A 230,686-nucleotide genomic window follows, 5' to 3' on the forward strand; every position below is an offset into this window, starting at 1 on the left:
CCCAGGCCCTGAAAGCCGCTTAATATGAACTGTCCAACTTTATGGGGTCAGTCCATTGTAAGCAGGCTTTTGTTTATTATGGCGTGAGGTAAAGCGTGTTTATTGCGAGCGATCAGCTGCCTTTATAGGTGGAATAGCCATACTGGCTGAGCAGCAAAGGAATATGCAGCTTTTCATTGGTGCGCGTCACGGTAAAGAGAACCGGGATCTCCGGGAAAAATGAGGCCAGTTTCTGCTTATTGAAGTCATCGCCAGTTTTGAAGGTCACTTTGTAAATCCCCGGCTGCATATCCTCTTCTGCCGGATACAGCGATTTAATTCGGCCATCGTTGTCGGTTACGCCGCTTGCAAGCTCGGTCCATTTATTCGCCTGCTGTTTTTCCAGGGTCACCGTCACGCCCGAGGAAGGCAGCCCGGTTTGCTGATTGAGAATATGTACGCTGAGCGTCCCGGTGGGAGCACTAAACGCTGCGGGGATGAAAGACATAGCAGATAACAGAACCAGACCGGATAATTTTTTCACAATGTTTTCCTGTTGCAGATAATAACAATTAAACGTTAGCAGCTGCGCTGTGAAAATATATTCAATTTTTCGTGATAAACGCGGTTATGGAAACAAGCGCAGAATGCTATTCGTCCCGGGGGCGATAGATTTTTCTGAATATAACCTCAACGATCGGGAAAAGAATAAGCCTGCGCTATACTTCCTGTTCCTGCGTTCACAAAAGGACTTCACATGAAGATATGGCCTGTTCTGACTGGCGTTGCTATCGCATTAACCCTTGTCGCCTGTAAATCCCCCACGCCACCCAAAGGTGTCCAGCCCATAAGCGACTTTGACGCGAGTCGGTATCTGGGCAAATGGTATGAAGTTGCCCGCCTTGAAAATCGTTTCGAACGCGGCCTGGAGCAGGTCACCGCGACCTACGGTCAACGCAGCGATGGCGGCATTAGCGTAGTTAACCGTGGTTACGATCCGCAGAAACAAAAATGGAACGAGAGCGAGGGTAAAGCTTATTTCACCGGCGCTCCTGATACTGCGGCGCTGAAAGTCTCCTTTTTTGGCCCGTTTTACGGTGGCTATAACGTGATCGCGCTGGATAACCAGTATCAATATGCACTGGTCAGCGGCCCCGATCGCGGCTATCTGTGGATCCTGTCGCGCACGCCGACCATCCCTGACTCCGTGAAGCAGGAGTATGTGAGCATTGCGCGGAAGTTGGGCTTCCCGGTCGATAAACTCGTCTGGGTGACCCACAGATAAAAGGCTGAATCCACATTATCTTCAGCGAACCAACGCGCTGAAGATAATGTTGGCATAAGGCGGAGGGCGAAAAATAATCAGTGTGATGTCTGCTGGTTCGCATTGGCCGCATCTTCTGCGGTTTTAGCGGGAGCGATACTCTCTTTAATTTCTTTTGTTTTATTCGCCGCATCGTTGGCCAGGTTATTGGCATCAACAATCGCGCTGTCTTTAATTTTGCCAGCTTCCTGCACGATTTGGTCGCTTTTCTGCCGGGCATCCTGCTTGACGGCATCAGCCTGGGCCTGGGCCTGCTGAGCAATTGCTTCCGCTTTTTTATCCGCCTCCGCCTTGATGCTGGAGGCCTGGCTGCTGAGATTGTTGGCCTCGTCCGCCGCCTGTTTTTTTATTGCATCAATGTGTTTATCAGCTTCATCCTTAATTGCGTCGGCTTTATCGGACGCCGCCTCTTTAATTTGTTGGGCGTTATCTTTTGCTTTATCCAGATTAGCATCAACTTTTGAGGAATCATCACAGCCGGCAAGAAATAAGCATACGGCAGAAGCGATTAGCGTTTTACTCCAGAGTTTCATAGTCATTCCTTTATTTATCGATATCAGCGTATCGAGGGATCATCGCAGCAGGGTTACCAGGATAATTCTCATAACAATAATGCCATGAGGTTATTTTGACCCAATCCTGAGCCCTGCATCCCTTTATTTATAATCGCTAAACAGGCAGAGTCAAGTTCCTGCGCCATTCACCCGGCGATGGCTAACGTAAAAAACCCGGGCGGCTGCCCGGGTTGGTCGCTGAAAAAATGCCTTAGGCCGTAACGGCTGATTTTGTCAGCGTCGGACCGGCTAACGCCAGGCGGGCGCCGGCTTCGGTATCGCTATATTGCCTGAAGTTATCCATAAACAACTGCGCCAGGCTTTCGGCCTTCTCCTGCCATTTGTCGGCGGAAGACCAGCCGCTACGCGGGTCAAGCAGCGCGCTATCCACGCCTGGCACGGTTTGCGGAATAGACAGACCGAACACCGGGACCGTCTCCTCGCGCAGCTCACCGGTAGTGCCGTTTAAGATCGCGCTGATGATATTGCGCGTATCGCGTAGTGAAAGGCGCTTGCCCTCTCCATTCCAGCCGGTATTCACCAGCCAGGCCTCGGCGCCCGATGCCGCCATTTTCGCTGCCAGAACGCTGGCATACTGCGTAGGGTGCAGCAGCAGGAAGGCCGCGCCATAGCAGGCGGAGAAGGTTGGCGTTGGCTGAGTAATGCCGCGTTCGGTTCCGGCCAGCTTCGAGGTAAAACCCGACAGGAAATGATACTGCATCTGCTCGGTTGTCAGACGGGATACCGGCGGCAGCACGCCAAAAGCATCGGCGGCAAGAAAAATGACCTTCGACGGATGGCCCGCGCGCGATACCGGTTTCACGATGTTGTCAATATGCGACAGCGGATAAGAAACGCGGGTATTTTCAGTCTTACTGCCGTCGGCGTAATCCACGCTGCCATCGGCTCTGACCACCACGTTTTCCAGCAGCGCGTTACGACGAATCGCGCCGTAAATTTCCGGTTCGGCATGCGGGTCAAGATTAATGGTCTTGGCATAGCAGCCGCCTTCGAAGTTAAACACGCCTTCATCGTCCCAGCCGTGCTCGTCATCGCCGATCAGCTGACGCTGCGGGTCGGTGGAAAGCGTGGTTTTGCCGGTGCCTGACAGACCAAAGAAGAGCGCCACGTCTCCCGCTTCGCCGCGGTTAGCTGAACAGTGCATCGAGGCGATCCCCTGCTGCGGGAGCAGATAGTTCATCACCGAGAAGAGACCCTTCTTCATTTCGCCGCCGTACCAGGTGCCGCCGATCAGCTGAATTTTTTCGCTCAGGTTAAAGGCGACAAAGTTCTCGGAATTCAGCCCTTGTTCCTGCCATTTGTCGTTGGTGCAGCCCGCGCCGTTGAGGACGACGAAGTCCGGCGTAAATTCAGCCAGCTCTTCCGCGCTCGGCGCAATAAACATGTTTTTGACGAAGTGCGCCTGCCAGGCCACTTCGGTAACGAAGCGGACGCCCAGGCGCGTTGCCGGACTGGCGCCGCACCAGGCATCGACAACATACAATTTTTTGCCGCTCAGCTGTCCGGCAACCAGCGTCTTCAGGTCAGCCCAAATCTCCGTGGATAACGGCTTATTATCGTTGCGGCCAAGGCCGGAATCGGACCACCAGACGGTGTCACGCGTCAGCTCGTCTCTGACGATATATTTGTCGCGCGGAGAGCGTCCGGTAAAGATCCCGGTATCCACGGCAACGGCCCCGGACTCGGTCATGACGCCGCGCGCCGCGCCGGTGAGCTCTGCACTGGTTTCATGCGCAATCAGCAAGTCGTAATCGGGGTTATAAAACAGCTCGCTGCTTTCCTGAATTCCGAGCGCAAGAAGAGCGTCTTTTACTGATTCAATACGTGACATGGCACTCCTGACAAACTATTGGCTGGATAAGATGCTATTCGGTTATTTCAACCCGTCAGTTAAGCAGATGGATTTATTTTAATAAAAAAACCATCGTGCAATTAAATAACCAGGATGAACAGACCAGAGCCGGCGATTTAAAATCGTGCTCGTGTAGGGTTTCGCCTGTACTTTAGAAATATCGTTGGCACGTATACCTCATAAGCTAACTCTGCTAAAAATGTTAACACCTGTAGGTAAGTATGTTAATTGCATAGTTTCTATGCGTTATGCTAAAATTGCATAGCATTTATTGCAGGAATGAGGAATGGATCGGTGCTGGCGAATCTTGAAGTAAAATGGCTTTACGATGTGATTGCCCTTGAGGAAGCCAGAAGCTTTACGCTCGCGGCCAAAAGCCGCAATATTTCGCAGTCCTCCTTCAGCCGCCGCATTCAGGCGCTCGAGTCTTCGCTGGGCTTCAGCATCTTCGACCGTTCGGCAAACCCGCTGCAGCTGACCAACCGAGGGAAGATTTTCGTTGGCTACGCACGAAATATGCTCGACGACATGGACTTCCAGATCAGCCGAATTAAAGGGCTGAACAACACCACGCAGAAAATAAGAATCGACGCCGCGCCGTCGCTTTCCGTTTTATTACTGCCAGAAATTATCGCCGGTTATACCGACCGGAAGAATAAAACTTTTCATGTTGAATCGATTAATGTCAACGATGCCGTATTTAATCTTAAAGAAGGCAAAAGTGATTTTATCCTGTCGTTTTATAATGAAGAGCTGATGAACTATCCGTTTATCAATCATAAAATTTTCGACTCAGCGCTGCACCTCGTTTCTCCCTGCGATAAGCACGGCAGACCGCTTTTTAATTTGCATCGCGGGGTGCTGCCGCTGATGAAATACGCCAACGACAGCTATATGGGACGACAGGTGAATCAGGTGATCGACCGCAAGCCGGAAATTACCTTCTCGCTGACCTTTGTCTCCTCAATGAGCGAGCTGTTAAAACGTATGATCCTCAACGGCGACGGCGTGGGCTGGCTGCCGCAATACTCTATCAAGCGCGAGCTCGAGGAAGGCCGCCTGACGATAATGGATGAGAGCCTGTCCTTGCCGATCGGCGCCTATATTTATCGCTCCGGTGCGCGGCTCAACCAGTCCGCCGAACGTTTCTGGCAGCATATTAAGGCCATGAGTACCGTCACCGCATAGCTCGCGTGAAGGCGAATAATACGCTATTATCCGCCTCCACTCTCTCTCCGTGCAGCCTGATGTCTACCGTTATCGATACCTTTATCGCCCCGCCGTGCCACGCTGAAATCGATATCCTCTACCAGGATGACCATCTGCTGCTGATCGATAAACCCTCAGGCCTGCTGAGCCTGTCGGGGAAAAATCCCCTGAATCTCGACTCGGTACATTATCGACTGGTACAACAGTTTCCCGGCTGCACGCTGGCGCATCGTCTTGATTTCGGCACCTCCGGGCTGATGGTGATTGCGCGCAACAAGGCCATCAACGCCGCGCTCTGCCAGCAGTTCAGCCAGCGTGCGGTGAGCAAAGTCTACAGCGCGCTGCTGTGCGGGCATCTGGCGGATGATGAAGGAACCGTTGACGCTCCGATAGCCAAAGATCCGGCGCTGTTTCCGCTGATGACGATTTGCCCGCGCCACGGCAAACCTGCCCGCTCCGGCTATCGGGTCGTGGAGCGCCTGCGCTATCAAGGTCAAGTGCCGGTAACGCGAGTCCAGCTGACGCCGGAAACCGGCCGCACCCATCAGTTGCGTATTCACTGCCAGCACCTTGGCCACCCTATTCTGGGCTGCGATCTGTACGGCGGCATGGCGCTTCCGGGAACAGAACAGGCACCGCGCCTGATGCTGCACGCCAGCGAACTGCATTTCGTGCATCCGGTTAGCGGAGAGAGGATCGACGCCGTCAGCCCGAGCGCGTTTTAACTCGCTTCGCTCGCCAGCCCGCTGGGCCGACGCTCCCCTACGCCAATTGACGTCAACGCCTGAATTCGACTCGCTGACCGCGCTGCGACTTGCTTCCCGGTGGCGCTGTGCTGACCGGGCTACGGGTTCACAGCCGCCTGCGATCGGGTAGCCCGGGCAAGGCGCTTGCGCCGCGGCCCGGGGCAATTGCCAACTATAGCCGCACAACGCCTCTGGCCGCGGCCTCTTCACGCCACGCCAGCAGCGGCTGATAGTCCGCGCGCCGCATATCGCTGTAGCCGCAGATAAACAGCGCTTCGCAAAGCGGCTGGTAGCGTTCATCGCTCACCAGCTGCTGCAATGCCTCTCTGAGCAACTCCAGCGTCGCCGCGGGCGTCGTCGCCGACGTAATCAGCGGTAGCCCCGGGGCCAGCGGGCTATGGGCAATCACCGTCAGCCCCGCCAGCGCCTCCGGCTGATGACGCTGCAGCAGCGCCCAGGTCACGCAATCAATGGCGGCAATATCCGCCGTCCCCTGCTGAAGTTCACGCAGCGACTGGCGATGGCTGCCGCTAAACGCGACCGTTGAGAAGAAACGCCCATCGCGCGACAGCGGCGCGATCATTTTTAACAGCACGTTATAGCCGGACTGGGAATCCGGCGAATTGCACGCGACCCGACGCCCGTGAAAATCTGCCAGCGACTTCCCTCCGTCCGCTTCACGCGCCACCAGCAGGCTGCGGTAGTTCCGCCCTTCGCATCCGGGCGCCGAATAGTGAAAACAGCCGACCGTTTGCACGTTCGCCAACAGCGTCACCAGCGGATAACCGCAGGTCTGGCTCAACAGCAGCGCCGGATGGCGCCAGTGCGCCAGCAGATCCTCAGGTACCGTATATGACAGCCCATCCTCATCCACCACGCCGCGAGCCGCCAGCAGCTGCCGCACCGCCCACCAGAGCGCCTGAGTATCCTCGTCATTCACCGCGTACATCGGAAACGCCAGCCTTTCACTCATGCTCTTCATCCGCCTTACCCTGCTGGTTGAACCCGGGATGCGCATTCACCGTCACCGGTCTGGCAAAAAAATGCCGCAGCCATTCACCGTAGCCGCGCACCACAAACCCGGCGTTGCGCCGCTGATACTCCGCCTGATTATGCAGATAGATTTTTCGCAGCCCGTACCACGGTACGCCCTGCAAATCGTGATGCACTGAATGGTAGTTGAGATTGAGGAACAGCACCCGCCAGACCAGCCCCGCCTCGTTAATCACCGAACGGGCCAGCGGATCGTCCGCGGCGCGGTGCTCAAGAAAAGAGCGCACTTTGGTTAACGCCAGCGCAGGATAGCTGACAGCCAGCACGAAATAGAGCGGCGAAAAGTCAAGGTGATGCATCCACGCGAACAGCGCCGCCAGCAGCAGGCCGTGAACCAGCCACATCGCTAGCGTCTTCACCCGCCGAAGACGCAGCGCCGTCAGCGCGCAGCTGAGCGTCTGGGCAATATCCAGCAGCGGCGCTACCAGCAGCCTGCCGATAAACGTATTGCGCAGATGAATAAGACTGCGCTGCCAGGGGGCAAAATGCTGCCAGCTCTGCGGCGTAAAATAGTAGGATTCCGGATCGTCAACCGGCTGCGTCAGCAGATGATGATTATGGTGCGCCAGGTGCGAGTCGCGATACAGACCATAGGGGTACCAGACCGCCAGCGGCAGGGTCCCCAGCAGTTGATTAAACCACGGCCGCGAAGTGGGATGGCCGTGAATGAGCTCGTGCTGCAGTGACATATACCAGGCGGTGAACCAGACCAGCAGCAGCGTGGCCGGGAACAGCCCCAGCGCGCGCCACCAGGCCAGCGAGGCAAACCAGCCGCCGTAGATCGCAAAAATCAGTAGCCAGGTCGGCAGTTCGCTGCGCCACAGCCAGCTGCGGGACAACTGCTGAATCCGCTCGCGCTGCTGCGGATGCAAATAGGCCGATCTGCTTTTTGCCATTCCTGAAGCTACCTTTTCGCGTTATCGTTTTGCTCCCCCGAAGATGTGAGATAACGCGTTAAATAACAAAGAAATTAAATCACTAAGCTTTGCCAGAAATCGGCCTTATGCGTCGTTGAGCGAGTGCATATAGCGCCACCCGGCGATGAGGCTTACCCCAGCGCACAGCAGCAGCGATGCGCCCAGCGATTGCCCCCATCCGACCGCCAGCAGACCGGCGCCTATCAGAAGATAATAAAACAAGCCGAAAATGGCGCCGGCGGTGCCCCGACAGTCGCCATAGGCGCTCAGCGCCGATCCCAGCACTAACGGGATCGCCATCGCATACGCGAGGGTGACCAGCGCGACCGGCGCCACAAACCACAGCGATTCCCGCAGCACGTACACGGCGGCAGCGCCCGCCAGGTGGAGGATGCAGGCGATCGCGAGCATTTGCCCCAGCGGGACATTCTGACGCAGCAGACGGCGGTTAAGCAGCGCGCCGAACAGCGAACCAGCGGCAAGCGCCACGCCGCTGTAGCCAAAGGCCAGGGCATCGAGATCGAATCTGGCGAACAGAAAGGGAGCCAGACTGTAGTAGCTGAACAGGCTGATGTTAAATGCCGCCACCAGAATTGCCGCCAGAGCGATACGCCTGTCGCCCGCCATCCGCCTCAGCACGTCAAGAAACGACCCTCCCCTGAGGTTATGCGGGCGCGTTTCCGGCATCAACCACAGGCAGCCCAGCAGGAGCGCGGCGGCAAAAATCGCCAGCGCGCTGAACACACCGCGCATACCCCAGATGGCGGTCAACCCGCCGCCGATATAGACCCCGATGGCCGGGCTCACCGCCAGCGCCAGGCCGATAAACGAAAAAATCCCCGCCAGCTGCCGCCCGCTATAGCAGTCCCGCAGAACCGTCTGCGTCACCACTGAGCCGGTTGCCGCGCCAGCGGCCGTGACGATCCGCGCCACCAGCAGCAGCGAAAAATCGCTGGCCCACAGCGCCAGCAGGCACCCCGTCGCGTAGACACCTAACCCCGCCAGCAGGGCCGGACGCCGGCCGTAGCGATCGCTGAATCCGCCCCACAACAGAACGCCGACGGCAAAACCGATAAAATATACGGAGAGCGTTTGCGCCGCCTGCGCGGCGCTCACGGAAAACCGGGCGCTGATATCGGTCAGCGCCGGGCTATAAATCGTTTCCGCTATTTGCGGAAACATCAGTAGCGCGGTAACCAGTACCAGCGCGGCACGTCCCAACATATCTACCTCCTGATAAACAAGAGGCGCTATTGTAGGTAAGCCGTTTTTCGAACATTATAAACATAATGACTTTAAATATCGGAAATCAGACATTATGGCCTGGCTTGACGCTGATGCGGCATTCAATCCGGATGCGTTAACAAAAAGCCTGATTGGCGTGCAGTCGGCGCTGGGTAACCATGACTCCGGCAGCCACCAGCATAAGATGGCGCAGATCCTGTTTACCCGTCAGGGATGCGTACGTTTGACGCTCGACGATGGCACGCTGCTGTGCCTGCTTCCGCCGGGACGCGCCGCCTGGATCCCGGCCGGTATCAGCCATCGCGCGGAGATGAAAAATATTGTCGATTATCGTTCAGTCTGGTTTCAGCCGCAGCGTTACCCTCAATTGCCAACGCAGGCGGCGATACTCAACGTGGTGCCGCTGCTGCGCGAACTCTTAGAGCGTATCAGCGCCAGCCCCTGGGATACCGACTGGGAAACCGAGCCGGCGCGGCATCTCGCGGCCCTGTGCCAGGCGGAAATTCGCGCCGCCGCCCAGGAGCCGATGATGCTGGCGCTGCCGCAGGATAAACGGCTGGCGCAGCTTTCCGGCGATGCGCTACCGCCGGCGCTTGGGACGCTCGCAGCCCGCTGCGGCGCCAGCGAAAAAACCATCAGCCGCCTGTTCCGCCGCGATACCGGTATGTCCTACCAGCAGTGGCGTCAGCAGTGGCGATTAATGAAGGCAGTTGAGATGCTGGCTACCGGGCAGCGGATTACCGATACCGCGATGGCGCTTGATTTCGCCAGCGATAGCGCCTTTATCTACTTTTTCCGCACCATGACCGGCATGACGCCGGGACGCTATTTCGCCCCCTGATCCTGGCCGCCCGGCGTGAACGGCGGCAGCTGCAGGAAGGTGCTTTGTAACCCCTCGGACCAGGCTTTGCGAATGGTATTGAAATAGGGATCGTTCTCGGTGATCCGATGCTGCCCGGCGCTGCTCAGGCTACCGCTGCGGTAGAGCAGCGTGTCCAGCGGCAGTCCCACCGAAAGATTGCTGCGCAAGGTAGAGTCGATCGAGATCAGCGCGCAGCACATCGCCTGCTCAAGGGGGGTATCGATGGTCAGGACCCGGTCGATGATCGGTTTGCCGTATTTACTCTCGCCAATCTGGAAATAGGGCGTGTCGCGCGTGGCTTCAATAAAGTTGCCTTCCGGATAGATATGGAACAGCCGGTGCGTTTCCCCGGCGATCTGCCCGCCGAGCAGCAGGTTACAGTTGAAGTTGGTATTGCCGCAGTTCTGCTGATTGCTGGCGTCGCGTTGAATCACCTCCTGCAACGTTTTGCCGATCAGCATCGCCGCGTCGTATAACGAAGTCACCTGCATCAGATTCGGCTCCTGCTGGGTACGAATGCGGGCGCTGAGCAGGCTAATCACGCTCTGAGTCGTGGCCAGGTTACCCGCAGACTGCAGGACCATGACGCGTTCGCCATCCTGATGGAAAACGTGCAGTTTTTTAAACGTTGCAATATGGTCCACTCCCGCGTTGGTGCGGGAGTCTGAGGCAAACACCAGTCCATCTGACAAACACATGGCCACGCAATAGGTCATCGTTTCATTCCTGCGGTTATTGCTGCTGCGCCTGTTGTGAATGCTCGCGCACCTCAGCGTTAGTTAACAAAATTTCTCCGCCGCCGCCGAGGCGGGTACCGCGCACCGGACACGCATCAAGATAGTCCAGCCCGGTCGCCAGCCGCAAATGCTGATTCAGACGGCGGGTATTGTTCGTGATATCAAACGGCTGCCAGCGATCGTTCAGCCATACTTCAGCCCAGGCGTGCATAGCGACATGCTCGGCGTTATCGCTGTAGACATAGCCGCTGACGTAGCGCGCCGGGATCGCCAGCGCCCGGCAGCAGGCGAGAAACACATGGGTGTGATCCTGGCAAACCCCTTTCGATCGCGCGAACGCGTCGGCGGCCGAGTCCTGTACCTGCGTGGCACCCGGCGAATAGGGCATTCTCAGCAGCAGCTCGGCCATTAACCGGTTCAGGCTCGCTTCCTGAGCCTCCGGCTGATACCAGCGCTGGGCAAATTCGCGGATCGGGCCGTCAGCGCGGGTAAGCGGGGTACAGCGCAAGAAAACCAGTGGCGACAGCAGCTCCTGCGGCTCCGCGCCAATCTCTTCCCCCTCTTCCACGATATCGACGATCCCGCTGGCGCGGATGGTAATCTCTTTATGCGGATTATCCAGCGTCAGCACGTGCAGCACGTTGCCCCACGCGTCGGTGGTGGCGACGGCGGAACCGTCCGGCAGGGTTAATGTCCAGGCGGTGATCTTCTGCCGACCGCTGCTGCGCGGCGTCAGGCGCAGGTACTGGGTTGAAAACTTCACTTCTTCATCGTAGCCGTAGCGGGTCAGGTGATCGATTACCAGTTTCATAACGCCTCCAGATAGGTTTGTCTGATGCTGTCGGAAAGCGCGTTAATCCGCGCCAGCAGTGCATTAAGGGTGACCTGCAAATCAGCCTGCGCCAGATCGTCGCGGGTGCTAAAACGCAGGTCGACGTTAAGCTGGTGCGCCAGGCGCAGCGGCAGGTGCGAACGATCGTTGGCAATCTGCTCCAGCTGCCCGACGAGGTCGGAAATGCTCGCTCGCAGCGATCTCGGCACATCGTTGCGCAGGATCAGCAGCTCCATCACCGTTTCGCGGCTGACCGGCTGGCGGTAGATGCTGTTATAGGCCTCGCGTGCGCTGACCGCGTTAAGCAGCGTATCCAGCCGGTAATACTCGCGGACCGGATCGGGATCGCTGTTTAACTGCTGATCCTTAATCAGCAGCAGCTGGGCGGTGGCGGATGCCCGTTCGATCAGCGTCCCGATACCGATAAAGCTCAGAGCGTCGTTACGCAGCAGCGTGCCGAGAATCGCCCCGCGAAACAGATGAACCCGCTCTTTTACCCACTCAAAGAAGGCGTCGTTGCCCAGCTCGCCGATCCCCTGCTGGCGCAGTTTTCGCAGCTCAATACGCGTGGCGTTGATGCTTTCCCACACTTCCGCCGACAGGCTGCCGCGCACCGCGTGGGCGTTGTTCCACGCCATCTCGACGCAGCTAAAAATGCTGTACGGGTTGTTGCCGTCGAGGGCGAAAAAATTAAGCAGGTTGCTCATGGTGAAACGCGCGTGCCGGGCCTGAAACAGCTCATGGGTCAGCGATAGATTTAGCGGCAAGGCTAAATCCCGCGACTGCTGGCTGTGGCGGGGGATCATCGACAGCTTCCAGGTCACGTCCAGCACCCGGGCATAGCTTTCCGCGCGCTCAAGATAGCGCGCCATCCAGAAGAGTTCACTCGCTGTGCGGCTTAACATGATTCGTCCTCCTCCATCACCCAGGTATCCTTGGTGCCGCCGCCCTGCGACGAGTTCACCACCAGCGAGCCTTCGGTTAGCGCCACCCGCGTCAGGCCGCCGGGAACCAGGCGGATCTCCTGACCGGAAAGGACAAAGGGCCGGAGATCGATATGGCGCGGCGCCAGCCCCTCTTCTATAAAGGTCGGGCAGGTTGACAGCGCCAGGGTGTCCTGGGCGATATAGTTGGCCGGGTTTGCCAGCAGACGCTGACGAAACGCATCGCGCTCCTCTTTGGTCGAGCGCGGACCGACCAGCATGCCGTAGCCGCCCGCGCCGTGAACCTCCTTCACGACCATCAGCTCAAGATGGCTCAGCACGTAGCTGAGATCTTCCGCTTTGCGGCATTGCCAGGTGGGAATATTGCTGAGGATCGGTTGCTCGCCCAGGTAGAAACGGATCATCTCCGGCACGAAGGGGTAGATCGATTTATCGTCGGCGACGCCGGTGCCGATGGCATTCGCCAGCACCACGCCTCCGGCGCGGTACACCGACAGCAGCCCCGGCACGCCCAGCATAGAGTCGGCGCGAAAGGCCAGCGGTTGAGATACGCATCGTCGATCCGCCGGTATATGACGTCCACGCGCCGCGGCCCCTCGGTGGTGCGCATATACACCGCCCCGGTTTTAATAAACAGATCCGCGCTCTCCACCAGCTCAACGCCCATCTGCTGGGCCAGAAAGCTGTGTTCAAAATAGGCGCTGTTAAACCGCCCTGGGGTCATCACCACCACGCACGGGTCGTCCACGGGCGAGCTTTCGCGCAGCGTTTGCAGCAGATAGCTGGGGTAGCGTTCTACCGGCGCAATACGATGCTGTTCGAACATTTCGGGGTAGAGCCGCATCATCATTTTGCGGTTTTCCAGCATGTAGGATACGCCGGAGGGGGTGCGGAGATTATCCTCCAGCACGTAATACTGGCCGTCGCTGTTGCGCACCATATCAACCCCGGTGATATGAGCATAGGTGTTATTGGGTAAATTTATTCCCTGCATACAGGGCTGATACTGTTCATTCGCCAGCACCTGTTCGGCCGGGATCAGTCCCGCGCGCAGGATATTTTGATCGTGGTAAATATCGTAAAGAAAGGCGTTGAGCGCTTTCACCCGCTGGCGGATGCCGCGGTCGATTCGCTGCCACTCGCCGGCGGGGATAATGCGCGGCACGCTGTCGAAAGGGATCAGACGTTCGGTCCCCTCGTCTTCGCCGTAGACGTTAAAAGTGATGCCGATGCGGTGAAAGAGCAGCTCCGCCTGCTCTTTTTTCTGCCGGATAGAGAATTGATCGGTACTGCGAAACCATTGCCACCAGGCGTTATAGTGCTGACGCTGCTCTCCCTGTGCGGTAAGCATCTCATCATAATAATGCCCGTCAGGAAGCGTTATTTTTATCATGGTCGTCTCCTCCGGTTGTACTCACTTTGAGGTCATCCCCGGGAGAGATAAGCATTAATTATGCCAGGTAGCACAGCGCAGCGGCATAGCGTAACGCCGCGCTTATCTGAATAAAAAACAACCCGTTATTATGCTTGTTCAGGCTCTGCCGTCAGCCAGAATCGCACCAAATTGGGGCGTTCGCTCCCGCGTTAACGGGCGGGTCGATAGCGCGCATCCGTCGCCAGATAACGGCTCGCGAAGAGGCCGCACGCGACCTGAACGTCTGCCACGGTTAGTCGTTAACGCGCCTCAGCTCCAGCCACTCCACCACCAGACCCGGCTTGATAACGTCAAACCCCACGCGGTATCTCCCCGGCTGTAGCGCAACCCGACACAGCTTCTGCACCATTTCCCGGCCGAGCGTGCCGTGGGTGTGTATCGTTGCCACGAACTGGTCATTGAGCAGCAGATTGCCGGCGGTTTGCGCCAGCGGCGCGCCGTCGGCGTACACGCTGACCAGCACATCGTAGACTGCCGCCTGTTCAACGCTCAGCACCAGGTCCTCGTCATAGCGCAAACGCGACTGCTCGGCGATTTTAATTGCCCCCTCGCAGCCGGCGGCGCAGGCCGGTTCTGCCGCCAGGTGAACCACATTCGCCCGGGGCGCCTCCCCACGCTTAAAGGCCTGAGTCTGCAGCATAAAATCGAGGATGTTTATCGCGCAGCGCTGAAGCTCCCCGAGCGTGAGTTCCCCTTTTGCCAGCGCCGCCAGGGTGTTATCACCGGCAGCGTTAACCTCCGCGCCGTTATTATTGACCACCATATAGAGATCGTTCTGCGCGCGGATCATCGCCGCGGTGTTGTGGGTGCTCGCCGCGCCGCCATCGATGGGATCGTTCATCGTTGCCCACCAGTCGGTCATGACGATCCCGCGAAAGCCCCACTCTTCGCGCAGTACGGTGGTGGTGAGATCGTAGCTGGAGGCCGCCTGGTAACCGTTGACAGGGTTGTAGGCGGTCATCACCGCGCTGGCGCCGGCGGATTTCACCGCGTACTCAAAGCCTTTCAGGTAGATTTCACGCAGCGCGCGCTCCGACACTACCGAGTCCGCTGTGGCTCTGGCAAACTCCTGATTATTACAGGCAAAGTGCTTAAGCGTCGCCACGCCGCCGCCGCTGCGAATGCCGCGCACCACCGCCGCCGCCATCATCCCGGTGATAAGCGGATCTTCGGAAAAATATTCAAAATTGCGCCCGTTGAGCGGATGGCGCTGGATGTTCATCCCCGGCCCCAGCAGCAGGTCGATACCGTTGCGCAGCAGCTCCTTGCCCTCCATCACGTATAAACGCTCCACGAGTATCGGGTCCCAGCTGGAGGCCAGCAGCGTACCGCTGGGCAGCAGAGTGGCCTTTGCGCCGTTATCCATGCGAATACCGGAAGGCCCGTCGGCGGCACACGCCAGCGGAATGCCTTTTTCCAGCAGGCTGTCCGCCACTCCGCCAAAGGCCGACGCGACGCCGGGGGTGACTTTGTAGCTGCACATGCCCTCCCCGCGCACCAGACAGGCCAGCTCCTCCACCGACAGCTGAGCAACAAAAGCGTTCATCGTCGCGCGCCCTTCCGCAACGTCGCTGAGGGTAAGCCCCTGGTTGCCGGTGAGAGTGATGCTCTCTGGCAGGCGCTCCTCAATACGCGAGCGCAGGTTGATCTTCCGCCGCGGCACTTCTTCCCATTCGATCTGGTAGCGCCCATCGCCGCCATCGCCAGCGGGCCTAATGCGCACGAAAGGTACCGTTGGCGCCAGCACCTGCTGATGACGAGAGAGGATCCGCAGAGTCTTCTGCGTGTACCCCGCCTCTCCGTCTACCGGCAAAGGTTGCAGATCGCGCACGCTGTTACCGATCAATAAACGATACAGTCCGGGTTCCATCACGTAGCAATGGGGATGCCCGGTAGCCCCGCTATCGTCGAGGGAGGCAAAACGCTCCAGCGGAATCGATAACCTTAAGGTTTCACTTTCACCCGGCTGCAGCAGGCAGGTTTTGGCGAAGGCCACCAACGCCCTGGCCGGTTTCCCGAGCGCGCCCTGCGGCGCCTGAAGGTAAATCTGGACGACTTCTTTGCCCGCAAAACGCGCGCCGTCGTTGGTTACGGTGACGGTCGTCTGGATCTGGTCGTCAAAGGCTTCCGCCCGCGCCGATTGCAGGGTGAAGCGGGTATAGGAGAGACCAAACCCAAAAGGAAACTGCAAACGCTGGGGACAAAAGGTTTCAAAGTAGCGATAGCCGACGTAGATATCCTCCTGATAGAGGTTTTGCGCTTCCGCTCCCCAGCAGGGCGATGCCGGATGGTCATCCAGCGATTTGACGATGCTGCCCACCAGCTTGCCGGATGGCGTTACCTCACCATAGAGAAGCGAAGCAGCCGCCTGCGCCCCGTCGGCGCCGCCGTGCCACACGTACAGCAGCGCGCGAATGCGAGTACGCAGCAGCGGATCGTCGGCCCATGCGAGATCGATAAGCCCGGCGGTATTCAGCACGACCGCCACATCGTCAAACTCGCGGCAGACCTGATGTAGCAGCATCATTTCATCGGCCGTGAGCCGGTATCCGCCTTCAACATCCGCGTTATCCTGATCTTCACCAGCGGTACGGCCAAGGACAATCACCGCCTGGGTCGAGACGGCGCGGGCCTGACGAATCTGCTCATCGCTCAGCGGAATCTCCTGCTGATACCAGGGCTCAGCCGCCCAGCCTCCGCCGCCGTTGTCAAAAGGATGCTGTTGCGTCCAGCTCTCGTAAAGCGCGGCCAGCTGCGCATTGAGCTTCCCCCCGCTGCGCGCGCGCATGGCCTGCAACAAGGTGGTTCGGCTCACCACGTTTACCGCCCCGCCCGAGCCGGTACCGCTACGATAGTAGTCAATTTGCGTACGGCCAAATAACGAAACCGACTGCTGAGCGTCAAGCGGCAGCATGCCGCGATCGTTTCTCAGCAGCACCGCGCCCTCGGCAGCGGCGGCGGCGGCAAATTCGGCAAACCCTTCCAGCGGGGTCCCCGCTTTACTGTCATACATGGTGTTGTCCTGTTAACTCGAGCCTCCGCAGGAGGCGTAATGGCATCATGACCAGAGCCCGCGCAATGCGGGCTCTGCTTTGATCAGAAGAAATATTTGAAGCGAAGACGGCCGCCGTAGCGGGAGTCTTCCTGACCGTCGCCGTGGTCAGGGCTGGATTCAATCCAGGAGGCGTAGGCGCCAAGATAGATGTTGAAGTTCTTCATATTCATAACGTTCGGGAACAGATACGACGCATGGATGGTGTGGATATCATATTTTCCCGGATCGGAGATCCAGCAGTTATCGTCGCAGTTAGCGATAAAGCTGGCGGTATTAAAGCGTTCAATCTTGTTATGCGCGTAAATGTAGCCAAGCTCAAAACCGTGCCACAGGGAGTTAACGCCTGCGGTAAAGTCGGTTTCGTCTTCGGCATCCATATAAGCGACGTTAAGGTTGGTCACCACGCCGTCCAGCGGATCGGTTTTCTGCCCGTTCCACGTCATCGTATAGCCATAGCCGGTGCGGCCGGACTGGTCGACCCACTGCCCTTTGGCATCGTGATAGCCATAGGCGTTATTAACGACGTTACTTTCCATGGCGATGGCGGTGGAGAAGCGTCCGCTGTTCCAGGCAATAACCGGGCGTAGATAGGCCACATTTTTCTCATTTTCGAGATCTGTGCCGTGGTACTGCGAATCCTGGAACAGCGTGCTGCCGTTTTCCAGCAGGGTATTGAGTTCGAAATACCAGTTATCGATGGTTTTACTCACCAGGAAGTTGCCACCGCTGCTGCTACGACCGCGCCCTTCCTTCATCATGTAAATATAGCCGTAGCCATCGCTATAAAGGTCGTTAGCCGTGTTGCCGGAATATTCGACAAACGTATCCTGATTCAGCGGGAACATATCGTAGGCTTCGAAACGACCGACTTTCACCTTCCAGTCGTTCTCCTGACCAAAGAAGAAAACCGCATCATCAAGATTCATTTTGCCATTGAGGTCGGCCAGCGGCTGGACGGAAAATCCGGCGAATTGACCGTTATCCATTTTGCGCATACCGTCAAACCCTAACAGCAGACGGCCGTTGATGTCCCAGCGTTCGTTATTGCCCGGCGCCCAGTCCTTATTCGCCGTGGTTCTTACCGAAGTCAGGCTACCGCTGCTGCTGGCGCCGTCCATGTTGAATTCGACATCGCCGTAAAACTTGATATCCCCATAGCCAGAGAGCGTCAGTTTCGTTGGCGCCGCGCCCGGTGCGACGGGCTCCGCAGACTCGACCTTCACGGTTGGCGCATTTTTCGCCGCCACGTTCTGCTGCTGGGTTAGCGTCTGAATTTTCGCTTCCGCATCGGCGGCCCGCTGTTCAGCGTTAATTAAACGCTGTTCAAGCTGTGCTAACCGTTTTTCAATATCCACAGAGTTATTATTTTGGGCGGCCAGCAGACCGCCAGAAAATACGGCACTCATAACCAGAGCGATATATTTCACTTTCATTTTTAACATCCCTAATTACGTTATTGTATATGTCATCCCGGATACCACCGGGCTATCCGGAGGCAATAAATCAGATAGCCCTTGCACTTTTTTAGTGTTTAATCAGGATTCAGCAAAAGTTCCGTTTTTCAAATCATCAACGATGCCGTTCATTCTATTTTCAGTTAAGCCATAGAATTTAATAGAGACTGCGGTAAGAACATAAAAAACAGAAGGTACCAGCGTGAATAACAGCACCACCCCCTGTACGGCGGAAGCCGGCTGTACCGTGGTGTTAGCGGCGTAATGGTAATAGGCTAATATCCAGCCAAGGATCGCCCCACCGACGGCGACGCCCAGTTTTATCACAAAGATATTGGCCGCAACGTTCATACCGGTAATACGCCGCTGGGTTTTCCATTCGCCGTAGTTGTTCACATCGGTAATCATCGACCACTGCAGCGCGCCGTTACCGCCCTGAATAATGGAGATCAGAATATGGACCCCAAGCACCAGAAGCCAATACTGCACCGGTACAATAAAGCACACGACCCCCAGCGCAGCGGTGACGAGATTAATCCAGAAAGAGAGTCTGACCTTACAGAAACGCGTACCAAACGGTTTTGCCAGCACCGAACCCAGCATGGAGGCAAACATCCCGCCGAGCATGAATAGTGTAATAACGTCCGCACCTTTATTCAGCACGCTATTGACGTAATATACCACCGCCCCGCCGCGAATCACCACGGCAACCAGCATCATAAAGTTGTAAACGGAGAGAATACGCCACTGATCGTTGCGGAAAAGAATTTTAACATCGCGGGCAATATTCAGATTTTCTTCTTTAATCGGCTGAACGCGCTCTTTAGTGGTCGCGAAACAGACGACAAACATCAGGCAGCCTATAACGCCAAATATCGCCATGGAGACCTGAATACCCGTCGCCCGATCGCCCGGATAAAGAAGATCAGCCAGCGGTAAAATAAACGCGGTACCCAGCGCGCCGCCAATCGGCGTGATGGCAAAACGCCAGGATTGCAGAGAGAGGCTTTCACGCGGATCGGAAGTCAGCGCCGCGCCCAGCGAGCAGTAAGGAATATTAATGGCGGTGTACATCAACGTCATAAATATATATGCCGCAACCGCATAAACCACTTTCCCCGAGTCGGAGAAAGACGGTATGGAGTAAACCAGCACGCAGCTCACCGCAAAGGGGACGCATATCGCCAGCAGCCAAGGACGAAAGCGCCCCCAGCGGGTTGAGGTGGCATCCGCAATCGCCCCCATAATCGGATCGGTAATCGCATCCAGCAGACGAACCAGCAAAAACATCGTCCCCATCACGGCGGGCGGTAGACCATAAATATCGGTATAGAAGTAGGCTAAGATGGCAACGGAGGAGTCAAATACAATATGGCTCGCTGCGTCCCCCAGGCTGTAACCTACTTTTTCTCTGACAGAAATTTTGTCGCCAGCAGACATACATCACTCCTTTACGAAAAAATGAAACCGGTTTCTGTAACGTCTGCATTTTTTACTTTTCCCTCCTACAGATACCATTATGTTTTTTTATTAATTATTTATGTTTTTTTATTTATGTGATCCTGTCAGCCTTCAATGGTATTAGAACCCGGTTTTTTGTTTGGCAGATCACATGTTTTAATACTTCGCTAACTTTTTTCAGGCGACAGGGATGAGCCGATAAAAATGCCATATAGGAATACCATGCCGCTTGTCTATTTATTTTTCTTATTCACGGATTATGTTTTTTATCAATTACCAGATATTCAGCGCCCCCCGAAGTACCATACAAGACAGCACTGTTTTAATCGCCAATATTTTGTCGGCGCGGAACAGAGCGATGCCCGGTAAATACTCTGTTTTCACTTAAAATGTTACCTCGGACACGCGCAGCGGCGGATATTCGTCTAAGGTTTTCTGATAGCCGAATGCAGTGGCACATAGTCTGCAATGATAAGGAGAACAATTTATGACGAGTCCGGTTTCCCGTCGCCCCGCAACCCTTCGTCTGGCGCTCGGGGGCGCATTTGTCGCTCTGGCGACGCTGACGGCTCAGGCTGAAGAGACCCGCCCTACCCCGCAATCGCCCGATATCCTGCTCGGACCGCTGTTTAACGACGTGCAAAGCGCCAAACTTTTCTCTGACCAGAAAACGTTCGCTGACGCCATCCCTAACGGCGACCCGCTGATGATCCTTGCCGATTATCGGATGCAGAAAAATCAGACCAGCTTTGATTTGCGGCACTTTGTCGAGCTTAACTTTACCCTGCCTCAGGAAAACGACCAGTACGTTCCGCCAAAAGGGCAAACCCTGCGCCAGCATATCAATGGACTCTGGCCAGTGCTGACCCGCAGTACCGTTGAAGTAGAAAAATGGGATTCGCTGCTGCCGCTGCCAAAACCTTACGTGGTGCCCGGCGGACGCTTTCGCGAAGTCTATTACTGGGATAGCTACTTCACCATGCTTGGCCTGGCTGAGAGCGGCCACTGGGATAAAATCGAAGATATGGTGACCAACTTTGCCGCCGAGATCGACACCTGGGGTCATATTCCCAACGGCAACCGCACCTACTATCTGAGCCGTTCGCAGCCGCCATTCTTCCCGTTTATGGTTGAACTGCTGGCCACCCATGATGGCGACGAGGCACTCAAGAAATGGCTGCCGCAGATGGAGAAAGAGTACCAGTACTGGATGGATGGCGCTGAGGCGCTTCAGCCCGGCAGTGCCAGTAAGCGCGTGGTGCGCATGGCCGACGGCGCGCTGCTCAACCGCTACTGGGATGATAACGACACGCCGCGCCCGGAATCCTGGCTGGACGATGTGACCACCGCCAAAAATAACCCCAATCGTCCGGCGACTGAAATCTACCGCGATCTGCGCTCTGCCGCGGCATCCGGCTGGGACTTTAGCTCACGCTGGATGGATAACCCGCAGCAGCTCGGCACTATACGTACCACCTCTATTGTTCCGGTCGATTTGAACTCGCTGATGTTCCATATGGAAAAAGCCATTGCTCGCGCCAGCAAAGCGGCGGGAGACTCGACCAAAGCCGCGAAGTATGACGCGTTAGCCAATGCCCGCCAGAAAGCGCTGGAAAACTACCTGTGGAATGATAAAGAGGGCTGGTACGCCGATTACGATCTTAAAAGTCATAAGGTGCGCAATCAGCTGACCGCCGCGGCGCTGTTCCCGCTGTACGTTAACGCCGCCTCCAGCGAACGCGCTGCGAAAGTCGCCGCCGCCACCGAAACGCGGCTACTTAAGCCCGGCGGCCTGACCACCACCACGGTGAATAGCGGCCAGCAGTGGGACGCCCCCAACGGCTGGGCGCCGCTGCAGTGGGTCGCGGCGGAGGGTTTGCAAAAATATGGCCAGCAAAAAATCGCGATGGAGGTAAGCTGGCGTTTCCTGAGCAACGTCCAGCACACTTACGACAGCAAACAGAAGCTGGTGGAAAAATATGATGTCAGTTCGACGGGAACCGGCGGCGGAGGCGGCGAGTATCCGCTACAGGACGGCTTTGGCTGGACCAACGGCGTCACGCTGAAGATGCTGGACCTGGTGTGCCCGAAAGAGAAGCCGTGCGATTCCGTGCCTACCGCGCGCCCGGCAGCGAATGACGATATCGGCTCGGCGCAGCCTGCCGCGCATCAGCCTGCTGCGGTTGAGGAGAAAAAAGCCGCGCAGTGAACCTTCGCGCGGCGGAACTCCGCCGCGCGTCTTTCTCACTTTACTGTCCCTGAATCGGCTGGGCTGATGACCCCCGGCAAGCTAAGCCAGTGGGGAGCGCCCGTTACATGGCGTCCAGCGCTTTCTGCAGCTTCCAGATATAGCGCGGGGCCTGCGGTGCCGGATGTTTCTTCACCACGTGCTCAAAGAAATCATCGGCGTCCATATCGTTAATCTCCTCAATCGCATCCTGGCGATTAGACGAGAAGGTGCGCAGCAGCGCGCCCGCGCCGTTGGCGTAGGAAACCACCACCGCATAGCGCATTACCTGCGGATCTTTAATCCCCGCCAGCGGACCGTTCTCGAGAATGCTAAGGTAGGCCGCCCCCATAGAAATATTACGCTCGGGATTTTTCAGTTCGCTCACCGAAGGATCGCCGCTCCAGCCCATCCGCCGGTAAACATCGCGCCCGGACGTTGAGGGTTTCAGCTGCATCAGGCCAACCGCGCCGGATTTGCTGACCACCGTCGGGTTGCCGCCGGATTCAATGGCGATAATGGCGGTAATCAGCTGGGGATCAACGCCCCACGCCGCGCCGGCTTTTTCGCTGATTGGCATCCACTGCATCGCCCGCTTAACCGGGACTTCCGGATTCCACGGCGGGTTACGATAATCGTGTTTTGAACTACAACCGGCCAACAATACAAATAAAAAAACACACCATCTCAATTTCACACATCTATCCTTATTGGCTGAAGTTTGCCGCACGGAGATGACAATAAATGCTCCAGGCGGCATGATAACCCTTTCATTCTTAGCAAGGAATTGTCATGTCTCAGTTTTATCTCATCGCCCCCTCCGGCTATTGCATCAACCAGGAAGCGGCGAATCGCGGCGTGCAACGTCTGCAGGAGGCCGGGCATCAGGTGGCGCATCAGGAAGTCATTCCCCGCCGGGCACTGCGTTTTGCCGGGACTGAGAACCATCGCCTTGCCGATATTAACCAGCTCGCCGCCCTCGACGGCAAAAACCGTATCGTGCTGGCGGTACGCGGCGGCTACGGCGCGACTCGCCTGCTGCCGCAAATTGACTGGCAGGGGCTCATTGCCCGTCAGCAGCAGGATCCGCTGCTCATTTGCGGCCACAGCGATTTCACCGCCATCCAGATGGGCCTGCTGGCAAAGGGTAGCATAATCACTTTTAGCGGGCCGATGCTGGCGGGAAACTTTGGCGCCGAAGCGCTTAATGAATTTACCGAACACCATTTCTGGCAGGCCCTGCGCAACCCGGCGTTTACGCTTGAATGGCACGGCGAGGGGCCCGACTGTCGCGCCAGCGGCACGCTATGGGGCGGCAACCTGGCGATGCTGACCTCGCTTATCGGTACCCCGTGGATGCCGAAGATTAGCGACGGGGTTCTGGTTGTGGAGGATATTAACGAGCATCCCTTCCGCGTTGAGCGTATGCTCTTGCAACTGCTTAATAGCGGTATTCTGGCGCGCCAGCGGGCAATTATCCTCGGCAGCTTTACCGGCGCTGTCGCCAACGACTACGATGCCGGATACGATCTGCCGATGGTATACGACTACCTTCGCCAGCAGCTTAACATTCCGGTCATCAGCGGCCTGGATTTTGGCCACGAGCAGCGCACGGTCACCCTACCGCTTGGCGCCAGAGCATTGCTGGTCAACAACGCCTCTGCCACGACGTTGAGCATCAGCGGCCACCCGGTACTGACAGAATAAAAATTCCTCTAACGCATATCCTGATCGGTGTCGGATTGTTAAAATGGTGTAGTTTTTAATTTATCTTCACGCCGGTAAGGAGTACGTCAACATTGGACGCCGCTGCGGTCATCAGTCTGTTTATCCTGGGTTCTGTTTTAGTAACCTGTAGCATCTTATTAAGTTCCTTTTCCTCACGCCTCGGCATCCCGATTCTGGTTATCTTCTTAGCCATTGGGATGCTGGCGGGTATTGACGGTATCGGCGGCATTCCGTTTGACAACTACCCTTTCGCCTACATGGTAAGTAACCTGGCGCTGGCGGTCATTCTGCTTGACGGCGGGATGCGCACCCAGGCCAGCTCCTTTCGCGTAGCGCTTTGGCCCGCGCTGTCGCTTGCCACGGTCGGGGTGTTAATTACCTCGGCCCTGACCGGACTCATGGCGGCCTGGCTGTTTAAACTCGACCTGATTGAAGGCATGCTGATCGGCGCGATTGTCGGCTCGACGGATGCCGCAGCGGTGTTCTCACTGCTCGGCGGAAAAGGGCTAAACGAACGCGTCGGCTCAACGCTGGAAATTGAATCCGGCAGCAACGACCCGATGGCCGTGTTCCTGACCATTACGCTTATCGAGATGATTCAGCAGCATGAAACCGGCCTGAGCTGGATGTTCCTGGTGCATATCGTGCAGCAGTTTGGCTTAGGTATCGCCATCGGTCTCGGCGGCGGCTATCTGCTGTTACAGATGATTAACCGCATTGTGCTGCCCGCCGGGCTTTACCCGCTGCTGGCGCTGAGCGGCGGGATCATGATTTTCGCCGCCACCACCTCGCTGGACGGCAGCGGCATCCTCGCGGTCTACCTGTGCGGCTTCCTGCTGGGCAACCGGCCGATTCGCAACCGCCACGGCATTCTGCAAAACTTTGACGGGCTGGCGTGGCTGGCGCAGATCGCCATGTTCCTGGTGCTCGGCCTGCTGGTCACGCCGTCAGACCTGTGGCCCATCGCCATCCCGGCGCTCATTCTGTCGATGTGGATGATTTTCATCGCCCGTCCGCTGTCGGTATTCGCCGGCCTGCTGCCGTTCCGCGGCTTTAACCTGCGCGAGCGCATATTTATCAGCTGGGTGGGTCTGCGCGGCGCGGTGCCGATTATTCTCGCCGTCTTTCCGATGATGGCGGGCCTGGAGAATGCGCGCCTGTTCTTTAACGTGGCTTTCTTCGTGGTGCTGGTCTCGCTGCTTTTACAGGGTACGTCGCTCTCCTGGGCGGCCAAAAAAGCCAAAGTAGTGGTGCCACCGGTCGGATCGCCCATCTCACGCGTCGGGCTGGATATCCATCCGGAAAATCCGTGGGAGCAGTTTGTCTATCAGTTGAGCGCGGAGAAATGGTGCGTCGGCGCGGCGCTGCGCGACCTGCATATGCCGCCGGAAACGCGGATTGCCGCGCTATTCCGCGATAACGCTCTGCTGCACCCCACCGGCAGCACCCGCCTGCTGGAAGGCGATATTCTCTGCGTGATTGGCCGCGAACGCGATTTACCCGCGCTGGGTAAACTGTTCAGCCAGTCGCCGCCGGTGGCGCTCGATCAGCGCTTCTTCGGTGATTTTATTCTCGATGCCAGCGCCAGGTTCGCCGACGTGGCGCAGATTTACGGCATTGACGGGGGAGAAGAGTTTCGCGATCGTCAGCAGTCGCTGGGTGACGTCATACAGCACCTGTTAGGCGCAGCCCCGGTTGTCGGCGACCAGGTGGAATTTGCCGGCATGGTGTGGACGGTGGCGGAAAAAGAAGAGGATCACGTTCTGCGGGTTGGCGTACGGATGGCGGAAGATGAGGCGGAGTGATCCGCCTCGGTTCAGGTTACACTGTCACAACCGGCACGCGCGGCGCAAGGGCGCACATTAATTCATATCCGACGGTGCCGCAGGAGGCTGCGACATCGTCAATTTTGATCTCTTTACCCCATAGCTCGACCGGCGCGCCAATGCCTGCCTGCGGGCAGGTTGTCAGGTCCACCGCCAGCATATCCATTGAGATACGCCCGACCGTTACGGTGCGGACGCCATCAACCAGCACCGGCGTTCCGCTGGGCGCTAAGCGCGGGTAGCCGTCGGCATAGCCGCAGGCAACGATGCCGATTCGCCGCTCCTCAGCCGTGCGCCAGGTTGCGCCGTATCCAACCGCTTCACCGGCTTTCAGATTCTGCACGGCGATAATTTCGCTGCTTAGCGTCATGACCGGTTTCAGCCCGGTATTGGCCACATCCTGCCACTGGCCGGAAGGCGAAGCGCCATAAAGCACGATCCCCGGCCTCACCCAGTTAAAATGCGACTCCGGATGCCACAAGGTGGCCGCCGAGTTCGCCAGCGAGCGCGGGCAATCCAGCCCTTCCGCCGCCTGCTCAATGCGCCGCATCGGCTCCGCGATGCCATCCGGATTTTCCGCTTCGGCAAAATGCGACATCAACGTCATTTCACTGACGTTGCTGAGCGCTCGCAGCTGCTGCCAGACGATTTGCAGACGATCCGGCATAAACCCCAGCCGGTTCATCCCGCTATTCACCTTGACGTAAATATCAAGCGGCGCATGCAGCTTCGCCTGCTGAAGGGCCTTAATTTGCCAGTTACTGTGCACGCTGGTGGTCAAGCGGTATTTATCAAATAACGCCAGCTCATCGGCATGAAAAAAGCCTTCCAGCATCAGTATCGGCCCTTTCCAGCCCAGCTCACGCAGCAGTATCGCCTCTTCAAGATTCAGCATCGCGAAACCGTCTGCGGCGCTAAGCGCATTCCAGACCCTTGCCAGACCGTGGCCATACGCATTGGCTTTGACCACCGCCCACAGGCGCGAGCCGGGCGCCGCGCGGCGAACAATTTGTTGATTCTGGCGTAAGGCTGACATATCAATGCTGGCCTTTACAGGACGAGACATGAAAGCTCCTTGTTAATTGTGAACGCCATGCAGATGCTGAGCGCGGGCCGGCGTAAAGCCGCGTCCGTAGCGGGCGACGGCAAGATCGTCATACGGGATCGCCGGCGTGCGTCCGGAGATCAGGTCGCTAATCAGCTGCCCTGAACCACAGGCCATGGTCCATCCCAGCGTGCCGTGGCCGGTGTTGAGCCACAGATTTTTATACCCCGTACGCCCCACCACCGGCGTACCGTCCGGAGTCATCGGACGCAGTCCGGTCCAGAAGGTTGCCTGTTCAACGTGGCCGCCGCGCGGGAACAGATCGCGCACTACCATCTCCAGGGTTTCACGCCGCGGCTGCAGCAGTTCTTTATTAAATCCAACAATTTCCGCCATTCCGCCAACGCGAATACGCCTGTCGAAACGGGTGATGGCGATTTTGTAGGTTTCATCAAGGATAGTCGAAACCGGCGCGCCGTCCTCTTCCGCGATGGGGATCGTCAGCGAATAGCCTTTCAGGGGATAGACCGGAATATCCACCCGCCCTTTCAGCATGGCCGTCGAATAGGATCCGAATGCCATAACGTACGCATCGGCTTTAATAATTTCAGCGCCGCACTTCACACCCGAGATGAGATCCCCTTCATAGAGCAGTTCATCCACCGGAGTATTAAAACGGAAAGTCACGCCCGCCTGCTCCGCCATTCGGGCCAGACGAGTGGTGAAGAGCTGGCAGTCGCCGGTTTCATCATTAGGTAAGCGCAAACCGCCCGTGAGCTTATGGCTCACTTCTGCCAGCGCCGGCTCAACTTCCAGCAGGCGATTCGCTTCCAGCAGCTGGTAAGGCACGCCCGCATCCTGCAGCACCGCAATATCGCGGGTCGCGTTCTCGAACTGCTTGTCAGTGCGGAATAGCTGGAGCGTACCACCCTGGCGCCCTTCATACTGAATACCGGTGCTCTCGCGCAGCGCTTTCAGGCAGTCGCGGCTGTACTCGGCCAGGCGCACCATTCGTCCTTTATTTTCCATATAGTGGCGAGTGTCGCAGTTGCGCAACATCTGCCACATCCATTTCAGCTGGAACTGGGTGCCATCCAGACCGATAGCCAGCGGAGCGTGGCGCTGGAACATCCACTTAATCGCCTTCAAAGGGACGCCCGGCGCCGCCCAGGGCGCGGCGTAGCCGGGGGAGATCTGCCCGGCGTTAGCGGCGCTGGTCTCTTCGGCCGGTCCCGGCTGACGGTCGATAACCGTCACTTCATGTCCTGCCTGGCTTAAATACCAGGCGCTTGCGACTCCTACAACCCCACTTCCCAGTATGACGACGCGCATAGCGGCTCCGTAATCGTTAAAGAACAATCATCTGATTACAAATTGATAACTCAGATGAAAATATTATTCAACATACGCTTTATTTATGGTGACTTATCTCACAGGATTCTGCGCCAGCTCTGACCCCGTCGCTTTACCATCTCCTGCTGCGCCTCATTTTTCTACAGAATAAAATTCTGATTAAAACGCAAAACAGCGCCTTTAAGATTGTGAAATCGCGAAGAAAGGAAATGCGGATAGACGCAGTTTGCGACGCCGTGTTCTATGCTTGTTTAGAGGTTTTCCGTACAGAGAGAACCATCAACAACGAGGGCGCGCTAATGGCTACGATTGATTCCATGAACAAGGACACAACCCGTTTAAGCGATGGACCCGACTGGACTTTTGAGCTGCTGGAGACCTATCTGGCAGAAGTCGACCGGGTGGCGAAGCTGTACCGTCTTGACACCTATCCGCACCAAATCGAAGTCATTACTTCCGAACAGATGATGGATGCCTACTCCAGCGTCGGGATGCCGATTAACTATCCGCACTGGTCGTTCGGTAAAAAATTCATCGAGACCGAACAGGCCTATAAGCACGGCCAACAGGGGCTGGCTTACGAAATCGTCATTAACTCCAACCCCTGTATTGCCTATTTGATGGAAGAGAACACCATTACCATGCAGGCGCTGGTGATGGCGCACGCCTGCTACGGGCATAACTCGTTTTTCAAAAATAACTATCTCTTTCGCAGCTGGACCGATGCCAGCTCAATTATTGACTATCTCATCTTCGCGCGGAAATACATCACCGAATGTGAAGAGCGCTACGGCGTTGATGAAGTTGAAAAACTGCTCGACTCCTGTCATGCCCTGATGAATTATGGCGTTGATCGCTATAAACGCCCGCAAAAAATCTCGCTGCAGGAGGAGAAAGCGCGGCAAAAAAGCCGGGAAGAGTATCTGCAAAGCCAGGTGAATATGCTGTGGCGCACGCTGCCGAAGCGAGAAGAGGAAAAAACCATCGAAGCCGCGCGTCGCTACCCTTCTGAACCGCAGGAAAATCTGCTCTATTTCATGGAGAAAAACGCGCCGCTGCTGGAGCCGTGGCAGCGTGAGATCCTGCGCATCGTGCGCAAGGTCAGCCAGTATTTTTATCCGCAGAAGCAGACTCAGGTGATGAACGAAGGCTGGGCGACTTTCTGGCACTACACCATCCTGAATCACCTTTATGATGAAGGTAAAGTGACGGAGCGCTTTATGCTGGAGTTCCTGCACAGCCACACCAATGTGGTGTTCCAGCCGCCATACAACAGCCAGTGGTATAGCGGTATTAACCCCTACGCGCTGGGGTTCGCCATGTTCCAGGATATCAAACGTATTTGTCAGTCGCCGACGGAAGAGGACAAATACTGGTTCCCGGATATTGCCGGCTCTGACTGGCTTGAAACTCTGCACTTCGCGATGCGCGACTTTAAGGATGAAAGCTTTATCAGCCAGTTCCTGTCGCCGAAAATCATGCGCGACTTCCGCTTCTTCACCGTGCTGGATGACGATCACAACAACTATCTCGAAATATCCGCAATTCATAATGAAGAGGGATATCGTGAGATTCGTTCCAAACTTTCAGCGCAGTACAACCTGAGCAACCTCGAGCCAAACATTCAGGTATGGAATGTGGACCTGCGCGGCGACCGCTCGCTCACCCTGCGCTACGTGCCGCACAACCGCGTGCCGCTGGATAAAGGCCGCCGTGAGGTGCTTAAGCACGTTCACCGCCTGTGGGGATTTGACGTTCTTCTGGAGCAGCAAAACGCTGATGGCAGCGTCGAGCTGCTGGAACGCACCCCGCCGCGGCAGAACCCGCTGTAGCCGTTGAAAAGCAAAACGCCCGGTGAAAGCACCGGGCGTTTTTTATTCATTACGTGGGCTTAACGCATATTAATCGCTAAGTCGCCCGGTAGATTCTTCTGCATACGATGCCAGATCTCACCGCTGTCGCGGCCATAGCGGCGTACGATGTCATAAACCTGCTCATGCAGGCCCTCTTCACAAACTTTAGCCAGCTGATGATAGAAGCCGAGCGCCAGGCTGCGCGCTTCCGGATTGGCAAAATAGTGGCGACCGATACGGGTATATAAGCCTTTCATACCGTTGAGGATCAGACCATAGATGGGATTGCCTGAGGCAAACGCCAGACCGCGGAAGATATTGTAATCCAGCTCGGCAAACGCATCGGCGTGGTCTTCAATTTCACGCGCGCTCGCCAGTACTTCCAGCGCCTTATCCGGATGCTGACGGAAAGCGGTACGGATGAAAATGGTCGAAATATTGGTACGCACGGACAGCAGATTATCAATCAGCTGCGGTACGCTGTCATGGTCGAGACGCGCCAGGGTTTCAAGAATATTCAAACCTGAAGTTTCCCAGAAATTGTTCACCTTTGTCGGTTTACCATGCTGAATGGTTAACCAGCCATCGCGGGCCAGACGCTGCAACACTTCACGTAAGGTTGTACGGGTAACACCAATCAGTTCAGAAAGTTCACGTTCAGCGGGAAGAATTGAACCAGGGGGAAAACGGTTATTCCAGATACTTTCAATGATGTACTCTTCAGCGAAACCCGCAGGGCTTTGCGCCTTAATGACCATAATAAGATTTCCATTACACAGCGTTGCTATTCGACTCATCATACCAGAGCGGCCATAAGGCAGATAGCGCCAGAAAGTAATTAAAAAGGGATCGCCGTTTCATTTTCCACTTTTCATTTCACATTTTCTGTTGCTAAAGAATGTGATGCGAAGAAAGTTGCGTCTCGTTTTGCGCAACTGGTAATCTTGCGTATAGTTACGCATAAAATCATGTTTCAGAATTTGACGGAGAAAGGATGTCTGTCGTGGAAATGTCTTATGGCCGCGCCCTGTGGCGCAATTTTCTTGGCCAGTCCCCGGACTGGTACAAACTCGCTCTCATCATTTTCTTAATTGTTAATCCGCTGGTCTTTTATCTGCATCCGTTTATTGCCGGATGGCTGCTGGTTATCGAATTTATCTTCACCCTGGCGATGGCGCTCAAGTGCTATCCCCTGCTGCCGGGCGGCCTGCTGGCCATTGAAGCGGTATTTATCGGCATGACCACCCCGGGGCATATCCGCGAAGAGGTGGCCAGTAATCTTGAAGTCCTGCTGCTGCTAATGTTTATGGTCGCGGGGATCTACTTCATGAAGCAGCTGCTGCTGTTCATCTTCACCCGCTTGTTGCTTGGCATTCGTAGCAAGATGCTGCTGTCGCTGGCGTTTTGCGTCGCATCCGCTTTCCTCTCCGCCTTCCTCGACGCGTTGACCGTTGTCGCAGTGGTGATAAGCGTTGCCGTCGGCTTCTACGGTATTTACCACAAAGTCGCTTCGGCGCGGCCGGATGATGACAATATGCTCGACGACAGCCATATTGAGCAGCACTATCGCGATGTCCTGGAGCAGTTCCGCGGCTTCTTGCGCAGCCTGATGATGCATGCCGGGGTCGGCACCGCGCTCGGCGGCGTGATGACCATGGTCGGCGAGCCGCAGAACCTGATCATCGCCAAGGCGGCAGGCTGGCACTTCGGCGAATTCTTCATGCGTATGCTGCCGGTTAGCCTGCCGGTGCTGGTATGCGGACTGATCACCTGTCTGCTGCTGGAGAAATTCCGCCTGTTTGGCTACGGCGAACCGCTGCCGCCAACCGTGCGCAAAGTGCTACAGGATTTTGACGATCGCAGCCGCCAGAGCCGCAGTCGTCAGGATCGCCTGCGTCTTATCGCTCAGGGACTTATCGGCATCTGGCTGATTATCGCCCTTGCGATGCATCTTGCGGAAGTCGGCCTGATCGGCCTGTCGGTGATTGTGCTGGCGACAACGTTCTCCGGCATCACCGATGAACACGCTATCGGCAAAGCCTTCACCGAAGCCCTGCCGTTTACCGCCCTACTGACGGTCTTCTTTGCCGTGGTGGCGGTTATTATTGACCAGCACCTTTTTGCCCCGGTGATCGAGTTCGTTCTTCAGGCATCGCCGCACGCCCAGCTATCGTTGTTTTATCTGTTTAACGGTCTGCTGTCGTCGATTTCTGATAACGTCTTCGTCGGAACCGTCTATATCAACGAGGTCAAGTCCGCGCTGGAGCAGGGTACCATCAGTTTGCCGCAGTTCGAGCTGCTGGCGGTGGCGATCAATACCGGCACCAACCTGCCATCGGTCGCTACGCCGAACGGCCAGGCTGCTTTTTTGTTCCTGCTGACTTCCGCGCTGGCCCCGCTGATTCGCCTCTCCTATGGCCGGATGGTGTGGATGGCGCTGCCCTATACTCTCGTCCTGACCCTCGTCGGCCTGGCCTGCGTCGAGTTTACCCTGATGCCGGCCACCCAGTGGATGCTGGAGCACGGTTGGCTGGTGACGCCACAACTGCTGAAATAAAATCATCCATGCCCGGCTCAAAACGCCGGGCATTCCATATTCGTTTACGTAATATTTTCAGACTAGCTGCTGGCGTCGCTACGGTTTTCGTTTACACTGCCATGATTTAGCATGTTCCAGGGAAATGATTATGTTGCGATATTTAAACCAGTGCTCAAGGGGACGCGGTGCCTGGCTCCTGATGGCGCTAACCGCGTTTATTCTTGAATTGGTGGCGTTATGGTTCCAGCACGTGATGCTGCTGCAGCCGTGCGTACTGTGTATTTACGAGCGCTGCGCGCTATTTGGCGTGATGGGCGCCGGTATCGTCGGCGCCATTGCGCCAAAAACCCCTCTGCGCTACGTCGCGATTGTGATTTGGCTCTACAGCGCCCTGCGCGGGCTGCAGCTGTCATGGGAACACACCATGATTCAGCTTCACCCTTCCCCCTTCAAGACCTGCGATTTCGCCGCTCGTTTCCCAACGTGGCTGCCGCTGGATAAATGGCTGCCTCAGGTGTTTGTCGCTACCGGCGACTGCTCCGTACGCCAGTGGGAATTCCTGACGCTGGAAATGCCGCAGTGGCTGGTCGGCATCTTCGCAGCCTATCTGGTGGTCGGTGTACTGGTGCTTATCGCTCAGCCGTTTAAACCTAAAAAGCGCGATCTGTTTGGTCGCTAAGACCGATTGCTCATAAAGCGCTCCTCCGGGAGCGTTTTTTTTGCCTGCGCGTTGACGTTGCCGCCATAAAGTTGCATATTAAATACATCTTATAAATGTTAACTAAGGAGCACATGATGTCTCATTTGCGTATTCCCGCTAGCTGGAAGGTAAAACGCTCCACCCCATTCTTTACCAAACAGAACGTACCCGCCGCTTTGCTGACGCACCACAACACCGCAGCGGGTGTTTTCGGCCAGCTTTGCGTAATGGAAGGGACGGTAACCTACTATGGTTTCGCTGATGAACAGGCGACAGAGCCTGAGGCAAAAGTCGTTATCAATGCTGGCCAGTTCGCAACCAGCCCGCCGCAGTACTGGCACCGCATTGAGCTAAGCGACGACGCGCAGTTCAATATTAACTTTTGGGTTGCAGATGACGCCGACGGTGAAAGCGGACTATTCCACGCGAAGAAAGGCTAACTGCGCGCCTTACTGCGCCCAGTCCGGTTTATTCAGAATATGATCCTGCCAGTCAACCACAGTGGATTCTTTCACCGCAATATGGCGAACGGAGATGCGTTCGCCATGCATCGCCGCCTTCGAACCGGTTAACAGCGGATGCCAGTGCGGCAGCGGCTGGCCTTCCGCCAGCAGACGATAGGCGCAGGTCGGCGGCAGCCATTCAAACGTAGGCAGATTGTCGCGAGTTAGCTTGATGCAATCCGGCTCGTACTCGAAGCGGCGCTCATAGTTACGACACTGGCAGGTTTTGATATTGAGCTGACGGCAGGCGACGTTGGTAAAGTAGATTTCGTCGGTATCTTCATCCATCAGCTTATGCAGGCAGCACTGACCGCAGCCATCGCAAAGTGATTCCCACTCCGCATCGCTCATTTCATCCAGTGTTTTTTGTTGCCAGAAAGGTTGTTCGCTCATTGGGATGTCCGTCATTGCAGTTCAGGGTGCACCTTATAACCACTCTGGCACGCCGATGCAAGTTTTGCCGCCCGGAGAAGGCGGCAAGCGGACGTTACAGCACGCGGGTAGTCAGCGAAAAGCCGTTAAAACCGACTTCCAGCTCGTCTCCGCTGCTCAGCGGCCCTACGCCTTCCGGCGTACCGGTCAGCACCACATCCCCGGCTTTCAGGGTAAAAAAGCGCGACATATAGGCGATGAGCGGCACAATCTTATGGATCATGTCGGCGGTCGAACCCTGCTGGCGCACTTCGCCGTTCACCTTCAGACTCAGCGGAGTACTCTGCGCGTCGCCGTGAAACTCGGCGGCGGGAATAAAGCCTGAAACAGGACAGGAGTTATCAAAGCCTTTGGCCTTCTCCCACGGCTGACCGGCCTTTTTCAGTTTTCCCTGCAGATCGCGCAGGGTAAGGTCCAGCGCCACGCCATAGCCGGCAATGGCTTTCAGCACATGATCTTCCGTCGCCTGGCGCAGCGTACCGCCAATCAGTACCGCCAGCTCAACTTCATGGTGCACCGACCCAAGCCCCTCAGGCAGCACCAACGGCTGGCGGATGTCGCATAGCGCCGTCTCAGGTTTAATAAACAGCACCGGCTCTTCCGGCGTCGCACTGCCCATCTCTTTGATGTGTTTTGCATAGTTGCTGCCAACGCAAACCACTTTGCTTACCGGATAATCCAGTAGCGCACCCTGCCAGTTATGATGTTGGTACATTATATTCCCTCTGTGGGTTAATCAGATTTATTCCCCTGTTCCGCCAGGTGTTTCTTGAGTAAATTTTCAGACGGAGGAGGCAGCTGAAGGTAATAGCCCTGATCGGTGAGCGCCTGTTTCACTTTCTCCAAATCGGCGTGAATGAGTTTTTTTCGTCCATCGAGCGGTAGAATCATTGCCAGTTTGGGCGTACCGAAGCTATACATTAATTCGTCAGGAACGCGGGAGAAATCGTCCTTTTTTTCGACATATAAATAGGTTTGCTCGCGTTTAGTACTTCGATAGATCACACAAAACATAGTTTTACTCGGAATTAGACCTGTGGTCACTTGCCTCAATATATGAGTGACTATAACATGCCTTTTAGTCTTCGGAATATCACCGCACTTCAGCGAGTGATAAACAGCAAATTGAGTAAGGCCAGGATGTCAAATACGCCAATCGAACTTAAGGGCAGTAGCTTCACCTTATCTGTGGTTCATTTGCACGATGCAAATCCCGAGGTTATTCGTCAGGCGTTAGAAGACAAAATCGCCCAGGCTCCCGCCTTTTTACGGCACGCTCCCGTGGTGGTGAATATCAGCAGCATTGAAGATGACGTCGACTGGCGCCCTCTGCATGAGGCAATCGCGGCTACCGGCCTGCGTATTATGGGCGTAAGCGGATGTAAACTTCCCCGGCTGAAAACGGAAATTGACCGCGCCGGGATCCCTTTATTAACCGAAGGGAAAGAAAAAGTGACTCGCCAGGCTGCGCCTGAACCCGTTGCCCCACCTCCAGCTGTTAATCAGATCACAAAAACGCGTTTGATTGATCAGCCGGTACGTTCCGGTCAGCGTATTTATGCGCCACACTGTGATCTAATTGTTACAAACCATGTGAGTGCCGGGGCTGAACTTATCGCCGATGGTAACATCCATGTATATGGCATGATGCGGGGACGCGCGCTTGCTGGCGCAGGCGGCGACAGAGACGCCCAAATATTTTGTACCAACCTCTCGGCGGAACTGGTTTCCATCGCGGGGGAATACTGGCTGAGTGATAACATTCCGGCCGAATTTTATGGCAAAGCGGCCAGTCTACGTTTAGACGACAGCGCTTTGACGATTCAATCGTTGAATTAATCCCTTTTTAACAAGGAATTTCTATGGCACGCATTATTGTTGTGACTTCGGGTAAAGGAGGCGTTGGCAAGACCACCTCCAGCGCGGCCATCGCTACTGGTTTGGCCCAGAAGGGAAAGAAAACGGTCGTTATCGACTTCGACATCGGCCTGCGTAACCTTGACCTGATCATGGGCTGTGAACGCCGGGTCGTTTATGATTTCGTCAACGTCATCCAGGGCGATGCCACGTTGAACCAGGCGCTTATTAAAGATAAGCGTACGGAGAATCTCTATATTCTCCCGGCCTCCCAGACGCGTGACAAAGACGCCCTGACCCGCGAAGGCGTAGACAAAGTTCTCGAAGAACTGAAAAAAATGGATTTTGATTTTATCGTCTGTGACTCCCCTGCAGGCATCGAAACCGGTGCGCTGATGGCGCTGTATTTTGCTGATGAAGCCATCATCACCACCAACCCGGAAGTCTCCTCTGTTCGCGACTCCGACCGTATCCTTGGTATCCTGGCCTCCAAATCCCGTCGCGCGGAAAGGGGCGAAGATCCAATTAAAGAGCACCTGCTGCTGACGCGCTATAACCCAGGCCGCGTAAACAAGGGTGACATGCTGAGCATGGAAGACGTGCTGGAAATTCTGCGCATCAATCTGGTGGGCGTGATTCCGGAAGATCAGTCCGTGCTGCGCGCGTCAAACCAGGGCGAGCCGGTGATTCTGGATGACGCCTCGGACGCGGGTAAAGCCTATGCCGATACGGTTGAACGTCTGCTCGGAGAAGAACGCCCTTTCCGCTTCGTAGAAGAAGAGAAGAAAGGTTTCCTCAAACGCCTGTTCGGAGGATAAATTATGGCATTACTCGACTTTTTTCTCTCGCGGAAAAAGAACACGGCCAATATTGCGAAAGAGCGCCTGCAAATTATCGTCGCGGAGCGCCGTCGCGGCGACGCTGAACCGCACTATCTTCCGCAGTTGCGTAAAGACATTCTTGAGGTGATTTGCAAATACGTGCAAATCGACCCGGAGATGGTCAGCGTACAGCTGGAGCAGAGAGACGGTGATATTTCGATTCTGGAGCTGAACGTGACCCTGCCGGAAACTGAAGAGTCGAAGCCCTGAGCCTGAGGTATAAAAAAAACCGGCAACGCTGTGCGCAGCCGGTTTTTTCACTATGCCGATCGGCGCTAGCGCGGGTAGTCGCTTAATAGCGCATTCAGGCGATCGGCCATCAATTCACCGCGCCAGCCGGAAACCAGTTCAGGCTGCCCGTTGCCGTTTTTTAGCCCCCAGTGCCAGTTCAGCAGCTGATTAATCTGTCTTCTTGAAGCCAGCAGCTCCGCGCTCACGCCCTTCTCGGCGCTTACGGTCTGAACTAACGCTTTGATATCCTTAAACAGCTTGCGGTAACCGGGCATGTCGATCAGATTTTGCAGCGGCTCTGGCAGCGCCTCTTCCGGCAGCGCCTGCGCCTTCTCGACGAGGGCGATCAGCGTCTTACCGTGGAAACGAATCTCGCTGCCCGAGAGTCCGAGGCTGTCAAGTTCCCCCAGGCTGGTGGGCATATAGCGCGCCACGTTCCATAAATGCTCTTCACGGATAACAAAGTTGACCGCCAGGTCGCGTTCGCGCGCTTTACGCAGCCGCCACTCCGCCAACAGCTGCAGGCAGCCCAGCTGACGAGTACGCAGCTGCCAGGCATTGCCAATGTCGCGCCACGCCTCGGCAGGATCCTGAATCTCCTGACGACGCTGCTGCATCAGTTGGCATTCATCCAGGGCAGCGGAAAGCCAGCCCGCGCTGTCGGTTTCAGCCATCAGCTTTCCGGCAATCGGCAGCAGGTACCAGACGTCGGCAGCGGCATAAACGCACTGGCGTTCGGTCAGCGGGCGCGCCAGCCAGTCGGTACGAGATTCGCTCTTGTCCAGCGCCACGCCGGTATACTCTTCTACCATCGATGCAAAGCCCCAGGACATCGGACGACCGCAAAAAGCGGCAAGAATTTGCGTGTCGATCAGCGGCTGAGGCATCAAATGAAAGGCATTAAGAAATACTTCCAGATCTTCACTGCCAGCATGTAAAAATTTGGTCACATCTTTATTCAGCAGCAGTTCACGCATCGGTTCCCAGTCGGTGATAACCAGAGGGTCAATCAGCGAGACCTGGTTGCCGTCGAACAGCTGGAGCAGACCGAGCTGCGGGTAGTAGGTACGAGTACGGACAAATTCCGTATCCAGCGCGATGGCAGAAACCGCGCTTGCCGCTTCACAGACGGCGCGAAGGCCATCGTTGGTGGTGATCATCTGATAGTTCAAATCATACTCTCTTAACTTGCGCCCATAAAAAACGCCGGCTTAGCCGGCGTCTGGCGATTCACTCTTAGCTCAGGCTTTATTGTCTACTTTAGCACGGGCTTCGTCACGCAGTTCTCGACGTAAAATTTTTCCGACGTTGGATTTCGGCAGCTCATCGCGAAACTCAACCAGCTTCGGAACCTTGTAGCCGGTCAGCTGGCGACGGCAGAAAGCGATCAGCATCTCTTCCGTCAGCGTCGGCTCTTTCTTCACCACGAAAATTTTCACCGCCTCACCGCTGCTTCCGGACGGTACGCCAACCGCAGCAACCTCCTGAACCCCGGAATGCTGCATTACCACATCCTCGATTTCATTCGGATAGACGTTGAAGCCCGAGACAAGGATCATATCTTTTTTGCGATCGACGATACGCAGGAAGCCCTCGTCATCCATCACCGCGATATCGCCGGTATGCAGCCAGCCGTCCTTAATGATTTCAGCGGTAGCATCAGGGCGCTGCCAGTAGCCCAGCATCACCTGTGGCCCTTTCACGCACAGCTCCCCCGGCTCTCCCGGCGCAACTTCATTATCGTCATCATCCACCAGCTTCGCTTCGGTGGACGGCACTGGCAGGCCAATACTGCCGCTGTGATAGTCGATATCGTGCGGATTGACGCTCACCAACGGCGCGCACTCCGTCAGGCCATAGCCTTCCAGAAGATACTGCCCGGTCAGCTTAACCCAGCGCTCCGCAACGACCTGCTGTACCGGCATTCCGCCGCCGGCGGAGAGATGCAGTGAAGAGAAGTCGAGCTGCTGAAACTCTTTGTTGTTAAGCAGCGCGTTAAACAGGGTATTGACTCCGGTCATGGCGGTGAAGGGATATTTCGCTAGCTCTTTGACCAGGCCTGGGATGTCGCGCGGGTTGGTGATCAGCAGGTTTTGCCCGCCCAGTTCAATGAACAACAGGCAGTTCATGGTCAGCGCAAAGATGTGATACAGCGGTAGCGCGGTAACAACCAGCTCTTTGCCGCGATGCAACAGCGGCCCGTAGGTACCGTTTACCTGCTCAAGGTTCGCCAGCATATTGCGATGGGTCAGCATTGCCCCTTTCGCCACGCCGGTTGTGCCGCCGGTATATTGAAGAAAAGCGAGATCCTGAGAGACGATTTCCGGCTTAATGTACTGCATGCGGTAGCCGTGCTGCAGCGCGCTGCGAAACGAGATGGCGTCCGGCAGATGGTATTTTGGCACCAGCCGTTTAATGTACTTCACCACAAAGTTAACCAGCGTTCCTTTCGCCGTGGAAAGCTGATCGCCCATGCGGGTTAAAATCACGTGCTTGACCTGGGTTTTATCAACCACCTTTTCCAGGGTATGCGCAAAGTTGGAAACGATCACAATGGCGGCGGCGCCGCTGTCGTTAAGCTGATGCTCCAGTTCGCGCGGGGTATAAAGCGGATTGACGTTCACGACAATCATGCCAGCGCGCAGGATACCAAACAGCGCCACCGGATACTGCAGCAGATTAGGCATCATCAGCGCGACACGGTCGCCTTTTTGCAGGCCTAACCCTTCCTGAAGATAAGCGGCGAACGCGCGGCTACGCTCCTCCAGCTTGCGGTAGGTCATCACCTCGCCCATGTTAATAAAGGCCGGCTGGTCGGCATAGCGGCGGACGGCGTGTTCAAACAGTTCAACCAGGGATTGATAGCGGTCAGGGTTTATCTCCGCAGGAACGTCTGCGGGATAACGGTTTAGCCAAACCTTTTTCACTGCATCACCTCTGAAATAGTTATTCGTCGTCATCACAACCCCTGATCAACAAACATTTTGTTAACATTATATTAACTCAGCGTACCAGTTTATTAATTAGGCGTTTTACAGGTTGCGAAGCGCGTCACTATTTATTTTTCTTATTTGACTGAAAACGAAGAAACAGCGGACCAGCCGCTGTTTCTTTGAACTTACAAAAACTACAAAATCATTCAGTTACAACGTTTCTGACTTCGGCAGGACCGGGATTATACCAGCCCCAGCCGCCGTATCCGTAGCCCCACGGGCGCGGGCCGAACATCCACGGGTCCATCATCGGCTGCGGCGGCATGACCACCTGCTGGACAACGTTCCAGCGCTTGTAGCCCGTAGCGTTCATCAGCATGAATTTATACGGCGTATTGCCGACTTTACCGTCGACGACGCCGACGATCGGGCCAACCACGGTGACCAGCTGCCCGCGAAAATCCACCGGGTCGATAAATCCGTTTACGTCGGCAAAAATACGACCTCGCGACGGCTCGCCCAGCTCCGGACGCGCGGCGCCGTCAAGCTGAACGGTGGCAATTTCCAGGCGGGTTTTACCCTGCTGATTCTGCACGCTGACGACCTTCCCGCCAAAGCGCGCTTCCTGACCGACATACAGCTGCGGCGCGTTCATCACGCGGACTAAATCCTGCTGCGGCGTCGGGGTGGTGCCCTTAATGGCATCCGGTACCGAAGCGCACCCGCTCAGCGCAGCAACCACTGCTGCCGCGACTAACCAACGCACTACCGTTTTTTGACCCGCCATGACGCGACTCCTTCCTTCTTCTCAGACATATAGTTACTGAGATTCACTCGCGGCCAGGAAGTTTCTTCCACGCCACTTCATTGCGTAAATAAACTGGTTCAGCGTGTTCAACGGCCACGGTTTTTCCCACCGTAAACAGATGGCAAGCCAGCGGCAGCATATCCTGCGCGTCAGGAAGCTCAATTTCGCCGTCGGCGAGCGTTAAGCCGCAGCCGGTAGCCATATCCGGCCACGCCTGCCAGCCGGTGCCGACGGTAGCCCACTCCCCCTCCAGCTGCTGCAGACGCTCGCGAACCGCTTCCGGCTTCAGCACCGCTTCACTCTCTTCGCCGTGCCAGATGCCCTGTTCATCGCACTGATATTCCGCCCAGTAAACTTCGCCCATTCTGGCGTCGATGGCGGCCAGCACGCGGTTGGCGCCGGTTTTTCGCCATGCTCCCTGCGCCATGGTTGCCAGCGTGGACACGCCGATCATCGGCAGTTCGGCCCCCAGCGCCAGCCCCTGTGCAATCCCGATACCAATGCGCACGCCGGTGAAGCTGCCCGGCCCACGGCCAAAGGCCAGCGCGTCAAGCTCGGTTAATAGCGTGCCGCTTTCATTGAGGACATCCTGCACCAGAGGCAGGATACGTTGGGTATGTTCGCGGGGGCAGATTTCAAAATGAGCACTGAGGGTGCCATCATTCCACAGCGCCGCGGAGCAGGCCTCCGTGGCGGTATCGATAGCTAAAATTCGCATGGGTTGTCGCGCTCTCGCTCTAGCAGATTGACAAAATGGCGCGCAGCTTACCACATTTTGCGCCGGATTACCTCGCCGACGGTACCGCAAGAAAACGCACCGCCCGACGGATATCGCGCGTGCGCGGCGCAGGCGGAAGGCTCGCGAGGAAGACGGCACCATAGGGGCGCATAACCAAACGGTTGTCGCAGATAACCAGGACCCCGCGATCGTCGATGTCGCGAATCAGACGCCCCACGCCCTGTTTGAGGGTGATGACCGCGTCCGGTAGCTGGACCTCATCAAAAGGATCGCCGCCGCGCAGGCGACAATCCTCCATCCGCGCTTTCAGCAGCGGATCGTCCGGCGAGGTGAACGGCAGCTTGTCGATAATCACCAGAGAAAGCGCATCGCCGCGCACGTCCACCCCTTCCCAGAAGCTACTGGTCGCCACCAGCAGCGCATTTCCGGCGCTGACGAATTGCTGTAAAAGCTGGCCTTTGCTGGTTTCTCCCTGCAGGAGAACCGGCAGCGTCATGGTGGCGCGAAACTGTTCCGCCAGGTCGCGCATCATGGCGTGCGAAGTGCAGAGCATAAAGCAGCGCCCGTCGTTGGCTTCAATCAGCGGTTTGAGCATCGCCGCCAGATGTCGCGCGGCGCCGGGCTGGTTCGGTAACGGCAAATTGCGCGGCACGCACAGCAGCGCCTGGTGGGCATAATCGAAGGGGCTGGGGAGCAGCAGCGTTTGCGCGTCGCCTATGCCCAGACGATCGGTAAAGTGGTGCAAATCGTCATTGACCGATAGCGTCGCCGAGGTGAAGATCCAGCTCCCGGACTTTTGCGCCATCACCTCTTTAAACTTATCCGCCACCGTCAGCGGGGTCAGCGCCAGGGTGAAGTTGCGGGAAGTACACTCATACCAGTAGCTAAAGCCGGGCTGATTGGTCTCTTTTAACCGCTTCAGGCGGCCTCGGTATACGGTGGCCCGCTCAAAAGCGGCATCGAGCAGCGCCGAGCGGCCCAGCGACAGCTTTGCCACGTCGTAACAGAGTTCGAGCGCATCATCAAGCAGCAGCAGCGCGCGCTGAATATTGTTATCCGCCAGCAGCTCGCGCAGGTTGCCGCGATAGCCGGGCTCCCCCAGCTGCAGACGAAAATCCTGCGTGCTCTGGGCCAGGCGGTCGGCGCACTTCTGCAGCTGCTGGGTGTCTTTTAGTTCGGTGCGATAAGCAATGGTGATATCTTTCGCCAGGTCCATCAGCTGGCGGCTGGAGAGCGACTGGCCGAAGTACTGGCTGGCAATATCCGGCAGCTGATGCGCTTCATCGAAGATCATCACTTCCGCTTCCGGAATCAGTTCGGCAAAGCCGCTCTCTTTGACCACCATATCGGCGAGGAACAGATGATGATTGACGACGACCACGTCAGCATCCATCGCCTTTTTCCGCGCTTTCACCACAAAACAGTCTTTATATAAGGGGCAGTCGCTGCCGAGGCAGTTATCGTTGGTACTGGTGACCAGCGGCCAGGCCTGGGAATCTTCGGCCACGCTAACGCAGGTGCTGATATCGCCATCGACGGTCTGGTTAGACCACGAGCGCAGCAGAATGACATCGCTGAGGGTTTGCACCGGCAGGTCGCCACCGGCGAGCGCCTGCTGTTCCAGACGCTCCAGGCACAGGTAGTTCGAACGCCCTTTCAGCAGGGCCAGTTTACCGGTGAAGTTCAGCGCTTTAGCGACAGTGGGTAAATCCCGACTGTAGAGCTGATCCTGTAACGCTTTCGAGCCGGTGGAAATAATGACTTTCTTGTTGGCGCGTAGCGCAGGCGCCAGGTAGGCGTAGGTTTTCCCGGTCCCGGTGCCCGCCTCCACCACCAGCGGACGAGTTTCTTCAATTGCACTGGCGACGGCGAAAGCCATCTGGCGCTGCGGCTCGCGCGGCTTAAATCCGGCAATCGCGCTGGCCAGCTGGCCGTCTGCTGCAAAATCGTCGATCACATTACCCCCTGGTTATTTGGACAGTGATTATGTCAGGGTGGAGGGGTTTTCGCCAGTGCAGGTAGTGACGCAGGTGAAACATTATGGCAGTCTTGCCGCAGCTTAATGAACCGGAACAGAGAGGAAATAAACATGACCATTACGCGTATTGATGCCGAAGCCCGCTGGTCTGATGTGGTGATTCATAACCAGACGCTGTACTACACCGGCGTACCGTCCAACCTCGATGCCGATGCCTGCGCGCAAACCGCTGATACTCTGGCGCAGATCGATGCGGTGCTGGAGAAACAGGGCAGCAGCAAATCACGTATTCTTGATGCGACTATTTTCCTCGCCGACGGTGCAGACTTTGCGGCGATGAATCAGGCCTGGGATGCATGGGTCGTCGCCGGTCATGCGCCGGTACGCTGTACCGTACAGGCGAAACTGATGAATCCGAAGTATAAAGTCGAGATTAAAATCATCGCCGCAGTGTAAGACAGCCGAGGCCCCGTAGCCCGGGCAAGCGTAGCGCCGCCCGGGAAGAAGCCGCGCCAAAGCCGCTATCCGGCGCATTCCCCGGATAGCGGCGTAAACGCCTTATCGGGCTACATATCAGCCAGGCCGACCAGGCACAGCGCCGTCGGGAGGCAAGAAGCATTGTTCTATCCGCCCGGACACCACATCAGTTGCTCCTTTAACTGTAAGGTCTCCTGGGGCACACACTTCAGCGCATCACGATAGCTGGCAGACTGCTTTGCATAACCCCGCACTGACTGCAGCAGTACGCGCAGCGCGCTATCCCACACGATCCCCTGCAGATCGCTGTACGGCCAGAGCTCCGGCTCGCGAATAAACGGCACCAGATAGTCGATGCCCTGCTTCACCCCTCGCCCGTCGCGGATGGTGTTCCAGCGATCGAACTCAACGTGTTCGGCGTAGCGGTTGAGCAGCAGATGCGCCTCCAGGTTAAATAGCGAATAGTGGAACGGGATGGTGCGTTCCAGCTCCATCGTTTGTCGGCCATCCTGGTCAATCTGCGCCGCCATACGCTGGGTAATTCCCTGCTCAATGATCCGCGCCGCCAGCCCTTTATCGCCATAGAATAACGCGTTAACCGTCCGCTGGGCGTCGTACCAGGTGCCGTGGTTATTGTGCCAGACGTACTCTGAGTGGCCGATTTCGCTGTAGTACATCCAGTGGTTAAAGTCGCGGAACCACTGGTGCAGGCCGATAATATCATCGGTATCAAGCACGCTCGCCGTGTTGATCAGGCCGATGGTATCCACCACCATCCACATTAAGCGAGTATCGATAAGCCCGGTGCCGCGACCGGATACAATCCCCGGGATCGCCTGGCCGTAGTTCAGATGCGGATTCATCCGCGTGTCGGCATCCAGGAACCAGCAGCGTATTTGCGTAGCCGCGGCCTGCGCATACTGGCGCTGGCCGGTAAAGTACCATGCCAGCCCCAGGGTCAGGCACCGTTCGCACATGCGGATAATGCGCGAGGTGTCCGTATCGTTGTTTTCACATTGCGGATTGATATGCCCGTCGCGACGAATATAGGGCAGCCCGTTGGGCCGCCGCGGATTCGGCCACCAGTAGGTGCCCAGACTGTAGTAATCGTGCGCGTCGCCGCTGGCCGGGCGCAGCTTTTTATGCACCACGCTTTCCGGCGCCTCTCGACGCAGGATGTCGGCCTCCGACACCAGCTTGCTTAACGCCAGCTGCAGCGGCGAGAACGGCTGCTTTAAGCCCGCCCGGGCGTTTTCCAGGCAGGTTTCGTCAAGGGTGTACAGCTTCATCGCCACCTTAGTTTTCCTCCCGGCACGCTATGCGCTGGCCGCTTTGTCCATCGAACAGGTGCACGCCGGAGAGCTTCGGCTGCAGCCAGATCTTATCGCCCTCTTTTACAGCCAGACGCTGTTTGAACACCGAGGTAAACGCTCCGCCGCCGGTATCGCAAAACAGCTGCATATCCGAGCCGGTATTCTCCACCGCCGTCACCTTCGCCGCCAGCGCATCGTCGCGCGCTTCGTGGACGACGTTGACCTGCTCAGGGCGAATGGCGTACACCACCTGCTGACCGTCGGCTACCTGAAGGCCAGCGGGCAAAGCCAGTAGCGAGCCATCTTTCAGACGCAGGCTGGTGGCGCTGCCGTTCAAAACCACGACGCCCGACAGCTGGTTAATCTCCGGCGAACCGATAAAACCAGCGACGAACAGATTCGCCGGCCGGTCGTACAACTCCAGCGGCGTCCCCGCCTGCTCAATGCGCCCATCGCGCAGCACCACGATCATCTGCCCCATGGTCATGGCTTCAATCTGATCGTGGGTGACGTACACCGAGGTGGTTTTCAGCCGGCGATGCAGCTCGCGAATTTCGCCGCGCACCTGGGTTCGCAGCTTGGCGTCGAGGTTGGAGAGCGGTTCGTCAAACAAAAACACCTGCGGCTTACGCACGATCGCCCGCCCCATCGCCACCCGCTGGCGCTGGCCGCCCGAGAGATCCTTCGGCAAGCGCTCCAGTAGCGGTTCGAGCCCCAGCAGCGCAGCGGCTTCATTAACCTTCTGATTAATCTCCGCTTTCGGCAGGCGCGCCATCTTCAGGGCAAAACCCATATTTTCACGCACCGTCATCTGCGGGTAGAGCGCATAGCTCTGAAACACCATCGCAATATCGCGCAGCTTCGGTTCTACCTCGGTAACGTTGCGCTCGTTAATATGCACCTCGCCGCCAGAGATCTCCTCCAGGCCGGCGATCATGCGCAGCAGGGTTGATTTCCCACAGCCGCTGGGGCCAACGAGAACGCAGAATTCACCGTCCGGGATAGTCAGCGACACGTCTTTAATGACGTGCGCATCACCATACGATTTACGCACGCTATTCAGTACAACAGATCCCATTGGTCACTCCTTATCCTTTGACTGCGCCGGACATAATCCCGCGGTTGAAATGTTTTTGCAGACCCAGATAGACGATGATGCTGGGCAGCATCGCCAGCAGCGTAATAGCGATAAAAATGTTCGGCGTGATGCTCTCATCGGTACGCAGCGTGCCGAGGATCACCGGAATAGTATTCAGGCTGTCCTGGTTAACCACAATCAGCGGCAGCAGGTACTGGTCCCAAATCATAATGAAGCCGAACGTCACTACCGTACCGAGCGCCGGTTTCACCAGCGGCAGAATCACATGGAAGAAAATCTGCCATTCGTTGGCGCCGTCTATCCGCGCCGCCTCTTCCAGCTCTTTCGGTATCGCCGACATAAATTCGGTCAGGACAAAGATGGAGAAAGCCCAGCCAACCACCGGCAAAATCATCCCGAGGTAGCTGTTGTAGAGCGAGGCATCGATCAGCGGCAGTCGCCAGTTAATAATCATGTACAGCGGAATGGCGATGACCTCTTCCGGCAGCATCATGGTGGACAAAATCACCAGGCTCACCAGCGCCACGCCGCGAAACTTTTTCCGCGCCAGGGCATACGCCGCCAGCGCGCTGACCGACACCTGTAGAACGGTGCCGAAGAACACCACCAGGATAGAGTTCAGCAGGTACTGCCAGACGCCGATATCCATCCACGCAAAGATGAAGTTTTCCAGCGAGAACTGATTCGGCCAGGCCAGCAGCTCGCCCGGCTTCACCGGCGCACCGCTGAAGGCCGTGGCCACGATGCCCCAGAACGGCCCGACGAAGACAATCAGCAGCAGCGCGTAAATGCACCAGCGCCCTGCTGTATCCCAACGTTTACTTAACATCGCGGCTCCTTAGTAACGTGCGATACGTTTTTTCAGCGTCAGATGACAGAGGGTTAATACAACCGTGAAGGTGAACAGCAGAAACGACACCGCCGAGGCGTAGCCATAGTCAAACTGCTCAAAACCCAGTTTGTAGATATGGGTCATCACCATTTCCGTGGCGTTAGACGGCCCTCCGCCGGTGGTGGCGTACACCTCGGCGAACACGCGGAAACCGCGGATAAAGGAGAGCATCAGCACCACCGAGAGCGCCGGGATCATGCCGGGCAGCGTGACGTAGCGCAGACGATTCCACCAGCTGGCGCCGTCGACGTTCGCCGCATCGTATAAATCGCGGCTGATCCCCGCCAGACCGGCAATAAAAATCACCATGTTGTAGGGCACCGCTTTCCAGATATGCAGCAGCATGATGACCCCCAGCGCCTGATCGGAGCTGGCAAGGAAGCCCTGATCGGCGACGCCAAACCAGCTGAGGATGTGGTTAACCACTCCATTGGGCGTCGGGTTGAACAAAATGCGCCACATTTCGGCGACGATTGCCGCGCTGGTGACCGCGGGTAAAAAGATGGCGGTTCGAATAAAGCGCAGATGGCGCGCCGGGCCTTCCAGCAGCATGGCGAGGAAGAAGGCCAGGATAGCCGCGGCGAACATCGTTACCACCACGTACAGCAAAGTGTTCACCACCGCCGCGTGCAACTCTGCGTCGGCAAAAGCGCGGGTGAAGTTATCGAGTCCTACCCACTCGTTCGGCTGATTAAAGTTGACCTTGTAAAAGCTCATCACCAGCCCCTGAATCATGGGGATAAACTTAAACCAGCTGAAAATAATCAGCGCAGGCGCCAAAAACAGCCACGGGATCAGCGCCCGCTTACGCTTTGCACTCAGCCATCCGGTTGAGTCAGGCGAAGCGGCCTGCTTTATCGGCGAGGACTTCGTCTCATGCAGCGTCATCACTTGTGTCCTCAGTTAGCCAGCACGTTTTGTTTTTTCAGCTCAGCGTTCACCTTGCCGTCGATAGTTTTCAGCTCAGCGGCGATATCGCTGCTGCAGTCGGCAAAAATTCGGTTAAAACCGTCGGCGGCCACCTGGCGCACCGGCGTCCAGTTAGGAATTTGCGGCACGTAGCGTCCCTGTTCATTGTAAAGTCTGGCGAAAGTTTCCCAGCGCGCGTCCTGATAAACGGCTTTGACGTCGACGTTCTTATTCACCGGCAGGCGCACCACCGGTATATGCTGGCTGCCTTTACCCATGCCGATCTCCTGGCCTTCCGGCGAGATCATGAATTCGATAAATTTACGCGCCGCCTCTTTCTGTTTACTGCTCTTCATCATAAAGACCGTGGTGCCCTCCGCGAGAGTCGCTTCGCCTTTTGGCCCCACCACCGGAACCACTTCAAAATTGTCTTTACCGGGATCTTTATCGAACAGCGCGATATGGTACGGGCCGCTAAAGAACATGCCGCTTTGCCCTGAGCGGAAGGATGGAATAACGTCGGCGGTGGTGGCGTTAATCGCCCCCGGCTGGGTGACTTTTTCGCACATCATGGTGCGCATAAAGGTCATCGCCTGAGCCACTTCCGGCGTATTGAGCGAGGCGCTGAACTTTCCGCTCTCTTCTTTAACGAAATCACCGCCCGCCTGCCAGATAAAGCTGCTCATAAACCAGCTGGCGTAGCCGCGTGTCGTGGAGGCGGGAACGATAAAGCCGTAGGTATCATTTTTGCCGTTGCCGTCGGGATCCTGGGTAGTGAAGGCTTTCGCCAGGGTCTGGATATCATCCCAGCTCTTAGGCTGCGGCAGCCCCAGTTTTTCACGCCAGTCTTTGCGTACGAACAGCGCGAAGGTTTGCGCTGAAGTCGGTACGCCGTAGTATTTGCCGTCGATATAGCGGGTACTTTTCCAGGCCGTCGGGAATAGCTGGTCGCCGCCGGCGATCGCTTGCGGGTCAATTTCTTCGGCAATACCCAGCTGGATAAACTGCCCCAGCGAAGCCGCATCGTTAAAAATCAGATCGGGTAAGGCGTTGCCCGCCGTGGCGCGCGCCAGCCGCTGTTCAAAGTCGGTAGTGGCGTTGAAATACGCGATTTTGATACCGGTTGATTCTTCAAATTTTTCCGCTTCTTGTTTGTAGATATTTTTCGAGTCGTTGCTGGCGCGGATCCAAACGTTGAGGGTGGTAGCCGCATAGCTTTGGCTAACGCCGAGCCCGAGTGCGGTGAGAAGTAATAGTGAACGTAATTTATTGGCAGACATGATGGCATATCCTTTATTGTAGGGCACAAAGGTAATTAAATTCTTAATTAATACACAGCAAGGTATTTGAATATCGCTAAGACGTTAATAAAGCAGACGTAAGAAATATTTCCCTTCATTAGATAGAAATGTATTTCCCAATACAACCACACTAAAAAGAAATCGCGTTTCAAAAATCAAAAAATAGAAGCAGATCACATCAAAAAGTGACAAAAAAGGTGACACAAATAAAATATCGAATAATATCAATAAATTATAAATTTACTGATTTTGTTAAAACATTCAAAAAATCTGGAAAAAGGCGAAATTGTGTGACGGCGGCAGCATTAAAAACGCCATTATTTATCCATGACAATAAGTTTGATGGATATCACAAAAAAAATCACTTTGTCTTTTACACTGCACGCCATCGAATATTCAAATAGTTCGCCTTTAATTAAACCGCCTGTTTTATGCGTCATTAAAATACGCGACAGGTATAATTCTGTTGTTATCTTTTCTCATATTATGCAGAAGGGTTATCACTATGATCTCAATACCTCGCCGAGGTTTGTTAGGCATTGCGCTGTTTTGTTCCGGCCTTAGCGCCTCCTCATATGCCGCTGAGCCGTACACGCTCGACGGAAAGGATTTAACCTTGAGCCGCCAGCAGATTGCCGCGAAAGATCCGCTATTCGTGCAGGCGCAAGCGGCTTTGCAAAAAAAAGCCGATCTGGCGCTCAAGCATCCGCTGTTCTCGGTGATGGATAAAACCCTGGTCGCCGCCAGCGGCGATAAGCACGACTACTATAGTTTCCCTCCCTACTGGTGGCCGAACCCTGATACGAAAGACGGACTGCCCTATATTCGTAAGGATGGGCAAACCAACCCGGATGCCAATAGCGATGCCACCGATAAAAACCGCCTGGTGAAGATGAGTAACGACGTATCAACCCTTGCGCTGGCGTGGTACTTCACCCAGGACAATCGCTACGCGCAGAAGGCGGCGGCCCAGTTGAAGAGCTGGTTTATCGATCCACAAACGCGCATGAATCCCAACCTGCAATATGCCCAGGCCATTCCCGGCATTAATACCGGACGCGGTATCGGCATTATTGATAGCCGCGCGCTGGTAGAGGTGGTGGATGCTATCGCCCTGCTGCAATCCTCAGAGGCGCTGAACGAAAACGACGTTAGCGCATTAAAGCAGTGGTTTGGCGAGTATTACCAGTGGATGACCACCAGCCAGAACGGTTTCGAAGAAGATAACTGGCACAACAACCACGGCAGCTATTTTGATATGCAGGCCGCGACCTTCGCCCTGTTTAGCGGTAAAACTGACGAGGCGAAACAGCGCCTGTACATTACCCAGCTACGACGCATTGCCGGGCAATTCGACATTGAAGGCCGCCAGATGGGCGAGCTGGAGCGCACGCGTCCGTGGCACTACAGCAATTTCAACCTTGAAGCCTATAACCGACTGGGTCGTCTGGGCGAGAAGGCGGGCGTCGATATCTGGAACTTCACCCTCGACGACCATAGCCTGCGCAAAGGCTATCAATACATCGCCGGGTTTATTAACAGCGATACGCCATGGCCCTGGAAAGACCTTGATAAGATGGACGACAAGAAAGCGCTGCGCAATATGGCCACCGCCGCGCATGCCTGGCCGGAAGATCCCCTGTTCCGCGCCAAAGCGCAATGGTTAAGAGCGAAATATCCCGACGATATCACCACGCTCATTGTTCCGCTTTCCCCATCGTCAGAGGTCAGGGATAACCGCTAATGAAACAATTTTCTGGACTCTGGCCCGACATTGCCAGACGTGCAGCCGGCGATAGCGGTCTGCTTGAACGGCTGGTGCAGGAAGCGCAACCGCAGCTTGACGCGACGGCGCTCATTCCACAAACGGGGATCGCCAGCTGGAACCTCTACTATTTTTGCCCCCATCACGGCGTGCGGCTGACGTGGCGGGCGGATATGCCTCATCGCCACGCCTGCCCGGTTGATGGCGAAATTTTCAGCGGTGAGCCGTGGGACGGCGCATGGTGGCGAGAAATGAACGGTCGTAACGCCAGCGCCTGTCAGCAGCTTGGTCTGATATGGCGGCTGACCGGCGAAACGGCGTATCGCGATAAAGTTCGCACGCTGCTGATGGGTTACGCTGACGTCTATCCCGGCTATCAAATTCACGGTGATATTCCCAACAACGGACCGGGGAAGATGAACGCCCAGACGCTGTGTGAAGCCAACTGTATTCTGGAGATGGCGCTGGGTTATGACTTTATTCGCGACGGCTTAACCTCCGCTGAAGAGCGGCATATTCGCGACAACCTGCTGCGCTGCGCGGCAACGTTTCTACGCGAGCACCGCACTGCGCAGATTCATAATCACGAAGTCAAAATTAGCGCGGCGCTTGGCGTTCTCGGTTTCGTTCTCGAAGATGAGAGCCTGCTGGAATTCGCCGTTAACCAGCCTTACGGCCTGCGCTGGCAGCTGGAAAAGGGCCTGCTGGCGGAGGGGCTATGGTTTGAAGGTTCGATTCACTACCACTACTACGCGCTGCAGGGCTTTTTTGCCTTTGAAAAACTGGCGCGCGGCACTCGCTGGAGCCTGCTGGATGGCCCCTGGTATCAGCCGATGCTGAAGTTCCCGCTGTCGCTGCTGCTGCCGGACGGAACCTTCCCTCGCCTCAACGACTGCCTCGCCGGACAAGAAAAGCTGCGACACCGGGATCTGTACGAATTCGCCTGGTTTATCTGGCGTGACCCGCTCTACGCCGCCGTGCTGCAGTTTATTGAAACGGAACCTGATGTCCGCGAGACCTTGCTGTGGCGCAACCAGCCGCTGCCTGAAACGACGCAGGCGCTCATTCCTCAGCAATCGCTGTTTGCGCCAGGCGCGGGGCTCACTCTCTGGCGGCGCCCGCAGCAGGCGCTGCTGATAAAGCACAGTCCCTGGGGCGGCGAACACGATCATTACGACAGGCTGGGGCTGATGCTCTGGCATCACGACGGCTGGCTGCTCCCGGATATGGGCACAACCGGCTACGGCGCGAAAATGCACTACGACTACTACAAAAACAGCGCCACCCATAATACGCTTTCCGTCAATCAGACCAACCAGCCTCCGGCCAATCCGCAGGTATCAGGCTGGCATATGGATAGCGACGCTCTGTGGCTGGACAGCGAGGTTGACTGGGGCAAGCCGCCGCCGGAGCTAGACAGTCATAGCCGCGTCGAGTGGGACGCGACGGCCTGGCGAGATGTGCGCTTTCGCCGTCGCCTGCTATGGCTTGAAGAGGTGCTGATCGATCTCTCTACCGTAGAGAACCCACATCGCCAGCAGCTCGACTGGACTTTGCACCTGGCGGCGCAGGCGCTGGATCAGAGCGGCACGCCGCAGCCCTTTTCGCTCAGCGGACCGCTGCGGCATATGGCCAATGCAACCATGGCGCCGCTGAACGGCTGCCAGCCGCGCCACTTTGCGCGCGACGGCGATACCGTTGCGCTCTGGCTTTCCGGTGATGGTGAACTCTGGCAGGGAGTGGCACCCGATAACCCGGCGACTCACGATCTCAGCTATCTGGTCATACGCAGTCACCTGCCGCAGGCGCGTTTTGTCTGCCTGTGGGATTTTGCCAACAGCGCACCGCTGACGGAAGTGCAAGTGAATCATACGCCAGTCGGGACGCAAATTACCTTCTGGCGCGGCGAGCGCGTGACGCACGTGACGCTTTACGACGCCCCCGGGAAACGACCCGATGCGATCTTTCCGTTCGCGGAAAGCGGCACCTGATCTCAACTGCAGGGAGTTTACTCGTCTTCATCCTCAAAGCGCGCCACAATCCGATCGCCGGTATGGGAGGCGCGCAGTTCATCGGCCACTAAAGCAATAGCCTGGCCGCTGCTCATGCCTTGGGACATCAGCTCCTGAATTCTTTCCACTGCTTTTTGCTGTTGCTCGTGGCTCAGCGAAGGTAAACCTGCAAACATGACTGACTCCTGCTACATTGTGGGGCGTAATTATTTCACGCCGTCCTCTTGTATACCAGCGGGCGGTAACGATCAGGATTGAAGAAGACGATGTTGTCCCCCGCTATGATTTCCCTGCCCTGGCGTCCGGATGCCGCTGAATACTATTTTAGCTCCTTAAGTTCCCGGCCCTGGGCGATGCTGCTGCATTCCGGCTTTGCCGAACATCCGCATAATCGTTTTGATATTGTTGTCGCCCAGCCGCGCGCCACGCTGGTAACGCGTGGTCAAACGACCGTCATCAACGAGGGGGAAACCGTCATCACCTCTGACGCCGATCCGCTCACGCTCGTGCATCAGCAGCTGGCGCGCTTCAACCTGCATCCGCAGCCTCATCCGCATCTGCCGTTTCTCGGCGGCGCGCTGGGGCTGTTCGGCTACGATCTGGGCCGCCGCTTTGAATCTCTGCCGTCACGAGCGGATGCGGATATCGCGCTGCCGGATATGGCGGTGGGGATCTACGACTGGGCATTGATCGTCGATCACCAGCGTCGGGAGGTGTCGTTATTCAGCTATGACGATCCGCAGGCGCGCCTGGCGTGGCTGGAAGCACAGGCAGAGCCTGTCGCCGAAACCTTTACCCTGACCTCAGCGTGGCGCTCAAATATGAGCCGCGAAGAGTATGGCGAGAAGTTTCGCCAGATCCAGGCCTGGCTGCACAGCGGCGACTGCTATCAGGTCAACCTGGCGCAGCGGTTTACGGCAAGCTATCGTGGGGATGAGTGGCAGGCCTTCCGTCAGCTTAACCGCGCCAATCGCGCGCCGTTCAGCGCCTTTATTCGCCTGGATGAAGGGGCAGTATTAAGCCTGTCGCCCGAGCGCTTTATTCAGCTCCGGCAAGGCGAAATTCAAACCAGGCCGATTAAGGGGACGCTACCCCGGCTGACCGACCCTGAGCAGGACGCGCTGCAGGCGCAAAAGCTGGCGAACTCGCCAAAAGACCGCGCCGAAAACCTGATGATCGTCGATTTAATGCGCAACGATATTGGCCGGGTTGCCGCTCCCGGTAGCGTCCGGGTGCCCGAACTGTTTGTGGTGGAGCCCTTCCCTGCCGTGCATCACCTGGTGAGCACCGTGACCGCCAGATTGCCTTTCCATCTGCACGCCGCCGACCTGCTGCGCGCGGCCTTTCCCGGCGGCTCAATTACCGGCGCGCCGAAGGTCAGAGCGATGGAGATCATCGATGAGCTGGAGCCGCAGCGGCGCAATGCGTGGTGCGGCAGCATCGGATATCTCAGCTTCTGCGGCAATATGGATACCAGCATTACCATCCGTACGCTGACGGCCTGGCAGGGGCAGCTTTACTGCTCCGCCGGAGGCGGGATTGTCGCCGATAGCGATGAAGCAGCGGAATATCAGGAAACTTTTGATAAAGTTAATCGTATCCTGCAGCAACTGGAGAGCTAGCACATGGCGGACAGCGCCCTCGAACTTGACGATTTCCTTTCGCGTTTTCAGCTTCTGCGCCCGCAGCCCACGCGCAGCGCGCTTAACCAGCGTCAGGCTGCGGTACTGGTCCCGATTGTACGTCGCCCGCAGCCTGGGCTGCTGCTAACCCAGCGTTCGCCGCTGATGCGCAAGCACGCGGGTCAGGTCGCTTTTCCCGGCGGCGCGGTAGATAACAGCGATGCGACGCTGATCGCCGCCGCGCTGCGCGAGGCGCAGGAAGAGGTCGCGATCCCGCCAGAGTCGGTTGAGGTCATCGGCGTTCTGCCGCCGGTGGATAGCGTCACCGGCTTTCAGGTCACCCCGGTGGTAGGGATTATTCCACCTGACCTGCACTATCATGCCAGCCAGGATGAAGTCGCTGCGGTCTTCGAAATGCCGCTGGCCGAAGCGCTGCGGCTGGGACGCTATCACCCGCTGGATATCCATCGCCGCGGCAATTCGCATCGCGTCTGGCTATCCTGGTACCAGCATTATTTTGTCTGGGGAATGACCGCCGGTATTATTCGCGAGCTGGCGCTGCAGATAGGCGCTCGTCCTTAGCGCTACCCGCCATACTTCAGGTTGCGTGTAAGCTAGCTTTTCTGCAACTCGAATTCTCCAGGGTATATACTTAATAGCGCGGGTTCACAGCATTAGTAAATCCGCGGTTATCCATTAGTTTAATTCATGTGAATACATAAGCTGATGGCCCGGTTCCCTCTTACACTATGCGCAGTGATTACATCGTTGTCGCACTCGCGACAACCCTGTCAGGAGTGTTAGCGTGATTAGTATATTCGACATGTTCAAGGTGGGGATCGGCCCCTCATCTTCCCACACTGTAGGGCCGATGAAGGCCGGTAAACAGTTCGTCGATGACCTGGTCGAAAAGGGATTGCTTAATACAGTGACGCGCGTGGCGGTTGACGTCTACGGCTCACTGTCATTAACCGGCAAAGGCCACCATACGGATATCGCTATTATTATGGGACTGGCGGGCAATCAGCCCGATACGGTCGATATTGACGCGATACCGGCATTTATTCGCGACGTTGAAACGCGCGGACGCCTGCTGCTGGCGCAGGGGCAGCATGAGGTCGATTTCCCGCAGAATGACGGCATGCGTTTTCGTAGCGACAACCTGCCGCTGCATGAAAACGGGATGACCATTCATGCCTGGGCTGGCGAGAAAGAAATCTACAGCAAAACCTATTACTCCATCGGCGGCGGTTTTATCGTCGATGAAGAGCATTTCGGCAAAGAGAGCGCCAGCGAACTTTCCGTACCCTACCCGTTCAAATCCGCCCAGGAGATGCTGGGCTACTGCAAAGAGACCGGCATGTCGCTGTCCGGCATGGTAATGCAGAACGAGCTGGCTCTGCACAGCAAAAAAGAGATTGAAGACTATTTTGCTAATATCTGGCAGACCATGCGCGCCTGCATCGACCGCGGCATGAACACCGAAGGCGTACTGCCTGGCCCGCTGCGCGTGCCTCGTCGCGCCTCGGCGCTGCGGCGGATGCTGGTTGCCAGCGATAAGCTCTCCAGCGACCCGATGAACGTGGTGGACTGGGTCAATATGTTCGCGCTGGCGGTCAATGAAGAAAACGCCGCTGGTGGCCGCGTGGTCACGGCACCGACTAACGGCGCCTGCGGCATCGTGCCGGCGGTACTGGCTTACTATGACCACTTCATCGAGTCCGTCAGCCCGGATATCTATATTCGTTACTTCCTTGCATCTGGCGCTATCGGTACGTTGTATAAAATGAACGCGTCCATTTCCGGCGCTGAGGTCGGCTGCCAGGGCGAAGTCGGCGTGGCCTGCTCGATGGCCGCTGCAGGTCTGGCGGAAATCCTTGGCGCCAGCCCCGAGCAGGTCTGCGTGGCGGCGGAAATCGGCATGGAACACAACCTTGGTCTCACCTGCGATCCGGTGGCCGGCCAGGTGCAGGTACCGTGCATTGAACGTAACGCCATCGCTTCCGTCAAAGCCATCAACGCCAGTCGGATGGCCATGCGCCGCACCAGCGAACCGCGCGTGTCGCTGGATAAAGTCATTGAAACGATGTATGAGACCGGTAAGGACATGAACGCCAAATACCGGGAAACGTCGCGCGGCGGCCTGGCAATCAAAGTTCAGTGCGACTAATCATTGCTCAACAGAATGCGCCCACGGGCGCATTCTTCTTTTTCCTCTCGATATTATCTGCGCCCACTACACTTGCTCTATAACGGCTGTTACTCTCATTAACACTTTTAGCCGACAGGGCGTCGCGCATGCAGACTGCACAAAAAGTTATCACAACCTATCGCAGGAAACGCATTCTCGTTTGCTTGCTGGTCGCGCTACTTACGCTAACGACGACGTTAGTAATACGATTTATTTCGCAGCGTAGCCTAAATCAGCAGCGCGTCCAGATCAGCACCAATAAAATGGTGACCGCCATGGATAATATCCTGCGGCCTCTGGCGGCACAGCATGCCCCCCTGCTGCACCTGGTAAACCAGCCCTGTCAGGAAATTCATCTCACGTTACGTAAGCTGGCCGCGTCGCTACAGACGGTGCGATCCATCGCCCTGGTGCAGTCGAAACAGCTGTACTGCTCCAGTATTTTTGGCCAACGAAATATTCCGGTGCACCAGTTACAGCCCGCCTTGCCGACCAGTCACCCGCTGCTTACTTTCAGCTACGACTCCTCGTTGCTCAAGGGAACGCCGGTTCTCATCCAGTGGTATCCCGCTTCGCTTAGCGGTGACGACGGCGTGCTGCTGGTGATTAATATCGAGCTGCTGGGCGAGTTAATTTTCAATGCAAAATCGGCGTTAATTACCGGAATTGGCCTCAGCGTCGGTGAAAAAAGCTTTATTAGCGGCACCGGGCTGGTCGATCACGAAACGCTGCCAGGCGAGCAAATCATCTATCGCCAGCATTCGACGGAATTTCCTTTCACGATTAGCGTCAGCGGGCCGGGCGCCTCAGCGGTCGCCTTCAATGAGCTACCGGGCGAACTGCCGCTGGCGCTGATAATCAGCCTGTTGATGACCGGTATTGCATGGCTGGCGACCGCGGGAAGAATGAGCTTTTCCCGGGAAATTAACCTTGGTATCGCCGCCCATGAGTTCACGCTTTGGTGCCAGCCCCTGCAGGACTTACGCACCCGGCAATGCTGCGGCGTGGAGATTTTGCTGCGCTGGAATAACCCGCGCAGAGGCGCTATTTCGCCGGATGTCTTTATCCCTATCGCCGAAGGTTATAACCTGATACTGCCCCTGACCCGCTACGTTATTTCGCAAACGGCCCATAAATTAGCCCTCTTTCCGCAGGATAAACAGTTTCACATCAGCATTAACGTCGCCGCCCGCCATTTCGCGAATGGCGAACTGCTGCGCGATCTGCATCACTACTGGTTTAGCGCCCATCCGGTACAGCAGCTGGTGGTTGAGCTCACCGAACGCGACGTGCTCCAGGATGGCGATCACCATATGGCCGAACATCTCCATTTTAAGGGAGTAAAGCTGGCCATCGACGATTTCGGCACCGGCAACAGCTCTCTTTCCTGGCTGGAAAAACTGCGTCCTGATGTGTTGAAGATTGATAAGTCTTTCATCGGCGCGATTGGTGTCGATAGCGTCAACGCAACGGTGACCGACATGATCATCGCTCTCGCCCATCGTCTGAAGATAGTGATGGTGGCGGAAGGCGTCGAGACCCAGGAGCAGGAAGCCTATCTGCGCGACAACGGCGTCGATTTATTGCAGGGATATTATTATGCCCGACCTATGCCGGTAGAGGACTTTCCGCAGTGGCTGGCGGCGGAAAAGCGTCGGGAAATGCGGTAATAAACAGCCCGTCGGCATGAAACCGACGGGCACAAAGGTTACTCTTCTTCGTCGTTATACTGGCGCTGCTTGACGACGCGTACCAGATCGACGCGATAGTCGTTGGCTTCCACGATGGTGAACTGCAAGGGCAGCAGTTCCAGCACGTCGCCAGGACGAGGAATATGACCGTTGACGGCAATGACCAGCCCGGCAACCGTCGCAATATCTTCGTCCTCATCGACCAGATCGTCGACGCCTACCGCCTGCTGCAAGGCATGCACATCGGTTGAACCTTTCACCAGCCAGCCGTCGCCATCAATGATAATTTCCGGCGTTTCGTCGGCGTCCGGGAACTCACCGGCAATCGCTTCCAGTACGTCCAGCGGCGTCACCAGACCCTGCACCACGCCAAACTCGTTGGTGACGATGACAAAGCTACCCCGAGCCCGGCGCAGGACGCCCAGCAGGTTAATCGGGTCGAGGGTTTCCGGGACCACGATCGCCGGCGAAGCCGACGCCAGTGCGGCAACGTTTTCACCGGCTTCCAGCGCCACCAGCATCTCTTTCGCCCGCACGATACCAATGATTTCATCCAACTCGCCGCGACATACCGGGAACAGGCTGTGCGGCGAAGAGAGCAGCTGACGGCGAATTTCTTCTTCACTTTGCTCGGCGTTCACCCAGCTTATTTCCCCACGCGGGGTCATAATGCTGCGCAACGAACGCTGGGCCAGGGTCAGCACGCCGTTAATCATATAGCGTTCTTCTTCCGCAAACGCACCTTCCGGTACCGGCACCACCGAGGCGTTATCGCTATCGTGTGCCGCAGCGCTCTGTTTGCGGCCGCCCATCAGACGCAGAATCGCATCGGCGGTACGCGCGCGCAGAGGCAGCGTCGACTGGTGGCGAATAAAGTTACGACGCGCAATCTGGTTAAAGAACTCGATGGTAATCGAGAAGCCAATCGCGGCGTACAGGTAGCCCTTCGGTATATGGAAACCAAAACCTTCCGCGACCAGGCTCAGACCGATCATCAGCAGGAAGCTCAGGCAGAGCACCACCACTGTCGGATGCTGGTTGACGAAATTAGTCAACGGTTTCGAGGCCAGCAGCATCACCGCCATCGCAATCACCACCGCCGCCATCATCACCGGCAGATGGTTAACCATCCCGACCGCGGTAATCACGGCATCCAGCGAGAACACGGCGTCCAGTACCACGATTTGCAGTACGACCACCCAGAAGCTGGCATAACCTTTACCATGACCGGAGTCATGCTGGCGGTTCTCCAGCCGTTCATGAAGTTCGGTGGTCGCCTTAAACAGCAGGAATATCCCGCCGAGCAGCATGATCAGGTCGCGTCCGGAAAACGAGAAATCGGCAACGCTGAAAAGCGGTTTAGTGAGCGTCACCATCCACGAAATGACCGACAGCAGACCCAGGCGCATAAACAGCGCCAGCGAAAGGCCGATCAGGCGCGCCTTATCCCGCTGCTTTGGCGGCAGCTTGTCGGCAAGGATGGCGATAAATACCAGGTTGTCGATACCCAATACGATTTCAAGGACGACAAGCGTCAGCAAACCGGCCCAAATAGAGGGATCCATTAAGAATTCCATGAGCAGCTCCAGTTAACGACAGGCGTAGTCATCGCTGTGTCATGCACAGACGAGACACTTGTTGCTGGTGAAAAAACGTAGCAGGTGATGGCGGCAGACGAATGCCGGAAGGTGAAAAGGCGTCGGTGACGATCCATATAGCGGGCTATGCCCTATACTCCTGAGTGATTAAACGGAACGTAAACATAGCAAAATATAGAGCAATATTGGAAAAAATTTACCTGTCTTTGCAATAGCTAAGACTATTTTTTGCGCTGCAAAATAATTACCAACCGATGCAAAATTAGCGGAGCTTCATCACATTAATTATTTTTTCACTGTCTAAAATAATTCGCTGTAGTAATTACTTTATATCTTACACCCTTACTGAATCGATTTTGTTCGCAAGAGTGATTCAGGATGTATCACAACAGATGATGCATTCACGATTATAAAGGAGGTAGCAAGTGACGATTGCTATTGTAATAGGCACACATGGTTGGGCTGCAGAACAGCTGTTAAAAACGGCAGAAATGCTGCTGGGCGAACAGGAAAACGTTGGTTGGATCGATTTCGTTCCTGGCGAAAACGCAGAAACGTTGATCGAGAAGTACAACGCTCAGTTGGCAAAGCTGGATACAGCAAAAGGCGTGTTATTTCTCGTCGATACATGGGGAGGCAGTCCGTTTAACGCTGCCAGCCGCATTGTCGTCGATAAAGAACATTATGAAGTCATCGCGGGCGTTAATATTCCGATGCTGGTCGAAACGCTGATGGCGCGCGACGATAACCCGTCGTTCGATGAGCTGGTTGCCCTGGCGGTGGAAACCGGTCGCGAAGGCGTGAAGGCCCTGAAAGCGAAGCCGGTGGAAAAGGCCGCCCCTGCTCCGGTTCAGGCTGCTGCACCGAAAGCGGCTGCGCCGCTGAAACCAATGGGTCCAAACGACTACATGGTTATCGGGCTTGCGCGTATCGATGACCGTTTAATCCACGGTCAGGTCGCCACCCGCTGGACTAAAGAAACCAACGTTTCCCGCATTATCGTCGTCAGCGACGAAGTTGCGGCGGATACGGTACGTAAAACGCTGCTGACTCAGGTTGCTCCTCCGGGCGTTACCGCCCACGTTGTAGACGTCGCGAAAATGATCCGCGTCTATAACAACCCCAAATACGCAGGCGAGCGCATTATGCTGCTGTTCACTAACCCAACGGACGTTGAGCGCGTGGTTGAAGGCGGCGTGAAAATCACCAGCGTCAACATCGGCGGTATGGCTTTCCGTCAGGGCAAAACGCAGGTGAACAACGCCATTTCGGTCGATGAAAAAGATATCGAAGCGTTCAAAAAGCTGAACGCCCGCGGTATCGAACTGGAAGCCCGCAAAGTTTCCACCGACCAGAAACTGAAAATGATGGATCTGATCGCCAAGGTGAAATAAGTCACCCCGCAGATCGCAACGCAATTTTCAACTTAAGACTTAATCAACAGGAGAAGTGCAATGGAGATTACCTTTCTTCAGATTGTGCTGGTGTTCATCGTCGCGTGTATTGCGGGTATGGAGTCGGTACTTGATGAATTTCAGTTCCACCGTCCTCTGGTGGCCTGTACGCTGATTGGCGCCGTTCTCGGGGATATGAAAACCGGTATTATTATCGGTGGTACCCTGGAAATGATCGCCCTGGGCTGGATGAACATCGGTGCGGCCGTTGCGCCGGATGCCGCCCTTGCATCTATTATCTCTACCGTTCTGGTTATCGCCGGCCATCAAAGCATCGGTGCCGGTATCGCGCTGGCCATCCCGCTGGCTGCGGCAGGCCAGGTTCTGACCATTATCGTTCGTACCATCACCGTTGCCTTCCAGCACGCGGCGGATAAGGCCGCGGAGAACGGAAACCTGACGGCCATATCCTGGCTACACGTTTCCTCTCTGTTCCTGCAGGCCATGCGTATCGCTATTCCGGCGGTTATCGTGGCGATTTCCGTGGGCACCAGCGAAGTGCAGGGCATGCTGAACGCCATTCCAGAAGTGGTCACCGGCGGTCTGAACATCGCGGGCGGCATGATCGTGGTTGTCGGTTATGCGATGGTCATCAACATGATGCGCGCAGGCTACCTGATGCCGTTCTTCTATCTGGGCTTTGTTACCGCCGCGTTCACCGATTTCAACCTGGTCGCTCTGGGTGTCATTGGTACCGTGATGGCGGTGCTCTACATCCAGCTGAGCCCGAAATATAACCGCGTAGCGGGTGCGCCTGTGCAGGCTGCTGGTAATAACGATCTCGACAACGAACTGGACTAACAGGTGAGCGAAATGGTTGATATGACTAAAAATACCACCGAGAAAAAACTGACTCAGAGTGATATTCGTGGCGTGTTCATTCGTTCTAACCTGTTCCAGGGTTCATGGAACTTCGAACGTATGCAGGCGCTGGGCTTCTGCTTCTCCATGGTACCGGCTATTCGTCGCCTGTATCCGGAGAACAACGATGCGCGTAAACAGGCGATTAAACGTCACCTTGAGTTCTTTAACACCCATCCGTACGTTGCAGCGCCGGTTCTTGGCGTTACGCTGGCGATGGAAGAGCAGCGTGCTAACGGCGCAGAGATTGACGATGGTGCTATTAACGGTATCAAAGTTGGCCTGATGGGCCCGCTGGCTGGCGTAGGCGACCCAATCTTCTGGGGTACCGTTCGTCCGGTATTCGCCGCACTCGGCGCCGGTATCGCGATGAGCGGCAGCCTGCTCGGGCCTCTGCTGTTCTTTATCCTGTTTAACGCGGTGCGTCTGCTGACCCGTTATTACGGCGTAGCGTACGGTTACCGTAAAGGTATCGACATCGTTAAAGATATGGGCGGCGGCTTCCTGCAGAAACTGACCGAGGGGGCGTCTATTCTCGGCCTGTTTGTCATGGGGGCGCTGGTTAACAAATGGACGCACGTCAACATTCCGCTGGTGGTCTCCACCATCACCGGTCAGGATGGCCAGACGCGCGTGACCACCGTGCAAACTATCCTTGACCAGCTGATGCCGGGACTGGTGCCGCTGCTGCTGACCTTCGCCTGTATGTGGCTGCTGCGTAAGAAAGTTAACGCCCTGTGGATCATCGTTGGCTTCTTCGTCATCGGTATTGCAGGCTACGCAGTCGGCCTGCTGGGCCAGTAATCAATACGTTGTGCGCCGGGGGCTTGCCCCCGGCTTTTTTATTTGGAGGATGGATGACAATCACGGACCTGGTGTTAATCCTGTTTATTCTTGTACTGTTCGCGTTTGCGGTTTACGACCAGTTCATCATGCCGCGCCGCAATGGCCCCGTTTTGCTGGCAATCCCCCTGCTCCGCCGCAATCGCGTCGATGGCATTATCTTCGTCGGTCTTATTGCCATTCTGATTTATAACAACATCGCTAATCATGGCGAACTTATCACCACCTGGTTATTATCTGCCCTGGCCTTAATGGGGTTATATCTTTTCTGGATCCGTTCGCCCAAAATCATCTTCAAAAAGCAGGGCTTTTTTTTCGCCAATATCTGGATTGAATATAAGCGTATTACAGAGATGAATTTATCAGAAGACGGGGTGCTGGTGATGAAATTAGAACAACGTCGCCTGCTGATCCGCGTACGAAATATCGACGACCTGGAAAAGATATACAAATTTCTCGTTTCCAATCAATGAGTTAACAATATAGCTTACGCTATATTTAATCATTTCCCGGCAGCTGAAACATAGCCATAGCTATATTTCAGCCGCTTAACTCAACGATATTTATTAACGAATCATTCACCTCTAAATTCAAATGAAAATCGTTATCATTTGGTTATTAAAATAACGCGATTCTGTTATTGTTTTATATTCTAAAATTATGTTAAGGTTGCGCCCGTCGTTGGGGAGTAGCCAATTTTCTGCCTGTCGGAAAATGTACGTGTCAACATACTCGTTGCAAAACGTGGCACGTGCGGGTTGAAGAAGAACGTCTTCAACCAGGCGAGACCATAGACGCATCGCTGCTGTACGCGGCGCCTCATCTTCAGGATGGGCTGCGTATTTTTACTGGGGGCGGCGATGTGTCATATGGATTATCCCCGGTCAGGACGCTCTCATGAATGTATCCGCTACAATTCTTCTTGCCTTCGGCATGTCCATGGACGCCTTCGCGGCCTCTATTGGTAAAGGCGCGACTCTCCATAAACCTAAATTTTCCGAAGCTCTGCGCACCGGTCTCATCTTTGGCGCTATCGAAACGCTCACTCCGCTGTTCGGGTGGGGAATGGGGATGCTCGCCAGCCAGTTCGTGCTCGAGTGGAACCACTGGATAGCCTTTATATTGCTGGTATTTCTCGGCGGCCGAATGGTTATCGAAGGGGTTCGCGGCGGCGATGGCGAGGAGTGTGAAGCTCCGCGCCGTCACGGTTTCTGGCTGCTGGTCACCACCGCTTTCGCCACCAGCCTTGACGCTATGGCCGTCGGCGTTGGCCTGGCGTTTTTGCAGGTCAACATTATCGCCACCGCGCTGGCTATCGGCTGCGCGACGCTGATAATGTCAACGCTGGGCATTATGGTAGGACGTTTTATCGGCCCGCTGCTCGGCAAACGGGCGGAAATCCTCGGCGGTATCGTGCTGATCGGCATCGGCGCCCAAATACTCTGGAGCCATTTTGCCGGCTAACCCTCAGCGTCGCGCTGCCAGCAGTGAATCATGAAATCGGTCTGGCAGCTGAATAGCGCCTGCTGGCGCAGCGTTTCCCGAACCGGCGGTTTTGCCCGCCACGCAAACGGCGTCATTTGCAGTAAAGCTTCCGCCTCGCTGCCTTTGAGGCGCATCGGATAGGCCAGCTGCTGCTGATGACGTAGCGTGAAACCCTCAAGCGCTTCCGTGTTTTGCTCGTGCAAACGCACTTCGTCGTAGATCAACCCTTTTAGTTCCATCAGGTGACGAGGTCCCGGCGTCGCGGTGATGACCCAGCCGCCGGTACGGACAACGCGCGCCAGTTCAAGCGCGTTACAGGGGGCATAAATACGCACTATCGCATCCAGGCTTGCATCCTCAAACGGTAATCGCTGGCTGGAGGCGACGCAAAAGCTGACCTGCGGATAGCGCTTTGCCGCCGCGCGAATCGCCGATTTCGACACGTCCAGTCCCCAACAGCGGCCGGCGATAGCGGCGAAGGCATGAGTGTAGTAGCCTTCCCCACAGCCTATATCCAGTAAATCCGTTGGCGCGAAGGTGTGCAGATAAGCGCTGACCGCCTCACGAAGCGGCTGGTAATGACCCGCATCGAGAAACTCTCGCCGCGCCTGCATCATTTCGGCGCTGTCGCCCGGATCGCGGGAGCGCTTAAACTGTACCGGCAGCAAATTGACGTACCCTTCCTTCGCCAGATCGAACTGATGCCGCTGCGGGCAGATAAAGCTATTATCGCGGCGCGCAAGCGGCGCGTGGCAAAGAGGGCAACTGTAAGACATGGCAACTCCGGTGTGCTGAAAGGGCGAAAGTGTAGCGCTATTCGCCCTTCCAGGCCACCGTTACAGCGCAGGCGGCAGAACGCCGTCGTGATGCATGACGATCAGGTTTTCCGAGCCCTCCGGCATTCCATCGGGCATGACGTTTTCCAGGCGCAGCACATCGCCCATAATTTGACTGAATACCGGCGCCGACACCGCTCCGCCGTAATATGAACCGTTGCTGGGGTCGTTCATCACCACCACCAGGGCGAATTTCGGATTGCTGGCCGGCGCGACGCCTGCGGTATAGGCAACGTATTTGTCGATATATTTCCCGTCAGGGCCGATTTTCTTGGCGGTACCGGTTTTTACCGCTACCCGATAGTCGCGCACCGCCGCTTTGGTCCCCCCGCCGCCCGGCAAGGCAACGCTCTCCATCATATGCTCGACTTCATGCACTATCTGCTCCGGCATCACTCGGGTCCCCATGACCGGCGGATCGATACGCGTGATCGATAGCGGACGTTCAATACCGTAGCTGCCGATGGTAGCGTATACGTGCGCCAGCTGCAGCGGCGTGACCATCAGACCATAGCCGAAGGCGAAGGTCGCCCGGTCGAGCTGTCCCCAATAGCGGCGCTGCGGCATCAGCCCGGCGCTTTCACCGGTTAATCCCAGGCCGGTAGAATCGCCGAAACCGAACGCTTTATAGGTATCGATGAGATGCTGAATGGGCATCGCCAGCGACAGATGTGAAACGCCGGTATCGCTGGATTTTTGCAGGATGCCGGTGAGGGTTAATTCTGGATAGTAACCCACGTCGCGAATGCGATGGCCGTCGAGGATAAACGGATGGGTATCCACCACGCTATCCGGCTGAACAATGCCTTGCTGGAGGGCAGTCATCAGCACCAGCGGTTTAACCGTCGACCCCGGCTCGAAAGTATCGCTAATCGCGCGATTGCGGAAATCATCCAGCTTTGCATCATCGCGATTGTTAGGGTTGAAATCAGGGTAGCTGGCCATCGACAGAATTTCCCCGGTATCAATTTTAATTAATACCGCCGCCCCCGATTCCGCTTTGTTCCAGCGCACGGCGTTATCCAACGCGTCTTCGGTCACCGTTTGTAGACGCTCGTCGATACTGAGCTGCAAATTATGGGCCGGGACTGCCGGAACTTCCGTGATATTTTCGATGACGTTGCCGTGACGATCTTTGCGCACCAGCCGACGCCCGGGTTGACCGGTCAGCTGAGCATTAAAGCTTTTCTCGACTCCCTCGATCCCCTGATTATCGATGTTGGTAAAGCCCAGCAGGTTAGCGGCAACGTGTCCAGCGGGATAAAAGCGACGCGACTCATCGCGCAGATTGATACCCGGCAGGCGCAGCTTGTCGATCCACTCTGCCTGCTCAGGATTTATCTGGCGCGCGAGATAGAGAAAGCGCGCGTGAGGATGCGCCTGCACGCGATGAGCCAGCTCGCTAAGGTTGAGATGTAAAGCTTGCGCCATGGCCTGCCAGCGCGGGCCATATCCGACGCCGCCTTTTGCGAGCGTTGTTTGCGGATCGATCCAGATGGCGCTCACCGGAACGCTAACCGCCAGCGGGCGGCCCTCGCGATCGCTAATCATGCCGCGCTGCACGTCGATAGGCTCTTCGCGCAAGGAGCGCATATCTTCTTGTTTCACCAAATTGTCAGGAGAGACAATTTGCAGCCAGCCTACCCGGACCAGCAGCAGCCCCATACAGCAAAGAATGGCCACGCATAGCAACCCGAACCGCAAAGGGGTAAAGTTGGCGGCTGACTTAAGTTTGTTCTTTTGCACCTTAGCTCCATCATTATTTTGCAACCACCTGATTTAACAGATATATACAAAACAGATTGCTAAACAGTGCTAATAAGGATGTTGTTTTGCAACAAAGCGCAACGGTGGGAGGATAATTGACATGATTTGCAATAAAACCTAAAAAGCCCCGCGGTCGCGAGGCTTTCTTACAAGATTCAGTGGTCTTGAATCAGATAGCAGTTACGTTAACTGCAGCTGGACCTTTCTGGCCGTCCTGAATTTCGAACTCAACGTTCTGGCCTTCAGCCAGAGTTTTGAAGCCGTTACCCTGAATAGCGGAGAAGTGTACGAACACATCTTTGCTGCCATCAGCCGGAGTAATGAAGCCAAAACCTTTAGACTCGTTGAACCACTTAACTTGACCTTTAATCTTTGCCATTTGCAAAATTCCTTAGACTGTTTTCTTCGCCCGTGGGCACTTACATAGATAAAACTGACACATGACTGCATGAGGCACTAATATAAGGTTCGGCAGAGAAGCGGTATTCAACGACAACGTGTTTACTCAGGACTTCTTTACTGAAAATGCCACACATAAACAGAACTGTACCTCGTTTAACCCGAAACGTGTTATCACATACTACGTTAATAATGGCAAGCCATTTTTAGATGGGTCTCGATCGCTCGCACAAATTATAAGGGAATCATTTGATCACCTGCACATTTATGCGACTTTGCTCCCTCTGCCTTATCCTTTCCGCCCCGCGTCTGTGCCGTAGAGACTGGCTCCGGAAAGAGAGTTTATCCGCCATTCTTCAACAACTTCGGCGTACCCCGCCCCGCTCAAAGCTAAACTGCCAATTTTAGGGGGCAACAAAAAGTATTGCATAAAGATGCATTTAAAAGCTCATATCGATAGCTGAAAAATTGCTTTGCAGGACCATTGCATAATATCGAAGCGCGTAAATGGAATAACTTAAAATATTGTCTATACTGCACGGCAATAATGAAGACCTGATGACAGTCAGGCCGTTTCTGTCCTTTTATTTGATTAATTAAACAAACTAATTAAAGAGGCGCGATTAACGCACAGCGTCCGCTTGCCGGCACGCCGGATAACCGTCAGCAGAAGATTTATTGATAAGGATAGGTTATAGACCGGGGTGAGATACAGGCGCACACCCTACGATGCACGCCTGACAATCAGATTAGCGCTCTGCGACCAGACGAATGAAGTCGTCGTCGCCTTTCCCCTTCTCGGCTATGGAAGGTTCTGCTGCACTCTCCTTCTCAGGCTCATTGGCCTCGCAGAGACGGCGCAGCAGCGCGTTTTGCCGCTTTTGCTGATCCAGAAGCGCCTGCAGTAGCGCGATCTGCTCATTTGCGCGCGAACTGGCGCGATTAACAAAAAACCATAATAACAGGCCGACAAGCAACAGCACGACAGACAGCGCCACGGATGCCAGGCTTACAATCCCGGGATTTAGTAACTCACTCATTTCACCACCTCAAAGAGAAGGCGTTCATTCTACCACCCGCGCGGCAGAAGAAAATCAGTCATATAAAAAATGTCTTACCAGGGAATAAACTTATTGATAGTGCAGATGCCGCTGAAGAACTGTACATCCTGATCGCACATTACGTTAAGCATCTGAGTCCATAGCAGTAAACATCCTGCAATAACGACTATCAGCAAAACCCACCGTAATTTTTTCACTCCACACTCCGCATCAGTATCAAATGTCGCCAGGATAACATGACCATCTTAAACCGCGGCTAACTGTAATACGAAAGGCAAGTTTAGGAATCATAGACTTGTTTCAACTCGTGTGCATGACAGAATAGACGCAGGGATAATACAAATATTGAGGCAACAATGCGATTGATCATTCGTACCATTGTGGTGCTGGCTATCTTATGGATTGGCGTATTATTAAGCGGCTACGGCGTGTTAATAGGCAGCAGTGAGAATGCCGGTGGGTTAGGATTGCAGTGCAAATATCTCACCGCTCGCGGCATCAGCACCGCACAATATGTTCACTCCAGCAGCGGTATTATCGGCATTACCGATTGCCCTGTTCTGCGAAAAAGCGTCACGGTAGTGGATAACGGCTAGTCATGGTTCGGGCTACAGCAACGGTAGCCCGAATAGGATAGTGAATCAGAACGGATAATCGTTGTAGCCCATCTGCTCAGAAATTTTACGCGCCGCCGTGTGCAGCATCGCAACATACTCGTTCAGGCGCTCTTCGGAGAAACGTAGCGTCGGGAAAGAGATACTCAGGCCGGCGATAACCACGCCGAAGCGGTCGAAAACCGGCACCCCGATGCAGCGCAGCCCTTCTTCCTGTTCTTCGTTATCTTCGCCGTAGCCCTGCTCGCGGACCTTATCCAGAACCGCCAGCAGCTCTTCGGTGCTGGTGATGGTCCGGTCGGTACTGCGTTTGTACTCAACGCCTTCCAGAATCTGCTCAACTTCCGCGCGATCGCGCCATGCCAGCAGCACCTTACCGATCGCGGTGCTGTACAGCGGGTTACGGCGTCCGATGCGCGAATACATGCGCAAATTGTACATTGAGTCGATTTTATGGATGTAAACAATGCTGTCTTCATCCAGGGCGCCCAGGTGGACGGTCTCTTTCGTCAGGCGTGATAGCTCGCGCATCTGAATGTCGGCGCTGCGCACCAGATCGACGTTCTGCAAAGCCCGCGCGCCGAGTTCGAAGAGTTTCAGGGTTAAAGAATACTTCTCAGATTCCCCTTCCTGCGCTACGTACCCCAGCGATTTCATGGTCTGCAAAAAGCGATAAACGGTGCTTTTTGACATCATGACGCGCTGGGACAGTTCGGTAATGCCAATTTCACGCTCTTCGCCAAGCGCCTGCAGGATGCCAAAAACCTTCAATACCGAAGAGACAGAATCTGGCTGTTTATCCAAATCTGCAACTGCCATTTATCACCTCATCGCAACTGTTTTATAAAAATTAGAACCGGTTTTTATTATAAATTCGCATCCCGTTACCCGCAATCGTTCTTCTGCCCATTCGTTACAAATCTGCGACATGCCGCTGAATATTCAATGCTAAAATCATTATCCAGTTAATAGTTCCCGATAAGACATACACTTTATATGGATAAAAACCTCCCCGATGGGCTGCCAGCACCGCAGCGTTACGGCGCCATCCTGACCATTGTATTAGGCCTGACGATGGCCGTGCTGGACGGCGCTATCGCCAACGTAGCGCTTCCGACGATCGCCAGCGATTTAAACGCGTCACCGGCATCCTCAATCTGGATAGTAAACGCCTATCAAATTGCCATTGTTATTGCGCTTCTGCCGCTCTCTTTCCTCGGCGATATGGTCGGCTATCGGCGCATTTATAAAATCGGCCTGGTCGTATTCACCTTCACCTCTTTAGCCTGCGCGCTCTCCCGCAGCCTGGAAATGTTGACGCTGGCGCGCGTTGCGCAGGGTCTTGGCGGCGCGGCGCTAATGAGCGTTAATACCGCGCTGATTCGCCTGATTTATCCCCGCCGCTTTCTCGGCCGCGGAATGGGGATCAACTCTTTTGTTGTCGCCGTCTCATCCGCTGCGGGCCCGACCATTGCCGCCGCTATCCTGTCGATGGCTTCATGGCAATGGCTGTTTCTCATTAACGTTCCGCTGGGCGTTATCTCACTGGTTCTCGCGATGCGCTACCTGCCCGCCAATGTCGGCGGGAGCAAGGTCACCCGCTTCGATCTGCCCAGCGCCATCATGAATGCTCTCACTTTCGGCTTATTAATTACCGCTCTCGGCGGGTTCGCACAGGGCCAATCCGGCGAGCTGGTGCTGGCGGAGGTTATTGCGATGCTGGTCGTTGGATTCTTTTTTGTCCGCCGTCAGCTCAGAATGCCGGTTCCCCTGCTACCCGTCGATCTGCTGCGCATTCCGATTTTTTCCCTGTCCATCTGCACCTCGATATGCTCCTTCTGCGCCCAGATGCTGGCCATGGTTTCGCTACCATTCTTCCTGCAGTCGATGCTTGGACGCAGCGAGGTGGAAACCGGTCTGCTCCTGACGCCGTGGCCGCTGGCAACCATGGTAATGGCGCCGCTGGCAGGCTATTTGATAGAGAAATTTCACGCCGGTCTGCTGGGGGCGATTGGTCTGCTGGTAATGGCCTGCGGCCTGTTCGGTCTGGCGATGCTCCCCTCCACACCCACGGATCTGGATATTATCTGGCGAATGGCGCTCTGCGGCGCGGGCTTTGGCCTGTTCCAGTCACCCAACAACCATACGATCGTCTCTTCAGCGCCGGCTCATCGCAGCGGCGGAGCAAGCGGCATGTTGGGTACCGCCCGTCTGCTTGGACAGAGTACAGGCGCCGCGCTGGTGGCGCTGCTGTTTAACCTGCTGGGCAATAGCGGAACTCATACCGCACTTCTGCTGGCCGGGATCCTTGCCGTCGTCGCCGCCGCCGTCAGCGGGCTACGCGTCACGCAGCCGCGCGCCAGGCTGTAAGCAAAGAATCGACATAAAAAAATCCGCAGCCCGAAGGTTTCGGATTTTTGTTTTCAGGGCCGGGAGCGGCGATTACTTCAGATATTCGCCGCTGCGCAGGGCTTCAATGCGCTTATCCAGAGGCGGGTGAGTCATAAACAGCTCGCTCATGGATTTCGCTTTACCGTTAATGCAGAATGCCATCATGCTGCTGGCCTCCTGCGGCTCATAGCTGGTTTTCAGACGCTGCAGCGCAGCGATCATTTTCTCACGCCCCACCAGTTTCGCTGAGCCAGCGTCCGCATGGAATTCGCGGTAGCGGGAGAACCACATGGTGATGATGCTGGCCAGAATACCAAACACCAGCTCCAGCACCGTAGCAACCGCAAAGTAGATCAGCGGGTTGCCGTTGCTGCTTTCACCTTCATCGCGGTTGCCGCCGAGGAAGCCCGCCGCAATCTGCGCGATAACGCGCGAGATAAAGATAACGAAGGTGTTCACCACCCCCTGAATCAGCGTCATGGTGACCATATCGCCGTTAGCGATGTGGCTAATCTCATGGGCGATAACCGCTTCCGCTTCATCACGGCTCATGTTCTGCAACAGCCCGGTGCTGACCGCAACCAGCGACGCATCGCGGCGCGCGCCGGTCGCGAAGGCGTTAATATCCGGCGCATGGTAGACCGCGACCTGCGGCATGGCAATTCCCGCCTGGCGCGCCTGCTGCGCGACGGTATTCATCAACCAGCGCTCGGTTTCGTTACGCGGCTGCTCAATGACTTCCCCACCCACCGATTTCAACGCCATCCATTTCGACATCAGCAGCGAAACGATTGAACCGCCGAAGCCAAACAACAGCGCCATGATCAGCAGCCCGGTCATGCTGCTTGACTGAATTCCCGTCAGGCTTAGCACCAGCCCGAACACCACCATCACTGCCAGGTTGGTCAGCAGGAAAAGCGCGATTCGCATCATAATTTTCTTTTTACCTCGATTTAACAAAACGCACTATGCGATTACCCACATGGTATGGGTAGAACGCTAATTTTCAACCATCAGCCCCCGCTAAGTCACGAGAAAGACACAACTTTACATTTTGTAGCATATTGCTGACGCTGGGCAAAAGCGTTGACATTTTGTTGAAATCAGGCAATGAACGTTGGGAAAGAAGCGAAAGAAAACGGGCACAAATCATTGTGCCCGTTGGGGGGATTATTTACTGGCCGGGGGCTCTACCGCTGGCCGATCCTTTTCCTCATGGGCCAGGTCGAGCGCAATATGAACCGTTTCATCAAGATACGGATCGGGCTCCTGGTAATCCTTCGGCAGATCTTCCAGCTTTTTCAGTAACGGCTTACCTTCGCGTTTCAGGCGATCGTTAACGCGGGCCAGACGAATCGCATCATCTTCTTCGTTCTCCTTTTCACGCTGCGCGTAGTTCAGGGAAACGATGTTGCGTTTGTCTTTCATCGCGTTATAACGAGCAATATCCTTCATGATGTACTGGAACTCAGGATCTTTGGCAATACGCGCATCGTGACGCTTCAGCAGTTCCGGTCCAAACGGCGTCAAATCGCCATATTTCACGAAGGTTGCCGCATTGACGCTATCCCACGGCAGCGCGTTGTCTTCATACTGCTCGCCGGTCTCACGCTCTTCGGTTCCGGTCGGCATCATGATATCCGGCGTTACACCCTTGCGCTGAGTACTACCGCCGTTGATGCGATAGAATTTCTGGATAGTGTACTGTACGGAACCCAGCGCCGGCCAGTCAGGACGCAGCATCTGATCGTAGATACGGTTCAGCGAACGATACTGCTGGACGGTCCCTTTACCGAAGGTCGGCTCTCCGACGATCAGCGCGCGGCCATAATCCTGCATCGCAGCGGCGAAAATTTCGGAAGCCGAGGCGCTGAAACGATCGACCAGGACGACCAGCGGACCTTTGTAGTACACCACGCCATCGGTATCGCTGTCTTCACGGACTTTACCGTTATTATCGCGAACCTGGACAACCGGGCCGGAGGGGATAAACAGGCCAGAAAGCGAAACCGCTTCGGTCAGCGCCCCGCCGCCGTTGCTGCGCAGATCGATGACGATACTGCTAACGTTTTGTTTCTCCAGCTTTTGCAGCTGAACTTTAACGTCATCCGTCAGGCCAACATAGAAGCCAGGAATATCCAGCACGCCAACTTTTTCTTTGCCAACGGTTTTGACTGACATCTTAACCGCACGGTCTTCCAGACGAATGCGTTCACGCGTGAGGGTCACAATACGCGTTTTCGCGCCTTTACCCGCCGGGAGAATCTCCAGGCGAACCTTGCTGCCCTTGGGACCTTTAATCAGCGCGACGACATCATCAAGACGCCAGCCGATCACATCGACCATGCCTTTACCAGGCTGGCCGACGCCAACGATGCGATCGCCCACGCTGATGGCTTTACTCTTCGCCGCCGGACCGCCCGCAACCAGAGAATTGATCACCGTGTAGTCGTCGTCCATCTGCAGCACCGCGCCGATACCTTCCAGAGACAGGCTCATTTCAGTATTGAACTGCTCGGTGTTGCGCGGTGAGAGATAGTTTGTATGCGGGTCGATTTCACGCGCAAAGGCGGTCATCGCCAGTGAGAACACGTCTTCGCTATTGGTTTGCGCCAGACGGCGGATAGCAAACTTGTAGCGGCGGGTTAAGGTTTCGCGAATCTCTTTATCATCTTTGCCAGCCAGCTTCAGGCTTAGCTGGTCAAACTTCACCTTGGCATCCCACAGCGCGTTCAGCTCGGCTTCATCTTTCGGCCAGGGCGACTTGCTACGGTCAAGGTTGAAATTATCGTGGCCGGTAAAATCCATCGGCCGTTCCAGCACTTTCAGCGCATATTGATAGCGCTCAAAGCGACGCTTCTGCGCCAGGTTATACAGGTCGTAAAATACGTCCAGCTTCCCACTGCGCAGTTCATCGCCGATTTGATTCTTTTTCGCGGCAAACTGGTTGACGTCGCTGGCTAACAGCACGTTATGGCTGTAGTCCAGCAGGTTCAGATAGCGATCGAAAATTTTCGCCGAAAAGGCATTGTCGAGATCGAACTGGCGGTAGTGAGAGCGGGTAAAGCGCGATGTTACGCGCTCGCTCACCGTCGCGTGCTGCGGCTCTTCTTTCAGCACGGGGATTTGATCGACCCGGGTTATATCGTCCACGGCGAACGACTGGCCTGCTATTACCAGCAGGCCCGCCAACGCGGTGAGCTTAAAGAATTTGTTCATGCCTGGCCCGGCCTCCGTTTCAGAACACCAGGTGTTCTGCGCGTACAATCATTGACATACCAGAAGTCAGCTGTACACGAACGCCATCTTTGGTGATTTCCAGGACGGTGGCGTCCATTGCATTATTGCCTGCTTTCACCTTCAGTGCCTGGCCAACGGTCAATACAGACACATCTGATACAGGGGTATGACGCTCTTCGCGCGGCGCTTTGGCTGCTGCTGCCGGGCGTGGTTTACGCTGCTCAGCGCCTTCTTTGCGACGAGCCTGAGGCTGAGGACGCGGTTTACGCTCGCGACGTGCTCCCTCTTCCGGCTGGCCTGCTGCGGCAGCGGCTTCACGTTTTTTGGCCTGCTGCGCTTCGCGCTGCGCCTGAACGCGGGCTTTTGCTTCTTCAAGCTGCTGGCGGGCATGAGCGACATGCTGCTCTTCCAGTTCGCCGCACGGGTTGCCGTCAAGGTCAACGCGGACAGCGCCTGGCTTAACGCCGTACAGATAGCGCCAGCTCGAAGTATAAAGACGCAAAGCAGCGCGAAGTTGGGTTTTGCTGAGATTCATCTCTCCGCCAACGCGCTCAACGAGATCCTGAAAAATACCGACTTTCAGGGGGCGAGCTTCGCCTTCAGCGCTAAAGCACTGAGGGAAACGTTCGGCCAGAAACGCAATGACTTCTTTACTGCTATTCAACTTAGGTTGATTTTCCATGAAATTTCCTGATTACAACGGACGTAGCCAACAAGCCGCAGGCATGAACAGGCGTCATTATAATGACGTCCTCGGTAAATGCTACGTTATCCGTTGATTATCCTGCGACGCGGGTGAATATTTTTTGATAATCCGTGGCAGAAATGAGTTTTTCCAGATGCGAGACCAGTTCTGCCAGACCCCGCTCGTCTTCAACGGTGAAGCGGGAATGCGCCGTGCTATCGATGTCCAGGACGCCGATGGTTTGATTGTTCACCCGTAGCGGGAAGACAATTTCCGAATTGCTGGCGGCATCGCAGGCGATGTGGCCATCAAAGGCGTGAACATCCTCGACCCGCTGCACGCGATTCTGCGCGACGGCAGTCCCACATACGCCGCGTCCTACCGGAATACGCACGCAGGCCAGCTTGCCCTGGAACGGCCCGAGGATGAGAGTATCGCCTTCCAGCAGATAGAAACCGGCCCAGTTCACTTCCGCCAGTCGTTCAAATAACAGCGCGCTGGTATTTGAGATCATCGCCAGGAAGCTGGTTTCGCCTGCCATTAACGCCTGAAAATCGCGGTTTAAATCCGCGTAGAATTCTGATTTGTTCATTATATGATCGCTTAGTTGTCTTACTGCCTTACACTTACAGCCTAATAAAATAAGCTTTAAATGCATTCATGCTCAAGATGAATTCATTCCTGAGTTAAGATAGAGAGATATATTCATTTCTGTAAGTTATAAATGCCACTAAAAACACCCAGGATTACGCCAGCAAAAAAGATGATCGTCTACTCGGTCAGCGCCCCTGTTGCGCACGCTCACTATCAGCGCTGCCCGCAGTGCGACCTGCTGTTTAGTTTACCGGTCCTCAAAAAGAATCAAAGCGCCTGGTGCCCTCGCTGCAACGCCAAAGTGCGCGATGGCCGCGACTGGTCGCTTACCCGGCTGGGCAGCATGGCGATCGCTATGCTGCTGCTGATGCCTTTTGCGTGGAGCGAACCGCTGCTACGTTTGCATCTGCTGGGCGTGCGTATCGACGCTAACGTCCTTCAGGGCATCTGGCAAATGACCGGCCAGGGCGATCCGCTCACGGCGGCGATGGTGCTCTTTTGCGCGGTCGTCGCGCCGGTGCTGCTGGTGGTGTCAATCGCCTACCTGTGGTTGGGCAACGTGCTGGGCATGAATCTGCGACCGATACTGCTGATGCTGGAGCGGCTCAAGGAGTGGGTAATGCTGGATATTTACCTGGTTGGCATCGGCGTCGCCTCCATTAAAGTGCAGGATTACGCCTTCCTGCAGCCGGGTATCGGGCTTGTCGCCTATGTTTCCCTCACGCTGCTCAGTATCCTGACGCTTATCCATATGAACGTTGAAGAGCTCTGGGAGCGTTTTTATCCCCAGCGCCCGGCGCTGCGCCCGGATGAAAATCTTCAGGTCTGTCTGGGCTGCCATTATACCGGACATCGCGATGCGCGCGGGCGCTGCCGCCGCTGCCACACGCCTTTGCGCCATCGACGCCGGCAAAGCCTGCAAAAGAGCTGGGCTGCGCTGATTGCATCACTGGTTTTCCTGCTTCCTGCCAACCTGCTGCCGATCTCGATCATCTACGTCAACGGCGCGCGTCAGGAAGACACCATCCTTTCCGGCATTATGTCGCTGGCCAGCAGCAACGTCGCCATCGCCGGGGTGGTGTTCATCGCCAGTATTCTGGTCCCATTCACCAAAGTTATTGTATTGTTTACCCTGCTGGTCAGCATACAATTCAAGTGTGAACAGGGGCTACGTACCCGCATCCTGCTGCTGCGGCTGATTACCTGGATCGGCCGCTGGTCTATGTTGGATCTTTTTGTCATCGCATTAACCATGTCGCTGATCAACCGCGATCAGCTCCTCGCGTTTACGATGGGGCCCGCCGCGGTCTATTTTGGCGCCGCGGTAATTTTAACTATCCTTGCTGTTGAATGGCTGGACAGCCGCTTACTTTGGGACGCACATGAGTCAGGAAACGCCCGCTTCGCCGACTGAAGCCAAGATTAAAACTAAACGCCGCATTTCACCGTTCTGGCTGCTGCCGGTCATCGCGCTGCTGATTGCCGGTTGGCTGATTTGGACCAGCTATCAGGATCGCGGTACGACGATCGTCATCGACTTCCAGTCGGCCAACGGCATCGTTCCGGGACGGACGCCTATCCGCTATCAGGGGGTAGAAGTCGGTACGGTCGAGAATATCTCGCTAAGCAAAGATCTGAGTAAAATCGAGGTTTCTGCCAGCGTCAAAGGCGATATGAAAGATGCGCTGCGCAAGGAGACCCAGTTCTGGCTGGTGACGCCGAAAGCCTCGCTTGCCGGCGTGTCCGGCCTGGATGCGCTGGTTGGCGGCAACTATATCGGCATGATGCCAGGTCAGGGCGAGCCCGAGGATCACTTTGTCGCCCTCGATACCCAGCCGAAGTACCACATTAATAACGGCGAGCTGATGATCCATCTCAAGTCAGCGGATTTAGGCTCGTTAACCAGCGGCTCGCTGGTCTACTTCCGTAAGATTCCGGTCGGCCGGGTGTATGACTACGCCATTAATCCGAACAATCAGGGCGTCACGATTGATGTACTGATCGAGCGGCGTTTCACCAATCTTGTGAAAAAAGAGAGCCGCTTCTGGAACGTATCCGGCGTAAAGGCGGACGTCAGCCTGAGCGGAGCTAAAGTTCAGCTGGACAGCCTCTCCGCGCTGGTGAACGGCGCTATCGCCTTTGATTCCCCCGATGATTCTCCGCAGGCTCAGCAGAATACCGATTATCACTTATACGAAGACCTGGCGCACAGCCAGCGCGGAGTGGTGGTTAAACTGGACCTTCCGGACGGCGCAGGGTTAAAAGCGGGCTCTACACCGCTGATGTATCAGGGTCTGGAGGTCGGCCAGCTCAGTAAACTAAATCTCGATGCTGACGGGAAAGTCACCGGCGAAATGACCGTCGATCCCAGCGTCGTCAGCTTGCTGCGCGAGAAGACGCTGATTCAGATGAAGAAGCCGAAAATCTCGCTGGATAATCCCAGCGTCAGCGCCCTGCTGACCGGTACCACCTTTGAGCTGGTCCCCGGCGAGGGTGAACCGCGCAACCAGTTTGCGGTGCTGCCAGCCGATAAATCCATCCTGGAAGAGCCGGATGTCGCAACCGTCACGCTCACCGCGCCAGAAAGCTACGGTATTGATGCCGGGCAGCCGCTGATCCTGCACGGCGTTCAGATTGGCCAGGTTCTGGAGCGCAAGCTAAACGCCGACGGCGTCACTTTCCAGGTCGCAGTCATGCCCGAGTACCGTTCACTGGTGCGCGGCGACAGCAAATTCGTGGTCAACAGCCGTATCGACGTCAAAGTCGGTATTGATGGCGTGGAGTTCCTCGGCGCCAGCGCCAGCGAATGGGTCAACGGCGGGATCCGCATTATTCCGGGCGACAAAGGGGCGATGCAAAGCCGCTATCCGCTGTACGCCAACCAGGAAAAAGCGCTGGAAAACAGCATGAGCGATCTGCCGACCACCACTCTCACGCTCTCAGCTGAGACGCTGCCGGACGTCCAGGCAGGATCCGTGGTGCTGTATCGTAAATTCGCAGTCGGGGAAATCATCACCGTTCAGCCGCGCAAGAACGCTTTTGAGATCAACATCCATATCAAACCGGAATATCGCCATCTGCTCACCAGCAACAGCGTGTTCTGGGCCGAAGGCGGCGCGAAAGTGCAGCTTAACGGCAGCGGCCTGACGGTTCAGGCCTCCCCGCTCTCCCGCGCGCTGAAAGGCGCGATAAGCTTTGATAATCTGAGCGGCGCCAGCGCCAGCGCGCGTATCGATAATAAACGCGTGCTGTATGCGTCGGAAACCGCCGCCCGCGCGGTGGGTGGCCAGATAACCCTGCACGCCTTCGACGCCGGTAAAATCGCCGAAGGTATGCCGATTCGCTACCTGGGGATTGATATTGGGCAGATCCAATCGCTGAATTTAATTACCGCGAAAAACGAAGTGCAGGCGAAAGCGGTTCTCTATCCGGAATACGTCAACACCTTCGCCCGCGCCGGCACGCGTTTCTCGGTGATTACTCCGCAGATTTCCGCAGCGGGCGTCGAGCATCTGGATACGCTCTTCCAGGCCTATATTAACGTGGAGCCGGGACGCGGTGCGCCGCGCCGTGATTTTGAAATTCAGGAAACCACGATTAGCGATTCACGTTATATCGACGGCCTGAGCATTATCGTCGAAGTACCCGAAGCCGGTTCGCTGGGTATCGGCACGCCGGTGCTGTTCCGCGGGCTTGAAGTCGGTACGGTTACCGGCCTGATGCTCGGTTCGATGTCGGATCGCGTCATGGTACAGCTGCGTATCAGTAAACGTTATCAGTATCTGGTGCGCAACAACTCGGTGTTCTGGCTGGCTTCCGGCTATAGCCTCGACTTTGGCCTGATCGGCGGCGTGGTGAAAACCGGTACCTTCAATCAGTTCATTCGCGGCGGCATCGCTTTTGCGACGCCTCCGGGTACGCCGCTGGCGCCGAAAGCGCAGGATGGTAAACACTTCCTGCTGCTGGAGAGTGAACCGAAAGAGTGGCGCGAATGGGGTACCGCCCTGCCGCGCTAAGCATAACAGGCTCCGGTGTCCGTCGCCGGAGCCTTTATGGTAAACTACGCCCCCTTTTTTCGTTGTGGTGCGCTCCCCGTGGCTCAAAACGCTGTCTATCTTCCTGAAGAATTCCTCGCTCAAATGCGTACGGCAATGCCGACGCATCTCTCTTTCGCTGACTTTATCGCCGCCTGCCAGCGCCCCCTGCGCCGAAGCCTTCGCGTAAATACGCTAAAAATCAGCGTGGCTGACTTTTTGCAGCTGGTCGCCCCTTACGGCTGGCAGCTAACGCCGGTACCCTGGTGTGAGGAGGGTTTTTGGATCGATCGCGAGGAAGAAGACGCCCTGCCGCTGGGCAGCACCGCTGAACATCTCAGCGGGCTGTTTTACATCCAGGAAGCGAGCTCCATGCTGCCAGTCGCCGCGCTGTTTGCCGACGGAAATATGCCGAACCGGGTGATGGACGTCGCCGCCGCGCCGGGGTCAAAAACCACCCAGATCGCCGCGCGCATGGGCAATAAAGGCGGGATCCTGGCCAACGAATATTCCGCCAGCCGGGTTAAAGTGCTGCACGCCAATATCAGCCGCTGCGGGATCGGCAACGTGGCGCTGACCCATTTTGATGGGCGCGTATTCGGCGCCGCGCTGCCGGAGTGTTTTGACGCGATTCTCCTCGACGCCCCCTGCTCCGGCGAAGGCGTGGTACGGAAAGACCCCGATGCGTTAAAAAACTGGTCGCCGGAAAGCAACGCCAGTATCGCCGAGACCCAGCGCGAGCTTATCGACAGCGCGTTTCATGCGCTTCGCCCCGGCGGCACGCTGGTCTACTCCACCTGTACCCTGAACCGGCAAGAAAACGAAGACGTGGTCAACGGACTACTGGCGCGCTATCCGCAGGCGGCAGAGGTACTGCCGCTCGGTTCGCTGTTCCCGCAGGCCAGCGAGGCGCTAACCGAAGAGGGTTTCCTGCACGTGTTCCCGCAGATTTTCGATTGCGAAGGCTTCTTCGTCGCCCGTCTGCGTAAAACCGCCGCCATCGCACCGCTGCCGGCGCCGGGTTATAAGGTCGGTAAATTCCCCTTTATCCAGCTTAAAAGCCGCGAATCGGCCGCCATTGCGACCGCCGCTGCCGCCGTTGGCCTGCATTGGGACGCTGACCATACGCTCTGGCAGCGGGATAAAGAAATCTGGCTATTCCCTCACGCGCTCGAGTCGCTATTCGGCAAAGTGCGCTTTTCCCGCATCGGTATCCGTCTTGCCGAAACCCACAACAAAGGCTATCGCTGGCAGCACGAAGCGGTCATTGCGCTTGCCGCGCCTGATGCCCCTTTTGAGCTGACCCAGGCCGAAGCGGAAGAGTGGTACCGCGGTCGTGACGTCTATCCTGCAGTACCGCCGCAGCAGGATGATGTTATTGTCACGTTTCAGGGCGCGCCGCTGGGACTGGCGAAAAAAATCGGCTCGCGTTTAAAAAACAGCTATCCCCGTGAACTGGTGCGCGACGGAAAGCTTTTTAGCACTAAAGCGTGATGACGAACGGAAAAACAGCATTTTTTCACTGGCGCTTTGCGCACCTTTGTCTACGCTGAAAAATGGCGGCCTTAACTGGTCGTACCACAAATCAGCAGATCAACGGGGTGAACTTATGAGTAAAACCAGCGTACGTATCGGCGCGTTTGAAATAGACGACGCCGAACTGCACGGCGAACAGCAGGGAGAGCGAACGTTAAGCATACCCTGCAAATCCGATCCGGATTTATGTATGCAGCTAGATGCATGGGACGCGGACACCAGCGTACCCGCCATACTTGATGGTGAACATTCCGTCCTCTACCGTAAGCACTACGATCGTCAGTCCGATGCCTGGATCATGCGTCTCGCCTGATTCAAAGGAACCCGTCGCCTGAGACGGGTTATTTATTCCCCCTGCTTTCCCGACATCTCCTACACTTATAACTATGTTTTTCAGGATATGAGACCGGGATGTTTGCCTTAGTGCTGTTTATTTGTTACCTCGACGGAGGCTGTGAAGATATCGTTGTGGATGTGTACGATAACGAACGGCAGTGCACCGCAGCGATGGACGATCAGCGAATACGTCACGGCGGCTGCTTTCCGGTAGAGGATTTTATCGATAGTTTCTGGCTGCCCGCCCAGGAGTACAGTGACTTTTAGCCCGTCCTCTGTAGCGCCGCCAGGGTTAACTCCCCGCCAAATACCGCCCCGGTATCAATATAGTGCTGATTATCGTAGTCGTAACGCCGTTTAAGCGGCGTATGGCCGAACCAGAAGTGGTCAGCACCGGCAATCGCGCCGTGACGCCCGGAGAGATGATCGGTAAGACGCTGTCGGCTCCACAGCACCTGATGCTCATCCACCGCCTGCTGCCAGCGATAAAGCGTCGCCGGATAATCCGCATGGGCGATAACATGGACTTGCTCAGCGCTGTGGAGCTCAATAATCAGCGGCAGATGACGGCAGCGGGCGATAAGCGGCGCGAGGCGCTCTTTCTGCTGTTCTGAGCGTTGCGTATACCAGCCACCGCCGTTCATTTCCCAGAGCATCGGTTCGCCATCGGCAAGCGTATCCAGCGCCATCTGTTCATGGTTGCCGCGCACCGCGAAAAACCAGCGATAGCGCAGTAAATCCAAACACTCCGCGCTTTGCGGCCCACGATCGATCAGATCGCCCACGGAAAGAAGCAGGTCCTGGTAAGGATCGAACCTGCGCTCGCGAAGGGCTTCCATCAGCCGCGCAAAGCAGCCGTGCAGGTCGCCAACCAGCCAGATATTACGCCAGGCGGAACCGTTAATACGCTGATACATATTTCGTCCTCCTGACCTAATTATAGGAAAATTCTCCCGCTGCCGCGGGCGTAATATTGCCACCTCAATCGAGTTTAAACGAAAGCCAAATATAGTCCGCCAGGGCATTAAGCTCCTCACGATATATCCCTAGAATAGAGGCTAAATAACAACGAGGTATTCATCGTGACGGATAACAGCCTGCATTCAGCCGGGGTCGTTGAACGACGCCCCAATCTTATTGCCGACCTGGTGATGGGGCGACTCACCCCTGCACCCATCTGGCAAAAACGTAATTACCGGCTGAAGTTTTTACTGCGCACGGCATTATTTTATGCGCCAACGCGCAGCATGCTGGAGAGCCTGTCGGCGCGCGCGGACTTCAATCAGCTGCTGACCGCTCAGGTGACTCTGCCGGGCAAGGTTCATCGTCAGTATTTAACCCGCGGGCTCAACGCCAGCCAGCGCGCGCACGCGATTATCAGCCACTACCAGTTTGTCGACTCGCTGGGCGGATCGCGCCTGGCTGATGCCATGACCGCAGCGAATGAGCTGCCGCTGCTTGAGCTGGCAGGCAAGGACGACAGCCGGTTTTCGCTTTCCGCCTCCTCGGCGGGCAAAGCTGAACGCGAGGGTGAAACGACCCTATGGCTGCGCGATGGCGATGGGATCGTGCTCGCCAGCGCGACTTTTAGCGTTTCCCGTCAGCAGGATCGCTGGCAGTTAACTATTGGCGGCCTGCAGGGGCCGCGTAGCAATATTTCGCATGAAGTGATTAAACGAGCAACCCGCGCCTGCTACGGTCTGTTCCCGAAACGCCTGCTGATGGAGTTTATCTGGCTAATGGCGGCGCGTTGCGGCATTCAACATATTTACGGAGTCAGCGATAACGGTCACGTCTTCCGCGCGCTGCGCTATCGTCTGAGCAAAGGGCGCCATTTCCACGCCAGCTATGATGAATTCTGGCAATCTATCGAAGGGGTAGCCGACGGTGCATGGCGCTGGCGCTTACCACTGAAGCTGGAAAGAAAGACGCTTGAGAGCATTGCCAGTAAGAAGCGCGCTGAATATCGTCGCCGCTTCCAGCTGCTGGATGATATGGCTGCGCAGATGACAATTCTCATCGATTAACGCTGCAAACGTTTCATCAACGCCGTTTAGCACAGCGGCGTTTGCATCTTCTACGCCGCTTTAGTTACTATCATAACTTCGTTGTACTCCTTGCGGACGGCTAGTGAAGTTATGAGCAAAACAGAAATACTCCTGCTGGCTATCCTGTTGATTATTTTGTCCGCTGCTCTCTGGTTTATTTTTAGTGACGAAATATGGTTCATTGTTAGCTACCTTGAAACAACGCTGTACCCCTCTTTTGTGACGCCAGAATAATGCCCTGGGCGTTATTTCTTTGTCGCCTCTAAGCTGCCTATCCTTTCTTTGCAATACCTCGGACAAGCGCCGTTAAAATAATAGGCAAAAAATTTAAGGCGTTTTCTTATCTATTATTCTATTTGTCATACAAATGTGTATACTGGGTCACTTCCGATGTTGGCCCGTAAAATTCACCTGCACTATGGGCCTGATTTCGTGCAGGTGTTTTCTCCTCGTTGTCGCTCAACCGCACGGTAAGTGTCTACACACGCCTTTTTGTCCAGATTTTTTGTTTCAAACTTTGCGCCCGATTGTGATTTTAAAAAAATCGCGTTCTCTTCTCTCTCCTTCAAAAAACAAAGAAAACACATAAAACCAACAAAATATTAACATAAGGAATTTTATTTCAACAGAATACAATAAGTCAGACTAAAAAACTATTTCACAACCAAAATGCAGTCATTAACGCAAAGTTACCCATATCCCACAGAAGTAGCTATACGTTAACCAACAAAACCGTGGTTGTTAAACGGTAACTCACGACTATCGCTACATTGTTGTTTTTCTTCAGCGGCTTTCCACTAAGAGGTTTTCGATGAACGTGAAAACGATATCGCGCAGTATCCTGGGCGGCTTACTGAGCGCCATAGTTCTTACGCAACCGGCTTCCGCAGCGGGAACATTAAGCGGCCAGATTAGTGTTCAGGTCACACTTGGCAGCGGCTGCAGCGTATCGAACGTCCGAAATGGAGAAAACAACCGCTGGGGCACGATTAATTTCGGCGCCTACGGTGATTTAGCCAACTCCATTGATGCAAGCGTCACCGGAAGCGGCGGAGGTAACGCGCTTACCGTGACCTGTACCGAAGATCTTGACTCAACGCTGACGCTTGACGGCGGCCAGTATGGCGATGCTGCTCTGCGTTACATGAAAAACGCGGCAGGCAACCAGCAGATTGCTTATCGGCTCTATGCGGATGCCGCCCGCAGTCAGGAAATTTTACCCGGCGGAACAATCGCTATTGTAGGCACAGGCAACCCGCAGGCTATCCCCGTTTTTGCCCGTATTCGCCCCGAAGACCAGAGCGTCAACGCGCCGACAGCCGATGTGTATGACGACATCGTAACCGCAACGTTAACCTGGTAATCGCATAAGGAAAATGGGCGTCATGCTTCGACCAGAGTGGCTTACATTAATTCTGCTTTTTACCTCGGGCGCCCACGCCGCTACTGTCCAGAAGACCTTCAAAGTCTCCGCGCAGATAACCGCTGGCTGCGCGCTTGGCGCGGGGGATGGCTCCCAAACGACGGATTTCGGCACCTTGAGTTTTGGCACTCTGTCATCGCTTTATAACAATGTTGATGTCGCCAGTACTTCCGGCGCCGGCTCAATCATCGTGACCTGTACCCCCGGCACCGCTATCTCAATCGCTCTCGACTATGGCGTAAACGGCGGTTCGGCCACCCGGCGCTATATGTCGAACGGCGGCGGCAACACGCTGGCCTATCAGCTTTATCAGGATGCCAACCGCGCTAACGTTTGGGGCAACAGTACGCTGGCCCTGAGCGTTGCATCATTTCCGAGCTCCACGCAAACCTATACGGTTTATGGCCGCCTTTTTGCCACGAATGGCTTCCCGGCGGTGGGCTCCTATACCGACACGGTCACCGTCACGCTGACCTATTAAATCATCACAGGTTAACTATGATTCGCTGTAGATTTGCGCTGTTTACATTCGCTTTATCTCTCCCCTGCTCCGTTATGGCCGCAAGCTCCGTCCTCGTTTGGCCCATCTTCCAGACTATCGAAAGCCACGAAAAGGGGTCAGAGCTGTGGCTGGAAAACCGCGGCGCTACCCCGGTTAATTTACAGCTGCGGGTTTTTTCCTGGGACCAAAAAGGGTCGTCCGATGCCTATGCCGATCAGCGTGACGTCGTCGCCAGCCCACCTTTTACCACCGTCGCGCCCGGCCAGCGTCAGCTGGTACGGTTGATGCGCATCGCCCCCGTCACGGCTGGCAAAGAACAATCCTACCGTATTGTTATCGATGAGATTCCTGCCGCTGAACCGACGGCGCAGAAGGAACAGAATTCCGCCGGACTGAAAATGCGCATGCGCTATGTCCTGCCGTTGTTTACCTACGGACAGGGCATCAACCCGCTGAAGAACAATGGATCCGTGGAAGCGGTAAGAACCACGCTGCGCTGGTCGCTCTCGCGGCAAAATAGCCGCCAGACGCTGTGCATCGACAATACCGGCAATCAGCATGCCCGGCTCAGCGCGGTTTACTGGGCCAATGCCGGTGGCAAGGGCCAGATAGCTCAGGCCAATGGCCTGCTCGGCTACGTGCTGGCGCAGAAAAAGAGCTGTTTCCCGCTGGTAGGAAACGCTTCAGTCCCCTCAGGCATGCACCTGTTCGCGAAATTAACGGATAACGGCCAGGCGGTGGAAATTCCGGCGGATCGTTGATAATGCGCGATCTGAAAAGGGCAGCGACCGGAGGGCTGTTGGCACTAGCGTCGGTAACGGCCTGCGCTGCGACCTATGATTCGTTGCCTGCGCCAGCAGCTTCATACAGCGATAAGCAGGAGTATGAGCTGTATCTCAGCGTATCGGTCAACGGGAATCTCGTGGCGAGCGCCGCTCCGGTAAAGGTTATTGCGGGTCGCTATTGGATAGCCGCCGACGTTTTGCGCCAGGCGCATATTCCCTTACAGACCCAAGATGCGCTGGTTGACGTGACGACGATCCCCTCGGTTAAAGTGGAATACGATCGGCCGGGGCAAATGCTCAATCTCCGGGTGCCGGACAATTGGCTTCCCGAGCAGCGCATCGGGGAGACGACGGGACAAAACTACCAGGCCGCGATAAGCAGTCCCGGCATGTTATTTAACTATGACGCTTACAGCCTCTTCTCGTCCGGCGGAACGCAAACCACCAGCACCTATACCGAGACGCGCCTCTTCGGGCCGCCAGGCGTTCTTTCTAACAATGCCGTCATCCGGCAAAACTGGTCTTCGACGGGCTACGAGCAGCAGGGCTTTATGCGTTACGACACCCTGTGGAAATACAGCGACAGCGAACAGATGATTAGCTACCAGGCCGGGGATGTGGTCAGTAACGCCCTGACCTGGAGCAGTTCAGTACGAATGGGAGGACTCCGGCTGAGCCGTAACTTCAGCGTTCGCCCGGATCTGGTGACGTATCCGCTGCTCAATTTATCCGGCAGCGCGGCGGTTCCTTCAAGCGTCGATCTGTTTATTAACGGCTATAAAACCAGCTCCGCGCAAATCAATGGCGGCCCCTATACGCTGACCAACGTTCCCTGGATCAGCGGCGCCGGCGAAGCTACCGTGGTGACCACCGATGCCCTGGGTCGTCAGGTGTCCACCAGCATTCCTTTTTATGTCTCCAACACCCTGCTGCGCGAAGGCCTGAGTGATTTTGATTTCACCCTTGGGGCCCTGCGCAACAACTACGGTATCAAGAGTGCCGATTATGGCGCCGGCGCGCTGAGCGCGATTTATCGCTATGGAGTCAACAACTGGCTCACGCTGTCGACGCATACGGAAGACCGCAAAGGATTAACCAATGCCGGAATAGGCAGCGATATCGGCGTGGGGAACCTGGGCACCCTCAGCCTGTCGACCAGCGCCAGCCGGGGCGACGGCAGCGGCAATCAACTCACCGCCGGATACTCTTATTACGCCAGCAGCTGGGGAGTGAACTATCAGCATATTCGCCGCAGCGCCGACTACAACAACCTCAGCACCTACGGTTCTGTCGCCGCATTAAGCCGTCAGTCAGATCAGGCGACGCTGAGCCTGAGCCCATGGGACAGAGCGGTCGGATCTTTCAGCATTGGCTATTTTGATATCAAAGCCGAGGATAATTCACATACCCGGCTCATGAACCTCTCCTGGAGCCGCAGCCTGTGGCAAAGCAGCAGCCTCAACCTGAGCGTAAACCGCGATCTGCAGGACAATAGCTACGCCAGCATGTTGCAAATCATTATCCCTTTCGATTCGCAAAGCTCCGTGCAGCTAAGCGGTCAACGATCCAGCTCAGGCCAATGGGGGGAAAATATCAACGTTAGTCGCTCTGCCCCGGCGGAAGGCGGGCTGGGCTGGAACCTCGCCCATTCGATCGGCGGCAATAACTATAGTCAGGCGGATCTGACCTGGATTAATCGCGTGTCCACGCTGAGCGGTGGCTATTACGGGTCGCGTGACGATCATCACAGCTGGTTTGAGGCCGCAGGCTCGGTCGTGCTGATGGATAACAGTCTGTTTTTCGCCCGGCAAATTAACGACGCCTTTATCGTCGTTTCTACCGGCAACTATCCAAACATTGCGGTGAATTATGAAAACCGCAAAGTCGGCGTGACCGATAAAAATGGTCATCTGCTGATCCCCTGGGCTTCGGCCTGGTATCCGGGAAAGGTCACCCTCGATACGCTGCCGTTGCCCACGGATACCGAAGCCGTCACGGTGGAAAAACGCATCGCCGTACGCGAAGGCAGCGGCGCGCTGGTTGATTTCCCGGTTAACCGCGTGCGCTCGGCAACGCTCATCTTCGTCGATGCTCAGGGACAACCGCTACCGGTCGGTACGCCGGTGGAGGAAGTTAATAGTCAACAGCGCGCCCTGGTGGGCTACGACGGCGTGGTCTGGTTCTCGCACCTCGGGCGCATTAACGAAGTCAAAATAAATGCCGGAGAGCTTCGATGCAGCATCCCGTTCGAGCTTCCGGAGACCACGCCGGTTCCGCAGCGGATAGGCCCGGTCAGCTGTCCCTCTTCATAGCGGAGATAAGATTGAAAAATATTATCCGGGTATTCGTGATGCTTTTAGCGCTTGGGCAAGCCAGCAACGCGCTGGCCGCCTGCAGCATCAAAACCAGTGCGCCAGCGATCGGCCCTGTCGATTCCTTTGCGCTCTACAGCGCGCCTCAGGGCGTGATGGCGGGCGCAGGGTTTTACTGCACCCCGGAACTGGTGGCGCTGAACTCGACCAACACGCTAAGCGCTACCCTGGCGTCGGCCAACCAGAGCAACAGAGTGCCCCGGCTGCTTAACGGCGCCGGCGATGCTATCCCTTACAGCATCTGTTCTGACGCATCCTGCTCGCCGGCCTATCAGGATGGCGGCGTAATAAGCTGGTCCAGGACAACGCTGCTTGAGCTGCTGGGGCTATTTAACTCGAGCGATGGCACCATGCCGCTCTACTTCAGAACCACCCCGGGAGCCAACGTGCCCGCCGGAACCTATAGCGATGTCTTAACCATTACCTGGGTGTATCGTTTTTGCTACGTCGGGCTCGATCTACTGGGCATTAAGATATGTATTCCGAATAACGGCACCCTGGTCTCTACGGTCAACGTATCGGTGAGGGTGACCAATTTTTGCTATATCGACAGCGCGCCGGACGTCGAGTTTGCCCCTGCCGCCCTCCCGTCCGGTTTTAGTTCCTACAGCGGCCAGCTTGCCATTCGCTGCACAAAAAACGCGGCCTACACCGTCAATCTCGCCAGTACTAACGCCAGCGTCGGCGACTGGCGGCAGATGAGCCAGCCCATCGCTAACCAACCGACTGCCTTTTTGCAGTATCAATTTTACCAGCCCAACGGCAGCGCCTGGACGGAAAATAACAATCTCAGCGTGACCGGCTCCGGCGCCGCGCAATCTGCAAGCTACACCCTGAAGATTAACCCGAACCAGAGCAACCAGCCTGCGGGAACCTACAGCGATACCGTCCTGGTGACGGTGAGCTATTAAAAGGTTAGCAGGCGATTTTTTTGTAAAAGAAATGTTTAGGAAATTATTGTTGTGGTATAAGAAAAAAGCCCCGAAAAAAGCTGCTGGGGTTTTTAGAAGGGAATCTGCGATTGCTGAAAAAAAGATAAAAAAAGACCGAACACGATTCCTGTATTCGGTCCAGGGAAATGGCTCTTGGGAGAGAGCCGTGCGCTAAAAGTTGGCATTAATGCAGGCTAAGTCGCCTTGCCTTATAAGAATAGTTTACCGTGTCAGGTTTTCCAGTCCGTGACAAAAGGGAACCAATAATTCCTCTCAGGATTGCGTATGCCTACAAAAAACCGCCGCTCCCGGAATGGGGAGATGGCGGTTATTTTTATGTAAAAACAGTAGGATGAAAATATCGATCAGCAGAGTTTCTGCGCGCGCTCAATAAATGGCGCCAGGCTCATTTTTTGTCCCGGCTGCTGCGGATCGTCAATCTGGATCACAGAAATCGGCTGCGCGTTGGTCTTACCGTCTTTCATCTGCTGCTCGGCGATGTCGTTTAACGGGTACTGCACCAGCGTGCTCGGATTGATGGCAAACAGCGCGTTGCCCGGACGGCAGGTCAGCATCACCTCTTCCCGATTAAACGCCCAGCTCTCCTTACCCACTTCAAAGCGGCTCACGGTAATCACCTGCGGCGCCGCCAGCGCAGCGCCAGAACTTGCCAATAACAACATTGTCAGAACGATTTTTTTCATGATTTAACCAGTTTATTCAGAAAGGTTCCCAGGTGGCAAACAGGCTGACGGCAAATAGCGCCAGCGCCCCCAGCGCAATTTCTATCTGCGTGGTCCGCACGATAAGTTGCTCCGCTCGCGTTCCGCCTGCCGACATGCGTGGCACCAGAACATACCGGTTCACCAGCGCAATTACCACCATTGCCGCCACCAGCGCACATTTGAGCAACAGCATACGCCCCCAGGGCGAGGCGCTGATGAGCCCGCCCTGGATCAACAGCGCATTCACTGCGCCGCTGGCAATAGCGCCAGCAACCGCCAGATGCCCGTAGCGTGAAAAACGCATCATGGTGGCAATCGCCGCCTGCCGCCAGCGACCGTGCGCCAGGCGAAGACAGTAGATAAACGGCAGCAGACCGCCAACCCAGCTGGCAACACAAAACAGATGAATAGCATGGTTGGTCCGCTGCACTATCCCCAGCCAGCCGTCGTTCATCGCGGCATGACCGACGCCGGCCAACAGCAGAAGCTGTGCGCAAAACAGGACCAGCAGCAAACGTCCCGATCGTCGGGGCTTCAGCCAGACCACCGCCAGCGCCACAAGGGCGAGTAAAATCTGCCATATCCACACGCTACCGAACTGCGTTCCGGCAACCGCCTGCCAGATAGCCGGCTGCCAGACGTCCGGCCAGCCGCTGCCCATCAGCCCACCCTGCGCCATCAGCATCAGCAGCGCCGACAGCGCGCTCGCCAGCAATAAATGGCGCATTAGCGGGTAGAAACGCTGCATCATTAAGCGGCGCAAGGTTACCGGCGCCCACCATGTCCCATAGAGGACACAGCCGAAAGCGACGATCAGCGAGATAAAATGGATAAAGCGTAAGCTGACATAGACTCCACTCAGCATCGGCTTACTTCACGGTAAAGGTGTATTGTCCTTTCGTCTTATGGCCATCAACGGAGACCACGTGCCAGTCAACGGTATATTCGCCCGGCGTCAGCGCCTGCTCAACCGGTACCGTCAGCTCGGCCTTATTGCTGTCGCTGCGGACAGGTTTACCAAGGGTGATGGTCTTCTGCTGCGGCCCGGTGAGGGTCACGCCGCTAAACTGCGTTTCGATGCCTTCAGAGAAGTTGAGGGTCAGCGCCTGGGGTGAAGCCGCCACCACCGCGCCGGCTGCCGGAAGCTGCTGTTGCAAATGGGCGTGGGCGAATGCACCTGCTGCGCTGAGGCAACCGGCGAGAAACAGAGACAGACGCAGCGCGCGTCCGGCGATGATTGGCATAGTTGTCATTCCTTTTTGTTATGTATGTAGCACAGAGAATAACCCTGTATAATGGCGCAGTCGAGCTAAGCGTCTGAGACTTGCCTTTTTGCCGCGTGCTTAGTACTTTTTGCGGCGTTATCAGAGGAGAAACCGATGGAAAAGAACCTGGCTAAACTATCCCAGGAGGAGATGGACAAAGTGAATGTCGATCTCGCCGCGGCGGGCGTTGCGTTTAAAGAACGCTACAATATGCCGGTGGTTGCCGATTTAGTCGAAAGAGAACAGCCCGAACATCTGCGCGGCTGGTTTCGCGAACGTCTGATTGCCCATCGACTGGCCTCCGTTTCGCTCTCTCGCCTGCCCTATGAACCGAAACAGAAATAATTCCCGTCCCCTGCGGACATCCGAGTTGGCAAGACCCGCGTGTTGCATTACGCTGGTCTCTTTGGCCTGGAGCGAGCCATGCTGCGCGTAATCGATACAGAAACCTGCGGATTGCAGGGAGGCATTGTTGAAATCGCCTCGGTTGATATTGTCGACGGACAAATTACTAATCCCATGAGCCATCTGGTTCGCCCCGACCGCCCCATCAGCCCGCAGGCGATGGCGATTCACCGTATCACCGAAGAGATGGTCGCCGATAAACCGTGGATCGAGGAGATTGTGCCGCTGTATATGGGCAGTCCGTGGTATGTCGCCCATAACGCCAGCTTTGACCGTCGGGTGTTGCCAGAGATGCAGGGCGAGTGGATCTGCACGATGAAGCTGGCGCGCCGCCTGTGGCCAGGCATCAAGTACAGCAATATGGGGCTATATAAGTCGCGCAAGCTCAGCGTCACGACGCCACCGGGACTGCATCATCACCGGGCGCTTTATGATTGCTATATCACCGCCGCCCTGCTGCTCGATATTATCAACACCTCCGGCTGGACGCCTGAGGAAATGGCGACCATTACCGGCCGCCCGGCGCTACTATCCACCTTCACCTTCGGCAAATATCGCGGCAAGCCGGTTTCCGAGGTTGCGGAAAACGATCCCGGCTATTTACGCTGGCTGTTCAATAACCTGGAGCGCATGAGCCCCGAGCTGCGCCTGACGCTGAAGCACTATCTCGGGGAGTAGTAACCGACGCTATACCTCCGCCTGGCCCGGCAGCGTCCCCTGCGCCAGGCCAATCAGAAACGCAAACTCCAGCGCCACGCCTTCATAGCTTTTGAAGCGTCCGGACTTACCGCCGTGGCCGGAATCCATATCGGTACAGAGCAGCAGCAGGTTATCATCCGTTTTTAGCTCGCGCAGTTTTGCCACCCATTTTGCCGGCTCCCAGTATTGAACCTGCGAATCATGCAGGCCCGTGGTAACCAGCAGATGCGGATACGCCTGAGCCTGCACGCCGTCGTACGGGCTGTAGCTTTTCATATAGCGGTAATACTCTTCATCCTGCGGATTCCCCCACTCCTCAAACTCACCGGTGGTTAGCGGAATCGACTCATCGAGCATGGTGGTGAGGACATCGACAAAGGGAACCTGGGCTACCACGCCGTGGAAAAGCTCCGGCCGCTGGTTCACAGCCACGCCCATCAGCATGCCGCCGGCGCTGCCGCCCATGCCGTAGCAAAAGCGCGGATCGCCATAGCCCTGCGCCAGCAGCGCATCGCAGACGTCGAGATAATCGTTGAAGGTGTTCTTCTTGCACAAAAACTTTCCGTCTTCATACCACTGCTGGCCCAGTTCGCCGCCGCCGCGAATATGGGCGATAGCGAACACAAAACCGCGGTCGAGCAGGCTCAGGCGGCTGGCGCTGAAATCCGCATCCATGCTTGCGCCATAGGAGCCGTAACCATACACCAGCAGTGGACTGGCACCTTTACGGAAATGTTCATGACGGTAGACCAGCGAGACCGGGACTTCGACGCCGTCGCGGGCTTTAATCCACAAATGCTCGCTGCGATAATGGCTGGCATCAAACCCTTTGACTTCCTGCTGTTTCAGTACCCGCCGCTCGCCGGTATTCATATCCAGTTCAAATAGCGTATCCGGCGTGGTCATGGAGGAGTAGCCGTAGCGCAGACGAGCGGTTTCCGGCTCTGGATTATAGGCAAGCCAGGTCACATAGGCCGGATCGTCAAAGGCAATGCCCAGGGACTCTCTTGTTTTACGATTGATCTGCCGCAGGCTGGTCAGCCCCCGCTGGCGCTCTTCCACAACCAGCCAGTCGGTAAACAGAGTAAATCCTTCCAGCATCACTTCCTGACGCGGCGCGATCAGGGTCTCCCACTGCTGCTCATCGCGCAGGGTAGTGCGATAAAGGCCGAAGTTTTTCCCTTCACGGTTGGATCGCAGATAAAAAGCGTGCTGATAGTGATCGAGGCTATATTCATGGTCTTTGCGCCGCGGTAGAAAACAGACCGGCTCGGCGTCGGTCATTTCCGCGTTAAGCAGCAGCACTTCGCTGGTGGTCGCGCTGGCCAGATAAATCACCACAAACTGCTGGGAAGTCGTCTTGTGTACGCTGACGTAAAATGTATCGTCCTGCTCTTCATACACCAGAACATCCGCACTGGCCGGTGTGCCCAGGCGATGGCGCCAGACCTGATACGGCAGCAGCGTGGTAGGATGCTTACGCACGTACCACAGGGTCTGCGAATCATTACTCCAGGCAAAATCAGGCGAGACGTTCTCAAGAACTTCCGCAAATTCATCGCCGTCGTTTAAAGGGTAGAAGCGCAGGCTATATTGCCGGCGGGAGAGATAGTCTTCCGCCACCGCCATCATGTTGTTGTCAGGAGAAACCCCTAACCCCCCGAGGGTGTAAAATTCGCTGCCGGCCGCGCGCTGGTTACCGTCAAGCAGGACCTCCCATTCATCCCACTCTTCTTTTACGACCGGCTGGCGTTGATAAATCGCATACTCGCAGCCAGGCTCATAGACCTGCCGGTAACGGTAGCCATTTTTGCTATAGGGGGCCGACACTTCGCGCTGCGGAATACGGTCGATAATCTCCTTGAGTACCCTGTCCTGCAGGCTACTTTGCGAAGACATCACTTTTTTACCGTACTCATTTTCCTGGCGCAGATAATCAAGCACTTCCGGCTGTGCGCGATCGTCATCGCGCAGCCAGTAGTAATTATCGATTCGCGTGTCGCCATGTAATGTCATGGCATGGGGGATCCGTTTCGCTTTTGGTGGCATCTGCTTATTCTTCTGCGGCTTGTATTGAGTACTAAAATTTTCAGGCTGCTTCACAGCAGCCTGAAGGGTGACGTGACTACACAATATATAAGGGTGGCAAAAGTCGCCAGCGATGCAAGCGAAACGTGCGGATTTAGAGCGTTACGGCCTGTTTTTGCGCCTGGATATCCCGTTCGATATCTTCACGCACTTCCTGCGGGAGCTTCAGCGCTTCGCCGAGGGCGTTCAGGTAGCTGCGTTCCATAAAGTGGTCAATATCAATGACCGCGCAGCTAATATAGTAAACTTCCAGCGCCTCTTGCTCGCTGCTGATGCCCTGCGCCAGGCTCTGCGGGTCGAGGGGCTGCGCCAGCGCCTGGTCAATTAACACCCGCCCCTGCACGTCAACGTTCGCCGCGCGCAGCTGCGCTTCAATATTTGCCCGCTCGCGTTCGTCAATATGCCCATCGCTTTTAGCAGCGAAGACCAGCGCCATAATCAGCCTTTCGCTGCGGGCATCAAGTTCGGCTGGCGCGGAGGACGCCGCAGTTGCGGGCGTGGGCGCCGCCGATGTCTGCTGCCCGCTGGTACGCAATTTCTGCTGATATTTATTCCACAATACGCTGCCTGCAACCGCGCCGCCGCCGACCAGCAGCGCACCGGTGCCGTATTTGGCTAACAGCTTGCGCGATGATTTGCTGGCAACCAGCAGCCCGGCCAGGCCGCCAAGCGCGCCGGGCAGCAGGAAGTCTTTGCCGCGTGACCGATCGTCAGATGAAGAAGATTGCCCTTGCTGACCCAGCAAAGACTGTAGTTGATTAAGCCAGTTAGCCATACATTTCCTCGTTGCGCGATAAGCGATACCACCAGCCTAAACGACGCGGCGTCAGGAAACGTTATCGGCAGCTAAAGATGAGCAAATGTCGCGCCGGGCGCGCGGCGCGGGAGCCAACCGCCAGAACGAGTGGCGGCGGCAGCATGGCTCAGGCGGCTTTCGCTTTGCGCGGCCTGGCCGGTGCCGAGGCTGCAGATTCGACGACCTCTTCGGGTTTGTCACCCTCTTCTGCTTCTTCTGCGCGCGCGGCTGGCGCATCGGCGCTGCCCTCAGCTTCCGGCAGCTTACCGGAACGCAGAATATGGTTGAGGGTGTCTTTGCGCTCGGCAAGCCACATCGCCATGCTATCGCGCTGCTCTTCATCGAGCGTAAGCGGGCACTCAACCAGCCAGTCGTTCAGTACTTCCGCCAGATCGAGCATTTTGTCGTAAGCATCGGCCTCTTTTTTGCTGGCAAAAGACATTTTTTCCTCACCTTCACGAATCACTACATATTTAATTTCAACCGCCATGATGCAGCCTCTCGGTACTGTGTTTTTATACAGTATATCAAATTTCTTCCGCGAACTCAAATGATGCACATAAAGACATGCGCAAACGTTTTCGTTTATAATGCGGCGCATGTTTTTTTACTGCGGAAGAGAGTTATGACTGTATTAGGTACGGCGCTGCGCCCTGCGGCAACAAAGGTTATGCTGTTAGGTTCCGGCGAGCTGGGTAAAGAAGTGGCCATCGAATGCCAGCGCCTGGGAATTGAGACCATCGCCGTCGATCGTTACCCTGATGCGCCGGCCATGCAGGTCGCGCACCGCTCACACGTCATTAATATGCTGCACGGCGAAGCCTTACAAGCGCTGATTGAGCAGGAAAAGCCTGACTTTATCGTGCCGGAAATCGAGGCCATCGCCACCGATACCCTGGTGGCGCTGGAACAGGCCGGGCAAAAAGTCGTCCCTACCGCGCGCGCGGCGAAGCTCACCATGAACCGTGAAGGGATCCGCCGCCTGGCCGCTGAGGAACTGAAGCTGCCGACCTCCGCCTACCGTTTTGCCGACAGCGAATCCGCCTTCCGCGAGGCCGTCGCCGAGACAGGACTGCCGTGCATCGTCAAGCCGGTAATGAGCTCATCGGGAAAGGGCCAGAGCTTTATTCGTACCCACGAACAGCTGGCTGAGGCCTGGCAGTATGCGCAGCAGGGCGGCCGTGCCGGGGCCGGTCGCGTTATCGTTGAAGGCGTGGTGAATTTTGATTTTGAAATTACCCTTCTCACCGTCAGCGCCGTGGACGGCGTGCACTTCTGCGCGCCGGTCGGCCACCGCCAGGAAGATGGCGACTATCGTGAATCCTGGCAGCCGCAGCAGATGAGCGCGCTGGCGCAGGAACGCGCGCAGGACATCGCCCGTCAGGTGGTGCTGGCGCTGGGCGGTTACGGCCTGTTCGGCGTTGAGCTATTCGTCTGCGGCGATGAGGTGATTTTTAGCGAAGTCTCGCCGCGCCCGCACGATACCGGTATGGTCACACTGATTTCGCAGGATTTATCCGAGTTCGCCCTGCACGTCCGCGCCTTTCTCGGCCTGCCGATTGGCGCGATTCGCCAGTACGGCCCGGCGGCCTCTGCGGTCATTCTGCCGCAGATGAGCAGCCAGAACGTCACCTTCAGCAACCTCCAGGCAGCGGTCGGCGCGGGTCTGCAGCTGCGTCTGTTCGGTAAGCCGGAAATTGACGGCTCACGTCGCCTGGGCGTAACGCTGGCGATAGCCGATAACGTCGAAGAAGCGGTTGCGCGGGCTAAAGCGGCGGCTTCAGCGGTCGTCGTCGAAGGATAAAAAAAGCCCGGTCGCATGGACTGCAGACCGGGCCTCGGGTAAGCGCGCGAAGATTACTTCGCGCCTTCTACCGCTTCACGAGCCAGTTTGGTGATACGGTCGTAATCACCGGCTTCCAGCGCATCCGCCGGAACCAGCCAGGAACCGCCGATGCACAGTACGCTGTTCAGCGCCAGATAATCGCGATAGTTTGCCGGAGAGATGCCGCCAGTCGGGCAGAAACGAATGTGCGCGAACGGACCACCAATCGCCTGCAGCGCTTTCACGCCGCCGTTCGCTTCAGCCGGGAAGAATTTGAACTCTTTCAGGCCATACTGCATACCCAGCATCAGCTCGGATACGGTGCTGATCCCCGGGATCAGCGGAATGGTGCCTTCACCGGTCGCCGCTTTCAGCAGAGATTCGGTCAGGCCCGGGCTGATAGCAAACTGCGCGCCCGCTTCGGTCACTTCTTTCAACTGCTCAACGTTGGTGACGGTCCCGGCACCGACGATCGCTTCCGGGACTTCTTTGGCGATTGCGCGGATAGCGTCCATCGCACACTCGGTACGCAGGGTGACTTCCAGTACGCGTACGCCGCCTGCAACCAGCGCTTTCGCCATTGGCACAGCGTGTTCCAGCTTTTTCACCACGATTACCGGTACAACCGGGCCGGAGGTGAGGATTGCTTCTGCAGTTGTTTTCCAGTTTTTCATCAGATTTTCTCTCGCCAGATCTATAAATCGAATCGTCTTAAAAATTGATGCAGGTTGCGCCCTGTTCAGCTCCGGAGAGTTTCTCACGCAGCGCACCGAACATTTCCCGGCCGGTTCCCACACGCGAACCGCTCAGGTCAGGAATATGGGGCTGACGCGCGGCCAGCTCAGCGTCATCGACCATCAGCGTTAGCTCGCCCGTCTGACCATTGACGCGGATGATATCGCCATCGCGTACCTTCGCCAGCAGGCCACCATCGTACGCCTCAGGCGTCACGTGGATTGCCGATGGTACTTTGCCTGACGCGCCGGAGAGTCGACCATCGGTCACCAGCGCGATTTTGAAACGGCGGTCCAATAATACACCAAGTGGCGGCATAAGTTTATGTAATTCTGGCATGCCGTTCGCTTTTGGTCCCTGATGGCGGACGACAACCACGCAATCTTTGTCGAGCAGGCCCGCTTCAAAGGCAGGCAGCACATCATGCTGGCTCTCGAAGACGACCGCCGGGGCTTCTATAATCTGGTTTTCAACCGGCACGGCGGAGGTTTTCATGACCGCGCGGCCGAGATTGCCGCTCAGGACTTTGGTGCCGCCGTGGCGAGAGAACGGTTTGTCAAAGGTGGCGATAACCTGTTCGTCCAGCGGAGCGGTCGCCCCTTCGCGCCAGTCAAGTTCGCCGTTATTAAGCCAGGGCTCCAGGGTGTAGCGAGAGAGGCCGAAGCCGGCCACGGTGTGAACATCTTCATGCAGCAGTCCGCCTTTCAGCAGTTCGCGAACCAGCACCGGTACCCCGCCAGCCGCCTGGAAGTGGTTAATATCCGCCGGGCCGTTCGGGTAGAGACGCGCCAGCAGCGGCACCACGTCAGAGAGATCGGAGAAATCATCCCAATTGATGATGATCCCCGCCGCCCGCGCCATGGCCACCAAGTGCATGGTGTGGTTGGTGGAGCCGCCGGTTGCCAGCAGCGCGACAATCCCGTTAACCACCACTTTTTCATCAAACATTTTGCCCAGCGGCATCCACTCATTACCGTTGCCGGTCAGACGAGTCACCTGGCGGGCGGCGGCGGCGGTCAGCGCTTCGCGCAGCGGCGCATCCGGATGCACAAATGACGATCCGGGCAGCTGCATCCCCATAAACTCAACCACCATCTGGTTGGTATTGGCGGTGCCGTAGAAGGTGCAGGTGCCAGGCGCATGGTAAGACGCAGCTTCGGACTCCAGCAGCGCCATACGATCCACTTTGCCTTCCGCATACAGCTGGCGAATGCGCACTTTTTCTTTATTTGCCAGGCCACTGGCCATCGGACCGGAAGGAATAAAGATAGACGGCAGATGGCCGAAGGAGAGCGCAGCCATCGCCAGGCCGGGAACAATTTTATCGCAGACCCCGAGATAGAGCGCGCCGTCAAACATGTTGTGCGACAGACCAATCGCCGCGGACATGGCAATCACTTCGCGGCTGAGCAGCGACAGCTCCATTCCGTCTTGTCCCTGCGTAACGCCATCACACATCGCCGGAACGCCCCCTGCGACCTGGCCTACCGCGTTCGCGGAGTGCAGCGCTTTGCGAATAATCTCCGGATAGCGCTCATAGGGCTGGTGGGCGGAAAGCATATCGTTGTAGGAGGTGATGATAGCGATGTTATTGCGCAGCATGCTTTTCAACGAGGCTTTGTCATCCGCCTGGCAGGCGGCGAAACCGTGGGCCAGGTTACCGCATGCCAGCTGGGCGCGATGAACGGTGTCAGTTTTGGCCTGGTTAATCCGCGCGAGGTAGGCTTCGCGGGTAGCGCGCGAACGTTCGATGATGCGATTTGTTACCCGTAACATTTCAGAATTCATAAAGGCTCCTCAAATTTCATCTGTCCGGCCGCAGCGCTTTAGCGGTACTTTTTGGGACTCAAGGCACAAGTACTGGGGCTCAGGGGCAAAATATCTGCAGCCAGTGTAATAAAAAAAGCCCCGGGGGTGAATCCTCCGGGGCTTAAAAGATTAAAAATTACGCGACTTGCTGCGTCAGATCATGTTACCGGTAAAATAACCCTGACGGAGGAGCTGGCGATTACTCAAATTCATTCCACGAACGACCATCGCGGGTGATCATCGCCACGGAGGCAACCGGCCCCCAGGTGCCCGCCTGATAAGGTTTCGGCGAATCGCGATCGGCAGCCCAGGCTTCGGTGATAGAATCGACCCACTTCCACGCCTCTTCCACTTCGTCGCGACGGACGAACAGCGCCTGGATACCGCGCATGGTCTCCAGCAGCAGACGCTCATAGGCATCCGCCAGATGGGTTTGATTAAAGGTTTCTGAGTAGCTCAGATCCAGCTTGGTGATTTGCAGATTGTGCTTATGGTCAAGGCCAGGAACTTTATTAAGTACCTGAATATCCACCCCTTCATCCGGCTGCAGACGAATGGTCAGCTTATTCTGCGGCAGCTCTTGCCAGGTCTCTTTGAACAGGTTGAGTTCCGGCGTTTTAAAGTACACCACAACTTCAGAACACTTGGTCGGCAGACGTTTACCGGTGCGCAGGTAGAACGGTACGCCCGCCCAGCGCCAGTTGTCGATATCGACGCGGATGGCCACGAAAGTTTCCGTATGGCTGGATTTATTCGCCCCCTCTTCTTCGAGGTAGCCAGGCACTTTTTTGCCCTGCGCGAAGCCGGCGGTGTACTGACCACGCACCGTTTTTTCACGCACGTTCGTGCGGTCGATGCGGCGCAGAGATTTCAGCACCTTCACTTTTTCATCGCGAATGCTGTCGGCGCTCAGATCCGACGGCGGGGACATGGCGATCATGCACAGGATCTGCAGCAGGTGGTTCTGGATCATGTCGCGCATCTGCCCGGCCTGATCGAAGTAACCCCAGCGACCTTCAATGCCTACCTCTTCCGCTACGGTGATCTCAACGTGATCGATGGTGCGGCTATCCCAGTTATTGACGAACAGCGAGTTAGCAAAGCGCAGCGCCAGCAGGTTCAACACCGTCTCTTTACCCAGATAATGGTCGATGCGATAGACCTGGCACTCCTCGAAGAACTCGCCCACCCGATCGTTAATCTCGCGGGACGTTTCAAGCGAGGTACCCAGCGGTTTTTCCATCACCACGCGGGCCGGCTTGGCGTTCAGCTTCGCTTCGCCCAGGCCTTTACAAATCGCGCCGAAGGTACTTGGCGGCATGGCGAAATAGTTGATCGTCACCCGCTCTTTCTGATCGAGCATTTTGCCCAGACGAGTAAACGCTTTGGTATCGTTGACATCCAGGTTACAAAAATCCAGACGCCCGCTCAGGGTCTCCCACAAACCTTCATCAATTTTCTCCTTCATGAAGGTTTCCATCGCTTCACGCACTACCTTGGTGTAAGCGTCTTTATCCCAGTCGGCACGCCCGACGCCGATGATGCGGGTGTCAGGGTGGATCTGGCCAGCTTTTTCAAGCTGATACAGGGAAGGCAGCAATTTACGTCGCGCCAGGTCACCCTTCGCGCCGAAAATGACCAGATCGCATGCCTGGGCCGTTTGCGTTACCGCCATGTCATTCTCCTTAGTTGATAGCCCGGTGCTTATGCCAGGCTATAGTTGTATTTGTAATTTTCTTTCACTGCATCGTACTGTGTTTACGAATTTCCCGAAACCCTCCGCTCCCGTTCCCGCGGCTAAATCGCACAGGCAGGAAAATATGGGCTGAGTTTTTGGGCATGCGGCTAGTATTGTTCGTTGTTTCGACCGATTATCAGTTAGTAAAATACGACTCTGATCATGTAATGAAAAAAAACAACATATTTTAAAGTCATTCCTCACCGTTTCCGACTACGGAGGGGTATATTCTTGCTAAAACGCCTGATGATTTCACCCATTAATGAAATCGTTTCCATTGATGAGCGCCTGATTACCCATGAATATGCTGGAAAAAATCCAGTCCCGACTGGAACACCTTAGCAAATCTGAACGCAAAGTGGCGGAAGTCATTCTTGCAACCCCCGCGCAGGCCATTCATTCAAGTATTGCTGCCCTGGCGCTGGAAGCCGGCGTCAGCGAGCCTACGGTCAACCGTTTCTGCCGCAGTCTGGAAACCCGCGGTTTCCCGGATTTCAAACTGCATCTGGCGCAAAGCCTGGCGCACGGTACCCTCTATGTTAACCGCAACGTCGATGAAGACGACAGCGTTGAGTCCTATACGGGTAAGATATTTGAATCGGCTATGGCCAGTTTAGATCAGGTCCATCATTCTCTCGATATGTCAGCGATCAACCGGGCAGTGGACCTTCTCACTCAGGCCAAGAAAATCGCCTTCTTCGGCCTGGGCTCATCGGCAGCCGTCGCCCACGATGCGATGAACAAATTTTTCCGCTTTAATGTGCCGGTGATTTATTCCGACGACATCGTCCTGCAACGCATGAGCTGTATGAACTGTAATGACGATGACGTGGTGGTGATTATTTCGCATACCGGCAGGACCAAAAGCCTGGTAGAGCTGGCGCAGCTGGCGCGCGAAAATGATGCGATGGTGATCGCCATTACTTCGCCGGGCACCCCGCTTTCCCGCGAGTCGACGCTGGCCATTACGCTGGATGTCCCGGAAGATACCGATATCTATATGCCAATGGTTTCCCGCTTAGCGCAGCTGACGGTGATTGACGTACTGGCAACCGGCTTTACCCTTCGTCGGGGAGCGAAATTCAGAGATAACTTGAAGAGGGTCAAGGAAGCGCTGAAGGAATCGCGCTTTGATAAAGAGCTCAGCTTACACAGTAATGACCAATAAAAGTAGAAACAAAGCAGTATCCTATTACAACGTCGGTAATGTTCCGGTATAGCGACTTTGCTCGCTGGCGCTACCGAATCCATGTTCACGCAACACCAAAGTTGTTTCAGTCAACGGAGTATTACATGTCCAGAAGGCTTCGCAGAACCAAAATCGTTACCACCTTAGGCCCGGCTACCGATCGCGATAACAACCTTGAAAAGGTTATCGCCGCAGGCGCTAACGTGGTACGTATGAACTTCTCTCACGGCACCGCGGAAGATCACCAGCTCCGTGCGGATAAAGTCCGTGAGATTGCGGCAAAACTGGGCCGTCATGTCGCTATTCTCGGTGACCTTCAGGGGCCGAAAATTCGCGTCTCTACCTTCAAAGAAGGCAAAATTTTCCTCAATATCGGTGATAAATTCCTGCTCGATGCGAACCTGGGTAAAGGCGAAGGCGATAAAGAAAAAGTCGGCATCGATTATAAAGGCCTGCCGGCTGACGTGGTTCCTGGCGATATCCTGCTGCTGGACGACGGGCGCGTGCAGCTGAAAGTCCTGGAAGTTCAGGGCATGAAAGTGTTCACCGAAGTCACCGTCGGCGGACCATTGTCTAACAACAAAGGTATCAACAAGCTGGGCGGTGGCCTCTCTGCCGAAGCGCTGACTGAAAAAGACAAAGCAGACATCATCACCGCCGCCAAAATCGGCGTCGACTATCTGGCCGTCTCCTTCCCGCGCTGCGGCGAAGACCTGAACTACGCGCGTCGTCTGGCGCGCGATGCGGGCTGCGATGCAAAAATCGTGGCCAAAGTAGAGCGTGCGGAAGCGGTATGCGATCAGGACGCGATGGATGACGTGATCCTGGCCTCCGACGTTGTTATGGTAGCCCGCGGCGACCTCGGCGTAGAAATTGGCGACCCGGAGCTGGTCGGTATCCAGAAAGCATTAATCCGCCGCGCTCGTCAGCTCAACCGCTCGGTCATTACCGCGACGCAGATGATGGAGTCGATGATCACCAACCCGATGCCAACCCGCGCCGAAGTGATGGACGTGGCGAACGCCGTGCTGGATGGTACCGACGCCGTCATGCTGTCTGCAGAAACCGCCGCGGGCCAGTATCCGTCTGAGACCGTTGCCGCGATGGCGCGCGTTTGCCTGGGCGCGGAAAAGATCCCCAGCCTCAACGTCTCTAAACACCGTCTGGACGTTCAGTTCGATAATGTTGAAGAAGCCATTGCGATGTCGGCTATGTACGCGGCCAACCACCTCAAGGGCGTCACTGCTATCATTACCATGACGGAATCCGGGCGTACCGCGCTGATGACTTCCCGTATCAGCTCCGGCCTGCCGATTTTCGCGCTGTCTCGCCACGAGCGTACGCTGAACCTGACTGCGCTGTATCGCGGTGTGACTCCGGTTTATTTCGATAGCGCAAGCGACGGCGTCGCCGCCGCGCACGATGCGGTAACGCTGCTGCGTGATAAAGGCTATCTGGTGACCGGTGACCTGGTTATCGTCACTCAGGGCGACGTAATGAGCACCATAGGCAGCACCAACACCACCCGTATTCTGACCGTCGAGTAATTTGCTGCGCCATAAAAAAACCTGCCGGCAGTTGTCGGCAGGTTTTTTTTTGCCCGCAGCGTCTACGCGGACTATTTCTTCTTCGGATACAGCTCTTTGCGCTTGTACGGTTCGATTTCGCCGGGTTTGCGCGTTTTGAGTAGTTTAAGGATCCACGTATACTGCTCGGTATGCGGCTTAACGAAAATCTCTACCTCTTCATTCATCCGTCGGGCAATGGTATTGTCGTCCGCTTCCAGCAGATCGTCCATCGGCGGGCGCACCAGCACCGTCAGGCGATGCGTTTCGCCATCGTAAACCGGGAACAGCGGGACAACCCGGGCGCGACATACTTTCATTAAACGACCAATTGCCGGGAGCGTCGCCTTGTAGGTGGCAAAGAAATCAACAAATTCACTGTGTTCGGCCCCGTGATCCTGATCCGGCAGATAGTAGCCCCAGTATCCCTGACGTACCGACTGAATAAAGGGTTTGATGCCGTCGTTGCGCGCGTGCATACGACCGCCGAAACGACGACGCACGGTATTCCAGACGTAATCGAATACCGGGTTGCCCTGGTTATGAAACATCGCCGCCATTTTTTGCCCGCCGGACGCCATCAGCATCGCCGGGATGTCCACTCCCCAGGCATGAGGAACCAGGAAGATCACTTTCTCGTTATTGCGCTGCATCTCATCGATGATTTCTTTGCCCTGCCAGTCGACGCGGGAAAGAATCCGCTGCGGATCGCACAGGCCTAACTCGGCCATCATCACCATCGCCTGCGGCGCGGAGGCATACATGGCATCAATTATTTCTTCACGTTCCTGCTCGCTTTTTTCCGGAAAGCAGTACAGCAGGTTAATTTGCGCCCGGCGGCGCGAACTCTTTGCCAGACGACCAACAAGACGCCCCAGTTTACCCAGGATCGGATCGCGGAAAGACGCGGGCGTCAGGGCAATTGCGCCGAAGGCAAAAACGCCGAACCACGCGCCCCAGTAGCGCGGCAGTAAAAAGGATTTTTCAAATTTTGGAATAAACTCAATATTATTTTTTTTCGTTTCCATGCCCAATCCGCAGAATTTCCGCTCAGTAAAGATAATGGGTTAGTTTAGCGATACGTGGAGTAACGTACAAAAGAAAAAGCCGGCGCGCAGAAGGCACCGGCTTTAACTGGCGTGAGGTTAGTCAAACCGCAGCTGCGGAATCACCTGTTTGGCCTGCGCCAGGAAATCGGTACGGTCGGAACCGCTGAGCCCTTCCGTACGCGGCAGTTTCGCCGTCAGCGGGTTGACCGCCTGCTGGTTGATCCACACTTCATAATGCAGATGCGGACCGGTCGAACGGCCGGTATTGCCCGACAGCGCGATGCGATCGCCGCGTTTCACCTTCTGCCCGGGTTTGACCAGCAGCTTACGCAGGTGCATATAGCGGGTGGTATAGGTACGACCGTGGCGGACGGCAACGTAATAACCTGCCGCACCGCTACGTTTAGCCACTACCACTTCGCCATCGCCAACCGAGAGCACTGGGGTGCCCTGCGGCATCGCAAAATCGACGCCACGATGCGGAGCGACGCGGCCGGTGACCGGGTTCAGACGACGCGGGTTAAAGTTTGATGAGACGCGGAACTGGCGGGCGGTCGGGAAACGCAGGAAGCCCTTCGCAAGGCCTGTACCGTTGCGATCGTAGAATTTGCCATCCTCAGCGCGGATCGCGTAATAGTCTTTGCCATCCGAACGCAGGCGTACGCCAAGCAGCTGGCTTTGCTCGCGCTTACCGTCCAGCATTTCACGCGACATCAGTACGGAAAACTCATCGCCTTTTTTCAGCTTACGGAAGTCCATCTGCCACTGCATGGCTTTGATCACCGCGCTAATTTCAGTGCTGGTCAGGCCGGCATCGCGAGCGCTGGCGACAAAGCTTCCGCCCACGGTACCTTTCAGTACGTTATTGACCCAGTCGCCTTTTTGCAGCTCGCTGCTCATTTTGAAACCGTTGGCCACCCGGTCGTAGGTGCGGGTTTCGCGGCGCGACATCTCCCAGGTCAGGCTTTGTAAATCGCCATCCGCCGTCAGCGTCCAGGAGAGCTGTTGGCCGATTTTCAGATTACGCAGCTCTTTATCCGCCGAGGAGAGCCGGGCGATATCGCCCATATCAATACCGTACTGATTAAGAATGCTGCTGAGCGTATCCCCGGTCGACACCACATATTCATGGCCGCCGGAATCGCTGTCCGCTTTATCATCCAGCTCATCCTGAGGGATGGCTTCTTCTTCCTGAGGCGCCTGATCGATAGGTTCCGAGGCCTCTGGCAGCAGAGAACGAATTTCGCTTTGTTCCAGCTCGATGGTTCTGGAGATGGGAGCCGTTTCGGGATGGTGGTAAATGTAGGGTCGCCAGACGGCGACCGCTAAGGTAAGAACGCTAAGCGACCCCAGCATAACGCGGTGAGGTCGTGGCAGATTGTTAAATGCCTGAGTGACAGCGCGGGCTATCTGTTGCACGTATTCACTTCCTCGTTATTCTCCTTTCAGGCAGCTTGAATACTGATTTGCCATCTGGCTCAGGAATTGCGGATAACTCTCTTTACCCAGCTTAATTCCGATTCCAAGTGGATCCAGGGTTCCCATGCGCACGGACGTCCCCCTGGCAACAGCTTCTATAACCGCTGGCCTGAACTGTGGCTCAGCAAAAACGCAAGTTGCTTTTTGCTCAACCAGCTGTGTTCTGATTTCGTGTAAACGCTGCGCACCAGGCTGGATTTCAGGGTTGACAGTAAAATGACCTAAGGAGGTCAAACCGTAGTGTTTTTCAAAGTAGCCGTAGGCGTCATGAAAAACGAAATACCCCTTCCCTTTCAGCGGTGCCAGCTCGGTCCCAACCTGCTTGTCGGTTGCGGCTAATTTTGCCTCAAAATCCTTCAGGTTGGCGTCAAGTTTGGCTCGACTCTGCGGCATAAGTTCCAATAATTTATCGTGGATTGCAACCGCCGAAAGGCGCGCTATCTCTGGGGAAAGCCATAGATGCATGTTATAGATGCCATGATGGTGATCGTCGTCACTATTTTCCCCGGCGCCATGATCGTGACCGTGATGGTCATCGTCGTCGTCGACGCCTTTCATGAGTAACGGTTTCACGCCGTCAAGCTCGGCAATCGTCACCTTTTTGTTCGGCGCAATGCTTTGCGTTGACTTATCCATAAACGCCTCCATCTCTGGACCAATCCAGACCACTAAGTCTGCGTTCTGTAAGCGTTTTGCATCCGATGGACGCAGTGAATAATCATGCTCCGATGCCCCGTCAGGCAGCAGTACCTGGGTCTCGGTTACCCCATCAGCAATGGCTGATGCTATAAAGCCCAGCGGTTTAAGCGAGGTGACGACCGCGGCGCTTGCCAGCGGTGCATGAGCGAACAAAAAAGCGGCGCTAAGTCCAGCGCAAAGAAGCGTATTTTTATGTAACATAATGCGTCTAATCATCGTAATGAATGAGAAAGATGTGATATTATAACATTCACTGGCTTGTGCAACCTCTAATTTGATATGACAAATCTTGTAACTCTGGAAAACGTCGCGGTCGTCTATGGCCAAAGGCGCGTGCTGTCTGACATTTCGCTCACGCTTAAGCCGGGCAAAATTTTAACTCTGCTGGGCCCCAACGGCGCCGGTAAATCGACCCTCGTCAGAGTCGTTCTTGGGCTGGTAGCACCTACAGAAGGGGTTATCAAACGCGAGGGACATCTGCGGATAGGCTATGTCCCGCAAAAGCTGCACCTTGATGCCACGATGCCGCTCACCGTCAGCCGCTTTATGCTGTTGCGGCCAGGAACGCACAAGCGCGACATACTGCCGGCGCTGAAGCGCGTGCAGGCCGGTCATCTGATTGACGCGCCTATGCAAAAGCTTTCCGGCGGCGAGACTCAGCGGGTACTTCTGGCGCGCGCGCTGCTCAATCAACCGCAGCTGCTGGTGCTTGACGAGCCAACGCAGGGCGTTGACGTGAATGGTCAGGTGGCGCTGTACGATCTGATTAATCAGCTGCGCCAGGAGCTTGATTGTGCCGTGCTGATGGTTTCCCACGACCTGCACCTGGTGATGGCGAAAACCGATGAAGTACTGTGTCTCAATCAGCATATCTGCTGCTCCGGCGCGCCGGAAGTGGTCTCCATGCATCCGGAATTTATCTCAATGTTCGGCCAGCGCGGCGCGGAACAGCTGGGTATTTATCGCCATCATCATAATCACCGCCACGACCTGCAGGGGCGGATTGTACTGCGTCGGGGAAATGACCGTTAATGATTGAATTACTGCTTCCCGGCTGGCTGGCCGGGATAATGCTCGCCTGTGCGGCGGGTCCGCTGGGATCGTTTGTCGTCTGGCGCCGCATGTCCTACTTTGGCGATACCCTGGCCCATGCCTCTCTGCTCGGCGTCGCTTTTGGTTTGCTGCTGAACGTTAATCCTTTTTATGCGGTCATCGTGGTGACGTTGCTGCTGGCGGGCGGGCTGGTATGGCTGGAAAAACGTCCTCATCTGGCGGTAGATACGCTACTCGGTATCATGGCCCACAGCGCGCTGTCTTTGGGCCTGGTGGTAGTCAGTCTGATGTCGAACGTGCGCGTCGATCTGATGGCCTATCTGTTTGGCGACCTGTTGGCGGTTACGCCGGAGGATTTAATATCCATCGCGATTGGCGTAGCGATCGTGCTGGCGATCCTGCTCTGGCAGTGGCGTAATATGCTATCGATGACTATTAGTCCGGATCTGGCCTTCGTTGACGGCGTTAAGCTACAAAGGGTTAAACTGCTGTTGATGCTGGTCACCGCGCTGACCATCGGCGTGGCGATGAAGTTCGTCGGGGCGCTGATCATTACGTCTTTGCTGATTATTCCCGCAGCCACGGCGCGTCGCTTTGCCCGTACGCCGGAGCAAATGGCGGGTATTGCGGTAGGAATGGGGATGATTGCCGTCACCGGCGGACTGACCTTTTCAGCGTTTTACGACACGCCAGCCGGGCCTTCCGTGGTGCTGTGCGCTGCGGTGCTGTTTATCATCAGCATGAGCAAGAAGCCGGCCGCCTGACGCTTATGCGCCCGCCTCAACCGCCATCAAAACTCGGCAGATTGCTATAGGGTCACAACTGTCTGCGGACTTTGTCGCCCGGCTGAGGCGTTCACGCCGCAAGCCGGGACATCAACCGCAATACCGCTTCAACGATTTCCCCGGCTTGCGCTGCGCTTAGCCGGGCTACCGACCCTTGCGGTCTGTTGTTTTAAACACCGACAAGGATTAAGGCATTTCAGGCGGCGTAATGCCAAAGTGGGTCCAGGCCCGTACCGTCGCCATACGTCCGCGCGGGGTGCGTTGTAGAAAACCTTGCTGAATCAGATACGGTTCCAGCACGTCCTCGATGGTTTCACGCTCTTCACCTATTGCCGCCGCCAGGTTATCCAGCCCAACCGGCCCGCCAAAGAATTTATCGATGACCGCCAGCAGCAGCTTACGGTCCATATAGTCAAATCCTTCGGCATCCACGTTGAGCATATCCAGCGCCTGAGCGGCAATATCCTCTGAGATACGTCCATCGTAGCGGACTTCAGCAAAATCGCGCACCCTGCGCAGCAGGCGGTTAGCGATTCGCGGCGTACCGCGCGCGCGACGCGCAACTTCCAGCGCTCCCTCTTCGCTCATCTCCAGCCCCATATAGCGAGCGCTGCGGCTGACGATATGCTGCAGGTCAGGGATCTGGTAGAACTCCAGGCGCTGGACGATACCGAAGCGGTCGCGCAGCGGCGAAGTCAGCGAGCCGGCGCGAGTGGTCGCGCCAATCAGGGTAAACGGCGGAAGATCGATTTTGATTGAACGCGCCGCAGGCCCTTCACCAATCATGATATCCAGCTGGTAATCTTCCATTGCCGGATACAGGACTTCTTCGACAACCGGTGAAAGGCGATGAATCTCGTCGATAAACAGAACGTCGTGTGGTTCAAGGTTGGTCAACATCGCCGCCAGATCGCCCGCTTTCTCCAGCACCGGGCCGGAGGTCGTGCGCAGGTTAACGCCCATTTCGTTAGCGACGATGTTCGCCAGCGTGGTTTTTCCCAGCCCTGGAGGACCAAAAATCAGCAGGTGATCGAGCGCGTCGCCGCGCAGTTTCGCCGCCTGGATAAAGATCTCCATTTGCGAACGGACGTGCGGCTGGCCTACATACTCTTCCAGCAGTTTGGGGCGGATTGCGCGGTCCGCCGCCTCTTCAAAGCCGCTGCTGTCTGCCGATACCAGCCTGTCTGCTTCTATCATCCCTTACCTCACAACGCGGCGCGGAGCGCTTCGCGAATTAGCGTTTCACTGTTGGCATCCGGACGCACGATTTTGCTGACCATCCGGCTGGCTTCCTGAGGTTTATAGCCCAGCGCCACCAGCGCAGCAACCGCTTCCTGTTCAGCATCATCGTCAGACGGCCCGGCCGGCGACGTCAGAACCAGATCGGCTGCCGGAGTGAACAGATCGCCGTGCAGTCCTTTGAAGCGGTCTTTCATCTCGACAATCAGGCGTTCCGCGGTTTTCTTACCGATCCCCGGCAGTTTGACCAGCGCCGCCAGCTCTTCACGCTCAACGGCATTGACAAACTGCTGAGCGGACATGCCGGAAAGGATTGCCAGCGCCAGTTTTGGACCGACGCCGTTAGTTTTAATCAGCTCTTTAAACAGCGTGCGCTCCTGCTTATTGTTAAAGCCATACAGCAGCTGCGCATCTTCACGAACGATAAAGTGGGTGAAAATGATCGCCTCTTTGCCCACGTCCGGCAGCTCATAGAAGCAGGTCATCGGCAGATGAACCTCATAGCCTACGCCTCCCGTTTCGAGTAAAACCAGCGGGGGTTGTTTTTCGAGAATAATGCCTCTGAGTCTGCCTATCACATGGAGCTCCTGGATTAAGGGCCGAAAGTCTAATGCGGTATCATAAAAAAAGGCTGGATAGATATCCAGATGAAAAACACGTAATTCCCGTACATCGGTGGGGCGCGAGCCTGGCTTGCGCTTTTATGCGCTCTTTTTACCCCGCACAAGGTAGATGATGTAGTGAATGACGCGTCTTTGACGACCCGACCCAACGACTTTCTGATGGTGGAAAGTTTCGCTTATTCGATAACCGCTGTTGATGAACTTTAGCGCTTCTTGTTCATCCGGGGTTTCCAGCATCAGCCTGTGCCTGCGGTGATAAATCCGATAAAGCGTCTGCGCAGGCCACTGACGAGAAATAGCGTAACGCTTACGGTATAAAAATAGCGTCAAAGTAATAAAAGCCACGATAACCCAGATTGCTATCAGACCCGGGAGCCGGCTGACGTTAAAAAAGAGAGCGTCACATGGTTTGGCAATAGCGGGTTTTCCCTGCACGATATTCATACAAAGTCTGTCTGCGGGCGGAGACCAGGCCTTTGCAACGTGATAGCGGTAGGAGTGACCGCCTGACAGCCAGGTAATATCATACTCAAAGAGCGCGGAACAATCTTCGCGTCCGCGAAATGTGGTGCAGGCGTCGGCCAGGCGCCGCTCTGCGCTGCTGACAGTGCGGGTATTGACGACTGTGCCGAAAACCGTCGAACTCTGATGGTAATACTGATATTCGGTCAGTAAATAATATCCACTGACGATAATTAGCAGCATAAAAAAGAGAGATTTCACCACCCGGATTTTCATCATTCAACTGACTATCCAACGCTATGCCGAATAATCTGCATCCTTACTCTTTTTAGTTAACGATGTCAGTGAGGAAAGTAAAACGCCCCGGGCAACAAGCGCCGGGGCGGTGTAGATTAGCGGAGGCGTCCGCGCGCCAGGTTCAGGCGACTTTCACTGATCTGAGCTGCGTTCTGGCTGACGTGGCAATGAGTGATGGCGATAGCTAAAGCATCCGCCGCATCCGCCTGTGGGTTGGCTGGAAGCTTGAGCAACGTGCGCACCATATGCTGCACCTGGCTCTTTTCCGCGCTGCCAATCCCGACAACGGTCTGCTTCACCTGCCTGGCGGCGTACTCAAAGACCGGCAGGTCCTGATTCGTCGCCGCGACGATGGCCACTCCGCGCGCCTGGCCGAGCTTCAGCGCCGAGTCGGCGTTTTTGGCCATAAAAACTTGTTCGATGGCGAAGTAGTCCGGCTGGAACTGGGTGATAATTTCCGTAACACCGGCATAGATAAGCTTCAGGCGGGACGGTAAATCATCCACTTTCGTGCGTATACAGCCGCTGCCGAGGTAGCTCAACTGGCGTCCAACCTGACGGATAACGCCATAACCAGTGACGCGCGACCCCGGGTCAATACCGAGAATAATAGCCATCACGCGCCCCCGGTCATAACTAACTCGTGAGACCCTAAAGATTTCAGTTCACAGCCAGGCGGCCACGCAGCGCATCCCCGGTCACGTAGATTCACTACGTGACCGGGGTAAGCGAGGAGCGCCAACACCGCTGTGGGCTGAAAGTGTACGGGTATCACAGGGTTGCGGCGACCTCATCAGAGATCTCGCCGTTATGATAAACTTCCTGCACGTCGTCGCAATCTTCCAGCATATCGATCAGACGCAGCAGTTTCGGCGCAGTTTCCGCGTCCATATCCGCTTTGGTTGACGGGATCATGGAGACTTCAGCGGCGTCCGCTTTCAGACCGGCAGCTTCCAGCGCATCGCGTACCGCACCCATCTCTTCCCAGGCGGTGTAGACGTCAATTGCGCCGTCGTCATAGGTCACCACGTCTTCCGCGCCCGCTTCCAGCGCCGCTTCCATGATCGCATCTTCATCGCCTTGCTCGAAGGAGATGACGCCTTTTTTGCTGAACAGGTAGGAAACGGAGCCGTCGGTGCCCAGGTTACCGCCGGTTTTGCTGAACGCGTGACGTACTTCAGCAACGGTACGGTTGCGGTTGTCGGACAGACATTCAACCATTACCGCCGTACCGCCAGGACCGTAACCTTCATAAATGATGGTTTCCATGTTCGCATCATCATCGCCGCCGACGCCGCGGGCAATAGCGCGGTTCAGGGTGTCACGGGTCATGTTGTTGCTCAGCGCTTTGTCGATCGCTGCGCGCAGACGCGGGTTTGAGCCCGCATCGCCGCCGCCAAGACGGGCCGCGGTGACCAGCTCGCGAATAATTTTCGTAAAGATCTTACCGCGTTTGGCATCCTGTGCCGCTTTGCGGTGTTTGGTGTTGGCCCATTTACTATGACCTGCCATAAAATAATATCTCCAAAAAAGCCTTTTTCCCGGCGCCTTTTAGCCCTCAGGAGCACTGGCTGCGTTGTTTCACACCCATTACCTACGCAAGTAAGCTCCGGGTGATATCCCAACTGGCCGCCTTCCTGATAACTAAAATTCTGGGGGAAATTAGTTGGCGTTAATTACAAATTCTTCAATCGCCTGCCGGTTGCTCCAGGACTTGGTCAACGTGGCGGCTTCCGTCGCATCAACCCAGCGATAGTCCAGATGTTCCGTAAAGACAATCTGGCGTTCATGGGGGAGCGCAAGACGGAACCAAAACTCCGTATTGCGCTCAACGCCCGGCGCATAGCGATGACGTAAATGAGAAAATATCTCGAACTCTACCGTTCGCTGACAATCAACCAAAGCCAGCTGCTCACAGGCAACGTCAATGGCGACCTCTTCCATTACTTCACGCGCGGCAGCTTGCGGCGCGGTTTCCCCCTCCTCCAGGCTGCCGGTAACCGACTGCCAGAAGGCGGGATCGTCGCGACGCTGCAACATCAGCACCCGCTTCGTATCTTCGGCATAAATCACCACCAGAACGGAAACGGGGAGCTTGAATGACATCTTACTTATTCTCCGGAGACTCTTTTGCCTCTTTCGCCACCACCTGAATACCGAGCTCGCTCAGCGATGCAGGATTTGCAAAGCTCGGGGCTTCGGTCATCAGGCAGGCCGCCGCCGTCGTTTTCGGGAAGGCGATAACGTCACGGATATTATCGGTGCCGGTCAGCAGCATGGTCAAACGGTCAAGGCCAAAAGCCAGACCCGCATGCGGTGGAGTACCGTATTTTAGCGCATCCAGCAGGAAGCCAAACTTCTCGCGCTGCTCCTGCTCGTTAATTCCCAGAATACCGAATACGGTCTGCTGCATCTCACCGCTGTGAATACGCACGGAACCGCCGCCAACTTCATAGCCGTTAATCACCATGTCGTAAGCGTTAGCTACCGCTTCTTCCGGCGCGGCTTTTAGCTCTGCGGCGGTCATATCTTTCGGCGAGGTAAACGGATGGTGCATCGCGGTCAGGCCGCCTTCACCGTCGTCTTCAAACATCGGGAAGTCGATCACCCACAGCGGCGCCCATTTCTCTTCATCGGTCAGGTTCAGATCTTTACCCAGCTTCAGACGCAGCGCGCCCAGCGCATCGGCAACCACTTTTTTGTTATCCGCGCCGAAGAAGATCATATCGCCATCCTGCGCGCCGGTGCGCTCAAGGATCGCTTCAACGATGTCGGCGTTGAGGAATTTAGCCACCGGGCTGTTGATACCTTCAAGGCCTTTAGCCCGTTCGTTGACTTTAATGTATGCCAGACCTTTGGCACCGTAGATTTGGACAAACTTACCGTATTCGTCGATTTGCTTACGGCTCAGCGCAGCGCCGCCAGGCACGCGCAGCGCGGCAACGCGGCCTTTGGCGTCGTTAGCCGGGCCCGCAAAGACGGCGAATTCCACCGCTTTCACCAGATCGGCGACGTCCACCAGCTCCATCGGGTTACGCAGGTCCGGTTTGTCAGAACCATAGCGGCGCTCGGCTTCGGCAAAGGTCATGATCGGAAAATCACCCAGATCCACGCCCTTCACTTCCTGCCACAGATTACGCACCAGCGCTTCCATCACTTCGCGCACCTGCGGGGCAGTCATAAAGGAAGTCTCGACGTCGATCTGGGTGAATTCCGGCTGGCGGTCAGCGCGCAGATCTTCGTCGCGGAAGCATTTAACAATCTGATAGTAGCGGTCAAAACCGGACATCATCAGCAGCTGTTTAAACAGCTGCGGAGACTGCGGGAGCGCGTAGAATTTGCCTTTATGCACACGAGAAGGCACGAGATAGTCGCGCGCGCCTTCCGGGGTCGCTTTGGTCAGCATCGGGGTTTCGATATCGAGGAAACCGTGGTCGTCCATAAAACGGCGAACGAGGCTGGTAATCTTCGCGCGGGTTTTCAGGCGCTGCGCCATTTCCGGACGACGCAGGTCCAGGTAACGGTATTTCAGACGCGCTTCTTCGGTGTTGACGTGGTTGGAATCCAGCGGCAGCGCTTCAGCACGGTTGATGATCGTCAGGTCGGTTGCCAGCACTTCAATGGCGCCGGTGGCCATATCATTATTGACGTTCTTTTCGTCACGCGCGCGCACGGTACCGGTGACCTGAATGCAGAACTCATTACGCAGTTCGGAGGCCAGCTTTAATGCATCCGCGCGATCCGGATCGAAAAACACCTGCACGATGCCTTCGCGGTCGCGCATATCAATAAAGATAAGGCTACCAAGATCACGACGACGGTTGACCCAACCACACAGAGTCACTTGCTGCCCTACGTGGGACAGACCGAGCTGTCCGCAATATTCTGTACGCATGAGATATCCCTTAACTTAGCCGCAGGCGGATTGTTGCCTGCCTTGCAGGCGACGAGGTCGCAGCTTTAGCTGATGTCACTACTGAATGAAAAAAGGCGGCTATTATACTGGAAATTATGCCGCACGATAAGCCCGGCGCAGCGCGCAGCGTTGCTTTGCTGTGCGCTTAGTGCCTGCACTCACAAAAATTAACAAAAATTGTTACCCTTGGGCAGAATCGGCAACGGTATTGTAGCGACCTGACCACCTGGAGAAGATACGGGGATATTATGTTAGAACTCAATGCAAAAAACACCGCGCTGGTCATTATTGACCTGCAGGAAGGTATTTTACCGTTTGCCGGCGGCCCTCATCGCGCTGATAAAGTGGTTGAGCGGGCCGCGAAGCTGGCGAAAAAGTGTCGCCAGCAGGGCGCCCCCGTAGTGATGGTTCGCGTCGGCTGGTCAGCGGATTTCGCCGAAGCGCTGAAACAGCCGGTCGATGCCGAGGCTGGCGCCCATACGCTACCGGAAAACTGGTGGACCTACCCGCTCGCGCTGGAAAAACAGGAAAGCGATATCGAAGTTACTAAACGTCAGTGGGGCGCTTTTTACGGCACTGACCTCGAGCTGCAGCTTCGCCGTCGCGGCATCGACACCATCATTCTGTGCGGAATATCCACCAACATCGGCGTCGAATCCACGGCGCGCAACGCCTGGGAGCTGGGATTTAATCTGATTCTGGTTGAAGATGCCTGCAGCGCGGCGTCGGCCGAACAGCATCAGGGCAGCATGACGCACATCTTCCCGCGTATTGCTCGCGTGCGCAGCACCGAGGAGGTACTTGCCGCCTTATGATCTATATTGGGCTTCCCCAATGGGCGCACCCGAAGTGGGTGCGCCTGGGTATCACCAGCCTTGAAGAGTATGCCCGCCACTTTAATTGCGTGGAGGGCAACACCACCCTGTACGCGTTACCAAAAGCGGAGATTGTCAGCCGATGGTATGAACAGACCCACGACGATTTTCGCTTCTGCTTCAAGTTTCCGGCCACCATTTCGCACCAGGCGGCGCTGCGCAACTGCGACGACTTAAGCCAGGAGTTTTTTACTCGTCTGGCGCCGCTGTCTTCGCGCATCGGCCAATACTGGCTACAGCTGCCGGCGACGTTTGGCCCCCGAGACCTTCCCGCCCTCTGGCACTTTCTTGATAGTCTGCCGCGTGAATTCACCTACGGCGTCGAAGTAAGGCATGCGGAATTTTTCGCCAAGGGGGAAGCGGAACAGCAGCTTAATCGCGGCTTGCATCAGCGAAACGTCAACCGCGTTATCCTCGATAGCCGCCCGGTTCACAGCGCCATCGCCCGCAGTCAGGCAATGATCGAAGCGCAAAACAAAAAGCCCAAAGTCCCCGTCCATGCGCTGGTGACGGCCCGGCACCCGATGGTGCGCTTTATTGGCAGCGACGATATGGCGCAAAATCGCGAGCTTTTTAGCGTGTGGATAAGGACGCTGCCAAAATGGGCGCAAACCACAACGCCCTACCTGTTCCTCCACACACCGGATATCGCCCAGGCTCCGCAGCTGGTCGATATCCTGTGGAGCGATCTGCGCGCCGCCCTACCGGAAATAGGTGATGCGCCGTCAATTCCGCAGCAAACCTCTCTTTTCTGATATCCTGCTATCCTCAACTGAGCCACCGGATGGAATAAAAGGGAGTTTTGAGTATGGTCAGCGCGCTGTATGCGGTTTTAGGTGCGTTATTGCTAATAAAGTTTTCTTACGATGTCGTACGCCTGAGGACGCAATATCGCGTTGGCTACGGCGACGGTGGTTTTAGCGAGCTGCAGGTTGCTATTCGCGTGCACGGCAACGCGGTGGAATACGTTCCCATTGGCCTGATACTGCTGCTGTTTATGGAAATGAACGGCGCGCAAACCTGGATGGTCCACGTCTGCGGTATTTTGCTGATTGTCGGGCGCCTGATGCACTCTTATGGTTTCCATCATCGCCTGTATCGCTGGCGCCGCTCCGGCATGAGCGCGACGTGGTGTTCATTGTTGCTGATGGTGCTGGCGAACTTCTGGTATATGCCCTGGGAGTTGGTTTTCTCCGTCCGTTAGCGCACAATACGCCGTTTTCGATTTTTCGGGTTTAACGTTATGTCTCACCGCGATACGCTTTTTTCCGCGCCGATTGCCAGTCTCGGCGACTGGACCTTTGATGAACGGGTTGCTGAAGTCTTCCCGGATATGATCCAGCGCTCTGTTCCCGGCTATTCCAACATTATTTCAATGATCGGCATGCTGGCGGAACGTTTCGTTCAGCCGGATACCCAGGTTTACGATCTCGGCTGCTCGCTTGGCGCAGCCACGCTGTCCGTGCGCCGCAACATTGCCCATGCCGGCTGTAAAATTATCGCCGTTGATAACTCACCGGCGATGGTCGAACGCTGCCGTCGCCATATTGACGCCTATAAAGCGCCGACGCCGGTCGAAGTTATTGAAGGCGATATCCGTCACGTCACTATCGAAAATGCTTCGATGGTGGTGCTGAATTTCACCATTCAGTTTCTCGAGCCGGGCGAACGCCAGGCCATTCTTGATAAGGTTTATCAGGGGCTGAATCCGGGCGGTGCGCTGGTGCTATCGGAAAAATTCAGCTTCGAGGATGACAACGTCGGCGAACTTCTGTTCAACATGCATCACGACTTCAAGCGCGCCAACGGCTACAGCGAGCTGGAAATCAGCCAGAAGCGCAGCATGCTGGAAAACGTCATGCTCACCGATTCCGTGGAAACCCACAAAGCCCGCCTGCGCAAGGCCGGTTTCGAACATGCCGAATTGTGGTTCCAGTGCTTTAACTTCGGATCGTTAATCGCCGTAAAATCCGGGGAACCGGCATGATTGATTTCAGCAACTTTTATCAATTGATTGCCAAAAGCCCGCTGTCACACTGGCTGGAGACGCTACCCGCTCAGGTCGCGGCCTGGCAACGTGAAGCGCTGCACGGCAAATACCGGGAGTGGGAACGGGCCGTCGAGTTTCTGCCCGAGTTTGCGCCCTACCGCCTCGACCTGCTGCATAGCGTCACCGCCGAGAGCGAAACGCCGCTCGGTGAAGGCCAGCGCCTGCGCATTGAAAACCTGCTGAAGAATCTGATGCCCTGGCGTAAAGGGCCCTTCTCCCTTTACGGCGTGAATATCGATACCGAATGGCGTTCCGACTGGAAGTGGGAGCGCGTACTGCCGCACCTTTCCGACCTGACCGGACGGACTATTCTTGATGTCGGCTGCGGCAGCGGATATCACATGTGGCGGATGATTGGCGCAGGCGCTCATCTGGCGGTAGGCATCGATCCCACCCAACTGTTCCTTTGCCAGTTTGAAGCCGTACGTAAACTGCTGGGCAACGACCAGCGGGCGCATCTGCTGCCGCTGGGAATTGAACAGCTTCCGGCGCTGAACGCCTTTGATACCGTTTTTTCGATGGGCGTGCTATACCATCGTCGTTCCCCGCTCGATCACCTTTGGCAGCTAAAAGATCAGCTGGTTCCCGGCGGCGAGCTGGTGCTGGAGACGCTGGTCGTTGAAGGCGACGAAAATACCGTGCTGGTGCCGGGCGATCGCTATGCGCAGATGCGCAACGTCTACTTTATTCCCTCTGCCGCCGCGCTGAAGCAGTGGCTGGAGAAGTGCGGATTTGTCGATGTACGCATCGTCGATGCGTGCGTGACCTCGACCGAAGAGCAGCGCCGCACCGAGTGGATGACCACCGAGTCGCTGGCCGACTTCCTCGATCCCGAGGACAGTAGCAAAACCCGCGAAGGCTATCCCGCCCCGCTGCGCGCGGTGATTATTGCCACCAAACCGGAAACGGAACAGTCTCTGGCAGCGAAAAAACGTGCCGACAAGCGGGCCGGTTGACGCGTTTTTAGCATAAAAAAAGGCCCCTGTTTAATGGGCAGGGGCCTGGTACGGGCAATCATCATATTGGGCGACATGATGTGCAGCAAAAAACGGTTTATCCCCGTCATACTTCAAGTTGCATGTGCGCTGGCTTTGTTACTCGGCTCATCCATGAGCCTCGCCCTTACGGGCCGCCGGGATACGGCGTTCAAATCTGTTCCAGACAGATTTGTCGCTCACCCCAGTCACTTACTTGAGTAAGCTCCTGGGGTTTCCCTGCGTCGCCGCCTTCTCGCAACTCGAATTATTTAGGGTTTTAATCTCTCTGTGCGGAAATAATCTTCTTCATTTCCGCTACCGCTTCGCCATTGACGGCGTAGCGTAAGTATTCATCAGCATCGGCATCCGTAGACATCGACAACCCGGGATTACGAAAGCGCATCGGGGACGGTAGCCACTGGCCTGCCGAGCTGTGGACCTCTTTTACCCCAGCCTGCAAAAACAGCGGCAGGTTGGCGGCACGCACTCCTGCGCCGGCCATAATAATAGGAGTGTCGCTTTGGGAAATAAGTTCCCTGATTAATGAAATTCCTTTTTCGGCTGATGGCTGCTGGCCCGAAGTCAGGATCCGCTGAACGCCGAGCTCAGCCAGCTCAACGCTGGCCTGGCGCGGGTTGGCGCACATATCAAAGGCACGGTGAAAGGTGACGGCCATCGTTCCCGCCGCCGCCATTATTTTTTTCATTCGCGCCCTATCTACCTGACCGTCGGCGTCCAGGATGCCGATCACCATGCCGGGAAAGCCGAGATCTCTCACCGCAGCCACATCATCAAGCATTGCGGCAAATTCGCCAGCGGTATAGCAAAAGTCACCGCCGCGCGGACGAATAATTGGATGAACGGGGATGGTCACCGACTCACGCACCGTTTTAAGGACGCCCAAGGAAGGCGTAAGCCCTCCCTCCTGCGGCGCGGCGCATAGCTCGATGCGGTCGGCGCCGCAGCGCTGGGCTTCCAGCGCGCACTCCATGCTGTAACAGCAGACTTCCAGTAAGGTCATTCTTCTCTCCGTCGATATGGCAGACACGACAGAATGTCACGATTTCTTCCGACAGACGCCGCGTAGCTTCACACTGTTATCGTTCTGATTGTTCGCTGGCGACAATTTGCTCAATCGACCACGGGTGAAATTTGATCGTCACTTTGCCATCGGTAACCGCCAGAGTTGGATTCGGCAAGCGCTCATGCTCTCCTTTAGGCGCGCTGGTCTTTACAAAAATGCCCGGTTGGCTCAATCCATCATCGGAAAGCAGCGCCAGGGCGCGGGTATTGAGCGTTTCGGGCTCGCCAGGCAGAACGATTTCAATATGCTCCCAGCCTTCATGCGGATAGCGCTTTTCGCCCGGCCACGGCAGTTCAACAATGCTAAAACGCCAGTGCGCCACGACCACCGGCTCATCCAGCCTGAACAGGCAGATGGGGCGGCCGTTAATGACATTTTCCGACAGCAGCGTGCCGCATTGCTCAAAGCCGCGACGCCAGCGCTCCGCCGTGGCGTTCTGGTGACAGCGCAGGGAAATATGGTCGGCATCAAGTGGCGTAATATCGAGACCAAGCCGATGAGCAAGCGCGTTTAGCGCCTCGGTAAAGCGCGACAGGTCCGCGGAAATATCGTTTAATTCATTAATCTGCTGCCAGTTCGCCATCGTAAGCCTCGGTACGCGCTAAAAAGCGCTAATCTATCGCGTTTTCCGCATCCGACCAACCGGCAATCGTCGGCGACGTCCGGCGAACGGTTATTCGTTGAGCGCGAGGCTCAGCAACCTCCGTGCGGTGCTGACGCGTGGGTGCAAATGCAGTATACTCCTGCCCTAATTTGTCCACATTCCCGCGCCGCCCCATCAGGGTGACGGCGTGTTAACGTAAGGTGTTTCGGTGAATATTCAGGCTCTTCTCTCAGAAAAAGTCAGTCAGGCCCTGATCGCAGCAGGCGCGTCTGCCGATTGCGAACCTCAGGTCCGCCAGTCAGCAAAAGTCCAGTTCGGCGACTATCAGGCCAACGGCGTGATGGCCGTTGCCAAAAAACTGGGCATGGCGCCGCGACAACTTGCAGAGCAGGTACTGTCTCATCTCGATCTGAGCGGGATTGCCAATAAGGTAGAGATCGCCGGCCCTGGCTTTATTAATATTTTCCTCGATCCGGCCTTCCTCGCGGAAAATGTCAGCTGCGCGCTGAAATCGGAACGTCTGGGCGTGGCTCAGCCGCCGGCACAAACCGTGGTGGTCGATTACTCTGCGCCGAACGTGGCGAAAGAGATGCACGTAGGCCATCTGCGCTCCACCATCATTGGCGATGCCGCGGTGCGTACGCTGGAGTTTCTCGGGCATAAAGTGATCCGCGCTAACCACGTGGGCGACTGGGGTACCCAGTTCGGTATGCTTATCGCGTACCTGGAAAAACAGCAGCAGGAGAACGCCGGTGAAATGGCGCTGGCCGACCTCGAAGGTTTCTATCGTGAAGCGAAAAAACACTACGATGAAGATGAAGCCTTCGCCGAGCGCGCGCGCAGCTACGTCGTTAAGCTGCAGGGCGGCGACGAATATTTCCGCGAAATGTGGCGCAAGCTGGTCGACATCACCATGTCGCAAAACCAGTTAACCTATAACCGCCTGAACGTCACCCTGACCCGCGATGATGTTATGGGCGAAAGCCTTTATAACCCGATGCTGCCGGGTATCGTGGCCGACCTGAAGGCCAAAGGGCTGGCGGTAGAAAGCGAAGGCGCGACGGTGGTATTCCTTGATGAGTACAAAAACAAGGAAGGTGAACCGATGGGCGTCATCATCCAGAAGAAGGATGGCGGCTACCTTTACACCACTACCGATATCGCCTGCGCAAAATACCGCTACGAGAATCTGCATGCGGATCGCGTGCTTTACTACATCGACTCTCGCCAGCATCAGCACCTGATGCAGGCGTGGACTATCGTACGTAAAGCCGGCTACGTGCCGGAGTCCGTACCGCTGGAGCACCACATGTTCGGCATGATGCTCGGCAAGGACGGCAAACCGTTCAAAACCCGCGCCGGCGGTACCGTGAAGCTCGCCGACCTGCTGGACGAAGCGCTGGAACGCGCCCGCCGTCTGGTGGCGGAGAAAAACCCGGATATGCCCGCCGATGAACTGGAAAAACTGGCGAACGCGGTCGGGATTGGCGCGGTTAAGTATGCCGACTTGTCAAAAAACCGCACCACTGACTATATCTTCGACTGGGATAACATGCTGGCCTTTGAGGGCAATACCGCGCCTTATATGCAGTATGCCTATACCCGCGTGCTCTCCGTGTTCCGCAAAGCGGATATTGATGAAAGTGCGCTAGTGGCGGCGCCGGTGGTCATCACCGAAGACCGCGAAGCCCAGCTGGCGGCCCGTCTGCTGCAGTTTGAAGAAACCCTTACGGTCGTTGCCCGTGAAGGCACGCCGCACGTTATGTGTTCTTACCTGTACGATCTGGCGGGTCTGTTCTCCGGTTTCTACGAGCACTGCCCGATCCTGAGCGCTGATAGCGAAGAGACGCGCAACAGCCGCCTGAAACTGGCTCTGCTGACGGCGAAAACGCTGAAGCTGGGTCTTGATACCCTGGGTATCGAAACCGTAGAACGGATGTAATGTGCCGAAAGAACCCGGCTTAACGCCGGGTTTGCCGGGCGGCGGCTGACGCCTCACCCGGCTGTTCTCACCTGATTCAAAAATACTTCCGCAGATACTCCGTCAGACACAGGATCGCCATCGCCTGGCCATACGGCATCGACGTCAGCGGGATGTCGCGATAAAAATCGAGATCCGACCCCATCCCGGTACCGAAGGACGTTTGCAGCAGTTCCCCTTGCGCAGAGATATTCGCCACAATGCCGCGAATCGCTTTTTCCGCAACCTCCGTATACGCCTGACTCACGTAGCGCTTGCGCACCGCCTTGAGGATCCCATACGCAAAACCGGCGGTCGCCGAGGCTTCCAGATAGGAGTCAGGGTCATCAAGTAGCGTATGCCACAGGCCGCTATCGTCCTGACAGCGGGCCAGCGCCGCAATCTGCGTATCCAACACCTGCACCAGGTAACGTCGCACCGCGCTGTGTTCGGGTAAATCCACCAGCTCCAGGAAATCCGGGATCACGATCGTCAGCCAGCTATTGCCGCGCGCCCAGCGGGCGCGAGCGAAATTATGTCGCCCCTCGTAGTTCCAGCCGTGAAACCACAGACCGGACTCGCGGTCCATCAGATTCTGCACGTGCAGCAGAAACTGATACACCGCCTCCTCTACGTATTCGGGGCGATTAAGCAGCTTACCAATTTTCGCCAGCGGCAGAACGGTCATCATCAGCGTGTCGTCCCACATTTGCTGATGATTTTCTTCCGCCAGCGTGATGTGCTGCATGCCGCCAGACTCCGTGCGCGGCATCTCGTTCATCGCCCACTCGGCCCAGCTATCGAGCCAGGGCAGATACGCGGCGTTGCCCGTCTCTTCATAGCGATAAGCGAGGGTGAGAAACGGCGCCATGGTGTTGACGTTTTTGGTGGTCGCCCCCTCGGCAAAGCGATCGGCAAACCAGCCATCGATAATATCGCGCATCGCGATATCGCCGGTCTGCTGGTAATACTGCCAGATGCCGTACAGGCCGACGCCGTGAGTCCACTCCCAGCCGTTCCACCCTTTCGTATCAATGATGCGCCCGTCGTCCAGCCGCAGTAAAAATTGCCCGCTTTCATCTTTAATGTTGACCAGATTTTGCGTGACCTTCTGAATCAGCGCCTGCAGTTCATTGCGGGCGATAAAGCGCTCAGGCTGGCGCAGTAGTGGGCTATGTTTGACAGGCCAAACTTTCATATCCTTAACCTCTGTTATATGTCGAATTCATGGCAGAACGCTGTTTCAGCGATGGCGCGGCGGGTTTATTACGATTCAGATAACCAATATTGTTGTTTCCCCACAGGGAGTCGTACGGCATCCCGGCCAGCATCTCGACTACCTCACGATCCTGGGCGCTGGCCAGTTCCGGCTGAGCGCGTCCGGATTCACGCATTTTGAGCGTTTCCGCACGCAGGACGCTGTGGGTTTGCAGATTGAGTTTAAAGCGCAGGGAAACGAGGAAGCCGCAGGCCAGCACCAGCAAAGTGCCGACGCTGAGGATCAGCAGAATGGTATGGTTCACTTCATAAGGCTGCGTTTTCTGCCCGGAGACAAAGCCGGACATCTGCATGATGATCCCTACCAACATCACCGCCCCGGCCTGGGAAGCCTTACGCGTCAGAGTCATAATCCCGGCAAAGATGCCTTCGCGACGCTGGCCGGTGATCACTTCGTCCACGTCGGCAATATACGTATAGGTGTTCCACGGAACATAGTTGATGCCGCCGCGGCCCAGACCCGCCACTGCGGAAATCAGCAGCAGCAGCGAATAAACATCGCTGAGGCCAGCGTAGTACAGCACCGCGTAAGAGAGCGAACTCAGCCCGAACAACACTACCACCATGCGGTACGATGGCGCCGGACCGAAGCGAATACACAGCGGGATCATCGCAATAACCGCAATAAACTGGAAGATCGCCATGGTCCCCAGCAGGTTGGAGGCCATTGAGGCTTCCTGCATCAGGACAAACACCACATAGTAAGTAAAGACCGCATTGAAGACATCCTGGGCGATATAGCCCCCCAGATACATCCCCAAATGCTGACGGAAAATTTTAATGCGCAGGGTCGAACTTAATTCAATAAACAGGCGATTAAGACTCTGAGACAAGCTCAGGTTCTGTTTCTCCTCTTCGGCGCGCAGCGCAGCCTCCGTCCACTCTTCACGCGGGCGCTCCCAGGTAAAGAACCAGACAAAAGTTAACATCATTGCGCACAGCACCGAGAACACCAGGCTGGCGTAGAAGAAAGAGACGGCGTTGTCTTTGCCGAAGATGGTCAGCAGAATGCCCGGCAGGAAAGAAGCCAGGATCGCCGACATCTGCGCCATAGAAATACGCGCGCCGGAGAATTTGGTTTTCTGTTTAAAATCGTCGGTCATTTCCGGCACCAGCGTTTCATACGGCACCAGAATCATGGTATAGACGATGTCAAACAGCAGATAGGTCAGCAGGTAGTACCAGAACCCCATATCCCCTACCCACATAATGGAGTAGCTAAACACGCAAGGGATGCCGAGCAGGATAAAGAACTTACGCCTGCCAAAACGTTTTCCCAGCCAGGTCGAGCCAAAGTTATCCGTCAGAAAGCCCATCAGCGGGCTGATTACCGCATCCAGAACTCTGGCAGTGGCAAAAATGAGCGTCGCCTCGATAGGCGAAAGTCCGCAAAAGGTGGTGTAGAAGTAGAGCAGCCAGGCTGCCGTGAGTGCAGTTGTTCCCGCACCAAGAAAATCGCCCGATCCATAGGCAAGGTAGTTAACCAAACCGATTTTACGTGTTTTCATCGCCGTAAATCCTGTGTCTTTTTTTTGAGAACTCCGAACCGCTTTTTGGCTCATTCCGCCAAAAGGGGGTTGATACATGGCTACAGTAAGAACATGGGAACGGCGTTACCTTTTCATTTTTGCCAGCCAAAAGCGTTCAATGGCAAAAACACAAAGAGTCGATGAACACGCTTCACTGATTTATAAAACAGCGTTTCTTTTAATACAAAAGATCGGACCAAAAACTGAGATATGGCCACCGAAACGGCGCGTCGTGGAATGAAATTTGGGCGATGTATTTCGCTGCGGATAAACCTTGCGAATGCTACGGAATGGGAGTAAAGACAATAAGAAAAGGGTTGTTTCGCGTATATCAAGGAGGCTTGATGCCCTACTCACATCTGCTGGTCGCCGTGGCGCCAACCCCGGAAAGCCGGGTCCTCATTCAAAAAGCTGTCTCCATCGCACGTCCGGTCAATGCAAAAGTCAGCCTGATTACGATGGCGACGGATCCGGAGCTGTATAATCAGTTTGCGGCGCCCATGATGGAAAACTTACGCGAAGTGATGCAGGAGGAGACGCGCGGATTTCTGGCCGAGCTGGCCCGCCACGCCGACTATCCTATAGAGAAAATGACAATTGCCAGCGGCGGAATTGCTCACCACGTGCAGGATTTTTGCCGACAGCATCGCGTTGACCTGGTGATTTGCGGTAACCACAACCAGAGTCTGTTTTCTCGCGCCACCTGTTCGGCAAAAGATATTGTTGGCAGTAGCGGCGTCGATGTACTGCTGGTTTGTCTGGAAAAAGGCTAGCGCCGGGGAGGCGCTAACCGTCTTGGCCTCAGGCGAGTTTAGGGAAAGTGGCGACCTTGCGCTCTAAGTGGCTCTCCTCGCTCCCTGGCTCAATCTCCTTTAGATCGGCAATAAACCGCTCCTGCCAGCGATGAATATCGTTTTCCTTAATCACCGCCAGCATGGCCGAATGGCGGGCAATACGCTCGGCCAGAGGCATGGTTAATGCCTTATCCAGCGCCGCAGCGACCTCATCGCGATCGTAAGGATTAACGATTAAGGCCGTCGGGAGCTCGTTGGCCGCGCCGGCAAACTGCGACAGCACCAGCACGCCCGGATTTTGCGGGTCCTGCGCGGCAACATACTCTTTCGCCACCAGGTTCATACCATCGCGCAGCGGGGTAACCAGACCAACGTCGGAGTAGCGGAAGATTTTCATCAGCAGCTTGCGTTCAAAGTGCTGGTTAAGGTAGTAAAGCGGCGTCCAGCCCAGCTGGCCATACTGGCCATTGATACGGCCGGCTGCGTTTTCCAGCTGATGACGAATATCCTGATAGGCCTGAACGTCCCCGCGTGAAGTCGGCGCAATCTGGGTATAGCGAATCTTGCCGTGATGCTGCGGATAGTTCTCCAGCAGAGCTTCATAAGCGAGAAAACGCTCCGGCAGCCCCTTCGAATAGTCCAGCCGTTCAACGGAAAAGATATTTTGGACGCTTTTGAGCTCGCTCTTCAGCTGCGCCAGCTTCGGCGGCAGCGGCCCTTTTGCGCTGCGCGCAATCTCTTCCGGATCGATACCGATCGGATACACTTCGGTCTGGAAAGGTTTTCCCCAGGCCACATGCTTTTTGCCGTCGCGCGTCGTCAGGCGGGTTTGCATCGATACGCAATCCAGAAACGCCAGTCGGTCGCTTTCGGTCTGGAAACCCAGTAAATCGTAATCGCAAAGCTGTTCAAGCAGTTCCGCATGCGGCGGTAACGCATTAAACACTTCCGGCGTCGGGAACGGAATATGCAAAAAGAAGCCGATACGATTATTGACGCCGCGCTGGCGCAGTTCGCTGGCCAACGGCAGCAGGTGATAGTCGTGGATCCAGACGATATCGTCAGGTTCAATCAGCGGCAGCAATTTATCCGCCAGGGTCGCATTAACGCGCTGATAGCCCTCCCAGGCTTCACGCTGAAAATCAACCAGGTCAAGACGATAGTGGAATGCGGGCCATAAAACGGCATTGGAAAAGCGGTTGTAATATTCGTCGTGATCCTGCTCGCTAAGATTGAAAGAGGCCCAGGTGATATTGCCCTGAGTCACTTTTTTTAACGGCTGTTGGTCGTCACCGATTTCCCCACTCCAGCCGAACCACAAACCTCCGGCTGCTTTTAATGCCCCCATAATCCCCACGGCAAGGCCACCGGCGCTGGCCTTTTTGTCATCCGGCGGGGCAATACGATTAGATACTACGACTAAGCGACTCATAGCCATCTCTCCTGTCGGTTAGCGCATCTGGTTGTTGCCCATGATTCGCGATGTTACTAATCCAAAGATGGACGGCGGGCACGTCAGGCAAACGCCAACGCGCTTGCGTTTCGCCGCCGCCCACTTTGACCGATACGCCATTCAATTGATTCACGACGCTAAAACCAGCTTCATCGGTTAAGTCATCACCAACAAACACCGGCTTGCGTCCTTTGAATGGAGCTTCCTGCATAAAAGCGGCTATCGCTTCACCTTTATTCACTCCACGCGGTTTGATCTCCACCACGCACTTACCCGGCTGCAGGGCCAGAATGGGATGGCGCTGGACGATAGATTGCGCCAGCGCCAGCACCGCTTGCTGCTGCTCCGGCGCCTGTCGATAGTGCAAAGCAAAAGCCATCCCCTTACTTTCCAGTTCGCATCCCGGCAAAGCATCCAGTTCCGTCGTCAACTGCGCAGAGAGCGCCTTCAGAAGTGAATCCGGTAAAGAGACAATATGCGTTTTACCATTGATGTCACGGCGTTCAGCCCCGTGGACACCGGCAAGCGGTAGCCGGTAAGGACGGGTAAGCTCATCCAGCTCAACCATTGAGCGCCCTGAAATCAATGCCACCGCGCCGTTTTGCTGCTGCACAAGCTGGCGCAGCGACTGCAGAACATCGGCTGGAATGACCACCTGATCGGGATGGGGTTTGATACCGGCAAGGGTACCATCGAGGTCAAAGAAAAAAGCGTAGTTTCCGGTTAACGCAGGCGGTACATAAATCTGGTCAGCCACCCTGTTTCCTCCTTATCATGGCCAGCAACATGCTGGGTGTTAAATTATTGTAGCCATGTAAGTATAGACAGTGTGACCAGCATCGCCATTTTTGATAGTCATCGCCAGCGCAACGGGCGCTGGCGAGGGTTTAGGATTAAACTGAAAAGTTGGACGAATTAAACCGCACGCTTCGCTTTCTGTTTATAGCGGTCGAAGATCACCGCAGCCAGCAAAATCACGCCGCGCACAACGTACTGCGAGAACGGCGAAATGTTCAGCAGGTTCATCGCATTTTCCACCGTTCCCAGAATCAGGATCCCGGCTACCACGTAGGAGATCTTGCCGATCCCGCCCTTCAGCGATACGCCCCCGAGCACGCAGGCCGAAATGACAATCAGCTCATAGCCAATGGACGTCATCGGCTGACCGCTGGTCATACGGGATGCCAGGATAATACCCGCCGCCGCGGAAACCAGCCCTGAAAGGACGAAAATAATAATTTTCGTCCGCACCACCGGAACGCCGGCCAGACGAGCCGCTTCTTCATTACCCCCTATCGCCAGCGTGTTTCGGCCAAAGGTGGTTTTATTCAGCAGCAGACCGAATACAATCAGGCAGGCAACGGTTAACCAGATAGGCGCAGGCAGACCAAACCAGTTGGCGTAGCCGAGGGTAAAAAAGCGCTCATCTTCAATCCCTACCGCTTTACCGTCGGAGATGATATAGGCAAGACCGCGGACGATCTGCATCGTGGCGAGGGTGGTAATCAGAGCATTAATCTTTAAGCGGGCAATGACAAAACCGTTGACCAGGCCGCTCACTGCGCCAAGCAGCAGACCGGCGCCAATGCCAACCCACATGCTTTCAGTCAGATTAATCACCACCGCCGTGGTCACGCCGGCGCAGGCAATAACCGAGGCGACCGACAGATCGAAATCGCCGGACGCCAGGCAAAACAGCATCCCACAGGCGACCATTCCGGACATAGAAATAGCCAACCCCAGACCTTTCATATTAATAAACGAGGCAAAATTGGGCACAAAAATTACGCAGCCAATAAACAGCACCGCGAAAACGACCAGCATGCCGAACTGATCCCAGATACGGGAGAAACTAAAAGCCGACCGGGAAGTACCTGAAGTGGTAACTGATGACATCATAGACTCCTTACTCAGGCGACTGCCTGGCTCACTTTTGGCATGGCAAGGCTCAATGCCTGCTGTTCATTGGCATGTTCATGCAGCAGCTCTCCGGCAATCTCACCCTCGCGCATCACCACGATGCGATCGGCTACGCCGAGAACTTCCGGTAAATCGCTGGAGGCAAAGACCACCGCGACGCCCGATGCCGCTAATGCGTAAATAACGTTATAGATCTCATGCTTAGCGCCCACATCAATGCCGCGCGTGGGCTCGTCAAGCAGGATGACTTTCATTTCCTCCGACAGCCAGCGGCCGAGAATCGCCTTTTGCTGATTGCCACCGGAGAGATTCATAATCAGCTGCTCTGCGCCGGGCGTTTTGATATTCAACGATTTAATATGCTGGTCGGCGTTCTGCGCTTCCCAGGCATTATTGATGACGCAGCCCGCGAGAATGTGCTTGCGGCGGGCGCTGATATTGATGTTGTCGCGAACCGAGTGAACCGGAATAATCCCCTCTGCTTTGCGGTCTTCCGGGCAGAGCATCATCCCGGCCTGAATCGCCTGAGCCGGCTTGCGGATATCAATGGCCTCGCCGTCGATATAAACCTGACCGGCGGTTATTCTGCTGCCGCCGAACAGGCCTTTCATCAGTTCGCTGCGTCCGGCGCCAACCAGCCCAAACAGGCCGACGATTTCTCCGCTACGCACCGAAAGGCTAACGGGTTGCCGTACGCCAGGCGCCTTCACCCGATCGAGGCGCAAACGCTCTTTGCCATATTCACGGGGCTGCCAGCCGTAGATATCGCCCAGCTCGCGACCGACCATCGCCTGTACCAGAGCGTCGTGGTTAACCTCTTGCATATTGTCAAAGGTGCGCACGTAGCGACCATCTTTGAAGACCGTGATGGCGTCACTTAATGCAAAGATCTCTTCCATCCGGTGGGAAACGTAAATGATCACCCGCCCTTCCTGGCGCAGCTCGCGGATGACCCGAAACAGATTGTCGATTTCCCTGGCCGACAGTGAGCTGGTGGGCTCGTCAAAAGCGATGATTTTGGCGTTCCGCGCCAACGCCTTGGCGATCTCCACCATCTGCCACTGGCCAATCGACAAATACTTCAACGGCGTTTCCGGGTCGATATCCAGCCCCAGATGCTGCAGCTGCAGGCCGGCTTCATAATTCAGCAGCGACCGATTCACAATCCCGCCCTTGTGCGGCAATTGGCCGAGGTAGATATTTTCCGCCACGGTCATTTCCGGGATCAGATGCAGCTCCTGATAGATAATCGCCACCCCGGCGTTCAGCGCCTCGGTGGTGTGGGTAAAGGTCATCTGCTGGCCTTGGATCTGTAGGCTGCCGGCAGTGGGTACGTAGTTGCCGCTGAGGATTTTGAGCAAAGTGGATTTCCCGGCGCCGTTTTCTCCCATCAGGGCGTGGACCTGTCCGGCATAGCAGTCAAAGCTAATATCGGACAGCGCTTTAACGCCCGGGAATGTCATGGTGATACCGTGGAATGAGAGATAAGGGGTAGACTGTTGCATAACGACTCCGCTTTTCTGTACAGGGCCTCTCGCTCAAGGCAAGAGGCCCGGTCAACCGGCCTTACAGCCCTTTTTTAGCCAGCTCTTCTTTAAAATTGTCGCGGGTAATCAGCACCACGTCGGTCACCGCGGTGAATTTTGGCGGTTCGACATCTTTTGTCACCCAGTTATAAAGCATCTCGCTGGTTTTATAGCCGTGAATATCCGGGCTTGGCAGCAGAGAGCCGTAGAAACCAGTGGCCTGCGCTTTAGAGAGTTCGTTCACTGCATCAACACCGTTAATACCGATACCGATAACGTCAGGCGCTTTAAAGCCCTGGCCTTCGGTGGCGCGTACGCCGCCCAGAACGGTATTGTCGTTCATGCCGACGATCAGCCAGTGTTTGACGTTCGGATGCTGAACCAGCATAGAGTTGCCGGCATCAAAGGCGCCGGGAATGTCGTTAGATTTCGTTGGCACACGGTAGATTTGTTGCTCCGGGAAACCGGCAGCTTTCAGGGCGTCCATCGATCCGGTAGTGCGACGACGGGCGGTGTCCAGCTCGTCGGAAGTGATGGCCATGACGGCGGTATCCTTCACGTCCCAGCCGCGTTTTTGCATCTCTTTATAGAGCTCCTGCCCCTGACGTGCGCCGATCTCACTGGCCGCCATCATCACCAGCGGTACGCTCTCCATCGGTTTGCCTTTGGCGTTAACGAACTGGTCATCGACGGTAATGACTTTCATATCATAGCCGCGCGCTTTGGCGACTATAGCCGCCCCGAGTTTGGGATCGGGCGTACAGATAACAAAGCCTTTGGCTCCGCTAGCCGCCAGGCTATCAATGGCGTTGAGGGTTTTCTCACCGTCGGGGACGGCAATTTTGATGACGTCGAAACCTAAATCTTTACCGGCCTTATCGGCAAATTTCCACTCTGTTTGAAACCATGGCTCTTCAGGCTGTTTGACCAGAAAACCCAGCTTAAGCGTCTCGGCCATAGCTGATTGTGACATAACTGCGGCGAGACCGATCGCCGCCAGCGCTTTAGTAAATTTGTGCATGGTAAACTCCAGCTTTAATTCGCTTTTATGTAGGGAAAATTAAGAGTTAATTTTTTTATCGGACGCAAAACAAGGCATTAGGAAAGTCTCAATCAAGACCGCCGTTGTTAAAATAGTATTAACCGGAAATTATTTCTCCATACGAGAGCGCAATCACATCGCGGAATTACAGTAATTGCGTACATAAAAACAGCGGAAAAAGACATAAAAAAAACGCTAATTGTCAGACAATTAGCGCGGGCTGTAGCAATATTCTCTATATCATCAGCAGAGTTATCCTTGTCGATATTACCAGCGGCAATAAATATGCTCCGCATGCTTGCGTACCGGCACCTCATCCCCCAATAAACGAGCGGCAACGGTAAAAGAAAAATCAAAAACATGGCCTAACCCTTTACCGCTGATCAAATTACCGTCTTCCACTACGGGTTGATCAACATACTCCCCGTCCGCCACGTTCTGCCATAACTCCCCCGAACAGACGTAGCGTCGCCCCCTGAGCAGCCCATTGCCGCCGAGAACCCTTGCGGCTGCCGAACAGATCGGACAGATCAGCATTCCTGCTTTATCGTGGGCCGTAATAAACGCTACGACGTCCTGGCTGGCGGCGAGGTTGACGCTTCCCTGCGGACCGCCGGGCAGAACCACCGCGTCGTACAGCATCCCTGCGCGTTCGGCTAAAGTGCTATCCGCAACCATTGGGATATCGTGGTAGCTCACCACCGCGCGCGATTCGGCGCAGGAGAGAAGCTCCACATCCAGATGCAGACGGCGGAGGATATCAACCACCACAATCGCCTCTCCCTCTTCAAAACCCGACGCCAGCAGCACCGCAACTTTTTTCATTTCAGTCTCCTTTCGTTAGCGTGGTAGTCATAAGCCTTTTACAAAAAAACATCTTTTTTTAAATTATCATCATCTTTTCAGTTACCCAGGCGAAAAGATGAACCAGTGCAGCCTTCGCTTTGATGACGCACGATATCACAAAAAGGAATTTTGAATCGTTATTTTTAAAACACGATTTCAATAAAAAATATTAGAGATACTACTTTTTAATCAGGAAGCCAATAAAAGAGGTGTTAAATCATAAAGTTAATATAAATAGCAATGTACTACAGTAAGCGATTACTATTACATTTCCAGCCTGTATAAAGTTAAATCCAGATGTTGTAACATAATGTAAATAACCACCATTGAGAGTTTTCTTAATTCAGATGTAGCGCTATTCTATCTTCGTTGAGACAAGAAATTTAATTCCATGGTTCGGGCTTAAGTTCTGAATAAAATTATTCTGAGCTTTTCATCTGTTGGTTTTAATTTCGCAAACTCCCTTGGTCACAATCGCGTCTGGATATGACGCAGGCGCTTCCCGCACAGTAAATAAGGATATTGTTATGGTCGTTCCAGGAATGGTGCAAAAGCTGAATAACCAATTGAATCTTGAGTTCCATACTTCCAACTTGTATCTGCAGTTAAGCGAGTGGTGTATTCAGCAGCGGTTGAACGGTACCGCCACTTTTCTGCGTAATCGAGCGCAATCCAGCATAACGCAGATGATGCGGGTCTTTGATTTTATGAAAAGTTCCGGCGCCTGGCCCGTAGTTAAAGCAGACGAAGCCTGCAGCGCGGAATGCGCCTCTCTTGAAGACCTGTTTAGCAAAACCGTTGCTGATTATCAACAGCGCAGCAGCATGCTTTCCGGCCTGACGGCAGAGGCGAAGGCGCAAAGCGACGAATCAACCCTACGCTTCCTCGCGCTGCTGGCGAAAGAACAGCAGCTGGATGGCATGCTGCTGGAGACCATTCTGGATGAAGTCCGCTGCGCGGACCAGGCCGGGACCAGCGAACAGCAAACCGATCGTCACCTGCTTGAACTGGTCAGCCAACAGTACGCCAGCGTCATGTCGGCAAATACCGGAGCGCGCGATAAAGCGTAAAAAGAGGCGTGTTTCTGCCTTTAATGCCCTCATCGCCCCTCAGCGAACCAATCTTTTTCGGCGCTTCGGCGCCGTTTTTATTCCTGAAAGGCATTAAAAACTTTTAACCAGATCTCATTCCCGCTCAGCCGGAGGAATTAGCAGGGTATTGGTGATCTGGATCACGTTTAAAACTCTGGGTTGATAATATAAAAACAGCGTTTCAAAAATTTAAAACACGGAGTTTATTTTAATGGCAAGATATACGGCTTCAGCCTCAAACGGGCTGCAGGGAAGACCGATTTTGTTACGCCATCAGTTAGCCTACGGCGGCGGAAATTTGCTGGGAAGCGGCGCACTGGCGATCAGCGGTGCCTGGCTGCTCTATTTTTATACAACCTTCTGTGGGCTGACGCTGATCGAAGCCTCCTTTATTTTCTCCGTCGCCAGCATTATCGACGCGATTAGTAACCCGCTGATGGGCTACCTCACCGATAACTTTGGCAAAACCCGGCTCGGTAAACGCTTTGGCCGCCGTCGCTTCTTTTTATTGATAGGCATTCCGCTAATGATGTTCTACCCGCTGCTGTGGGTAGAAGGTCTCGGTTTCTGGTACTACCTGTGCACCTACGTCGTCTTTGAAATCATTTATACCTCGATTATGGTCCCCTATGAAACATTGGCGACCGAAATGACTGATGATTTCTCACTGCGTTCGAAACTCACCGGTTATAAAGCGATATTCGGCAAACTGGCTAACTTCCTCGCGGCATTTATCCCCGGGCAGTTCATCCTGCTTTATGGCAAAGAATCCGCCACCCCGTTTTTCCTTACCGGACTGACCTACGGTGTCATTCTTATCGTGGCCATCTCCTGTTTGTGGTACTGCAGCTGGGAACGACCGCGCGAAGAGGAAAAAAGCTCGGGGGAGAAAAAGGGGCTACTCAATACGCTGCTTATGCTGGCCAAAGATATGCGCTCAACCTTTTATCTGCGCGTATTCCGTAAACACCTTGGTATGTATCTCTGCGGTTTCGGCGCCGAATGGCTGTTTGCGTCGATCTTCACTTACTTCGTCATCTTCGTGCTGCAACACGATCCGGCCATGGTGGCCGGGCTCAACAGCCTGAACTCAATTCTGCAGCTGGTATCAACGGCCCTGTTTATCGGCCTGTGCGTGAAGAAAGGCTTCAGTAAGCCGTATATTCTGGCGCTGAGCGTGGTCATCTTTGCCGTGCTGCTCTACACCTCGCTGTGGTTCTTCCACCTGCCTTCAAGCCTGGCCACCATCCTGATGTTTGGCATCACGGTGCTGTTCGGTCTCGGCACCGGCGGCGTCTACTACATTCCCTGGACCGTTTACACCTTTTTGGCTGATGTCGATGAAATTTACACCGGCCGCCGTCGCGAGGGGATCTATGCAGGCGCCATGACCTTCTCAGGTAAAATTTTGCGCTCGATTATCGTCTTTACAATGGGAGCTATCCTCAGCTTCTACGGGTTCCAGTCAAAGGCGCATACGCAGCCGGAAAGTGCGGTCACCGCGATTGCGGTGGTATTCTGTGCAGGGGTGATTTTACTGGCGCTGGCAGCCATCGTGTTCAGTAAACAGATGAAGCTCGATCGCAAGGCGCACCTGGTGGTGCTACAGGAAGTCGCGCGCATTAAAGCGGGAGGCAAAATTGCCGACATCGCGCCGGACGTTCGCCTTATCGTGGAAGATTTAGTTGGCCATCGTTATGAAGAGTGCTGGGGCAACAGCAAACTGTTCAAGAATGCGCAGGAGAACGTCATTCAAACCGCCGTGTCCCATTAATCAGCAATAACGCCCCGCTATCGCGTTGATGGCGGGGCTCACGCCGCTAGTGCGCTTCTTCCTGCGGGGTGAATTTCAGCTCAATCAGCGCGATGGCTTTTTGTACCGCCCGCAGCGTCACCGGGTCAGCCGAGGCCGGGTGGCTGGCAAAATCGATGGCTTTCAGCTGGGTAGTCATTTTTTCGCGCACCTCGACAGGGGCGATGATATCGATGACGTCGAGGATCTGCTTGATAACTAACTGGCAGGCAACAACGTCAGAGACCAGTTCGTCGTGTTCGGTAAGATGTTGAGACATTTTTCACTCCTTTTTTCAGGAGCGTAATAGTACCCTAATTCCTCGGATATAAAAAAACCTGCCGCAGCAGGTTTTTTTATCAGAACATAGCGCCAGGCGGTACGTCTTTAAAGGTTTTGCAGTAGTTTTCGAACATGCTCTTCAGAATTTTGCGCAGTTTCATGGTTGGCTCCATTTTTGTTATGCAGGTGTTAATATCTACACAGCTATAATATGACCTGCATCACAAAAATCAATCTCAATGTGCGATAAATCACGTTTTATTTACAAAATAAATTTAAACATTCAACAAAAGTGAGTTATTTCGGATAGTTAAGAGCTGCGGGCTCCAGGTGAATCCGGGATCGCTTAGCAATGGCAGCGATACAACGATGAGTACAAACATCTCTTCCAGGGACGACCGCTCTTTTTCAGCACCTGCTCTGCTGGTGGCTGGCGCGTTTTTTATGGAGTTCCTCGACGGCACAGTCATCGCCACCGCCCTGCCCGACATGGCGAAAGACTTCGGCGTAACGGCAGTGGATCTCAACATTGGAATTAGCGCCTACCTTATTACCCTTGCGGTGCTGATACCCGCCAGCGGCTGGATCGCCGATCGCTTCGGCGCGCGGAAAATCTTTAGCCTGGCGCTGGCGATTTTTACCCTCGCCTCGGTGTTTTGCGGGTTGTCGACCAATGTCGATGTGTTTGTCGCCATGCGTATTCTTCAGGGAATTGGCGGCGCGCTGATGGTGCCCGTGGGCCGCCTGGCGGTGTTGCGCACCACACCGAAGCATCAGCTGATTAAAGCGATTGCCACTCTGACCTGGCCGGCGCTGGTGGCGCCTATTATTGGCCCACCGTTGGGCGGATTTATCACCAGCTACGCCAGCTGGCACTGGATCTTCTTTATTAACGTGCCGCTCGGGCTTGTGGCGATTGCCCTGGCGCTGCGCATCATCCCGGATATTCGGGAAGAAGAGCGCCGCCCGTTCGATCTTTCCGGTTTTCTTGCGACCTCGGTGGCGATGGTTAGCCTGGTTGCCGCCATGGAGCTTCTCGGCGATCGTCAGCCTCTGGGCTGGCAGACCCTGGCGCTGCTGGTGTCAGGCCTGGGCTGCATGCTTTTCTCGTTACGGCACTTCCGCCGCGCTGAATGGCCGATGGTGCGCCTTGATGCGCTGGAGATCCCCACCTTCAGGGTCACCATGTACGGCGGTTCGCTGTTCCGCTCCTCCATCAGCGCCGTTCCGTTTCTGCTGCCGCTGCTTTTCCAGGTCGGCTTCGGCATGGATCCCTTCCACTCGGGGCTGCTGGTGCTGGCGGTGTTCGTCGGCAACTTCACCATCAAGCCCCTTACAACGCCGCTGATTCGCTGGCTGGGTTTTCGCCGTCTGCTGCTGATCAATGGCGCATTAAACGTATTATCGCTGCTGGCCTGCGCTTTTTTAACCCCGCATACGCCGGTTTGGCTCATCTTTGTAATTCTCTATCTCGGCGGGGTCTTCCGATCGATTCAATTTACCGGCATCAGCACCCTCGCTTTTGCCGATGTTCCTTCCGGACAAATGAGCTATGCCAATACGCTGTTCAGCACCGCATCCCAGCTGGCCGTTGGACTTGGGATAACGCTTGGAGCGATAGGTATTCGTATTGGGGAAGAGTTCAGTGAATGGCTTACGCTTTCTCACCTTCCCGGCATCAGCTTCCGCCTGTCGTTTATCTTTATTGCGCTGATTTGCCTGGTCGGCATGATTGATACTCTGCATCTGACAAAAGATGCGGGTAGCAGCGTATCGAACAAAAAGAAATAGATAAAGAAAAGGCCAGCAGCGCTGGCCTTGCATAGGATGTGTTAATCGATTAACCGATGATCTGGCGAACGAACGCTTCGATCTCTTTATCCTGGCAGTTCTCAAAGAAACACTGCTGGAAGCGAGGGCCGGAAACGGCAGTTTTCACCAGCTCCGGATCGATCGCACGCAGCGTATCCAGATAGTTTTCCTTAACCACCGCGGCTTTGACCGCGTTCAGGATGCCGGCGTTACGCACCTGAGGCTCTTTACGCTCCGGCGGATAGCCTTCGCCTTTGCGGCCGGTGAAGGCTTTTTCAAAGATAAAGCGTACGTTCAGCTCTGCACCCCAGCCAAATCCTTTCGCAAACGGCAGAGACAGCGCGTTACCGTTATTGATCTGCGCAAACAGGAAGGCGTCCGCAGGGTCGATGCAGTAGCCACAAACGACGCCCGGATGAATATTTAACGACATTAGCGCGCCCTGACCAGTGCCGCAGCCGGTAACCACAAAGTCGACCGCCTTCGAATTCAGCAGGATGCTGGCCATAATGCCCAGATGGATATAGGTCAGGTGATGGTCGTTTTCATCGCTCATCCCGACGTTGTAAACCGGGAAGCCCTTCTCGTCAGCAACGGCGTTTAATTCATTGAGGATGATGGCGTTTTTGTTCGCCTGGCTGTTTTCCATCATCAGTGCGATTTTCATGCTTTACTCTCCTGAATGCTGTGCGGGTTTTCCCGCGATAGTTCGTTAGCGTTGCTATGACAATACTACCTTACGAACATACTTTCAAATTTTATGAAAAGTTGTTTTATAAATTGCATCTCGCCTCACACTTTTGCCTTCCGTCCTGCCAGGACGCCGTCTCATCCTGAGGCAAGTCGCGTCATCTCAGGCCAGGTCTGTGTGCGGGGGATCGGATTAACACGGCGAAATTTGGCCCAACGGCGAAGTGAACGAAATAAGGAATTAAAACCATTCTCATTATTTTATAAGTGCCAATGCGTGTTATTCCCATTTGCATTATTAATAAATGAATTTATTAATTTACTTTTTGCAAATAAATTAATAACAAATTATAGTGTGCGCACTAAAACTTATTTCTTTTTTTCCCGGAGCAGCCAGATGCTAAAAACTGAAATGATCGATAAGCTTAATGCGCAGATGAATCTTGAACTTTATTCCTCTCTGCTTTATCAGCAAATGAGCGCCTGGTGTAGTTACCACAGCTTTGAAGGCGCGGCGGCGTTTCTTCGTCGCCACGCGCAGGAAGAGATGACTCATATGCAGCGCCTGTTCGACTACCTGACCGATACCGGTAGTCTGCCCTGCATCACGGCTATCGCGTCGCCGTTTGCCGAGTATGCCTCTCTTGACGAGCTATTCCGTGCGACCTACGAACATGAACAGTTAATTACGCAAAAAATTAATGAACTGGCACATGCGGCAATGACCAGTCAGGATTATCCGACGTTTAATTTCCTGCAGTGGTACGTTGCTGAACAGCACGAAGAAGAGAAGCTGTTTAAATCGGTTATTGATAAATTAACCCTCGCAGGTAAAAGCGGCGAAGGTCTGTACTTTATTGATAAAGAGCTGGCAACGCTCGACACGCAAAATTAATTAGGCCGGCAGCGAGGCTCCAGCGCCCGCTGCCGTATTAATGGCGGCAAATTTTACTTTCGTGCGTATTAAACCCTTCTTCAGCGGGAATAAACTTGCCTTTTTTCTGCAAAAACGCCACCAGTTCCGCCGCACTCAGATTTTCCGCCGAGCAGGTGTGGAATCGGGCTTCTTTACCGAAACGCGCGACGATGGCCGCTTCAAGCGTCGCCACGGTGTAAGTTTCGCCTGAGGCGATCATCATTTGCAGCACTTCGTGACCATGAATCGATTGCATATTCTCTCCCGTAAAGCCCGCAGAATATACCAGCCCGGGCGGCGAATTCTTGCGCCAGCGCAGCTTTGAAGCAAACCCTCTGCTACTGTAAAGTTCTCATTACAAAGCCTGTAACCCTCATTTGACGAAGCGACTGATTTCACATACTCTGCGCGGCATAATGAATTGTGAATGCCGTAATGGATAGTGAAAAGCGTGAAGAACCGCACTCTGGGTAGTATTTTAATCGTCGCCGGCACCACCATCGGCGCAGGGATGTTAGCCATGCCGTTGGCATCGGCGGGCGTAGGTTTCGGCGTAACGTTAGCTTTGCTGATAACGCTTTGGGCGCTAATGTGTTATACCGCTTTGCTGCTGCTGGAAGTCTATCAGCACGTGCCGGCCGACATGGGTCTGGGTTCGCTGGCGGCACGCTATCTGGGCCGATACGGGCAATGGGCAACCGGCTTTTGCATGCTGTTTCTGCTTTACGCGCTCACGGCAGCCTATATCAGCGGCGCCGGCGAACTGCTGGCCTCAAGCCTCAATCAGTGGCTGGACTGGACGCTGCCTCCTGCGGCAGGCGTTCTGATCTTTACCGCTATCGGTGGGACGGTCGTCTGCATCGGGACTTCGCTGGTCGATCTTTTTAATCGCTTTTTATTCAGCGCAAAGATTATTTTCCTCGCCATCATGCTCGCGCTTCTGCTGCCGCACATTCACCAGATAAACCTGCTGACTCTGCCGCTACAGCAGGGGCTGGCGCTGTCGGCCATTCCGGTGATTTTTACTTCCTTTGGTTTTCACGGCAGCATACCCAGTATTGTGAGCTACCTGGGCGGCGATATTCGCAAGCTGCGCCGGGTATTTATCATCGGAAGCTTTATTCCTCTGGTCGCCTATATTTTCTGGCAGCTGGCGACGCTGGGCAGCATTGACTCTCCTACGTTTACCGCGCTGCTGGCGCAGAATGCCGGGCTCAATGGCCTGCTGGAGGCCATCCGTGAAGTGGTGGCATCGTCGCACGTTGAGCTGGCGGTCCATCTGTTCGCCGACCTGGCGCTGGCGACATCATTTCTCGGCGTGGCGCTTGGGTTGTTCGACTATCTGGCCGATCTGTTTCAACGCCAGAACAGCGCCGGTGGACGGCTACAGAGCGGTCTGATTACCTTTTTGCCTCCGCTGGCCTTCGCGCTATTTTATCCGCGTGGCTTCGTGATGGCGTTAGGCTATGCGGGCGTTGCGCTTGCCGTGCTCGCGCTCATGCTGCCTTCGCTGCTGGTAATGAAGAGCCGCCAACAGCACCCTGATGCCCCGTGGCGGGTCGCAGGCGGTTCAGCGGCGCTGTGGCTTGTCCTGCTCTGCGGGATCGCTATCGTAGTGATTCAGTTTGCGATAGTCGCAGGATTACTGCCGGCGGTGGGATAAAAAAGGGGCCAATTCGGCCCCTGATGTTATTTCGTTAAACAGCACTGCTTATATTTCTTACCGCTGCCGCACGGGCAAGGATCGTTGCGCCCAACCTTGCTCTCATTCCTGATGGGCTGCTGAACTTGTGCGGGCTGAGCGTGCTCAGTCCAGTAGTTGTAAAGCGCCAGGGCCGCAGGACGAATTCGCTCAACGCTGGCGATAAACTCTTCCGCGGATAGTTCATCCAGCGCCTCGAAGCGCTCTTCGGTACCGTGCAGAGCGATGGCGTCCAGCTCTGCCTGCAGCTCGGCAGGCAGACCTGACCAGTCGCTTAATCCCACGCCGCGCATATAGCCAAAGCACCACTCCTCAACAATGGTGAGCTCCTGCCCCTCCTCTTCCCGGCTGCCGAACATCGGTTCGAACTGATCGGGATAGTCGTTTAAACGCTCGGCAATATCGCTCATATGCTGCAGCGTCAGGTTGACGAAACGGTCTCGCTCGCGATCGTTGGCCCAGCGCGGCACATTATCCGCTCCGCCCCAGATAGCAATCAGCCACTGCGCGGGCTCAATCTCGGTCGGCCCGGAGAGTATGGCCGTCAGTAGGCCATCCAGTTCAGCAACATCCATGATGGTGCCTTCTACCGCGTATTTCGACAGGATATCATCCAGCCATTCCACTTCGCTTTCGTTCAGGGGTCCAGTTTTCATAAACAGGCTCATCGTCGTAAAAAATGGCGCTTACAGTAGCGGAAATAGCGAAAGAAAACTACCCGGCTACAGGAGCTTCAGCGTGCGAAGTGTTTCCGCAATTTCGCTAAAGGCATCCGACGAAAGCGGGAGCAGCGGTCGCGGTAAGCAATCCTCCCCGCACAGCCCGAGTATACTTGCCGCTGCGGCGGTCACTCGCAGGCTGCCACCATATTTACTGAATAACATCCACAGCGGCGCGAGCCTGGCGCTGATTGCCGTCGCCAGCTCAGCGTCCCCTCGCGCTGCCGCCGCGGTTATCTCTTTGGCGACCTGCGGGAAAAGGCCGCCGCACACCGAGTACCAGACTTCGCAGCCGGCATTCAGGCCATCGGCCGCGCAGGCGTCCCCGCTAATGCCAATACTCACCCCTGCCGGTAGCTGGCGCCGCAGGCTCTGAATCCGGCGGACGGTTTCATTTTTCGCGGGGCCGGGGATTTTAATTGAGGCGATCCCGGGTAACGCGGCGATCGCGCCTTTAAGTTCATCCGAAGTCGTCACATGCGTGGTAACGGGATTGTCGTAAACGCAGACGGGGACGGAGACCTGTTGGGTGACGGTCTGGTAAAAAGTCAAAATCTCCTCGTCTGTCAGGGGTTGATAAGCCATTACTGGCAGAAGCAGCGCGCCGGCGCCTGCCATCTGCGCGTCTTCAGCCAGACGGAGAACCTGATCGGTCCCCAGCGCCCCTATGCCGACCATCAATGGAATGGGTCCGGCATGCGATTTTGCCTGGCGCACCACCTGCATTCTCTGCTCACGGCTAAGCCAGGCATAGCTTCCGGTGGAGCCAAGTACGCCGAGGGAATCGACCCCAGATTCGACGAGACGAGTGACAATTCGGGCAAATGCCGTTTCATCAACGCCATGTGGATGTAACGGAGTCAGAGGAAAAGCGCAGAGGCCAGTGAACATTTCATCCCCACTTATTGAGATAATGATTGAGTGCTGGCAGATAATAGCAACAGAAAAGTATTTTGTCCTATGACAAAATGTACCCGACGATCGAGAGGTAGCGCTGAAGCGGTTTTTCGTAAGGGACAAAAACAAAAAAACCACCCGTAGGTGGTTTCACGACACTGCTTATTGCTTTGATTATTCTGCTTTATCCCAATGGTACCCGGAGCGGGACTTGAACCCGCACAGCGCGAACGCCGAGGGATTTTAAATCCCTTGTGTCTACCGATTCCACCATCCGGGCTCGGGATAGAAATTGGAGGCGCGTTCCGGAGTCGAACCGGACTAGACGGATTTGCAATCCGCTACATAACCGCTTTGCTAACGCGCCTTAATGCTTTAACACCCGCAACTGCCGATGTCTTAAACTGGAGCGGGAAACGAGACTCGAACTCGCGACCCCGACCTTGGCAAGGTCGTGCTCTACCAACTGAGCTATTCCCGCATCATCAAGCTAATTTGCTAATTAGTTGATTTTGTTATCGTCTGCCAGACTGTGCTGCCGTTCGATGCGATGCATTCTACTTACCTGGCGCAATGAGTCAACGATATTTTTCAAAACCTTGTGTTGTTTGCTGAAAATTGCGCCGAAACGATCACTGATCAAGCAAATCCCCGCGCGCGGCGTTCAGATATTGCAGCATCGACCACAGCGTCAGCACCGCCGCCACGAGGAATAGCCCGATCCCCGCCCATTCAACCCAGATATTTGGCCGCCACAGCATCCACACCAGCGCCGCCATCTGGGCCGTGGTTTTTACTTTACCAATCCATGATACCGCTACGCTGCTGCGCTTACCCAGTTCAGCCATCCACTCGCGCAGCGCGGAGATGATGATTTCGCGCGCGATCATCGTAGCGGCCGGTAACGTTACCCACCAGGTATGATAATGCTCGGCCACCAGCACCATCGCAATCGCCACCATGACTTTGTCCGCAACCGGATCGAGGAAAGCGCCGAAACGAGTGCTCTGATTCCAGCGACGCGCCAGGTAGCCATCAAACCAGTCGGTCACCGCCGCGATGAAGAAAATCAGCGCGCAGGCAAAAGGAGCCCAGCTAAACGGGAGATAAAACGCCAGTACAAAGAATGGAATAAGAATGACGCGAAACAGAGTAAGCAACGTAGGGATATTAAATTGCATGGTAACGGGTAACTATCTGTTGTAAGTAAAAATTAGCCCTATGTTGCTACAGAGTCCCTAATGTTTCAACGAGTAGAAGATCTTTTCTGCCAGACCGTGAGATATACCCGGTACTTTCGCAATCTCTTCGACGCTGGCCTTCTGCAGTCCCTGCAGACCACCCATATATTTCAGCAGCATCTGTCGGCGTTTTGGCCCCACCCCTTCGATGGTTTCCAGCGTGCTGGTGCTTTTTACTTTTGCCCGTTTTTTACGGTGGCCGGTAATGGCGTGATCGTGCGACTCGTCGCGAATATGCTGTATGACATGCAGCGCGGGGGAATCCGGCGGCAGGCTAAAGCCCTCGCCTTCCGGTTCGAAAAACAACGTCTCCAGGCCCGCTTTGCGATCGCTGCCTTTTGCCACGCCTAATAACAGCGGATGACTTTTATCCCACGGCACGTCCAGCTCGGCAAAGACCGTTTTCGCCTGGCCAAGCTGGCCTTTACCGCCGTCGATCAAGATGACATCGGGGATCTTACTCTCTTCTATTGCCTTGCCGTAGCGACGACGAAGTACCTGATTCATCGCCGCATAATCGTCCCCGGGCGTGATGCCAGTGATATTGTAGCGGCGATATTCCGCACGCAGCGGTCCGTTGCTATCGAAAACCACGCACGACGCGACGGTCTGTTCGCCCATCGTATGGCTGATATCAAAACATTCCATCCGATTAACGGCGGGGAGTTTGAGTAGCGTCGCGAGCGCCTGCAGGCGCTGAGTTATCGTTGAATGCTGAGAAAGCCTGGTGGTCAGCGCCGTCGCGGCGTTAGTCCGCGCCAGTTTCAGATAGCGGGCGCGATCGCCGCGAGGTTTGGTCTGTACGTTAACCCGGCGTCCGGCCAGTTCTGAGAGCGAATCTGCCAGCAGGGTTTTGTCGCCGAGGTTGAAATCCAGCAGGATCTCGCTCGGCAGCGTCCGCATCTGGCTGCCCTGTAAATAGAACTGCCCGACAAACGTTTCCACCACTTCACCCAGTTCGGTACCATTCGGCACTTTGGGGAAATAGCTGCGGCTGCCAAGGACTTTCCCCTGGCGTATAAACAGCACGTGGACGCATGCCATTCCGGCATCAAACGACACGCCGATAACATCGAGATCGTCCCCGGTATTGGAGACGAACTGCTTCTCCGTTACCCGACGGACGGCTTGAATCTGGTCGCGGATCCGCGCAGCCTCTTCAAACTCCAGCGCCTGGCTGGCTTTTTCCATGCGGGCAATCAGCTGAGTCAGTACCTGATCGTCTTTACCCGCCAGGAACAGGCGTACGTAGTCGACCTGCTGGGCATACTCTTCCTCACTCACCAGCCCGGCAACGCATGGCCCGAGACAACGGCCAATTTGGTACTGCAGGCACGGCCGCGAGCGGTTGCGATAAACGCTGTTTTCGCACTGGCGGACAGGAAAGATCTTTTGCAGCAGCGCTAACGTCTCGCGAACGGCGTAGCCGTTGGGGAACGGACCGAAATATTCGCCTTTCGCATGCTTGGCTCCACGATGCGTCGCCAGGCGGGGATGCGTATCGCCGCTAAGAAAAATAAAGGGGTAGGATTTATCATCGCGCAGCAGCACGTTGTAGCGCGGCTGATAAAGCTTAATATAGTTATGCTCAAGCAGCAGCGCTTCCGTTTCGGTGTGGGTCACGGTAACGTCAATCTGGGCAATAAGCGCCACCAGCGCTTCGGTTTTACGCGAAGCCAGGTTGCTGCGAAAATAGCTGCTAAGCCGCTTTTTCAGATCTTTTGCTTTGCCTACATAGATAACAGTACCGCCAGCATCATACATACGATAGACGCCCGGCTGGCTGGTTACGGTTTTCAGGAAAGCTTTTGCATCAAAAACATCACTCACTGACTTGCTAACGACTCCGCATTGCACAGGCCATGGCGAATTGCCAGGTGCGTCAGCTCCACATCGCCGTGAATGTTCAATTTACTGAACATGCGATAGCGGTAGCTGTTCACGGTCTTGGGACTCAGATTTAACTGCTCTGAGATCTCGTTGACCTTCTGACCTTTAGTAATCATTAGCATAATCTGCAATTCTCGCTCAGACAAACTGGCAAACGGCGATTCGGCCTTTTCCGGTTCAATCTGGCTGAGCGCCATCTGCTGAGCGATATCGGATGCGATATAACGCTGACCCGAAGCCACGCAGCGAATCGCATTGACTACCTCCTGCGGCGCAGCGCCTTTACTGAGGTAGCCAGCGGCGCCGGCCTGCATGACTTTCGCCGGCAGCGGATTTTCCGTATGCACGGTCAGCATAATCACTTTGGCATCAGCAACGGAACGGGCAATTTTTCGCGTAGCCTCAAGGCCGCCGATTCCCGGCATGTTCATATCCATCAGGACTACATCAACGGGATTTGCGCGGCACCATTTCACGGCATCCTCACCGCAGCAGGCCTCGCCGGCAACTTTAATCCCTTTTATATCTTCCAGAATGCGTCGTATCCCTGCGCGCACTAGTTCGTGGTCATCAACAAGAAGGACGTTGATCAAAGGAATATTCTCCAGAATTAGGGATAACGCCACTGATAGCTTATCTCCTACATATTACCGGGTTTTAGCGTAACTTTAAAAGTCAAAAAATGTCCTGGAAAAGATTTCTTAGGCAATTATGGAAATCTGCCTGCACACCTGCTGGAAAGCCATACTTAACATAGAGTTGCGAAACGGTTGTTTTTTAACATTCATCACACAGATTACGTAAAAACACAACACTCTGCGTAGATGAGAAATACGCGCCTGAATATGTAACAAATATTAACAGTGAAACGGCGTCATGGAAAAAATTAAGCTGCTTACATCTCATGATTACGTATTATTCAGCCAATTAAAACATTCACCATTCAAATGAGAGAACGAAAACCAAGCACTCCTTTTTTTTCCTTTGCTTGTGGTATACTGCGCCGCCTTCACTTTTAGACATGCGCATTTGCGCAGAAAGCAAACGAGGATATCGATGAGCACACCAGATTTTTCCACTGCGGAAAATAATCAAGAACTGGCACAGGAAGTTTCGTGCCTGAAAGCGATGATGACGCTGATGCTGCAGGCCATGGGTCAGGCGGATGCAGGCCGAGTGATTATTAAAATGGAAAAGCAAATTGCGCAGATGGAAGATGTGGCTCAGGCTGCCGTATTCTCCAGCACCGTTAAGCAAATTAAGCAGGCATATCGTCAGTAATGATTCACCGGCTGAAGGTATTACTAACAGCCGGTCTTACGTCTGGCACGCAGAACAACCTATAAGATCAAATTAATCCCGTCGCTACCGCGTAGCAGGCAATTTGCGTTTTGTTTGGCGCATTGAATTTTCGCTGCATATTCTTCTGATGAAAATTGACGGTATTTTCTGAGATAGACAGAATCATTGCGACCTCAGCCGAGGTTTTGCCTTCCGCTGTCCATTTCAAAATCTCCAGTTCACGTCGACTAAATTTCATTTCCGGCGGCATAACCATTTCGTCCTCCAGCCGCAAGAGCGTCAGCAGACTCAGTTCGGTCAGGGTTCTTAAGCGCATCTCCAGTTCATCTTCCTCAAAGGGCCCCTGGCTGTGGCTGGTTCCTGAGACGGATAAGAATCCGTGTGCATGGTTAGGCAGCGTCAGGCACTGCGTTACCCCCTTGCGTAAGCCATGATCGCGCGCACCGTCCCATAATTCAGGGGTGTCGTGGAATAGCTTATCGTTCCAGGGTAGATGCCCGCGAAGGAAATTCTCCTTGCGCAGTACCGGGTCAATCGCGAAATAATTCTCGGCTTGATAATGCGACATCCAGGCCGGAGGATAGGTCGATTGCAGGGTTACCCTGGGGCGAGTGAAAGGCACGGGATGCCGTACGCAGAGCGCGAAGTAGTCATATTCCAGCGCTTGTGCCTGCTGCTGAAGTAGATGAAAAACTCCTTCGCCTGCAGAAGCTGACTGAAATTGTTGCAGCATTTCCCGCCGCCAGCTGAAAAAATCATTGTCCCTCATAACTGACCAAATAACTCCTGAGTGATAATCATTATTATAAATACATAAAACTAACACATAAATCCTGCTTATATGTATAAAATATGGTAGCCATCGCATTTATTAGATGGCGACTGGCAACAGCGCCTGATGCGTGAAAAGTATGCCCGCAGTTGTGGCACAAAACCTTGACAGATATATCGGCGTTGATTATGTCCTGAGGCTGGACTTTTAACTTTTACCGAAACTCGGTTAAGCGTCGTTTAGCAGGCCGCTCCCCTCAGCCTTAGCGGAAGCGGGCTGGGCACTGAGATTATTGCATCAGAAATTTTTCGAGGAACTGGCGGGTACGCGCCTGCTGAGGATTGGCAAAAAGAGATTTCGCGTCTCCCTGTTCAACGATACGCCCTTGATCCATAAAAATAGCGCGGTCCGCTACGTCGCGGGCAAAGCTCATCTCATGGGTAACGATAACCATCGTACGCTTCTCCTGCGCCAGCTGACGTATGGTGTTCAGCACCTCCCCCACCAGCTCGGGATCCAATGCCGAGGTTGGTTCATCAAACAGGATGACATCGGGGCGCATCGCCAGCGCGCGAGCAATTGCCACGCGCTGCTGCTGCCCGCCGGACAAACGACGCGGGTAGCTGTTTTCTTTACCGGTAAGCCCCACCTTGGCCAGCAGCTCACGCGCCCGGGCGATGGATTCATTTTTATCCTCCCCTTTGACGATCACCGGCCCTTCAATGATGTTCTCCATCACCGTACGGTGGGGAAAAAGATTAAAGTTCTGAAACACGAAGCCCACATGCTGACGCAGACGGCGGATGTCCGCTTTTTGCTGACCGAGGCTGCGCGCGGTATCGATGGTCACGTCGCCGACGCGAATGGTACCGTTTTCCGGCTGTTCCAGCAGATTAATACTGCGCAGCAGCGTGGTTTTCCCTGAACCACTGGGTCCGATAATCGCCACCACTTCGCCCTGTTGAACCTCAAGGTCGATACCGTGAAGCACCGTTTGGCCATGGAATTTTTTCACCAGGTTTTTTACTTCAATCGCACTCATTTTGGATCACGCTCCTGGCGGTTCAGCTGATTTTCAAAATAGTTTTGCAGCGTGGAAAGCACCGTCGCCATTACCCAGTAAATCAGCGAAGCAGCCAGGTACATAGTGAAAACTTCCAGCGTGCGCGAGGTGATTAGCTGAGCCTGGCGGAACAGCTCCGGCACCTGGATAGTCGCGGCCAAAGAAGTATCTTTGACCAGGCTGATAAAGCTGTTGGAAAGCGGCGGCAGCGCCACCCGCGCGGCCTGCGGAAGAATCGCGCGGCGCATCGCCTGCCAGCGCGTCATACCAATACTCGCCGCCGCCTCCCACTGTCCTTTATCAATGGAGGCAATCGCCGCGCGCAGCGTTTCTGCCGCGTAGGCCGCGGTGTTTAAAGACAGGCCAATCATCGCTGCGGGAATAGGATCCAACTCAATACCGAACTGCGGCAAGCCGTAATAGATCATAAACAGCTGCGCAATCAGCGGCGTTCCGCGAAAGATGGAGATATACATCCGCGCCAGCCATTTAATCGGCCAGACGGGTGACATGCGCATCAGCGCCAGAATAAACCCCAGCACCAGGCCAAAAAACATGCCGCCGATGCTGAGCTGTAGCGTAAATACCGCGCCCTTCAGTAGAAAAGGCGCGGAATCGATAACCAGTTGGATACTCTCTTGCATTCTATGTGTTCTGCATCAGATATGAGGATGATAGGCGAACAGCGCAGGCGCGCCGCCGGTATGAACAAACAGGATTGGGCCTTCATCCTTAAAACGCTTCTGGCTGATACCGTCAATCAGTCCGGCCATTGCCTTTCCGGTATAGACCGGATCCAGCAGGATACCTTCCAGCTGCGCCAGCAGCTTGACCGCCGCCATTCCTTCGTCGTTCGGTATCCCGTAACCCGGCGCAAAGTAATCATCCCATAGCTGGATACCGGCCTTTGCTTCCAGCTCCAGGCTATTTGCCACCGCCTGCTGCAGCGCGGCGACTTTTGGCAGCTGATCGGCTACTTTGCGCGACACCGTTACGCCGATAAGCTCGACATTTGGCATCAGCTGTTCAAGTCCCACCGCAAGACCGGCATGCGTACCGGCGCTGCCGGATGCGACGACCACGGAGGAAAGCTCAACCGCCCCTTCGCACTGCTGGGCAATTTCCAGCGCGCTCTCCACATAGCCCAGCGCGCCCAGCGCGTTCGAACCGCCCACCGGAATCACGTAGGGACGATAGCCCTGAGCTTCAATGCGGGTCGCCAGCTCTTCCAGCTGAGCATCAGGATCGGTCAGCGCGTCGCACATTTCGACCTGGGTATTGAACAGATCAAGCAGCAATCGGTTACCGTTAGTCAGATAGTTCTCAGCCCGGGTACCCATTGGGTTTTCCAGCAGCGCCACGCAGTGCAGGCCAAGCTTTGCCGCCACCGCTGCAGTCTGACGGACATGGTTTGACTGGATGGCTCCGGCGGTAATCAGCGTATCCGCACCTTCCCGTAGCGCATCAGCCGCGAGAAACTCAAGCTTGCGCAGCTTATTACCGCCCATTGCAAGCGGGGTGACGTCATCACGCTTGATGAAGATTTCACGACCGAGGTAATCGGAAAGGCGCGGCAGATATTCAAGCGGCGTCGGCGCGCCGATCAGCTCCAGACGCGGGAAAAGGGTTAAATTTTGCAGTGACATAAAACCTCCTGACTGAATTATCCTTAATTATGCACGCTGTGAGGCGCGAAATAAAAAAAGGCGCTATCAGGAGCGCCTTTTTTCACCGCCGACCGTTACTTCGTGACGTCAGCGCCAAACCATTTTTCCGATAGCGCCTTCAGGCTGCCATCTTTTTGCATCTCTGCAATGGCGCCATCAACCGCTTTCAGCAGGTCTTCGTTACCTTTACGCAGCGCGACGCCGGATTCCTGGCGGGAGAAGGCTTCACCAGTGACGGCAAGGGTATTGCCGGTTTTCTTCACCAGATCCAGCGCCGCCAGGCGGTCAACCAGGATGGCGTCGATACGGCCCACGCGCAGATCCTGATATTTCGTCGGGTCATCATCATAAGTACGAATGTCGACGCCCTGGACGTTCTGACGCAGCCACTCTTCATAGTTGGTGCCCAGACCCACGCCGACTTTCTTACCTTTCAGGTCAGCGGCGGTTTTAATCACGCCCTCGTTCCCTTTTTTCACCAGCGCCTGAATCCCTGAAACAGTATAGGGCGTCGAGAAATCATATTTTTTCTTACGTTGATCGGAAATGGTGACCTGGTTTATCACGACATCGATACGTTTAGAATCCAGCGAAGCCAGCATGCCGTCCCACTTGGTGGGTTTAAGGTCAGCCTTTACGCCCAGATGTTTCGCCAGTTCGTTGGCAAAATCCACCTCGAAACCGGTCAGCTTACCGTCATCTCCCTGATAGCTGAACGGCGGGTAAGTCCCTTCCAGACCCACGCGTAGAGTGCCACGCTCTTTGACCTGATTAAGCAGGTTTTCAGCCGCAAAGGTTTTTGCGCTGACGCCAGCCATTAAAACGACGGCCATTGCGCCCATCAGCGCCTGACGACCCAGAAGTGCTAATTTCATTAGATACCCCTAACAGAGTGATATTTTGCAGCAGTGTAAGGCGTTTAGCCTCAGTCACCAACATCGATATGCTACATCTTATTCCGAATTATTATATATGGTGCCGTTTAGGGCATAGCGAAAACGTATCGAAAACATCTCCGTTTTGCTGGATATCTCTCATACTGCAATGGTCAGCTTGATGACGTCTGGAGCAAGGAAGATGAAAAACCCCACGTTACTGCAGTGCTTTCACTGGTACTACCCAACCGGCGGCGAATTATGGCGTGAAGTCGAAGCCCTCGCGCCAAACCTTAACGAAATCGGCATCAACATGGTTTGGTTGCCTCCTGCCTACAAGGGCGCCTCCGGCGGCTACTCTGTCGGCTATGATTGCTACGACCTGTTTGACCTCGGCGAGTTTGACCAAAAAGGTTCAGTCGCCACCAAATATGGCGATAAAGACCAGCTCCTCGCCGCAATCTCCGCGCTGCGCCAGCACGATATCGCCGTGCTGCTTGACGTTGTGGTTAACCACAAAATGGGGGCCGATGAAAAAGAGCCGGTACGCATTCAGCGCGTTGATCAAAACGATCGTACGCAAATCTCTGATGAGATTATTGAGTGCGAGGCCTGGACGCGTTACACCTTCCCCGCCCGCGCCGGTAAATACTCTGAATTCATCTGGGACTATAAGTGCTTCAGCGGGATCGATCATATAGAGAATCCTGATGAAGATGGCGTGTTTAAACTCGTCAATGACTACACCGGCGACGGATGGAACGATCAGGTCGATGATGAAATGGGCAACTTCGACTATCTGATGGGCGAAAATATCGATTTTCGCAATCGGGCGGTTACCGAGGAGATTAAATACTGGGCGCGCTGGGTAATGGAGCAGACCGGGTGCGATGGCTTCCGCCTTGATGCGGTTAAACATATCCCCGCCTGGTTTTATAAAGAGTGGATCGAACACGTCCAGGAGGTGGCGACAAAACCGCTGTTTATCGTCGCGGAATACTGGTCGCACGAAGTTGATAAGCTTCAGCAGTATATCGCCATGGTTGACGGCAAGACGATGCTGTTCGACGCCCCTCTGCAGATGAAATTTCATGAAGCTTCGCGGCAGGGTCGCGATTACGACATGAGCCAGATTTTTAGCGGCACGCTGGTTGAAGCCGACCCGTTCCACGCCGTCACCCTGGTGACCAACCATGATACTCAGCCGCTGCAGGCGCTCGAGGCGCCGGTTGAGGCCTGGTTCAAGCCGCTGGCGTATGCGCTGATTCTGCTGCGTGAAAACGGCGTTCCCTCGGTCTTTTATGCCGATCTCTTCGGCGCCAGCTATGAAGATACCGGTGGCGATGGCGAGAGCTACGCTATTGAGATGCCGGTAATCGAACAACTACACGAACTGATCGACGCCCGCCAGCGTTTTGCCCACGGTGTACAAACGCTCTGGTTCGATCATCCGAACTGTATTGCCTTCAGCCGGAGCGGCACCGAGGATGATCCGGGCTGCGTGGTCGTACTCTCCAACGGCGACGATGGGGAAAAAACGCTCCCTCTGGGCGAAAATTACCGCAATAAACGCTGGCGAGATTTTCTCGGCAACCGCGATGAGGTTATTGAAACCGACGATGAAGGAAACGGGACTTTCACCTGTAGTGGCGGCAGCGTAAGCGTGTGGGTGATTGAGGAAGCACTATAAAACTTCGCGGGCTGAGAAGGATTCAGCCCGCATCAAGCTTACCGTCCGCTTTTATCAGCCGACGCTTTTTTCCACGCCAGTTCACACTCCGGAGTGAGGCGATCCACCCGTTTAAGCGTCATACGATCGTAGCGCAGCGTATTGCCTTCACGCTCAAGCGGATAGACATCTAACGCGGAGGTAACGTTATAGATCACATCATCACGCTTCATTAATTTCCCCGGCAGGACGATCACCCGTTGCCACTGTCGACAGTCAAGCGTATCACCCTCTTTGGTCACGATAAGGCTCGCTATCGCTTCAGGACTCATCATTTCACTCTGCGGGCCTGCCGATTGCCAGTATCCCTCCAGCCCTGCAGGCGCCGGCGCTTTAACAACATCGCTGTAGCTATCAACCTGCACGCACCCAGTCAGGGCTAGCAGCGCGCCAGCCAGTACCATCTTTTTCATCATTCATCCCACAAACCGATAAAAAAAGCATTGTGGCATTAAAGCGGTAAGCCCGCCACTCTTCCGGGATCGAGTACAGGCTAAGCAGAGTGCCCGCCTGCACCGCGTTATTTGGCAAAAAATAGCCATGGAATGTTAAGTTATTCTCATCCATCCCATTAATGCCATTAATTCGAAGACGTTATTTTAACCACTCAATATAAGGATAATCCTATTTTAAAAAAGCGTAAAAATGGCAAACTTATATATGACGGGTATTTAATGTTTTTATTTCCTCCACATAGCCTTTTGTCGTCTTTACTTTGAGAATATTCCTGGCAAATTAGGGGCATATTAAGGAATAGTTCAGGCTGCCTAATGGTTCCACGGCAGCGGTCGTTTTAATTGCTAACAAAATGGACTTCATCGCGCTTGTCGGCGAGGGATAAATTATCGTTACGTGTTGATTGAGGATGGGTCATGTCAACGATTATCATGGATTTATGCAGCTTCACCCGGCTGGGATTAACCGGGTACCTGACAAGCAGGGGGGTAAAGAAGCGTGAGATCGCAGAAGTACAGAGTGCGTCAAACCTGAAGGCAATGTGTGAGGCCAGCCGCCCTGCCGTAGTATTTATCAATGAAGATTGTTTTATTCATCATGAAGAGAGCAACCAGCTTGTCCGACAAATCATCAGCCAGTATCCCGCCACGCTATTCATTATCTTTATGTCGCTGGCCAATATTCATTTCGACCATTACCTGCTGGTGCGCAAAAACTTACTCGTGTGCTCGAAATCGCTGACCGAAAAAGACCTTGATGACATTCTCGCCAACCGTCTTAAATATGAGAACTATCGTGCTGCCCGGATTAATATTCCCACGTTGACCTTAAGCCAGACCGAATCAAATATGCTTCAGATGTGGATGGCCGGACACGGAACCTCGCACATATCAGCGCAGATGAACATTAAAGCCAAGACCGTGTCCTCGCACAAGGGCAATATTAAAAAGAAGATTCAAACCCACAATAAACAGGTGATTTATCACATCGTCCGCCTGACCGAAAACATCACATCCGGAATTCACGTCAACCTGCGTTGAAAAACGCTGGCGGCCGCTGCCGCCAGTTTACTCGCGGCGAATCACTCTTCCCGCTCAACGAATATACCGTCAGGATGGCCGTGCTCGTTAAAAAACCAGATCCCCAGCGGATAATCCTCCAGCGAAACCAGATACATGACCCCTTCGCTAAACGACTCTATTGCCAGCACAACGCCCGACCGACGTGGGCCACCATCGGTCTTCACCGTGACACGATCGTTTACCTGCATAACTCATCTCCTCTATTTTTGAGCCAGTGTAGAACAAAACTGCCGATCGCGCAGTGTCCGGCCGGGCAACTGCTGTTTTTGTAGACCGTCTATACTTAAGGAGCCCTGTCTGAGTTAAGCGAGGTAGCCGAAATGAAAATCGCCAAAGAGCACAAAGGCACGGGAAGCGTTGATGTTGACGCCCTGCTGGCGGCGATTAATGAAATCAGCGAAAGTGAAGTCCAGCGAACGCAAGACGATCCTCATCACGTCAGCATTGATGGCCGGGGTTACCATACCTGGCGCGAGCTGGCCGAGGCCTTTGAACTCGATATCCATGACTTTAGCGTTACCGAAGCTAATCGCTGATCGTTGCGCGAAAAAAATCCCGACTCGCAGGAGTCGGGATGAAACTTGCTAATGCAAGAAGCACTTGAAAATTCGTTACACCAGGATATCCGATGCGCTACAAACATTACCCTCAATTATTTTGCATGACAACAAACATTCATGGAGTAAATTATTGAAAAATGGGGTCAAGAAAGCCGCCTGCGCTGGCAACGCTCGCCAGGCAAGGACTCTCGCTATTTATTCTTCCACGAACGTTTGCGCATCGCTCAATGTTTTTAAGAATAATCTCACTAAAATAGCCAAAACGGATGATTTAAATTCATTTTATTCACACGATAAATGATACATCACCCGTCCGCACATACCTGATTGCGCCCGTTTTGCTTGGCAAGATACAAACGATGATCGGCAACCGACTGCAGGTTCTCAAAGCTGTAGTCGCTGGAATCCTCACTGCAGCTCACTCCAAACGACGCGGTGATACGTAAAGAGGCGCTGTTGCCGAGTAAAATTTCACGACTATTGATCCGTATACGGATCCGTTCTGCAATGGCCGTCGCCTCTTTTAGTCTGGTATCAGGCAGGACGATGCAGAATTCTTCTCCGCCAACCCTCCCTGCAAAATCGCCTTCGCGAATATGGCTGGCGATAGTACTGGCCACCAGCGTCAGCACGCGATCCCCCGCATAATGCCCGTACCGATCGTTAACGCTTTTAAAGTAATCAAGATCGAGTTGAATCACCGCCACTGGACGCTTCAGGCGTTCGCTCTGGCGAGCAGCTGCCGTGGCGCGTTCAAATAACGCCCCCCGATTTAACAGGCGGGTCAACGCATCATGCCAGGCCTGCCATTCGAGGGAGGTCTGCAGCATACTCATATTGCGCACCATTCGCCGAATAACGAACCACGAGATCATCAACATCAGGGTGAACATTAACCACATCAGCATCAGGGCAATAGTGATGCTGCCAAAGTCGCCGCGTACCCCCTCCTGAATAGTGTGAATACGGATTAGCACCCCATCAAAATTGCGGATCTTCTCCCAGCTGATATAACGGGTAACCAGGCGAATCCCCCCCTGATTCTCACCAGCAAAAGCGCGCTTCAGCATCTCCTGTTCATGCGCAGACAGCAGCGTCAGCACGTTGCCCGGCGCAGAAGAAGCTATCAAATTAAGTTGATTATCATAAAGCTGATACTCACCTTCCTCACCCGTCTTTATCGCATTGACCAGAAACGCCTTCATCTCCTGTACCGAGAAGTCCATCGCCAGGACACCGAGCCAGAAACGCTGGAAATCAAGCGGAATAGACGCCGTTATCACCGGTATTTCACGCGGCGATTCATCGCCGGGAACCGTTTGCCATACGATACCGCGAGCAGGGTTATTACGCTGCGTTTGGCGGATAAACCAGGCATCGCTCGTAGCCTGAGAATAGAGCGCCAGCGCCTGCGTCGAATTTTTCAGCGGCTCAGTGGTGATAAAAAAGCCGCTGCGCGACACGTACAGCATACGCTTAGCGAAACCCCGGTTGTTATTGGCCAGGCGCAGCATATAACCGAGTTCAAGGGTAGCCATCAGCTCGTTCCCGGAAAAGGGAGTGTCGCGGGAAAGAAGTTCGTCGCCGTCGATAAAGGCATCGGCAACGCCGTAGACCGGCAGCGTTCGTCGATTGTGAATCTCAACTGACCAGATCGGATCGTGTCGCTTCGCTAAATAACTCTCTTCGGCCTTGCGCAGCACGGCAAAATCTAACGGCGTCTCCAGCGCGGAATGCATGCCGTTACGAAAAAAAATCATTCTGTCGATATTAAATTGCAGCAGGCTGTCAAATTCATGTGCCACGTTTTCAAGGTTGTTGCGCTGGTTAGCGACGTAGGCTTCTTCCAGAACCTTGATCTCACGCCATATCAACAGCGTAGAGAAGCAGAAGACAATAAAAAAACAGAGGTTAACCACATATCCGGGGCTTAAAATCTGGCGCAGCTTTTTCACCCACATCAGCTTATCCATCGTTTTCTCGCAGCACGGTTAAAGAAGCAAACTTCATCCACGCTCCCTGTTGGTAAAATAATTCACAATATGAAAACGCCCGACGGATGCCGGGCGTTGATGGAGGGTCAGGTGCGGTTCAGCTTCCCTCCTCCTCCACGGATAAGTTCATCCTCACGAAATGCCTCGCGCTTTACGCCGTAACCGTCATACCAACGACATTCCACCATGCCGCTGGCGAATCCGGTAACGACCATGCGGGGGCCGCCGTTTTTGCGTCTCACTTCATCACTGACCAACAAGACCATTTTTGCCTCCGGTATCAGGAAGAAACAGATTTACCTTAGACGAAGGTGAACCACTTTGCATGATAGATAGCACATTTACTTCGTAGAACCGCGAAGAGCGGCTATCGCTTTCACCACGGCCAGCACGATGGCGCCAATAATGAATCCCAGCACCAGATTTGCAGCCGTTGGCAGCAGCGAGGCAATGACGCCATTCTGCCCCTGAGCCAGATTTTCAATGGCATGGTGCAGCGGCGTGATACCGTGGACCACAATGCCGCCGCCGACCAGGAACATCGCCAGGGTGCCGACGATGGACAGCACCTTCATCAGACGAGGCGCAATCGCCAGTAAAGCTTTCCCTGTCCACTGCGCCAGCGCACTGCTTTTCTCCACCAGCCAGTAGCCCATATCATCAAGCTTGACGATAACCCCCACCAGACCGTACACCCCCACCGTCACCAGCAGCGCAATGCCGGACAAAATCAGAATCTGATTTAATAACGGCGCTTCAGCGACAATCCCGAGGGTAATCGCGACAATTTCCGCAGACAGAATAAAATCTGTGCGCACCGCGCCTTTTACCTTATCTCGTTCAAACGCCATCGGGTCCTGATTGGCCAGGGCTTCAAGCCGCTGCTGGCGAACCTGCGGATCCTCTTTATGTTTACGCGCCTGCAGAGTGTGCACCACCTTCTCGACGCCTTCAAAGCACAAGAAGGCGCCACCCAGCATCAGCAGTGGCGTAATCGCCCACGGGATAAAAGCGCTAATCAACAGCGCCAGCGGCACCAGAATCACTTTATTGATCAATGAGCCTTTAGCTACGCCCCATACCACCGGCAATTCACGGTTGGCCCGCACGCCGGTTACCTGCTGAGCATTCAGCGATAAATCATCACCCAATACGCCTGCCGTTTTTTTTGCCGCCAGTTTCCCCATGACCGAAATATCATCGAGTAAAGTGGCAATATCATCCAATAAGGTTAATAGACTACTTCCCGCCAAAATTGCATTCCTTCATTTATGATTGTTCCTCATGAAGTATGAAGCAAAAGCGCTTTTTCGCCCACTGGCGTCCTTAGTCAACATAAATTTAACCGCGGCAGGCTAACTAAAGCGCTCGCCAGCACGATAGTTTTCACGTTTACTATACGTCTCCTTTCTATCTCTGCACCGTCGTGAGGAAGTATGTCTACCCGTCAGCTGTTGCCGCTCATCGGGGCGTTGTTTGCGCTGTATATCATCTGGGGTTCCACCTATTTCGCTATCGCCGTTGGCGTCGCCAGTTGGCCTCCGCTGATGATGGCTGGCGTGCGCTTTCTTTCCGCTGGCGCGGTGCTGCTCGCCTGGTTGCTGGCCACGGGCCATAAGCTCCCTTCGCGCAAACCGCTGCTCAACGCGGCGCTGATCGGCGTTTTGCTGCTGGCCGTAGGCAATGGTTTTGTGACACTTGCCGAACACCAGCACGTCCCCTCAGGTATTGCGGCAGTCATGGTCGCGACGGTACCGTTGTTTACCCTATGTTTTAGCCGTTTTTTTGGTATTGCCACCCGCAAGCTTGAGTGGTTAGGGATCGCGATAGGTCTGGCAGGTATTGTTCTGCTTAACAGCGGCGGCAACCTGAACGGTAACCCCTGGGGAGCGCTGCTGATTCTGATCGGCTCGATGAGCTGGGCCTTTGGTTCGGTCTACGGTTCGCGGATTGAGCTCCCCACCGGTATGATGGCGGGCGCGGTTGAAATGCTGGCGGCAGGGATTGTGCTGATGATTGCCTCCGCGCTGAGCGGTGAAAAGTTAACTCAGATACCCTCATGGTCCGGCATTTTTGCCGTCGCCTATCTGGCTATCTTCGGATCGCTTATCGCCATCAACGCCTATATGTATTTAATTCGTAACGTGACGCCAGCCGTGGCGACCAGCTATGCCTACGTCAACCCGGTAGTCGCCGTCCTGCTGGGCACCGGTTTTGCCGGGGAAAGCTTATCTCCCGTAGAGTGGCTGGCGCTCGGCATCATAATTTTTGCGGTCATTCTGGTGACGCTCGGCAAATACCTGTTCCCGGTTCGTCGCGAGATTACGTCCTGTAAGGCGCAGAAGTAACGTCTAACAGACCTATGCCTTGAGTATCGATCTGCGCGCACCGGTCGCCGCCGCAGATCCACTCTTCCAGTCGTTCGCCCAGCGCTTCGTCGTTAAGCTTCTTTCGCCCGCGCAGCGCGCATTCCCAGACCACCAGCACCCGCCATCCCTGCTCCACCAGTCGCCCGATATCCCGGCGATCGCGCGCCACGTTTTTGGCTATCTTGTCGAGCCAGAATTCGGTTCTCGTCGCGGGCACCTTAAACAGATAGCAGTCGTGATGGTGCCAAAAGCAGCCGTGAGTAAAGATTACGCACTGATAGTCTGATACCACAAAATCCGGGCGGCCGGGGAGCGCGGCGTCCTGTACGGTAAAGGAAAAACCGGCACGCGCCAGCAGCCCCGCCAGCCGTTTCTCAATTGCCGTATCGCGGGTGCCGATCGCGCGCATGTTTTTACTACGGGTGGCTTTATCGTGGACGTCGGCCATGGTTAATCTCTTGCTCACGCATGGCTACCGCTTTTTCGATTCGCGGTGCCAGCAGCCTCGCTACCGCAGCAAATACCGGCACCACGACCGAGTTGCCGAACTGGCGATAGGCCTGAGTGTCCGAGACCGGGATACGAAAACGATACCCCTGCGGCGTCTCAAAACCCATCAGACGCGCGCACTCCCGCGGCGTCAGCCTGCGCGGACGACGCAACTGATTCTCCGGGTCATCAAAATATTTTTCGCCTAACGGCCGATCCCAGCCGCGATCGATGAGGATTTCCGCGCCATCTTTGTAATAGCGGGCAGAGAGCGTACGCGCCACGCTGTGCGGATTCGTTGGATCAACCAGCCCGTAACCAAAACCGTTCCCTCGCTCCTGATGCTTACGCGCATAGCGATAGAGATACTTCCATAGCACCCTGGTGAGGATAAACTTGTCGTCAACCGTGGGTTCCAGCAGCTCGCCAAAAGTAGGTCTGCTGGCAGGAAAGAGGTGGGCAATATCGCGCAGGGTAAACCCCTCATGGAGCTGGAGGTCGCGCCGGAAACCCACCAGCACAATCCGTTCCCGATGCTGAGGTAAAAAATGGCGTCCATCAATCACCTTAGGATCGTCCGCTCCGGTATGCGCCGCATCGGCAACCTCGTAACCCAGCTCATCCAGCGTCTGCATAATGATACGAAAGGTCCGCCCCTTGTCGTGGCTCTTCAGGTTTTTGACGTTCTCCAGCACAAAAATTGGCGGCTGGCGGGCGGTGATGATCCTTACCACGTCAAAGAACAGCGTTCCCTGGGTTTCACAGGCAAAACCATGAGCGCGTCCAAGGGCATTTTTCTTTGAGACGCCGGCCAGTGAAAAAGGCTGGCAGGGGAAGCCGGCCAGCAGTACGTCATGCTGCGGGATTGCCTGGCGTATATGCTGCGCGGCTTCTTCATCGCTCACCTCAGGGAGATGGCTCAGCGTGACGTCGCGGATATCTTCATTAAAGCGATGCTGCTCAGGATCGCAGTACCAGTTGGCTTTATAGGTGCGCACCGCATGTTTATTCCATTCGCTGGTAAACACGCATTGCCCGCCAATCGCCTCAAAACCGTGACGAATACCACCGATGCCGGCGAACAGGTCGACGAAGCGGAATCCATAGTGGGGATGATGAGCTGGAGGCTGCGGCAGGAGCGAACGAAGATGTGCCTGCTCCTGCGCGCTTATGCGCCCTGCCGCGCGCGATACCGTCGCAACGCGCTTGAGGATAGCCGGGCTCCAGTGCTGCTCACCGACGGCAACCAGATGCGCCACCAGCGTTTTAACGTCATAAATTGCCATTAGCTGGCGCAATAACGTCTGCGCGTCTTCTTCGGTATGCTCAACCTTAAAAGACGGGGGATTTTCCTTGGATAAATTTTGCGCCATAACCTCAACCAGCCCGACTATTTTTGCAGAGGTTACCATAAATAGCGCGGGCAGTTTTATGCTAGTGGATCAAAGCGCTGCAAAACCTTGTCATCAAGGGACATCGGGTCTCCGCGAAGTTCGGCGCTGAGCTTAGCCATATACTGAACCAGAAAGCGCGCATTGTGCAGCGCCATCGCCCTACCCTTTTCTGTCTGCATCGTTTCCGGTAAACGCAGCAGCTTGCACTGGAAGTGATCCAGCGCGTATTTTTTATCATCCAGTTCACGCCGATCGGCAAAGGGATCGTCGGCATCAAACAAGATATTGTTCAGCGCACCGGATACCGCGAATACGCGCGCCAGGCCAATCGCCCCCAAAGCCTCCAGCCGATCGGCATCCTGGACAATTTTCGCTTCTTCACTGCGGGGAGCCATCCCTGCGCTAAAACTATGCGCTTCGATGGCGTGCAGAACCGCCGCGTAGCGCTCCGGCGGAAAATCGGGAAAATCTGACTGCAGGATAGTCAGCGTTTGTTCCGCAGCCATCGCCGAAGAGCGGCTACGCTCAGGATGGTTCTTCGCCAGGCTGACAATATCGTGAAAATAGCAGGCGGTGAGGATCACCAGCCGATCAGCATCACTCTCTTCGGCCAGTTGCTGCGCGGTGGCCCATACCCGGCGGAAGTGTGAAATATCGTGAGCGGCATCCCCTTGCGAGTGATGTTCACTTAGCCAGGCTTCCAATCGTCGCTGCCATTGATAAAGATCCATGCGCGCTCCTTTGAGATCAGGTCAGCAACGAGCATAGCAACTTTACTCGTGATGTTCATACATCTGCGGATCAGGACGCGTATACCAGGCAATTGCGCCGAGAATAGCGCCGACAATGCCCAATACCAGAAATCCCAGCAGCGCGCCGATCCATTTCCCTGCCGTTGAACCGAGCTCACCGTCAATCGTCGCGCCGGGTACGCTTTGGATCTGCCCGACAACCCACCAGTAACGCGCCATCGCCCACAGGAAATAGCCGCAAAAAGCGTAAAACGCCCATAGTGCCAGCTTCCCGCCAGGGCTTCTTTTCGCTTTCTCTTCCATTAATTTGTTCTCCATATATTCAACAACTAACATCACGGACTCAGTGAAAAATAGTGATATTCATCACATTATATAATCAAAATTCTTGCAAGGTAGCAGATCTTGCTGACCGGGACGCCCGAGTGCGCGAGTTTTGTTCAATACCAGAGAGGCCGCCATATATACTTAATCAATTCGTTGCCGTTTGAAATAATACAAAATAATGATAAAAAATACATTCTCGCGGTCATTTTTGCCGGCATCTGCATTGCATTTACCATATTTAATTTTATTAAACCACGCACATGAAAACGCCTTCTCGTTGCACGAAATTGCTCCTTGCGAGTCATTTAAACAATACATTAAATATATAAATACAAAAAAAACAATCATAGCCCTCATGCAACTTATTTGTAACAAGAATAATTCAGATAAAATACATAAACCATTGTTATTGAAAAACATAAAAACAAAACATAAGTCATCACAAAATGATAGAATTTAAATATAATGAATATAACAGAAACATTTTGTAATATTAGATATAATTTACTTACATATTTCACTTAAAGAAAAATGAACTTAATCGCTAGTATCAAATAGTCAACCCGGAGGGAGTGACACAATTCATATTAATTATGATTAAAAGGGAATATATAATGAAAAGAAAAGTACTGGCAATTCTGGTTCCAGCTTTATTAGTCGCTGGCGCGGCTAATGCAGCAGAAATCTATAATAAGAACGGCAACAAACTCGATTTCTACGGCAAAATGGTTGGCGAGCACATCATGACCCATGATGGCGACAACAACAACTCCGACGATACCTCCTATGCGCGTTTCGGCATTAAAGGCGAAACCCAGATCAGCAGCGAACTGACCGGTTACGGCCAGTTTGAATACAATATCAAAGCAGACAAACCAGAAGGTCAGCAGGCTGATGATACCCGTCTGGCGTTTGCTGGTCTGAAATTCAGCGACTACGGCTCATTTGACTATGGTCGTAACTACGGCGTGGTTTATGACGCGGCAGGTTACACCGACATGCTGGTTGAATGGGGTGGCGATGGTTTGATCGCAACTGACAATTTCATGACTCAGCGTACCAACGGCGTAGCAACCTACCGCAACACCGATTTCTTCGGCATGGTAGATGGCCTGAACTTTGCTCTGCAGTATCAGGGTAAAAACAACGACACTGACCGCGCTAAAGCCAACGGCGACGGCTTCGGTTTCTCCGTTAACTATAACATCGACGGCTTCGGTTTCGTTGGCGCATACAGCAACTCTGACCGTACTGATGAACAGGCTGCGGACCGCAGAGGCGAGAACGCTGAAGTCTGGAGCCTCGCCACTAAATATGATGCTAATAACGTCTACGCATCTGTCATGTACGGTGAGTCCCATAACATGACTCACATGGAGTCTGGTGGCTTTGCTAACAAGACTCAGAATATTGAAGCCGTTGTTCAGTATCAGTTTGACTTCGGCCTGCGTCCGTCCCTGGGCTACGTCTATGCCAAAGGCAAAGACCTGAACGGTAACCGTGATGCCGATATCATGAACTACGTTGAACTGGGTACCTGGTACTACTTCAACAAGAACTTCAACGTTTACACCGCATACAAATTCAACCTGGTGGATGACGAAGATTCTTATATCACTGGCGCATCAACTGACGATCAGTTCGCTGTAGGTATCACCTACCAGTTCTAAGATTGTTTAGTGCATTTATCCCAAGCCCGCCTCGTGCGGGTTTTTTGTTTTTTAACGGCGAACCTCATCTGTAAATCGTTGGCATCGCGACGAGTCAAACACACAATGTTGCAATCTCTAACGATTGCCAGAGCAGTAAACCAGGAAGATGATGATTGTAGCCTTAAAAAGGCACGATACCATTTGTGACGGGAGTCGTTGAAAGGAAATCACGTAAGTGTTTGAATAGTGGCGGAGAGAGGGGGATTTGAACCCCCGGTAGAGTTGCCCCTACTCCGGTTTTCGAGACCGGTCCGTTCAGCCGCTCCGGCATCTCTCCGCTGTTGAGGTTGCTATAATGCCAGGTTCTTTGGCATTTTAATAGTTCCTGTCTCTTTAAATCAGTTCAAGTGACGACTTTGCGAGCAATATGATGTTTAAATGGCCCTGGAAAGTAGATGAAGAGTCCGGCAACGCGGAAATCCCCTGGGAAAAGGCGCTTGCCATCCCTGTGTTAGCCAACCTCTCCGACCATGAGCATCAGCAGCTGGTGCAAATGGCTTCCCGCTTTTTGCAGCAAAAGCGTCTGGTTGCATTACAGGGGCTTGAGCTCACTCACCTGCAGAGCGCGCGTATTGCGCTACTGTTTTGCCTGCCGGTTCTCGAACTGGGGATCGAGTGGTTAGATGGTTTTCACGAGGTGCTCATCTACCCTGCTCCGTTCGTTGTCGACGACGAATGGGAAGATGATATCGGCCTGGTGCATAGCCAGCGAATCGTACAATCAGGGCAAAGCTGGCAACAAGGGCCGATCGTTCTCAACTGGTTGGATATTCAGGACTCCTTCGACGCTTCTGGCTTCAATCTGATTATCCATGAAGTGGCGCATAAGCTGGATACCCGCAATGGCGATCGCGCAAGCGGCGTACCCTTCATTCCGCTACGCGAAGTCGCTGGCTGGGAACACGATCTCCATGCAGCGATGAACAATATTCAGGATGAGATCGATCTGGTCGGCGAAAGCGCCGCCAGTATTGACGCTTACGCGGCCAGCGACCCTGCCGAATGTTTTGCAGTGCTCTCTGAATACTTTTTCAGCGCCCCTGAGCTGTTTGCCCCACGCTTTCCCGCGCTTTGGCAGCGTTTCTGCCATTTCTATCGCCAGGATCCGCTGGAGAGATTACGCGAGAATAGCCCGCAGGAGGATGGCGATAGCCCGGCAGTACACTAAAACAACGACCTGCACTAAATTTAGCCATTTGAATCAGCAAGTTAAATTTAGTGTTGACACAAAAATACGAGACCAGTAGTATTCGCCTCGTTCACACGATTCCTCTGTAGTTCAGTCGGTAGAACGGCGGACTGTTAATCCGTATGTCACTGGTTCGAGTCCAGTCAGAGGAGCCAAATTCTAAAAAGCCTGCTTTCAAGCAGGCTTTTTGCTTTTCTGGCAATAACCCCATCTTACTTCACCTTTTTGCTGCGCAATTTACTGCCTGCCAGCGCAGGGCGTCAACCACCAGCGTAAACGCCGTCGGAAGATGATTCCGGCCAGGATAATAAAGATAGTACCCCGGGAAAACCGGGCACCAGTCGGCCAGCAGCGGCACCAGTTGTCGGTTAGCGATATATTTCGCCGCCAGGTCGTGAGGAACATAGGCAATCCCTGCCCCGTCCAAAGCGGCCTGAATCATCAAAAAAGTATTATTAAAAACGGTTTGCCCTTCGACGCGAACGCTGGTTTTTTGGCTGCCCTTTGCAAACTCCCAGGCGTAAAGCGCGCCGTGGGTGGGCAAACGCAAATTGATGCAGTTGTGTGCCATCAGATCTTCAGGCCTTGCCACCGCCGCTTTGCCGGAAAGATAGCCGGGCGCGGCAACCACCGCCATCTGCACATCGGGCGTAATGCGCACCGCAATCATATCTTTGTCCACCTGATCGCCCATCCGCACGCCGGCATCGAAGCGCCCGGCGGCAATATCGGTCAGCTCATAGCCAACGCTGAACTCAATATGGATATCCGGATATCGATTTAATAATGGATGCAGGCGGGGCCATAGCACGGTGACAATGGCATGATCGTTGGCGGTGATGCGTACCGTGCCGGCGGGTTTATCCCGTAAAGCGCGCAGCGAAGCCAGTTCATTTTCTATTTCATTCAGCCGCGGCGCCAGTACGGCCAGCAGGCGATTTCCGGCATCGGTGGGCGACACGCTACGCGTGGTGCGGATTAACAACCGCACCCCCAGACGCTCTTCCAGACCCAGCAGCGTATGGCTCAATGCCGACCGGGAAACCCCCAGCATTCCAGCCGCCCGGGTAAAGCTTCGCTCCTGAGCTACGGTGACAAAGGCCTGCAGATCGTTGAGTTTTTCTTTGCTCATTATTAGTGAATTTTTTGCACCAGTGTATTCATATTTGACCATCTTATCATTTAATCAAACCTTCTCTACACTTTGTTCTGCCAGTCCAGATGGGCTGCTTAAACGCCCGAAACTGAAATGTGGAGACACCATGAACGAACAATTTGACGGTAACGGCATTTTTCCCAAAGGGGAGAAAAATGAGGCCTATGCGCAGTATTTTCAGGGCACCAGCTACCTGAATATGCTCTCCACGGAAGGGGTCAATATCGGTAACGTGGTCTTTGAGCCCGGCTGCCGTAACCACTGGCATATTCACCATAAAGGCGGGCAGATCCTGTTGGTGACGGGCGGACGCGGCTGGTATCAGGAGTGGAATCAACCGGCGCGAGAACTAACCGCGGGCGATGTTGTGAATATTCCCGCAGGCGTCAAGCATTGGCACGGCGCGGCCGCCGACAGCTGGTTTGCCCATATTGCCGTTGCCGTCCCTGCCGAAGGCGCATCTAACGAATGGCTGGAGCCGGTGACCGACGACGCCTATCGTCAGCTGCCTTAAGCATCGAAACAGCAGGGCTCGCCGCCCTGCTCTCATTCGGCGGTATGCGAAAATGCATCTTCGACTAATTGCCCGAGCCCCGGGGAAAACCGCTTATCGTCAGCAGCGCGCTTTGCAACGAGGCACTGAACATTGCCCCGTGCGACAGGCCGGGATAAGGCCACCAGTTGACCGCAACGCCATTTTTCCTGAGCCGGGAAACCGTCTGCTGAACTTTACTGCGCGTATCCACTGCCCCGGCGGAAGAACCGCGCTGCGTCGCAACCGCGCCCTCCATCAGGAATAAGGCGTTCCGATTAAACGCCTCGCCTTTTGCTCCGGCCATTCTGTCTAACAGCGCGGCTTGGCCTCTTCCCAGAGAAGGACTGGCAGAGAAATAGAGCTGAAAGCGGGATGACGTCAGCCAGGCATCAATAACAAATAATCCACCGTAGGAGTGCCCCCAGATAGCCCGTCGCTGCGGGTTGATAGCGATCCCACGCTCAACTTTTTCCATAATGGTATCCTCTAAGAGGCGGCGAAACGCCCCGCTACCGCCGCTTTTCCGCCGATCCCAGCGGTTATCGGCGGGATCCTCTTCGACTTTCGGCCGATAGTCATAGGCTCGGGCAGTTTGATCGAAGGGCAAATTCGTTTGATAGCCAATGGCCACAATGACGGGCGGCGTTTTATGCGTCAGCTTTTCGAGCAGCGTGTCGGACAACCGATCCATCACCGCGTTGCCGTCCAGGGCGTACAGAACCGGATACCCCTGCGCGGGCGGCGCCGTATTCGGTATCGCCGTCCAGACCTTATAATGTCGTTCACCATCGGAGGAATCGAAGGTCGTGACGTTGAAATGATAATACGCGGAACCGCGGTCGGCGATATTCGGCCCCAGCGGGCTCATATCGGGTTTGGCGTAAGCGTTAAGTGCATACAAGGTGGTAACCAGCGCGGCGATAAAAATCCGCCCTTTCGGCGGATAAGCGAAACAAGAGTTGCGAAGCGACATCGGTTAATTTTTCCGGCACATTATCGTTATTGATAATGATTGCTAATATCAATCTCAATTGCAAGCTACGCGATTAGCCTCGCAGGCGCAGCGTTGTGCTTGCCCGGGATAGCCAGTCATCAGATCATCGGGCACCCGGACAGTTTTGTCATTCGGCTAAGGCGATAGCCGCCATTCGGGAATATCCCGGCTCGCGCCGCACTGAGCCGGGATACCGAGAGTGCCGCTTTCTGGTCAATATCAGGCCGTACGCCATCTCCGGGTCAGCGGCTTCTCGACTTCCACAATCAGGAACATCACAAAACCGATAATAAAAGTGATAACCCAGTAGCGGAACGGCAGCGCTTCGGTGCCAAACAGCATCTGCATAAATGGCGCGTAGATAATCAGCAGCTGCAGCACCAGCAGCACGCCGCTGACAATCCAGATCCCCCGGTTCGCCAGCAATCCTTTACTCAGCGAGAAGCCATCCGCCACGCGACAGTTGAGCATATAGAACCACTGAGCAGTAACCAGCGTCTGTAACAGCACCGTACGAATAAACTCAGGCGAATAGCCGCGCGGCTGTAGCCAGGCTTCAAGAACAAAGGCGCTGACGGCAATCATCGACCCGACAAAAATCACCCGCCAGATAGCAAAGCCGTCCATCACATGCAGCTTAGGGTCGCGCGGCGGCCGGCGCATGATGTTCTTCTCACCTGCCTCAAAAGCGAGACCAAACGACAGCGTGGCGGAGGTCGCCATGTTCATCCACAGGATCAGCACCGGCGTCAGCGGAATTAAATTTCCCGCCAGTAGCGCAATAATAATCAACAACCCCTGCGCGAGGTTGGTCGGCATAATAAAGAGGATGGTTTTTTTCAGGTTATCGTACACCCGGCGGCCTTCCCTGACGGCGCTGGCAATGGTGGCGAAGTTATCATCGGTCAGCACCATATCTGCGGCCTCTTTGGTCACTTCGGTGCCCTTAATCCCCATCGCAATACCGACATCGGCCTGCTTCAGCGCCGGGGCGTCGTTCACCCCGTCGCCGGTCATCCCGACCACCTCTTTTTTGCTTTGCAGCGCCTGCACCAGGCGGAATTTATCCTCCGGGCTGGTACGCGCAAAGATATCGAATTTCTGCGCGGCTTCGCTGAGCTGAATGTCGTCCATCACCTCCAGCTCTCTGCCGGTAATGGCGTTTTCCGCATTGCCAATCCCCAGCATCTTGCCGATACTCATCGCGGTTTGCGGATGGTCGCCGGTGATCATCTTCACGCGGATCCCCGCCTGCAGGCAGTCGCCGATGGCCGTAATCGCCTCCGGCCGCGGCGGATCCATCATCCCGGCAATCCCGAGCAGAATGACGCCCTGCTGCAAATCCTGATGGGTGAGTTCCGTTTGACCGTCGGCGGCGGGTTTCCACGCTGCCGCCACCATCCGCAGCCCTTCCCGCGCATACTCTTCGATTTTGCCTTCCCAGTAAGGCTGGTCGAGCGGCTCCAGGCCATGGTCGGTTTGCTGATGCTTGCACAGGCGGAACAGGACATCGGGCGCGCCGGTAATCAAAATCATCTCTTCATCGCCGATGCGGTACAGCGTCGACATATATTTATACTGTGAATCGAAGGGGATTTTGCTGCGCAGCTCAGTGTTGACCGCCGGGAGCGGGACTTTCGCCGCCAGCACTTTCAACGCCCCTTCGGTCGGGCCGCCGGTAATTTTCCACAGCCCGCTTTCATCTTTAATAAGCTGACTGTCATTACACAGATCGATAGTGCGCAGATAACGTTCCAGCAGCGTGCCCGGCGCAACGGTTACCGGCGCAGGCTCATCGATCGGGTGAATATTCCCTATCGGCTCGTAGCTGTCACCCTCCACCCGATAAATTCTATCGGCGGTTATCACGGCTTTCACCGTCATCTCGTTCATGGTTAGCGTGCCGGTTTTATCCGAGCAGATCACCGTCATGGCCCCGAGGGTTTCCACCGTAGGCAGCTTGCGGATAATCGCCTTCTGACGGGCCATGGTCTGCACGCCGAGCGAGAGAATAATGGAGATAATTGCCGGTAAACCTTCCGGTACCGACGCCACCGCGAGGCTAATCAACGACAGCATCAGCTCAGAAACCGGCATATCGCGGAACAGCAGGCTAAAGACAAACAGCGCGGCCATCATCACCAGGATGATGATAAAAATGGCTTTACCGAGCTTATCCATCTGCACCAGCAGCGGCGTTCGGTGTTTTTCGATATCCGACATCATCTGGTTGATATGACCCAGCTCGGTATCGCCGCCGGTGGCCACCACCAGGCCTTTTCCGCCGCCCGAACTCACCGTGGTGCCGGAAAACAGCAGATTGGTACGATCGCCAAGCGGCAGCTCGCCGCTAAGCGCCTCGGTGCTTTTCTCCACCACCGTCGATTCGCCGGTCAGAATCGCCTCTTCCACCCGCAGGTTATGCGCTTCGATAACCCGCAGGTCAGCAGGGATGCGATCGCCGGCGCGGATCACGACGATATCGCCGGGTACCAGAGCGGTTGTCGGGATCGTTTCATGGTTGCCCTGACGAACGACCACCGCTTCGCTGGAAAGCATGTTGCGAATGCTCTGAAGCGATTTTTCCGCGTTGCTCTCCTGAATATGGCCGATCAGGGCGTTAATCACCGCCACGCCCAGGATCACCAGGGTATCCACCCAGTGCCCCATGACCGCCGTCAGCAGCGCCGCCGCCAGCAGCACATAGATCAGCACATCGTTAAAATGCGCCAGAAAGCGCAGCCATGCCGGCTTTCCTGCTTTTTGCGGTAGCGCATTCTCGCCGTACTGCTGCAAGCGCGCTGCCGCTTCAGCACCGCTGATGCCGTCCGGGGTACTGTTGGTGCTGGTCAGGGTTTCTTCGACGGAGAGCTGATAGAACGGGCCGCCCGGTTTTTCTGTATTCATAGTTATCTCCTCACTCCTGTATCGGAAATCAGGACAGCCTCAGGCCGTCCTTAGCGCACCACAAAAACCGGAACATGGGCATAGCGAACGATCCCTGCCGCCTCCGACCCCAGCAGATGCGTCTGAATATTCGGGTTACGCGAGCCGATTATCACCACATCCGCCTTCAGCTCATCGGCCAGTTTGGTCACTTCATCGCGAATGTTGCCGCTGCGAATGTGAATCTGCATATCGTTTTCCGCCAGCGTGAGTTTTTTAACCAGTTCAACCAGCTTTTCCTTAGAAGTATTCATCAGATAATCTTCCATTTTCCGTGCATCGGAAATAAAGCCGCGCGTCAGCACTGGAGAAAAAGCGGGAATCACGTGAAGAAGATGAATCTTTCCGGAGGAGCTTTGTGCTAGGAATTGGGCGTGGGACAAGGCCTTGTCCGCCAGACCGATTTCAAACACATCAACCGGCACGAGGATATTTTTATACATAGAGACAATCCTTTTATTACCTATAAAAAAGGTGGTGAAAACAGCCCAGGCACTGGCGCTGGTACTGAGGAGGAAATCTCAAGAACAAAATTTGCTGGACGTGTAGGTATAATTAAACGTAGCACACCACGGTTAACATGATTAACCCGCCAATTAATATATTGAAAAATATCACAGAGTCAGGCACAGCCAGACAATTCAACTGCCAACCCGGTAAAATCGTCGCCATCACCGTAATTTTTGCTCTTTTTAACATTTCTGTTTTACTGCGACTATCCTCATTATCAGTGGCTTGTTCACTTTCTGCCGCCCCACAATAATTATTATGATAAGAATTTACTTAGCTAAGCATTAGAGCTAAAGGAGGAACAATGTTCGGTTACAGTCTGTTTCGCCTGAGCCTGTTTATTGCCCTGGCAATAATCGCCTGTACGGCTACCGGGTTAATTACTTATTGGGTTGTTTCGGCCCTCGCTGAATAAACACAGCGATTGTGAATAATATGTAAAAGATAGCCTTTTACTTCGAGGGGAATACAGTGAACCGTTATTTTTCTCTCATCCCGCTTGTTATTTTAATAACAACGGCTTGCGATCGGAAAGCGCCAGAAATTACGCCGTTACCGCGGATGGTTAAGGTCGCTGAGGTAGTGGCTATCGGCGAGTCACAGCAGCGCGTATTCCCCGCCCGCATTGAGTCCGGAGACTCCACTGACCTCTCTTTCAAACGCGGCGGCCAGATTGAATCTCTTGATGTGCGCCAGGGAGCTAATGTGACTCAGGGGCAGACACTTGCCCGGCTTAACGCCCGGGAAGCGCAGCAGCGGGTGAATGAGCGGCAAACCGCCGCCACCCTCGCCCAGCGGCAATTCGATCGATTCCAGACCCTGGCCGGTCGTCAGGCGATTTCAAAAGCGGAAATGGATATCCAGCGAGCCAACCGCGACTCCGCTAATGCCGCGCTAAAAATAGCCCGGGAAGAGCTGTCGCAAACGACGCTAACCGCACCGTTCAGCGGCGTAGCCGCCAACGTTCCGGTACGTAACCATCAGGTGGTCGCCGCCGGACAGCCGATTGTCACCCTGACGCGAACCGATCTGCTCGACGTGGTGTTTAGCGTTCCGGAAAACCTCTTTACCGCGCTGGATATTCGCAACGCGCAGTATCGTCCGGTGGTTAAAATTAACGCCATGCCGGATCGCCAGTTTACCGCCGAATACAAAGAACATACCGGCAGCAGCGACAGCAGCACGCTCACCTGGCAAATCATACTGACCATGCCGCGACCTGCCGACTTCCCCTCGGTCGGCGGCGTGAGTGGAACGGTGACGGTTAATCTGGCGAACCTGCCCGCCAGCGCCGGCAAAAATGCGGTCGTGGTGCCTGTCGAAGCGGTGTTTAATCCGGATAATCGCCCGCGCAACGAACCCCACGTGTGGGTGGTTCAGGGCAGCGGCGATCGGCTCCATCTGGAAGAACGCAAAGTTGGCGTGGGTCAGATCACCTCACAGGGCGTGGTGATTACCGAAGGGCTCAGCGTCGGCGAACGCGTGGTGGCGGCGGGCGTCAGCGAATTACATGCGCAACAACCGGTTCGAATCTGGACGCGTGAACGAGGTTTGTAATGGATATCTCCCGCCAGTTTATTAACAATCCAATCCGCGTCTGGCTGACTATTTTACTGCTGGGCATCGGCGGGATCTTCGCTCTGCTGAACATCGGCCGGCTGGAAGATCCGGCGTTTACCATCAAAACCGCGGTGGTGATTACCCATTATCCCGGCGCTTCAGCGCAGCAGGTGGAAGAAGAAGTCACCCTGCCGCTGGAGAACGCGCTGCAGCAGCTGCCCTATCTCGATAACGTCAGCTCCATTTCCTCTAACGGCCTGTCGCAAATTACCGTCAACATCGCCTCGCACTACCACTCCAACGAGCTGCCGCAAATCTGGGATGAACTGCGCCGCCGGGTTGGCGACGCCGCTCGCCAGTTCCCGCCCGGCGTCGCTTCTCCGTTCGTGAATGACGATTTTGGCGATGTCTTTGGCTTCTTCTTCGCCCTCTCCGGCGAGAGCTTTACCAACCCTGAGCTGGTTCGCTATGCCGAGCAGCTGCGCCGTGAACTGGTGCTGGTGCCCGGCGTCGGTAAAGTCGCCATCGGCGGGGCGATCCCCCAGCAAATCAACATTGATATCTCATTGGCGAAAATGGCCGCCCGCGGGATTACGCTCAACCAGCTGGCGGCGATCCTCAGCCGGTTGAACGTCGTCTCTAACGCCGGAGAAATTAAATCCGGCAGCGAATCGATCCGCCTGCATCCCACGGGCGAGTTTGCCAACCTTGACGAGCTGGGCGATCTGTTAATCAGCCCGCACGGTTCGGGAACGGCGACGCGGCTGCGCGATATTGCCACGCTCTCGCGCGGGCTGAGCGAAACGCCCTCCAGCATTTACCACGCCAACGGTCGCCAGGCGGTCACCATGGGGGTGTCGTTTATCCCCGGGGTTAACGTGATTGATGTTGGCCGTGCGCTGCAAAACAAACTGGCGCAGATGTCGGCGGAAAAACCGGCCGGGATCAACATTGACCTGTTCTACGATCAGGCGGCGGAAGTCGCCCATTCGGTCAACGGTTTTATCACCAACTTTCTGATGGCGCTGGCGATTGTCGTTGGCGTACTACTGATCTTTATGGGCGTACGCAGCGGTATTATTATCGCCCTGTCGCTGGCGCTCAACGTACTCGGCACGCTGCTGATTATGTATCTGTGGGGGATCGAGCTGCAGCGTATTTCGCTGGGGGCATTGATTATCGCCCTGAGCATGCTGGTCGATAACGCTATCGTTATCGTCGAAGGCGTGCTGATCGCCCGCCAGCAGGGATCGACGCGACTTACGGCAATTAATTATGTGATTCGCCGTTCGGCCCTGCCGCTGCTGGGGGCCACGGTGATTGCGATTCTTGCCTTTGCGCCGATTGGGCTGTCGCAGGACTCGACCGGGGAATATTGTAAATCGCTGTTCCAGGTACTGCTAATTTCGCTCATGCTGAGCTGGTTCTCGGCGCTGACCATTACCCCGGTGCTCATTAAGTGGTGGCTGTTTAAGCCTCAATCGCAGCCGGTGGCGCAGGCCGATACCAACCCGTACGGCGGACGCTTTTACCGCCTGTATCAGCTGACTCTGCAGGCCCTTCTGCTGCGCAAAACCGTCACCCTGACCGTCATGGCGGCGCTGCTGGCCGCCGCTATCTGGGGGTTTGGTGCGGTGCGACAAAACTTTTTTCCCTCTTCAAACACGCCCATTTTCTTTGTCGATCTCTGGCTTCCCTACGGTACCGATATTGCGACCACTGAAAAGATGACCAGCGATATTGAGACTGCCATTAACGGCCAGCCCGGAGTCGTCACCACCGTGGCTACCGTCGGCCAGGGCAGTATGCGGTTTATCCTGACCTACAGCGGGCAACGGCAGTACAGCAACTATGCGCAGATCATGGTGCGAATGGACGACCAGCGCAGCATTGCCGCCCTGACGCAGCATGTAGATCGCTATATTGCGCGTAACTATCCGCAGGTGAACGCCAGCACAAAACGCGTGATGTTCGGCCCTTCCGGCGACAGCGCCATCGAGGTGCGGATCAAAGGTCCCGACCCAGACAGACTGCGCCTGATCGCCAGCCAGGTTGGCGATATCCTCTCCGCAGACCCGGCCACCGATGGCGTTCGCAACGACTGGCAAAACCGCAGTAAAGTTATCCGTCCCCAGTACTCCACCGCCCTTGGGCGCGAACTGGGCGTCGATAAACAGGATATCGATAACGCGCTGGAGATGAACTTCTCCGGCAGCCGCGCGGGACTGTACCGTGAGGGTGCCGACCTGCTGCCGGTGATAGTCCGCCCACCCGCCGCCGAGCGCCAGGATGCGAATCACTTAAATAACGTGCTGGTCTGGAGCCAAAGCCGCCAGCAGTATATTCCGCTCAGTAACGTGGTCAGCGGCTTTCACCTTGAATGGGAGGATCCGCTGATCCTGCGCCGCGACCGCAGCCGCGTGCTGACGGTGCAGACCGATCCCGACCCGCTCAGCAACCAGACCTCCGGGGATATCCTCTCCCGCGTGAAACCGCAGATCGATGCGCTGGTGCTGCCGCACGGCTACAGCATCGAGTGGGGTGGTGATGCGGAAAACTCCAGCGAGGCGCAGCAGGGACTGTTCACAACCCTGCCGCTGGGTTACCTGGTGATGTTTATCATCACCGTACTGATGTTCAGTTCGCTGAAAAATGCGATTGCCATCTGGCTGACCGTACCGCTGGCGCTGATTGGCGTAACGCCGGGCTTTTTAATCACCGGCATCCCCTTTGGTTTTATGGCGCTGATCGGTCTGCTCAGCCTGAGTGGAATGCTGATCCGTAACGGCATCGTGCTGGTTGAGGAGATTGAACAGCAGAAGCAGGAAAAAGAGCAGCAGGAGGCGATTATTTATGCGGCCACGTCGCGTTTACGCCCTATCCTGCTGACGGCATTTACCACCGTGCTTGGCCTGGCGCCTTTACTACTGGACGTTTTCTTCCAGAGCATGGCGGTTGTTATCATGTTTGGTCTGGGTTTTGCTACTATTCTGACGCTGCTGGTTCTGCCGGTAATTTACGCCTGTTTCCACAATAAGGACATGAAGCGACAACCATGAATAGTACCGGGTTAAATATTATCAAAACGCTGGGATGCATGACGGCGGTGACCTTCTTCACCATCTACAACACCTGGGATAGCTATGATTACGACTATCACTGGATCCTCGGGTTTTTGACGTTTATTTCGACTATCGCCACGCCGCTGTTTTTTGTGGTGGCCGGTTATCTCGACTCGCAGTCCCGCCACGATTCGCAGTGGCAAATGGGCAAAATCAAAAGCGTGGTTATCGTCTTTCTGTTCTGGATGACGGTGTACTATCTGTGGGAGCCTTATCAGCGCGGCTATCTTATCCAGCCGTGGTTTGTCTTTGCGTTTATCGTGATTTACACCTTTCACCCGGTCATCGAGTGGCTTAGCCAGCGGCGTAAACTGTTTTTTGCTGCAGTTTTCTCGCTGCTGCTGCTCTCGTATGGGTACGATCTTTTGTCCGCGCTGTACCCGGATATCCATGCGCTGAGCCTGGCGCCGCAGTATCGGCTATGGACATGGCTGCTGTTTTATCTGACCGGTCAGCTGTTCAGCGATCCGCTCGTCGCCGGCTGGCTCAGGCGCGAAAAAGTGGTTAAAGGGGCGATGATCGCCATCCCGTTTATTTATCTTTTCACCTGGTTTTACGAGCGCCATTTCTTTTTCGCCCTGTTTAAGGCCGACAGAAATGCCTTCATTCTTACCGGTTCACAAATTTATATTCTGGTCGTCGCGCTGGTGATTGCGGCCAACGGCGTTCGGTTTCGTAAAAACAGCGAGTTTAAAGAGGCCGTTCTCGCCACCATCAGCAAAACGATGACCGGCGTCTATATTCTCCACTACTCCATTTTTCACCTGCTCACCGCCTTTATCCCGATTAACTCACTGGGCACCAAATTAATGCTGATTGTTCTCACGTTTATCACTTCGGTACTGATTTCAATGCTGGCGCTGTCAAATTCGGTGGTGAAAAAAGTGATTACCATTTGACGTTCGCCGATTCAGGCCATGACCGCCAGCGCATTTAAAAACCGTAGCGCAGCCAGGCAAACAGCACGTTGCCGTTATTATAGGTGCCGGGAATATAGGTGAACTGCACGCTCAGACGGCGATAGCTGGCGGAAAAAAGCGGCAAAATAATCGGCAGGGGTACGTAGTTGGCAAAGTCATCGCGGGCGGTGATCCCGGCGGTAACGCCAAGTCCCAGACGAAAATCGCGGCGACTATCAAGATACCACCCCTTCTCCCAGCCGTAGCCGATTATCGGCTGCCACTCGTTATGCGAATCCTTGAACATCATGGCGTAGAGAGAACTCCAGTTGCCCTCTGCGTTATATCTGGAAACGCCAAAACCCCCGCCCCAGGGCATTTCATTATAATTATCCGTTTTCTCTTTATCGTACATAAAGCGGTTATGCCAGCTGAGAAACGGAAGATACAGATCGTAGTTTTGCGGCTCATTCCAGGTCTGCGAGACATCGTTTTTTAACCAGCTCCACCAGCCGCTGATGCGCTGCTCGCCATATATCTTCGTTTCAGCCTGTACCGAAAAGGCGAAAATAAACACAATTCCCCACGCTACCCGTAGACAACGTTGCATAGTTTTATCCTTAAAGAAGACCGCCCGGTGTTAATTCAGTTTGAGAACAAAAAACAGGCTTTGCAAATATCGGTCAACAAATTTTGTGCGCTGGCTGGCGATAATGGCAAGTCCAGTTGCGGCCCCATTTCAGGACAGAGAGAGCCGCTGCGGTGATTTCATTTCCTTGCTGGTGGGATTATGATGACGCTAATTATCCTTTCTGTCCGCAGTGATTGAGAAATAGATGGATTTCATCAGCATTATTATGTCGGCGGGAAAAACCTCCGTCGATGTGGCCCTTTATACGCTGCTGCCAATCATGGTTGTCATGCTCATCGTCATGAAATATCTGGAAGTACGCGGGGTGCTGGATGTCATCGTGCGCTGGCTCGCGCCGCTGCTTAAGCCGTTCGGCCTAACCGGAATGAGCGCATTTGCGCTGATTCAGATGAATTTTGTCAGCTTTGCCGCCCCGCTGGCGACCCTCGCCATTATGGATAAACGCGGCGCCTCGGACCGGCAAATGGCCGCTACGCTGGCAATGCTGTTTGCCATGGGGCAAGGCAACGTATTCTATCCATTAACGCCCTTTGGCCTGCACTGGCTGGCCTCTATCGTTATCTCCATTGTCGGCGGACTGTGCGCCGCCGCGGTGACCTGGCATATCACCGGCCGCAGGCTATCAATGGTTGAAAACGCGCGGGCCGAAGCGCTGCCCGAGGCCGAACAGAACAGCCAGGGGATTATCGCCGTGATTAACAGCGCCGGCTCCGACGCGATTCGCCTGGCGCTCGGCGCGGTGCCCATGCTGATCCTGTCGCTGGCTATCGTCGGGTTTATGCAGGCGGCGGGCCTGATTGAGATGCTCCAGCGTCTGCTCCTGCCGCTGCTGCTGTGGCTGAACATCCCGGTTAACTTCGTGCTCCCGGCGCTGGTCAAATGCGTGGCTGGCGGGACGGCCTATTTCGGCGTGATCTCTGAACTCGTGCAGCAGGGAAAAGTGACCATCAGCCAGATCAACGCCTCGGCAGGTCTATTAGTACAGACGTTTGACCTCCCGGGTATCGGTATCTTTCTGGGCGTCAGCTCGCGCTTCGTGCGCCTGTTCCGCTTCGCCGCCGCCGGCGCTATCGCCGGGATCGCCATCCGCACCGTGATGCACCTGACGCTATTCTGATGCCACCGACTCCGGACGGAGGCAGGCAGCGACATCAGCCTGCTCGCTGCAGGCAATATGATGGTCAATTCTCACCATCATCCAGGGGAAAAACGGGTTGGAGGTCACGCGCATCAGCGTATCCAGCCCGACGCTCAGCGTCGAGGTTTCCCCACGCAAAGAGATCGTGCCGATGCTGATCCCGTAGCGATTTTTCTCCGCCGGTTCCCGGCCATAGAGCGAATCGGTCAGCGGGAACGGCACCGCCACGTGCGACAGCGAATACATATCCTGCGGCCAGGCAGGATGCAGCGGCGTCACGGTTTCGCTTCGCGTTCCGGCAAGCGTGGTGCGGGCCACCGTCTCGTAGGTGTCGGGGGCAGCGTTAGTAATCACCGTGGTGGCATAGGGCCGCGGTGCCGGCGGCAATAACGTATTCACCGCCGAATAGAGCGAGGGACGGAATAGCGCGCGTAGATTCGCCGCCTGGTTAATATCGAAAATCACCAGTTCGCTTCCGTTATCCGGCAGATAGCGATACAGCGACTCTACCACCGCCCGGGTGCTCACCGTGGAGTCCATCACCGACTGAAACGTTAACACCGGCGCCAGTTCGGAAAGCCGATGATTTTGCGCCTCCTGCACGATTTGCTGCTGCAGCGCCTGCGACAACAGCCATGACTGCCTTGCGGCCTTAACCGGGAACGAATTGTATTTATAGGGATTGAATTCCGGGACGATATTCAGCCATGCCGCGCGGGCAAAAGCCGGAAATACCGAGGGTAAACCGGCCAGTCCGGCAAAACGCGCAAAGGCGGTGACGCCAATCATCGGCGACAGCAGGATTATCTGCTGCGGCCGGCGCAGCGCTTTATCCTCCAGGCTATCGAGAGCGTATTTTAGCGCCAGCGCCCCGCCGTTGGAGTAGCCAACCACGTGCAGCGGCACGTTATCCCCGGCCAGGCGCGTCGCTTCGCGCACCGCAAGACGGGTTGTCGCTATCCACGCCTCGCGGTCCACGGCGGTGAGCGCGCCCGGAGCCGTACCGTGCCCGGGCAGCCGCGGGGCGACGGCGACAAATCCCTGCTGCTGATAGCGCTGCGCCAGATAATGCACGCTATAGGGAGAGTCCGTCAGGCCGTGCAGCAGCACCACCGCGCCGCGCGGTTTGCCCTGCGGCAGCAAAATAAAGGAGCGATTCCAGTCGGGATGAAACTTATCCGGATAGACCAGGCTTTGTGCGTAAAAACGGTTAATCGCCGTTTTTTCATCGTCGCTCAGCGCATCGGTAATGTGGCTTTTCATATCGCGGAAAATCGTCGTTTCCCGCGTCTGGTAGTCAGCAAAAGTGGCGTGGTCAATCTCGCTGGCGGTCATTTCATTCGCCGTCCAGGTGTGCCAGCGGTGCAGCGCCGGGCCGCGCTGCGATTCGTAAATGCGGCCAATAAAAAAGACCACCACCACCACCAGTAGACCAATGATGGCTTTTTTCGCCATCGAGACCATTCTTAAGCCCGACTTATTCAGCAGCCGGGTAAAACGCATCATTGCCATATTTCTGTCCGAATTATCTCTTTATCCACCGGGTGGGATTATTACCCAGAGCGCAGCAGATCCTGCGATTCTCTTTTTAAACATAGACTAAACCAACTGCCTGTTCTTATTGTCAGATGAGATGCAAACAGGAATTATCGCCGGGGGTAACCGGTCAGGAATTAACAAATGGAATGGTGGATTAAAAAACTACGCGAGGCCACAACGTCTACACATACCTGGGCGGTTCTGCAAAGCGGCCAGTTAACGATTGTGGCGGAACTGACTCCCTGCGCCCGGCGTCTACAGGAAGGCGATAAGCTGACGCCGTTGGCGGACGCGCTTTACTGCATTAATAACGATAAAACCCTCACCGTAAAGGTGCTCAACGCCACCCATTTTAGCGCCGATCGCTGGGCCGCTATCGTCAATGCCCCCACCTGTTAATGGATAGTATCCAGCTTCAACGGGTTCTAATCTCAGTACTTTCTTAGCTAAGCGGGGTAAATTGTCCGACGCCTGTTTCAGTCTGTGACATACTAAGCACAACGTCAGCAGAGCAGAAATAAGGAGTAGGTCATGAACCAGAAAGCCGCCAGGCTGACCCCAGAAGAAGCGCTCACGCAACTCGAAGCGCTCTATGAAAAATCGGTCAATGCGCTGCGTAAAGCTATCGGCGAATATATTCACCATAATACGCTTCCCGATAATAGCGCCCGTGCGGAAGGACTGTTCGTTTACCCGGAGCTATCGGTATCGTGGGACGGCTCGGAGCATAAAGCCTTAAAAACCCGCGCCTGGGGCCGTTTTACCCATACCGGCTGCTATACCACCACCATTACCAACCCTAAACTGTTTCGCGCCTATTTGCTGGAACAGCTCACCATGCTGTATCAGGATTACGATGCCTGCATTACCGTCGGGCTATCGCAGCATGAGATCCCCTATCCGTACGTGATTGATGGCTCCGAGCTCACGCTCGACCGTTCAATGAGCGCCGGCTTAACGCGTTTTTTCCCCACCACCGAGCTGTCGCAAATTGGCGATGAGACTGCCGATGGCCTGTTCCACTCCACGGAATACTATCCCCTGTCGCACTTCGACGCCCGCCGCGTCGATTTCTCGCTGGCGCGCCTGCGTCATTACACCGGCACGCCGGTTGAGCATTTCCAGCCGTATATGCTATTTACCAACTATACCCGCTACGTCGATGAGTTCGTGCGCTGGGGCTGTAGCCAAATTCTCGATCCCGATAGCCCCTATATCGCCCTCTCCTGCGCGGGCGGGATCTGGATAACGGCGGACACAGAGGCCCCGGAAGAGGCAATTTCCGATCTGGCGTGGAAAAAGCATCAGATGCCGGCCTGGCACCTGATCACTAAAGAGGGTCAGGGGATCACGCTGATTAACATTGGCGTAGGCCCGGCTAACGCTAAAAACATCTGCGACCATCTGGCGGTGCTGCGCCCGGACGTCTGGCTGATGATTGGCCACTGCGGCGGCCTGCGCGAAAGCCAGACCATTGGCGACTACGTGCTGGCTCACGCCTATCTGCGCGATGACCATGTGCTGGATGCGGTGCTACCGCCGGATATCCCTATTCCGAGCATCGCCGAAGTTCAGCGCGCGCTTTACGACGCCACCAAGCAGGTTAGCGGAATGCCCGGCGAAGAGGTTAAGCAGCGGCTGCGTACCGGAACGGTGGTTACCACCGACGATCGTAACTGGGAACTGCGCTACTCGGCCTCGGCGCTGCGCTTTAACCTCAGCCGCGCGGTGGCTATCGATATGGAAAGCGCGACCATTGCCGCGCAGGGTTATCGCTTCCGCGTTCCCTACGGTACCCTGCTGTGCGTCTCCGATAAGCCGCTGCACGGTGAGATCAAGCTGCCGGGACAGGCTAACCGCTTCTATGAAGGGGCGATTTCCGAACATTTGCAGATTGGTATTCGGGCGATTGATCTGCTGCGCGCCGAAGGCGACCATATGCATTCGCGCAAGCTGAGAACCTTTAACGAACCGCCGTTCCGTTAAGCGTATAGATAACACGAGCAGAATAAACTCAGTCCGGATGGCGTGACATATTTACGCGGCCACCCGCCGGACTGAGCGTTAGAGAAAGAGAGTCATTCGGACCAGGGGATAATCACCATTACCCTTTCGCTATAAATTAAAACATTTATTTCTTTAGTGCTAACCATTTCTCTGACCGTAGCCACACTGCTTGTCTGAAAATATTATTGTGCAAACTTTCGTAGTTAAAAACTGCCACGCCGATTATAAAAGTAAATATTCCATTAACATATCTATATCAATTGCCGCATGGTCATAAAACGCACAATAGCAGACTAGGTAACACTTGAATTACGTCTCATAACCCCTTAAATTAATTAAAAAAATTTATGTGTAACAAAACTGCCATACAGAACAGGCAGCGCTCGAGAGAGATCAAAATAACCAAAGAGTTATCTATGGCCGCTACTCTGCTATCGAATCATCATTTAATAGCGTCAGGTTACTTACAACAAATATCTTGTTACTCAACCACAACAGATAAAATTGCACATGTCGACAATATGCAATCATGGATAAGCTTATCGGTCGCCATCAGCAATGTGCTATTTTCGTAAAAGTATGGAAGACAGTTTTATGAAATTAACCATAGGGAATATCCGCCTGTTTATTTTAATAGCAACTATTTTTTTCTGGACGGTCGCGATCGGGCTCGTTTCCCTTGTGGTATCCTGGTTTTAAAACCGTGTGCGAAGGCAAGGCCCCGGCGTTGCCACAATCGTGACTATGCAAGAGAAAGCAAAAAGCCCGCTTAAGTTTCCTTAAGCGGGCTTCTTAAATTTGGCTCCTCTGACTGGACTCGAACCAGTGACATACGGATTAACAGTCCGCCGTTCTACCGACTGAACTACAGAGGAATCGTTTGAACGAGGCGCATATTATCGATGACGCCCGATCTTGTCAAAGGCTGTTTGCATATTTCAAATCGTTTGCCGAAAAATCCTCCACTTTGCGCAAAAAGTAGCGTTTATCCGCTTATCACTCGCCTATTCAGCCTGCACCTGACTCTCCTCTGCCTGCGCTTTGGTACGCGGATATTTCCACAGCCACCGCCCGCTAACCATTCGACAGTAAAACAAAACGCCGCGCACCGCCCAGTCAAGCACCATCCCCAACCAGACGCCAATCACCCCCATACCCAGCACAATCCCCAGCGTGTAGCCCGCCACGACGCGACAGCCCCACATGCCGAGCATGGATACCCACATGGTGTAGCGCACGTCACGTGCGCCTTTAAAAGCGCACGGCAACGTCCAGGCCATCGCCCAAATCGGCATAAAGAAGGCGTTGAGCCACAGCAGCTCTTTCACCACCACCTTGACATCCTCTTCGCTGGTATAGAACGAAGCGATCAGGCCAGCAAACGGCGCGGTTCCCCAGGCGATCAGCGTCAATACGATCGTCGATAGCCAGAAGACGTGCCACGCCTGACGTTCAGCCTGGCCGATCTGCCCTTTTCCGAGACGCCTGCCGGTAATAATTGTCGATGCGGAACCCAGGGCGTTCCCGGGCAGGTTAATCAGCGCAGCCACGGAGAAGGCGATAAAGTTGCCGGCAATCACGTTAGTCCCCATCCCGGCAACGAACATCTGAGTCAGCAGCTTGCCGCCGTTGAACAAAACCGATTCAATGCTGGCGGGAATACCAATGCCCATCACTTCCCAGATAATGGCGAAGTTGAACGGCTTAAAGTAGCTCTTCAGCGAAATGCGCAGCGCCGGGTTAAAGCCGATCATTAATACCCAGATAGTAGCCACCGCGCCAATATAGCGGGCGATGGTTAATCCCAGACCCGCGCCGACAAACCCCATGCCGGGCCACGAAAAAATGCCGTAAATCAGGATGCTGCTGATAATGATATTCAGAATATTCATCCCGCCGTTGATCAACAGCGGAATTTTAGTGGTTCCGGCTCCGCGCAGCGCACCGCTGCCGATCAGGGCGATTGCCGCTGCCGGATAGCTCAACACCGTTAGCTCAAGATAGGTCAGCGCCAGGCCTTTCACTTCTTCTGTCGCATCTCCGGCGACAAAATTAATAATTTCCGCGCCAAAAGCATGGATAACCGCCGCGAGAATAATCGAGAACAGGGTCATTATCGCCAGCGACTGTCGCGCTGCCGCCCTTGCCCGCCGCCGGTCACGCTTGCCCAGACTGAAGGCTACCACCACGGTCGTACCGAGATCGATGGCGGCAAAAAAAGACATGATCACCATGTTGAAGCTATCGGCCAGGCCAACGCCCGCCATCGCTTCTTTACCGAGCCAGCTGACCAAAAAAGTACTCAGCACGCCCATCAGCAACACGCAGGCGTTTTCCAGCAAAATCGGGACCGCAAGAGGACTGATTTCACGCCAGTAGAGGACGCGATAGGTCTTGCGTTTTTTAAACCAGGACGTGCGTTCGACGGACTGGCGTAATGCGGAGGTGACGTTCAAGGGAGACCTTAGTGAGAAAAGTTGAAACTACATTTCAAATGATGATAGAGAAAAGCTAATCCTGCAAAGCATTTTTCCCGATAGATTGTCGCTAATAACAACAATTTGTTGATGGATGCGCCAGTTGCGCGGCGGAAGGCGAATTGATGTTTGACAAAAGTTTTTTCGCCGCTAAGATACGACTCCACAACGATTCCTCTGTAGTTCAGTCGGTAGAACGGCGGACTGTTAATCCGTATGTCACTGGTTCGAGTCCAGTCAGAGGAGCCAAATTCCTGTTTTCAGCTATCCTTGCGAATCTTTTTCAGATATTGATTCAACAGGCTAGCATGGGAACACATCCCGGTGCATTTCTGGTTTTTTCTCCTCCGTGCCGGGAAATGCGGGCACTATCTTTGTTGCGCATAGCATGTCCCACTTCTCCCTTAACAACACGCCAATTGTCAGCCTGAAGCCTGCGAAGATTTTCACATAGCACGAACGTTATCTTCTGGTTAATCCTGACGGCAGATCTGCATCGAGTGGCCGTTCCGTGCTTGAGCACCTCAGATGCACCCGGTAGCGGGATCATTTCTCTGTACGCAAGAGCTGAATCGATCATTATCAGCAGGGGCAATCATTTACTCGGCTGTCTGTTTTGCGGGGGCAATGATGGAAGAGAACAAAATGCACCAGTTGCATACCTGCTACTTTCACATTTATTCATCGATATATTGAAAGTAAAGAAATATCTGCTACAGGTATTCGCCAAAACTCCTGTCCTCACCAGACGTAGTGCGAGAATACGCTAAACGAGAGGATACGATTGAAGGCTATTATGTGAAAAATAAAAACTGCGGCCATAATCCGAGCAATGGCCTGCTCCCATTATCGCCAGTATGCCAGACAGCTTTGATTTTATATTGACAGAAAACTATCCGCTCAAGCCTGTTTCGGGCACATCAACGCACGTTGCAATGAGACAAGGTTTTAGCAAACAAAATATTAACGATACGAATCAGCATTTTTTTACCATCTGCGGTAAAAATCTTTTCTTAGTATCGGGTCCACTTTCACCATCGTCGCATAGCAACATTTTAGCAAAATTCCGATGCCATATATTCGATTCCATATTCGGCAAAGAGAATACCACGCCAGCGCTCCGTTTAACGCTTCATCACCATAAACTTTATTAATTTTCACTGGTATCTTCGAGTTTACCTTTAATATTCTCGTGTAATATATTTGCAGCCCTTGTACAAAGCTCAGCGAAAATAGCAATCTCTCCCTGCGACATACAGGATGCCACCTGCTCAGCCATTATGCGCCTGCTGGACTCTGCAGAATTCAGGAATTCAATACCCTTTTCCGTAATCCTCGTCAGCATTTCTCGCTTGTCGCTTTCTGCCGACTCCTGCTCAACAAAGTGCTTATCTTTCAACATCCGCAGGATCTTGGACATTTTACTACGCGCAAATCCGAGCTTTTCACCAATTGCGCTTGGAGTCATCGGCTGGAACTGACGTAAAATATACAACGTATCGTATTGCGGCCAGTTAATACCATCAGGATTAATCAACGATCGACGTGCAACAAGTACGCATTGCAAATTCCCTAAAGCATCTTCAAATTGACGATTCAATGATATTTCGCGCTCGGAACCACTAGCCACTTTTTTATTCATTTCCATACATTCTCCTGATGCCGTATACAATAAGTTAAGCTTACCATTTTACCATAACCCTTCAAGGAATGAAAAGTTATCATAACCTTCGCCCCCATTAATAACATAAGAATCATCCTGCTAATCCTGAAAGATATATTCTCTGTTCAAAACATCCTCATAATCTATTAATTCAGTTATCTTGCCATCATTTATTTCAATCACATTAACATATAACAAAGAGAACTGTTTCCCATCTGGCAGAGTATTCCCATGTAGTTTATATTCAACAATGACGACATCGGGATTATTCGTATAGTGGAATCGTTCATCCTCTATAGAGGTAAAGCGTAAGGGCGCAACGCCAAAGCCATTAGCATAGTGTAAGCGAATATTTTCACGGCCAACAATCACCTCTCTATTGCGACGGAAAGGCAACGACAAACGTCCATTAACAGAGAAAAGGGATGCCAGCTTGTCCGATGACTTCTCCATCACTGCCGAAATATATTTATCAAATAGTGCTGGAACCATTGTATTATCCTCTTGATGAAATTGATAAACGGCTTGCTAGACAATTTCTTTCTGCCGCTGGAAATAAACAATCATACGTTTGAAAGTCTCCTCCGACAGTTCAGGAAAGCGCAAGCCCAGTTGTGTAATACGCTTAGTCGTCTCTGGATTACCATAGGCGTTATCGCCAGTATCCAACAAATTCTCTTTAAAGAGATGAATGACCGGCCCCAGCGCAACCTCGCGCCCTTGGGTGACACACAGCTCAAGTTGTTGCAACCACTCGCCGTCAGAAGTCGTTTCCAACGGATAGCCCAGAGAACGAATCGCCCGATACACCGGGTCAAACCGGATGCTCTGAGGATGGAAAATATGGAAGTTCTCCTGTCGAGTAGCCTCTGAACGCGCTAAAGCAACTATCGCTTCAGCGACAAAGTCGACAGGCAGCAGGTCCGTTGACAGGGAAGACGGATTGGGCGCCAACCCCATCTGGATAAAGCTTTTTATCTGTCGCCACAAAAAATCATCGCTCTGGCAGGCCCCAGTTCGGCTGTCTCCGCCAATACGTCCGATGCGAAATACGTTAGCATCAAGTCCTTGTTCTCTGGCCTGTATAACATAGCGTTCAGCCACCCACTTACTTTGCGTATAACCAATCGACAGTGCTTCCGGATGCCCCGGCACACAATGTTCCACGATAGGCGATTCAGGATAGCGTGGAGAAAATACGGCGATAGTGGATAAATAGTGGAGCGTTTTTCGTCCGCCACAACCGCAGAAAGCTAAAATATTTAGCGTACCCTGCACATTTGACTGTTTAACAGAAGAATAAGAGAGCAAAAAATTAATCTGTGCGGCTGCATGGAATACCGTGTTCACTCGCTCTGCCAACCGACTATACGCGTCAGGGCTTAACCCTAAATCGCGCTGACCAATATCACCGAGGCAAACTTCAACCCGGGAAAAATCAATCTCATCGGCGATTCCGTAGCGCATCGCATTTTCACGTAAACGAGCGAATGCGTCCTTATCTGTCCTGGCTCTTACCAGGCAAATCACGGATTGGGTCCCGGCCAATAGCAGTGAACGCAGCAGGTAGATGCCTAAAAATCCTGTCGCCCCGGTGAGCAACGTCAGCCCAGGGGTTGAACACTCTCCCCCCTGCCAATGTATGCGTTCGTATCCATCCTGAACAAAGGAACGATCAACGGTATCGACGGGCCCCTTTTCACTGACAACATAGCCGTCGATGCACTCTGCCATAGCCAACAACGTCGGGTGATTAAATAACAAACGTAGAGGAATATCGCAATTGAATGCCTTACGGAGCAGAAAAACCAGCTGCGTGGCCAACAAGGAATGTCCGCCAATGGCGAAAAAATCATCGTGCAGTGCGATGTGACGACCCGGAAATAGCGTTTCCCATAGCGCCCTGACCTGCTCCTGCGTTTTCGTCAGAGACCGTTCTGGCATCTGCGCGGATGATTCAACAATAATATCCACCTTAAGCAACGCCTTACGATCGATTTTCCCGCTAGGGGTAGTAGGCAGCTTATCCAGAAAGACCAACTCTGTGGGAACCATATACTCCGGCAGAACCAGGCGAAGGCCGCGTTTGATCTTATCCTTTTGATTGCTTTTATCATCCATTAAGCCAGCAATAAAAGCGACGAGCTGCTTGCTTCCTGAAGTATCTGCCCTGCCAACTACCGCTGAAACCTGCACGCCTTCCAGGGCATTGATGGCCGCTTCTACTTCAGACGGTTCGATCCTAAAACCGCGAATTTTTAACTGATTGTCTATCCTGCCAAGATAGCTAAACCGATCGTCATGCTCCAGCCTCACCAGATCACCGGTACGATATGCGTGGCAACTTTGTGTGGCAAAGCCCTCAGCAGAGATAAAACGTCGAGCGCTTTCTTCACTTTTATTGTGATAGCCGGGAGAGAGAAAATCGCTAACGATGAGCAGTTCACCGGCGACACCGGCGGGAACCAGCTGCAAATGCTCATCCACCACCAACAACGTAAATCCGGGTAGAGGGTAACCAATGGACGCTGCATCTCCCCATTTATCGCTTTCCGGTGGCAGCACATACGCGGAACAGACGTGACTTTCTGAGGGACCATAGAGATTAATCAGGCGAACGGGTTGCCTGAAAAAATGTTTAATATCCGCGGTGAGTACGAGCTGTTCCCCGGTGGAGTAGACCTCTTTTAAACTCGGGAATTGCCTGTTGGCCAATGCGCTCAAATGCGCGAACTGTTGCAAAGCAACATAGGGAAAATAGAGACGATTAATCCCCTGCTCCTGGATAACCTCTTGCAGAAGATCCAGATCTCTCCGTTCTTCTTCACTGGCAATATATAAGCACCCACCGCCAGCTAACGTGCCGAAGATCTCCTGAACCGAGACATCAAAAGAAAGTGACATAAAATGCAGAGTACAATCTCCTTGATCGCACTCAGAAACATCTCGTTGCCACTTAATCAGGTTATTGAGCGTTTTATTTAATAACCGTACTCCCTTGGGCTGCCCGGTTGAACCTGATGTATAAATGATATACAGCTCATCGTCGGGCATTCTTTTGATATAAGAGTATTCCCCAGGGTACTCCGGGGGAATATCATCGATTAACAACAGAGGTACGGACCCAGACACTGGGAATTTTGCTACCAGCGATCGTGTCGTGGCGATGCAATCCACACTGGCGTCCTGCAACATGTAACCAATTCGCTCTTGCGGGTATTGCGGATCGATCGGAATGTAGGCCGCGCCGGTTTTTAACACGCCAAACAGAGTGGCAATCGCCTCGGCATTCCTTTCCAGTAATAATGCAACACGTTTGCCAGGTGCGATATTTAACTGCTGCTGTAGGTAAGCGGCAATCTGCCCTGAACGTTCCGCTAACCAACCATACGATCGTGTGCCATTAGCGGTAATTAACGCAGTATCCGCAGAGTGGCTTATAGCATGCTGATTGAAAGCCGCCAGGGCGTCAAATCGCCAGGCCTCCGCGCACGATTTAAGACTAGATCGAACAACCAGTTCACGACTTAACGGTGCATCCAACAGCCTCAGGGATGACAGTAATACCTCGCCGTCCTCGCCCATCGCGCTTAATAAATGGCGAAAGATTTTCAACCAGTAGTCAATGGTCTGCGGGTGATACAACGCCGTCTTATACTCCAGCGTCAGCTTCCACTGCGGTTGCGCTTCAAAGAACAGCGTCAGATCGTATTTTGCCATCTGGCTAAAATAGTCATCCAGCATGACTTTAAAAGGCAAGTCGTTGAAAATATCGCCCCGGGTATCGGGCATAACCAACAGCGTTCTGAATAGAGGACTGTCCTGCCCCGCGTTTTCACGCGACAGTGCGACAATTTCATTGAAAGGGAGCAGCTTATTGAAATGTGCGCCAATAAAAGATTGACGTACCTTTGCAGCCAGCGTGCTGACCGTGTCATCTTCATTGACCTGCACGCGAACCGGCAGAGTATTGATCATATATCCCGGCGTTTCGGCAAACTCGCTGCGATCCCGCAGAGTAAAAGGCACGCCAACGGTAATATCGTTCTGCCCGCTCATACGGCTGAGGAAAAATTGCCAGCACATGGACATATACATAAATGGAGTCATTGACAACGATCTCGCGTGCCGCTGCAGTGAGTCCGCTTCCTGTTCGTTCAGCGCCAGCATGGTATAGGCGGCTTTGGTATCTTCCCGAAGACGACGGGGAAAATCGACCGGGAGGTCCGACAAGGGTGGAGCTGGATGCAGTGCCTGTCGCCAATAAACCCGCATATCTTCGCACTCAGCCGCCGCAAGGGACGCGGCCTGCCAACGAGTAAATTCCTGATAGCTTCCCGTGCCGTTAAACGCTGGCAGAACGCGCATCTCGTCAAGCGCACAATAGATTCGCAGCAAATCATGCAAGACAATACGTACTGAGGGGGCATCAATAATGATGTGGTGGAAGCAGCATGCTAACCAGGTTGTACCTGAGTCTGAACTGAGCATATTAATGATACTCAGCGGCCCCTCAGCTAATGATAAACGGCTAGCCGCCAGTTGTGCCGTGACGGATTCAGGGGTTTCCGTCTGCTCTGGTTGTCGATGGGAAAAAGAGAGATAGCCATCAGCGCCGATACGCTGTTGTAATTTACCGTCAAGATAAACAAAACGCGTTCTGAATATTTCATGGCGCAAGGTCAGCTCAGCCACAGCGCGCTGCATAATATCAGCGTCCAGTGTCGCATTAACGGTCAGCAGCACCGGCACGTTATAGCATTGGGGCTGCTCCAGCGTATTATCCAGCCACCACATTGCCTGCTGCCCGGGCGTAGCTGGCAGATACGTTACCGCACTTTCTCCACACTCCTTGTTCAAACAGCCCTTTTTTGACTCGCCGCTATTGAATGATGGCATTTTATCCCCCTCTTAAAATTCCCTGTAAAATCCTTCCTGTTTGCTGGTAGTCCCAACTCCAGGTATTAGAGCTTTTGCCGTTGCCGAATGGTCTGAGCCAGCGCAGCAATAGTTCCGGCAGTGAAAATGTCCGCCGGCGAGACAGACAAATTAAATGTCTTGCTTACCATTGACGCCAACTTTATGAAATGTAATGAGTTACCACCCTGGTCTAGTAAATTTTCGTGCGGGTTAATCGCCTCTGAATGAATAATCGCCTGCCAAATCGAGAGTAGCTGTTGCTCAACGTTGTCCATATTTACACCTGCTCCAGTAAAGAATTTTTTAACCGTAAACGATCTTTTTTACCGTTAGCGGTCATTGGCAGTACCGCCAGACGGCTAAATTTTTCAGGTATCATCCAGGCAGGAGCATGCATTGCGAGGTGATTCTTTAAATCCGCTACGGATAGCCCGTCATCCTGCGTGACATAACAAGCATGTAATCGCGGTTCATCCGGCGTCTCCTCTACCACAATCAGCACATCTTCTACAGCGTGATGTAAGCGCAACAGGTGCTCAATACCGGCGATATTGATGCGGAAGCCACGTATTTTACAAATATGGTTGCCTCGTCCGACCAGGACGATATTGCAATCCTGGTCGTAAGTTGCCCGATCATCGGTACGATAGAAAAGCACGTCAGTGCCTTGATACGGTATGGTGATAAACCTTTCCGCCGTCAGTTGCGGATCGGAATACCCCAGAGCCACTCCAGCCCCTGCGATAAATAATTCCCCATATTCACCGCAGGTACAGGGTTGCAACCGTTCATTGAATACCACCATCTCAACCAGAGGGAGTGGAGTACCAACCGGCACAGGAGATTCACTGGATAATTGCTCCTCCGACTGAATATGATAGAGAGACGAGATCGCTGAATTTTCCGTGCATCCTAATCCATTAAATATTTTGGCTTTACCGGCCTCCACCGCCACGCTAAATAAGCGAGGATTGACAAAGTCTCCCGACACCACCACACAATCAGGTATATGCAGTGTTTCGACCGAAACCTCGACAAATAGCCGGAACAGCCCGCCTGAGAGGAATAGCATCGTCACGTTATCCGATTCGATCTGCCGTGCCAGGGCCATTAAATCCGGCAAACCAGGCGGCGCAATCGCGAGACATGCTCCGGTCAATAAAGCCATCCAGATTTCATTAGCTGAGGCAGCGAAAGAAATATCTGCAATTTGCAAATAGCAGTCCCGCTCGCTATTCCCCAACGCCGGTACCGGCAGACCCAGTCTGGCAATCCCGCGATGAGCAATCAGTACGCTTTTCGGTTTTCCTGTTGAACCAGAGGTCATCAATATGAGCGCCGGATCATCAGCGCTTAATACCGGGTAATTCCCGCTTCTTTGTTGAGTGCAGTTTTGTATCAGCGTCCTGCTCGACAAGACGTGCCATGCTCCGCCGGGCACGCTTGTTACATCATCGCTAATCAGGTATCTGGCTCCCGCCGCACTTAAAACCTCACCAATATAGCGTTCGGGACTATTCGAGTTCACGGGAACCATAACAGCGCCTATTTTCATGAGCGCCAGCATAAAAATATATAACTCCGGGCTACGTTCTATTTTTATTGCAACGATATCGCCTTTTATCAGGCAATTATTTTGCAACACTGCAGCCAGCGCTGAACATTGCTCAGCAAGTTCTCGATAGGTTATTTTTCTTTGATCGAAAATTAACGCAACCCTGTCCGGAAAACGTTGCGAAATCTCATCAAATATATCAGGAACAGCCTTTAACTGATAGACATATGCTGAATGCGTCATCACTCTCTCCTGGAGAATTAGGAACGTTCACACGCATAAAATCTTCTCTTGAAGAAGAAATTAAAGATCTAAAGAAATGCCGCCAGCTTACCGTGAGATGCCTCTAAGCAAACACCGCAAAACAAGCAACATATAAGCAACACAAGCATAACTAAGCGTTGCTTTCAATAGTCTATCTTCGAACCTCATCCCCAGTCAATTTGATTTCCAAAAAAAAATCATATAGCAAAAAATAAAAAACCAACAAAAATAATAACCATAAAAATCAATAACATGAAAAAACATAAATCAAATATAAACTTTTTTGATTGACATAAGGCACCCATTGGCGTGCAATATTTGTGCAAACCGTATCGTCTTTCATGTCCAGTAAACAGACAAGGAATAGCACTTTCTCATCGCTTTTTTGTTAAAAAACAAACGAAAAACCTGTTAAATTTCGAGTGAGAGATTAGAAATGACATCATTTCCTGGCAATAAGTCCAACTGGCAACAGCCGTTCTGGAGCGATAAGGACATGCTTGCCCTGGTCAAAAGTGAATTAGACAATCTTCCAGAATTATTAAGTTTTGCAGAAATAAGTGAACTCAATAAAGCATTAGCCGCCGTTTATGCAGGAAAAACAATGATATTTCAGGCCGGCGACTGCGCTGAAAGAATTTGCGAATCTGGCGCGTTACATGTACGGAAAAAATTGATCTTCCTTGAGCAAATGTCCCGCGAATTCTCAACACTGACGGGGCTGCCGATATTGACGGTAGGTAGAATTGCTGGTCAATATGCTAAACCCCGCTCGCAACAAAACGAAGTCGATGGCGACAGGGTACTTCCCGTGTGGCGCGGTGATTCAGTCAACCGGCCCGAAGCGACACCAGAAGCCAGGCGTAACGATCCGCAACGGATGCTGCTGAGCTATCGTGCTGCTGCGGAAACGCTGGCCGAAATTAAACGTTACGAACGGGAATATCCCCGCGATGTTCATCACATTTGGACCAGCCATGAAGCGCTGTTGCTGGACTATGAAACCACTCAAATCCGCACTAATCCCTACGGAGAATCATACTTAGCCAGCACCCATTGGCCCTGGATAGGCATTCGTACTCTTGCGCCTGACAGCCCACATATCGCCATGCTGGCGAATATCGCCAACCCTGTTGCCTGCAAGATTGACGCCAGCGTAACGCCATCGTTCATCGCGACACTTTGCCGACAGCTCAATCCTCAGCGTATTCCTGGGCGTCTGACTTTTATTTCGCGTTTTGGCCGTTCACACATTCATCGGTTGGGCGCGTTGATTCAGGCCGCACAAGCAACCGAAACGCCGGTGTTATGGATGTGCGATCCAATGCATGGGAATACCGGGAAAACGCGGGCGGGCAATAAACGCCGCGAGCTTAGCGACATGATGGCTGAAATCTCCGGTTTCCTGAGGCAGGTGAAATCACATAACGCCTGCGCCGCTGGACTCCATCTGGAAGCAACGCCGAATCCGGTCATCGAATGCTTCTGTGAAAATAATCACCCTGAAGAACATGAACTTAAGCAAATTCTCTGCGACCCACGCCTGAACGTAGCGCAAACGCAGATGTTATTAACTCACTGGAAAGAGGGACAACATGACTTTTGATAAAGATTATATTGCCGTTATTACCGGCGCATGCGGTGGCATTGGCGAATCCGTTGCCCACGCGCTGGCGAAAGAAGGGCTGTCACTAGCGCTTCTTGATAATAACGCCACTCAGCTGGCAACCCTTGTAGCCACACTACAAGATAACCATCCGCAGCCCATTGCAGGCTTTACTGTGGACGTTGCCGACGACCGCTGCGTAGCAGAGGCCTTTACCGCAGTCGGTCATCAACTGGGCCCGGTAGGGTATCTGGTCAACGGCGCCGGCGTACTGTGCCACGCCAGCGTGGCCGAAACACAACCTCAGGATTGGGCGAAAACATTTGCCGTCAACGCGACTGGCGTATTTAACACCAGCCGCCATGCGGCCAATCTGATGATGGCTCAGCGTAAAGGCAGCATCGTAACTATCGCCTCAAATGCAGCGCGCGTGCCGCGGGCGACGATGGCCGCCTACTGCGCTTCAAAAGCCGCTGCCCAGGCATTTACCTATGCTCTGGGGCTGGAGGTCGCTCCGTATGGGATCCGTTGTAATGTTGTCGCTCCCGGCTCAACCGATACGCCGATGCTGCGCGGCATGTGGCATAGCGAAAGTGACAAGCAAAACACGCTCAACGGTAACCCACAACAATTTCGCATTGGTATTCCACTCAACAAAGTCGCTACGGCGGAAGAAATTGCTGCCGCGGTCTGCTTTTACCTGTGCGAAGAATCAGGGCAAACCACGCTATCAACGTTATTGGTCGACGGTGGTGCCGCACTCGGCAGCTGCTAAGCGTACAAGGAGAATAACATGGAAAAGATACGGCCCTATCCATTGCCGACAGAACGTCAATTACCCAAATCAATTGCAGACTGGCGACCCAACAGTTCAAGAGCGGCGCTACTCATACATGATATGCAGCGTTATTTTCTCGATTTTTACACTGCTGACGCCTCGCCGATAGCGCAGGTCATCGACAACATCTACCGCTTGCTTAGCGTCGCCCGACGTCTGCATATTCCAGTATTTTATACTGCCCAACCCGGCGACATGACGCCACAACAGCGCGGCTTGCTGCACAGTCTATGGGGTTCAGGCATGAACGGCAGCCAGGAACATAAACAGATTGTTCCTCCGTTGACGCCTCTGGAAAATGAGTGGGTATTAACGAAGTGGCGTTACAGCGCCTTCTTTAACTCTCCTCTTCTGAGTACTTTGCACGAACTCAAATGCGATCAGCTGATCGTCTGCGGCGTTTACGCCCATATCGGTTGTTTGTGCACAGCGCAAGAGGCCTATTCCAATGATATCGAGACATTTTTTATTGCCGATGCGCTCGCCGATTTCTCCGAAGAAAAGCATCGTCTAGCGCTTGAGCTAGCTGCGGAAACCAGCTCAGTCGTGCTGTCAACCCGACAAGCTATCGACGCATTGGAACATTAAAGATCCTCACGGCACTTCAGGAGATGATGATGTTATCTAAAGATTCAGCAAATCCCGACGAGCTTTCGGCTCATCTGGCCAATCTTGATAGACCCTTTGCCTGTATTTACCGCCCCCAATGCGAACCTATCAACGCAGTATTGTTTCTTGAAGGGGATATTGAGCTAAGCCAGTCCCTTTCAGAATTAGCGCTGGATCCTCCCCTGGACGCGACGGGCAAATGCTCATTTAACAAATTGATATTATTGCCATTTAATCAGCTGAAAGAAAAAGGATATGCCTGCATTGACGATGGTGAACAGACGATCGTAATGCACATTGAGCGGCAAGACTATTATCCTATAGATTCATTTATCGCAGCCATTAATGACCATGATATCAAGCCACGAAACCTGCACTTCGATCTTGATGACCAAACGTATGGCGACATTGTTGATACCGTGATTGATCAGGAAATCAGCTCCGGGGAAGGCAGCAACTTTGTGATTTCACGCAGCCTGGAGGGCGATATAACCGACTTTAGTATCCGCCACGCGCTGACGCTGTACAAACGGCTGCTGCAATCTGAATGCGGATCATACTGGACATGGATGATCTTTACCGGCAGCCGCTATTTCATGGGTAGTACGCCTGAACAGCATATCCAGGTTGATGAGCAGAACGTGGCGATGAATCCTATCAGCGGCACATTAAAATACCCCGATACCGGGAATATGGCGCACGTGCTGGATGATTTTCTGCAGGATAAAAAAGAGCGCGACGAACTATTTATGGTGGTAGATGAAGAACTCAAAATGATGAGTAGCATCTGTCAACGTGATATTCAGGTATCCGGGCCGAAGCTCAAGGCTATGTCGCACATCGCGCATACCGAATATTTTATCCATGGAAAATCAGATCGCAGTCTGAAAGAAATCATCAGGCAATCGCTATTTGCGCCAACAGTGACCGGCAGCCCAATAGAAAGCGCCTGTAAAGTTATCGCTCGGCGAGAACGCCGCGGACGCGGTTATTACAGCGGCATCGTTGCTATAACGGGTGCGCAAGAAGGTAAACGCTATCTGGACTCGGCCATCATGATCCGCACGGCCGATATTTCCGCTCAGGGACATTTTCGGCTTACGGCGGGTTCAACCATCGTCAGAAGTTCCATCGCGCAAAGTGAAGCCGGTGAAACACGCGCCAAATTACAAGGGCTAATGCATTCGTTCTTCTCTGAACCAAGCGCCGGGACGCCAAACCGGACAGGATTGTCTGCAGAACTTTGCCATCGGGCTGACCAGATACTGGCACAACGGAATGCACGCGCCTCCGCCTTTTGGCTGGATAACTCGCAATTGGGCCCGCGCACTCTACTCTCTCATCATGCCATCACACTGATCGACATGGAGGACAACTTCACCGCCATGATTGCCTATCAGTTACGCAGCGCGGGTTGCGCCGTCACCCTCATTCCCTGGTATGACTGTCCGAGCAAGCTAACGCAACTCACCGATCGCGACATCCTATTCATTGGTCCCGGGCCTGGCGATCCAACCAATATACAACTCGAAAAAATACGCGTGGGCCGAAAAATTATTGCGCAACGGCTCCGGGAGCAGCGTCCGCTAATCGGAACTTGTCTGGGACATCAGTTAATTTGCGCCGAATTAGGCATTCCGATCGAGCGGCTGGTCAATAACCGTCAGGGTAGCCAACATCAGATATCCATTCAGGGAAAACCTCATACCGTTGGTTTCTATAACAGTTTCTCCGCACTACATCAGCGGCCATGCTGGTACAGCCCGGAGCATGACAAAACAGTCCAGCTGGAGCGACTTCCTTCCGGTGAAATTGTCGCATTATCGTCAGGCAACGTTGCCTCCATACAATTTCATAACGAATCATTCCTGACGCAAGACGCATTTTCTATTTATCAATGGCTGATACAGAACGCCTTAACAACAACGGCAACTCTTAGCCAACAAGATGCCGTTTAAAAGGAAGTGTTGAAAACCGACATTCGGAGAGAGCTGACATGGAAAATAAATCAGTATCATTACCTACCGGTAATGACTTTTTAGCGGGTCTAAATGATGGGCGAGAAATATGGGCTTATGGTGAAAAGGTGGACAATGTTATTACACATCCAGCGTTTCGCAATTCAGCACTGTCCATAGCTAAATTATACGACGCGCTCCATGACGAAAAGTATCAGGCTATATTAACCACGCCTTGTGATACCGGCAGCGGTGGTGTCACCCATCCGTTCTTCCGCGTTCCTCATTCTGTTGAGGATCTGATACGCGATCGCGACGCAATCGCGCAGTGGGCACGGCTTAGCTATGGCTGGTTGGGAAGAAGCCCTGATTTCAAAGCGTCGTTTCTTACGACTCTGGGCGCCAATCCCGAGGCCTACGGCGAATATACGGATAACGCCAGGCACTGGTACAAACGTTCGCAAGAGGAGCTACTTTACTGGAATCATGCCATCATTAACCCCCCTATCGACCGCAATCTCCCGCCCGACCAGATTGAAAATATCTGCATTCACGTCGAAAAAGAGTGTGATGATGGCGTAATTGTTAGCGGTGCCAAGGTGGTTGCTACCGGCTCAGCTTTGACGCATTACAATTTCATCGCGCATTACGGTTTACCTGTCAAAAAAAGAGAATTTGCCCTGGTATGCACATTACCCATGAATGCCCCAGGACTGAAGCTGGTTTGCCGCCCCTCTTACTCCTTAGCCGCCGAAAAGGTCGGCAGTCCTTTTGACTATCCACTATCCTCACGCTACGACGAGAATGACATGATCTTCATTCTGGATAAGGTGAAGATTCCCTGGGAAAACATTTTTATTTACGGCGATACCGCTAAAGCGGCCACGTTTTTACCCAGTTCTGGCTTCCTGCACCGCTCAACCTTCCACGGAGTGACGCGTCTGGCGGTAAAAATTGATTTTATTTGTGGTTTATTCATTAAAGGCGTGGAAGCCACCGGCGTAGCCGATTTCCGCGGCATACAGACGCGCGTCGGGGAAATGCTGGCCTGGCGCAACCTCTTCTGGGCCATAAGTGATGCTATGGCTAAATCGCCGAACCCCTGGCACAACGGCGCCCTCCTGCCTAACCTGGATTATGGTTTAGCCTACCGTTGGTTTATGAGTCTCGGCTATCCACGGATCAAAGAAATTATTGAACAAGATCTTGGCAGCGCGCTTATTTATATCAATTCGCATGCCAAAGATTTCGCTGCGCCGGAACTGGAACCTTATCTGAAAAAATATATGCGGGGCTCCAACGGAATGGATGCCGTTGAACGCGTCAAGCTCATGAAGCTAATCTGGGACTCCGTAGGAACAGAATTCGCCAGCAGACACGAACTCTATGAACGAAATTATACCGGTAGTCATGAAAATGTTCGTATCGAGCTGTTACTCGCCGCACAGATGTCGGGGCAGGTACAAGAATATAAAGGTTTCGCCGAACAATGTATGATGGATTATGACCTGGATGGCTGGCTGGATCGCGATTACCACTGGCCTTTAGACGAATAAGATTAACGGGACAATACATCAGTATAATAATGGGCATGCATCACATTATTGCCAGTCTCTACTGGCTGTCCCGACCACCATTTCTCACTCTATCCGGCAATGTTTGCGCAACCATTCTGCGGTTAATGAATGGCGACAGGCCAGCATCGATTCGGGTGTACCGCTAAACAATAATTCCCCCCCTTCTTGCCCGGCATAAGGTCCAATATCAATAATCCAGTCAGCCTGAGCGATCAACTCCATATTATGTTCAATAATAATGACGGTGTTTCCGCGCGCTACCAGTCGGTTAAATAGTTTCAACAGCGAGGCCACATCACTGGGATGAAGACCCGTGGTTGGCTCATCGAAAATATACATGTCACTATCATGATTTAATTGTGACGCTAACTTCAGCCGCTGGCATTCACCGCCTGAAAGATGATTTAACGATTCACCCAAGCGTAAATATCCCAACCCGACTTCGACCAGGCTACGAAAAATTGGCCTGAGCTGTGGCTCATTCAGGAAAAATTCGCCGGCATCATTAATCGACAGGGATAATACCTCAGCAATACTTTTTCCCTGATAACGATATTTCAGCGCTTGTGGGTTATAGCGCTGCCCCTGGCAGGCCTCACATGGCAACGTAACCGTATCCATAAATGCCAGATCGGTTTGTATTACCCCTAGCCCATTACATTCCGGACAAGCCCCTTTGGCGTTAGCGCTAAACCACGACGCTGACACATGGTTTTTTTCGGCAAACAGCGAACGGATCGTATCAAATGCACCGCACCAGGAAGCAATATGCGATCGAATTGAGGTATGTATCGGTTTTTGATCGATAACGATCGCCTCCGGACATTGTGGCGCCAGGGCCCCCATAACGAATGAACTTTTGCCCGATCCGGCAACTCCCGTCACAGCGACCATAACGCTTAAAGGCACGTCTACCGATAAGTTATGCAGATTATGCAATGTGGCGTTTCTTACCGAAATATAACCTTTGGCACATCTCGGTTTCTTATTTATCTCTGCCCGTGAAGAGAAATATCGACCCGTCAAGGTTTGGGATTGCTTAAGTGCCGACAGGTCGCCCTCAAAGACAATATTCCCGCCTTGCTTACCCGCTCCTGGCCCTAAATCAATAACATGCTCGGCTATCGCTATCATGTCCGGGTCGTGCTCCACCATCAGAATGGTATTGCCTTTGTCGCGTAATTTTCCAATTAAAACATTCAATTTCACTATATCTGCTGGATGCAGGCCGGTACTGGGTTCATCAATTATATAAACGATCCCGGTCAGACTACTTCCCAGATGTCGGACCATTTTCAACCGCTGGGATTCACCGCCCGATAAGCTAGGGGTCGTACGGTTCAAATCCAGATATCCCAAGCCTACTGCACACATGGCATCCAACCTTTCCAGCAATGCTTCGATCAGCGGCCTGACTTCAGGGTAATCGAGCTTTTCTACAAACAGCTTTAACTCTGTGACAGGCAGCGTTGCGCATTCGCCAATATTTTTCCCTCTAATCCGGCAGGAAAGTATTTCCTCGTTAAGCCTCATCCCCTGACAAGAAGGGCAAACCTGCAAACTAACGACGCGCTGAAATTCCTCAGTTTTAGTATCTTTAGTTTCTTGTTTTAAATAACTTCGCGTAAAGCGCGTAATGACGCCTTCAAACTTTGCACTCTTAGGCCAACCGGCTAACGGCGCTTCAGGAGTGAGATTATCCGCATAAAGTAATAATTCTCGCTCCTCTTTTGAATAATCCGCGATTTTTTTATCGGCATCAAAAAGCCCTGAATAAACATAACGTTTCCAGCGCCATGAGCCTGGCGCAAAAGAAGGATAACGAATAGCGCCTTCATTTAACGACAGATTTGAATCAATCAGATGGTTGATATCAATAGTACTGGCAATGCCCAACCCGTCGCATGTCGCACACATCCCCGCAGGATGATTGAATGAAAAAACATTCGAATAACCTACGAAAGGTTCGCCGACACGAGAAAAGAGTAGCCGTAGCAGGGTATAAATATCTGATGCGGTGCCCACCGTCGAACGTGCGTTGCCACCAATACGTTTTTGGTCAATAATAATGGCCACCGACAGGTTTTCAATTTCATCGACTTCAGGATTACCATAATGTGGTAAGCGATGGCGAATAAAAGGTGGAAACGTGTCATTTAACTGTCGCTGAGATTCCGCCGCTATAGTTCCGAATACTAAAGAGCTTTTACCCGATCCGGAAACACCGGTAAAAACTGTTATTTTATTTTTAGGGACCTCTACATCAATATCTTGCAAATTATTTTGCCTTGCACCAATGATTTTTATAGCGTCATGGGTTTTCATCACACTATCCTTTTTTACCTGTCAATAACAATGCCATGATGGCAATTAAACAACATCCCGCGATAATCAGCGACATCGGCAGTAATGACAACGGGTCTCCAAATCCAAGCAGTGACGGGGTTATCGCAGCGATACCAAACTGAAAAGCCCCTAAAATAGCAGAACCCGTTCCCTTTAAGTGAGAGGATGCCGCCATGGCCATACTCGCGGCATTGCCAAATGTCAAAGCCATAGTAAACATCATCATTAACAGTAGTACCGCCGCGATCTCAAACTGGAAATGAGAAATATTGTCAACGATACAAAGCAATATAGATATCACCAGCGTGCTTATCACCCCCATGGTTATGAGGTTATCTTCACCAAATTTCATAACATAGCGAGCGCTGACTATACTACCAAACATCATTGCTCCGGCGTTGATAGAGAATATTACAGCGAACTTTCCTGAGGATAAATCGAACGTCGATTGATAGATAAATGGTGATGCTGATATATAAGCAAATAGCGCCCCAAACTGGATTGAAAAAATTAGAGTATAACCAATATATTTCTTATTGCTTAGCAACTCGATAAACTGACTGATAAACTCATTCAGATTGAAAGGTAATCGCTGATGACGGGGTAAGGTTTCGCTAATAAAATGACTACTGAGCAGAGTGGAAACTAATGATATTGTAGCCATAAAAACAAAAACCACCGGCCAGATAAACCATGCAGCCACTCCTCCAAGTAATGGTGCAATAACAGGGGCGATCCCCTGTATCGCTAGCACCAGATTAAAATATCGAGCGGCTTTAGTCCCCGGGCACAGATCAGAAATAATTGCTCGGGAAAGAACGATACCAGCCGCTCCTCCCAGTCCCTGAAAGAACCGTGTAACAATGAGCAGCTGAATGTTCGTAGATATAGCGCCAGCTAATGAAGCGATGGTTAATAGGGCCATCCCGCCCAGCAATAATTTACGTCTGCCGTAATGATCGGATAATGGTCCAATAAACAGCTGCCCAATACCTAAGCCCACCATAAAAGCGGTGATGCTAAGCTGAACTTTGTCAGGCGTCGTATGCAGATCGCTAGCGATAGCTGGAAATAAAGGCAAGTACATATCAGTGGATAATGCAGCAACGGCGCTAAGTAAACCGAGAACAATAACGACTTTGCTGGAAAGCAAACCTCTACTTTCATCTCTGAACATCGTACTGACTGCCGATGCCTGAACTTCTTTCGGTCGCATGATGAGCGTAATCCTTTTACCATCTGTGGTCTGTAATAACTATACCACCAGTAAAAGTAATTGCAAAAAAGAAATCAAAACACATAGCTTAAAAATTTAAATCTAAAGAAAACAGCAAGTTAATAAAATCACTTTTTTCTATTTTAAAATTTAATTACCAATAAGACATATAGTGCGTGTTACACTCACTCAGATGTAAATTGTTGAAAGTCGCGAGATCAATAACTTTTTTCGTTATCAGGAGCGCTTTTGAGCAAGGAACAGATAACCACGACATAGTTCATAATGATCGAGGTCCTGGAGTGTCATACATCCGGAAGGGTAGCGCTGTGCGCAGCTGAAGGTGAAAGCTCACTTACGCGGAATAATGTTGCGGGAGCCGTCAGAAAAACACTCACCTTCACTGTTTACCAAAAAATGTCTCTTATCTCTCTTCTCCCTTTGCCGTTTGCTGACGCCAGGCGACAACCTCCTCACTAAGCCAGTCCTTAAAAAGCACAGCTTCGTTTTTCTTTTCTGCAACTTGCGATGAGACCAGCCAGTAAGGCCACGGATAAGGCGCGGTGAAAGAGGTAAGCTGTTCCAGCTCTCCTCGGGCAATAGCATCCTGGACTAAAGAGCGGCGTTCCAGCGCAACACCTTTACCGAGCCGGACGGCCTCCAGCACCAGATTTGAGTCGTTTATGCATAGCCCGCCGGGCACAATCTCTCTTTCGAGCCCAGCCTTGATACACCAGGTTTTCCACGATTCCATGGAAAAGATAATCTTGCTCTGCGCTATCTCTGACGGCGTACGGGGTAGCTCACCGCCGTTATAAGATGGAGCAGCCACAACGATAAGCTCATCGGAGAAAAGATAACGACTCTCCGTGCCTTCCCAGTCCCCTTTTCCCATGCGGATGGCCAAATCTGCCCCTTCCTGCTGCAGATGAGTGACCGCCAGGTTTGCCTGTATTCGCAGCGTGATTTGAGGGTATTTCACCCGAAACCGCTCAAGACGAGGCAAAAGCCAGTGGCCTCCAAAAGAGGGTACCACCGCTATCGTCAGCTCCTGTCTGCGGGGCTTTACCTGCACCAGTCGGGTGGCGTCAGCGATATGGTTCAGGGCCTCGCGTACCTGCAAGGCGTAGAGTCGTCCCTCTTCATTAATCTGTAGGCCGCGACCGTGACGAATAAACAGCTTTAAGCCGACCCTCTCCTCCAGCACTTTAATCTGCTGACTGATAGCTGAGTGCGTAACGTGTAGTTCTTTCGCCGCCAGCGTAACGCTGCCAAGACGAGCCACGGCTTCAAAACTACGTAAACTCGCAATCGGGGGAAAATCCGCCATGTTACTACTCCCTCACCGTGACGCTTAAAAGGTGACCCATAACCTGTCAGTAATACTAACCTAACCCGTAAGATACTGAAGATATTCGCCTGAATGAATTTACTGTACTGTCTTTTCATCGTCAGTAACGAAGCGTTAACCCCAGCATATTTCACCAGCACAGGAAAACAGGAATCATGAATAAGCTTATTGGCATGATGGACTCTCCTTATGTAAGGCGCGTGGCGATTTCTCTTGAACTTTACGGCGTCGAGTTTGAAAGCCATCCGCTGTCGGTATTCAGCAGCTTTGACGCGTTTTCGCGGATCAACCCTGCGGTCAAAGCGCCGACGTTGGTGCTGGATAACGGAATACGTCTGATGGATTCATCGCTGATACTGGACTATTTCGAAGCACAGGCAGCCCGGGAGCGAAAACTCCTGCCGATCGCTGCGGATGCGCTGGCAAGAGACCTGCAGGTACTGGGCTTTATGCTCGCCGCGGGTGAGAAGGCGGTGCAAAATGTGTATGAACATCAACTTCGCCCGACGGAAAAACAGCATCATCCGTGGATAGAGCGCATTACCCGTCAACTGCTAGCGGCCTGCAGGGAATGGAATACGCTACTGGAAGATCGTCCGATTGCCACGGACTCCGATCAGGTTGCCGTGACGAGTACGGTTATCTGGACCTTTATTCAGGCCAGGATCCCCGATATTGTTGATGCGCAAGAGTTTCGTCACATTCAGTCGCTTGCCGAATTATTTGAAAATCATGCTGCGTTTAAAAAACATCCCTATCGCTGAGATGAGTTAAAGCGGAATAATAAAGAGCGCTATTCACGACAACCGATGGCGCCCGAAAACCACGGGCGCGTTCTGTTGCTGCGAGTTTGCAGGAAAAGGCGACCAGCCGCTGCCGGCTTACAACGCTGAACGGCCAATCTCCACCGGCATACCGGAGCGGCGTTCAAGCGCTTGCCCGGCGCGATTCACATCAACGCCCTCGCCCTTCACAAAAGCCTGCATCGCCGGCGTGACGGGAAGCGGTACCTTGCGGTCCGATTCATACTCCGCGCGGTTTCGCGACAGCGGCTCATGAACTTCAACCCAGCGGCTACCGTCCGGCTCGGCGGTATATTTCACCGGCTGATCGATAATCTGCACCCGCGTGCCTACCGGAACGGTATCAAACAGGTACTTGATGTCGTCATTGCGCAAGCGAATGCAGCCCTGGCTCACCCGCAGGCCAATGCCGAAATTGGCGTTGGTGCCATGAATGGCGTACAGCCTGCCGATATAAATGGCATACAGTCCCATCGGGTTATCCGGCCCGGCCGGCACAAATGCCGGCAGACTTTCGCCCCGGCTGGCATATTCCCGGCGAGTATTGGCGGTTGGCGTCCAGGTTGGCGCCTCCTGCTTACGCTCAACGGCGGTCACCCAGTTACGCGGGGTTTCGCGCCCTGCCTGGCCAATACCAATCGGCAGAACCTCGACCATTGTGCCTTCAGGCGGATAGTAGTAAAGGCGCATTTCAGCAACGTTGATCACAATGCCGTTACGAACCGTGGCGGGCAGGATAAGCTGCTGCGGCACCACCAGCGTGGTGCCCGATTTGGGCAGGAACACATCGACGCCCGGGTTGGCCTCCAGCATATTGCTCAGGCCCTGGCCGTACTGAGCGGCAAAGGCCTCAAGCGGCTGGGTATTGTTCTGCGGAATCGTGATGGTCAACGGGCTGCCTACCAGACGGCTTCCTTCCGGCGGCAGCGGGTAGCTCACCGCCAGAGCGCTCTGGCTGGTGAGAAGCATAATAAAAGAACAAAGCAGTTTCACGCGCCGCACAATTTCCCTTCCTCTGTGGCGATTATCGTGAATGAATTATAGCTTCGTTTGCTATGTCATATCTGATTTATCATCCTGCTAAATTTGATAATCGATTGCCGCCTCTTCCGGCTCCATCGCCTGGCGTTTAATCTCCTCCAGCGACAGACCTGCATTACAGAGTTCAATAAAACGCCAGACGTAATTTCGCTGTAGCTGTCCGCGCTTCAGGCCCAGCCAGACGGTATTGGCATCGAACAGATGGCGGGTATCAAGACGCGTAAAGGTATCAGACTCCCGCTCATCTCCCGACTGTTCCGCCACCAGCCCCACGCCCAGCCCCAGCTCAACGTAGGTTTTGATGACGTCTGAGTCCTGTGCGCTCAATACAATATCCGGCATCAACCCTTTGCGGTTAAAGGCTTCATCGATGCGTGAACGGCCGGTTATGCCCTGGCGATAGGTGATGAGCGGCCAACGGGCAATCGCCTCGAGGGTCAACGGCGTCACCTGGGTCAGCGGATGATCTTTGGGAACCAGCAGACTGTGGTGCCAGCGGAACCAGGGAAAAGCCACCAGTGTCGGATCGTTGCTCAGACGCTCGCTGGCGATACCAATATCCGCGCCGCCGTTGTGCAGCAGCGTTTCAATTTCCTGCGGCGTTCCCTGAACCAGTTCAAGACGGACATCAGAAAAGAGTTCACGGAAGGCTTTAATCACCGGCGGCAGGCTATAGCGCGCCTGGGTATGCGTAGTGGCGATGGTTAAGACGCCGGAGGCATCGTTGGTAAACAGGTCCGCCAGGCGACGAACGTTGCTGGCTTCATTGAGGATACGCTCGGCAATGGACAGCAACGCTTTGCCCGGCTCGGTCATCCCCAGCAGACGTTTGCCGCGGCGGATAAAAATCTCGATCCCCAGCTCTTCTTCCAGTTCACGAATATGGCGGCTAACGCCCGACTGCGATGTATAGAGCATATTGGCGACTTCCGTCAGGTTGTAATCCTGACGGGCCGCTTCACGAATAATTTTGAGCTGCTGGAAGTTCACCCTTTCCTCCGGGCTATCAGACATAACATATGCTCTATTGTTAAAGTCTGTTGTCCTTGCTAACAAATAATAAAAACCAGCAACTTATTCCATTCAGGAATATAGCTCAACTGACTAACTGTAATTCACGATTCTCCAGCGACGGGCGACTCACCAGCGACATCAGGATCTCCTTCACCGCCTGCGCCTGCGGCGACAGACTGCCGCGAGCCGACATATTGAGCGACAGCGACAGGCTCATTGACGGCGTGCTGATGCGCGCCATCCAGCCGTTGGCCGCGCTGCACAACGAACGGGCGGCGGACTCCGGCAGAACGGTGACGCCCATGCCGCTGGCAATGGCTGCCGTCAGGGTGGTAATGGATTCAATTTCACCGATAATTTTGGCCGATAAGCGACGCAGGGTGAAGGCTTCGGTCACCCTTGCGCGAACGGCGCTGTAATCGCGCGGCAAGAACAGATTCATCTCCGCGACCGCCGTCAGATCCACGCTCTGCCCCGGACAATCCCGGGTACCGACCAGGTAAAGATCTTCTTTTAGCAGCGGCTGGCTGATGATCCCGGCAACCGGGGAACGTTCATAAAGTACGGCCATATCCAGCTTACCGTCGATAAGCTTATCGTTGAGGAGGGTTCCGCTACTTTCCTGGAGATAGACCATCACTTCCGGCAGCTCGTTACGCACCGTTTGCAGCAGCGGCATAGTGATGGCCGAAGCCGCCGTGCCCGGGGCCAGGCCAATCGATACCTGGCCGCTTAGCGTTTGACCGACATTATTTACCGCCAGCTGCGCCTGCTCGCACTGGCGCAGAATAGTACGGGCGTGGGTATACAAGATCTTGCCCGCTTCGGTCGGCGTGACGCCGCGTTTGGTGCGAATCAACAACTGCTGGTCCAGCTCGCCTTCCAGGGTCGCAACCTGCTGGCTCAGCGCCGGTTGTGCGATGTGCAAGACTTCAGCGGCCTGGGTCAGACTGCCGATATCGACGATTTTTACGAAATACTTCAGTCGTCTTAAGTTCATTTTGCCTCCTGTAAGGAACACCAGTACCAACACTGGCCGTTTAGATGCAGAAGGTTTTGCAATTTGCTTGCCAGCTTTTGGCCTGAGAGCTAAACGCCGCTGTAAGCCGCGTAATAAGGGATAGTGATAGCAGAGCGCGTTTTTTTGCCCGGTCAGCGGATTGCGGTATGCCCCATTAGGGGTATAAATGCACTGCAACGGTGCACGACGCGGCATGACGCAGAAAAAACGGGCACTCTGTTGAAATTGTCAGCAAACAAACGACCTTAGCCGATTCACCCTTTGACAAGGCGGAAGGGCATCGTTAATATGCGCCCCGTTCACACGATTCCTCTGTAGTTCAGTCGGTAGAACGGCGGACTGTTAATCCGTATGTCACTGGTTCGAGTCCAGTCAGAGGAGCCAAATTTAAGAAGCCTGCTTTCGAGCAGGCTTTTTGCTTTCTGAAATATCTGACAGAGAAACGGCCTTCTTTAATATAAAAGTGCCTTAGCGCGGATCGCATACGAGGAGAGCGTCACTCCCCTGGCAACAACACCATGCTCTAAAAACCTTTATCTTCAATTGGTTACACAGACAAACGAAGGGGAATACAGACTTTGAACGATCCAGGCGTTTTTCATCTTTTGTATCTTGATATAGCGCCCTGAATCCGGATCGGGACTAAAAAAGACTTTCTGCATCATACCCTCGATCATGTTGTCGGCCTTTCTCTTCGAGACTGTGGTATTGGTTAGGTGATAAATATTATTCGCTTTCTTTTCATAGTTGAAATGGTACGCCCTTTCAACGTTGTACTTCACGCCATCGACTATCACCTTCCCGGATACATCAAAATAGCCGGTATTATTTTCCCGCATAAACAAGAAGGTTTTAACTTTTGCATCAAAGCCAAATGAAGTCGATTCAATTCTCAGGTTTGCTGAGCAATCAAAGTCGTCTTTGCGATAAAGATGCCCTACCAGCCAGAGAAAAATCAACCCTATCACCAACACCAGAAATAGAATGTAAATGTTTTTTGTCTTGATTTTATCCTGGTATTTCATAATCTGGCCTGTAATAGTTTTCACATGAATACAAATCACCTTTCTTAACTTTTGAGTTAATGCAGTGGGCTAAAAATACTCTTGCTTCAGAGGCTTTTAATACAGACTCTGATACATTAAAGTAAAAAACACTATTACCTAAGCACCGCATTCCTTGTTTCTTAATCTGCTCCTGAGCCAGGGCCATCATTCCAGGCTTCTGCTCTTGAGGTATTACGTTAAAAGTTCTGACCGGGCATGAATCGACGCTCCCCAGAGAATAGATTTCATCCTCGTCTGCGACAAAGAGTGGGCGATACAGTTCGCCTTGAACGCTCAGAAAAAGCATGACTACCGCGCACAGCGCAAGTAGTGCATAGCGGGCCTTTTTAACCCTCCCCGCAGAATATGTCTCGCTCTCCTCATTTGAATCGATGCTCCGACCGACAACCGCCCCTTCTCCTTCGCCTCCGTCATTTACCGCGAGAGCAGGATAATCCATTCTTTCAATAACAATGGCTGCGGATATCATAAAACCCACCCGCGGTACGGTAACGATAATCTCCTCGGTGCAGCCCAGGTTTCTGAAAACGGCTCTCAGATCTGAAATATACTTATTGAGGCTATGACTGGACGTCCGCAGCCCGTGCGCGTCCCAGACTTTTTCAAGTATCTCATTCCTGTAAATCACATGCTCTCTGTGGTCTAAAAGGAACTTAAGCAGGCGACTGGTGGTCGCCGTTAGCGTGACGGATGCATCCTTATCAAGCCATATCAGCCCGTCATCGCTTCTGAAATAGACCGTCCCTTGAATTTTGTACATCATAAGCTAGCCTTACATATTATCCTCAGCCGCACACCGTCCGCAAAACATCTGCATACATAGCATTTTATTCTGTATATAACGGTATTTTAATTGTAAATTAAATTATAGCTCCTAAAAATCGATAAAACAGAATACATATAACTAAAATAAATCACAATGGTACTATAGCTCTCATCGAAACCAGCGGCGCGCCTGGCTCATCAGCATTAACTGAACGCAGAAATAACCGTGTCGAGTGAGTGGGGTTTCTGGAAATCTGAGCTGAAAATGCTCCGGAGGTGTAGAAAAGAGAAATTTAAAGGCTAATGGAATGATAACTTCGCGCAATTAATTTCATGACGTATGAAATTATCTACGATGATATTATCACCCTCATGATTAACGTTCTGGATTTAGTGGGGAGGTCACCTCCCGAGTCTTTTGTCGGGATATTTTCAGCAATTAAAAAAACCGGATACGCTAAAGATAAAAATCATCGCGTTTACTCAAGGAATATTCCCTAAGAAAATTCCAATACAAAGAGTGTGACTATTGTTCAGGGCTTAACGATAAGTACGCCCTATCATTTTTAATTTATAAAAATCTACTTTATATGCAATATATAAAATTAAACACCAAACAAACAGCAAAATTCGAACAATAAAACACAATAAACCTATATCTACAGCCTTTATCTCTTTTAGAGCATCGGCCGCATGCCTCATTGAGGTGGGCAATGTTAGATTACTCTTAATTCGCTGAATGGTTTTATTAACGTTGAGTTAAAGGTCAACCCAAGGATGAGATCGCGTTCAGATATGACTCTATCAACTAATATTTTATCTAAGGATAAATATTTTACTCTGGGCCTGATTGAACTGCTTGGAGAAGAATTTATTGACAATTTCTTTTTGATTATAGATCTCGACTCCAACGATCTTACGGGTTCGGAGTGGATTTACTTCTCGAATAAGAACATTGTCGCCTTTGCATCCAGCGACCTGGCTTTTTATAAGTCCGAACTATTTGAAAAAATAACCGTACTTGATAAGAAAAGTAATACCCGAAGTATCCTGAATTTCTTTTTAAAGAAAGAGACCTCAGGAAATTACCATACTAAATTCCGACTAAGCCTGCGTGAAAAGCAGATGTTAAGCATGTTAAGCAGAGGGGAAAGCAACCAGGAGATCGCAGAAGAGTTTGGCGTGAAACTTAAGACTATTTATACGCATCGCCGCAACCTGATGAATAAATTAGGCTGTAAAAACAGGATTACGTTTCAAAAATTATTTTTCAACAATAAATGTCTTTTCAAGTGAAGCATAGCTTCAGGATTATTCATAAACAGGAGTTTTACCATGAACAAATTAGCACTTATCGTTATTTCAGCATTGTCCCTGAGTTCTGCTGCGGCTCTGGCCGATACCGTTACGGTGAACGGCGGTACGGTGCATTTTAAAGGGGAAGTGGTTAATGCGGCCTGCGCAGTTGATGCCGGTTCTCTCGATCAAACCGTGCAGTTAGGCCAGGTGCGCTCAGCGAAACTTGCCACTGCTGGTAGCACCAGCTCTCCTGTTGGCTTCAACATCCAGCTGAATGATTGCGATATCACCGTTTCCGAGAAGGCCGCGATCGCTTTTGCTGGCACGGCGATTAACAGTACAAACCCAACGGTACTGGCCCTGCAGGGTTCTGCCGCAGGCGGCGCGACTAACGTCGGCGTACAGATCCTTGACCGTACCGGCACCCCGCTGGCGCTGGATGGCGCGTCTTTCGGCGCACAAACCACGCTTAGCAATGGTACCAACGTCATCCCATTCCAGGCACGCTACTTTGCAACAGGCGTCGCGACTGCCGGTACCGCTAACGCGGACGCCACCTTTAAAGTGCAGTACGAGTAATTTCTTCATCAGGCAGGGAAGCACGTCGGGCCAGGAAGGCCCGTTATCCGAAAAAGACTGAGGGTAATAACGATGCAAAGAATGAAGTCAGGTCTGTTGATATTCCTGCTCCCGCCGCTGGCGCTGGCCGGTAACCAGTGGAACGTTATGCTGCCCGGCGGAAACATGCGCTTTCAGGGGATAGTTATTGCCGAGTCGTGCCGCGTTGAAGCGGGCGACCGCCAGATGACGGTCAATATGGGACAAATCAGCAGCAATCGGTTTCATTCGGCCGGGGAAGACACTAACCCCGTCCCCTTCGATATCCACCTGCAGGAGTGCAGCACCGCCGTCAGCCAGCGCGTTGGCGTGGCGTTTTACGGCGTTGCCGATGGTAAAAACCCGGACGTGCTCTCGGTGGGCGAAGGACCGGGGATCGCGACCGGCGTGGGCGTTGCTCTGTTTGATAAAACCGGCAGCCAGATCCCGCTCAATGCGCCGCCAGGAAGCTGGTCGCCGCTGCACACCGGCCCGACCACCCTGCATTTTGTCGCTAAATATCGAGCCACCGGGAATCAGGTGACCGGGGGAGCGGCCAACGCTCAGGCATGGTTCTCCCTGACCTACCAGTAATCAGAGCCGGTAACAGGAAATAATTTTGAAAAAGAAAGAGATAAGCATGAAAAACACACTGGCTACCCGGCGCGGGATGCGCGGTTTACTGGCGGCTCTATTACTGCTCGCCACCAGCGGTTTTAGCGCTCAGGCCCAGGCCGGCGTGGCGCTGGGAGCGACCCGCGTCATCTATCCTGCCGGACAAAAGCAGGTTCAGCTGGCGGTCACCAACAACGACGAAAAGAGCACTTATTTGATTCAGTCATGGGTGGAGAATGCCGATGGCGCGAAGGACGGTCGCTTTGTCATCACCCCGCCGCTGTTCGCCATGCAGGGAAAAAAAGAGAATACCCTGCGCATCATTGATGCCACCAACAACCAGCTGCCGCAGGATCGGGAAACGCTGTTCTGGATGAACGTCAAAGCGATCCCGTCGATGGATAAATCAAAGCTCAGCGAAAACACGCTACAGTTGGCGATCATCAGCCGCATCAAGCTCTATTACCGCCCGGCAAAGCTGGCGCTGCCGCCGGATCAGGCTGCGGAAAAGCTGAAGTTCCGCCGCGGCGCAGGCACGCTTACGCTGATCAACCCCACTCCCTACTACCTGACGGTCACCGAACTCAACGCCGGTACCCGGGTGCTGAAAAATGCGCTGGTTCCGCCGATGGGTGAAGCCAGCGTCAGCTTACCCGCCGATGCGGGTCGCGAGATTACATACCGGACGATTAACGACTACGGCGCGCTGACTCCGCGGATGCAGGGCGCTACCCAATAACTGACGGGAGACCCGTTCTCCCGGAAATAAAAATAAGAACTGACAGCCGGGCGACTTTTACCGGAGGGACTATGTCACATCTGAAATATGGACTCGACCACCTGGGCTCCCGGCGTGTTACTCCAGGAGCTGCTCGCGCATTTGCGCAGATCCCCCTTGCCCTTTTGCTGGCCTCACCGGCTTTTTACGCGCAGGCAGAACTCTATTTCAACCCACGTTTTTTAGCGGACGATCCCGCTGCCGTGGCGGATCTGTCCGGTTTTGAAAAAGGCCAGGAGCTGCCGCCGGGTACCTACCGCGCGGATATCTACCTCAATGACGGGTATATGGCCACCCGCGATATTACCTTTAATGTTGATGAAAAAGGCCACGGACTGGCACCCTGCCTGACGCGCGGACAGTTGGCCAGCATGGGCGTCAACACGACATCCATTAAAGGGATCGGCGCTCTGGCATCCGATGCCTGCGTACCATTAACCGAAACCATCAAGGACGCCACTACCCGCTTCGATGTCGGCCTGCAGCGGCTGTACCTGACCGTACCCCAGGCGTTTATGGGCAACCGCGCCCGCGGCTATATTCCGCCCGAGCTCTGGGACCACGGGATCAACGCCGGGCTGCTGAACTACAACTTCACCGGCAACAACGTCCATAACGACATCGGCGGCAGCAGCAACTACGCGTACCTGAACCTGCAGAGCGGGCTGAATCTCGGCGCCTGGCGTCTGCGCGATAACACCACCTGGAGCTACAGCAGCAGCGGCAGTTCGTCGGCCAGTGAAAACAAGTGGCAGCACGTCAATACCTGGCTGGAGCGCGACATCACCGCGCTGCGTTCGCGCCTCACGCTGGGCGACAGCTACACCAACGGCGACGTCTTCGACGGCATTAACTTCCGCGGCGCGCAGCTCGCCTCCGATGACAACATGCTGCCGGACAGCCAGAAGGGGTTTGCCCCGGTTATCCACGGCATTGCCCGTGGTACCGCTCAGGTGTCGGTGAAGCAGAACGGCTATGAGATCTACCAGAGCACGGTGCCCCCCGGCCCGTTCACCATCAACGATCTCTACTCCGCCGGCAACGGCGGCGACCTGCAGGTGACCATCAAAGAGGCCGACGGCAGCAGCCAGGTCTTCACCGTCCCTTACTCGTCCGTGCCGGTGCTCCAGCGCGAGGGCCATACCCGCTATGCCGTCACCGCCGGGGAGTACCGCAGCGGCAGCAATCAGCAGGAAAAACCGAAGTTCTTCCAGGGAACTTTGCTGCACGGTCTCCCGGCGGGCTGGACCCTGTACGGCGGTACCCAGCTGGCGGACCGCTACCGCGCCTTTAACCTCGGCGTCGGCAAAAACATGGGGGAGTTGGGGGCGCTGTCGCTGGATATCACCCAGGCCAACGCCACCCTGCCCGATGACAGCGAGCATCAGGGGCAGTCGGTGCGTTTCCTCTATAACAAGTCGCTGACGGATACCGGCACCAACATTCAGCTGGTGGGCTACCGCTACTCGACGCGCGGCTATTTCAGCTTCGCCGACACCACCTACAACCGGATGAGCGGCTACAACGTCGAGACCCAGGACGGCGTGATTGAAGTGAAACCGAGGTTCACCGATTACTACAACCTCGCGTACAACAAGCGCGGCAGGGTACAGCTCAGCGTCACCCAGCAGCTGGGGCGTACCGCCACGCTCTACCTGAGCGGCAGTCACCAGACCTACTGGGGCACCGGTAAGGCCGACCAGCAGCTTCAGGCCGGGCTTAACGCCGCCGTCGACGATATCAACTGGACCCTGAGCTACAGCCTGACCAGAAACGCCTGGCAGCAGGGCCGCGACCAGATGCTGGCGCTTAACGTCAATATTCCGTTCAGCCACTGGATGCGCTCCGACAGCAAATCGGCGTGGCGGCACGCCAGCGCCAGCTACAGCATGTCCAACGATCTGAACGGCAGGACCACCAGCCTTGCCGGCCTGTACGGCACGCTGCTGGAGGACAACAACCTGAGCTACAGCGTACAGACCGGCTACGCCGGCGGCGGCGATGGCAACAGCGGCGGCACCGGATACGCGGCGCTGAACTACCGCGGCGGCTACGGTAACGCCAACGTCGGCTACAGCCGCAGCGACGGTATCAAACAGCTCTACTACGGCCTGAGCGGCGGCGTGCTGGCCCACGCTGACGGCGTCACCCTGAGCCAGCCGATGAACGACACGGTCGTGCTGATCAAAGCCCCGGGCGCCGACAATGTGAGGGTAGAAAACCAGACCGGGGTACAAACCGACTGGCGCGGCTACGCCGTTCTGCCCTACGCCACCGAATACCGGGAAAACCGGGTGGCGCTGGACACCAATAGCCTGGCCGATAACGTCGATTTGGACGATGCGGTAGCCAGCGTAGTACCGACCCACGGCGCAATTGTCCGCGCGGAATTTAAGGCGCACGTCGGGCTCAAGCTGCTGATGTCGCTCATCTATAACGGGAAGCCGGTTCCCTTCGGCGCGCTGGTGACCTCTGACGACAGCCAGGGCAGCAGCATCGTCGCCGATAACGGCCAGGTCTACCTGAGCGGGATGCCGCTGGCGGGCAAGGTGCGGGCGAAATGGGGCGAGGGTCCGAACGCCAGCTGTGAGGCCAGCTACAGCCTGCCGCCGGAAAATCAGAACCAGACGCTGAGCCAGCTCTCCACGGAGTGCCGCTAAGGAAACCATGATGATGAGAAAAACCCTGTATCTGTTGAGCGCCCTCGTCTCGCTGGCGGCCAGCAACGCCGGCGCGGCGGACAGTACCATTACTATCAGCGGCTACGTTCGCGATAACGCCTGCGCCGTGGCGGGTGAATCAAAAGATTTTACCGTCGATCTGATGGATAACGCCGCAAAGCAATTCCATGCGGTTGGGGCAACCACGCCGCTGGTCCCCTTTCGTATTGTGCTGTCGCCCTGCGGTAGCTCGGTTACCGCGGTGAAGGTCGGCTTTGTTGGCGTTGCCGACAGCATCAATAGCGATCTATTAAAGCTCGACGGCGGGGCTTCGGCGGCGGCGGGGATGGGCGTGCAGATCCTTGACGCGCAGCAGACGATGCTGCCGCTCAACGCAGCCTCATCGGCCATTGCCTGGACCACGCTGACGCCCAGCCAGCCCAACACCCTGAACTTTTATGCCCGGCTAATGGCCACCCAGCTACCGGTCACCGCCGGGCACGTTAATGCAACCGCGACCTTCACGCTTGAATTTCAGTAACCGGAGGCTGAAATGAAATGGACTCATGCACCCTGGCTGCTGGCGGTAATGATGGCCTTCGCCAGCGCCCCCCGCGCCGCCGACGTGACTATTACCGTTAACGGCAAAGTGGTGGCTAAACCCTGCACGGTCTCCACCGCTAACGCCACCGTCGATCTCGGCGATCTTTATACCTTTAGCCTGGTCTCCGCCGGCTCTTCCTCACCCTGGCACAGCGTGGCGCTTAACCTCAGCAACTGTCCGGTCGGCACCTCGCGGGTCACCGCCAGCTTTAGCGGCACGGCGGACGCCACCGGCTACTACAAAAACCAGGGTACCGCCGGCAACATCCAGCTTGAGCTGCAGGACAATGGCGGCACCACGCTGAACACCGGCGCGAGAAAAGAGGTCCAGGTGGATGACGCCACCCAGTCCGCCAGCTTCCCGCTACAGGTCAGAGCGCTAACGGTCAACGGCGGCGCTACCCAGGGAACGATTCAGGCGGTGATTAACGTCACCTATACCTACGCCTGAGCCAGGAGAACAGAGTAATGAAAAAGATAATCCCCCTTCTGATGACGCTGCTGCTGGCGAGCTGGTCGTTTAACGCCTGGTCTTTCGCCTGTAAAACCGCGGCGGGCGTGACCATTCCCATCGGCGGCGGCTCGGCGAACGTGTACGTAAACCTTGCGCCGGCGGTCAGCGTCGGGCAGAACCTGGTCGTGGATCTTTCGACACAGATTTTTTGTCATAACGATTTTCCGGAAACCATGACCGATTACGTGACCCTCCAGCGCGGATCGGCCTATGGCGGCGTGCTGTCGAGCTTTTCCGGTACCGTCAGGTATAACGGCACCAGCTACCCGTTCCCCACCACCAGCGAAACGGCGCGGATGACCTACAACTCGATAGTCGATAGACCCTGGCCTACCGTTCTCTATCTGACGCCCGTCAGCAGCGCAGGTGGGGTCGCCATTTCCGCCGGTTCGCTAATCGCTGTCCTGATCCTGCGCCAGACCAATAACAAGGATAACGACGACTTCCAGTTCGTGTGGAACATATACGCCAACAACGATGTCGTGGTGCCAACCGGCGGCTGCGACGTTTCTGCTCGCGATGTGACGGTGACGCTGCCGGAATATCCCGCTTCGGCCGCCATTCCGCTAACGGTTTACTGCGCGCAAAACCAGAACCTGGGCTACTACCTCTCCGGTACTACGGAGAACGCGGCCAATTCGATATTTACCAATACCGCATCGGCCTCTCCGGCCCTGGGGGTTGGCGTTCAGCTGACGCGCAACGGCAGCGTCGTTCCCGCGAATACCACGGTGTCGTTAGGCAACGTGGGAACCTCGGCGGTCAGCCTTGGCTTAACCGCCAACTATGCGCGCACCAGCGGACAGGTGACCGCGGGTAACGTGCAGTCAATTATCGGGGTGACTTTTGTTTACGAATAACCTCCCGGAGAATGACGGCATCCTGTCGCCCTGTTCGCTGGTCACAGAGGGCCTGGTGCGGTTGATGGAAGACGGGGGCGCCCGGCCCGTGGTGTTAACTTCAGCGTCACCGACGCTGCCCCCTGACGTACGCCGTCTGGTGGTGTTTCTCCCTGAATCTCCTGTTCGGCTACTCTCAACCCTGAAGCGGGCCGCTATGCTGCTGGAACAGTCCGCAACGCCGCTACCGATGCTGTTTCTCAGCCGCAGCCCGGCCAGTTGGCTATGGTCCACCCTGCTACACCAGGTCGCAGAGCGGCGTCAGCTTTCCGCGGTGCGGGCGGCCGCCTCCGACCTCCCGGTCCCCTGTCTGGCGGCGCTACTGCGCGACGTCATACCCGAGGGATATCCTTCCCTTGAACAGCTGGCAGATGAAGAAGCGCGGGCATTGGGTAAGCGCCCTGCCGGGCTAACCCGACCGGAGCTGAACGCCATCCTCGGTTTGCTCTGCGGATACCGCGCCAGCGATCAGGCCAAACGCCGCGGCATCAGCCACAAGACGCTCTACAATCAAAGAACCGCAGGATTGAAAAAAATGGTGGAACACCACCCGCAGATGGCCGCCCGCTTTCCCGGCAGCCAGATAAGAGAACAGAAAAGCGAGCCCATCGCCGCCCTTTGCGCTTTCGAGCGTGAATTTGTCCATGCAATCCATAGCCGACAAATTTTCCCGGTTTTCCAGCCCATAACCGATGAACATCGTCAGCTAAGGGGGATGGAGATCCTTGTCCGCTGGCGCCGGAACGGCAGCGTTTTGTTTCCCGCTGATTTTTTACCGCAGCTACGCTCGGAATATGCGTGGCTGGTGCTCACCGCGTTTGTGCTGCAGGAAGCCGTGCAGAATATCAATCTGTACAGTGGTGAATTTTATTTCGCGGTGAATATTCCCGCGGCTGTCGCCAGCAATGAAAACCTGATCCGCATGATGGAAACCGCGCGCCAGCAGCTGCGTCAGCCGCAAATATCGCCGCGGCTGGTGCTGGAGCTTGCCGAAAATGCCGACCTCAGCCGCCACGGGAAAATAGCCGGAAATATGGCCCGGCTACAGCAGCGCGGCTTCCGAATTATGCTTGATGACTGCTTCTCGCAAAGCAGCGTGCTGTTCCCGGTGCGGGCGTTGACGTTCAGCGCCTACAAGCTGGACATGGGCATCATCAATGATATGCAGCGCGATGCGCACGCCCTGGCGCTGATTAAAAGCCTCATCTACTACTGCCGGCTGATCGGCAGCCGCTGTATTGCCGAAGGCGTAGATAGCCTGGAGAAATTCAACAAACTGAAAACGCTGGGAGTCGACCATTTTCAGGGAAACGCCATCTCGGCGCCGGTTGGCAGAGAAAACGTGGCGGAGATCATACAGCAACTCTCCGGCGAAGCGGAGTATCCGTCCGGCATCGCAGTGTAGGTAACGCCCGATGAAATACATCGGGCGTTAGCGGCACTTTAGCTCAACTCCGGCCAGTAACCACGATTGGCCTCGATCAGTTCATCGAGAATAGCTTTCGCAACCGACGCGCTCGGAACCGTTTTGGACAAGGTCAACGCCTGCCAGAGCTTTTGGTAGCTTCCTTCAACCCAGGCGTCGACAACCAGTTTTTCCACCGCGACCTGCTGCTCCATCAGCCCCTTTTGAAACAGCGGTATTTTCCCCATCGCCAGCGGTTCGGGACCGTTAACGCCGACCAGGCAAGGCACTTCAACCATCGCGGTCTCGTCAAAATTCGCGATAGCGCCGTTGTTCTCTACAATCAACAGCATTCTTTCCTGGGTATTAAAGGCGATGGCGCAGGCGAGATCGACAATAAAGGTGGCATGCGCCCCGGCATGGAAATGCGCCGCTTTGGCGCTCCGCCGGGCGACAATGTCTTTCGCCATATCGAATACCTCTTTCTCTCTCCCGGCCATCACCTCATTCGCGCGCGTAAAGTTCGGGTCCGAGTGGGCTACCTCGTAGTCGGCATAAAAATAGTATTTTAGGTAGGTATTGGGCAACGTGTCGGTATCCAGCGCAAAGACGTCCTTCACCTTTTTGAAGGTCTCAATCCAGCTTGGCGCTTTGTGCTGAAAATCCTCTTTCGGACTGCAATACCCCAGCTCAGATACATGCTTTTTTAACGTCGGCATTAAATCATTACCGGCCTTATCGGTAATGCTGGTCCACCAGCCGAAATGGTTGAGGCCGAAATAACGCACGTTCATCTCTTTACGTGATTTCAGACCAAGGATATCGGCGAATAATCCTTCAATTGCCACCGGCATATCGCAGATATTAATAATTTTAGCCGCTGGCCGTAATCGACGAGTGGCCTCGGCAACGATCGCCGCCGGATTGGAATAGTTGAGCATCCACGCGCCGGGGGAGTACGTTTCCATATAGTCAACCAGTTCAAGTACCCCGGCAATGGAACGCATACCATAAGCGATACCGCCAGGGCCACAGGTTTCCTGGCCAATCACGCCATGCTTAAGCGGTATTTTCTCGTCCTTTTCGCGCATCTCATAGAGGCCGACGCGAATATGGGCCATCACAAAATCAACGCCGGTAAAAGCTTCCTGCGGATCGGTGGTGTAGCTAAAAGCCACTTGCGGATAACGTTCAGCCACCAGAATCGCGCAGGCTTCACCGATCACGCGCTGGCGATCGTGATGATTATCATAGAGACGAATTTCGCTCAGCGGAAATCTGTCCATATTTTCCAGCAGCATCATAATAATCCCTGGAGTATAAGTACTGCCGCCGCCAGCTATCGTAACAACAAATTTATTTTGCATCTTCCACCTCATTATTCATGTACATCTAAATAGCGATCCACAGCATTACGGATTTTATTCACCCCTAAACCATAAATAACCTGAACGTGATTACCTTTGATAATGACGCTGGTACCGCCGCTGGTTTTCAGAATATGTTCCTGAATTAATGCCGGATCCCGCACGTCAACCCGAAGTCGGGTAAAACAATTGCCGACAGAACACACATTGTCTTTCCCGCCAAGCCCCAGAATGACCTGTTCACCGGAAGCCTTGGCTGGGGCGCTTGCGCTCGCCGCTCGGCTTAGCGCCTCATCCTGTTGTTCCTGGCCTGGCGTGCGCATCCTGAAACGCAGAATCAGGAATTTACCGATAAAATACATCGCCGCTGTTTCCGCTAACCCCAGGGCGACAAAAACAGGCCAGCGCGTCAGATGGGCTCCCGCCGGTATGTTATAAACAATAAAATCGATAATGCCGTTGGTTGCGCAGACCCGAACATCGAGCAGCCACGCCAGCATCTGGAAAAAGCCATCCACTAACGAATAAACCAGCCATAACACCGGTGCGGTGAAGATAAATAAAAACTCAAAAGGTTCGGTTATCCCGACGAGGAAGGAGGTCACAATCAGCGGGATAAGCGTGACTTTCAACTTTTGTTTATTTTCAGGTTTCGCCGTCTTATAAAAGGCCAGGGCCATTCCGGCCGTGCCAAAAATTTTGACCATTCCATAGGTCAGGAATCGCGCCGAGTCGCTTAACGCTCCCCCGGTGTTACCGGCAATTTCAGCGAGGAAAATGGGCTTTGCCCCGACTATCGTCTGCCCATCAATTAACAGCTGTCCGCCAATAGAGGTAAAAACGAAGGGTGACCAAATGAGATGATGTAAACCGGTCGGGATAAGAAAACGATTGAGAAAACCATACAGAAAAACGCCGGCGGCGCCGAAAGTTTTCATGACGCCGGTCAGCGCCGATATACCGTGTTCAACAATTGGCCAGAAATAGACCGTGGCGATGGCAAACACGCCGACCAGCGGGATCATTACGATCAGAACCAGCTTACTGTTGCCATAAATTGAGAATGCGCCGCGAAACTCGATATCGACAAAGCGGTTATGAATGAAAGCCACCGCGCAGCCCAGAATGATGCCAAGAAACACGCCCATATCGATGACCTGGAAACCGAAAATAAAGGTTTGCCCGCTGCCGTAAAGCTGCGCGTTGCTGCTCCCCTCAACAAGCCGCCCGGTCAGAGTAAGCCAGCTATTATTGGCCGCCAGGTACATAAACCAGGTCATTGCGGCGACAAACGCGGCTTCCGCTTTGCGAGTTTTTGCCAGCCCGCTCGCCAGACCGAGGCAAAAGAAGAAGCCAAGATTGTTCATGATTGCCCAGAGCATACTGGAAGCATATTTCCCCAGCAGGAAAAGCGAGCTGTCTTCTGCCACCCATAATTTATTGGTGGTCATACTGAGCAACGCAATCAATAGACCCACAACCGGCAGATATAAAACCGGCCCAATCATCGCCCTGGAAAAATCTTGTAATTTTTTTACCCCGATCATCCTCTTCCCCTCTCCTGCTTATCGACTGCCAGCGCTCAGAACTTGCGAATCAGCCTATGCGCCAGAGGGGATTAATCAGAGGAGATAAAGCGTCATCTGTGATGAAAGTCATATATCTTCGGAAGTAATAGATATATAAATAAAAACAAATAACTAGATGACCAGTTTATGAACACCTTGCGAATAAAAATATTAAATATAAAAATCATATAGTTATATTTATTCCCCAACAATTCACTTCGCTATGAGACATCTATAAGTGATATACAAATCCATTGCCGAACGGCTGAAAAATCGCATCAACAGCGATGAGTTTGAAGTCGGAGATGCGTTACCGAGCGAGAAAGCGTTAGCCAGCGAGCTACAGGTATCAGTGATGACCATCCGCAAAGCGCTAACGCTGCTGGAAAGGGAAAAATTGATCGTCAAACGCCACGGCAGCGGTTCATACGTTGCGCGAAAGAGCAATTATCACGGCGGGGAGCTTGATGGGTTCAACTATCAGATGCATATCGTTGGCGAGACCAACTATCGCAACAAGGTCATCGAGTTCACTATGCTCGATGCGCCTCTGGCCATCGCACAACAGTTAAAAATTGAGCCCGGTGAAAAAGTCTATTATGTCAGGCGCATTCGGATGATTGATGACGTGCCCATTCTGATAGAAAACAGCTATATACCGGTAGCAATTTTCCCATGGCTTAGCATCGGAAATCTGGAAAGGTCAAAATTTAACTACTTTAAGAAGGAGTGCAACATCACCATTCTGGAAAGCCACCGTAGCTATTCCCCGGTTCTGGCCACCCGCGAACAAGCGGAACTCCTGCAGGTTGCGCAAAACAGCCTGCTGCTACGCGTGCAATCGATCAGCTTTGCGCAGAATAATCTCATCGTCGATTTATCCGATATTTACCAAAATACCAATAAATACAATGTAAAACATATCACTCGCCGTTGAAGGATAGTTAAGACCGGGGTTTCGGCTTCTCCAGCGGCGCGTCTCTCAGCCGTGATGCCCGCCAGCAGGTCTGCGGCAAGGTTGCGAAGCGGCAGCTGGCGGTTCGGCTCCGTTACGCTTACCAGCCGCAGACGTTAGTCTCTTCGTCGGACTCGTAGCCGCGCACGATATTAATCAGATCTTTTACCGCATCGGCAGCCGTCTGCGGATCCTGCAATTCAGCCAAAGTTGCAAATTCACTGTCGACCGACACGCCATTATTATTGTTGGTTACCGTTACGATAAATCCCTTATCCCCGGCGTTATCGACTGAGAGATCAGAAATAAGCTCAGCGATGGCCTGCGCTGCGATATCAGGCACGTACAGGGCCATGGGCTTAAGATACACTTTTTCTTTTTTATCTTTATTATTGCCGTTGATTACCGCTAACGCATAACCTTTATTTTCACTGTTCATATTATCCCTCGATAAGAATTTTAGGATCAACGTAAAAGTCGACGTTAAATACGGTGTCTTCCGTTAACGCCTCAATGCAGTGCCATTTTTCGGGTGGGAAAACGCCAAACTCCCCTTCAGCAATGGTCAGGGTTTCGACCGGATCCGGGCTGGTCTCATCAGCGTAGCCCAGATAGCGTATCGCGCCGCGCATCACCGACAGTCGTGGGTAGACGCCCTGCCGGGTGCCCGCGTCCAGATGCCGCTTCCAGATCGACGCTGGCGCCGTCTCTTTTGTCCACAGCGGGGTGCTACGGGTATGCACATAGTGGGTCGGGATGATGATTCGCTGCATGATTCTGCCTCTCTTTACGCCCGCGGCACGGGGCCGAAAACAGGAAAATATGTTGCATATCATATACCCCTTTTAATCACTGAGGGTATTATTTTTTATCAAAATCGTTTCCTCCCTCTATTTCTACCCATTAGGGATTAGACCACTTGCAAAAATAAATACGGGCGAATTCAGCTACGCTAAAATCGCCCGCAAATAAACACAAATGACTTATTTCCCTGCTGAAGTAAGCGGCCCCGGTTTACCGATCAAATAGCCCTGAACCAGATCACAACCTAATTTTCGTAACGACTTCAGCTGTTCTTCCGTTTCGACGCCTTCTGCCACAATTCGCATATGCAGGCTTTTACCCATGCTGATGATCAGGCGCACGATATCGAGATCGTCTTGCTGATGGGGTATATTAATAACAAATGATCGATCGATTTTTATCTTATCAAACGGGAAATAGCTTAATCGCGAGAGCGACGAATAGCCGGTACCAAAGTCGTCAATAGAGATCTGCACGCCAAGCTCACGCAGCTGGCTCAGGATCTCTAACGAGCGGGTATTTTCATTAAATACGTCAGACTCGGTAATTTCCAAATCCAGCCGATACGGATCCAGCCCGGTTGTTCTTAAGATAGTTACCACGGTATCGGTCAGTGAACTGTTCATTAACTGAACCGGCGACACGTTAACCGACACCTTGAGCGGCGACGACCAGCTGGCGGCCGCTTCACAGGCGGTTTTTAATACCCACTCGCCCAACGCATTAATCAGGCCGATTTTCTCCGCCACCGGGATAAATTCCGTCGGCGGAACGCTGCCGCGTAGCGGATGAAACCATCGAACCAGCGCTTCATAGCCGTAGATTTCACCATTCATGGCATCGGCAATCGGCTGATAGTAAACCCTGAACTCCCCTCTCTCGAGCGCTTGCATCAGGTCATCTTCGAAAGATTTATTCTCCTGCTGGCGCTGAAGCATACCGGGGCGGAATATCTGGACGTAACCGGAGCCCTCTTTTTTCGCTTCATACAGCGCCAGGTCGGCGCATTTGTATAAATAGTCGGTGCGGCTTTCTCCGTCAGAGATGACAATCCCGATACAGGCGCCGATCTGAATCTGCGAGTCGTAAATCTGATACGGCTGGCTAATCTTTTCCCGGATCACCGTTGCCCGCTCCAGCGCCATCTCTTCGCTAAGATCGTGGGTCACCAGAGCAAATTCGTCTCCCCCCAGTCGGTACAGCGTTTCTGACGTTTTACGAAAAAATGAGAGACGGCTGGCCAAATCCTGCAATAGCTTATCTCCGGCGTCATGACCCTGCGTGTCGTTGACGTCCTTGAAATTATCCAGATCGAACAACATAACCACCGCCGAGCCGTGATAGGGCCGCACCTGGTTAACCACCTCCTGCAGGCGTTGCCAGAAAGAGAGCCGGTTGGGCATCCCGGTCAGCGAATCATGATAGGCATCGTACTGCAGCCGACGGTTTTGCACCTGTAGCTTTTCTTTGGAAGCCTGCAGATCGGTAGCCAGTAATTTCATCCGCACGTGAGCGCGACGCAGGGTGTTATTCTGCTTCAGCATCAACATCCCGAGCGTGATACAGAGAATAATCAGCAGAATAGAAATGGCCGAATAGATGTAATAGAGGTTCTGTATTTTATCGTGGGTGAGATTAACCAGATTAAAATCCTGGGCGAGAGAGGTGGACGCGAGCGAGGTCAACGGCCCGTCCAGGGTGCTCATCTCTTGTAACATCAGCTTCAGCTGTGCTGTCGTCATGGTATCCAGCTGCTTATCCAGCCGGTCCAGAAGAGTAATCAGGCTGTCAACTATCGCCTTACGATGAGGATCTTTGCCGATAAACTTTCCCAAATCACCCTGCTGCAGCAGCGCAATCTGGCTCATCATGATTTCCAGACGCAGGCGCACCTCATCGTGGTCGCTTCCCTTTATCTCCAGCCCCATCGCACTCAGTCGCGCCTCAAGACGCATGTACTCGGAGACTATCTGGGAAACGGACCACGAATCAGTATAACGGGTTAATTTTTGCAGCTCACTTTGCCGCTCATGGACCAGATAAGTAATGTAACCGGTCACAATGAAGAGCGACAAAATAATGGCAGTGAGTATTCGATTCAAGATCAAACCCTTACTCAATTATAATCTTCGAAACCTGCCATGCCGAACGGGAATAATAAATCTGATTCTGCAATTCCGGGCTACTGTCGTAGGGATAAACAATAAATAAAGGCCCTTTATCACGAATGCGCATATATTCGCCGTTCATTTTTAAAGCCAAAATTACGGGAAATTTATGAAAGTCATCGATGGGAACAATGGTGGTGTAATCATTCAGCGCCAGCACCCGCGCCGACTTGCCTTTGGCACCGACTAAATCCATGAGTTTACTGAGGGAAACGCCGTCAAAGCGAACCTTTCCCGAATACCACGGGGTGGTTGTTACGATCGTTTCCATGCCCAGTTTTTCCAGTGCCGCCACATCAAAAACGGCGGTATCGCCCTCATTCGTATTAGTAATCAGGCCGGAAATAGTTAAAACGGGTTTACCCACGGGCGCCGGCAGTTTTTCTGCAAAAGCGGAAGGCAAAACCATGACACAAAATAAAGCTGCAAAAATTAAACGCATTTAACTCACCCTTCCGAAATTGGAGACTTGTTAATTGTAAACCATTTAAGTCATTTCTTAAAAGGTGTCCTCAGCGGGTACAAAAATTTAAATTAAACACAATAAGCCAAGTCCTAAGCTCGCATTCCTGTTGGCCCAGCCGGGCTGCACCCGGCCGGTCAGGCAAACGCTTAATGCCTTTAAACACGCAGAGCAGGTAAAAATCTTTTCACTTGCCCTTCTGCGCGGTAGTCTCAGGACAGGCGCGAATTCGGAAAGCGTCTCATTCCAATAATTAGAAACTCAGCAACAGACAGGACAGGTATGGAATCAACGTTAATTTCTCAGGGCTCCGGCAAGGAGGCATGTTCTCTCAACCGCGCCCGCAGAGCGGCCTGGGGCAGCTTCGCCGGGGCCGTGGTCGACTGGTACGACTTTCTGCTCTATGGCATCACCGCCGCGCTGGTATTTAACCGGGAGTTTTTCCCGCAAATCAGCCCGGCAATGGGTACCCTCGCCGCGTTTGCCACCTTCGGCGTCGGTTTCCTCTTTCGCCCGCTGGGCGGCATTATCTTCGGTCATTTCGGCGATCGCCTCGGGCGCAAACGCATGCTGATGATGACGGTGTGGATGATGGGGATCGCTACCGCCTGCATCGGTCTCCTGCCCTCGTTCAACCAGATAGGCTGGTGGGCACCAGTTCTGCTGGTTCTGCTGCGCGCCGTACAGGGTTTTGCGGTGGGCGGAGAGTGGGGCGGCGCGGCGCTGCTGGCGGTTGAGAGCGCGCCGAAAAATAAGAAAGCGTTCTACAGCAGTGGCGTGCAGGTGGGTTATGGCGTCGGATTGCTGCTCTCAACGGGGCTGGTGTCGCTGATAAGCGCCTGTACCACCGATGCGCAGTTCCTTAGCTGGGGCTGGCGTCTGCCGTTCTTGTTTAGCGTCGTGCTGGTGCTGGCGGCGCTCTGGATCCGCAACGGCATGGCGGAATCTGCCGAATTTGAACAGCAGCAGCGCGAACAGCAGCAACAGCCGCAGAAAAAGCGTCTGCCGGTAGTAGAAGCGCTGCTCCGCCATCCGGGCGCGTTCTTAATGATTATCGGTCTGCGCCTGTGCGAACTGCTGACAATGTATATCGTCACCGCCTTCGCGCTTAACTACTCCACGCAGAATCTCGGCCTGCCGCGCGAGCTGTTTCTTAACATTGGCCTGCTTGTCGGGGCTATCAGCTGTCTGACGATCCCCTGCTTCGCCTGGCTGGCGGACCGCTTTGGCCGACGCCGCGTCTATATCACCGGGGCGCTGATCGGCACTCTCAGCGGCTTCCCGTTCTTTATGGCGCTCGAAAGCCAGTCATACTTCT

210 protein-coding genes, 8 tRNA genes and 3 pseudogenes (1 of these 221 cut by a window edge) are annotated in these 230,686 nt (G+C 54.3%); 94 read left to right on the forward strand and 127 right to left on the reverse strand.

The features are described from left to right. Positions 1–112: 112 nt before the first annotated feature. A complete protein-coding gene (gene uraH, locus ABLV11_RS02930; protein ID WP_016808859.1) occupies positions 113–523 on the reverse strand; it encodes a hydroxyisourate hydrolase in 411 nt (136 codons plus the stop codon). Positions 524–736: 213 nt separating this feature from the next. Here uraH and ABLV11_RS02935 point away from each other — a divergent pair, with 213 nt between their 5' ends. Further along, complete coding sequence (locus ABLV11_RS02935) at positions 737–1,264, forward strand: lipocalin family protein (RefSeq protein ID WP_105890428.1); 528 nt, start codon at positions 737–739, stop codon at positions 1,262–1,264. A 77-nt stretch (positions 1,265–1,341) separates the two neighbouring features. Here ABLV11_RS02935 and ABLV11_RS02940 read toward each other — a convergent pair whose 3' ends face one another. Then, positions 1,342–1,836 (reverse strand): hypothetical protein, encoded by a 495-nt coding sequence (locus tag ABLV11_RS02940; RefSeq protein ID WP_004103192.1) that lies wholly within the window; start codon positions 1,834–1,836, stop codon positions 1,342–1,344. A 232-nt stretch (positions 1,837–2,068) separates the two neighbouring features. Next, positions 2,069–3,709 (reverse strand): phosphoenolpyruvate carboxykinase (ATP), encoded by a 1,641-nt coding sequence (pckA, locus tag ABLV11_RS02945; RefSeq protein WP_126489260.1) that lies wholly within the window; start codon positions 3,707–3,709, stop codon positions 2,069–2,071. 315 nt (positions 3,710–4,024) lie between these two features. Here pckA and ABLV11_RS02950 point away from each other — a divergent pair, with 315 nt between their 5' ends. Both ABLV11_RS02950 and ABLV11_RS02955 read left to right on the forward strand, forming a co-directional pair. Next, positions 4,025–4,918: a LysR substrate-binding domain-containing protein gene (locus tag ABLV11_RS02950; protein WP_004103196.1), complete on the forward strand. Its 894-nt coding sequence runs from the start codon at positions 4,025–4,027 to the stop codon at positions 4,916–4,918. Between the two features lie 59 nt (positions 4,919–4,977). After that, the gene (locus ABLV11_RS02955) at positions 4,978–5,664 is read left to right on the forward strand and encodes an RluA family pseudouridine synthase (protein ID WP_004103197.1); all 687 of its coding nucleotides are present in this window, start codon (positions 4,978–4,980) and stop codon (positions 5,662–5,664) included. Positions 5,665–5,857: 193 nt separating this feature from the next. Here ABLV11_RS02955 and ABLV11_RS02960 read toward each other — a convergent pair whose 3' ends face one another. From ABLV11_RS02960 to ABLV11_RS02970, 3 genes are all read right to left on the reverse strand, one after another. Continuing rightward, entirely contained in the window at positions 5,858–6,658 is an 801-nt protein-coding gene (locus tag ABLV11_RS02960) for a PhnD/SsuA/transferrin family substrate-binding protein (RefSeq protein WP_064370046.1), read from the reverse strand. Next, a complete protein-coding gene (locus ABLV11_RS02965) occupies positions 6,651–7,634 on the reverse strand; it encodes a fatty acid desaturase (protein ID WP_348855170.1) in 984 nt (327 codons plus the stop codon). Before ABLV11_RS02965 ends, ABLV11_RS02960 begins: the two co-directional genes overlap by 8 nt. 105 nt (positions 7,635–7,739) lie before the next feature. After that, the gene (locus ABLV11_RS02970; protein WP_134882816.1) at positions 7,740–8,879 is read right to left on the reverse strand and encodes a multidrug effflux MFS transporter; all 1,140 of its coding nucleotides are present in this window, start codon (positions 8,877–8,879) and stop codon (positions 7,740–7,742) included. Positions 8,880–8,973: 94 nt separating this feature from the next. Here ABLV11_RS02970 and ABLV11_RS02975 point away from each other — a divergent pair, with 94 nt between their 5' ends. Then, positions 8,974–9,741, forward strand: a complete 768-nt coding sequence (locus ABLV11_RS02975) for a helix-turn-helix transcriptional regulator (protein WP_134882817.1) — start codon at positions 8,974–8,976, stop codon at positions 9,739–9,741. Here ABLV11_RS02975 and ABLV11_RS02980 read toward each other — a convergent pair. The 7 genes and pseudogenes from ABLV11_RS02980 to ABLV11_RS03010 all read right to left on the reverse strand — a co-directional run bounded on the left by ABLV11_RS02980 (position 9,726) and on the right by ABLV11_RS03010 (position 19,659). Next, positions 9,726–10,478: a proteasome-type protease gene (locus tag ABLV11_RS02980; RefSeq protein WP_004103211.1), complete on the reverse strand. Its 753-nt coding sequence runs from the start codon at positions 10,476–10,478 to the stop codon at positions 9,726–9,728. The two genes, ABLV11_RS02975 and ABLV11_RS02980, sit on opposite strands and share 16 nt — an antisense overlap. A gap of 16 nt (positions 10,479–10,494) precedes the next feature. Further along, on the reverse strand, positions 10,495–11,310 hold the full coding sequence (locus ABLV11_RS02985) for a transglutaminase family protein (RefSeq protein WP_004103213.1): 816 nt from the start codon (positions 11,308–11,310) through the stop codon (positions 10,495–10,497). Then, a complete protein-coding gene (locus ABLV11_RS02990; RefSeq protein ID WP_004103215.1) occupies positions 11,307–12,236 on the reverse strand; it encodes an alpha-E domain-containing protein in 930 nt (309 codons plus the stop codon). Before ABLV11_RS02990 ends, ABLV11_RS02985 begins: the two co-directional genes overlap by 4 nt. Continuing rightward, a pseudogene (locus ABLV11_RS02995) lies at positions 12,230–13,668 on the reverse strand (circularly permuted type 2 ATP-grasp protein). Before ABLV11_RS02995 ends, ABLV11_RS02990 begins: the two are co-directional and overlap by 7 nt. A gap of 274 nt (positions 13,669–13,942) precedes the next feature. Beyond that, entirely contained in the window at positions 13,943–16,723 is a 2,781-nt protein-coding gene (locus ABLV11_RS03000) for a glycoside hydrolase family 3 N-terminal domain-containing protein (protein ID WP_348855173.1), read from the reverse strand. A gap of 83 nt (positions 16,724–16,806) precedes the next feature. Then, positions 16,807–18,198 carry a carbohydrate porin gene (locus tag ABLV11_RS03005; protein ID WP_049121694.1) on the reverse strand — a complete coding sequence of 464 codons (1,392 nt, stop codon included), beginning with the start codon at positions 18,196–18,198 and terminating at the stop codon, positions 16,807–16,809. A gap of 102 nt (positions 18,199–18,300) precedes the next feature. Then, positions 18,301–19,659: a glycoside-pentoside-hexuronide (GPH):cation symporter gene (locus ABLV11_RS03010; RefSeq protein ID WP_049095248.1), complete on the reverse strand. Its 1,359-nt coding sequence runs from the start codon at positions 19,657–19,659 to the stop codon at positions 18,301–18,303. A 508-nt stretch (positions 19,660–20,167) separates the two neighbouring features. On the opposite strand from ABLV11_RS03010, the gene ABLV11_RS03015 reads away from it, so the two are divergent. Beyond that, on the forward strand, positions 20,168–21,889 hold the full coding sequence (locus tag ABLV11_RS03015) for an alpha,alpha-trehalase (protein ID WP_224330375.1): 1,722 nt from the start codon (positions 20,168–20,170) through the stop codon (positions 21,887–21,889). A gap of 103 nt (positions 21,890–21,992) precedes the next feature. On the opposite strand, the gene emtA is transcribed toward ABLV11_RS03015, so the two are convergent. Further along, entirely contained in the window at positions 21,993–22,604 is a 612-nt protein-coding gene (gene emtA, locus ABLV11_RS03020) for a membrane-bound lytic murein transglycosylase EmtA (RefSeq protein ID WP_016808276.1), read from the reverse strand. 95 nt (positions 22,605–22,699) lie between these two features. On the opposite strand from emtA, the gene ldcA reads away from it, so the two are divergent. After that, the gene (gene ldcA, locus ABLV11_RS03025; protein WP_348855174.1) at positions 22,700–23,614 is read left to right on the forward strand and encodes a muramoyltetrapeptide carboxypeptidase; all 915 of its coding nucleotides are present in this window, start codon (positions 22,700–22,702) and stop codon (positions 23,612–23,614) included. 92 nt (positions 23,615–23,706) lie between these two features. Next, the gene (locus ABLV11_RS03030; protein ID WP_004103240.1) at positions 23,707–25,440 is read left to right on the forward strand and encodes a potassium/proton antiporter; all 1,734 of its coding nucleotides are present in this window, start codon (positions 23,707–23,709) and stop codon (positions 25,438–25,440) included. A 16-nt stretch (positions 25,441–25,456) separates the two neighbouring features. On the opposite strand, the gene dadX is transcribed toward ABLV11_RS03030, so the two are convergent. Beyond that, entirely contained in the window at positions 25,457–26,527 is a 1,071-nt protein-coding gene (gene dadX, locus ABLV11_RS03035) for a catabolic alanine racemase DadX (RefSeq protein WP_004103243.1), read from the reverse strand. 12 nt (positions 26,528–26,539) lie between these two features. Then, positions 26,540–27,838, reverse strand: coding sequence for a D-amino acid dehydrogenase (locus ABLV11_RS03040; RefSeq protein WP_004103245.1), 1,299 nt, complete (start codon positions 27,836–27,838; stop codon positions 26,540–26,542). A 320-nt stretch (positions 27,839–28,158) separates the two neighbouring features. On the opposite strand from ABLV11_RS03040, the gene ABLV11_RS03045 reads away from it, so the two are divergent. Further along, on the forward strand, positions 28,159–29,691 hold the full coding sequence (locus ABLV11_RS03045; RefSeq protein ID WP_004103247.1) for a SpoVR family protein: 1,533 nt from the start codon (positions 28,159–28,161) through the stop codon (positions 29,689–29,691). A 59-nt stretch (positions 29,692–29,750) separates the two neighbouring features. Here ABLV11_RS03045 and fadR read toward each other — a convergent pair whose 3' ends face one another. Then, positions 29,751–30,470 (reverse strand): fatty acid metabolism transcriptional regulator FadR, encoded by a 720-nt coding sequence (fadR, locus tag ABLV11_RS03050; protein WP_004103249.1) that lies wholly within the window; start codon positions 30,468–30,470, stop codon positions 29,751–29,753. Between the two features lie 245 nt (positions 30,471–30,715). Between fadR and nhaB the strand changes: the two genes are divergently transcribed. From nhaB to ABLV11_RS03065, 3 genes are all read left to right on the forward strand, one after another. Further along, positions 30,716–32,269 carry a sodium/proton antiporter NhaB gene (gene nhaB, locus ABLV11_RS03055; protein ID WP_049094619.1) on the forward strand — a complete coding sequence of 518 codons (1,554 nt, stop codon included), beginning with the start codon at positions 30,716–30,718 and terminating at the stop codon, positions 32,267–32,269. 130 nt (positions 32,270–32,399) lie between these two features. Beyond that, positions 32,400–32,930, forward strand: a complete 531-nt coding sequence (gene dsbB / locus ABLV11_RS03060) for a disulfide bond formation protein DsbB (protein WP_348855175.1) — start codon at positions 32,400–32,402, stop codon at positions 32,928–32,930. A 116-nt stretch (positions 32,931–33,046) separates the two neighbouring features. Continuing rightward, the gene (locus ABLV11_RS03065; RefSeq protein WP_004103255.1) at positions 33,047–33,391 is read left to right on the forward strand and encodes a DUF1971 domain-containing protein; all 345 of its coding nucleotides are present in this window, start codon (positions 33,047–33,049) and stop codon (positions 33,389–33,391) included. A 9-nt stretch (positions 33,392–33,400) separates the two neighbouring features. On the opposite strand, the gene ABLV11_RS03070 is transcribed toward ABLV11_RS03065, so the two are convergent. The 3 genes from ABLV11_RS03070 to ABLV11_RS03080 all read right to left on the reverse strand — a co-directional run bounded on the left by ABLV11_RS03070 (position 33,401) and on the right by ABLV11_RS03080 (position 34,900). Continuing rightward, on the reverse strand, positions 33,401–33,847 hold the full coding sequence (locus tag ABLV11_RS03070) for a YcgN family cysteine cluster protein (protein ID WP_004103257.1): 447 nt from the start codon (positions 33,845–33,847) through the stop codon (positions 33,401–33,403). A gap of 94 nt (positions 33,848–33,941) precedes the next feature. Beyond that, on the reverse strand, positions 33,942–34,601 hold the full coding sequence (locus ABLV11_RS03075) for a fumarylacetoacetate hydrolase family protein (protein WP_004113717.1): 660 nt from the start codon (positions 34,599–34,601) through the stop codon (positions 33,942–33,944). A gap of 17 nt (positions 34,602–34,618) precedes the next feature. Beyond that, a complete protein-coding gene (locus ABLV11_RS03080; protein ID WP_004103262.1) occupies positions 34,619–34,900 on the reverse strand; it encodes a YcgL domain-containing protein in 282 nt (93 codons plus the stop codon). 126 nt (positions 34,901–35,026) lie between these two features. Here ABLV11_RS03080 and minC point away from each other — a divergent pair, with 126 nt between their 5' ends. From minC to minE, 3 genes are read left to right on the forward strand one after another with little or no spacing between them, the layout of a single operon-like run. Further along, positions 35,027–35,725: a septum site-determining protein MinC gene (gene minC / locus ABLV11_RS03085; RefSeq protein WP_224330377.1), complete on the forward strand. Its 699-nt coding sequence runs from the start codon at positions 35,027–35,029 to the stop codon at positions 35,723–35,725. A 23-nt stretch (positions 35,726–35,748) separates the two neighbouring features. After that, the gene (gene minD / locus ABLV11_RS03090; protein WP_004103267.1) at positions 35,749–36,561 is read left to right on the forward strand and encodes a septum site-determining protein MinD; all 813 of its coding nucleotides are present in this window, start codon (positions 35,749–35,751) and stop codon (positions 36,559–36,561) included. Between the two features lie 3 nt (positions 36,562–36,564). Continuing rightward, on the forward strand, positions 36,565–36,834 hold the full coding sequence (gene minE, locus ABLV11_RS03095) for a cell division topological specificity factor MinE (protein ID WP_004103270.1): 270 nt from the start codon (positions 36,565–36,567) through the stop codon (positions 36,832–36,834). Positions 36,835–36,899: 65 nt separating this feature from the next. Here minE and rnd read toward each other — a convergent pair whose 3' ends face one another. The 5 genes from rnd to ABLV11_RS03120 form a co-directional block, all read right to left on the reverse strand. Next, complete coding sequence (gene rnd, locus ABLV11_RS03100; protein WP_162098340.1) at positions 36,900–38,015, reverse strand: ribonuclease D; 1,116 nt, start codon at positions 38,013–38,015, stop codon at positions 36,900–36,902. Between the two features lie 81 nt (positions 38,016–38,096). Continuing rightward, positions 38,097–39,782, reverse strand: a complete 1,686-nt coding sequence (fadD, locus tag ABLV11_RS03105) for a long-chain-fatty-acid--CoA ligase FadD (protein WP_085955773.1) — start codon at positions 39,780–39,782, stop codon at positions 38,097–38,099. Between the two features lie 208 nt (positions 39,783–39,990). Beyond that, a complete protein-coding gene (locus tag ABLV11_RS03110) occupies positions 39,991–40,575 on the reverse strand; it encodes a Slp family lipoprotein (protein WP_004103275.1) in 585 nt (194 codons plus the stop codon). A 43-nt stretch (positions 40,576–40,618) separates the two neighbouring features. Next, positions 40,619–41,314 carry a tRNA (adenosine(37)-N6)-threonylcarbamoyltransferase complex dimerization subunit type 1 TsaB gene (gene tsaB, locus ABLV11_RS03115; RefSeq protein WP_126489268.1) on the reverse strand — a complete coding sequence of 232 codons (696 nt, stop codon included), beginning with the start codon at positions 41,312–41,314 and terminating at the stop codon, positions 40,619–40,621. Between the two features lie 67 nt (positions 41,315–41,381). Next, a complete protein-coding gene (locus ABLV11_RS03120) occupies positions 41,382–43,292 on the reverse strand; it encodes an ATP-dependent DNA helicase (protein ID WP_016808280.1) in 1,911 nt (636 codons plus the stop codon). 132 nt (positions 43,293–43,424) lie between these two features. On the opposite strand from ABLV11_RS03120, the gene ABLV11_RS03125 reads away from it, so the two are divergent. After that, a complete protein-coding gene (locus ABLV11_RS03125; RefSeq protein ID WP_004113724.1) occupies positions 43,425–43,769 on the forward strand; it encodes a RidA family protein in 345 nt (114 codons plus the stop codon). A 167-nt stretch (positions 43,770–43,936) separates the two neighbouring features. Here the strand turns inward: ABLV11_RS03125 and ABLV11_RS03130 are convergent, their stop codons facing one another. The 5 genes from ABLV11_RS03130 to ABLV11_RS03150 are packed head-to-tail and all read right to left on the reverse strand — an operon-like array spanning position 43,937 to position 49,283. After that, complete coding sequence (locus tag ABLV11_RS03130; protein ID WP_004103283.1) at positions 43,937–45,079, reverse strand: alginate lyase family protein; 1,143 nt, start codon at positions 45,077–45,079, stop codon at positions 43,937–43,939. A gap of 7 nt (positions 45,080–45,086) precedes the next feature. Next, a complete protein-coding gene (gene ugpC, locus ABLV11_RS03135) occupies positions 45,087–46,181 on the reverse strand; it encodes a sn-glycerol-3-phosphate ABC transporter ATP-binding protein UgpC (protein ID WP_004113726.1) in 1,095 nt (364 codons plus the stop codon). Between the two features lie 10 nt (positions 46,182–46,191). After that, positions 46,192–47,031, reverse strand: coding sequence for a carbohydrate ABC transporter permease (locus tag ABLV11_RS03140; protein ID WP_004103286.1), 840 nt, complete (start codon positions 47,029–47,031; stop codon positions 46,192–46,194). A 9-nt stretch (positions 47,032–47,040) separates the two neighbouring features. Then, positions 47,041–47,982, reverse strand: coding sequence for a sugar ABC transporter permease (locus ABLV11_RS03145; RefSeq protein WP_004103287.1), 942 nt, complete (start codon positions 47,980–47,982; stop codon positions 47,041–47,043). Between the two features lie 11 nt (positions 47,983–47,993). Beyond that, positions 47,994–49,283, reverse strand: a complete 1,290-nt coding sequence (locus ABLV11_RS03150) for a sugar ABC transporter substrate-binding protein (RefSeq protein WP_017145653.1) — start codon at positions 49,281–49,283, stop codon at positions 47,994–47,996. 526 nt (positions 49,284–49,809) lie between these two features. Here ABLV11_RS03150 and ABLV11_RS03155 point away from each other — a divergent pair. Both ABLV11_RS03155 and ABLV11_RS03160 read left to right on the forward strand, forming a co-directional pair. Beyond that, positions 49,810–51,048 carry an alginate lyase family protein gene (locus tag ABLV11_RS03155; RefSeq protein WP_126489269.1) on the forward strand — a complete coding sequence of 413 codons (1,239 nt, stop codon included), beginning with the start codon at positions 49,810–49,812 and terminating at the stop codon, positions 51,046–51,048. Then, positions 51,048–53,060, forward strand: coding sequence for a heparinase II/III family protein (locus tag ABLV11_RS03160; protein WP_023329843.1), 2,013 nt, complete (start codon positions 51,048–51,050; stop codon positions 53,058–53,060). Before ABLV11_RS03155 ends, ABLV11_RS03160 begins: the two co-directional genes overlap by 1 nt. Positions 53,061–53,077: 17 nt before the next feature. Here ABLV11_RS03160 and ABLV11_RS03165 read toward each other — a convergent pair whose 3' ends face one another. Continuing rightward, positions 53,078–53,257 (reverse strand): YoaH family protein, encoded by a 180-nt coding sequence (locus ABLV11_RS03165; RefSeq protein WP_004103292.1) that lies wholly within the window; start codon positions 53,255–53,257, stop codon positions 53,078–53,080. 90 nt (positions 53,258–53,347) lie between these two features. On the opposite strand from ABLV11_RS03165, the gene pabB reads away from it, so the two are divergent. The 4 genes from pabB (at position 53,348) to ABLV11_RS03185 (ending at position 58,564) form a co-directional block, all read left to right on the forward strand. Beyond that, the gene (pabB, locus tag ABLV11_RS03170; protein ID WP_126489271.1) at positions 53,348–54,703 is read left to right on the forward strand and encodes an aminodeoxychorismate synthase component 1; all 1,356 of its coding nucleotides are present in this window, start codon (positions 53,348–53,350) and stop codon (positions 54,701–54,703) included. A gap of 3 nt (positions 54,704–54,706) precedes the next feature. Beyond that, positions 54,707–55,285, forward strand: coding sequence for a CoA pyrophosphatase (locus ABLV11_RS03175; protein WP_004103295.1), 579 nt, complete (start codon positions 54,707–54,709; stop codon positions 55,283–55,285). Positions 55,286–55,508: 223 nt separating this feature from the next. Continuing rightward, the gene (sdaA, locus tag ABLV11_RS03180) at positions 55,509–56,873 is read left to right on the forward strand and encodes an L-serine ammonia-lyase (RefSeq protein WP_004103297.1); all 1,365 of its coding nucleotides are present in this window, start codon (positions 55,509–55,511) and stop codon (positions 56,871–56,873) included. A gap of 128 nt (positions 56,874–57,001) precedes the next feature. Further along, on the forward strand, positions 57,002–58,564 hold the full coding sequence (locus ABLV11_RS03185) for an EAL domain-containing protein (RefSeq protein ID WP_070556946.1): 1,563 nt from the start codon (positions 57,002–57,004) through the stop codon (positions 58,562–58,564). A 38-nt stretch (positions 58,565–58,602) separates the two neighbouring features. Here the strand turns inward: ABLV11_RS03185 and yoaE are convergent, their stop codons facing one another. Beyond that, positions 58,603–60,162, reverse strand: coding sequence for a CNNM family cation transport protein YoaE (yoaE, locus tag ABLV11_RS03190; protein ID WP_017145648.1), 1,560 nt, complete (start codon positions 60,160–60,162; stop codon positions 58,603–58,605). Positions 60,163–60,608: 446 nt separating this feature from the next. Here yoaE and manX point away from each other — a divergent pair, with 446 nt between their 5' ends. The 5 genes from manX (at position 60,609) to mntP (ending at position 64,805) form a co-directional block, all read left to right on the forward strand. Further along, positions 60,609–61,577 carry a PTS mannose transporter subunit IIAB gene (gene manX / locus ABLV11_RS03195; protein WP_004103303.1) on the forward strand — a complete coding sequence of 323 codons (969 nt, stop codon included), beginning with the start codon at positions 60,609–60,611 and terminating at the stop codon, positions 61,575–61,577. Between the two features lie 60 nt (positions 61,578–61,637). Continuing rightward, positions 61,638–62,438, forward strand: a complete 801-nt coding sequence (gene manY / locus ABLV11_RS03200; RefSeq protein WP_004103305.1) for a PTS mannose transporter subunit IIC — start codon at positions 61,638–61,640, stop codon at positions 62,436–62,438. Positions 62,439–62,450: 12 nt separating this feature from the next. Further along, entirely contained in the window at positions 62,451–63,302 is an 852-nt protein-coding gene (locus tag ABLV11_RS03205; RefSeq protein WP_004103307.1) for a PTS mannose transporter subunit IID, read from the forward strand. 53 nt (positions 63,303–63,355) lie between these two features. Further along, positions 63,356–63,814 carry a DUF986 family protein gene (locus ABLV11_RS03210; protein WP_348855190.1) on the forward strand — a complete coding sequence of 153 codons (459 nt, stop codon included), beginning with the start codon at positions 63,356–63,358 and terminating at the stop codon, positions 63,812–63,814. 424 nt (positions 63,815–64,238) lie between these two features. Next, a complete protein-coding gene (mntP, locus tag ABLV11_RS03215; RefSeq protein ID WP_024274395.1) occupies positions 64,239–64,805 on the forward strand; it encodes a manganese efflux pump MntP in 567 nt (188 codons plus the stop codon). Here the strand turns inward: mntP and rlmA are convergent. The 6 genes and pseudogenes from rlmA to mgrB form a co-directional block, all read right to left on the reverse strand. Next, positions 64,802–65,602: a 23S rRNA (guanine(745)-N(1))-methyltransferase gene (gene rlmA, locus ABLV11_RS03220; RefSeq protein ID WP_024274396.1), complete on the reverse strand. Its 801-nt coding sequence runs from the start codon at positions 65,600–65,602 to the stop codon at positions 64,802–64,804. The genes mntP and rlmA overlap by 4 nt on opposite strands. Before the next feature lie 60 nt (positions 65,603–65,662). Next, on the reverse strand, positions 65,663–67,408 hold the full coding sequence (ftsI, locus tag ABLV11_RS03225) for a peptidoglycan glycosyltransferase FtsI (protein ID WP_004103311.1): 1,746 nt from the start codon (positions 67,406–67,408) through the stop codon (positions 65,663–65,665). Between the two features lie 190 nt (positions 67,409–67,598). Then, positions 67,599–67,808: a transcription antiterminator/RNA stability regulator CspE gene (gene cspE, locus ABLV11_RS03230; RefSeq protein ID WP_001062678.1), complete on the reverse strand. Its 210-nt coding sequence runs from the start codon at positions 67,806–67,808 to the stop codon at positions 67,599–67,601. Between the two features lie 12 nt (positions 67,809–67,820). Next, positions 67,821–67,965: pseudogene (locus tag ABLV11_RS03235) on the reverse strand (DUF2627 domain-containing protein). Positions 67,966–68,577: 612 nt separating this feature from the next. Continuing rightward, on the reverse strand, positions 68,578–68,868 hold the full coding sequence (locus tag ABLV11_RS03240) for a YebO family protein (protein ID WP_004103312.1): 291 nt from the start codon (positions 68,866–68,868) through the stop codon (positions 68,578–68,580). Between the two features lie 74 nt (positions 68,869–68,942). Further along, a complete protein-coding gene (mgrB, locus tag ABLV11_RS03245; protein WP_041146201.1) occupies positions 68,943–69,086 on the reverse strand; it encodes a PhoP/PhoQ regulator MgrB in 144 nt (47 codons plus the stop codon). A gap of 159 nt (positions 69,087–69,245) precedes the next feature. Here mgrB and ABLV11_RS03250 point away from each other — a divergent pair, with 159 nt between their 5' ends. Further along, the gene (locus ABLV11_RS03250) at positions 69,246–69,485 is read left to right on the forward strand and encodes a YobH family protein (protein ID WP_004103313.1); all 240 of its coding nucleotides are present in this window, start codon (positions 69,246–69,248) and stop codon (positions 69,483–69,485) included. Positions 69,486–69,530: 45 nt separating this feature from the next. On the opposite strand, the gene kdgR is transcribed toward ABLV11_RS03250, so the two are convergent. Then, positions 69,531–70,322: a DNA-binding transcriptional regulator KdgR gene (kdgR, locus tag ABLV11_RS03255; protein WP_004103314.1), complete on the reverse strand. Its 792-nt coding sequence runs from the start codon at positions 70,320–70,322 to the stop codon at positions 69,531–69,533. Positions 70,323–70,499: 177 nt separating this feature from the next. Between kdgR and ABLV11_RS03260 the strand changes: the two genes are divergently transcribed. Further along, positions 70,500–71,873 carry an MFS transporter gene (locus ABLV11_RS03260; RefSeq protein ID WP_004103315.1) on the forward strand — a complete coding sequence of 458 codons (1,374 nt, stop codon included), beginning with the start codon at positions 70,500–70,502 and terminating at the stop codon, positions 71,871–71,873. A 72-nt stretch (positions 71,874–71,945) separates the two neighbouring features. Here ABLV11_RS03260 and htpX read toward each other — a convergent pair whose 3' ends face one another. The 4 genes and pseudogenes from htpX to ABLV11_RS03280 all read right to left on the reverse strand — a co-directional run bounded on the left by htpX (position 71,946) and on the right by ABLV11_RS03280 (position 76,411). Next, positions 71,946–72,827, reverse strand: a complete 882-nt coding sequence (gene htpX / locus ABLV11_RS03265; RefSeq protein WP_004113743.1) for a protease HtpX — start codon at positions 72,825–72,827, stop codon at positions 71,946–71,948. A gap of 237 nt (positions 72,828–73,064) precedes the next feature. After that, entirely contained in the window at positions 73,065–75,113 is a 2,049-nt protein-coding gene (gene prc / locus ABLV11_RS03270) for a carboxy terminal-processing peptidase (protein ID WP_004113745.1), read from the reverse strand. A 19-nt stretch (positions 75,114–75,132) separates the two neighbouring features. Further along, complete coding sequence (proQ, locus tag ABLV11_RS03275; protein WP_004103320.1) at positions 75,133–75,816, reverse strand: RNA chaperone ProQ; 684 nt, start codon at positions 75,814–75,816, stop codon at positions 75,133–75,135. 81 nt (positions 75,817–75,897) lie between these two features. Next, positions 75,898–76,411, reverse strand: a pseudogene (locus ABLV11_RS03280) (GAF domain-containing protein). A gap of 132 nt (positions 76,412–76,543) precedes the next feature. Here ABLV11_RS03280 and yebS point away from each other — a divergent pair. The 5 genes from yebS (at position 76,544) to ABLV11_RS03305 (ending at position 82,586) form a co-directional block, all read left to right on the forward strand. Then, entirely contained in the window at positions 76,544–77,827 is a 1,284-nt protein-coding gene (yebS, locus tag ABLV11_RS03285; RefSeq protein ID WP_016808294.1) for a membrane integrity lipid transport subunit YebS, read from the forward strand. Then, positions 77,796–80,429, forward strand: a complete 2,634-nt coding sequence (locus tag ABLV11_RS03290) for a PqiB family protein (RefSeq protein ID WP_004113750.1) — start codon at positions 77,796–77,798, stop codon at positions 80,427–80,429. Before yebS ends, ABLV11_RS03290 begins: the two co-directional genes overlap by 32 nt. 78 nt (positions 80,430–80,507) lie before the next feature. Further along, complete coding sequence (rsmF, locus tag ABLV11_RS03295) at positions 80,508–81,941, forward strand: 16S rRNA (cytosine(1407)-C(5))-methyltransferase RsmF (protein ID WP_126489273.1); 1,434 nt, start codon at positions 80,508–80,510, stop codon at positions 81,939–81,941. A 115-nt stretch (positions 81,942–82,056) separates the two neighbouring features. Then, on the forward strand, positions 82,057–82,296 hold the full coding sequence (locus ABLV11_RS03300; protein ID WP_004103329.1) for a YebV family protein: 240 nt from the start codon (positions 82,057–82,059) through the stop codon (positions 82,294–82,296). Positions 82,297–82,394: 98 nt separating this feature from the next. Further along, complete coding sequence (locus tag ABLV11_RS03305; RefSeq protein ID WP_004103330.1) at positions 82,395–82,586, forward strand: YebW family protein; 192 nt, start codon at positions 82,395–82,397, stop codon at positions 82,584–82,586. Here the strand turns inward: ABLV11_RS03305 and pphA are convergent. Then, positions 82,583–83,236: a protein-serine/threonine phosphatase gene (gene pphA, locus ABLV11_RS03310; protein WP_004113754.1), complete on the reverse strand. Its 654-nt coding sequence runs from the start codon at positions 83,234–83,236 to the stop codon at positions 82,583–82,585. The two genes, ABLV11_RS03305 and pphA, sit on opposite strands and share 4 nt — an antisense overlap. Before the next feature lie 165 nt (positions 83,237–83,401). Between pphA and ABLV11_RS03315 the strand changes: the two genes are divergently transcribed. From ABLV11_RS03315 to ABLV11_RS03345, 7 genes are all read left to right on the forward strand, one after another. Beyond that, the gene (locus ABLV11_RS03315) at positions 83,402–84,346 is read left to right on the forward strand and encodes a VirK/YbjX family protein (protein ID WP_105890447.1); all 945 of its coding nucleotides are present in this window, start codon (positions 83,402–83,404) and stop codon (positions 84,344–84,346) included. A gap of 111 nt (positions 84,347–84,457) precedes the next feature. Next, complete coding sequence (locus ABLV11_RS03320; RefSeq protein WP_142447463.1) at positions 84,458–84,601, forward strand: Ecr family regulatory small membrane protein; 144 nt, start codon at positions 84,458–84,460, stop codon at positions 84,599–84,601. A gap of 577 nt (positions 84,602–85,178) precedes the next feature. Beyond that, positions 85,179–85,730, forward strand: a complete 552-nt coding sequence (locus tag ABLV11_RS03325; protein ID WP_004103335.1) for a spore coat U domain-containing protein — start codon at positions 85,179–85,181, stop codon at positions 85,728–85,730. 22 nt (positions 85,731–85,752) lie between these two features. Further along, complete coding sequence (locus ABLV11_RS03330) at positions 85,753–86,271, forward strand: spore coat U domain-containing protein (RefSeq protein ID WP_032692328.1); 519 nt, start codon at positions 85,753–85,755, stop codon at positions 86,269–86,271. 17 nt (positions 86,272–86,288) lie between these two features. Further along, the gene (locus ABLV11_RS03335; protein WP_004113760.1) at positions 86,289–87,053 is read left to right on the forward strand and encodes a molecular chaperone; all 765 of its coding nucleotides are present in this window, start codon (positions 86,289–86,291) and stop codon (positions 87,051–87,053) included. A gap of 2 nt (positions 87,054–87,055) precedes the next feature. Further along, entirely contained in the window at positions 87,056–89,389 is a 2,334-nt protein-coding gene (locus ABLV11_RS03340; RefSeq protein ID WP_126489276.1) for a fimbria/pilus outer membrane usher protein, read from the forward strand. 11 nt (positions 89,390–89,400) lie between these two features. Beyond that, the gene (locus tag ABLV11_RS03345; protein ID WP_123829748.1) at positions 89,401–90,360 is read left to right on the forward strand and encodes a spore coat protein U domain-containing protein; all 960 of its coding nucleotides are present in this window, start codon (positions 89,401–89,403) and stop codon (positions 90,358–90,360) included. Between the two features lie 386 nt (positions 90,361–90,746). Here the strand turns inward: ABLV11_RS03345 and ABLV11_RS03350 are convergent, their stop codons facing one another. Genes ABLV11_RS03350 through yobA form a run of 3 tightly spaced genes read right to left on the reverse strand, consistent with a single transcriptional unit; the run spans position 90,747 to position 92,350 of the window. Next, complete coding sequence (locus ABLV11_RS03350) at positions 90,747–91,085, reverse strand: YebY family protein (protein ID WP_004103344.1); 339 nt, start codon at positions 91,083–91,085, stop codon at positions 90,747–90,749. 16 nt (positions 91,086–91,101) lie between these two features. Further along, positions 91,102–91,971, reverse strand: a complete 870-nt coding sequence (copD, locus tag ABLV11_RS03355) for a copper homeostasis membrane protein CopD (protein ID WP_004103346.1) — start codon at positions 91,969–91,971, stop codon at positions 91,102–91,104. A 4-nt stretch (positions 91,972–91,975) separates the two neighbouring features. After that, complete coding sequence (gene yobA / locus ABLV11_RS03360; protein WP_016808306.1) at positions 91,976–92,350, reverse strand: CopC domain-containing protein YobA; 375 nt, start codon at positions 92,348–92,350, stop codon at positions 91,976–91,978. Between the two features lie 135 nt (positions 92,351–92,485). Between yobA and ABLV11_RS03365 the strand changes: the two genes are divergently transcribed. Beyond that, complete coding sequence (locus ABLV11_RS03365; protein ID WP_004103351.1) at positions 92,486–92,716, forward strand: DNA polymerase III subunit theta; 231 nt, start codon at positions 92,486–92,488, stop codon at positions 92,714–92,716. Between the two features lie 78 nt (positions 92,717–92,794). Beyond that, positions 92,795–93,454 carry an exodeoxyribonuclease X gene (gene exoX, locus ABLV11_RS03370; RefSeq protein ID WP_004103360.1) on the forward strand — a complete coding sequence of 220 codons (660 nt, stop codon included), beginning with the start codon at positions 92,795–92,797 and terminating at the stop codon, positions 93,452–93,454. Positions 93,455–93,463: 9 nt separating this feature from the next. Here exoX and ptrB read toward each other — a convergent pair whose 3' ends face one another. From ptrB to ABLV11_RS03385, 3 genes are all read right to left on the reverse strand, one after another. Then, positions 93,464–95,524 (reverse strand): oligopeptidase B, encoded by a 2,061-nt coding sequence (ptrB, locus tag ABLV11_RS03375; protein WP_064356175.1) that lies wholly within the window; start codon positions 95,522–95,524, stop codon positions 93,464–93,466. Between the two features lie 133 nt (positions 95,525–95,657). Continuing rightward, entirely contained in the window at positions 95,658–96,338 is a 681-nt protein-coding gene (locus tag ABLV11_RS03380; RefSeq protein WP_064344541.1) for a DUF533 domain-containing protein, read from the reverse strand. A 148-nt stretch (positions 96,339–96,486) separates the two neighbouring features. Next, positions 96,487–96,849, reverse strand: coding sequence for a YebG family protein (locus ABLV11_RS03385; RefSeq protein WP_017145640.1), 363 nt, complete (start codon positions 96,847–96,849; stop codon positions 96,487–96,489). 135 nt (positions 96,850–96,984) lie between these two features. Here ABLV11_RS03385 and purT point away from each other — a divergent pair, with 135 nt between their 5' ends. Then, positions 96,985–98,163 (forward strand): formate-dependent phosphoribosylglycinamide formyltransferase, encoded by a 1,179-nt coding sequence (gene purT / locus ABLV11_RS03390; RefSeq protein ID WP_004103366.1) that lies wholly within the window; start codon positions 96,985–96,987, stop codon positions 98,161–98,163. A gap of 53 nt (positions 98,164–98,216) precedes the next feature. Here the strand turns inward: purT and ABLV11_RS03395 are convergent, their stop codons facing one another. From ABLV11_RS03395 to zwf, 3 genes are all read right to left on the reverse strand, one after another. Continuing rightward, a complete protein-coding gene (locus ABLV11_RS03395; protein WP_004103368.1) occupies positions 98,217–98,858 on the reverse strand; it encodes a bifunctional 4-hydroxy-2-oxoglutarate aldolase/2-dehydro-3-deoxy-phosphogluconate aldolase in 642 nt (213 codons plus the stop codon). A 37-nt stretch (positions 98,859–98,895) separates the two neighbouring features. After that, on the reverse strand, positions 98,896–100,707 hold the full coding sequence (edd, locus tag ABLV11_RS03400) for a phosphogluconate dehydratase (protein ID WP_004103369.1): 1,812 nt from the start codon (positions 100,705–100,707) through the stop codon (positions 98,896–98,898). A gap of 220 nt (positions 100,708–100,927) precedes the next feature. Further along, positions 100,928–102,403: a glucose-6-phosphate dehydrogenase gene (zwf, locus tag ABLV11_RS03405; RefSeq protein WP_004103371.1), complete on the reverse strand. Its 1,476-nt coding sequence runs from the start codon at positions 102,401–102,403 to the stop codon at positions 100,928–100,930. Between the two features lie 361 nt (positions 102,404–102,764). Between zwf and ABLV11_RS03410 the strand changes: the two genes are divergently transcribed. Continuing rightward, positions 102,765–103,634, forward strand: a complete 870-nt coding sequence (locus ABLV11_RS03410; RefSeq protein WP_004103378.1) for a MurR/RpiR family transcriptional regulator — start codon at positions 102,765–102,767, stop codon at positions 103,632–103,634. Between the two features lie 125 nt (positions 103,635–103,759). After that, positions 103,760–105,202, forward strand: coding sequence for a pyruvate kinase (gene pyk, locus ABLV11_RS03415; RefSeq protein WP_004103379.1), 1,443 nt, complete (start codon positions 103,760–103,762; stop codon positions 105,200–105,202). Between the two features lie 71 nt (positions 105,203–105,273). Here pyk and lpxM read toward each other — a convergent pair whose 3' ends face one another. From lpxM to znuA, 3 genes are all read right to left on the reverse strand, one after another. Next, entirely contained in the window at positions 105,274–106,248 is a 975-nt protein-coding gene (lpxM, locus tag ABLV11_RS03420; protein ID WP_126489278.1) for a lauroyl-Kdo(2)-lipid IV(A) myristoyltransferase, read from the reverse strand. A 117-nt stretch (positions 106,249–106,365) separates the two neighbouring features. Next, complete coding sequence (gene mepM, locus ABLV11_RS03425; protein WP_004113780.1) at positions 106,366–107,688, reverse strand: murein DD-endopeptidase MepM; 1,323 nt, start codon at positions 107,686–107,688, stop codon at positions 106,366–106,368. Between the two features lie 15 nt (positions 107,689–107,703). After that, complete coding sequence (gene znuA, locus ABLV11_RS03430) at positions 107,704–108,648, reverse strand: zinc ABC transporter substrate-binding protein ZnuA (protein WP_016808309.1); 945 nt, start codon at positions 108,646–108,648, stop codon at positions 107,704–107,706. Between the two features lie 78 nt (positions 108,649–108,726). On the opposite strand from znuA, the gene znuC reads away from it, so the two are divergent. Both znuC and znuB read left to right on the forward strand, forming a co-directional pair. Then, entirely contained in the window at positions 108,727–109,479 is a 753-nt protein-coding gene (gene znuC / locus ABLV11_RS03435) for a zinc ABC transporter ATP-binding protein ZnuC (RefSeq protein ID WP_004103383.1), read from the forward strand. Beyond that, the gene (gene znuB / locus ABLV11_RS03440; RefSeq protein WP_126489279.1) at positions 109,479–110,264 is read left to right on the forward strand and encodes a zinc ABC transporter permease subunit ZnuB; all 786 of its coding nucleotides are present in this window, start codon (positions 109,479–109,481) and stop codon (positions 110,262–110,264) included. Before znuC ends, znuB begins: the two co-directional genes overlap by 1 nt. 207 nt (positions 110,265–110,471) lie before the next feature. Here znuB and ruvB read toward each other — a convergent pair whose 3' ends face one another. From ruvB to aspS, 7 genes are all read right to left on the reverse strand, one after another. Beyond that, on the reverse strand, positions 110,472–111,482 hold the full coding sequence (ruvB, locus tag ABLV11_RS03445) for a Holliday junction branch migration DNA helicase RuvB (RefSeq protein ID WP_004103386.1): 1,011 nt from the start codon (positions 111,480–111,482) through the stop codon (positions 110,472–110,474). 8 nt (positions 111,483–111,490) lie between these two features. Then, positions 111,491–112,102 (reverse strand): Holliday junction branch migration protein RuvA, encoded by a 612-nt coding sequence (ruvA, locus tag ABLV11_RS03450; protein WP_004103390.1) that lies wholly within the window; start codon positions 112,100–112,102, stop codon positions 111,491–111,493. A gap of 123 nt (positions 112,103–112,225) precedes the next feature. Continuing rightward, positions 112,226–112,888 (reverse strand): hypothetical protein, encoded by a 663-nt coding sequence (locus tag ABLV11_RS03455; RefSeq protein WP_004103392.1) that lies wholly within the window; start codon positions 112,886–112,888, stop codon positions 112,226–112,228. Between the two features lie 113 nt (positions 112,889–113,001). After that, complete coding sequence (gene ruvC, locus ABLV11_RS03460) at positions 113,002–113,523, reverse strand: crossover junction endodeoxyribonuclease RuvC (RefSeq protein ID WP_004113791.1); 522 nt, start codon at positions 113,521–113,523, stop codon at positions 113,002–113,004. Positions 113,524–113,677: 154 nt separating this feature from the next. Next, positions 113,678–114,418: a YebC/PmpR family DNA-binding transcriptional regulator gene (locus tag ABLV11_RS03465; protein ID WP_004103396.1), complete on the reverse strand. Its 741-nt coding sequence runs from the start codon at positions 114,416–114,418 to the stop codon at positions 113,678–113,680. A 150-nt stretch (positions 114,419–114,568) separates the two neighbouring features. Then, positions 114,569–115,012: a dihydroneopterin triphosphate diphosphatase gene (gene nudB, locus ABLV11_RS03470; protein ID WP_004103398.1), complete on the reverse strand. Its 444-nt coding sequence runs from the start codon at positions 115,010–115,012 to the stop codon at positions 114,569–114,571. A gap of 1 nt (position 115,013) precedes the next feature. Continuing rightward, positions 115,014–116,801 carry an aspartate--tRNA ligase gene (aspS, locus tag ABLV11_RS03475; RefSeq protein ID WP_105890458.1) on the reverse strand — a complete coding sequence of 596 codons (1,788 nt, stop codon included), beginning with the start codon at positions 116,799–116,801 and terminating at the stop codon, positions 115,014–115,016. Positions 116,802–117,070: 269 nt separating this feature from the next. On the opposite strand from aspS, the gene ABLV11_RS03480 reads away from it, so the two are divergent. From ABLV11_RS03480 to cmoB, 5 genes are read left to right on the forward strand one after another with little or no spacing between them, the layout of a single operon-like run. Next, positions 117,071–117,637 (forward strand): hydrolase, encoded by a 567-nt coding sequence (locus ABLV11_RS03480; RefSeq protein WP_023321226.1) that lies wholly within the window; start codon positions 117,071–117,073, stop codon positions 117,635–117,637. Continuing rightward, positions 117,634–118,452 carry a DUF72 domain-containing protein gene (locus ABLV11_RS03485; RefSeq protein WP_024274404.1) on the forward strand — a complete coding sequence of 273 codons (819 nt, stop codon included), beginning with the start codon at positions 117,634–117,636 and terminating at the stop codon, positions 118,450–118,452. The genes ABLV11_RS03480 and ABLV11_RS03485 overlap by 4 nt, the downstream gene beginning before the upstream one ends. Positions 118,453–118,505: 53 nt before the next feature. Further along, positions 118,506–118,901 (forward strand): MAPEG family protein, encoded by a 396-nt coding sequence (locus ABLV11_RS03490; RefSeq protein ID WP_004103403.1) that lies wholly within the window; start codon positions 118,506–118,508, stop codon positions 118,899–118,901. A 39-nt stretch (positions 118,902–118,940) separates the two neighbouring features. Continuing rightward, entirely contained in the window at positions 118,941–119,684 is a 744-nt protein-coding gene (gene cmoA / locus ABLV11_RS03495; RefSeq protein ID WP_004103405.1) for a carboxy-S-adenosyl-L-methionine synthase CmoA, read from the forward strand. Further along, positions 119,681–120,703, forward strand: coding sequence for a tRNA 5-methoxyuridine(34)/uridine 5-oxyacetic acid(34) synthase CmoB (gene cmoB / locus ABLV11_RS03500; protein ID WP_004113808.1), 1,023 nt, complete (start codon positions 119,681–119,683; stop codon positions 120,701–120,703). The genes cmoA and cmoB overlap by 4 nt, the downstream gene beginning before the upstream one ends. Before the next feature lie 298 nt (positions 120,704–121,001). On the opposite strand, the gene cutC is transcribed toward cmoB, so the two are convergent. Beyond that, positions 121,002–121,745: a copper homeostasis protein CutC gene (gene cutC / locus ABLV11_RS03505; protein ID WP_224250537.1), complete on the reverse strand. Its 744-nt coding sequence runs from the start codon at positions 121,743–121,745 to the stop codon at positions 121,002–121,004. Between the two features lie 76 nt (positions 121,746–121,821). Next, a complete protein-coding gene (locus ABLV11_RS03510; RefSeq protein ID WP_126489281.1) occupies positions 121,822–122,391 on the reverse strand; it encodes a VOC family protein in 570 nt (189 codons plus the stop codon). Between the two features lie 229 nt (positions 122,392–122,620). On the opposite strand from ABLV11_RS03510, the gene argS reads away from it, so the two are divergent. Continuing rightward, a complete protein-coding gene (gene argS, locus ABLV11_RS03515; protein WP_126489282.1) occupies positions 122,621–124,354 on the forward strand; it encodes an arginine--tRNA ligase in 1,734 nt (577 codons plus the stop codon). A gap of 76 nt (positions 124,355–124,430) precedes the next feature. On the opposite strand, the gene ABLV11_RS03520 is transcribed toward argS, so the two are convergent. Both ABLV11_RS03520 and ABLV11_RS03525 read right to left on the reverse strand, forming a co-directional pair. Continuing rightward, positions 124,431–125,570, reverse strand: coding sequence for a glycoside hydrolase family 88 protein (locus ABLV11_RS03520; RefSeq protein ID WP_126489283.1), 1,140 nt, complete (start codon positions 125,568–125,570; stop codon positions 124,431–124,433). 4 nt (positions 125,571–125,574) lie between these two features. Next, on the reverse strand, positions 125,575–127,158 hold the full coding sequence (locus tag ABLV11_RS03525; RefSeq protein WP_126489284.1) for an MFS transporter: 1,584 nt from the start codon (positions 127,156–127,158) through the stop codon (positions 125,575–125,577). A gap of 76 nt (positions 127,159–127,234) precedes the next feature. Between ABLV11_RS03525 and ABLV11_RS03530 the strand changes: the two genes are divergently transcribed. Continuing rightward, positions 127,235–127,420: a hypothetical protein gene (locus ABLV11_RS03530; protein WP_156529725.1), complete on the forward strand. Its 186-nt coding sequence runs from the start codon at positions 127,235–127,237 to the stop codon at positions 127,418–127,420. A gap of 103 nt (positions 127,421–127,523) precedes the next feature. After that, positions 127,524–127,952 (forward strand): universal stress protein UspC, encoded by a 429-nt coding sequence (uspC, locus tag ABLV11_RS03535; RefSeq protein ID WP_126489285.1) that lies wholly within the window; start codon positions 127,524–127,526, stop codon positions 127,950–127,952. Between the two features lie 28 nt (positions 127,953–127,980). Here the strand turns inward: uspC and otsA are convergent, their stop codons facing one another. From otsA to ABLV11_RS03565, 6 genes are all read right to left on the reverse strand, one after another. Continuing rightward, positions 127,981–129,405: an alpha,alpha-trehalose-phosphate synthase gene (otsA, locus tag ABLV11_RS03540; RefSeq protein WP_004103421.1), complete on the reverse strand. Its 1,425-nt coding sequence runs from the start codon at positions 129,403–129,405 to the stop codon at positions 127,981–127,983. Further along, a complete protein-coding gene (otsB, locus tag ABLV11_RS03545) occupies positions 129,380–130,183 on the reverse strand; it encodes a trehalose-phosphatase (protein ID WP_016808315.1) in 804 nt (267 codons plus the stop codon). The genes otsA and otsB overlap by 26 nt, the downstream gene beginning before the upstream one ends. A gap of 158 nt (positions 130,184–130,341) precedes the next feature. Beyond that, entirely contained in the window at positions 130,342–131,322 is a 981-nt protein-coding gene (gene araH, locus ABLV11_RS03550; RefSeq protein ID WP_004103425.1) for an L-arabinose ABC transporter permease AraH, read from the reverse strand. A 14-nt stretch (positions 131,323–131,336) separates the two neighbouring features. Next, complete coding sequence (gene araG, locus ABLV11_RS03555; RefSeq protein ID WP_004103427.1) at positions 131,337–132,851, reverse strand: L-arabinose ABC transporter ATP-binding protein AraG; 1,515 nt, start codon at positions 132,849–132,851, stop codon at positions 131,337–131,339. Positions 132,852–132,912: 61 nt separating this feature from the next. After that, the gene (locus ABLV11_RS03560; protein ID WP_064398751.1) at positions 132,913–133,893 is read right to left on the reverse strand and encodes an arabinose ABC transporter substrate-binding protein; all 981 of its coding nucleotides are present in this window, start codon (positions 133,891–133,893) and stop codon (positions 132,913–132,915) included. A gap of 288 nt (positions 133,894–134,181) precedes the next feature. After that, a complete protein-coding gene (locus tag ABLV11_RS03565) occupies positions 134,182–134,739 on the reverse strand; it encodes a DJ-1/PfpI family protein (RefSeq protein ID WP_126489286.1) in 558 nt (185 codons plus the stop codon). A 548-nt stretch (positions 134,740–135,287) separates the two neighbouring features. On the opposite strand from ABLV11_RS03565, the gene ABLV11_RS03570 reads away from it, so the two are divergent. Continuing rightward, positions 135,288–135,830 (forward strand): non-heme ferritin-like protein, encoded by a 543-nt coding sequence (locus tag ABLV11_RS03570; RefSeq protein WP_023321233.1) that lies wholly within the window; start codon positions 135,288–135,290, stop codon positions 135,828–135,830. A gap of 283 nt (positions 135,831–136,113) precedes the next feature. Beyond that, positions 136,114–137,625 (forward strand): MFS transporter, encoded by a 1,512-nt coding sequence (locus ABLV11_RS03575; RefSeq protein ID WP_024274409.1) that lies wholly within the window; start codon positions 136,114–136,116, stop codon positions 137,623–137,625. 46 nt (positions 137,626–137,671) lie between these two features. On the opposite strand, the gene ABLV11_RS03580 is transcribed toward ABLV11_RS03575, so the two are convergent. Next, entirely contained in the window at positions 137,672–137,923 is a 252-nt protein-coding gene (locus ABLV11_RS03580; protein ID WP_004103438.1) for a DUF2766 family protein, read from the reverse strand. 79 nt (positions 137,924–138,002) lie between these two features. Beyond that, complete coding sequence (gene azuC, locus ABLV11_RS03585) at positions 138,003–138,086, reverse strand: stress response protein AzuC (protein WP_014229869.1); 84 nt, start codon at positions 138,084–138,086, stop codon at positions 138,003–138,005. Positions 138,087–138,294: 208 nt separating this feature from the next. Here azuC and ABLV11_RS03590 point away from each other — a divergent pair, with 208 nt between their 5' ends. Beyond that, entirely contained in the window at positions 138,295–139,716 is a 1,422-nt protein-coding gene (locus tag ABLV11_RS03590; RefSeq protein WP_032728410.1) for an MFS transporter, read from the forward strand. A gap of 49 nt (positions 139,717–139,765) precedes the next feature. Here ABLV11_RS03590 and ABLV11_RS03595 read toward each other — a convergent pair whose 3' ends face one another. After that, the gene (locus ABLV11_RS03595; RefSeq protein ID WP_004103442.1) at positions 139,766–140,404 is read right to left on the reverse strand and encodes an RpiB/LacA/LacB family sugar-phosphate isomerase; all 639 of its coding nucleotides are present in this window, start codon (positions 140,402–140,404) and stop codon (positions 139,766–139,768) included. A 420-nt stretch (positions 140,405–140,824) separates the two neighbouring features. Between ABLV11_RS03595 and ftnA the strand changes: the two genes are divergently transcribed. Further along, a complete protein-coding gene (ftnA, locus tag ABLV11_RS03600) occupies positions 140,825–141,322 on the forward strand; it encodes a non-heme ferritin (RefSeq protein ID WP_004113821.1) in 498 nt (165 codons plus the stop codon). Positions 141,323–141,359: 37 nt separating this feature from the next. Here ftnA and ABLV11_RS03605 read toward each other — a convergent pair whose 3' ends face one another. Further along, positions 141,360–141,599 carry a YecH family metal-binding protein gene (locus ABLV11_RS03605; protein WP_126489287.1) on the reverse strand — a complete coding sequence of 80 codons (240 nt, stop codon included), beginning with the start codon at positions 141,597–141,599 and terminating at the stop codon, positions 141,360–141,362. Positions 141,600–141,794: 195 nt separating this feature from the next. Here ABLV11_RS03605 and tyrP point away from each other — a divergent pair, with 195 nt between their 5' ends. Continuing rightward, positions 141,795–143,006, forward strand: a complete 1,212-nt coding sequence (gene tyrP, locus ABLV11_RS03610; protein WP_126489288.1) for a tyrosine transporter TyrP — start codon at positions 141,795–141,797, stop codon at positions 143,004–143,006. 26 nt (positions 143,007–143,032) lie between these two features. Here tyrP and ABLV11_RS03615 read toward each other — a convergent pair whose 3' ends face one another. The 8 genes from ABLV11_RS03615 to uvrY form a co-directional block, all read right to left on the reverse strand. Then, positions 143,033–143,701: a YecA family protein gene (locus ABLV11_RS03615; protein WP_126489289.1), complete on the reverse strand. Its 669-nt coding sequence runs from the start codon at positions 143,699–143,701 to the stop codon at positions 143,033–143,035. 66 nt (positions 143,702–143,767) lie between these two features. Further along, a complete protein-coding gene (locus ABLV11_RS03620; protein WP_126489290.1) occupies positions 143,768–144,655 on the reverse strand; it encodes a dihydrodipicolinate synthase family protein in 888 nt (295 codons plus the stop codon). Positions 144,656–144,854: 199 nt separating this feature from the next. Beyond that, positions 144,855–144,941 (reverse strand) — tRNA-Leu (locus ABLV11_RS03625). Positions 144,942–144,954: 13 nt separating this feature from the next. After that, positions 144,955–145,028 (reverse strand) — tRNA-Cys (locus ABLV11_RS03630). Positions 145,029–145,066: 38 nt separating this feature from the next. Then, positions 145,067–145,142: transfer RNA gene (locus ABLV11_RS03635), tRNA-Gly, on the reverse strand. A 151-nt stretch (positions 145,143–145,293) separates the two neighbouring features. After that, positions 145,294–145,842: a CDP-diacylglycerol--glycerol-3-phosphate 3-phosphatidyltransferase gene (gene pgsA / locus ABLV11_RS03640; RefSeq protein ID WP_004113831.1), complete on the reverse strand. Its 549-nt coding sequence runs from the start codon at positions 145,840–145,842 to the stop codon at positions 145,294–145,296. Positions 145,843–145,899: 57 nt separating this feature from the next. Then, a complete protein-coding gene (gene uvrC / locus ABLV11_RS03645; protein WP_004113833.1) occupies positions 145,900–147,732 on the reverse strand; it encodes an excinuclease ABC subunit UvrC in 1,833 nt (610 codons plus the stop codon). Continuing rightward, positions 147,729–148,385, reverse strand: coding sequence for a UvrY/SirA/GacA family response regulator transcription factor (uvrY, locus tag ABLV11_RS03650; RefSeq protein ID WP_004122102.1), 657 nt, complete (start codon positions 148,383–148,385; stop codon positions 147,729–147,731). The genes uvrC and uvrY overlap by 4 nt, the downstream gene beginning before the upstream one ends. 463 nt (positions 148,386–148,848) lie before the next feature. Between uvrY and ABLV11_RS03655 the strand changes: the two genes are divergently transcribed. Further along, on the forward strand, positions 148,849–149,073 hold the full coding sequence (locus tag ABLV11_RS03655; RefSeq protein ID WP_004103455.1) for a DUF2594 family protein: 225 nt from the start codon (positions 148,849–148,851) through the stop codon (positions 149,071–149,073). A gap of 67 nt (positions 149,074–149,140) precedes the next feature. Here ABLV11_RS03655 and sdiA read toward each other — a convergent pair whose 3' ends face one another. From sdiA to tcyJ, 5 genes are all read right to left on the reverse strand, one after another. Next, positions 149,141–149,863: a transcriptional regulator SdiA gene (gene sdiA / locus ABLV11_RS03660; RefSeq protein ID WP_004113835.1), complete on the reverse strand. Its 723-nt coding sequence runs from the start codon at positions 149,861–149,863 to the stop codon at positions 149,141–149,143. Between the two features lie 292 nt (positions 149,864–150,155). Further along, positions 150,156–150,908 carry an L-cystine ABC transporter ATP-binding protein TcyN gene (gene tcyN, locus ABLV11_RS03665; RefSeq protein ID WP_004113836.1) on the reverse strand — a complete coding sequence of 251 codons (753 nt, stop codon included), beginning with the start codon at positions 150,906–150,908 and terminating at the stop codon, positions 150,156–150,158. Then, the gene (gene tcyL, locus ABLV11_RS03670; protein WP_004103458.1) at positions 150,905–151,573 is read right to left on the reverse strand and encodes a cystine ABC transporter permease; all 669 of its coding nucleotides are present in this window, start codon (positions 151,571–151,573) and stop codon (positions 150,905–150,907) included. The genes tcyN and tcyL overlap by 4 nt, the downstream gene beginning before the upstream one ends. Before the next feature lie 15 nt (positions 151,574–151,588). Beyond that, complete coding sequence (gene dcyD, locus ABLV11_RS03675; RefSeq protein ID WP_017145623.1) at positions 151,589–152,575, reverse strand: D-cysteine desulfhydrase; 987 nt, start codon at positions 152,573–152,575, stop codon at positions 151,589–151,591. A gap of 95 nt (positions 152,576–152,670) precedes the next feature. Beyond that, complete coding sequence (tcyJ, locus tag ABLV11_RS03680) at positions 152,671–153,471, reverse strand: cystine ABC transporter substrate-binding protein (protein WP_017145622.1); 801 nt, start codon at positions 153,469–153,471, stop codon at positions 152,671–152,673. A gap of 202 nt (positions 153,472–153,673) precedes the next feature. On the opposite strand from tcyJ, the gene amyA reads away from it, so the two are divergent. Beyond that, the gene (gene amyA, locus ABLV11_RS03685) at positions 153,674–155,161 is read left to right on the forward strand and encodes an alpha-amylase (protein ID WP_004103463.1); all 1,488 of its coding nucleotides are present in this window, start codon (positions 153,674–153,676) and stop codon (positions 155,159–155,161) included. 38 nt (positions 155,162–155,199) lie between these two features. On the opposite strand, the gene yedD is transcribed toward amyA, so the two are convergent. Beyond that, positions 155,200–155,616: a lipoprotein YedD gene (gene yedD / locus ABLV11_RS03690; protein WP_172598516.1), complete on the reverse strand. Its 417-nt coding sequence runs from the start codon at positions 155,614–155,616 to the stop codon at positions 155,200–155,202. 456 nt (positions 155,617–156,072) lie between these two features. Here yedD and rcsA point away from each other — a divergent pair, with 456 nt between their 5' ends. Next, complete coding sequence (rcsA, locus tag ABLV11_RS03695) at positions 156,073–156,696, forward strand: transcriptional regulator RcsA (RefSeq protein ID WP_004103465.1); 624 nt, start codon at positions 156,073–156,075, stop codon at positions 156,694–156,696. Between the two features lie 41 nt (positions 156,697–156,737). On the opposite strand, the gene dsrB is transcribed toward rcsA, so the two are convergent. Next, complete coding sequence (gene dsrB, locus ABLV11_RS03700; RefSeq protein WP_004103466.1) at positions 156,738–156,926, reverse strand: protein DsrB; 189 nt, start codon at positions 156,924–156,926, stop codon at positions 156,738–156,740. A 132-nt stretch (positions 156,927–157,058) separates the two neighbouring features. Here dsrB and yodD point away from each other — a divergent pair, with 132 nt between their 5' ends. Then, positions 157,059–157,274: a YodD family peroxide/acid resistance protein gene (gene yodD / locus ABLV11_RS03705; RefSeq protein WP_004103467.1), complete on the forward strand. Its 216-nt coding sequence runs from the start codon at positions 157,059–157,061 to the stop codon at positions 157,272–157,274. Positions 157,275–157,603: 329 nt separating this feature from the next. On the opposite strand, the gene dgcQ is transcribed toward yodD, so the two are convergent. The 3 genes from dgcQ to ABLV11_RS03720 form a co-directional block, all read right to left on the reverse strand. Beyond that, the gene (dgcQ, locus tag ABLV11_RS03710) at positions 157,604–159,271 is read right to left on the reverse strand and encodes a cellulose biosynthesis regulator diguanylate cyclase DgcQ (RefSeq protein WP_348855180.1); all 1,668 of its coding nucleotides are present in this window, start codon (positions 159,269–159,271) and stop codon (positions 157,604–157,606) included. A gap of 107 nt (positions 159,272–159,378) precedes the next feature. Continuing rightward, positions 159,379–159,558 carry a DUF2158 domain-containing protein gene (locus tag ABLV11_RS03715; RefSeq protein ID WP_004113841.1) on the reverse strand — a complete coding sequence of 60 codons (180 nt, stop codon included), beginning with the start codon at positions 159,556–159,558 and terminating at the stop codon, positions 159,379–159,381. Positions 159,559–159,633: 75 nt separating this feature from the next. After that, complete coding sequence (locus ABLV11_RS03720; protein ID WP_023321241.1) at positions 159,634–160,545, reverse strand: DUF808 domain-containing protein; 912 nt, start codon at positions 160,543–160,545, stop codon at positions 159,634–159,636. Between the two features lie 183 nt (positions 160,546–160,728). On the opposite strand from ABLV11_RS03720, the gene yedA reads away from it, so the two are divergent. Next, positions 160,729–161,640, forward strand: coding sequence for a drug/metabolite exporter YedA (gene yedA / locus ABLV11_RS03725; protein ID WP_004103473.1), 912 nt, complete (start codon positions 160,729–160,731; stop codon positions 161,638–161,640). On the opposite strand, the gene ABLV11_RS03730 is transcribed toward yedA, so the two are convergent. From ABLV11_RS03730 to drpB, 4 genes are read right to left on the reverse strand one after another with little or no spacing between them, the layout of a single operon-like run. Beyond that, the gene (locus tag ABLV11_RS03730) at positions 161,615–162,109 is read right to left on the reverse strand and encodes a very short patch repair endonuclease (RefSeq protein WP_004103475.1); all 495 of its coding nucleotides are present in this window, start codon (positions 162,107–162,109) and stop codon (positions 161,615–161,617) included. The two genes, yedA and ABLV11_RS03730, sit on opposite strands and share 26 nt — an antisense overlap. Beyond that, the gene (locus ABLV11_RS03735) at positions 162,090–163,523 is read right to left on the reverse strand and encodes a DNA cytosine methyltransferase (protein WP_224329895.1); all 1,434 of its coding nucleotides are present in this window, start codon (positions 163,521–163,523) and stop codon (positions 162,090–162,092) included. The genes ABLV11_RS03730 and ABLV11_RS03735 overlap by 20 nt, the downstream gene beginning before the upstream one ends. A gap of 56 nt (positions 163,524–163,579) precedes the next feature. Beyond that, the gene (locus ABLV11_RS03740; protein WP_224329897.1) at positions 163,580–164,275 is read right to left on the reverse strand and encodes a phosphohydrolase; all 696 of its coding nucleotides are present in this window, start codon (positions 164,273–164,275) and stop codon (positions 163,580–163,582) included. 42 nt (positions 164,276–164,317) lie between these two features. Continuing rightward, positions 164,318–164,599, reverse strand: coding sequence for a cell division protein DrpB (gene drpB / locus ABLV11_RS03745; protein WP_004103510.1), 282 nt, complete (start codon positions 164,597–164,599; stop codon positions 164,318–164,320). Positions 164,600–165,237: 638 nt separating this feature from the next. Here drpB and ABLV11_RS03750 point away from each other — a divergent pair. Beyond that, positions 165,238–166,293 (forward strand): porin, encoded by a 1,056-nt coding sequence (locus ABLV11_RS03750; RefSeq protein WP_108704846.1) that lies wholly within the window; start codon positions 165,238–165,240, stop codon positions 166,291–166,293. A 229-nt stretch (positions 166,294–166,522) separates the two neighbouring features. On the opposite strand, the gene ABLV11_RS03755 is transcribed toward ABLV11_RS03750, so the two are convergent. After that, positions 166,523–166,612, reverse strand: a tRNA-Ser gene (locus tag ABLV11_RS03755). A gap of 90 nt (positions 166,613–166,702) precedes the next feature. Between ABLV11_RS03755 and mtfA the strand changes: the two genes are divergently transcribed. Together mtfA and ABLV11_RS03765 are read left to right on the forward strand one after the other, a co-directional pair. Then, positions 166,703–167,503: a DgsA anti-repressor MtfA gene (gene mtfA, locus ABLV11_RS03760; RefSeq protein ID WP_162556705.1), complete on the forward strand. Its 801-nt coding sequence runs from the start codon at positions 166,703–166,705 to the stop codon at positions 167,501–167,503. Between the two features lie 100 nt (positions 167,504–167,603). Then, a tRNA-Asn gene (locus ABLV11_RS03765) sits at positions 167,604–167,679 on the forward strand. Positions 167,680–167,741: 62 nt separating this feature from the next. On the opposite strand, the gene ABLV11_RS03770 is transcribed toward ABLV11_RS03765, so the two are convergent. Further along, positions 167,742–168,659, reverse strand: a complete 918-nt coding sequence (locus tag ABLV11_RS03770; RefSeq protein WP_224330363.1) for a LysR family transcriptional regulator — start codon at positions 168,657–168,659, stop codon at positions 167,742–167,744. Positions 168,660–168,786: 127 nt separating this feature from the next. Between ABLV11_RS03770 and ABLV11_RS03775 the strand changes: the two genes are divergently transcribed. Next, on the forward strand, positions 168,787–169,194 hold the full coding sequence (locus ABLV11_RS03775) for a cupin domain-containing protein (protein WP_023321246.1): 408 nt from the start codon (positions 168,787–168,789) through the stop codon (positions 169,192–169,194). A 64-nt stretch (positions 169,195–169,258) separates the two neighbouring features. Here the strand turns inward: ABLV11_RS03775 and ABLV11_RS03780 are convergent, their stop codons facing one another. The 3 genes from ABLV11_RS03780 to ABLV11_RS03790 all read right to left on the reverse strand — a co-directional run bounded on the left by ABLV11_RS03780 (position 169,259) and on the right by ABLV11_RS03790 (position 173,598). Beyond that, a complete protein-coding gene (locus ABLV11_RS03780) occupies positions 169,259–170,188 on the reverse strand; it encodes an alpha/beta hydrolase (RefSeq protein ID WP_109220898.1) in 930 nt (309 codons plus the stop codon). A 240-nt stretch (positions 170,189–170,428) separates the two neighbouring features. Continuing rightward, the gene (locus ABLV11_RS03785) at positions 170,429–173,116 is read right to left on the reverse strand and encodes a cation-transporting P-type ATPase (protein ID WP_016808336.1); all 2,688 of its coding nucleotides are present in this window, start codon (positions 173,114–173,116) and stop codon (positions 170,429–170,431) included. A gap of 50 nt (positions 173,117–173,166) precedes the next feature. Then, a complete protein-coding gene (locus ABLV11_RS03790) occupies positions 173,167–173,598 on the reverse strand; it encodes a universal stress protein (RefSeq protein ID WP_004103525.1) in 432 nt (143 codons plus the stop codon). A 538-nt stretch (positions 173,599–174,136) separates the two neighbouring features. Between ABLV11_RS03790 and ABLV11_RS03795 the strand changes: the two genes are divergently transcribed. The 3 genes from ABLV11_RS03795 to ABLV11_RS03805 are packed head-to-tail and all read left to right on the forward strand — an operon-like array spanning position 174,137 to position 179,246. Beyond that, positions 174,137–175,222 (forward strand): efflux RND transporter periplasmic adaptor subunit, encoded by a 1,086-nt coding sequence (locus ABLV11_RS03795; protein WP_004103530.1) that lies wholly within the window; start codon positions 174,137–174,139, stop codon positions 175,220–175,222. Then, positions 175,222–178,284: an efflux RND transporter permease subunit gene (locus ABLV11_RS03800; RefSeq protein WP_224250575.1), complete on the forward strand. Its 3,063-nt coding sequence runs from the start codon at positions 175,222–175,224 to the stop codon at positions 178,282–178,284. The genes ABLV11_RS03795 and ABLV11_RS03800 overlap by 1 nt, the downstream gene beginning before the upstream one ends. 38 nt (positions 178,285–178,322) lie before the next feature. Beyond that, complete coding sequence (locus ABLV11_RS03805; protein ID WP_162556706.1) at positions 178,323–179,246, forward strand: acyltransferase family protein; 924 nt, start codon at positions 178,323–178,325, stop codon at positions 179,244–179,246. 34 nt (positions 179,247–179,280) lie between these two features. On the opposite strand, the gene pagP is transcribed toward ABLV11_RS03805, so the two are convergent. After that, positions 179,281–179,856, reverse strand: coding sequence for a lipid IV(A) palmitoyltransferase PagP (pagP, locus tag ABLV11_RS03810; protein WP_004103536.1), 576 nt, complete (start codon positions 179,854–179,856; stop codon positions 179,281–179,283). A gap of 226 nt (positions 179,857–180,082) precedes the next feature. Between pagP and ABLV11_RS03815 the strand changes: the two genes are divergently transcribed. Further along, the gene (locus ABLV11_RS03815) at positions 180,083–181,015 is read left to right on the forward strand and encodes a nucleoside recognition domain-containing protein (protein ID WP_004103538.1); all 933 of its coding nucleotides are present in this window, start codon (positions 180,083–180,085) and stop codon (positions 181,013–181,015) included. Here the strand turns inward: ABLV11_RS03815 and ABLV11_RS03820 are convergent. Further along, positions 181,007–182,542, reverse strand: coding sequence for an alpha/beta hydrolase (locus ABLV11_RS03820; RefSeq protein WP_172598517.1), 1,536 nt, complete (start codon positions 182,540–182,542; stop codon positions 181,007–181,009). The two genes, ABLV11_RS03815 and ABLV11_RS03820, sit on opposite strands and share 9 nt — an antisense overlap. 174 nt (positions 182,543–182,716) lie before the next feature. Here ABLV11_RS03820 and ABLV11_RS03825 point away from each other — a divergent pair, with 174 nt between their 5' ends. Further along, entirely contained in the window at positions 182,717–182,974 is a 258-nt protein-coding gene (locus tag ABLV11_RS03825) for a histidine kinase (RefSeq protein ID WP_204724351.1), read from the forward strand. Positions 182,975–183,106: 132 nt separating this feature from the next. Further along, the gene (locus ABLV11_RS03830; RefSeq protein ID WP_004103542.1) at positions 183,107–184,561 is read left to right on the forward strand and encodes an AMP nucleosidase; all 1,455 of its coding nucleotides are present in this window, start codon (positions 183,107–183,109) and stop codon (positions 184,559–184,561) included. 820 nt (positions 184,562–185,381) lie between these two features. On the opposite strand, the gene ABLV11_RS03835 is transcribed toward ABLV11_RS03830, so the two are convergent. Together ABLV11_RS03835 and ABLV11_RS03840 are read right to left on the reverse strand one after the other, a co-directional pair. Continuing rightward, positions 185,382–185,457 (reverse strand) — tRNA-Asn (locus ABLV11_RS03835). Between the two features lie 129 nt (positions 185,458–185,586). Continuing rightward, positions 185,587–187,038, reverse strand: coding sequence for an EmmdR/YeeO family multidrug/toxin efflux MATE transporter (locus tag ABLV11_RS03840; RefSeq protein ID WP_134882853.1), 1,452 nt, complete (start codon positions 187,036–187,038; stop codon positions 185,587–185,589). Positions 187,039–187,232: 194 nt separating this feature from the next. On the opposite strand from ABLV11_RS03840, the gene ABLV11_RS03845 reads away from it, so the two are divergent. Next, positions 187,233–187,308: transfer RNA gene (locus tag ABLV11_RS03845), tRNA-Asn, on the forward strand. 901 nt (positions 187,309–188,209) lie between these two features. On the opposite strand, the gene ABLV11_RS03850 is transcribed toward ABLV11_RS03845, so the two are convergent. The 5 genes from ABLV11_RS03850 to ABLV11_RS03870 all read right to left on the reverse strand — a co-directional run bounded on the left by ABLV11_RS03850 (position 188,210) and on the right by ABLV11_RS03870 (position 195,440). After that, on the reverse strand, positions 188,210–188,707 hold the full coding sequence (locus tag ABLV11_RS03850) for a MarR family transcriptional regulator (RefSeq protein ID WP_004103545.1): 498 nt from the start codon (positions 188,705–188,707) through the stop codon (positions 188,210–188,212). A gap of 114 nt (positions 188,708–188,821) precedes the next feature. Beyond that, positions 188,822–189,214: a nuclear transport factor 2 family protein gene (locus tag ABLV11_RS03855; protein ID WP_004103546.1), complete on the reverse strand. Its 393-nt coding sequence runs from the start codon at positions 189,212–189,214 to the stop codon at positions 188,822–188,824. Between the two features lie 36 nt (positions 189,215–189,250). Further along, the gene (locus ABLV11_RS03860; protein ID WP_126489297.1) at positions 189,251–193,621 is read right to left on the reverse strand and encodes a non-ribosomal peptide synthetase; all 4,371 of its coding nucleotides are present in this window, start codon (positions 193,619–193,621) and stop codon (positions 189,251–189,253) included. Between the two features lie 65 nt (positions 193,622–193,686). Beyond that, positions 193,687–193,917 (reverse strand): acyl carrier protein, encoded by a 231-nt coding sequence (locus ABLV11_RS03865; protein ID WP_053065005.1) that lies wholly within the window; start codon positions 193,915–193,917, stop codon positions 193,687–193,689. A 2-nt stretch (positions 193,918–193,919) separates the two neighbouring features. Then, entirely contained in the window at positions 193,920–195,440 is a 1,521-nt protein-coding gene (locus tag ABLV11_RS03870) for an amino acid adenylation domain-containing protein (RefSeq protein ID WP_053065006.1), read from the reverse strand. 457 nt (positions 195,441–195,897) lie between these two features. On the opposite strand from ABLV11_RS03870, the gene ABLV11_RS03875 reads away from it, so the two are divergent. Genes ABLV11_RS03875 through ABLV11_RS03895 form a run of 5 tightly spaced genes read left to right on the forward strand, consistent with a single transcriptional unit; the run spans position 195,898 to position 202,028 of the window. Continuing rightward, positions 195,898–197,067, forward strand: coding sequence for a 3-deoxy-7-phosphoheptulonate synthase (locus ABLV11_RS03875; protein ID WP_004103552.1), 1,170 nt, complete (start codon positions 195,898–195,900; stop codon positions 197,065–197,067). Further along, positions 197,057–197,842 (forward strand): SDR family NAD(P)-dependent oxidoreductase, encoded by a 786-nt coding sequence (locus ABLV11_RS03880; protein WP_017145607.1) that lies wholly within the window; start codon positions 197,057–197,059, stop codon positions 197,840–197,842. Before ABLV11_RS03875 ends, ABLV11_RS03880 begins: the two co-directional genes overlap by 11 nt. 18 nt (positions 197,843–197,860) lie before the next feature. Beyond that, positions 197,861–198,493 (forward strand): isochorismatase family protein, encoded by a 633-nt coding sequence (locus ABLV11_RS03885; RefSeq protein ID WP_004103554.1) that lies wholly within the window; start codon positions 197,861–197,863, stop codon positions 198,491–198,493. A gap of 23 nt (positions 198,494–198,516) precedes the next feature. Beyond that, on the forward strand, positions 198,517–200,472 hold the full coding sequence (locus ABLV11_RS03890; RefSeq protein ID WP_224250574.1) for an anthranilate synthase family protein: 1,956 nt from the start codon (positions 198,517–198,519) through the stop codon (positions 200,470–200,472). A gap of 38 nt (positions 200,473–200,510) precedes the next feature. Next, positions 200,511–202,028, forward strand: a complete 1,518-nt coding sequence (locus ABLV11_RS03895; protein WP_348855181.1) for a 4-hydroxyphenylacetate 3-hydroxylase N-terminal domain-containing protein — start codon at positions 200,511–200,513, stop codon at positions 202,026–202,028. Positions 202,029–202,112: 84 nt separating this feature from the next. Here ABLV11_RS03895 and ABLV11_RS03900 read toward each other — a convergent pair whose 3' ends face one another. From ABLV11_RS03900 to ABLV11_RS03910, 3 genes are all read right to left on the reverse strand, one after another. Continuing rightward, positions 202,113–204,374, reverse strand: coding sequence for an excinuclease ABC subunit UvrA (locus ABLV11_RS03900; protein ID WP_016808351.1), 2,262 nt, complete (start codon positions 204,372–204,374; stop codon positions 202,113–202,115). Positions 204,375–204,378: 4 nt separating this feature from the next. Beyond that, a complete protein-coding gene (locus ABLV11_RS03905) occupies positions 204,379–205,611 on the reverse strand; it encodes a multidrug effflux MFS transporter (RefSeq protein WP_016808352.1) in 1,233 nt (410 codons plus the stop codon). A gap of 424 nt (positions 205,612–206,035) precedes the next feature. Then, positions 206,036–206,941 (reverse strand): LysR substrate-binding domain-containing protein, encoded by a 906-nt coding sequence (locus ABLV11_RS03910; protein ID WP_126489299.1) that lies wholly within the window; start codon positions 206,939–206,941, stop codon positions 206,036–206,038. Between the two features lie 176 nt (positions 206,942–207,117). Between ABLV11_RS03910 and ABLV11_RS03915 the strand changes: the two genes are divergently transcribed. Next, complete coding sequence (locus ABLV11_RS03915; RefSeq protein ID WP_126489300.1) at positions 207,118–207,726, forward strand: glutathione S-transferase family protein; 609 nt, start codon at positions 207,118–207,120, stop codon at positions 207,724–207,726. 117 nt (positions 207,727–207,843) lie between these two features. On the opposite strand, the gene ldtA is transcribed toward ABLV11_RS03915, so the two are convergent. The 3 genes from ldtA to nac form a co-directional block, all read right to left on the reverse strand. Further along, a complete protein-coding gene (gene ldtA / locus ABLV11_RS03920) occupies positions 207,844–208,767 on the reverse strand; it encodes a L,D-transpeptidase (RefSeq protein ID WP_348855183.1) in 924 nt (307 codons plus the stop codon). A 78-nt stretch (positions 208,768–208,845) separates the two neighbouring features. Further along, positions 208,846–209,796 (reverse strand): HTH-type transcriptional regulator Cbl, encoded by a 951-nt coding sequence (cbl, locus tag ABLV11_RS03925; protein ID WP_016808354.1) that lies wholly within the window; start codon positions 209,794–209,796, stop codon positions 208,846–208,848. Positions 209,797–209,902: 106 nt separating this feature from the next. Next, a complete protein-coding gene (gene nac / locus ABLV11_RS03930; RefSeq protein ID WP_126489301.1) occupies positions 209,903–210,820 on the reverse strand; it encodes a nitrogen assimilation transcriptional regulator NAC in 918 nt (305 codons plus the stop codon). Between the two features lie 329 nt (positions 210,821–211,149). On the opposite strand from nac, the gene ABLV11_RS03935 reads away from it, so the two are divergent. Further along, positions 211,150–211,225, forward strand: a tRNA-Asn gene (locus ABLV11_RS03935). 155 nt (positions 211,226–211,380) lie between these two features. On the opposite strand, the gene ABLV11_RS03940 is transcribed toward ABLV11_RS03935, so the two are convergent. Both ABLV11_RS03940 and ABLV11_RS03945 read right to left on the reverse strand, forming a co-directional pair. Next, positions 211,381–211,866: a hypothetical protein gene (locus ABLV11_RS03940; RefSeq protein WP_126489302.1), complete on the reverse strand. Its 486-nt coding sequence runs from the start codon at positions 211,864–211,866 to the stop codon at positions 211,381–211,383. Further along, on the reverse strand, positions 211,850–212,671 hold the full coding sequence (locus ABLV11_RS03945; protein ID WP_126489303.1) for a helix-turn-helix domain-containing protein: 822 nt from the start codon (positions 212,669–212,671) through the stop codon (positions 211,850–211,852). The genes ABLV11_RS03940 and ABLV11_RS03945 overlap by 17 nt, the downstream gene beginning before the upstream one ends. 797 nt (positions 212,672–213,468) lie before the next feature. On the opposite strand from ABLV11_RS03945, the gene ABLV11_RS03950 reads away from it, so the two are divergent. The 9 genes from ABLV11_RS03950 (at position 213,469) to ABLV11_RS03990 (ending at position 222,043) form a co-directional block, all read left to right on the forward strand. After that, the gene (locus tag ABLV11_RS03950; protein WP_016808355.1) at positions 213,469–213,969 is read left to right on the forward strand and encodes a LuxR C-terminal-related transcriptional regulator; all 501 of its coding nucleotides are present in this window, start codon (positions 213,469–213,471) and stop codon (positions 213,967–213,969) included. Positions 213,970–214,008: 39 nt separating this feature from the next. After that, the gene (gene fimA / locus ABLV11_RS03955; protein ID WP_004103576.1) at positions 214,009–214,551 is read left to right on the forward strand and encodes a type 1 fimbrial major subunit FimA; all 543 of its coding nucleotides are present in this window, start codon (positions 214,009–214,011) and stop codon (positions 214,549–214,551) included. A gap of 72 nt (positions 214,552–214,623) precedes the next feature. Then, on the forward strand, positions 214,624–215,163 hold the full coding sequence (locus tag ABLV11_RS03960) for a fimbrial protein (RefSeq protein WP_004103578.1): 540 nt from the start codon (positions 214,624–214,626) through the stop codon (positions 215,161–215,163). A gap of 76 nt (positions 215,164–215,239) precedes the next feature. Beyond that, positions 215,240–215,923: a fimbria/pilus periplasmic chaperone gene (locus ABLV11_RS03965; protein WP_172438011.1), complete on the forward strand. Its 684-nt coding sequence runs from the start codon at positions 215,240–215,242 to the stop codon at positions 215,921–215,923. A gap of 71 nt (positions 215,924–215,994) precedes the next feature. Continuing rightward, on the forward strand, positions 215,995–218,622 hold the full coding sequence (locus ABLV11_RS03970; protein ID WP_126489304.1) for a fimbrial biogenesis usher protein: 2,628 nt from the start codon (positions 215,995–215,997) through the stop codon (positions 218,620–218,622). A gap of 13 nt (positions 218,623–218,635) precedes the next feature. Next, positions 218,636–219,163: a fimbrial protein gene (locus ABLV11_RS03975; RefSeq protein WP_024274432.1), complete on the forward strand. Its 528-nt coding sequence runs from the start codon at positions 218,636–218,638 to the stop codon at positions 219,161–219,163. 12 nt (positions 219,164–219,175) lie between these two features. Beyond that, positions 219,176–219,676, forward strand: a complete 501-nt coding sequence (locus ABLV11_RS03980) for a fimbrial protein (protein ID WP_004103586.1) — start codon at positions 219,176–219,178, stop codon at positions 219,674–219,676. A 17-nt stretch (positions 219,677–219,693) separates the two neighbouring features. After that, positions 219,694–220,599, forward strand: coding sequence for a fimbrial protein (locus ABLV11_RS03985; RefSeq protein ID WP_004113894.1), 906 nt, complete (start codon positions 219,694–219,696; stop codon positions 220,597–220,599). Between the two features lie 64 nt (positions 220,600–220,663). Beyond that, positions 220,664–222,043 (forward strand): EAL domain-containing protein, encoded by a 1,380-nt coding sequence (locus ABLV11_RS03990; RefSeq protein WP_224226465.1) that lies wholly within the window; start codon positions 220,664–220,666, stop codon positions 222,041–222,043. 38 nt (positions 222,044–222,081) lie between these two features. Here ABLV11_RS03990 and ABLV11_RS03995 read toward each other — a convergent pair whose 3' ends face one another. Next, positions 222,082–223,410 carry a 6-phospho-alpha-glucosidase gene (locus ABLV11_RS03995; RefSeq protein ID WP_023321262.1) on the reverse strand — a complete coding sequence of 443 codons (1,329 nt, stop codon included), beginning with the start codon at positions 223,408–223,410 and terminating at the stop codon, positions 222,082–222,084. Between the two features lie 11 nt (positions 223,411–223,421). Continuing rightward, entirely contained in the window at positions 223,422–224,957 is a 1,536-nt protein-coding gene (locus ABLV11_RS04000; protein ID WP_126489305.1) for a PTS transporter subunit EIIC, read from the reverse strand. 259 nt (positions 224,958–225,216) lie between these two features. Between ABLV11_RS04000 and ABLV11_RS04005 the strand changes: the two genes are divergently transcribed. Further along, positions 225,217–225,915, forward strand: coding sequence for a GntR family transcriptional regulator (locus ABLV11_RS04005; RefSeq protein ID WP_032744796.1), 699 nt, complete (start codon positions 225,217–225,219; stop codon positions 225,913–225,915). A gap of 118 nt (positions 225,916–226,033) precedes the next feature. Here the strand turns inward: ABLV11_RS04005 and ABLV11_RS04010 are convergent, their stop codons facing one another. From ABLV11_RS04010 to ABLV11_RS04025, 4 genes are all read right to left on the reverse strand, one after another. After that, complete coding sequence (locus ABLV11_RS04010) at positions 226,034–226,372, reverse strand: DUF1869 domain-containing protein (protein ID WP_004113900.1); 339 nt, start codon at positions 226,370–226,372, stop codon at positions 226,034–226,036. A 1-nt stretch (position 226,373) separates the two neighbouring features. Further along, positions 226,374–226,706: a DUF1971 domain-containing protein gene (locus tag ABLV11_RS04015; RefSeq protein ID WP_004103600.1), complete on the reverse strand. Its 333-nt coding sequence runs from the start codon at positions 226,704–226,706 to the stop codon at positions 226,374–226,376. A 210-nt stretch (positions 226,707–226,916) separates the two neighbouring features. Then, a complete protein-coding gene (locus ABLV11_RS04020; RefSeq protein WP_224330676.1) occupies positions 226,917–228,839 on the reverse strand; it encodes an EAL domain-containing protein in 1,923 nt (640 codons plus the stop codon). 10 nt (positions 228,840–228,849) lie between these two features. After that, entirely contained in the window at positions 228,850–229,347 is a 498-nt protein-coding gene (locus ABLV11_RS04025) for a molybdopterin-dependent oxidoreductase (RefSeq protein WP_004103602.1), read from the reverse strand. A gap of 303 nt (positions 229,348–229,650) precedes the next feature. Between ABLV11_RS04025 and shiA the strand changes: the two genes are divergently transcribed. Continuing rightward, on the forward strand, positions 229,651–230,686 hold the 5' portion of the coding sequence (gene shiA / locus ABLV11_RS04030; RefSeq protein WP_224330678.1) for a shikimate transporter. 299 nt of this gene lie beyond the right edge of the window; 1,036 of the gene's 1,335 nt are visible here — the first part of the coding sequence; its start codon is at positions 229,651–229,653; its stop codon lies beyond the right edge, outside the window.

It is taken from the genome of Klebsiella sp. GW_Kp181 (genome assembly GCF_040062315.1).
Taxonomy (GTDB): domain Bacteria; phylum Pseudomonadota; class Gammaproteobacteria; order Enterobacterales; family Enterobacteriaceae; genus Klebsiella; species Klebsiella oxytoca.

Excerpts from the sequence above, each read along its gene's own strand:
- ABLV11_RS03325 (WP_004103335.1), top strand. The coding sequence starts at position 85,179 with ATGAACGTGAAAACGATATCGCGCAGTATCCTGGGCGGCTTACTGAGC.
- ABLV11_RS03480 (WP_023321226.1), top strand. The coding sequence starts at position 117,071 with ATGTTAGAACTCAATGCAAAAAACACCGCGCTGGTCATTATTGACCTG.
- ABLV11_RS03145 (WP_004103287.1), bottom strand. The coding sequence starts at position 47,982 with ATGACGCTGCATGAGACGAAGTCCTCGCCGATAAAGCAGGCCGCTTCG.
- ldcA (WP_348855174.1), top strand. The coding sequence starts at position 22,700 with ATGTCTCAGTTTTATCTCATCGCCCCCTCCGGCTATTGCATCAACCAG.
- ruvC (WP_004113791.1), bottom strand. The coding sequence starts at position 113,523 with ATGGCTATTATTCTCGGTATTGACCCGGGGTCGCGCGTCACTGGTTAT.
- yebS (WP_016808294.1), top strand. The coding sequence starts at position 76,544 with ATGCCACTAAAAACACCCAGGATTACGCCAGCAAAAAAGATGATCGTC.
- araG (WP_004103427.1), bottom strand. The coding sequence starts at position 132,851 with ATGCAACAGTCTACCCCTTATCTCTCATTCCACGGTATCACCATGACA.
- tcyJ (WP_017145622.1), bottom strand. The coding sequence starts at position 153,471 with ATGAAATTAGCACTTCTGGGTCGTCAGGCGCTGATGGGCGCAATGGCC.
- ABLV11_RS03525 (WP_126489284.1), bottom strand. The coding sequence starts at position 127,158 with ATGAAAACACGTAAAATCGGTTTGGTTAACTACCTTGCCTATGGATCG.
- fimA (WP_004103576.1), top strand. The coding sequence starts at position 214,009 with ATGAACAAATTAGCACTTATCGTTATTTCAGCATTGTCCCTGAGTTCT.
- ABLV11_RS04015 (WP_004103600.1), bottom strand. The coding sequence starts at position 226,706 with ATGCAGCGAATCATCATCCCGACCCACTATGTGCATACCCGTAGCACC.
- drpB (WP_004103510.1), bottom strand. The coding sequence starts at position 164,599 with ATGGAAGAGAAAGCGAAAAGAAGCCCTGGCGGGAAGCTGGCACTATGG.
- rcsA (WP_004103465.1), top strand. The coding sequence starts at position 156,073 with ATGTCAACGATTATCATGGATTTATGCAGCTTCACCCGGCTGGGATTA.
- ugpC (WP_004113726.1), bottom strand. The coding sequence starts at position 46,181 with ATGGGATCTGTTGTACTGAATAGCGTGCGTAAATCGTATGGTGATGCG.
- ABLV11_RS03900 (WP_016808351.1), bottom strand. The coding sequence starts at position 204,374 with ATGAAAACCCATGACGCTATAAAAATCATTGGTGCAAGGCAAAATAAT.
- rnd (WP_162098340.1), bottom strand. The coding sequence starts at position 38,015 with ATGATCACCACCAACGATGGCCTTCGCGCCGTCTGTGAAGCGGCAAGC.
- zwf (WP_004103371.1), bottom strand. The coding sequence starts at position 102,403 with ATGGCGGTAACGCAAACGGCCCAGGCATGCGATCTGGTCATTTTCGGC.
- minD (WP_004103267.1), top strand. The coding sequence starts at position 35,749 with ATGGCACGCATTATTGTTGTGACTTCGGGTAAAGGAGGCGTTGGCAAG.
- cspE (WP_001062678.1), bottom strand. The coding sequence starts at position 67,808 with ATGGCAAAGATTAAAGGTCAAGTTAAGTGGTTCAACGAGTCTAAAGGT.
- ABLV11_RS03340 (WP_126489276.1), top strand. The coding sequence starts at position 87,056 with ATGCGCGATCTGAAAAGGGCAGCGACCGGAGGGCTGTTGGCACTAGCG.
- aspS (WP_105890458.1), bottom strand. The coding sequence starts at position 116,801 with ATGCGTACAGAATATTGCGGACAGCTCGGTCTGTCCCACGTAGGGCAG.
- ABLV11_RS03785 (WP_016808336.1), bottom strand. The coding sequence starts at position 173,116 with ATGAATACAGAAAAACCGGGCGGCCCGTTCTATCAGCTCTCCGTCGAA.
- ABLV11_RS03465 (WP_004103396.1), bottom strand. The coding sequence starts at position 114,418 with ATGGCAGGTCATAGTAAATGGGCCAACACCAAACACCGCAAAGCGGCA.
- cmoA (WP_004103405.1), top strand. The coding sequence starts at position 118,941 with ATGTCTCACCGCGATACGCTTTTTTCCGCGCCGATTGCCAGTCTCGGC.
- ABLV11_RS03510 (WP_126489281.1), bottom strand. The coding sequence starts at position 122,391 with ATGGCGAACTGGCAGCAGATTAATGAATTAAACGATATTTCCGCGGAC.
- ABLV11_RS03945 (WP_126489303.1), bottom strand. The coding sequence starts at position 212,671 with ATGATGTACAAAATTCAAGGGACGGTCTATTTCAGAAGCGATGACGGG.
- yobA (WP_016808306.1), bottom strand. The coding sequence starts at position 92,350 with ATGCCAATCATCGCCGGACGCGCGCTGCGTCTGTCTCTGTTTCTCGCC.
- ABLV11_RS02960 (WP_064370046.1), bottom strand. The coding sequence starts at position 6,658 with ATGAGTGAAAGGCTGGCGTTTCCGATGTACGCGGTGAATGACGAGGAT.
- ptrB (WP_064356175.1), bottom strand. The coding sequence starts at position 95,524 with ATGCCACCAAAAGCGAAACGGATCCCCCATGCCATGACATTACATGGC.
- ABLV11_RS03165 (WP_004103292.1), bottom strand. The coding sequence starts at position 53,257 with ATGTTTGCAGGTTTACCTTCGCTGAGCCACGAGCAACAGCAAAAAGCA.
- ABLV11_RS03885 (WP_004103554.1), top strand. The coding sequence starts at position 197,861 with ATGGAAAAGATACGGCCCTATCCATTGCCGACAGAACGTCAATTACCC.
- tsaB (WP_126489268.1), bottom strand. The coding sequence starts at position 41,314 with ATGCGAATTTTAGCTATCGATACCGCCACGGAGGCCTGCTCCGCGGCG.
- ABLV11_RS03590 (WP_032728410.1), top strand. The coding sequence starts at position 138,295 with ATGAGTACAAACATCTCTTCCAGGGACGACCGCTCTTTTTCAGCACCT.
- dsbB (WP_348855175.1), top strand. The coding sequence starts at position 32,400 with ATGTTGCGATATTTAAACCAGTGCTCAAGGGGACGCGGTGCCTGGCTC.
- ABLV11_RS03560 (WP_064398751.1), bottom strand. The coding sequence starts at position 133,893 with ATGCACAAATTTACTAAAGCGCTGGCGGCGATCGGTCTCGCCGCAGTT.
- ABLV11_RS03410 (WP_004103378.1), top strand. The coding sequence starts at position 102,765 with ATGAATATGCTGGAAAAAATCCAGTCCCGACTGGAACACCTTAGCAAA.
- ABLV11_RS03580 (WP_004103438.1), bottom strand. The coding sequence starts at position 137,923 with ATGTCTCAACATCTTACCGAACACGACGAACTGGTCTCTGACGTTGTT.
- ABLV11_RS03015 (WP_224330375.1), top strand. The coding sequence starts at position 20,168 with ATGACGAGTCCGGTTTCCCGTCGCCCCGCAACCCTTCGTCTGGCGCTC.
- ABLV11_RS03530 (WP_156529725.1), top strand. The coding sequence starts at position 127,235 with ATGGCTACAGTAAGAACATGGGAACGGCGTTACCTTTTCATTTTTGCC.
- lpxM (WP_126489278.1), bottom strand. The coding sequence starts at position 106,248 with ATGGAAACGAAAAAAAATAATATTGAGTTTATTCCAAAATTTGAAAAA.
- ABLV11_RS03010 (WP_049095248.1), bottom strand. The coding sequence starts at position 19,659 with ATGTCTGCTGGCGACAAAATTTCTGTCAGAGAAAAAGTAGGTTACAGC.
- ABLV11_RS03975 (WP_024274432.1), top strand. The coding sequence starts at position 218,636 with ATGAGAAAAACCCTGTATCTGTTGAGCGCCCTCGTCTCGCTGGCGGCC.
- pckA (WP_126489260.1), bottom strand. The coding sequence starts at position 3,709 with ATGTCACGTATTGAATCAGTAAAAGACGCTCTTCTTGCGCTCGGAATT.
- fadR (WP_004103249.1), bottom strand. The coding sequence starts at position 30,470 with ATGGTCATTAAGGCGCAAAGCCCTGCGGGTTTCGCTGAAGAGTACATC.
- ABLV11_RS04000 (WP_126489305.1), bottom strand. The coding sequence starts at position 224,957 with ATGATCGGGGTAAAAAAATTACAAGATTTTTCCAGGGCGATGATTGGG.
- ABLV11_RS03175 (WP_004103295.1), top strand. The coding sequence starts at position 54,707 with ATGGCGGACAGCGCCCTCGAACTTGACGATTTCCTTTCGCGTTTTCAG.
- nac (WP_126489301.1), bottom strand. The coding sequence starts at position 210,820 with ATGAACTTAAGACGACTGAAGTATTTCGTAAAAATCGTCGATATCGGC.
- ftnA (WP_004113821.1), top strand. The coding sequence starts at position 140,825 with ATGCTAAAAACTGAAATGATCGATAAGCTTAATGCGCAGATGAATCTT.
- ABLV11_RS03565 (WP_126489286.1), bottom strand. The coding sequence starts at position 134,739 with ATGAAAAAAGTTGCGGTGCTGCTGGCGTCGGGTTTTGAAGAGGGAGAG.
- ABLV11_RS03715 (WP_004113841.1), bottom strand. The coding sequence starts at position 159,558 with ATGGTCTTGTTGGTCAGTGATGAAGTGAGACGCAAAAACGGCGGCCCC.
- ABLV11_RS03125 (WP_004113724.1), top strand. The coding sequence starts at position 43,425 with ATGACCATTACGCGTATTGATGCCGAAGCCCGCTGGTCTGATGTGGTG.
- pgsA (WP_004113831.1), bottom strand. The coding sequence starts at position 145,842 with ATGCAATTTAATATCCCTACGTTGCTTACTCTGTTTCGCGTCATTCTT.
- minE (WP_004103270.1), top strand. The coding sequence starts at position 36,565 with ATGGCATTACTCGACTTTTTTCTCTCGCGGAAAAAGAACACGGCCAAT.
- ABLV11_RS03910 (WP_126489299.1), bottom strand. The coding sequence starts at position 206,941 with ATGGCGGATTTTCCCCCGATTGCGAGTTTACGTAGTTTTGAAGCCGTG.
- ABLV11_RS03890 (WP_224250574.1), top strand. The coding sequence starts at position 198,517 with ATGATGATGTTATCTAAAGATTCAGCAAATCCCGACGAGCTTTCGGCT.
- copD (WP_004103346.1), bottom strand. The coding sequence starts at position 91,971 with ATGCTGAGTGGAGTCTATGTCAGCTTACGCTTTATCCATTTTATCTCG.
- ABLV11_RS03490 (WP_004103403.1), top strand. The coding sequence starts at position 118,506 with ATGGTCAGCGCGCTGTATGCGGTTTTAGGTGCGTTATTGCTAATAAAG.
- ABLV11_RS04010 (WP_004113900.1), bottom strand. The coding sequence starts at position 226,372 with ATGAACAGTGAAAATAAAGGTTATGCGTTAGCGGTAATCAACGGCAAT.
- ABLV11_RS03595 (WP_004103442.1), bottom strand. The coding sequence starts at position 140,404 with ATGAAAATCGCACTGATGATGGAAAACAGCCAGGCGAACAAAAACGCC.
- ABLV11_RS03950 (WP_016808355.1), top strand. The coding sequence starts at position 213,469 with ATGACTCTATCAACTAATATTTTATCTAAGGATAAATATTTTACTCTG.
- ABLV11_RS02965 (WP_348855170.1), bottom strand. The coding sequence starts at position 7,634 with ATGGCAAAAAGCAGATCGGCCTATTTGCATCCGCAGCAGCGCGAGCGG.
- ABLV11_RS03250 (WP_004103313.1), top strand. The coding sequence starts at position 69,246 with ATGCGATTGATCATTCGTACCATTGTGGTGCTGGCTATCTTATGGATT.
- araH (WP_004103425.1), bottom strand. The coding sequence starts at position 131,322 with ATGTCATCAGTTACCACTTCAGGTACTTCCCGGTCGGCTTTTAGTTTC.
- ABLV11_RS02970 (WP_134882816.1), bottom strand. The coding sequence starts at position 8,879 with ATGTTGGGACGTGCCGCGCTGGTACTGGTTACCGCGCTACTGATGTTT.
- ABLV11_RS03045 (WP_004103247.1), top strand. The coding sequence starts at position 28,159 with ATGGCTACGATTGATTCCATGAACAAGGACACAACCCGTTTAAGCGAT.
- exoX (WP_004103360.1), top strand. The coding sequence starts at position 92,795 with ATGCTGCGCGTAATCGATACAGAAACCTGCGGATTGCAGGGAGGCATT.
- otsA (WP_004103421.1), bottom strand. The coding sequence starts at position 129,405 with ATGAGTCGCTTAGTCGTAGTATCTAATCGTATTGCCCCGCCGGATGAC.
- mtfA (WP_162556705.1), top strand. The coding sequence starts at position 166,703 with ATGATGTTTAAATGGCCCTGGAAAGTAGATGAAGAGTCCGGCAACGCG.
- ABLV11_RS03735 (WP_224329895.1), bottom strand. The coding sequence starts at position 163,523 with ATGGCGCAAAATTTATCCAAGGAAAATCCCCCGTCTTTTAAGGTTGAG.
- dsrB (WP_004103466.1), bottom strand. The coding sequence starts at position 156,926 with ATGCAGGTAAACGATCGTGTCACGGTGAAGACCGATGGTGGCCCACGT.
- ABLV11_RS03000 (WP_348855173.1), bottom strand. The coding sequence starts at position 16,723 with ATGTATGACAGTAAAGCGGGGACCCCGCTGGAAGGGTTTGCCGAATTT.
- dgcQ (WP_348855180.1), bottom strand. The coding sequence starts at position 159,271 with ATGGATAAGCTGATGTGGGTGAAAAAGCTGCGCCAGATTTTAAGCCCC.
- ABLV11_RS02980 (WP_004103211.1), bottom strand. The coding sequence starts at position 10,478 with ATGACCTATTGCGTGGCCATGTGTTTGTCAGATGGACTGGTGTTTGCC.
- yedA (WP_004103473.1), top strand. The coding sequence starts at position 160,729 with ATGTCTACCCGTCAGCTGTTGCCGCTCATCGGGGCGTTGTTTGCGCTG.
- ABLV11_RS02990 (WP_004103215.1), bottom strand. The coding sequence starts at position 12,236 with ATGTTAAGCCGCACAGCGAGTGAACTCTTCTGGATGGCGCGCTATCTT.
- nudB (WP_004103398.1), bottom strand. The coding sequence starts at position 115,012 with ATGTCATTCAAGCTCCCCGTTTCCGTTCTGGTGGTGATTTATGCCGAA.
- ABLV11_RS03960 (WP_004103578.1), top strand. The coding sequence starts at position 214,624 with ATGCAAAGAATGAAGTCAGGTCTGTTGATATTCCTGCTCCCGCCGCTG.
- ABLV11_RS03140 (WP_004103286.1), bottom strand. The coding sequence starts at position 47,031 with ATGTTAAGTAAACGTTGGGATACAGCAGGGCGCTGGTGCATTTACGCG.
- ABLV11_RS03980 (WP_004103586.1), top strand. The coding sequence starts at position 219,176 with ATGAAATGGACTCATGCACCCTGGCTGCTGGCGGTAATGATGGCCTTC.
- ABLV11_RS03335 (WP_004113760.1), top strand. The coding sequence starts at position 86,289 with ATGATTCGCTGTAGATTTGCGCTGTTTACATTCGCTTTATCTCTCCCC.
- ABLV11_RS03815 (WP_004103538.1), top strand. The coding sequence starts at position 180,083 with ATGGATTTCATCAGCATTATTATGTCGGCGGGAAAAACCTCCGTCGAT.
- ABLV11_RS03880 (WP_017145607.1), top strand. The coding sequence starts at position 197,057 with ATGACTTTTGATAAAGATTATATTGCCGTTATTACCGGCGCATGCGGT.
- ABLV11_RS03080 (WP_004103262.1), bottom strand. The coding sequence starts at position 34,900 with ATGTTTTGTGTGATCTATCGAAGTACTAAACGCGAGCAAACCTATTTA.
- ABLV11_RS03730 (WP_004103475.1), bottom strand. The coding sequence starts at position 162,109 with ATGGCCGACGTCCACGATAAAGCCACCCGTAGTAAAAACATGCGCGCG.
- ABLV11_RS04025 (WP_004103602.1), bottom strand. The coding sequence starts at position 229,347 with ATGCGTTTAATTTTTGCAGCTTTATTTTGTGTCATGGTTTTGCCTTCC.
- ABLV11_RS03850 (WP_004103545.1), bottom strand. The coding sequence starts at position 188,707 with ATGGAAATGAATAAAAAAGTGGCTAGTGGTTCCGAGCGCGAAATATCA.
- ABLV11_RS03330 (WP_032692328.1), top strand. The coding sequence starts at position 85,753 with ATGCTTCGACCAGAGTGGCTTACATTAATTCTGCTTTTTACCTCGGGC.
- tcyL (WP_004103458.1), bottom strand. The coding sequence starts at position 151,573 with ATGCAAGAGAGTATCCAACTGGTTATCGATTCCGCGCCTTTTCTACTG.
- ABLV11_RS03615 (WP_126489289.1), bottom strand. The coding sequence starts at position 143,701 with ATGAAAACTGGACCCCTGAACGAAAGCGAAGTGGAATGGCTGGATGAT.
- ABLV11_RS03300 (WP_004103329.1), top strand. The coding sequence starts at position 82,057 with ATGAGTAAAACCAGCGTACGTATCGGCGCGTTTGAAATAGACGACGCC.
- pyk (WP_004103379.1), top strand. The coding sequence starts at position 103,760 with ATGTCCAGAAGGCTTCGCAGAACCAAAATCGTTACCACCTTAGGCCCG.
- ABLV11_RS03455 (WP_004103392.1), bottom strand. The coding sequence starts at position 112,888 with ATGATGAAAATCCGGGTGGTGAAATCTCTCTTTTTTATGCTGCTAATT.
- pphA (WP_004113754.1), bottom strand. The coding sequence starts at position 83,236 with ATGTATCAGCGTATTAACGGTTCCGCCTGGCGTAATATCTGGCTGGTT.
- ABLV11_RS03875 (WP_004103552.1), top strand. The coding sequence starts at position 195,898 with ATGACATCATTTCCTGGCAATAAGTCCAACTGGCAACAGCCGTTCTGG.
- ABLV11_RS03070 (WP_004103257.1), bottom strand. The coding sequence starts at position 33,847 with ATGAGCGAACAACCTTTCTGGCAACAAAAAACACTGGATGAAATGAGC.
- ABLV11_RS03620 (WP_126489290.1), bottom strand. The coding sequence starts at position 144,655 with ATGTTCACTGGCCTCTGCGCTTTTCCTCTGACTCCGTTACATCCACAT.
- cutC (WP_224250537.1), bottom strand. The coding sequence starts at position 121,745 with ATGACCTTACTGGAAGTCTGCTGTTACAGCATGGAGTGCGCGCTGGAA.
- pabB (WP_126489271.1), top strand. The coding sequence starts at position 53,348 with ATGTTGTCCCCCGCTATGATTTCCCTGCCCTGGCGTCCGGATGCCGCT.
- rlmA (WP_024274396.1), bottom strand. The coding sequence starts at position 65,602 with ATGTCTTACAGTTGCCCTCTTTGCCACGCGCCGCTTGCGCGCCGCGAT.
- minC (WP_224330377.1), top strand. The coding sequence starts at position 35,027 with ATGTCAAATACGCCAATCGAACTTAAGGGCAGTAGCTTCACCTTATCT.
- ABLV11_RS03110 (WP_004103275.1), bottom strand. The coding sequence starts at position 40,575 with ATGGCGGGTCAAAAAACGGTAGTGCGTTGGTTAGTCGCGGCAGCAGTG.
- ABLV11_RS03800 (WP_224250575.1), top strand. The coding sequence starts at position 175,222 with ATGGATATCTCCCGCCAGTTTATTAACAATCCAATCCGCGTCTGGCTG.
- ABLV11_RS03520 (WP_126489283.1), bottom strand. The coding sequence starts at position 125,570 with ATGAAAGTTTGGCCTGTCAAACATAGCCCACTACTGCGCCAGCCTGAG.
- edd (WP_004103369.1), bottom strand. The coding sequence starts at position 100,707 with ATGAATTCTGAAATGTTACGGGTAACAAATCGCATCATCGAACGTTCG.
- proQ (WP_004103320.1), bottom strand. The coding sequence starts at position 75,816 with ATGGAAAATCAACCTAAGTTGAATAGCAGTAAAGAAGTCATTGCGTTT.
- htpX (WP_004113743.1), bottom strand. The coding sequence starts at position 72,827 with ATGATGCGAATCGCGCTTTTCCTGCTGACCAACCTGGCAGTGATGGTG.
- ABLV11_RS03970 (WP_126489304.1), top strand. The coding sequence starts at position 215,995 with ATGTCACATCTGAAATATGGACTCGACCACCTGGGCTCCCGGCGTGTT.
- ABLV11_RS03485 (WP_024274404.1), top strand. The coding sequence starts at position 117,634 with ATGATCTATATTGGGCTTCCCCAATGGGCGCACCCGAAGTGGGTGCGC.
- ABLV11_RS03985 (WP_004113894.1), top strand. The coding sequence starts at position 219,694 with ATGAAAAAGATAATCCCCCTTCTGATGACGCTGCTGCTGGCGAGCTGG.
- ABLV11_RS03860 (WP_126489297.1), bottom strand. The coding sequence starts at position 193,621 with ATGCCATCATTCAATAGCGGCGAGTCAAAAAAGGGCTGTTTGAACAAG.
- ABLV11_RS03395 (WP_004103368.1), bottom strand. The coding sequence starts at position 98,858 with ATGAAAAACTGGAAAACAACTGCAGAAGCAATCCTCACCTCCGGCCCG.
- azuC (WP_014229869.1), bottom strand. The coding sequence starts at position 138,086 with ATGAAACTGCGCAAAATTCTGAAGAGCATGTTCGAAAACTACTGCAAA.
- ABLV11_RS03820 (WP_172598517.1), bottom strand. The coding sequence starts at position 182,542 with ATGATGCGTTTTACCCGGCTGCTGAATAAGTCGGGCTTAAGAATGGTC.
- ABLV11_RS03990 (WP_224226465.1), top strand. The coding sequence starts at position 220,664 with ATGGAAGACGGGGGCGCCCGGCCCGTGGTGTTAACTTCAGCGTCACCG.
- ABLV11_RS03150 (WP_017145653.1), bottom strand. The coding sequence starts at position 49,283 with ATGTCTGCCAATAAATTACGTTCACTATTACTTCTCACCGCACTCGGG.
- manY (WP_004103305.1), top strand. The coding sequence starts at position 61,638 with ATGGAGATTACCTTTCTTCAGATTGTGCTGGTGTTCATCGTCGCGTGT.
- ruvB (WP_004103386.1), bottom strand. The coding sequence starts at position 111,482 with ATGATAGAAGCAGACAGGCTGGTATCGGCAGACAGCAGCGGCTTTGAA.
- dcyD (WP_017145623.1), bottom strand. The coding sequence starts at position 152,575 with ATGTCACTGCAAAATTTAACCCTTTTCCCGCGTCTGGAGCTGATCGGC.
- znuB (WP_126489279.1), top strand. The coding sequence starts at position 109,479 with ATGATTGAATTACTGCTTCCCGGCTGGCTGGCCGGGATAATGCTCGCC.
- ABLV11_RS03160 (WP_023329843.1), top strand. The coding sequence starts at position 51,048 with ATGAAACAATTTTCTGGACTCTGGCCCGACATTGCCAGACGTGCAGCC.
- znuC (WP_004103383.1), top strand. The coding sequence starts at position 108,727 with ATGACAAATCTTGTAACTCTGGAAAACGTCGCGGTCGTCTATGGCCAA.
- purT (WP_004103366.1), top strand. The coding sequence starts at position 96,985 with ATGACTGTATTAGGTACGGCGCTGCGCCCTGCGGCAACAAAGGTTATG.
- ABLV11_RS03290 (WP_004113750.1), top strand. The coding sequence starts at position 77,796 with ATGAGTCAGGAAACGCCCGCTTCGCCGACTGAAGCCAAGATTAAAACT.
- ABLV11_RS03570 (WP_023321233.1), top strand. The coding sequence starts at position 135,288 with ATGGTCGTTCCAGGAATGGTGCAAAAGCTGAATAACCAATTGAATCTT.
- ABLV11_RS03350 (WP_004103344.1), bottom strand. The coding sequence starts at position 91,085 with ATGAAAAAAATCGTTCTGACAATGTTGTTATTGGCAAGTTCTGGCGCT.
- ABLV11_RS03385 (WP_017145640.1), bottom strand. The coding sequence starts at position 96,849 with ATGGCGGTTGAAATTAAATATGTAGTGATTCGTGAAGGTGAGGAAAAA.
- ABLV11_RS03005 (WP_049121694.1), bottom strand. The coding sequence starts at position 18,198 with ATGAAAGTGAAATATATCGCTCTGGTTATGAGTGCCGTATTTTCTGGC.
- tcyN (WP_004113836.1), bottom strand. The coding sequence starts at position 150,908 with ATGAGTGCGATTGAAGTAAAAAACCTGGTGAAAAAATTCCATGGCCAA.
- ABLV11_RS02935 (WP_105890428.1), top strand. The coding sequence starts at position 737 with ATGAAGATATGGCCTGTTCTGACTGGCGTTGCTATCGCATTAACCCTT.
- ABLV11_RS03895 (WP_348855181.1), top strand. The coding sequence starts at position 200,511 with ATGGAAAATAAATCAGTATCATTACCTACCGGTAATGACTTTTTAGCG.
- ABLV11_RS03240 (WP_004103312.1), bottom strand. The coding sequence starts at position 68,868 with ATGAGTGAGTTACTAAATCCCGGGATTGTAAGCCTGGCATCCGTGGCG.
- ABLV11_RS03870 (WP_053065006.1), bottom strand. The coding sequence starts at position 195,440 with ATGACGCATTCAGCATATGTCTATCAGTTAAAGGCTGTTCCTGATATA.
- uspC (WP_126489285.1), top strand. The coding sequence starts at position 127,524 with ATGCCCTACTCACATCTGCTGGTCGCCGTGGCGCCAACCCCGGAAAGC.
- prc (WP_004113745.1), bottom strand. The coding sequence starts at position 75,113 with ATGAACAAATTCTTTAAGCTCACCGCGTTGGCGGGCCTGCTGGTAATA.
- ABLV11_RS03320 (WP_142447463.1), top strand. The coding sequence starts at position 84,458 with ATGAGCAAAACAGAAATACTCCTGCTGGCTATCCTGTTGATTATTTTG.
- ABLV11_RS02940 (WP_004103192.1), bottom strand. The coding sequence starts at position 1,836 with ATGAAACTCTGGAGTAAAACGCTAATCGCTTCTGCCGTATGCTTATTT.
- dadX (WP_004103243.1), bottom strand. The coding sequence starts at position 26,527 with ATGTCTCGTCCTGTAAAGGCCAGCATTGATATGTCAGCCTTACGCCAG.
- ABLV11_RS03740 (WP_224329897.1), bottom strand. The coding sequence starts at position 164,275 with ATGGATCTTTATCAATGGCAGCGACGATTGGAAGCCTGGCTAAGTGAA.
- ABLV11_RS03905 (WP_016808352.1), bottom strand. The coding sequence starts at position 205,611 with ATGCGACCGAAAGAAGTTCAGGCATCGGCAGTCAGTACGATGTTCAGA.
- ABLV11_RS03210 (WP_348855190.1), top strand. The coding sequence starts at position 63,356 with ATGACAATCACGGACCTGGTGTTAATCCTGTTTATTCTTGTACTGTTC.
- mntP (WP_024274395.1), top strand. The coding sequence starts at position 64,239 with ATGAATGTATCCGCTACAATTCTTCTTGCCTTCGGCATGTCCATGGAC.
- ABLV11_RS03805 (WP_162556706.1), top strand. The coding sequence starts at position 178,323 with ATGACGGCGGTGACCTTCTTCACCATCTACAACACCTGGGATAGCTAT.
- ABLV11_RS03750 (WP_108704846.1), top strand. The coding sequence starts at position 165,238 with ATGAAAAGAAAAGTACTGGCAATTCTGGTTCCAGCTTTATTAGTCGCT.
- ABLV11_RS03040 (WP_004103245.1), bottom strand. The coding sequence starts at position 27,838 with ATGCGCGTCGTCATACTGGGAAGTGGGGTTGTAGGAGTCGCAAGCGCC.
- ABLV11_RS03780 (WP_109220898.1), bottom strand. The coding sequence starts at position 170,188 with ATGTCGCTTCGCAACTCTTGTTTCGCTTATCCGCCGAAAGGGCGGATT.
- ABLV11_RS03155 (WP_126489269.1), top strand. The coding sequence starts at position 49,810 with ATGATCTCAATACCTCGCCGAGGTTTGTTAGGCATTGCGCTGTTTTGT.
- ABLV11_RS03825 (WP_204724351.1), top strand. The coding sequence starts at position 182,717 with ATGGAATGGTGGATTAAAAAACTACGCGAGGCCACAACGTCTACACAT.
- ABLV11_RS03855 (WP_004103546.1), bottom strand. The coding sequence starts at position 189,214 with ATGGTTCCAGCACTATTTGATAAATATATTTCGGCAGTGATGGAGAAG.
- ABLV11_RS03365 (WP_004103351.1), top strand. The coding sequence starts at position 92,486 with ATGGAAAAGAACCTGGCTAAACTATCCCAGGAGGAGATGGACAAAGTG.
- ABLV11_RS02985 (WP_004103213.1), bottom strand. The coding sequence starts at position 11,310 with ATGAAACTGGTAATCGATCACCTGACCCGCTACGGCTACGATGAAGAA.
- ABLV11_RS03940 (WP_126489302.1), bottom strand. The coding sequence starts at position 211,866 with ATGAAATACCAGGATAAAATCAAGACAAAAAACATTTACATTCTATTT.
- ABLV11_RS03965 (WP_172438011.1), top strand. The coding sequence starts at position 215,240 with ATGCGCGGTTTACTGGCGGCTCTATTACTGCTCGCCACCAGCGGTTTT.
- cmoB (WP_004113808.1), top strand. The coding sequence starts at position 119,681 with ATGATTGATTTCAGCAACTTTTATCAATTGATTGCCAAAAGCCCGCTG.
- ABLV11_RS03260 (WP_004103315.1), top strand. The coding sequence starts at position 70,500 with ATGGATAAAAACCTCCCCGATGGGCTGCCAGCACCGCAGCGTTACGGC.
- ABLV11_RS03380 (WP_064344541.1), bottom strand. The coding sequence starts at position 96,338 with ATGGCTAACTGGCTTAATCAACTACAGTCTTTGCTGGGTCAGCAAGGG.
- ABLV11_RS03830 (WP_004103542.1), top strand. The coding sequence starts at position 183,107 with ATGAACCAGAAAGCCGCCAGGCTGACCCCAGAAGAAGCGCTCACGCAA.
- sdiA (WP_004113835.1), bottom strand. The coding sequence starts at position 149,863 with ATGAGGGACAATGATTTTTTCAGCTGGCGGCGGGAAATGCTGCAACAA.
- ABLV11_RS03305 (WP_004103330.1), top strand. The coding sequence starts at position 82,395 with ATGTTTGCCTTAGTGCTGTTTATTTGTTACCTCGACGGAGGCTGTGAA.
- pagP (WP_004103536.1), bottom strand. The coding sequence starts at position 179,856 with ATGCAACGTTGTCTACGGGTAGCGTGGGGAATTGTGTTTATTTTCGCC.
- yoaE (WP_017145648.1), bottom strand. The coding sequence starts at position 60,162 with ATGGAATTCTTAATGGATCCCTCTATTTGGGCCGGTTTGCTGACGCTT.
- ABLV11_RS03130 (WP_004103283.1), bottom strand. The coding sequence starts at position 45,079 with ATGAAGCTGTACACCCTTGACGAAACCTGCCTGGAAAACGCCCGGGCG.
- znuA (WP_016808309.1), bottom strand. The coding sequence starts at position 108,648 with ATGTTACATAAAAATACGCTTCTTTGCGCTGGACTTAGCGCCGCTTTT.
- ABLV11_RS03790 (WP_004103525.1), bottom strand. The coding sequence starts at position 173,598 with ATGTATAAAAATATCCTCGTGCCGGTTGATGTGTTTGAAATCGGTCTG.
- ABLV11_RS03775 (WP_023321246.1), top strand. The coding sequence starts at position 168,787 with ATGAACGAACAATTTGACGGTAACGGCATTTTTCCCAAAGGGGAGAAA.
- ABLV11_RS03655 (WP_004103455.1), top strand. The coding sequence starts at position 148,849 with ATGAGCACACCAGATTTTTCCACTGCGGAAAATAATCAAGAACTGGCA.
- ABLV11_RS03605 (WP_126489287.1), bottom strand. The coding sequence starts at position 141,599 with ATGCAATCGATTCATGGTCACGAAGTGCTGCAAATGATGATCGCCTCA.
- ABLV11_RS02975 (WP_134882817.1), top strand. The coding sequence starts at position 8,974 with ATGGCCTGGCTTGACGCTGATGCGGCATTCAATCCGGATGCGTTAACA.
- ABLV11_RS03865 (WP_053065005.1), bottom strand. The coding sequence starts at position 193,917 with ATGGACAACGTTGAGCAACAGCTACTCTCGATTTGGCAGGCGATTATT.
- ABLV11_RS03915 (WP_126489300.1), top strand. The coding sequence starts at position 207,118 with ATGAATAAGCTTATTGGCATGATGGACTCTCCTTATGTAAGGCGCGTG.
- ABLV11_RS03065 (WP_004103255.1), top strand. The coding sequence starts at position 33,047 with ATGTCTCATTTGCGTATTCCCGCTAGCTGGAAGGTAAAACGCTCCACC.
- ABLV11_RS02955 (WP_004103197.1), top strand. The coding sequence starts at position 4,978 with ATGTCTACCGTTATCGATACCTTTATCGCCCCGCCGTGCCACGCTGAA.
- yodD (WP_004103467.1), top strand. The coding sequence starts at position 157,059 with ATGAAAATCGCCAAAGAGCACAAAGGCACGGGAAGCGTTGATGTTGAC.
- ABLV11_RS03995 (WP_023321262.1), bottom strand. The coding sequence starts at position 223,410 with ATGCAAAATAAATTTGTTGTTACGATAGCTGGCGGCGGCAGTACTTAT.
- ABLV11_RS03205 (WP_004103307.1), top strand. The coding sequence starts at position 62,451 with ATGGTTGATATGACTAAAAATACCACCGAGAAAAAACTGACTCAGAGT.
- ABLV11_RS03075 (WP_004113717.1), bottom strand. The coding sequence starts at position 34,601 with ATGTACCAACATCATAACTGGCAGGGTGCGCTACTGGATTATCCGGTA.
- yedD (WP_172598516.1), bottom strand. The coding sequence starts at position 155,616 with ATGATGAAAAAGATGGTACTGGCTGGCGCGCTGCTAGCCCTGACTGGG.
- kdgR (WP_004103314.1), bottom strand. The coding sequence starts at position 70,322 with ATGGCAGTTGCAGATTTGGATAAACAGCCAGATTCTGTCTCTTCGGTA.
- amyA (WP_004103463.1), top strand. The coding sequence starts at position 153,674 with ATGAAAAACCCCACGTTACTGCAGTGCTTTCACTGGTACTACCCAACC.
- ABLV11_RS03185 (WP_070556946.1), top strand. The coding sequence starts at position 57,002 with ATGCAGACTGCACAAAAAGTTATCACAACCTATCGCAGGAAACGCATT.